239 protein-coding genes and 2 pseudogenes (2 of these 241 running past the window's edge) are annotated in these 219289 nt (G+C 65.0%); 93 read left to right on the forward strand and 148 right to left on the reverse strand.

Features of this window, described 5'->3' with window-relative positions:
- From V6V88_RS16670 to V6V88_RS16680, 3 genes are all read right to left on the reverse strand, one after another.
- On the reverse strand, window positions 1-625 hold the 5' portion of the coding sequence (locus V6V88_RS16670) for an Ldh family oxidoreductase (RefSeq protein WP_338619627.1). The gene continues 416 nt to the left of window position 1, outside the view; the window shows 625 of its 1041 coding nt (coding positions 1-625); its start codon is at window positions 623-625; its stop codon lies off the left edge, out of view.
- 119 nt (window positions 626-744) lie between these two features.
- Entirely contained in the window at window positions 745-1446 is a 702-nt protein-coding gene (locus V6V88_RS16675; protein WP_175155985.1) for a FadR/GntR family transcriptional regulator, read from the reverse strand.
- A gap of 187 nt (window positions 1447-1633) precedes the next feature.
- Window positions 1634-2563: a dihydrodipicolinate synthase family protein gene (locus tag V6V88_RS16680; RefSeq protein WP_056324227.1), complete on the reverse strand. Its 930-nt coding sequence runs from the start codon at window positions 2561-2563 to the stop codon at window positions 1634-1636.
- Between the two features lie 223 nt (window positions 2564-2786).
- Between V6V88_RS16680 and V6V88_RS16685 the strand changes: the two genes are divergently transcribed.
- From V6V88_RS16685 to V6V88_RS16695, 3 genes are all read left to right on the forward strand, one after another.
- Window positions 2787-3788, forward strand: coding sequence for a tripartite tricarboxylate transporter substrate binding protein (locus V6V88_RS16685; protein ID WP_062840791.1), 1002 nt, complete (start codon window positions 2787-2789; stop codon window positions 3786-3788).
- Window positions 3789-3863: 75 nt separating this feature from the next.
- Window positions 3864-4835 carry a tripartite tricarboxylate transporter substrate binding protein gene (locus V6V88_RS16690; protein ID WP_056324225.1) on the forward strand — a complete coding sequence of 324 codons (972 nt, stop codon included), beginning with the start codon at window positions 3864-3866 and terminating at the stop codon, window positions 4833-4835.
- A 130-nt stretch (window positions 4836-4965) separates the two neighbouring features.
- Window positions 4966-5922 carry a 2-hydroxyacid dehydrogenase gene (locus V6V88_RS16695; protein ID WP_338615670.1) on the forward strand — a complete coding sequence of 319 codons (957 nt, stop codon included), beginning with the start codon at window positions 4966-4968 and terminating at the stop codon, window positions 5920-5922.
- A 161-nt stretch (window positions 5923-6083) separates the two neighbouring features.
- Here V6V88_RS16695 and V6V88_RS16700 read toward each other — a convergent pair whose 3' ends face one another.
- From V6V88_RS16700 to radA, 3 genes are all read right to left on the reverse strand, one after another.
- Entirely contained in the window at window positions 6084-6302 is a 219-nt protein-coding gene (locus V6V88_RS16700) for a hypothetical protein (RefSeq protein WP_056324221.1), read from the reverse strand.
- Window positions 6303-6565: 263 nt separating this feature from the next.
- Window positions 6566-7345 (reverse strand): sulfite exporter TauE/SafE family protein, encoded by a 780-nt coding sequence (locus V6V88_RS16705; RefSeq protein WP_338615671.1) that lies wholly within the window; start codon window positions 7343-7345, stop codon window positions 6566-6568.
- A 28-nt stretch (window positions 7346-7373) separates the two neighbouring features.
- A complete protein-coding gene (gene radA / locus V6V88_RS16710) occupies window positions 7374-8735 on the reverse strand; it encodes a DNA repair protein RadA (protein ID WP_056324216.1) in 1362 nt (453 codons plus the stop codon).
- Window positions 8736-9153: 418 nt separating this feature from the next.
- On the opposite strand from radA, the gene V6V88_RS16715 reads away from it, so the two are divergent.
- The 3 genes from V6V88_RS16715 to hpaI all read left to right on the forward strand — a co-directional run bounded on the left by V6V88_RS16715 (window position 9154) and on the right by hpaI (window position 11247).
- Window positions 9154-9840 carry a hypothetical protein gene (locus tag V6V88_RS16715; protein ID WP_338615672.1) on the forward strand — a complete coding sequence of 229 codons (687 nt, stop codon included), beginning with the start codon at window positions 9154-9156 and terminating at the stop codon, window positions 9838-9840.
- 107 nt (window positions 9841-9947) lie between these two features.
- The gene (gene hpaR, locus V6V88_RS16720) at window positions 9948-10409 is read left to right on the forward strand and encodes a homoprotocatechuate degradation operon regulator HpaR (RefSeq protein WP_056324211.1); all 462 of its coding nucleotides are present in this window, start codon (window positions 9948-9950) and stop codon (window positions 10407-10409) included.
- 37 nt (window positions 10410-10446) lie between these two features.
- Window positions 10447-11247, forward strand: coding sequence for a 4-hydroxy-2-oxoheptanedioate aldolase (gene hpaI / locus V6V88_RS16725; RefSeq protein ID WP_338615673.1), 801 nt, complete (start codon window positions 10447-10449; stop codon window positions 11245-11247).
- Window positions 11248-11318: 71 nt separating this feature from the next.
- On the opposite strand, the pseudogene V6V88_RS16730 reads toward hpaI, so the two are convergent.
- From V6V88_RS16730 to alr, 6 genes and pseudogenes are all read right to left on the reverse strand, one after another.
- Window positions 11319-12479: pseudogene (locus V6V88_RS16730) on the reverse strand (PepSY-associated TM helix domain-containing protein); the annotation flags it as partial.
- Window positions 12425-14851: a TonB-dependent siderophore receptor gene (locus V6V88_RS16735; RefSeq protein WP_338615674.1), complete on the reverse strand. Its 2427-nt coding sequence runs from the start codon at window positions 14849-14851 to the stop codon at window positions 12425-12427. The gene V6V88_RS16735 and the pseudogene V6V88_RS16730, both read right to left, overlap by 55 nt.
- 87 nt (window positions 14852-14938) lie before the next feature.
- Window positions 14939-15922: a FecR domain-containing protein gene (locus V6V88_RS16740; RefSeq protein WP_142054636.1), complete on the reverse strand. Its 984-nt coding sequence runs from the start codon at window positions 15920-15922 to the stop codon at window positions 14939-14941.
- Window positions 15919-16470, reverse strand: a complete 552-nt coding sequence (locus V6V88_RS16745; protein WP_223576082.1) for a sigma-70 family RNA polymerase sigma factor — start codon at window positions 16468-16470, stop codon at window positions 15919-15921. The genes V6V88_RS16740 and V6V88_RS16745 overlap by 4 nt, the downstream gene beginning before the upstream one ends.
- Before the next feature lie 134 nt (window positions 16471-16604).
- Window positions 16605-17324 carry an SDR family oxidoreductase gene (locus V6V88_RS16750; RefSeq protein ID WP_056324199.1) on the reverse strand — a complete coding sequence of 240 codons (720 nt, stop codon included), beginning with the start codon at window positions 17322-17324 and terminating at the stop codon, window positions 16605-16607.
- A gap of 127 nt (window positions 17325-17451) precedes the next feature.
- The gene (gene alr / locus V6V88_RS16755; protein ID WP_338615675.1) at window positions 17452-18579 is read right to left on the reverse strand and encodes an alanine racemase; all 1128 of its coding nucleotides are present in this window, start codon (window positions 18577-18579) and stop codon (window positions 17452-17454) included.
- Between the two features lie 149 nt (window positions 18580-18728).
- On the opposite strand from alr, the gene hpnC reads away from it, so the two are divergent.
- Genes hpnC through hpnE form a run of 3 tightly spaced genes read left to right on the forward strand, consistent with a single transcriptional unit; the run spans window position 18729 to window position 21755 of the window.
- Window positions 18729-19559, forward strand: a complete 831-nt coding sequence (hpnC, locus tag V6V88_RS16760; RefSeq protein ID WP_280004063.1) for a squalene synthase HpnC — start codon at window positions 18729-18731, stop codon at window positions 19557-19559.
- Between the two features lie 13 nt (window positions 19560-19572).
- A complete protein-coding gene (gene hpnD / locus V6V88_RS16765; protein WP_062840656.1) occupies window positions 19573-20436 on the forward strand; it encodes a presqualene diphosphate synthase HpnD in 864 nt (287 codons plus the stop codon).
- On the forward strand, window positions 20433-21755 hold the full coding sequence (gene hpnE / locus V6V88_RS16770) for a hydroxysqualene dehydroxylase HpnE (RefSeq protein WP_253855780.1): 1323 nt from the start codon (window positions 20433-20435) through the stop codon (window positions 21753-21755). The genes hpnD and hpnE overlap by 4 nt, the downstream gene beginning before the upstream one ends.
- A gap of 45 nt (window positions 21756-21800) precedes the next feature.
- Here hpnE and V6V88_RS16775 read toward each other — a convergent pair whose 3' ends face one another.
- From V6V88_RS16775 to V6V88_RS16795, 5 genes are all read right to left on the reverse strand, one after another.
- Window positions 21801-22259, reverse strand: a complete 459-nt coding sequence (locus V6V88_RS16775) for a carboxymuconolactone decarboxylase family protein (protein WP_108696838.1) — start codon at window positions 22257-22259, stop codon at window positions 21801-21803.
- A gap of 65 nt (window positions 22260-22324) precedes the next feature.
- Complete coding sequence (locus V6V88_RS16780; RefSeq protein WP_062840653.1) at window positions 22325-23323, reverse strand: tripartite tricarboxylate transporter substrate binding protein; 999 nt, start codon at window positions 23321-23323, stop codon at window positions 22325-22327.
- A 65-nt stretch (window positions 23324-23388) separates the two neighbouring features.
- On the reverse strand, window positions 23389-24393 hold the full coding sequence (locus tag V6V88_RS16785; RefSeq protein WP_338615676.1) for a cyclase family protein: 1005 nt from the start codon (window positions 24391-24393) through the stop codon (window positions 23389-23391).
- A gap of 55 nt (window positions 24394-24448) precedes the next feature.
- A complete protein-coding gene (locus V6V88_RS16790) occupies window positions 24449-25678 on the reverse strand; it encodes a CoA transferase (RefSeq protein ID WP_062840651.1) in 1230 nt (409 codons plus the stop codon).
- A 49-nt stretch (window positions 25679-25727) separates the two neighbouring features.
- On the reverse strand, window positions 25728-26573 hold the full coding sequence (locus V6V88_RS16795) for a CoA ester lyase (protein ID WP_338615678.1): 846 nt from the start codon (window positions 26571-26573) through the stop codon (window positions 25728-25730).
- 85 nt (window positions 26574-26658) lie between these two features.
- Here V6V88_RS16795 and V6V88_RS16800 point away from each other — a divergent pair, with 85 nt between their 5' ends.
- The 3 genes from V6V88_RS16800 (at window position 26659) to V6V88_RS16810 (ending at window position 29424) form a co-directional block, all read left to right on the forward strand.
- The gene (locus V6V88_RS16800; protein WP_062840649.1) at window positions 26659-27561 is read left to right on the forward strand and encodes a LysR family transcriptional regulator; all 903 of its coding nucleotides are present in this window, start codon (window positions 26659-26661) and stop codon (window positions 27559-27561) included.
- 87 nt (window positions 27562-27648) lie between these two features.
- Window positions 27649-28614 carry a tripartite tricarboxylate transporter substrate binding protein gene (locus V6V88_RS16805; RefSeq protein ID WP_338615679.1) on the forward strand — a complete coding sequence of 322 codons (966 nt, stop codon included), beginning with the start codon at window positions 27649-27651 and terminating at the stop codon, window positions 28612-28614.
- Window positions 28615-28635: 21 nt separating this feature from the next.
- Window positions 28636-29424: a GntR family transcriptional regulator gene (locus tag V6V88_RS16810; RefSeq protein WP_280004060.1), complete on the forward strand. Its 789-nt coding sequence runs from the start codon at window positions 28636-28638 to the stop codon at window positions 29422-29424.
- Between the two features lie 19 nt (window positions 29425-29443).
- Here V6V88_RS16810 and V6V88_RS16815 read toward each other — a convergent pair whose 3' ends face one another.
- Together V6V88_RS16815 and V6V88_RS16820 are read right to left on the reverse strand one after the other, a co-directional pair.
- On the reverse strand, window positions 29444-29836 hold the full coding sequence (locus V6V88_RS16815) for a fluoride efflux transporter CrcB (protein WP_062840646.1): 393 nt from the start codon (window positions 29834-29836) through the stop codon (window positions 29444-29446).
- A gap of 5 nt (window positions 29837-29841) precedes the next feature.
- Window positions 29842-30396 carry an HdeD family acid-resistance protein gene (locus tag V6V88_RS16820; protein WP_062840645.1) on the reverse strand — a complete coding sequence of 185 codons (555 nt, stop codon included), beginning with the start codon at window positions 30394-30396 and terminating at the stop codon, window positions 29842-29844.
- A 212-nt stretch (window positions 30397-30608) separates the two neighbouring features.
- Here V6V88_RS16820 and V6V88_RS16825 point away from each other — a divergent pair, with 212 nt between their 5' ends.
- The 5 genes from V6V88_RS16825 (at window position 30609) to V6V88_RS16845 (ending at window position 35015) form a co-directional block, all read left to right on the forward strand.
- Window positions 30609-31235, forward strand: a complete 627-nt coding sequence (locus V6V88_RS16825; protein WP_175155814.1) for a PepSY-associated TM helix domain-containing protein — start codon at window positions 30609-30611, stop codon at window positions 31233-31235.
- Window positions 31236-31262: 27 nt separating this feature from the next.
- Window positions 31263-31778 (forward strand): DUF2271 domain-containing protein, encoded by a 516-nt coding sequence (locus V6V88_RS16830; RefSeq protein WP_056324163.1) that lies wholly within the window; start codon window positions 31263-31265, stop codon window positions 31776-31778.
- A 23-nt stretch (window positions 31779-31801) separates the two neighbouring features.
- Complete coding sequence (locus V6V88_RS16835; protein WP_280004058.1) at window positions 31802-32602, forward strand: DUF4198 domain-containing protein; 801 nt, start codon at window positions 31802-31804, stop codon at window positions 32600-32602.
- Window positions 32603-32684: 82 nt separating this feature from the next.
- A complete protein-coding gene (locus V6V88_RS16840) occupies window positions 32685-33632 on the forward strand; it encodes an FAD:protein FMN transferase (protein WP_338619630.1) in 948 nt (315 codons plus the stop codon).
- 6 nt (window positions 33633-33638) lie between these two features.
- A complete protein-coding gene (locus V6V88_RS16845) occupies window positions 33639-35015 on the forward strand; it encodes a sulfite reductase subunit alpha (RefSeq protein WP_338615681.1) in 1377 nt (458 codons plus the stop codon).
- A gap of 25 nt (window positions 35016-35040) precedes the next feature.
- Here the strand turns inward: V6V88_RS16845 and V6V88_RS16850 are convergent, their stop codons facing one another.
- Together V6V88_RS16850 and V6V88_RS16855 are read right to left on the reverse strand one after the other, a co-directional pair.
- The gene (locus V6V88_RS16850) at window positions 35041-36000 is read right to left on the reverse strand and encodes a tripartite tricarboxylate transporter substrate binding protein BugE (RefSeq protein WP_056324159.1); all 960 of its coding nucleotides are present in this window, start codon (window positions 35998-36000) and stop codon (window positions 35041-35043) included.
- A gap of 28 nt (window positions 36001-36028) precedes the next feature.
- Window positions 36029-37486 (reverse strand): D-aminoacylase, encoded by a 1458-nt coding sequence (locus V6V88_RS16855; protein ID WP_338615683.1) that lies wholly within the window; start codon window positions 37484-37486, stop codon window positions 36029-36031.
- An 89-nt stretch (window positions 37487-37575) separates the two neighbouring features.
- Between V6V88_RS16855 and V6V88_RS16860 the strand changes: the two genes are divergently transcribed.
- Window positions 37576-38541 (forward strand): LysR family transcriptional regulator, encoded by a 966-nt coding sequence (locus tag V6V88_RS16860; RefSeq protein ID WP_338615685.1) that lies wholly within the window; start codon window positions 37576-37578, stop codon window positions 38539-38541.
- 25 nt (window positions 38542-38566) lie between these two features.
- Here V6V88_RS16860 and V6V88_RS16865 read toward each other — a convergent pair whose 3' ends face one another.
- The 3 genes from V6V88_RS16865 to V6V88_RS16875 are packed head-to-tail and all read right to left on the reverse strand — an operon-like array spanning window position 38567 to window position 41121.
- Window positions 38567-39010: an SRPBCC family protein gene (locus V6V88_RS16865; protein WP_338615686.1), complete on the reverse strand. Its 444-nt coding sequence runs from the start codon at window positions 39008-39010 to the stop codon at window positions 38567-38569.
- 57 nt (window positions 39011-39067) lie between these two features.
- Complete coding sequence (locus V6V88_RS16870; protein ID WP_230964974.1) at window positions 39068-39853, reverse strand: phosphoenolpyruvate hydrolase family protein; 786 nt, start codon at window positions 39851-39853, stop codon at window positions 39068-39070.
- Between the two features lie 56 nt (window positions 39854-39909).
- On the reverse strand, window positions 39910-41121 hold the full coding sequence (locus tag V6V88_RS16875; protein ID WP_338615687.1) for a Tm-1-like ATP-binding domain-containing protein: 1212 nt from the start codon (window positions 41119-41121) through the stop codon (window positions 39910-39912).
- 161 nt (window positions 41122-41282) lie between these two features.
- Between V6V88_RS16875 and V6V88_RS16880 the strand changes: the two genes are divergently transcribed.
- Both V6V88_RS16880 and V6V88_RS16885 read left to right on the forward strand, forming a co-directional pair.
- A complete protein-coding gene (locus V6V88_RS16880) occupies window positions 41283-41930 on the forward strand; it encodes a TetR/AcrR family transcriptional regulator (RefSeq protein ID WP_338619634.1) in 648 nt (215 codons plus the stop codon).
- Between the two features lie 131 nt (window positions 41931-42061).
- Window positions 42062-43723, forward strand: a complete 1662-nt coding sequence (locus V6V88_RS16885) for a hypothetical protein (RefSeq protein ID WP_062840639.1) — start codon at window positions 42062-42064, stop codon at window positions 43721-43723.
- Window positions 43724-43817: 94 nt separating this feature from the next.
- Here V6V88_RS16885 and clpB read toward each other — a convergent pair whose 3' ends face one another.
- On the reverse strand, window positions 43818-46424 hold the full coding sequence (gene clpB / locus V6V88_RS16890; protein WP_338615689.1) for an ATP-dependent chaperone ClpB: 2607 nt from the start codon (window positions 46422-46424) through the stop codon (window positions 43818-43820).
- A gap of 138 nt (window positions 46425-46562) precedes the next feature.
- Between clpB and V6V88_RS16895 the strand changes: the two genes are divergently transcribed.
- The 7 genes from V6V88_RS16895 (at window position 46563) to V6V88_RS16925 (ending at window position 51050) form a co-directional block, all read left to right on the forward strand.
- A complete protein-coding gene (locus tag V6V88_RS16895; protein ID WP_223576096.1) occupies window positions 46563-47009 on the forward strand; it encodes a gamma-glutamylcyclotransferase family protein in 447 nt (148 codons plus the stop codon).
- 97 nt (window positions 47010-47106) lie between these two features.
- A complete protein-coding gene (fnr, locus tag V6V88_RS16900; RefSeq protein ID WP_056324138.1) occupies window positions 47107-47835 on the forward strand; it encodes a fumarate/nitrate reduction transcriptional regulator Fnr in 729 nt (242 codons plus the stop codon).
- 14 nt (window positions 47836-47849) lie between these two features.
- Window positions 47850-49001: a hypothetical protein gene (locus tag V6V88_RS16905; protein WP_223576097.1), complete on the forward strand. Its 1152-nt coding sequence runs from the start codon at window positions 47850-47852 to the stop codon at window positions 48999-49001.
- Between the two features lie 72 nt (window positions 49002-49073).
- The gene (locus V6V88_RS16910; RefSeq protein ID WP_338615691.1) at window positions 49074-49511 is read left to right on the forward strand and encodes a metalloregulator ArsR/SmtB family transcription factor; all 438 of its coding nucleotides are present in this window, start codon (window positions 49074-49076) and stop codon (window positions 49509-49511) included.
- On the forward strand, window positions 49412-49861 hold the full coding sequence (locus tag V6V88_RS16915) for an SRPBCC domain-containing protein (RefSeq protein WP_223576098.1): 450 nt from the start codon (window positions 49412-49414) through the stop codon (window positions 49859-49861). Before V6V88_RS16910 ends, V6V88_RS16915 begins: the two co-directional genes overlap by 100 nt.
- A gap of 51 nt (window positions 49862-49912) precedes the next feature.
- A complete protein-coding gene (locus tag V6V88_RS16920; RefSeq protein WP_280003246.1) occupies window positions 49913-50614 on the forward strand; it encodes a thioredoxin family protein in 702 nt (233 codons plus the stop codon).
- Window positions 50565-51050: a hypothetical protein gene (locus tag V6V88_RS16925; RefSeq protein ID WP_280003244.1), complete on the forward strand. Its 486-nt coding sequence runs from the start codon at window positions 50565-50567 to the stop codon at window positions 51048-51050. Before V6V88_RS16920 ends, V6V88_RS16925 begins: the two co-directional genes overlap by 50 nt.
- Here the strand turns inward: V6V88_RS16925 and V6V88_RS16930 are convergent.
- From V6V88_RS16930 to V6V88_RS16960, 7 genes are all read right to left on the reverse strand, one after another.
- On the reverse strand, window positions 51031-51363 hold the full coding sequence (locus V6V88_RS16930; protein ID WP_280003242.1) for a 2Fe-2S iron-sulfur cluster-binding protein: 333 nt from the start codon (window positions 51361-51363) through the stop codon (window positions 51031-51033). The two genes, V6V88_RS16925 and V6V88_RS16930, sit on opposite strands and share 20 nt — an antisense overlap.
- Before the next feature lie 24 nt (window positions 51364-51387).
- Window positions 51388-51975, reverse strand: coding sequence for an NUDIX hydrolase (locus V6V88_RS16935; RefSeq protein ID WP_223576102.1), 588 nt, complete (start codon window positions 51973-51975; stop codon window positions 51388-51390).
- Window positions 51976-52060: 85 nt separating this feature from the next.
- Entirely contained in the window at window positions 52061-53314 is a 1254-nt protein-coding gene (locus V6V88_RS16940) for an Hsp70 family protein (RefSeq protein WP_223576103.1), read from the reverse strand.
- Between the two features lie 76 nt (window positions 53315-53390).
- Window positions 53391-53711: a hypothetical protein gene (locus tag V6V88_RS16945; RefSeq protein WP_128828570.1), complete on the reverse strand. Its 321-nt coding sequence runs from the start codon at window positions 53709-53711 to the stop codon at window positions 53391-53393.
- A gap of 153 nt (window positions 53712-53864) precedes the next feature.
- Window positions 53865-54089, reverse strand: a complete 225-nt coding sequence (locus tag V6V88_RS16950) for a DUF3820 family protein (protein ID WP_056324642.1) — start codon at window positions 54087-54089, stop codon at window positions 53865-53867.
- Window positions 54090-54094: 5 nt separating this feature from the next.
- Window positions 54095-54643, reverse strand: coding sequence for a cysteine hydrolase family protein (locus V6V88_RS16955; RefSeq protein ID WP_338615695.1), 549 nt, complete (start codon window positions 54641-54643; stop codon window positions 54095-54097).
- Between the two features lie 9 nt (window positions 54644-54652).
- Window positions 54653-55132, reverse strand: a complete 480-nt coding sequence (locus V6V88_RS16960; RefSeq protein WP_062840626.1) for an OsmC family protein — start codon at window positions 55130-55132, stop codon at window positions 54653-54655.
- A 200-nt stretch (window positions 55133-55332) separates the two neighbouring features.
- Here V6V88_RS16960 and V6V88_RS16965 point away from each other — a divergent pair, with 200 nt between their 5' ends.
- Together V6V88_RS16965 and V6V88_RS16970 are read left to right on the forward strand one after the other, a co-directional pair.
- Window positions 55333-55758, forward strand: coding sequence for a copper resistance protein NlpE (locus V6V88_RS16965; protein ID WP_223576105.1), 426 nt, complete (start codon window positions 55333-55335; stop codon window positions 55756-55758).
- 81 nt (window positions 55759-55839) lie between these two features.
- Window positions 55840-56589 carry an ABC transporter substrate-binding protein gene (locus V6V88_RS16970; RefSeq protein WP_280003236.1) on the forward strand — a complete coding sequence of 250 codons (750 nt, stop codon included), beginning with the start codon at window positions 55840-55842 and terminating at the stop codon, window positions 56587-56589.
- 72 nt (window positions 56590-56661) lie between these two features.
- Here V6V88_RS16970 and V6V88_RS16975 read toward each other — a convergent pair whose 3' ends face one another.
- Both V6V88_RS16975 and fmdA read right to left on the reverse strand, forming a co-directional pair.
- Complete coding sequence (locus V6V88_RS16975; protein WP_280003234.1) at window positions 56662-56994, reverse strand: zinc ribbon domain-containing protein; 333 nt, start codon at window positions 56992-56994, stop codon at window positions 56662-56664.
- Window positions 56995-57003: 9 nt separating this feature from the next.
- On the reverse strand, window positions 57004-58233 hold the full coding sequence (fmdA, locus tag V6V88_RS16980; RefSeq protein WP_223576108.1) for a formamidase: 1230 nt from the start codon (window positions 58231-58233) through the stop codon (window positions 57004-57006).
- Window positions 58234-58580: 347 nt separating this feature from the next.
- Between fmdA and V6V88_RS16985 the strand changes: the two genes are divergently transcribed.
- From V6V88_RS16985 to V6V88_RS17005, 5 genes are read left to right on the forward strand one after another with little or no spacing between them, the layout of a single operon-like run.
- Window positions 58581-59072 (forward strand): hypothetical protein, encoded by a 492-nt coding sequence (locus V6V88_RS16985; RefSeq protein ID WP_108696859.1) that lies wholly within the window; start codon window positions 58581-58583, stop codon window positions 59070-59072.
- 7 nt (window positions 59073-59079) lie between these two features.
- Window positions 59080-59742, forward strand: a complete 663-nt coding sequence (locus V6V88_RS16990) for an SOS response-associated peptidase family protein (RefSeq protein WP_338615697.1) — start codon at window positions 59080-59082, stop codon at window positions 59740-59742.
- A gap of 55 nt (window positions 59743-59797) precedes the next feature.
- Window positions 59798-60106 (forward strand): hypothetical protein, encoded by a 309-nt coding sequence (locus V6V88_RS16995; protein WP_338615698.1) that lies wholly within the window; start codon window positions 59798-59800, stop codon window positions 60104-60106.
- Window positions 60107-60162: 56 nt separating this feature from the next.
- The gene (locus V6V88_RS17000) at window positions 60163-60372 is read left to right on the forward strand and encodes a type II toxin-antitoxin system HicA family toxin (RefSeq protein WP_336298573.1); all 210 of its coding nucleotides are present in this window, start codon (window positions 60163-60165) and stop codon (window positions 60370-60372) included.
- Window positions 60373-60429: 57 nt separating this feature from the next.
- Window positions 60430-60852 carry a type II toxin-antitoxin system HicB family antitoxin gene (locus V6V88_RS17005; RefSeq protein WP_338615702.1) on the forward strand — a complete coding sequence of 141 codons (423 nt, stop codon included), beginning with the start codon at window positions 60430-60432 and terminating at the stop codon, window positions 60850-60852.
- A 102-nt stretch (window positions 60853-60954) separates the two neighbouring features.
- On the opposite strand, the gene V6V88_RS17010 is transcribed toward V6V88_RS17005, so the two are convergent.
- From V6V88_RS17010 to V6V88_RS17025, 4 genes are read right to left on the reverse strand one after another with little or no spacing between them, the layout of a single operon-like run.
- Window positions 60955-61356 carry a hypothetical protein gene (locus V6V88_RS17010; protein WP_338615703.1) on the reverse strand — a complete coding sequence of 134 codons (402 nt, stop codon included), beginning with the start codon at window positions 61354-61356 and terminating at the stop codon, window positions 60955-60957.
- Entirely contained in the window at window positions 61353-61853 is a 501-nt protein-coding gene (locus tag V6V88_RS17015) for a hypothetical protein (RefSeq protein WP_338615704.1), read from the reverse strand. The genes V6V88_RS17010 and V6V88_RS17015 overlap by 4 nt, the downstream gene beginning before the upstream one ends.
- Window positions 61850-62128 carry a hypothetical protein gene (locus V6V88_RS17020; protein ID WP_338615706.1) on the reverse strand — a complete coding sequence of 93 codons (279 nt, stop codon included), beginning with the start codon at window positions 62126-62128 and terminating at the stop codon, window positions 61850-61852. Before V6V88_RS17020 ends, V6V88_RS17015 begins: the two co-directional genes overlap by 4 nt.
- Before the next feature lies 1 nt (window position 62129).
- Window positions 62130-62438 (reverse strand): hypothetical protein, encoded by a 309-nt coding sequence (locus tag V6V88_RS17025; RefSeq protein WP_108696865.1) that lies wholly within the window; start codon window positions 62436-62438, stop codon window positions 62130-62132.
- Window positions 62439-62607: 169 nt separating this feature from the next.
- Between V6V88_RS17025 and V6V88_RS17030 the strand changes: the two genes are divergently transcribed.
- Window positions 62608-63681, forward strand: a complete 1074-nt coding sequence (locus V6V88_RS17030) for an acyltransferase (RefSeq protein ID WP_338615708.1) — start codon at window positions 62608-62610, stop codon at window positions 63679-63681.
- A 22-nt stretch (window positions 63682-63703) separates the two neighbouring features.
- Here the strand turns inward: V6V88_RS17030 and V6V88_RS17035 are convergent, their stop codons facing one another.
- The 25 genes from V6V88_RS17035 to V6V88_RS17155 form a co-directional block, all read right to left on the reverse strand.
- The gene (locus V6V88_RS17035; protein WP_179689449.1) at window positions 63704-64135 is read right to left on the reverse strand and encodes a hypothetical protein; all 432 of its coding nucleotides are present in this window, start codon (window positions 64133-64135) and stop codon (window positions 63704-63706) included.
- Window positions 64136-64137: 2 nt separating this feature from the next.
- A complete protein-coding gene (locus V6V88_RS17040; RefSeq protein WP_338615712.1) occupies window positions 64138-64860 on the reverse strand; it encodes a hypothetical protein in 723 nt (240 codons plus the stop codon).
- Window positions 64861-65511 carry a DUF2612 domain-containing protein gene (locus tag V6V88_RS17045; protein WP_338615713.1) on the reverse strand — a complete coding sequence of 217 codons (651 nt, stop codon included), beginning with the start codon at window positions 65509-65511 and terminating at the stop codon, window positions 64861-64863.
- Window positions 65508-66698, reverse strand: a complete 1191-nt coding sequence (locus V6V88_RS17050) for a baseplate J/gp47 family protein (protein ID WP_179689452.1) — start codon at window positions 66696-66698, stop codon at window positions 65508-65510. Before V6V88_RS17050 ends, V6V88_RS17045 begins: the two co-directional genes overlap by 4 nt.
- Window positions 66691-67035, reverse strand: coding sequence for a hypothetical protein (locus tag V6V88_RS17055; RefSeq protein WP_338615715.1), 345 nt, complete (start codon window positions 67033-67035; stop codon window positions 66691-66693). The genes V6V88_RS17050 and V6V88_RS17055 overlap by 8 nt, the downstream gene beginning before the upstream one ends.
- Window positions 67032-67739: a Gp138 family membrane-puncturing spike protein gene (locus V6V88_RS17060; RefSeq protein ID WP_338615716.1), complete on the reverse strand. Its 708-nt coding sequence runs from the start codon at window positions 67737-67739 to the stop codon at window positions 67032-67034. Before V6V88_RS17060 ends, V6V88_RS17055 begins: the two co-directional genes overlap by 4 nt.
- Window positions 67724-68548: a hypothetical protein gene (locus V6V88_RS17065; RefSeq protein WP_271265346.1), complete on the reverse strand. Its 825-nt coding sequence runs from the start codon at window positions 68546-68548 to the stop codon at window positions 67724-67726. The genes V6V88_RS17060 and V6V88_RS17065 overlap by 16 nt, the downstream gene beginning before the upstream one ends.
- Window positions 68541-68849, reverse strand: a complete 309-nt coding sequence (locus V6V88_RS17070) for a hypothetical protein (RefSeq protein ID WP_338615719.1) — start codon at window positions 68847-68849, stop codon at window positions 68541-68543. The genes V6V88_RS17065 and V6V88_RS17070 overlap by 8 nt, the downstream gene beginning before the upstream one ends.
- Entirely contained in the window at window positions 68846-69388 is a 543-nt protein-coding gene (locus tag V6V88_RS17075) for a phage baseplate protein (RefSeq protein WP_338615720.1), read from the reverse strand. Before V6V88_RS17075 ends, V6V88_RS17070 begins: the two co-directional genes overlap by 4 nt.
- Window positions 69388-71244 carry a phage tail tape measure protein gene (locus V6V88_RS17080; protein ID WP_338615722.1) on the reverse strand — a complete coding sequence of 619 codons (1857 nt, stop codon included), beginning with the start codon at window positions 71242-71244 and terminating at the stop codon, window positions 69388-69390. The genes V6V88_RS17075 and V6V88_RS17080 overlap by 1 nt, the downstream gene beginning before the upstream one ends.
- A 90-nt stretch (window positions 71245-71334) precedes the next feature.
- On the reverse strand, window positions 71335-71790 hold the full coding sequence (locus V6V88_RS17085) for a hypothetical protein (protein WP_179689457.1): 456 nt from the start codon (window positions 71788-71790) through the stop codon (window positions 71335-71337).
- Window positions 71791-71799: 9 nt separating this feature from the next.
- Entirely contained in the window at window positions 71800-72249 is a 450-nt protein-coding gene (locus V6V88_RS17090) for a hypothetical protein (RefSeq protein WP_108696878.1), read from the reverse strand.
- A gap of 57 nt (window positions 72250-72306) precedes the next feature.
- Window positions 72307-73815, reverse strand: a complete 1509-nt coding sequence (locus V6V88_RS17095) for a DUF3383 domain-containing protein (protein ID WP_338615724.1) — start codon at window positions 73813-73815, stop codon at window positions 72307-72309.
- A gap of 9 nt (window positions 73816-73824) precedes the next feature.
- On the reverse strand, window positions 73825-74352 hold the full coding sequence (locus V6V88_RS17100) for a hypothetical protein (protein ID WP_338615725.1): 528 nt from the start codon (window positions 74350-74352) through the stop codon (window positions 73825-73827).
- Window positions 74349-74717: a hypothetical protein gene (locus V6V88_RS17105; RefSeq protein ID WP_338615727.1), complete on the reverse strand. Its 369-nt coding sequence runs from the start codon at window positions 74715-74717 to the stop codon at window positions 74349-74351. Before V6V88_RS17105 ends, V6V88_RS17100 begins: the two co-directional genes overlap by 4 nt.
- On the reverse strand, window positions 74714-75190 hold the full coding sequence (locus tag V6V88_RS17110; protein ID WP_338615730.1) for a hypothetical protein: 477 nt from the start codon (window positions 75188-75190) through the stop codon (window positions 74714-74716). Before V6V88_RS17110 ends, V6V88_RS17105 begins: the two co-directional genes overlap by 4 nt.
- Window positions 75187-75615 (reverse strand): DUF4054 domain-containing protein, encoded by a 429-nt coding sequence (locus V6V88_RS17115; RefSeq protein ID WP_338615732.1) that lies wholly within the window; start codon window positions 75613-75615, stop codon window positions 75187-75189. The genes V6V88_RS17110 and V6V88_RS17115 overlap by 4 nt, the downstream gene beginning before the upstream one ends.
- A gap of 1 nt (window position 75616) precedes the next feature.
- Window positions 75617-75967, reverse strand: coding sequence for a hypothetical protein (locus V6V88_RS17120; RefSeq protein WP_063954325.1), 351 nt, complete (start codon window positions 75965-75967; stop codon window positions 75617-75619).
- A gap of 59 nt (window positions 75968-76026) precedes the next feature.
- On the reverse strand, window positions 76027-77109 hold the full coding sequence (locus V6V88_RS17125; RefSeq protein ID WP_338615734.1) for a major capsid family protein: 1083 nt from the start codon (window positions 77107-77109) through the stop codon (window positions 76027-76029).
- Between the two features lie 20 nt (window positions 77110-77129).
- Window positions 77130-77630, reverse strand: coding sequence for a hypothetical protein (locus tag V6V88_RS17130; protein WP_338615736.1), 501 nt, complete (start codon window positions 77628-77630; stop codon window positions 77130-77132).
- Complete coding sequence (locus tag V6V88_RS17135) at window positions 77627-78880, reverse strand: DUF2213 domain-containing protein (RefSeq protein ID WP_338615737.1); 1254 nt, start codon at window positions 78878-78880, stop codon at window positions 77627-77629. The genes V6V88_RS17130 and V6V88_RS17135 overlap by 4 nt, the downstream gene beginning before the upstream one ends.
- Window positions 78861-79613 carry a minor capsid protein gene (locus tag V6V88_RS17140; RefSeq protein WP_338615739.1) on the reverse strand — a complete coding sequence of 251 codons (753 nt, stop codon included), beginning with the start codon at window positions 79611-79613 and terminating at the stop codon, window positions 78861-78863. Before V6V88_RS17140 ends, V6V88_RS17135 begins: the two co-directional genes overlap by 20 nt.
- 19 nt (window positions 79614-79632) lie before the next feature.
- Window positions 79633-81141 carry a DUF1073 domain-containing protein gene (locus tag V6V88_RS17145; RefSeq protein ID WP_338615740.1) on the reverse strand — a complete coding sequence of 503 codons (1509 nt, stop codon included), beginning with the start codon at window positions 81139-81141 and terminating at the stop codon, window positions 79633-79635.
- Window positions 81138-82475: a PBSX family phage terminase large subunit gene (locus V6V88_RS17150; RefSeq protein ID WP_338615741.1), complete on the reverse strand. Its 1338-nt coding sequence runs from the start codon at window positions 82473-82475 to the stop codon at window positions 81138-81140. Before V6V88_RS17150 ends, V6V88_RS17145 begins: the two co-directional genes overlap by 4 nt.
- The gene (locus V6V88_RS17155) at window positions 82447-83106 is read right to left on the reverse strand and encodes a hypothetical protein (RefSeq protein ID WP_338615742.1); all 660 of its coding nucleotides are present in this window, start codon (window positions 83104-83106) and stop codon (window positions 82447-82449) included. The genes V6V88_RS17150 and V6V88_RS17155 overlap by 29 nt, the downstream gene beginning before the upstream one ends.
- Window positions 83107-83392: 286 nt before the next feature.
- Between V6V88_RS17155 and V6V88_RS17160 the strand changes: the two genes are divergently transcribed.
- Both V6V88_RS17160 and V6V88_RS17165 read left to right on the forward strand, forming a co-directional pair.
- On the forward strand, window positions 83393-84334 hold the full coding sequence (locus V6V88_RS17160; RefSeq protein WP_338615743.1) for a putative phage abortive infection protein: 942 nt from the start codon (window positions 83393-83395) through the stop codon (window positions 84332-84334).
- A gap of 246 nt (window positions 84335-84580) precedes the next feature.
- Complete coding sequence (locus V6V88_RS17165; RefSeq protein WP_338615744.1) at window positions 84581-84862, forward strand: CRISPR-associated protein Cas2; 282 nt, start codon at window positions 84581-84583, stop codon at window positions 84860-84862.
- Window positions 84863-84870: 8 nt separating this feature from the next.
- Here the strand turns inward: V6V88_RS17165 and V6V88_RS17170 are convergent, their stop codons facing one another.
- The 11 genes from V6V88_RS17170 to V6V88_RS17220 form a co-directional block, all read right to left on the reverse strand.
- Window positions 84871-86091, reverse strand: coding sequence for an ISL3 family transposase (locus V6V88_RS17170; protein WP_338615745.1), 1221 nt, complete (start codon window positions 86089-86091; stop codon window positions 84871-84873).
- Between the two features lie 120 nt (window positions 86092-86211).
- Window positions 86212-86514 carry a hypothetical protein gene (locus V6V88_RS17175; protein WP_338615747.1) on the reverse strand — a complete coding sequence of 101 codons (303 nt, stop codon included), beginning with the start codon at window positions 86512-86514 and terminating at the stop codon, window positions 86212-86214.
- The gene (locus V6V88_RS17180) at window positions 86511-86867 is read right to left on the reverse strand and encodes a hypothetical protein (protein ID WP_338615748.1); all 357 of its coding nucleotides are present in this window, start codon (window positions 86865-86867) and stop codon (window positions 86511-86513) included. Before V6V88_RS17180 ends, V6V88_RS17175 begins: the two co-directional genes overlap by 4 nt.
- Window positions 86860-87063 (reverse strand): hypothetical protein, encoded by a 204-nt coding sequence (locus V6V88_RS17185; protein ID WP_338615749.1) that lies wholly within the window; start codon window positions 87061-87063, stop codon window positions 86860-86862. The genes V6V88_RS17180 and V6V88_RS17185 overlap by 8 nt, the downstream gene beginning before the upstream one ends.
- The gene (locus tag V6V88_RS17190) at window positions 87060-87434 is read right to left on the reverse strand and encodes a hypothetical protein (RefSeq protein WP_338615750.1); all 375 of its coding nucleotides are present in this window, start codon (window positions 87432-87434) and stop codon (window positions 87060-87062) included. The genes V6V88_RS17185 and V6V88_RS17190 overlap by 4 nt, the downstream gene beginning before the upstream one ends.
- Window positions 87431-88114, reverse strand: coding sequence for a hypothetical protein (locus tag V6V88_RS17195; RefSeq protein ID WP_338615751.1), 684 nt, complete (start codon window positions 88112-88114; stop codon window positions 87431-87433). The genes V6V88_RS17190 and V6V88_RS17195 overlap by 4 nt, the downstream gene beginning before the upstream one ends.
- Window positions 88101-88892, reverse strand: a complete 792-nt coding sequence (locus V6V88_RS17200; protein WP_338615753.1) for a YdaU family protein — start codon at window positions 88890-88892, stop codon at window positions 88101-88103. Before V6V88_RS17200 ends, V6V88_RS17195 begins: the two co-directional genes overlap by 14 nt.
- Entirely contained in the window at window positions 88879-89235 is a 357-nt protein-coding gene (locus V6V88_RS17205) for a GIY-YIG nuclease family protein (protein WP_338615754.1), read from the reverse strand. Before V6V88_RS17205 ends, V6V88_RS17200 begins: the two co-directional genes overlap by 14 nt.
- Window positions 89232-89591: a Ref family recombination enhancement nuclease gene (locus V6V88_RS17210; RefSeq protein ID WP_338615755.1), complete on the reverse strand. Its 360-nt coding sequence runs from the start codon at window positions 89589-89591 to the stop codon at window positions 89232-89234. The genes V6V88_RS17205 and V6V88_RS17210 overlap by 4 nt, the downstream gene beginning before the upstream one ends.
- Complete coding sequence (locus tag V6V88_RS17215; RefSeq protein ID WP_338615756.1) at window positions 89588-90109, reverse strand: DUF1367 family protein; 522 nt, start codon at window positions 90107-90109, stop codon at window positions 89588-89590. Before V6V88_RS17215 ends, V6V88_RS17210 begins: the two co-directional genes overlap by 4 nt.
- A gap of 1 nt (window position 90110) precedes the next feature.
- Entirely contained in the window at window positions 90111-90425 is a 315-nt protein-coding gene (locus V6V88_RS17220; RefSeq protein WP_338615757.1) for a CII family transcriptional regulator, read from the reverse strand.
- A 38-nt stretch (window positions 90426-90463) separates the two neighbouring features.
- Between V6V88_RS17220 and V6V88_RS17225 the strand changes: the two genes are divergently transcribed.
- Complete coding sequence (locus V6V88_RS17225) at window positions 90464-90628, forward strand: hypothetical protein (protein WP_338615758.1); 165 nt, start codon at window positions 90464-90466, stop codon at window positions 90626-90628.
- Between the two features lie 70 nt (window positions 90629-90698).
- Window positions 90699-91019, forward strand: coding sequence for a hypothetical protein (locus V6V88_RS17230; protein WP_253856601.1), 321 nt, complete (start codon window positions 90699-90701; stop codon window positions 91017-91019).
- Window positions 91020-91045: 26 nt separating this feature from the next.
- Here the strand turns inward: V6V88_RS17230 and V6V88_RS17235 are convergent, their stop codons facing one another.
- Window positions 91046-91315, reverse strand: a complete 270-nt coding sequence (locus tag V6V88_RS17235) for a YdaS family helix-turn-helix protein (protein ID WP_338615762.1) — start codon at window positions 91313-91315, stop codon at window positions 91046-91048.
- A gap of 71 nt (window positions 91316-91386) precedes the next feature.
- On the opposite strand from V6V88_RS17235, the gene V6V88_RS17240 reads away from it, so the two are divergent.
- On the forward strand, window positions 91387-92487 hold the full coding sequence (locus V6V88_RS17240; protein WP_338615763.1) for a S24 family peptidase: 1101 nt from the start codon (window positions 91387-91389) through the stop codon (window positions 92485-92487).
- Window positions 92488-92515: 28 nt separating this feature from the next.
- On the opposite strand, the gene V6V88_RS17245 is transcribed toward V6V88_RS17240, so the two are convergent.
- Together V6V88_RS17245 and V6V88_RS17250 are read right to left on the reverse strand one after the other, a co-directional pair.
- Window positions 92516-92704: a type II toxin-antitoxin system HicA family toxin gene (locus V6V88_RS17245; protein ID WP_338615764.1), complete on the reverse strand. Its 189-nt coding sequence runs from the start codon at window positions 92702-92704 to the stop codon at window positions 92516-92518.
- On the reverse strand, window positions 92701-92976 hold the full coding sequence (locus V6V88_RS17250; protein WP_338615766.1) for a DUF1902 domain-containing protein: 276 nt from the start codon (window positions 92974-92976) through the stop codon (window positions 92701-92703). Before V6V88_RS17250 ends, V6V88_RS17245 begins: the two co-directional genes overlap by 4 nt.
- Window positions 92977-93842: 866 nt before the next feature.
- Here V6V88_RS17250 and V6V88_RS17255 point away from each other — a divergent pair.
- The 17 genes and pseudogenes from V6V88_RS17255 (at window position 93843) to V6V88_RS17335 (ending at window position 104246) form a co-directional block, all read left to right on the forward strand.
- Entirely contained in the window at window positions 93843-94235 is a 393-nt protein-coding gene (locus tag V6V88_RS17255) for a hypothetical protein (RefSeq protein ID WP_338615768.1), read from the forward strand.
- Between the two features lie 2 nt (window positions 94236-94237).
- Window positions 94238-94615, forward strand: coding sequence for a hypothetical protein (locus V6V88_RS17260; RefSeq protein ID WP_338615769.1), 378 nt, complete (start codon window positions 94238-94240; stop codon window positions 94613-94615).
- Between the two features lie 159 nt (window positions 94616-94774).
- Window positions 94775-95107, forward strand: a complete 333-nt coding sequence (locus V6V88_RS17265; protein ID WP_338615770.1) for a hypothetical protein — start codon at window positions 94775-94777, stop codon at window positions 95105-95107.
- Window positions 95104-95283, forward strand: coding sequence for a hypothetical protein (locus tag V6V88_RS17270; RefSeq protein WP_338615772.1), 180 nt, complete (start codon window positions 95104-95106; stop codon window positions 95281-95283). The genes V6V88_RS17265 and V6V88_RS17270 overlap by 4 nt, the downstream gene beginning before the upstream one ends.
- Before the next feature lies 1 nt (window position 95284).
- Window positions 95285-96385, forward strand: a complete 1101-nt coding sequence (locus V6V88_RS17275; protein WP_338615774.1) for a hypothetical protein — start codon at window positions 95285-95287, stop codon at window positions 96383-96385.
- 7 nt (window positions 96386-96392) lie between these two features.
- Window positions 96393-97172: an ERF family protein gene (locus V6V88_RS17280; RefSeq protein ID WP_338615775.1), complete on the forward strand. Its 780-nt coding sequence runs from the start codon at window positions 96393-96395 to the stop codon at window positions 97170-97172.
- Window positions 97172-97807, forward strand: a complete 636-nt coding sequence (locus V6V88_RS17285) for a lambda exonuclease family protein (RefSeq protein WP_338615777.1) — start codon at window positions 97172-97174, stop codon at window positions 97805-97807. The genes V6V88_RS17280 and V6V88_RS17285 overlap by 1 nt, the downstream gene beginning before the upstream one ends.
- Window positions 97807-98316 (forward strand): single-stranded DNA-binding protein, encoded by a 510-nt coding sequence (gene ssb, locus V6V88_RS17290; RefSeq protein WP_253856618.1) that lies wholly within the window; start codon window positions 97807-97809, stop codon window positions 98314-98316. The genes V6V88_RS17285 and ssb overlap by 1 nt, the downstream gene beginning before the upstream one ends.
- 842 nt (window positions 98317-99158) lie before the next feature.
- On the forward strand, window positions 99159-99491 hold the full coding sequence (locus V6V88_RS17295) for a hypothetical protein (RefSeq protein WP_338615782.1): 333 nt from the start codon (window positions 99159-99161) through the stop codon (window positions 99489-99491).
- Window positions 99492-99531: 40 nt separating this feature from the next.
- On the forward strand, window positions 99532-100119 hold the full coding sequence (locus V6V88_RS17300; RefSeq protein WP_338615785.1) for a hypothetical protein: 588 nt from the start codon (window positions 99532-99534) through the stop codon (window positions 100117-100119).
- A 115-nt stretch (window positions 100120-100234) separates the two neighbouring features.
- A pseudogene (locus tag V6V88_RS17305) lies at window positions 100235-100567 on the forward strand (DNA cytosine methyltransferase); the annotation flags it as partial.
- A 100-nt stretch (window positions 100568-100667) separates the two neighbouring features.
- Window positions 100668-101222, forward strand: a complete 555-nt coding sequence (locus V6V88_RS17310) for a hypothetical protein (protein ID WP_338619747.1) — start codon at window positions 100668-100670, stop codon at window positions 101220-101222.
- A gap of 1 nt (window position 101223) precedes the next feature.
- Entirely contained in the window at window positions 101224-101583 is a 360-nt protein-coding gene (locus tag V6V88_RS17315; protein ID WP_253856624.1) for a hypothetical protein, read from the forward strand.
- A 121-nt stretch (window positions 101584-101704) separates the two neighbouring features.
- Complete coding sequence (locus V6V88_RS17320; RefSeq protein WP_338615789.1) at window positions 101705-102217, forward strand: class I SAM-dependent methyltransferase; 513 nt, start codon at window positions 101705-101707, stop codon at window positions 102215-102217.
- Entirely contained in the window at window positions 102210-102350 is a 141-nt protein-coding gene (locus tag V6V88_RS17325) for a hypothetical protein (RefSeq protein ID WP_338615790.1), read from the forward strand. Before V6V88_RS17320 ends, V6V88_RS17325 begins: the two co-directional genes overlap by 8 nt.
- 226 nt (window positions 102351-102576) lie before the next feature.
- Window positions 102577-103536 carry a tyrosine-type recombinase/integrase gene (locus V6V88_RS17330; RefSeq protein ID WP_338615792.1) on the forward strand — a complete coding sequence of 320 codons (960 nt, stop codon included), beginning with the start codon at window positions 102577-102579 and terminating at the stop codon, window positions 103534-103536.
- 341 nt (window positions 103537-103877) lie between these two features.
- Complete coding sequence (locus V6V88_RS17335; RefSeq protein ID WP_279991368.1) at window positions 103878-104246, forward strand: hypothetical protein; 369 nt, start codon at window positions 103878-103880, stop codon at window positions 104244-104246.
- 60 nt (window positions 104247-104306) lie between these two features.
- Here V6V88_RS17335 and V6V88_RS17340 read toward each other — a convergent pair whose 3' ends face one another.
- Window positions 104307-105797 carry an aminotransferase class V-fold PLP-dependent enzyme gene (locus V6V88_RS17340; protein ID WP_338615794.1) on the reverse strand — a complete coding sequence of 497 codons (1491 nt, stop codon included), beginning with the start codon at window positions 105795-105797 and terminating at the stop codon, window positions 104307-104309.
- A gap of 97 nt (window positions 105798-105894) precedes the next feature.
- Between V6V88_RS17340 and V6V88_RS17345 the strand changes: the two genes are divergently transcribed.
- Window positions 105895-106380, forward strand: coding sequence for an Lrp/AsnC family transcriptional regulator (locus tag V6V88_RS17345; protein ID WP_338619636.1), 486 nt, complete (start codon window positions 105895-105897; stop codon window positions 106378-106380).
- A 369-nt stretch (window positions 106381-106749) separates the two neighbouring features.
- Entirely contained in the window at window positions 106750-108408 is a 1659-nt protein-coding gene (locus V6V88_RS17350) for an ABC-F family ATP-binding cassette domain-containing protein (protein ID WP_338615796.1), read from the forward strand.
- A gap of 309 nt (window positions 108409-108717) precedes the next feature.
- Here V6V88_RS17350 and V6V88_RS17355 read toward each other — a convergent pair whose 3' ends face one another.
- Together V6V88_RS17355 and V6V88_RS17360 are read right to left on the reverse strand one after the other, a co-directional pair.
- The gene (locus V6V88_RS17355) at window positions 108718-109107 is read right to left on the reverse strand and encodes a hypothetical protein (protein WP_338615798.1); all 390 of its coding nucleotides are present in this window, start codon (window positions 109105-109107) and stop codon (window positions 108718-108720) included.
- Between the two features lie 419 nt (window positions 109108-109526).
- Complete coding sequence (locus V6V88_RS17360) at window positions 109527-109847, reverse strand: colicin (protein WP_338615800.1); 321 nt, start codon at window positions 109845-109847, stop codon at window positions 109527-109529.
- 256 nt (window positions 109848-110103) lie between these two features.
- On the opposite strand from V6V88_RS17360, the gene V6V88_RS17365 reads away from it, so the two are divergent.
- Window positions 110104-110625, forward strand: a complete 522-nt coding sequence (locus V6V88_RS17365) for an alpha-ketoglutarate-dependent dioxygenase AlkB (RefSeq protein WP_338619638.1) — start codon at window positions 110104-110106, stop codon at window positions 110623-110625.
- A gap of 1765 nt (window positions 110626-112390) precedes the next feature.
- Here V6V88_RS17365 and V6V88_RS17370 read toward each other — a convergent pair.
- The 10 genes from V6V88_RS17370 to V6V88_RS17415 all read right to left on the reverse strand — a co-directional run bounded on the left by V6V88_RS17370 (window position 112391) and on the right by V6V88_RS17415 (window position 130230).
- On the reverse strand, window positions 112391-112765 hold the full coding sequence (locus tag V6V88_RS17370; protein ID WP_338615801.1) for a hemagglutinin repeat-containing protein: 375 nt from the start codon (window positions 112763-112765) through the stop codon (window positions 112391-112393).
- 348 nt (window positions 112766-113113) lie between these two features.
- Window positions 113114-113386, reverse strand: coding sequence for a colicin immunity domain-containing protein (locus tag V6V88_RS17375; protein WP_175234143.1), 273 nt, complete (start codon window positions 113384-113386; stop codon window positions 113114-113116).
- A complete protein-coding gene (locus tag V6V88_RS17380) occupies window positions 113383-113688 on the reverse strand; it encodes a hypothetical protein (protein ID WP_338619749.1) in 306 nt (101 codons plus the stop codon). The genes V6V88_RS17375 and V6V88_RS17380 overlap by 4 nt, the downstream gene beginning before the upstream one ends.
- A gap of 221 nt (window positions 113689-113909) precedes the next feature.
- Window positions 113910-114212: a hypothetical protein gene (locus tag V6V88_RS17385; protein WP_338615802.1), complete on the reverse strand. Its 303-nt coding sequence runs from the start codon at window positions 114210-114212 to the stop codon at window positions 113910-113912.
- 9 nt (window positions 114213-114221) lie between these two features.
- Window positions 114222-114779 (reverse strand): hypothetical protein, encoded by a 558-nt coding sequence (locus V6V88_RS17390; protein WP_338615803.1) that lies wholly within the window; start codon window positions 114777-114779, stop codon window positions 114222-114224.
- 513 nt (window positions 114780-115292) lie between these two features.
- Complete coding sequence (locus V6V88_RS17395) at window positions 115293-115499, reverse strand: hypothetical protein (RefSeq protein WP_223576120.1); 207 nt, start codon at window positions 115497-115499, stop codon at window positions 115293-115295.
- 302 nt (window positions 115500-115801) lie between these two features.
- Window positions 115802-116188: a pre-toxin TG domain-containing protein gene (locus V6V88_RS17400; protein ID WP_223576121.1), complete on the reverse strand. Its 387-nt coding sequence runs from the start codon at window positions 116186-116188 to the stop codon at window positions 115802-115804.
- Window positions 116189-116286: 98 nt separating this feature from the next.
- On the reverse strand, window positions 116287-116559 hold the full coding sequence (locus V6V88_RS17405) for a hypothetical protein (RefSeq protein WP_223576122.1): 273 nt from the start codon (window positions 116557-116559) through the stop codon (window positions 116287-116289).
- A 434-nt stretch (window positions 116560-116993) separates the two neighbouring features.
- Entirely contained in the window at window positions 116994-128486 is an 11493-nt protein-coding gene (locus V6V88_RS17410; protein ID WP_338619640.1) for a hemagglutinin repeat-containing protein, read from the reverse strand.
- 25 nt (window positions 128487-128511) lie between these two features.
- A complete protein-coding gene (locus tag V6V88_RS17415) occupies window positions 128512-130230 on the reverse strand; it encodes a ShlB/FhaC/HecB family hemolysin secretion/activation protein (RefSeq protein WP_223576124.1) in 1719 nt (572 codons plus the stop codon).
- 389 nt (window positions 130231-130619) lie between these two features.
- On the opposite strand from V6V88_RS17415, the gene V6V88_RS17420 reads away from it, so the two are divergent.
- The 7 genes from V6V88_RS17420 to V6V88_RS17450 all read left to right on the forward strand — a co-directional run bounded on the left by V6V88_RS17420 (window position 130620) and on the right by V6V88_RS17450 (window position 138791).
- Window positions 130620-131132, forward strand: a complete 513-nt coding sequence (locus tag V6V88_RS17420; RefSeq protein ID WP_056324071.1) for a winged helix DNA-binding protein — start codon at window positions 130620-130622, stop codon at window positions 131130-131132.
- A 9-nt stretch (window positions 131133-131141) separates the two neighbouring features.
- Entirely contained in the window at window positions 131142-132995 is a 1854-nt protein-coding gene (locus tag V6V88_RS17425) for a dipeptide ABC transporter ATP-binding protein (RefSeq protein ID WP_223576125.1), read from the forward strand.
- Window positions 132996-133046: 51 nt separating this feature from the next.
- Entirely contained in the window at window positions 133047-134573 is a 1527-nt protein-coding gene (locus V6V88_RS17430; RefSeq protein WP_338615810.1) for an ABC transporter substrate-binding protein, read from the forward strand.
- A 167-nt stretch (window positions 134574-134740) separates the two neighbouring features.
- Window positions 134741-135664: an ABC transporter permease gene (locus tag V6V88_RS17435; protein ID WP_338615811.1), complete on the forward strand. Its 924-nt coding sequence runs from the start codon at window positions 134741-134743 to the stop codon at window positions 135662-135664.
- Between the two features lie 5 nt (window positions 135665-135669).
- Complete coding sequence (locus tag V6V88_RS17440; protein WP_142054549.1) at window positions 135670-136536, forward strand: ABC transporter permease; 867 nt, start codon at window positions 135670-135672, stop codon at window positions 136534-136536.
- Window positions 136537-136576: 40 nt separating this feature from the next.
- On the forward strand, window positions 136577-138316 hold the full coding sequence (locus tag V6V88_RS17445; protein ID WP_223576127.1) for a peptidase M14: 1740 nt from the start codon (window positions 136577-136579) through the stop codon (window positions 138314-138316).
- A gap of 37 nt (window positions 138317-138353) precedes the next feature.
- On the forward strand, window positions 138354-138791 hold the full coding sequence (locus tag V6V88_RS17450; protein WP_062840607.1) for an acetyltransferase: 438 nt from the start codon (window positions 138354-138356) through the stop codon (window positions 138789-138791).
- Between the two features lie 10 nt (window positions 138792-138801).
- Here the strand turns inward: V6V88_RS17450 and V6V88_RS17455 are convergent, their stop codons facing one another.
- From V6V88_RS17455 to V6V88_RS17475, 5 genes are all read right to left on the reverse strand, one after another.
- Entirely contained in the window at window positions 138802-138984 is a 183-nt protein-coding gene (locus V6V88_RS17455) for an oxidoreductase-like domain-containing protein (protein ID WP_056324053.1), read from the reverse strand.
- Window positions 138985-139031: 47 nt separating this feature from the next.
- On the reverse strand, window positions 139032-139577 hold the full coding sequence (locus V6V88_RS17460; RefSeq protein WP_062840606.1) for a GNAT family N-acetyltransferase: 546 nt from the start codon (window positions 139575-139577) through the stop codon (window positions 139032-139034).
- A 14-nt stretch (window positions 139578-139591) separates the two neighbouring features.
- Complete coding sequence (locus V6V88_RS17465; RefSeq protein ID WP_338615812.1) at window positions 139592-141124, reverse strand: lytic murein transglycosylase; 1533 nt, start codon at window positions 141122-141124, stop codon at window positions 139592-139594.
- Between the two features lie 94 nt (window positions 141125-141218).
- Window positions 141219-141584, reverse strand: a complete 366-nt coding sequence (locus tag V6V88_RS17470; RefSeq protein WP_062839058.1) for a hypothetical protein — start codon at window positions 141582-141584, stop codon at window positions 141219-141221.
- A 39-nt stretch (window positions 141585-141623) separates the two neighbouring features.
- On the reverse strand, window positions 141624-142298 hold the full coding sequence (locus tag V6V88_RS17475; protein ID WP_223576129.1) for a hypothetical protein: 675 nt from the start codon (window positions 142296-142298) through the stop codon (window positions 141624-141626).
- A gap of 256 nt (window positions 142299-142554) precedes the next feature.
- On the opposite strand from V6V88_RS17475, the gene V6V88_RS17480 reads away from it, so the two are divergent.
- The 5 genes from V6V88_RS17480 to V6V88_RS17500 all read left to right on the forward strand — a co-directional run bounded on the left by V6V88_RS17480 (window position 142555) and on the right by V6V88_RS17500 (window position 147916).
- Complete coding sequence (locus V6V88_RS17480; RefSeq protein WP_338615813.1) at window positions 142555-143490, forward strand: LysR family transcriptional regulator; 936 nt, start codon at window positions 142555-142557, stop codon at window positions 143488-143490.
- A gap of 47 nt (window positions 143491-143537) precedes the next feature.
- The gene (locus tag V6V88_RS17485) at window positions 143538-144488 is read left to right on the forward strand and encodes an adenosine deaminase (RefSeq protein WP_056324040.1); all 951 of its coding nucleotides are present in this window, start codon (window positions 143538-143540) and stop codon (window positions 144486-144488) included.
- Between the two features lie 139 nt (window positions 144489-144627).
- Entirely contained in the window at window positions 144628-145896 is a 1269-nt protein-coding gene (locus V6V88_RS17490) for a carboxylesterase family protein (protein WP_062839060.1), read from the forward strand.
- An 83-nt stretch (window positions 145897-145979) separates the two neighbouring features.
- Window positions 145980-146927, forward strand: coding sequence for a tripartite tricarboxylate transporter substrate binding protein (locus tag V6V88_RS17495; protein ID WP_338615815.1), 948 nt, complete (start codon window positions 145980-145982; stop codon window positions 146925-146927).
- Window positions 146928-147112: 185 nt separating this feature from the next.
- On the forward strand, window positions 147113-147916 hold the full coding sequence (locus tag V6V88_RS17500) for an aspartate dehydrogenase (protein WP_056324032.1): 804 nt from the start codon (window positions 147113-147115) through the stop codon (window positions 147914-147916).
- A 15-nt stretch (window positions 147917-147931) separates the two neighbouring features.
- Here V6V88_RS17500 and V6V88_RS17505 read toward each other — a convergent pair whose 3' ends face one another.
- Together V6V88_RS17505 and V6V88_RS17510 are read right to left on the reverse strand one after the other, a co-directional pair.
- Window positions 147932-149767, reverse strand: a complete 1836-nt coding sequence (locus tag V6V88_RS17505) for an ABC transporter ATP-binding protein/permease (protein ID WP_338615817.1) — start codon at window positions 149765-149767, stop codon at window positions 147932-147934.
- Window positions 149768-149904: 137 nt separating this feature from the next.
- The gene (locus tag V6V88_RS17510; RefSeq protein WP_338615818.1) at window positions 149905-150792 is read right to left on the reverse strand and encodes a LysR family transcriptional regulator; all 888 of its coding nucleotides are present in this window, start codon (window positions 150790-150792) and stop codon (window positions 149905-149907) included.
- A 111-nt stretch (window positions 150793-150903) separates the two neighbouring features.
- Between V6V88_RS17510 and V6V88_RS17515 the strand changes: the two genes are divergently transcribed.
- The 5 genes from V6V88_RS17515 (at window position 150904) to V6V88_RS17535 (ending at window position 153995) form a co-directional block, all read left to right on the forward strand.
- Window positions 150904-151761 carry an amidohydrolase family protein gene (locus V6V88_RS17515; protein WP_338615819.1) on the forward strand — a complete coding sequence of 286 codons (858 nt, stop codon included), beginning with the start codon at window positions 150904-150906 and terminating at the stop codon, window positions 151759-151761.
- A complete protein-coding gene (locus V6V88_RS17520; protein ID WP_056324022.1) occupies window positions 151758-152747 on the forward strand; it encodes a tripartite tricarboxylate transporter substrate binding protein in 990 nt (329 codons plus the stop codon). Before V6V88_RS17515 ends, V6V88_RS17520 begins: the two co-directional genes overlap by 4 nt.
- A gap of 132 nt (window positions 152748-152879) precedes the next feature.
- Window positions 152880-153263, forward strand: a complete 384-nt coding sequence (locus tag V6V88_RS17525; protein WP_062839065.1) for an RNA-binding S4 domain-containing protein — start codon at window positions 152880-152882, stop codon at window positions 153261-153263.
- A complete protein-coding gene (locus V6V88_RS17530) occupies window positions 153263-153625 on the forward strand; it encodes a translation initiation factor Sui1 (RefSeq protein WP_175234502.1) in 363 nt (120 codons plus the stop codon). The genes V6V88_RS17525 and V6V88_RS17530 overlap by 1 nt, the downstream gene beginning before the upstream one ends.
- A gap of 19 nt (window positions 153626-153644) precedes the next feature.
- Window positions 153645-153995 carry a DOPA 4,5-dioxygenase family protein gene (locus V6V88_RS17535; protein ID WP_062839067.1) on the forward strand — a complete coding sequence of 117 codons (351 nt, stop codon included), beginning with the start codon at window positions 153645-153647 and terminating at the stop codon, window positions 153993-153995.
- 4 nt (window positions 153996-153999) lie between these two features.
- Here V6V88_RS17535 and ppk2 read toward each other — a convergent pair whose 3' ends face one another.
- A complete protein-coding gene (gene ppk2 / locus V6V88_RS17540) occupies window positions 154000-155157 on the reverse strand; it encodes a polyphosphate kinase 2 (protein WP_338615822.1) in 1158 nt (385 codons plus the stop codon).
- A 145-nt stretch (window positions 155158-155302) separates the two neighbouring features.
- Between ppk2 and V6V88_RS17545 the strand changes: the two genes are divergently transcribed.
- Window positions 155303-155788, forward strand: a complete 486-nt coding sequence (locus V6V88_RS17545; protein WP_056324012.1) for a hypothetical protein — start codon at window positions 155303-155305, stop codon at window positions 155786-155788.
- Here V6V88_RS17545 and V6V88_RS17550 read toward each other — a convergent pair.
- The gene (locus V6V88_RS17550) at window positions 155763-156953 is read right to left on the reverse strand and encodes an aminotransferase class I/II-fold pyridoxal phosphate-dependent enzyme (protein WP_338615823.1); all 1191 of its coding nucleotides are present in this window, start codon (window positions 156951-156953) and stop codon (window positions 155763-155765) included. The genes V6V88_RS17545 and V6V88_RS17550 overlap by 26 nt on opposite strands.
- A gap of 140 nt (window positions 156954-157093) precedes the next feature.
- Here V6V88_RS17550 and V6V88_RS17555 point away from each other — a divergent pair, with 140 nt between their 5' ends.
- Window positions 157094-158116 (forward strand): hypothetical protein, encoded by a 1023-nt coding sequence (locus tag V6V88_RS17555; RefSeq protein WP_338615824.1) that lies wholly within the window; start codon window positions 157094-157096, stop codon window positions 158114-158116.
- A gap of 33 nt (window positions 158117-158149) precedes the next feature.
- Here V6V88_RS17555 and V6V88_RS17560 read toward each other — a convergent pair whose 3' ends face one another.
- The 9 genes from V6V88_RS17560 to V6V88_RS17600 all read right to left on the reverse strand — a co-directional run bounded on the left by V6V88_RS17560 (window position 158150) and on the right by V6V88_RS17600 (window position 167056).
- Window positions 158150-158806, reverse strand: coding sequence for a methionine ABC transporter permease (locus V6V88_RS17560; protein WP_056324005.1), 657 nt, complete (start codon window positions 158804-158806; stop codon window positions 158150-158152).
- Complete coding sequence (locus V6V88_RS17565; protein WP_155721784.1) at window positions 158787-159890, reverse strand: ATP-binding cassette domain-containing protein; 1104 nt, start codon at window positions 159888-159890, stop codon at window positions 158787-158789. Before V6V88_RS17565 ends, V6V88_RS17560 begins: the two co-directional genes overlap by 20 nt.
- Before the next feature lie 6 nt (window positions 159891-159896).
- A complete protein-coding gene (locus tag V6V88_RS17570; protein ID WP_223576522.1) occupies window positions 159897-160700 on the reverse strand; it encodes a MetQ/NlpA family lipoprotein in 804 nt (267 codons plus the stop codon).
- Window positions 160701-160972: 272 nt separating this feature from the next.
- Window positions 160973-161398 (reverse strand): CopD family protein, encoded by a 426-nt coding sequence (locus V6V88_RS17575; protein WP_223576143.1) that lies wholly within the window; start codon window positions 161396-161398, stop codon window positions 160973-160975.
- 105 nt (window positions 161399-161503) lie between these two features.
- Complete coding sequence (locus V6V88_RS17580; protein ID WP_338615825.1) at window positions 161504-162433, reverse strand: DUF2242 domain-containing protein; 930 nt, start codon at window positions 162431-162433, stop codon at window positions 161504-161506.
- Between the two features lie 207 nt (window positions 162434-162640).
- Window positions 162641-163831 carry an AMZ family class C beta-lactamase gene (gene blaAMZ / locus V6V88_RS17585; protein ID WP_338615826.1) on the reverse strand — a complete coding sequence of 397 codons (1191 nt, stop codon included), beginning with the start codon at window positions 163829-163831 and terminating at the stop codon, window positions 162641-162643.
- Between the two features lie 154 nt (window positions 163832-163985).
- Window positions 163986-165302, reverse strand: a complete 1317-nt coding sequence (locus V6V88_RS17590; RefSeq protein WP_338615827.1) for an amidohydrolase family protein — start codon at window positions 165300-165302, stop codon at window positions 163986-163988.
- Between the two features lie 93 nt (window positions 165303-165395).
- Entirely contained in the window at window positions 165396-166181 is a 786-nt protein-coding gene (locus V6V88_RS17595; protein ID WP_338615828.1) for an alpha/beta fold hydrolase, read from the reverse strand.
- Window positions 166178-167056 (reverse strand): fumarylacetoacetate hydrolase family protein, encoded by an 879-nt coding sequence (locus V6V88_RS17600; RefSeq protein ID WP_338615829.1) that lies wholly within the window; start codon window positions 167054-167056, stop codon window positions 166178-166180. Before V6V88_RS17600 ends, V6V88_RS17595 begins: the two co-directional genes overlap by 4 nt.
- 264 nt (window positions 167057-167320) lie before the next feature.
- On the opposite strand from V6V88_RS17600, the gene V6V88_RS17605 reads away from it, so the two are divergent.
- Entirely contained in the window at window positions 167321-168175 is an 855-nt protein-coding gene (locus V6V88_RS17605; protein ID WP_338615831.1) for an AraC family transcriptional regulator, read from the forward strand.
- Window positions 168176-168201: 26 nt separating this feature from the next.
- Here V6V88_RS17605 and V6V88_RS17610 read toward each other — a convergent pair whose 3' ends face one another.
- Together V6V88_RS17610 and V6V88_RS17615 are read right to left on the reverse strand one after the other, a co-directional pair.
- A complete protein-coding gene (locus tag V6V88_RS17610; RefSeq protein WP_338615832.1) occupies window positions 168202-168879 on the reverse strand; it encodes an SMI1/KNR4 family protein in 678 nt (225 codons plus the stop codon).
- Between the two features lie 16 nt (window positions 168880-168895).
- Entirely contained in the window at window positions 168896-169483 is a 588-nt protein-coding gene (locus V6V88_RS17615) for a hypothetical protein (RefSeq protein ID WP_338615833.1), read from the reverse strand.
- 109 nt (window positions 169484-169592) lie between these two features.
- Between V6V88_RS17615 and V6V88_RS17620 the strand changes: the two genes are divergently transcribed.
- Window positions 169593-170078, forward strand: a complete 486-nt coding sequence (locus V6V88_RS17620) for a hypothetical protein (RefSeq protein WP_338615834.1) — start codon at window positions 169593-169595, stop codon at window positions 170076-170078.
- Window positions 170079-170082: 4 nt separating this feature from the next.
- Here V6V88_RS17620 and V6V88_RS17625 read toward each other — a convergent pair whose 3' ends face one another.
- A complete protein-coding gene (locus V6V88_RS17625) occupies window positions 170083-171708 on the reverse strand; it encodes a methyl-accepting chemotaxis protein (protein WP_338615835.1) in 1626 nt (541 codons plus the stop codon).
- Window positions 171709-171979: 271 nt separating this feature from the next.
- Here V6V88_RS17625 and V6V88_RS17630 point away from each other — a divergent pair, with 271 nt between their 5' ends.
- Entirely contained in the window at window positions 171980-172432 is a 453-nt protein-coding gene (locus V6V88_RS17630) for a GNAT family N-acetyltransferase (RefSeq protein WP_142054498.1), read from the forward strand.
- Between the two features lie 11 nt (window positions 172433-172443).
- Here the strand turns inward: V6V88_RS17630 and V6V88_RS17635 are convergent, their stop codons facing one another.
- A complete protein-coding gene (locus V6V88_RS17635) occupies window positions 172444-173418 on the reverse strand; it encodes a helix-turn-helix domain-containing protein (protein WP_056323970.1) in 975 nt (324 codons plus the stop codon).
- Window positions 173419-173587: 169 nt separating this feature from the next.
- Between V6V88_RS17635 and V6V88_RS17640 the strand changes: the two genes are divergently transcribed.
- Both V6V88_RS17640 and V6V88_RS17645 read left to right on the forward strand, forming a co-directional pair.
- Window positions 173588-173944: a DUF1428 family protein gene (locus tag V6V88_RS17640; RefSeq protein WP_056323968.1), complete on the forward strand. Its 357-nt coding sequence runs from the start codon at window positions 173588-173590 to the stop codon at window positions 173942-173944.
- A 53-nt stretch (window positions 173945-173997) separates the two neighbouring features.
- Window positions 173998-174495 (forward strand): VOC family protein, encoded by a 498-nt coding sequence (locus V6V88_RS17645; protein WP_056323966.1) that lies wholly within the window; start codon window positions 173998-174000, stop codon window positions 174493-174495.
- A gap of 43 nt (window positions 174496-174538) precedes the next feature.
- Here V6V88_RS17645 and V6V88_RS17650 read toward each other — a convergent pair whose 3' ends face one another.
- Together V6V88_RS17650 and V6V88_RS17655 are read right to left on the reverse strand one after the other, a co-directional pair.
- Complete coding sequence (locus V6V88_RS17650) at window positions 174539-175060, reverse strand: DUF1993 domain-containing protein (protein WP_223576151.1); 522 nt, start codon at window positions 175058-175060, stop codon at window positions 174539-174541.
- A gap of 143 nt (window positions 175061-175203) precedes the next feature.
- Window positions 175204-176334 (reverse strand): PHB depolymerase family esterase, encoded by a 1131-nt coding sequence (locus V6V88_RS17655; protein WP_338615836.1) that lies wholly within the window; start codon window positions 176332-176334, stop codon window positions 175204-175206.
- Between the two features lie 476 nt (window positions 176335-176810).
- On the opposite strand from V6V88_RS17655, the gene V6V88_RS17660 reads away from it, so the two are divergent.
- The 3 genes from V6V88_RS17660 (at window position 176811) to V6V88_RS17670 (ending at window position 179030) form a co-directional block, all read left to right on the forward strand.
- A complete protein-coding gene (locus V6V88_RS17660; protein WP_152384900.1) occupies window positions 176811-177455 on the forward strand; it encodes a hemolysin III family protein in 645 nt (214 codons plus the stop codon).
- A gap of 216 nt (window positions 177456-177671) precedes the next feature.
- Complete coding sequence (locus V6V88_RS17665; RefSeq protein WP_280003484.1) at window positions 177672-178082, forward strand: DUF4168 domain-containing protein; 411 nt, start codon at window positions 177672-177674, stop codon at window positions 178080-178082.
- 237 nt (window positions 178083-178319) lie between these two features.
- On the forward strand, window positions 178320-179030 hold the full coding sequence (locus tag V6V88_RS17670; protein ID WP_338615837.1) for a glutathione S-transferase family protein: 711 nt from the start codon (window positions 178320-178322) through the stop codon (window positions 179028-179030).
- 10 nt (window positions 179031-179040) lie between these two features.
- Here the strand turns inward: V6V88_RS17670 and V6V88_RS17675 are convergent, their stop codons facing one another.
- From V6V88_RS17675 to V6V88_RS17725, 11 genes are all read right to left on the reverse strand, one after another.
- Window positions 179041-179802: an ABC transporter permease gene (locus V6V88_RS17675; protein ID WP_056323950.1), complete on the reverse strand. Its 762-nt coding sequence runs from the start codon at window positions 179800-179802 to the stop codon at window positions 179041-179043.
- Window positions 179799-180722, reverse strand: coding sequence for an ABC transporter ATP-binding protein (locus V6V88_RS17680; protein ID WP_056324626.1), 924 nt, complete (start codon window positions 180720-180722; stop codon window positions 179799-179801). Before V6V88_RS17680 ends, V6V88_RS17675 begins: the two co-directional genes overlap by 4 nt.
- A 103-nt stretch (window positions 180723-180825) precedes the next feature.
- Window positions 180826-181062 (reverse strand): hypothetical protein, encoded by a 237-nt coding sequence (locus V6V88_RS17685; RefSeq protein ID WP_223576155.1) that lies wholly within the window; start codon window positions 181060-181062, stop codon window positions 180826-180828.
- A gap of 16 nt (window positions 181063-181078) precedes the next feature.
- Window positions 181079-181351: a FixH family protein gene (locus V6V88_RS17690; RefSeq protein WP_062839085.1), complete on the reverse strand. Its 273-nt coding sequence runs from the start codon at window positions 181349-181351 to the stop codon at window positions 181079-181081.
- 36 nt (window positions 181352-181387) lie between these two features.
- A complete protein-coding gene (gene ccoG, locus V6V88_RS17695) occupies window positions 181388-182878 on the reverse strand; it encodes a cytochrome c oxidase accessory protein CcoG (protein WP_056323943.1) in 1491 nt (496 codons plus the stop codon).
- A 74-nt stretch (window positions 182879-182952) separates the two neighbouring features.
- Complete coding sequence (gene ccoP, locus V6V88_RS17700) at window positions 182953-183918, reverse strand: cytochrome-c oxidase, cbb3-type subunit III (protein WP_338615838.1); 966 nt, start codon at window positions 183916-183918, stop codon at window positions 182953-182955.
- Window positions 183915-184091 (reverse strand): cytochrome oxidase, encoded by a 177-nt coding sequence (locus V6V88_RS17705; protein WP_056323938.1) that lies wholly within the window; start codon window positions 184089-184091, stop codon window positions 183915-183917. Before V6V88_RS17705 ends, ccoP begins: the two co-directional genes overlap by 4 nt.
- Window positions 184092-184093: 2 nt before the next feature.
- Window positions 184094-184822: a cytochrome-c oxidase, cbb3-type subunit II gene (gene ccoO / locus V6V88_RS17710; protein ID WP_338615839.1), complete on the reverse strand. Its 729-nt coding sequence runs from the start codon at window positions 184820-184822 to the stop codon at window positions 184094-184096.
- A 10-nt stretch (window positions 184823-184832) separates the two neighbouring features.
- Window positions 184833-186320: a cytochrome-c oxidase, cbb3-type subunit I gene (gene ccoN / locus V6V88_RS17715; protein ID WP_062839087.1), complete on the reverse strand. Its 1488-nt coding sequence runs from the start codon at window positions 186318-186320 to the stop codon at window positions 184833-184835.
- A 184-nt stretch (window positions 186321-186504) separates the two neighbouring features.
- Window positions 186505-186666 (reverse strand): cbb3-type cytochrome oxidase assembly protein CcoS, encoded by a 162-nt coding sequence (gene ccoS / locus V6V88_RS17720; RefSeq protein WP_062839088.1) that lies wholly within the window; start codon window positions 186664-186666, stop codon window positions 186505-186507.
- On the reverse strand, window positions 186663-187640 hold the full coding sequence (locus V6V88_RS17725; RefSeq protein WP_338619643.1) for a hypothetical protein: 978 nt from the start codon (window positions 187638-187640) through the stop codon (window positions 186663-186665). The genes ccoS and V6V88_RS17725 overlap by 4 nt, the downstream gene beginning before the upstream one ends.
- Before the next feature lie 185 nt (window positions 187641-187825).
- Between V6V88_RS17725 and V6V88_RS17730 the strand changes: the two genes are divergently transcribed.
- Window positions 187826-188668, forward strand: a complete 843-nt coding sequence (locus V6V88_RS17730; protein WP_338615840.1) for an NAD(P)-dependent alcohol dehydrogenase — start codon at window positions 187826-187828, stop codon at window positions 188666-188668.
- Window positions 188669-188695: 27 nt separating this feature from the next.
- Here the strand turns inward: V6V88_RS17730 and V6V88_RS17735 are convergent, their stop codons facing one another.
- Together V6V88_RS17735 and aceA are read right to left on the reverse strand one after the other, a co-directional pair.
- The gene (locus tag V6V88_RS17735; RefSeq protein WP_223576160.1) at window positions 188696-189091 is read right to left on the reverse strand and encodes a DUF1398 family protein; all 396 of its coding nucleotides are present in this window, start codon (window positions 189089-189091) and stop codon (window positions 188696-188698) included.
- Between the two features lie 205 nt (window positions 189092-189296).
- Entirely contained in the window at window positions 189297-190616 is a 1320-nt protein-coding gene (gene aceA, locus V6V88_RS17740; RefSeq protein WP_056323915.1) for an isocitrate lyase, read from the reverse strand.
- 317 nt (window positions 190617-190933) lie between these two features.
- Between aceA and queF the strand changes: the two genes are divergently transcribed.
- A complete protein-coding gene (gene queF / locus V6V88_RS17745; RefSeq protein ID WP_217618962.1) occupies window positions 190934-191758 on the forward strand; it encodes an NADPH-dependent 7-cyano-7-deazaguanine reductase QueF in 825 nt (274 codons plus the stop codon).
- A 74-nt stretch (window positions 191759-191832) separates the two neighbouring features.
- Here the strand turns inward: queF and V6V88_RS17750 are convergent, their stop codons facing one another.
- The 13 genes from V6V88_RS17750 to V6V88_RS17810 all read right to left on the reverse strand — a co-directional run bounded on the left by V6V88_RS17750 (window position 191833) and on the right by V6V88_RS17810 (window position 208124).
- The gene (locus V6V88_RS17750; RefSeq protein ID WP_280003494.1) at window positions 191833-192834 is read right to left on the reverse strand and encodes a cytochrome-c peroxidase; all 1002 of its coding nucleotides are present in this window, start codon (window positions 192832-192834) and stop codon (window positions 191833-191835) included.
- Between the two features lie 206 nt (window positions 192835-193040).
- The gene (locus V6V88_RS17755; RefSeq protein ID WP_223576163.1) at window positions 193041-194348 is read right to left on the reverse strand and encodes an MFS transporter; all 1308 of its coding nucleotides are present in this window, start codon (window positions 194346-194348) and stop codon (window positions 193041-193043) included.
- A 159-nt stretch (window positions 194349-194507) separates the two neighbouring features.
- Window positions 194508-195080, reverse strand: a complete 573-nt coding sequence (pgsA, locus tag V6V88_RS17760) for a CDP-diacylglycerol--glycerol-3-phosphate 3-phosphatidyltransferase (protein ID WP_056323904.1) — start codon at window positions 195078-195080, stop codon at window positions 194508-194510.
- 201 nt (window positions 195081-195281) lie between these two features.
- Window positions 195282-197108 (reverse strand): excinuclease ABC subunit UvrC, encoded by a 1827-nt coding sequence (gene uvrC, locus V6V88_RS17765; protein ID WP_056323901.1) that lies wholly within the window; start codon window positions 197106-197108, stop codon window positions 195282-195284.
- Window positions 197071-198129, reverse strand: a complete 1059-nt coding sequence (gene nagZ, locus V6V88_RS17770) for a beta-N-acetylhexosaminidase (protein ID WP_063956421.1) — start codon at window positions 198127-198129, stop codon at window positions 197071-197073. Before nagZ ends, uvrC begins: the two co-directional genes overlap by 38 nt.
- Before the next feature lie 49 nt (window positions 198130-198178).
- Window positions 198179-198607: a holo-ACP synthase gene (gene acpS / locus V6V88_RS17775; protein ID WP_081100887.1), complete on the reverse strand. Its 429-nt coding sequence runs from the start codon at window positions 198605-198607 to the stop codon at window positions 198179-198181.
- A gap of 44 nt (window positions 198608-198651) precedes the next feature.
- A complete protein-coding gene (pdxJ, locus tag V6V88_RS17780; protein WP_338615841.1) occupies window positions 198652-199392 on the reverse strand; it encodes a pyridoxine 5'-phosphate synthase in 741 nt (246 codons plus the stop codon).
- On the reverse strand, window positions 199389-200882 hold the full coding sequence (locus V6V88_RS17785) for an efflux transporter outer membrane subunit (protein WP_056323893.1): 1494 nt from the start codon (window positions 200880-200882) through the stop codon (window positions 199389-199391). The genes pdxJ and V6V88_RS17785 overlap by 4 nt, the downstream gene beginning before the upstream one ends.
- Window positions 200879-204109 carry a multidrug efflux RND transporter permease subunit gene (locus V6V88_RS17790; protein ID WP_338615842.1) on the reverse strand — a complete coding sequence of 1077 codons (3231 nt, stop codon included), beginning with the start codon at window positions 204107-204109 and terminating at the stop codon, window positions 200879-200881. The genes V6V88_RS17785 and V6V88_RS17790 overlap by 4 nt, the downstream gene beginning before the upstream one ends.
- Before the next feature lie 65 nt (window positions 204110-204174).
- Window positions 204175-205473 (reverse strand): efflux RND transporter periplasmic adaptor subunit, encoded by a 1299-nt coding sequence (locus V6V88_RS17795; RefSeq protein WP_280003503.1) that lies wholly within the window; start codon window positions 205471-205473, stop codon window positions 204175-204177.
- A gap of 204 nt (window positions 205474-205677) precedes the next feature.
- Entirely contained in the window at window positions 205678-205998 is a 321-nt protein-coding gene (locus V6V88_RS17800; RefSeq protein ID WP_062839241.1) for a winged helix-turn-helix domain-containing protein, read from the reverse strand.
- A gap of 322 nt (window positions 205999-206320) precedes the next feature.
- Window positions 206321-207517 carry a patatin-like phospholipase family protein gene (locus V6V88_RS17805; protein ID WP_062839098.1) on the reverse strand — a complete coding sequence of 399 codons (1197 nt, stop codon included), beginning with the start codon at window positions 207515-207517 and terminating at the stop codon, window positions 206321-206323.
- Window positions 207518-207527: 10 nt separating this feature from the next.
- A complete protein-coding gene (locus V6V88_RS17810; RefSeq protein ID WP_180098340.1) occupies window positions 207528-208124 on the reverse strand; it encodes a DUF4136 domain-containing protein in 597 nt (198 codons plus the stop codon).
- A 175-nt stretch (window positions 208125-208299) separates the two neighbouring features.
- Here V6V88_RS17810 and V6V88_RS17815 point away from each other — a divergent pair, with 175 nt between their 5' ends.
- The gene (locus V6V88_RS17815) at window positions 208300-209094 is read left to right on the forward strand and encodes a TOBE domain-containing protein (RefSeq protein ID WP_280003504.1); all 795 of its coding nucleotides are present in this window, start codon (window positions 208300-208302) and stop codon (window positions 209092-209094) included.
- A gap of 39 nt (window positions 209095-209133) precedes the next feature.
- On the opposite strand, the gene V6V88_RS17820 is transcribed toward V6V88_RS17815, so the two are convergent.
- The 8 genes from V6V88_RS17820 to V6V88_RS17855 form a co-directional block, all read right to left on the reverse strand.
- The gene (locus V6V88_RS17820) at window positions 209134-209820 is read right to left on the reverse strand and encodes an ATP-binding cassette domain-containing protein (RefSeq protein WP_280003506.1); all 687 of its coding nucleotides are present in this window, start codon (window positions 209818-209820) and stop codon (window positions 209134-209136) included.
- A complete protein-coding gene (modB, locus tag V6V88_RS17825) occupies window positions 209817-210503 on the reverse strand; it encodes a molybdate ABC transporter permease subunit (RefSeq protein WP_056323878.1) in 687 nt (228 codons plus the stop codon). The genes V6V88_RS17820 and modB overlap by 4 nt, the downstream gene beginning before the upstream one ends.
- A 27-nt stretch (window positions 210504-210530) precedes the next feature.
- Window positions 210531-211289, reverse strand: a complete 759-nt coding sequence (modA, locus tag V6V88_RS17830; protein ID WP_280003507.1) for a molybdate ABC transporter substrate-binding protein — start codon at window positions 211287-211289, stop codon at window positions 210531-210533.
- Between the two features lie 130 nt (window positions 211290-211419).
- The gene (gene speD, locus V6V88_RS17835) at window positions 211420-211770 is read right to left on the reverse strand and encodes an adenosylmethionine decarboxylase (protein ID WP_280003509.1); all 351 of its coding nucleotides are present in this window, start codon (window positions 211768-211770) and stop codon (window positions 211420-211422) included.
- The gene (locus V6V88_RS17840; protein WP_172802197.1) at window positions 211767-211931 is read right to left on the reverse strand and encodes a hypothetical protein; all 165 of its coding nucleotides are present in this window, start codon (window positions 211929-211931) and stop codon (window positions 211767-211769) included. Before V6V88_RS17840 ends, speD begins: the two co-directional genes overlap by 4 nt.
- Window positions 211932-213407 carry a DUF4178 domain-containing protein gene (locus tag V6V88_RS17845; protein ID WP_062839102.1) on the reverse strand — a complete coding sequence of 492 codons (1476 nt, stop codon included), beginning with the start codon at window positions 213405-213407 and terminating at the stop codon, window positions 211932-211934. It lies immediately after the preceding gene.
- A gap of 6 nt (window positions 213408-213413) precedes the next feature.
- Window positions 213414-214457, reverse strand: coding sequence for an SPFH domain-containing protein (locus V6V88_RS17850; RefSeq protein ID WP_062839103.1), 1044 nt, complete (start codon window positions 214455-214457; stop codon window positions 213414-213416).
- A 39-nt stretch (window positions 214458-214496) separates the two neighbouring features.
- Window positions 214497-214883 (reverse strand): DUF350 domain-containing protein, encoded by a 387-nt coding sequence (locus V6V88_RS17855; protein ID WP_062839104.1) that lies wholly within the window; start codon window positions 214881-214883, stop codon window positions 214497-214499.
- Window positions 214884-214972: 89 nt separating this feature from the next.
- Between V6V88_RS17855 and V6V88_RS17860 the strand changes: the two genes are divergently transcribed.
- The 3 genes in view from V6V88_RS17860 to V6V88_RS17870 are tightly spaced (at most 8 nt apart) and all read left to right on the forward strand, a layout consistent with a single transcriptional unit that may run on beyond the window.
- The gene (locus V6V88_RS17860; RefSeq protein WP_056323860.1) at window positions 214973-216484 is read left to right on the forward strand and encodes a polyamine aminopropyltransferase; all 1512 of its coding nucleotides are present in this window, start codon (window positions 214973-214975) and stop codon (window positions 216482-216484) included.
- Window positions 216484-218127, forward strand: a complete 1644-nt coding sequence (locus tag V6V88_RS17865; protein WP_338615847.1) for an NAD(P)-binding protein — start codon at window positions 216484-216486, stop codon at window positions 218125-218127. The genes V6V88_RS17860 and V6V88_RS17865 overlap by 1 nt, the downstream gene beginning before the upstream one ends.
- Before the next feature lie 8 nt (window positions 218128-218135).
- A protein-coding gene (locus tag V6V88_RS17870; protein WP_223576524.1) for an FAD-binding oxidoreductase crosses the window boundary here: on the forward strand, window positions 218136-219289 show its 5' portion. It continues 94 nt past the right edge of the window; 1154 of the gene's 1248 nt are visible here — the first part of the coding sequence; its start codon is at window positions 218136-218138; the stop codon falls past the right edge of the window.

Here is a 219289-nt window from a genome sequence, read left to right on the forward strand (position 1 = left end):
CTTCCGGGCGCTTGAAGATGAATTGCATCGCGGCGTCCGCGTCCGTGACCGGCGCGCCCTGCCCGTCTATCGCCCAGCCCGGCGGCAAGGGCTTGTCCAGGAAGTCGTAGACCTTGACCTTGTTGGCCGCCACGGTGGTCGTGGCCATGTCGAGCACGAAGGGCTCGTTGTAGGCCGCGGGCGCGCCGAACGCGATGGGATTGGTGCCCAGCATCGGCATCGCGCCGCGCGTGGGGACCATGATGACGCCGTTGGCGCTGCTGGTGACCAGCCCGACCACGCCGCGTTCGACCGCGATGCGCGCGTAGACGCCCGCCGCGCCGAAGTGATGCGAGTTGCAGACCGAGACGGCACCCACGCCATGTTCCAGGGCCTTGTCCACGGCCAGGTTCATAGCCTGCGCCGCCACCGGATAGCCCAGCCCGCCCATGCCATCGATCAGCGCGCTGGCTCCGCTGTCGCGCACGACGCGCGCGCGAGCGTCCAGCCGCAGCGTGCCGGCACGCCATTTTTCCTCGTAGGCGGGCAGCATGGAGATGCCGTGCGAATCGATGCCGAAGAGGTCCGTGCGCGCCATCAAGCCCGCCGTCGTGTGGGCCAGATCCTCGGCCATGCCCCACGCCATCAGCACCTGCAAGATCTGCTCACGCACCTCTTCCACCGGCACGGCCGTGGCGTTTGCTCCGTTCCCTGACACTGTCTGTCTCCTGTTGTCTTGTTGTGTGGCGGGCGGCGTTGGCGGCGTCAATCCCGGTCCCGGTCGACCAACCGGTGACGGGCCTGGCCCAGATGGAACTGCATCGCGACGCGCGCGCGTTCGCCATCCTGTTCGCGGATCGCATCCAGGATGGTCGCGTGCTCGTCCACGACGCGCTGCGCGCGCTGGCGCGAACCCGTGCGCGTCAGATTGAGCGTCAGGCGCATGAAGCCGCTGATGGATTCATGGATGCTTTCCAGCACGCCCAGATAGAAGTCGTTGCCGCTGGCCTCGGCGATGCTGGCGTGAAACGCCAGGTCCGCTTCCGCCGAGACCTGGCCCTTGGCAAGCGTATCGGCAAATGCCGCATGCGCGTCGGCGATCTTGCCCAGCTGCTCGTCGGTGCGCCGCAAGGCCGCCAGGCGCGCGGCGTCGCCTTCAAGCGCCACGCGCACCTCTTGCGCGCGCAGATAGGCGCCGACATTCTGCACGTCGTTGAACGCCTTCAGGCGCGGCGCGGGCTGGTGGCTCACGAAGGTGCCCAGACCCTGGTGGGCGGTGATGAGGCCGTCGGCGCGCAGCCGCAGCAAGGCTTCGCGCACGACCGGCCGCGACACGCCGTAGCGTTCGGAAATTTCGTTTTCGGAGGGCAGCTTGTCGCCGACGTTCAGTCCGCCGGAGACGATCTGTTCGAAGATCTGGCCGTAAAGCTGGTCCGCCAGCCGTACCCGGTGCCCGCGTTCCAGCACCGGCGCGGCGGACGCCTCCGGTTCGCCGGACGCAGTCGGCGCGGGTTGGGGGGATGCTTTGGGTCGAGCCACGTAACCTCCTGGTAGTAGGGCCTGTCCACGCGCGGGGAACAGGCCCTGACAGACTGCTGCGACACGCGGACGGCGCTCATCGTACCCGCAATGCGGGTCCGGCGCGCCGCGGCCGTCACGCCGTGGCGGTCTCGCGGTCCCAGGCGGCCAGCGCGCGGGCCACCGGTGCCACGCGTTCGCGCTCGGCGCTGGAGATGCCGGTCAAGAGCGGCAGCATGGGACCCATGTCCGCCACGCCCGACAGCGTCACGGCATCGTGCAGCACGCGGATGGGGCTGATGCTGTCACGGCAATCTTCCAGCCCGAGGTACTGTTCGCGCACGGCTTCGGCCTCGTCGTAGCGGCCTTCCTGCAGCAGATGCAGCAGGCGCATCGACCCGCGCGGCGCCACGCAGACCGATCCGGACGTAAAGCTCTTGAGCCCGAATTCGCGGTAGTGGACGATGGCCGGGCGCTCGCCGATGCCGCTGACGACCCAGCGCGAATCCACGGCCTGCAGCAGCGCCGACAGGTAGGCGTCTTCGGACGGATCGTCGCGCACGACGGCGTACTTGAAGGCGACCAGGCGGCCTTCCTCGATCAGGCGCGCCGCGGTTTCCGGCGCCAGGTAGTCCGCCGACTTGATGTAGACCACCGCCGGCTTGCCCAGCGCATCCGTGAAACGGCGCACGCCGTCGGCAAGCCCCGCGTCGGTGTACGGAAAGGACATGGGCAGCAGCATCGCCGTCGGGAAGGCGCGCGAACGCAGGATGGCGGCCTGGTCCATCATCTTGCCGTAGTCGGGGCCCACCGACGGCAGGATCCAGGTGTCAGGGCCCGCCAGGCTTGCCAGCATGTCCACGATGCGGGCATATTCGCTCACACCCACGTTGTAGAAGTTGGCGTTGCCGCCATACATGACGTTGCGCACGCCGCCCGCTTCCAGGTGGCCGAGCAACGCCTTGTTGGCCGATTCGTTGAGCGACAGATCGGCATTGCGGGCCAGCGGCGGCACGGCGATGACCGAGCGCTGCAGATCCTGGGCGGTGACCGGGGTGGTTTTCATGGAAGGGCTCCTGGCGGGTGCAGTTGTCAGAGAAGTAGGGTCGAAAAAGTATACTTGGTTGACAAGCTATAGCTCAATACCTATATTTGTTTTACAAGTTGAACGGCAGCACGCAAGGCGCATGAGGCGCGGGCCGCATGCGTCTTCGAGTTCCCGGCTCGCCGGGAGCGGAATACCCCCACAAACGATGCGCGGCCACGCGCACACCGAGGAGACGAATTCCATGTATGCAGCCCCTGCGCGAGGCCGGCTTCTTGCCGCCGCCCTCCTGACGGCCACCGCCTTTGCCCTGCCGGCCTCGCCGGCCTTCGCCGACTACCCCGAGCGGGAAGTCAAGATCATCGTCCCCTTCCCCGCCGGCGGCACCGCCGACATCGCCGCGCGCGTGGTGGCGGCCGAGTTGGGCAAAAGCTGGAACAAGCCCGTGGTGGTGGACAACAAGGCGGGCGCCGGCGGCAACGTCGGCTCGGCCGAAGCCGCGCGCGCCACGCCCGACGGCTACACCTTTTTGATGGGCACCGTCAGCACGCACGCCATCAACCAGTCCGTGTACGCCAAGCTGCCGTATGACCCGGTCAAGGACTTCGTGCCCGTCACGCTGGTGATTCCGGTGCCCAATATCCTAGAGCTCAACCCCAAGTTCGCCGACAAGCACGGCATCCGTACCGTGGCCGACCTGATCAAGTACCTGAAGGCCAATCCCGACAGCGTCAACATGGCGTCCACGGGCAACGGCACTTCCACGCACCTGTCAGGCGAACTCTTCCAGAGCATGACCGGCACGCGCATGACGCACGTGCCCTACAAGGGCAGCAGCCCCGCGCTGACGGACGTGATGGCCGGATCGGCGGACCTGATCTTCGACAACCTGCCCTCGTCCATGGGATTTCTGAAGGCCGGCAAGCTTCGCCCCCTGGCCGTTACGACGGCCAACCGCTCGCCCGCCCTGCCCGACGTGCCCACGATGGCCGAAGCCGGCGTGAAGGGGTACGAGGCGTCGAGCTGGTTCGGGCTGCTGGCGCCGGCCGGCACACCGCCCGAGATCGTCGAGAAGGTCCAGCGCGACGTGGCCGCCGCCTTGCAGCAGGAGCCCGTGCGCGCGCAGCTTCAGGCGCAAGGCGCGACGCCGTCCGGCAACACGCCCGCCCAGTTCAAGCAGTTCATGGCCCAGGAAACCGTCAAGTGGGCCGACGTTGTGAAGAAATCCGGCGCCAAGGTCGACTGACCCTGCACCGATCCGGGGCCTGCCCGCAACGCGTGAGCGGCGGGCTCTTCATCATCACGCGAACCAGGAGACACCATGAACAAACTGATCAGCGCCGTATTCGCGGCGGGCGCCGTCGTGCTTGGGTCGCCGGCGGCCCATGCCGCCGGTTACCCCGAAAAGCCCGTCACCATGATCGTGCCCTTCGTGCCCGGCGGGTCCTCCGACATCACCGCGCGTTCGGTCACGCCGGCGCTGTCCAAGACCCTGGGACAGACCTTCGTCGTCGAGAACAAGCCGGGCGCGAACAGCGCCATCGGCGCCCAGGCGTTGGCCCGGTCCACGCCGGACGGCTACACCATGATGGTCGGCTCCATCGGCACCTTCGCCATCAACGAAGCCCTTTACAAGAACCTGTCGTACAACCCCAGCAAGGATTTCACCTACCTGACGCAGGCAGTGCGCAATCCCAACGTGCTGGTCGCGGCGCCTTCGTTCCCGGCCAGCACGGTCGCCGAGCTGGTCGACTACGCGAAGAAGAATCCGAATCGCGTGTCGTACGCCTCGTCGGGCACGGGCTCGTCGGATCACCTGTCGGCCGTGCTGTTCCGCCAGCGCACGCAAAGCACCGGCGTGGACGTGCCTTACAAGGGCGGCGGCGCGGCCATCGCGGACCTCATCGGCGGACAGGTCAACGTGTCCTTCCAGAACCTGGGCGCGGTGCAGAACCACATCAAGGCAGGCAAGCTCAAGGCGCTAGCCATCACGGGCGACGCCCGCACGCCGGACCTGCCCGATGTGCCGACGCTGACGGAGGCCGGCATCAAGGACATGGTGGTGTATTCCTGGCAGGGGTTTGCCGTGCCCAAGGGCACGCCGCAGCCCGTCGTCGACAAGCTGGCCGAGGCGCTGCGCACCGCACTGCGAGAGCCCCAGACCCAGAAAACGCTGCAAGGCATGGGCTTCGAAGTCGTCGCCAACACGCCGCAACAGTTCGCCGATTTCCAGCAGGCTGAAGTCAAGCGCTGGAAGGACGTGATCCAGAAGGCCAACATCCAGCTGGAGTAACGCTTCGCGGGATGCCTGCGTGCGGGCGTCCCGCAGCGGGTGCGCAGCCGCCTTGGCTGCGCACCCGGCTCGCAAGGTCCCCGCTTGAATCAAGTAGCATGAAACCTTCGCCACCCAACCGTACGACAACATGACCACCAAGCAACGCATCATCCAGGTCGGCTCGCTGGCCGGCTCCCCTTCCGCCAACCAGCGCCTGGCCGATGGCTATGACGTCATCGAATTGTGGAAGTACCCGGACCGCAAGGCTGCGCTGGCCGAACACGGCAAGGGCGTCACCGCAGTCGTCACGTCCGCCAATTTCGGCGCCAACGCCGAGCTCATCGACGCGCTGCCGGACCTGAAGGCCATCTGCAGCTGGGGCGTGGGCTACGAGACGATCGACGTCGAGGCCGCGCGCAAGCGTGGCGTGCTGGTCAGCAATACGCCCGACGTGCTGACCGATTGCGTGGCGGACCTGGCCTGGGGCCTGCTCATCGCCGGCGCGCGCCGCATGGGTCAGGGCGAACGCTTCGTGCGGGCCGGCCAATGGGGCCAGGTGCATGGCAGCATCCCGCTGGGCCTGCGCGTCAGCGGCAAAAAACTGGGCATCGTCGGGCTGGGCCGCATCGGCGAAGCGATTGCCAGGCGCGGCACGGGCTTTGACATGGACGTGCGGTATCACAACCGCAGAAAGCGCGACGGCGTGGCCTACGGCTACGAAGCGTCGCTGACGGACCTGGCCAAGTGGGCCGATTTCCTGATCGTGGCCACCGTGGGCGGTCCAAGCACGCGCCACCTTGTGAATCGCGACGTGCTGCAAGCCCTGGGCCCGAAGGGCATCATCGTCAACATCGCGCGGGGCCCGGTCATCGACGAAACCGCGCTGGTCGCGGCCCTGGAAGACGGCAAGCTGGGCTGCGCGGCGCTGGACGTCTTCGAGCACGAACCCAAGGTGCCCGAAGCGCTGATGAAGAGCGACAAGGCCGTGCTGCTGCCGCACATCGGCAGCGCCACCGAGGAAACGCGCCTGGCCATGGAAAACATGATGCTGGAAAACCTGCAGTCGTTCTTTGAGACCGGCCGCGTGATCACGCCGGTGGAATAACCGGCTTTGTTCGTCCGGGCCGCCTGCGCGGCGCCCGGCCGGGCATCAGACACAAAAAAGCCTCTCGGCGCCCATACCGAGAGGCTTTCGACTTTCCGGCCCCCGCGTGTCCGGTCAGTCTTTGTCGCGCAAAGGAACGTGGGCGTTGCCGCCCGGCGCGGTTACTTCGTCGGCGTCGTGGCGCCAGACTTGTGCGTGTTTGCTGCGCCTGCCGAATGCTTGGCGGACGACTTGTCAGCCTTGTGATGCTTGTGATGCGCCTGGGTCTTGGTGTCGCCGGTCTTGCTGGCGCCGGCCGCAAACGCCGACGGTGCGGCGGCGAGGCCCAGGCACAGGGCCGAGGTGGAAAGAAACGCAGCAATGCGGGAGTGAGTCGTCATTTGTGGTACTCCTGGTTGGTGAAGGCCAAAGGCCTTTTGCCGTTACGGGGCGGCACGATGCCGCAAGTCCCGTATGCGGTTTGAAGCCTGCCCCTTCAGAAGGTTCACTTCCGAACCACAATTTTTCTGTCACTCAAGAATTGTTGCCCCCACGCCGCACTCGCTTTGCTCGCTTGCTGCCCCCCGAGGGGGCTGCCCCGCCTTCGGGCGGCCGGGCGGCGGGGCGGCTGTTCTACTGCAGGCGTTACGCCGCACTCACTTTGCTATCCCTCGAACGCCAGCAACGCCACGGTGGCGAACAGCATCAGCGCGAAGCAGGCTCTCAGCTTGCGTTCAGGAAGCCGGTAGGCCAGCCGCACGCCGATGGGCACGAAGATCAGGCTGCCGATGGCTAGCGGCGCGCCGACCATCCAGTTCGCCTGTCCCGCCCACGTATAGGTGATGAGTGCGATGGTGGAACCCGGGATCACCATGCTGAGCGCGAGCGCCTGTGCGGTGGTCTGCGGCAGGCGAAAGACCGTTGTGATGATGGGCACGGCCAGCACCGCGCCGCCGACGCCAAAGAATCCGCCCAGCGTTCCGCACAGGATGCCCAGGACGCTTGCGCGGCGCGGCGTGAAGACCGGCGCCGGGCGCTTGGGCGGCGGCGCGCGGCGCGCCGCCGGACGCGAGGCGCGCCAGGTCTGCCATACGTAGAACAGCGCGATGAAGAACAGGAACACCGCGAAGCTCTGGCGCAGCAAGGCCGAGTCGATGCCCAGCGCCATCCGCGCGCCCACCCACGTGAACACCACGGCGCCCGCCGCGCCCGCCAGCGCGACGCGCTTGTCGATGCGGGTCTGCTGGTTGTACTTGCGCACCGCCATCATGATGGTCGGCAACACCATGATGAGCGCCGTGCCCTGCGCAAGCTGTTGGGACATTCCCATCAGGAGGACGAGGGCTGGAATGGCGATCAGTCCGCCCCCGATGCCCAGCACGCCGCCCATGAAACCGATCAGACCGCCGGCTGCCAGGCAGGCGGCGATGACGAACAGACTCACTTGTTGCTCCAACAGACGTCGCGACGCATCAACGCAGCTTTTCCAATGCCGCGTCCAGGCGATCGACCGCCCAGATCTCCAGGCCCTCGATGGGCTGGCGCGGCGCGTTGGCCTTGGGGATGAGCGCCACCGAGAAACCCAGCTTGGCGGCTTCGCGCAGACGTTCCTGGCCGCGCGGGGCGGGCCGGATCTCGCCGGCCAGGCCCACTTCGCCGAATGCGATCAACCCGCGCGGCAGCGGCCGATCGCGCAGCGACGACATGATGGCCAGCAGCACCGGCAGGTCGGCCGCGGGTTCGGTGATGCGCACGCCGCCAACCGCATTGACGAAGACGTCCTGGTCGAAGGTCGACACGCCCGCGTGCCGGTGCAGCACGGCCAGCAGCATGGCCAGACGGTTGCCTTCCAGGCCGACCGTCAGCCGGCGCGGATTGGGCGCGTGGGAACTATCGACCAGCGCCTGGATCTCGACGAGGAGCGGACGCGTGCCTTCCTGCGTGGCCATGACGCACGAACCGGCGACCTGCTGTTCGTGCTGCGACAGGAACAGTGCGGAAGGATTGGCCACGCCGCGCAGGCCGCGGTCGGTCATGGCGAACACGCCAAGCTCGTTGACGGCGCCGAAGCGGTTCTTGAATGCGCGCACCAGGCGGAACGACGAATGCGTGTCGCCCTCGAAATAAAGCACGGTATCCACGATGTGTTCGAGCACGCGCGGTCCGGCCAGCGCGCCGTCCTTGGTGACGTGGCCGATCATGACGATGGCGATGCCCGTCTGCTTGGCCAGCCGCGTGAGCTGCGCCGCGCATTCGCGCACCTGCGACACCGATCCCGGCGCCGCTGTGAGTTCGCCGCTGTAGAGCGTCTGGATGGAATCGATGACGGCGACGGTGGGCTTTTGTTCCGACACCGCGGCCTGGATGGCTTCGAGGCGGATTTCGGCCAGCAGGTTGACGTTGCCGGTTTGCAGTCCCAGCCGGCGCGCGCGCAACGCGACCTGTTCGGCGGACTCTTCGCCCGTCACGTACAGCACGTTGGTGGTTTCGGACAGCGAGGCCAGCGCCTGCAAGAGCAGCGTCGACTTGCCGATGCCGGGATCGCCGCCGATCAGCACCACGGCGCCGGCCACCAGGCCGCCGCCGAGCACGCGATCAAATTCGTCCAGGCCGGTGGGCTGGCGCGGCGTTTCGCGGGCCTCGATTTCGGACAGGCTGCGCACCGGGCTGGACGAGGCCAGCGGCGCATAGCGGTGCGCCGCGGCCGCAGGCGCGGACGACTCCACCGTTTCTTCAAGCGTGTTCCAGGCGTTGCAATGCGGGCATTTGCCCTGCCACTTCGGGGTGGTGCCGCCACAGTCGGCGCACACATAGACGGTACGGGTTTTTGCCATGCGCGAAAGTGTACCCGGCAACGTGCCCGCGCCGCGCGGGAACAATGACCGGAATATCACGCGCCGAGACGTCGCGCGAAGGTCATTTCTTTCAGGCAGCTTTCACAAAAAGGGACGCACAGCAGTTACATGATGCAAACACAAGAAATTTACTGCCCGATCCGTTTCAAATCGCGCATAATCGCCAAGTGCAGCGCATCTTGTCGAACCGTCCAGACCGGACGGCACCCGGCACGATGGACGTCCTCTGGACGCACTTCGTGGCCAATCGCGGCGCAATCACCCGCAGCCTCCCCAGAGGCCGCTCAAACCGGAACATGACCCCAGCACGACTAGACGCCGGACCACCGGCGCGGCGCACGCAAAGGTCAAACGCGGATACGTCGTGCCACCCGGCGTATATGCGAGGAGTACGCGCATGAGCATTACCTATCGCCCCCCATTTGACGAAGACGATGAACGGGATCTGCGCGCCCTGTACCGCAAGCCGGGTCCCGGCGCCAATCCGGAACTGGATGCGGCGGTACGACGCAGATGGCACCCTGGCCATAGCTGGCACCCCGGTTGGGGCGCAGCCGCTTGCGCCGTGATGGTGGCGGGCCTCTTCGCCTGGACCGACATGCGCGAGGCCATCGACGACACCGAACCCCAGATGCAGCTGGTCGCCGTGCAGGCCAACGAGGCAACGCAAGACGCCGCCTCGGCGTCGGCCGCGCCGGCCAGCGATGCGCCGCCCCTGCGCCGCGTCGTCGCCTTGCAACAGGAACCGGCGGTTCCCGCCCAACCTGCCGCGGCGCAGCCCGCCATGGCCGTGACTGCCGCGACACCCGCCGCGCCCGCCCCGGCAGCGGCTGAAACGGCGGCAGCGGAGACTGCGGCCCAGGAAGCGGCGCCGGCCGCTGCCCAGGAAGCCCCCGCGGAATCGCAACAGGTCGCCGCCTTCACCGAGCAGGACATCGAGGCCCGGGTGGCCCAGATTCGGGGCCTGATCGTGGACGACCGCGAAGAAGACGCCGTTCACGCATTGCGCGAGTTGCAGCGCGGCGCGCCCGATTTCGCGCTGCCGGACGACCTGCAGGAGCTGTCCCGCCAGAACCCGGCGTGACCCACCGGGCCGGCCCCTGCGCCGGCCCGCCCCCCCGCCGGCGCGGGCCACCCCCAGGCCCGAAGAATTGAGCAATTTTTGGGCGGCTTCTTGCTAACATAGCCGCCATGAGTCCGAGCTTCCACCACCGCAATCTTCCCCATTTGCTGCTCTATGCGCGCGAAACGCTGATGGCGCATTTCCGTCCCGTGCTGCACGCGGCGGGCGTCACCGAACAGCAATGGAGGGTATTGCGCACGCTGAGCGAGGTGGGCTCGCTGGAACCCAACCAGATCGCCCGCGCCTGTCAGATCCTGAGCCCCAGCCTGACGCGCATGCTGGCCGGCATGGAAGAGCAAGGACTCATCAAGCGCACGCGCTCCAGCGCCGACCAGCGCCGTCAGGAAATTTCCCTGACCGTCAAAAGCAACAAGCTCATCGACCGCATGCGTCCCATGGTTGACGCCAAGTACCAGGAAATCGAAGAAAGGATCGGCAAGGAATTGCTCGATCGCCTGTACCGCGACGTAGACGCCATGGTCGATCTCATCAAGCGCGACGGCCCCACGCGCGATGCCGGCACGCCCTGACGCCGTTCCCCCTTCCCTCTTAGGCAATTCAACGTCCATGGACCTTCTGACGAATTCGTTCAAGCAAGCCCTGCGCGACCGCAAACCTCAGATCGGCCTGTGGGCCGGCCTGGCCAGCGCGTACACCTCGGAAATTCTTGCGGGCGCCGGCTTCGACTGGCTGCTGATCGACGGCGAACACGCGCCCAACACGCTGGACTCCACCTTGGCCCAACTGCAATCCGTGGCGGCCTACCCGGTGGCGCCCGTGGTGCGCCCGGCCTGGAACGACCCGGTCCAGATCAAGCAGATCCTGGACACCGGCGCGCAGACGGTGCTGGTGCCCATGATCCAATCCGCCGAGGAAGCCGCCGACGCGGTGGCCGCCGTGCGCTATCCGCCGCAAGGCATCCGCGGCGTGGGCAGCGCGCTGGCGCGCGCGTCGCGCTGGAACCGCATCCCGAACTACCTTGAACGCGCCAACGACGAAATGTGCGTGCTGGTTCAGATCGAGACGCCCGCCGGCATCGAGGCGCTGGACTCCATCCTTGCCGTGGACGGCGTGGATGGCGTCTTCATCGGACCAGCCGATCTGTCGGCCAGCATGGGATATCTGGGCCAGCCCGAGCATCCGGAAGTCGAAAAGACCATCGATGACGCGATTGCGCGCATCGTGCGGTCCGGCAAGGCCGCGGGCATCCTGCACAGCGGGGTGACACAGGCCAAGCATTATCTGTCCTTGGGCGCCACGTTCGTGGCGGTGGGCGTGGACGCGGTGCTGCTGGCACGCGCGGCCGAAGCGCTCGCGGGCGAGTTCAAGGAAGTGGCGGCAGTGGCCGCAGGCAAGGGGCCGTACTGACGGGCGCGGCGGCGCGTCCACCACAACCAGACGCCGGTCAGGCTAAGCACCAGCGTGACGACGCCGACCAGCGCCACCGCCACCTGCAAGGGCCAGCCCCATAGCGCCGCCATGTGCAGGCTGGTCAGCCAATGCTTGACCGTGTCGCCCGCCGCCCGGCCCGTCGGCAGATGGCTGCCCACCAGTTGTCCATTCACGGCATCGAACACCACCGACGTGGCCCCGCTTCGCGTGCGCAGATCGCGGCTGCTGCGCACACTGTAGCGGTACAGGTTGCGGCGCGCATCCAGCGCCAACCAGTGTTCGCCCAGCACCGCAAACCCCTCGCGGGCGGCCAGCTGCGCCATCAATTGCCGGCCCGCGTCGCGCGCGCGCTCGGGGGGCATCGGGTCGCCGGCCGTGGCGGTTGCGCCGCGCCGGGGATCGGGTTGATAACTCAAGCCAGCGCGCATCACCGGATCGTAGACCGCCGGCAGATTGAGCGCGACGCTGCTCCATGCCATCAGCGTCAAGGCCGCCCACAGCCACAGCCCACCGGCGCGGTGCAGATCGAAATTGCGTTTGTGGGGACCACCCTGCCAACGGATTCGCCAGGCGGGCGCCCAGCGCTGCCGCATGGATGAGGACGGGGCCTGCCTGCGCGAGCGGTTCCGCGGCGGCAGCGTGAGCCAGGCGCCGACAAAACCATCGAGCGTCCAGGCCAATGCGACGATGCCGAGCAACAGTTCGCCGATGCCCTCGAACAGCAGCGCCGTGTGGATGCGATGCAGAAACGGCATCAGGTTGCGCAGCCCTTCGCGCAGATCGCCCCAGCGGCGCTGGCCCAGAATGGCGCCATCGTACGGGTCGACAAATATCTCGTGCAGCACGGGTCCTGCGGCGCCGTCCTCGTGCAGCCACACCGGAAACGCCACGCTGCGTCCGGCCTGCCCGCCAAGCGGCGTGGCGGGCATTACTGCCGCCGGCACAAAGCGGGCCACGCGCTCGCGCAGCGCCAAGGCGTCAAGCCGCGCGGCGCCGTCCGATGGCGGCGGCACGCGGTGCAACGCGGGAGCTGCCGCGGCGTCCAGCGCGTCATACCACGCAAGCGGAATGCCAGTCAGCGCGACCAGGCAGAGAAAGCCGGCCAGCACCAGGCCGGTCCAGCGATGCAGGCTTAGCAGCGCCGCGCGCACGTTCACCAGCGGTAGCTCACCGTGCCGATGATGCGGCGCGGCTCGCCGTAGTTGCACGCGCCGTTGTAGCAAATGGACGGGATGTAGGTCTTGTCCGTCAGGTTGGTGACGTTGAGCGCATACAGCCACGGGCCACTTTCATAACTGACCCGCGCATCGATCAAGGTGTAGCCCGCGCCCCCCAGCGAACCGCTGGACGGCCGGTCGGGACGCGCCGACACATAGCGCAGGCCGGCGCCCGCCTTCAGGCCCATCAACACCCATTCCGACAGGTTCACGTCGGTCCATAGGGACGCGGCATGCAACGGCGTGTTGAAGCGCTCGCCCTCCTCGCCCGGCAGATTGCTCTGGACCACACGGGCGTCGGTCCAGGTGTAGGCGGCGATCACGTCGACCTGCGGCGTGACGCGCGCACGCGCTTCGAGTTCCAGGCCGCGCGAGCGCACCTTGCCGGTCTGCACCAGAAAGGTCGGATCGACCGGATCCGGCGTGAGCACGTTCTTGCGCTCCAGGTTGAAAAGCGCGGCGCTCAGCATCACGTCTTCGCCCGCGGGCTGGTATCGGATGCCGACTTCGTACTGCGTCCCGCGGCTGGGCTCGAAGCTGCCGTCGTTGCGATCGCGGCCGCTGGTGGGTTCGAACGACTGGCTGAAACTGGCATACGGCGCCAGGCCGTTGTCGGCCAGGTACACGACACCCGCACGGCCCGTGAAGGCCGAGTCCTTGTCGTTCGAATTGGTGGACGGCGCATGCAAGGCGCGATTTTCCGCGCGCACGTTGTCATGCCGCCCGCCCAGCAGCACCACGACCTTGTCCGCAATCTTGATCTGGTCTTGCAGGTAAATGCCAAGGCGATGCTCGGTGTTGCGGCGCTGCTGCCAGGGCAAGGCCACGACGTCGCCGGGCAGGTACACCGGATCGAAGACATCGATGGGCGGCAGATTGCCGCGCAGGCGGTCGCTGTTGTAGGTCGAGCGAGTGTAGTCGAAGCCTGCAAGAAACGTCTGCGTGACGGGGCCGGTCTCGAACCGCTTCTCGATGTTGGTGTCGATCGTCTGCACCGTGGTGCGGTCGTTAAAGCCGCGTGCGGAGCGGGTCACCCGGCGCTGCGTCGCCGCATCCACGTCGCCCTGCAACAGCACATAGCGCATGTTCAGGTCTGCGTCGTAATAGCGCATCGACTGGCGGAACTTCAGCGTGTCGTCGAACGCGTGCTCGATCAGCACGGCCAGCGAGGTCGATTCGATATCGAAGCGATTGTGGTTGGGCTCGCCCAGAAAGCGCGACCGCGGGATCTGGCCGTTCGGGTTGGTCCAGAGCGAGCCGGTGACCGGCACTTCCGGCGGATTGAACGTCTTGCTGCGCTGATAGTTGGCCAGCAGCGTGACCGAGGTGGCCGTCGTCGGACGCCACGTCAGGGCGGGCGCGAAGTAGGTGCGATCGTCGGAGCCGTAATCGACGAACTGCTTGCTTTCGCGGAACAGGCCGGTCAGACGATAGGACCACACGCCAGCCTCATCGATGGGGCCGCCGATGTCCGCCGATATCTGCCTGCGGTCGAAACTGCCGCCGTCCACATTGATTTCGCCCATCGATTCGCCGGGCGGGCGCTTGGTCACGGTATTGACGATGCCGCCCGGCGCCGCGGCGCCGTACAGCACCGACGACGGCCCCCGCAGCACCTCCACACGTTCCAGGCCGTACGGCTCCTGCTTGCCGTTGTACTGATTGATCATGTAGCGCATGCCGTCGCGGTAATAGCTGCCGGTCTGCGGGTTGGCCTCGAAGCCGCGGATGAACATCGTGTCTTCGAAGATCGAACTCTTGGCGACGAGGCCGGGCATGATGCCGGGGGTGTAACCCAGGGCCTCTTGCAGGCTCTGCGCCTTTTGATCGCTGATCTGCGCCGCGCTCACCACGGAAATCGATTGCGGCGTTTCGATGATGGGCGTGTCGGTCTTGGTGGCCGTCGCGCTGCGTGTGGCCGCGATGCCCAGCACCGGGCCGTCCGGGCGTTCGATCTGCGCGGTGACCGCGATGGGTTCCAGCAACGTCACGTCCTGGCGCCCCTGCCGCAACACGAAACCGCCATCCGGCAAGCGTTCGGCCACGAGACCCGTGCCGGTCAGCAGCGCCGCCATGCCGGCTTCGGGCGAATAGCGGCCGCGCACGCCGGGGCTATGGCGGCCGGCGCTCAGGTCGCCGTGGCCGCTGACGAACAGACCGGCTTCGGCGGAGTACAGATTGAGCACCTGGCTCAATGGGCCGGGTGGAATGTCGAACTGGCGGACCTGGGTTTCGGCCGCCTGCGCGTGGACGGCGCTGACGGGCGCCGCGACGCCCAGCGCCACGTCGATCGCCAGCGCCAGCGGAAGGATGCGCGCACGGCGGATCGGACGGAGGGAAAAAACAATCAGGGGGTTGGTCATGCCACGAATCCGCGATATGGGTGTTGAATTGCCCATAGGCCGGATGAGCGCGGCAAAAGCGGCAAACTAATTTGTAACGGCGGGATCTCAGCGTGGCTGCAGGGTCGTCCACCACGGCATCGGCTGACTGATCCGCAGCGGCAAGGCCTCGCTCAGCAGGCGCAGCGCGCGATCGCTGTCATGCAGAGGGAACGTGCCCGTCACGCGCAGCGCGGCCACGTCGTCTGCGCAGCCCAGATGCCCGCGGCGGTATCGCGCCAGTTCCGCCACGACCTGCGCCAGCGGCGCCTCTTCGAATTGCACGATGCCGCGCGTCCAGTTGTGGTCGGCGGCTCGCAGCGCCGCGGGCGCCTCGATGCCTTGCGCGCCGCCGCGCATGCGCATGCCGGCGTCGACCCGATAGCCCGCCGGCGGCGCGCCCGTGAAATGCGCCTGCACCGCGCCCTCCAGCACCGCCAGCGTGGTTTCTCCATCAAGGCTGCGCACGTTGAACCGCGTGCCAAGCGCCTGCATCCGGCCTTCGGGCGTGTCCACCACGAAGGTGCGCCCCGGGTCGGCTGCGGTGGCGATCATGATCTCGCCGCGCAGCAGCACCAGGCGGCGCTGGTCGCGGGTGTAGTCCACCTTCAAAGCGGTATCGGTATTGAGCCGGACCCGGGTGCCGTCGGCAAGCTGGGCCTCATGTGAGCCGCCCACCGGCGTGACCAGGTCAGCCTGCCAGGCCGCCCACGTGCGGCGCCCCACTGGCGACTGCGCGACGCCCAATCCCAACAATCCTGCTGCGCCGCCGATCAGCGCAACCGTCAACAACCTGCGGCGCTCACGCCGGCCCTGCGCCGCGGCGTTCAGGCTTGCCACGCTGGCTTCACGGCCCATCGGCTGCGCGATCAACGCATCGAAGTGCGCGCCAACGTCCTCGACGCGCTGCCAAGCCCGGCGATGCGCCGTATCGGCGTCCAGCCAAGCCTGCCAGCGCTCGCGTTCTTCTGCGCTGGAAGCGCCCGAGGTAAGCAGCGCATACCAATGGGCGGCCGCTTCCAGGATGCGTGAGTCGACGGCGGCGGCGCTCATCGGCTACTCGCCGTGCCGCGGCACAAGCCGTCCGGCTGCAGATCGGTGTCGAGCAGAAAGCACAGCATGGCCTGTGCAATGTCGTTGCGGACGGTCCGTTCGGACACCCGCAATTGCGCCGCGATCGCCTCGTGCGTCATGCCGTGGATGCGATGCATCAGGAAGGCTGCGCGCGCGCGCACGCCCAGGCGATGAAGCTTGCGATCGATCTCGACCAGCGCCTGGAGCGCCTGGACCTGCACTTCGGGGGATGGGTGGGTGACTTCAGGACGCGCCGCCAGGGTCTCGGCCCATGCGTGCTCGATGTCGCGGCGGCGCCAGAAATCGACCAGCAGGCCACGCGCGATGGTGGTCAGAAACGCGCGCGGCTCGCGCACGTCGGCCAGCGCATGGCGTCGCACCAGCAAGGTCACGAAGGTGTCTTGCGTCAGGTCGGCGGCCTGATGATTGTCCTGAAGACGGCGATTCAGCCACTTCTGCAACCAGCCGCAATGCGCGGTGTACAGGGCAGAAAGCGATGCGGCAACTGCGTGCTCTCGGTCCGTCACGGCGAGCATCCAAAATGGAAATGATAGTTATTATTATACAAACAACGGCTGGGCGGGTTGGCCGGGTTCTCCCTTTGCTCCAGGCAAAAAAAACGCACCCGAAGGTGCGTGGGTTCATGCGGACAGTGCCGGGTTCATGAACGGCCGGCCAAGCTGCCGCCGCCGTCCACACCCAGCACCTGGCCGGTAATGAAGCCGGCGTCGTCCGACAGCAGGAAAGCAATGGCAGCCGCCACTTCGGCGGGGGTGCCCAGCCGCTTCATGGGCACCGATGCCAGCGCCCGCTTTTCGTTGTCGCTGCCGGCGGGCCGGGTGGCGCGGAACATTTCGGTTTCGATGGGGCCCGGCGCAACCGCATTGGCGGTGATGCCGTATTCGGCCAGTTCCAGCGCCCAGGTGCGCGTGCAGCCCACCAGCGCGCTCTTGGCGGCGGAATAGGCGGTGCGGTCCAGTGCGCCGTGGATGGAACGGCTGACCACGTTGACGATGCGCCCGGCGCGGCGGGCCTTCATGGATTCGATGAACGCCTGCGTCACCTGCACCGCCACGCGCACGTTCAAGTCCAGCACGTTGTACAGCGTGGCCAGGTCGATTTCGCCCAGGGGCTGCGGCGACACGATGCCCACATTGTTGACGACGGCGTCGACCGGGAATTTTTCGCGGATTTCGCGCAGGACTTCTTCGGTACGGCCGGCGTCGGCCAGATCACAGGCGTACAGGTACCCCGGAAAATCGACGTCAGCCGTGTTGCGCGCGATGCCCACCACATGACAGCCCATGTCGGACAACCGCTGAGTAAGCGCCCAGCCTATGCCTTTGGTGGCGCCCGTAATGAGCACACATTTGTCCTTCATGGGATGAAACCTCGCAGTCTGTTTTCTTGGTCAAAAACGGGCGCCTGAGCGCCCGGTTTTCAAAGTAGACACCATCCGGCGTCGTGTGTCTTGTAATTTGCGTAGCAATTCTTGCCCACCGGACGCGTCAGGCATCCCGGGTGACCGGCACCCGCGGGGCCAGGGCGCAGAGCAATTCGTAGCCGATGGTGCCGGCCGCGCTGGCGACTTCATCCACCGAGGGGCCGTCTTCGCCCCATAGGCAAACCGGCGAGCCGACGCCTGCGGACGGCACGGGCCCCAGATCCACGACCAGCATGTCCATCGACACCCGGCCCAGCAATTGGGTGCGGATGCCGGCGACCACGACCGGCGTGCCGGTGGAGGCGTGGCGCGGGTAGCCGTCGGCGTAGCCGCAGGCCACGATGCCGATGCGCATGGCGCGTTCCGCGCGGAACAAGGCGCCATAGCCCACCGAGTCCCCGGCCTTGATTTCCTGGACGGCGATGATTTCCGAATTGAGCGACATGGCGGGCTTGAGCCCGAACGACGCGGCTTCGGCGTCCGCAAAGGGCGACGCGCCGTAAAGGCAGATGCCAGGGCGCACCCAGTGCGATTGGCTCTCGGAGCCGACGGCGATGTCGGCAAAGCGCAAGGCGGCGGCCGAGTTGCACACGCTGATCGCGCCCGGCAGCTTATGTGTCACCGAATTGAAGACGCTGAGTTGTTCGTTCACGCCCTGCGGCCCGTCCGCGCAGGCGAAATGGGTCATCTTACCGACCGAGCCCAGCGTGCCCTGCTGTTGAAGCAGCATGGCGCGCTCGAAGGCGGCGGGAAAGGCCGCCGGGGTGAAACCGAGGCGGTTCATGCCGCTGTTGAGCTTGACCATGATGTCCACGCGGCGCGACAGGCGGGCGCGCGCCAGCATGTCGAGCTGATCGCGTTGATGGACGGTGGTGCTGAGGTGGTAGCGGTCGACGATGTCCAGGTCGGAGGGGTTGAAGAACCCTTCGAGCAGCAGGATCGGCCCGCCCCAGCCGGCCTCGCGGCAGCGCACGGCCTCTTCGAGGTCCAGCATGGCCAGGCCCTGCGCCTTGGAAAAGCCGGCCACTGCCTGTTCGATGCCGTGTCCGTAGGCGTTGGCCTTGATGACGGCCCAGATCGATGGCGGCACCCCGCCGGCAGCGGCGGCGGTCTGGTCCAGGTGGCGGCGCACGGCGTCAAGGTTGTGCGCAAGGGCAGAAACGGAAACGGTAGCGGAGATTGGGCGCGGCATGGTGTGAGATCCTGTGGCGTCCAAGTCTAACTGATCCGGCGCCCCCGACGGCAGGCGGTCAGATCAAGCGCGGGCGACTACTCTAAAATGAGACCGTTTTCCGCTTTGCGCCGTCTTTGCAGACCTGGTCTGTTCACAGGCTACTTTCCATGTCCATCGATCACTACGAGAATTTTCCCGTTGCCTCGCTGCTGCTGCCGCGCAGGCTTCGCGGCGCCGTGACCGATATCTACCGGTTCGCCCGCGCCGCGGACGACATTGCCGACGAAGGCAGCGCGACCGACGAGGAGCGCCTGGCCCAACTGGCCGCGTTCCGCACCGAGCTGCACCGCATCGGTGCCGAACCCGGCACGCCCCCGGCGCCCGGCCTGCCGCCCCTGTCCGACATCTTCGCGCCGCTGGCGCAGACGATCGCCCGGAACCAATTGCCGATCACGCCCTTCTACGACCTGCTGTCCGCCTTCGAGCAGGACCTGACCGTCAAGCGCTACGACGACTACCCTGCCCTCATGGACTACTGCAGCCGCTCGGCCAATCCGGTCGGGCGCCTGATGCTGCACCTTTTTGAAGCCAGCACGCCGCAGAACATCACCGAGTCCGACGCCATCTGCACGGGCCTGCAGCAGGTGAACTTCTGGCAGGACGTGCGGGTGGACTGGCACAAGCACCGCGTCTATCTGCCGCAGGAAGATCTGCGCCGCCACGGCGTCTCGGACGAAGACCTGGCCGCCTGCCGCCTTACGCCCGCCTGGCGCGAGCTGATGGCTTTCCAGGTCGAACGCACGCGGGCGCTGCTACACTTCGGCGCTCCGCTGGCGCGCCGCCTGCCCGGCCGCATCGGCCTGGAGCTGCGCCTGGTGGTGCAAGGCGGGCTGCGCGTCCTGGAGCGGATCGAGGCGAGCGGCTACGATGTTTTCATGAATCGCCCCGAATTGGGCGCCAAAGACTGGGCCATCATGTTGTGGCGCTCCATCAAGTAACAGGCCGTGCCTAATGACCCCTGACGAGTATTGCCAGGAAAAAGCCGCCAAAAGCGGTTCCAGCTTCTACTATTCCTTCCTGTTCCTGCCTCCCGAGCGCCGGCGCGCCATCACGGCCCTGTACGCGTACTGCCGCGAGGTGGACGACGTGGTCGACGAATGCACCGATCCGTCGCTGGCGCGCATCAAGCTCGCCTGGTGGCGCACGCAGGTCGACCAGATGTTCGACGGCAAGCCCGATCACCCCGTGACGCGCGCGCTGCAGCCGCATCTGGAGACCTGTTCGATCACCCGCGCCCGCCTGCTGGCCGTGATCGACGGCATGGAAATGGACCTGGACCAGACCCGCTACCTGGACTGGCCCGGCCTGCGCAAGTATTGCTGGCATGCCGCCGGCGTGGTGGGCGAGCTGTCCGCCGGCGTGTTCGGCTATTCCGACCCCAAGACGCTGGTGTACGCCGAAAAGCTGGGCCTGGCGTTCCAGATGACCAACATCATCCGCGACGTGGGCGACGACGCCCGCCGCGGCCGCATCTATATCCCGGTCAACGACATGCAGCAGTTCGAGGTCAAGGCCTCGGACATCCTGAATGGCGAGTATTCCGACCGCTTCAGCGCGCTGATGAAATTCCAGGCCGACCGCGCCCGTGAGCTGTACCGCGAGGCGATGACCAACCTGCCCGAGGCGGACCGCCGCGCGCAGCGGCCCGGACTCATGATGGCCGCCATCTACCACGCGCTGCTCGACGAAATCGAACGCGACAACTGGCAGGTGCTGCACCAGCGCATTTCGCTCACGCCCCTGCGCAAACTCTGGCTTGCCTGGAAAACCTGGGTGGGCGGCGGACGCGGCCTGGTCCGCCGGTTGGCGCGGTGAAGGCGGCAGTCATTGGCGCAGGCTGGGCCGGGCTGGCGGCCAGCGTCGCCCTGCGTGAAGCCGGCGCGAAAGTCACGGTGTTCGAGGCCGGGCACACCCCGGGCGGACGCGCGCGGCGCGTCTTTCACGGAGAATTCGAAGCACCGCTGGACAACGGCCAGCACCTTTTGTGCGGCGCCTACAAGGAAACCCTGGCGCTGATGCGCCGCGTGGGCCGCAACCCGGACGCCCTGCTGATGCGGCGTCCCTTGCGGCTTGCCAGCCTGGATGGGCGCTTTAACCTGTCCGCTCCCCGCATTCCGGCGCCGCTGAACATGGCCGTGGCCGTGTTGCGTGCGCGCGGCCTTTCGTGGGGCGACCGGTTTGCGATGCTGCGCCTGATGCGCGGCTTGAAGACCATGTCCTGGATGCCGCCGCGCGACTGGACGGTGCTGCATCTCTTGCACTATCACGCGCAGTCCGACGTGCTGATCCAGCAGGTATGGGAACCGCTATGCCTGGCCGCGCTGAACACGCCGATCGCCACGGCCAGCGCCGTGCTGTTCGCCCGGGTGCTGCGCGACAGCCTGGCTGGCGCGCGCGAAGACAGCGATCTGCTTTTGCCCTGCACCGACCTGTCGGCGCTGTGGCCGGACGCCGCCGCCCGCCAGGTCACCATGCGGTATGGCAGCACGGTGCGCCAGCTGCATCCGTCAGCCGATGGCATCGACATCAACCAGGAACGCTTTGACGCCGCCGTGCTGGCCGTGCCGCCCACCTTCGCCGCGCGGCTGCTGGACGGCCCGCTGCGCAAGGCCGGCGCCACCGGGCTGCTCGATGCGCTCAAGGCCTTCGACTACCTGCCCATCGCGACGCTGAACATCCGCCTGGCAAGCCCGTGGCGCTTGCCCGAGCCGATGATGATGCTGCGTGAGGACGCGGCCCGCGGTCATGCCGGCCAGTGGGTGTTCGACCGTGCCCAGCTTGCCGGCGACACCAAGGCCGGCGAACTGGCGCTCGTGGCCAGCGCCGCGGTCGGCATGGGCGAACGCAACCGGCGGCAGGTGATCGAAGCCCTGATCGACCAAGTGGCCGAACAGGCCGCCGCGCATCCGCTCAGGCTGCCGCCAATGCCGGACGTGTCGGCCGCCGAACTCTTCATTGAAAAGCGCGCGACGTTCGCCGCGGTGCCGGGACTTATCCGCCCGCTGAACTCCACGCCGTGGCCCACGCTGGCGCTGGCCGGCGACTGGACCGACACGGGCTACCCCGGGGTGCTGGAAGGCGCCGTGCGCAGCGGCTTGCTGGCTGCCCGCGTGCTCAACCCCCGCGCGGACTGAAAAGGCCGGGCGAATCGCGCGTCGCCCTTGCCTTGAAAGGGCCGGTCAGCCGGCCTGCTGGTCGAACAGGTCGGCTTGGCGCGGGTCCGCCGGGGCCAGTTCATAGCCGATCTGCGCGGCGACCTCGCGCAGGATGTTCTGCGCAAGATTGAAGGCGGTATTGGCCGCCGGCACGCCTGCATAGATGGCGTTCTGCAGCAGCACTTCCTTGAGCTCGTCGGGCGTCAGGCGCGAGGCATCCTGCGCCGTCAGCGCGGCGCGCACGTGCAGCTCGAATTCTTCCCAGCGGCCCAGCGACAACGTCACCGCCAGCACCATCATGCGCCGCGCCTTGTGCGGCAGGCCGGGGCGGCTCCAGATGTCGTGCCAGGCGTAGCGCGTGATCATGTTCTGGTAGTCGGCGGTGAACGTGGTGGCGCGATCGAGCGATCGCTGCACCCATTCATCGCCCAGCACGGCGCGGCGGTTCGCCAGGCCGCGTTCGAAATCGTCTTGCCGGCTCATCGGGTCAATCTCCATTCGGGTCGGGGGCTGGCGCGTGCAAACGATGCCGCGCCGCCCCCGGAGGATCAATTCACCTGGATGTTATTGGTTTTCACGACCTCGGCCCAGCGGGTCTGTTCCGCGTCGATAAACTTGGCGAAGTCGGCGGCGCTGCTGCCGACCGGCGTCAGGCCCAGCTTGGCGAGCTTCTCGCGGGTATCGGGACGCGTCAGCGCCTTTTGCACGAGCTCCTGCAGCTTGGCCACCACTTCCGGGCTGGTGCCGGCCGGCAGGAAGAAGCCGTTCCACTCGACCACGTTGAAGTTCTTGATGCCGGCTTCGCCCACCGTTGCCACATTGGGCAGTTCGGGCATGCGCTTGTCCGACGAGACCGCCAGCGCCTTCAACTTGCCGCCGCTGACGTAGTTCAGGCTGGACGCGGCGTTGGCGAAGTAGACGTCGACCTGACCGCCCATGACGTCCACGATGGCCGGTGCGCCGCCCTTGTAGGGCACGTGCACCATATCCAGGCCCGCATCCTTCTTGAGCAGCTCGGCAGCCATCTGCGCAAGGCTTCCCGGTCCATAGGACGCGAACGTCAGACGGCCGGGCTTGGCGCGCGCGGCATCAATGAAGTCCTGCAGGTTGTTGAAGCTGGAGCCCGGCGCGGCCACCAGGATGTTGGGCACGCTGATGGCCTGCGAGACCGGAATGAAGTCCTTCTTGGCGTCGTAAGGCAGCTTACGCAGCACCGGATTGATCGCGAAGGACGACGCGTCGAACAGCACCGTGTAGCCGTCCGGTTTGGCCCGCGCCACGAACGCCGCGCCGATGGAGCCGCTGGCGCCGCCCTTGTTCTCGATCACCACGCTCTGGCCGGCGACCTCGCCCATGCCTTGCGCGATGATGCGCGCGGCGTTGTCCGCGCCGCCACCGGCGGAATACGGCACCACCACGGTGATGGGCTGCTCCGGATAACCGGCGGCGTTCGCGGTGCCAAACGTGGCGCCAAACGCGGTGGCCAGGCCGATGGCGGCTGCCAGCGGGCGAATGGCGGCCAGGGCCGTGCGACGGGTTTTCTTCATGTGTGCTCCTCGGATCTCCCCTGCGGGGATGTTCAATCGTTCAAGGGTCGTGGCGCGATCCGTCGTCAGACGGTCGCGATGGGGTTGACCGGCGCGCCCACCAGACCGGGCACGTACATGGGCGCCGCGGTCAGGAAAAAGGCATGCCGGCCGTGCTGGCGCAACCATTGCGCCAGCGGGGTCAGGTGCCAGAGCTCGCCCAAGGGCAGGCCCAGCTTGAAAAGACATTGCTCGTGCAGGGGCAGCAGCGCGCCCTTGCCCGTGTCCAGATGATGGTTGCGCAGTTCGACCGCGTGGTTGTCGGCGGCAATGGCCGCGATGCGGCTGTCCTTGATCCACGCCAGCAGGTCCGCATCGGCGCCGTCCAGCACGCAGCAGCTCGTCTTCAGGCGCTCCTGCTCGTCATCGCCCAGCGTCAATGCCAGGTCGGCCAGGCCGGTATGCAGGCACAGCACATCGCCGGGCCGGACCTCGACGCCATCGGCGCGCATCACGTCCATCAGTTCGCGGTGGGATACCTTGCGCTGCGCATCGCCAAAATGCGCGCGCAGGTCCACCATGACGCCGCGCCCCTGGATGCCGTGGCGCGCCATCGGCGCAATCGACAGGTCGCGCGTGCCGGTAAAGCCTTCGGCGGCGGGCTCGCTGACCGCGAAGCCGTTGTAGCCGGTGGGCTGCGGCTGGCCCGTGCCGTGGGCGTCATACATGGAACCCACGTGGCCCAGCGCGTCCCATTGCGTGGAATATTGCGGCGACAGCGTGACGCGGTCATCGCTGATGACGTCGGTGGCGCCCCGCACGTCACGGTCCAGCGGATAGCGGTAGACCGGCACGCCGTTCTTTTCGGCCGGCTGGATCACCGGCCCCTTGCGGCGCGGATTGAGCACCGGCGCGCGCGGCACGGTCAGCGGCAGGCTCAGCGAAAACGACATTCCCGTGCGGATCTCGGCGACGGCAGCCAGGCGCGCCTGGCTGTCCAGATGGTTCAGCGTGCCCAGCTGGTCTTCGCTGCCAAAATCGCCCCAGTTCGATCCATCCGGACGGCGCAGATACCGTTGCGCTGCATTCATGATTTGTGTCTCCTCGCCCTTTTCGCCGGACGATGCCTGTCTTGTTTGTTACGGCTTATTGCACCACGGAGGCGTGCAGCAAGTGGTCGATTTCGTCCGCGGTGTATCCCAGGGCGGACAGAATTGTGCGGCTGTGCTCGCCCAACGCCGGCGCGGCGCGTCCGGCGGCATCTTGTCCGGCTTCATGGGCGGCTGCTTGCGCGCCCTCCTGCACGGCGCCGCCGAAGTGCGCCCATTGCGCCAGCCCGAGATAGTTGCCCGCCTGCTCGCTGCGATAGGGGCGCATGAATCCCATCGCCTCCACCTGCGGGTGGTCGAACATGTCTTCAACAGGCCGGACCTCCGCGCACGGTACGCTCTGGCCGAAGCGCTCGGCCCACTCGCGGGCCGAGGCCCGCGCCAAGGCCTGGCGCACCAGCGGCACCAGCACCGCCGCCTGCGCGGCGCGCTTTTTCACCGTGTCGTAATCGGGGTGGTCGGCCAGATCGGGCAGGTCCAGGTGGCCGCACAGCGCGCGCCAGAAATGCGGCGTATTGGCCGAGATGTAGAGATGGCCTTCGCGCGTGGGATGGATGCCCGTGATCCCGCCCGAGCGCATGTCGCGTTCGATGTGGCGCGGTTCGCCCTCGGCCCACACCAGACGAGCCGACTGCATCGCCAGCGCGCTGCCCAGCAGCGACACTTCGATGGCCTGCCCCCGCCCGGTTTTCTCGCGCTGATAGAGCGCGGCGGACACACTGTTGGAGATCAGCGCGGCGCCGTAGTAGTCGACCACCGATCCGTACAGCACTTCTGGCGGGCCGTCAGGCTTGGCTTGGGCCGCGCACATCCCCGTCATGGACTGCAGCACCTGGTCGTAGCCGGCGTGGCGCGCCATCGGACCGGCCGCGCCATAGCCCGTCATCGCGCAGTAGATCAGGCGCGGGTTGATGGCGGCCAGCGTCGCGAAGTCGATGCGCAGACGTTCCGGAACGCCGGGCCGGAAGTTATGGACGAGCACGTCGGCCTCGCGCACCAGCCTGACCAGCACCTCGTAGCCTGCCGGGTCCTTCAGGTTCAGGCACAGGCCGCGCTTGTTGCGGTTGATGCCCAGAAACGCCCGGCTCTCGGCCGGCAGCGTCGACGGGTACTTGCGCAGATTGTCGCCTTCGGGCGGCTCGACCTTGATGACGTCCGCGCCCATGTCGCCCAGCAGCGCGCAACCGTAGGGGCCCGCGATGTAGGCGCTCAAATCCAGGACCTTGACGCCGGCCAGCGGCAGTTGACCCGGGGTTTCAAATTCCATCATGCAATTCATCCGATAAATGGCTCGGCCGCGCGTCGCGCAGACCGGTTCAGGCGGCCCGCCCGGCCGCCAGCAATACGTCGCGGGCGCGGCGCACGAAAGGCGCATCGATCATCTTGCCGTCCAGCAAAAAGGCGCCCACGCCCGCCTGGGCCTCGCTCGCCGCAACGATCCGTTCGGCCGCGCCGATCTCTTCGGCGCTGAATCCGAACACCTCGTTGGCGATGGCGACCTGGCTGGGATGCACGCAGGATTTGCCGAGGAAACCGAGGGATCGCGCCAGCTGCGCTTCAGCGCGAAAGCCTTCGCCGTCGCGCACCCGGGCGTAGGCGGCGTCCATGGCGTACTTGCCCGCGCAGCCGGCGCCAAGGCGCAACGCCAGCATCACCGCGCGCAGCGTTTCGGGCTGGTAGCGGTCGATGCCCAGCGGTTCGAACAGATCGGCCAACCCCAACTGCAGGCCGGCGACGCGCGGATGCGCCCCTGCCAGCTCGGCCGCGCACGCCAGCGCCCGCGGCGTTTCAACGGTGACCAGCAGTTCGCCCTCGAAACCGGCTTGCGCGGCGCGCGCCGCGGCCTCGCGGAGCGCATCGGCGGACTCGACCTTGGGCAGATTCACCATGTCGATCGGCAAGCCGCCCAGCGCATCCACGTCTTCGGGAAAATACGACGTGTCTGCGGCATTGACACGGACGATAATTTTCTTGGGATGTTCCGCTTGCGCCGCCCGGAAGGCCGGTGAGGCCAGCCAGTCGGCCAGCGCTTGGCGCGCCGCGGGCTTGCGCGAGGGCGCGACGGCATCTTCCAGATCGAAAGACAGCGCATCCGCTTCGCTGGCCAGGGCTTTGTCGAATAGTTCCGGACGCGACGCCGGCACAAAAAGCTTGCTTCTCATTGTGGTCTCCTGGGCGCATTGTGATCGCGCGGGCGCTCGCCAGGGGAAAGCGGGCATACGATAAAAAGATAGAATTCCTATCATCATGAATACCGATTTCCTGCACACGCTATCCGCCGTCGCCCAGCACGGCTCCATGGCCGAGGCCGCGCGCCGGCTTGGCTTGACGCACGGCGCCGTGGCGCAGCAGGTGCGGAAACTGGAACAGGAACTGGGGGTGCCGCTGGTCGCCCGCGCCGGGCGCACCGTGCACCTGACGGCCAAGGCGATCGAGCTGATCGGACCGATGCGCGAGGTCCTGGAGCGGATCGAAAAGATCCGGTACCTGGCGCGGTCCGGCGAGATGATGGGCGAGCTTAGGCTGGGCGCCGGCAACACGGCGCTGAACTCCATGGTGCCGGCGATTCTGGAACACCTGGTCGGACGCCATCCGCTCATCAGCGTGGAGATCCAGCCCGGGCATTCCGCCCGCTTCTATCCGGCCATCGAAAGCGGCGAACTGGACGCCGCCATCGCACTGGAGGCCCCCTACCCCCTATCCAAGAGCCTGGGCTGGCAGTTGCTGCGCGAAGAACCCTATGTCCTGGCGGCCGCCCCGCGCCATGCGGGCCGGCACCCGCACAGCCTGCTGACCGCGGAGCCGTTCATCCGCTACCAGCGCAGCGACTGGAGCGGACGCCATGTCGACGACTACCTGCGCCGCGTCGGCATCACGCCGCGCGACCGGTTCGAATTGAACGCGATCGAATCGATCGCGGTCATGGTGAGCCGGGATCTTGGTGTGGCGATCCTGCCCCAATCGACCAATGGCACGATCGAACGGTTGGGCCTGTTGGCCTTGCCGCTGCCCGAGCACTGCGAGCCGCGCCGCTTTGGCCTGATCTGGTCGCGCGTGTCGCCGCGCCTGGCGCTGATCCAGGCTTTCCGGGACATTGCCATCATGGAATACGCCAAGGCGCCAGGAACGGGTAACGCGCCACCGCAATGACCGCAGGTAGGGCAAACGCGCTGGCGCGCCTCGGGCGGCCTCCCTATACTTGTATTGTCCTCAATACAACATATCAGGAGACAACTCATGCCGGGACTGCACCGAATCGCCGCGGGCTGCGCGCTATTGGCCGCATGCGCCATGCCGCTGGCCCCCGCCCTTGCGCAAAACGACGCCATCAGGCTGGTGGTGGGCGCGCCGCCGGGGGGCACCACTGACACCGTGGCGCGCAGCATTGCACAGCACATGGCGCTGGACCTGAAACGCCCCGTGGTGGTCGAAAACAAACCGGGCGCAGGCGGCAACATTGCCGCGGACTACGTGGCCAAGAGCAATCCCGACGGGAACACCTTGCTGGTCACGTTCACCAGCTTCTCCATCAACGCGACGCTCTACCGGAACCTGCCCTTCGACCCCGTGGCCGATTTCACGCCCATCAGCATGCTGGCCAACGTGCCCAGCGTGCTGGTCGTACGCAAGGACTTCCCGGCGCGCACCATGCCGGAGTTCGTCACGCTAGTGAAGGCCAGCCCCGGCAAGTACACGATGGCGCTGGGCGCGATCGGGTCGTCTCTGCACATGGCCGGCGAGCGCATGAAGATGATGGCGGGCCTGGACATCCTGAACGTGCCGTACAAGGGCACGGCGCCCGCCATCACCGACCTCTTGGGCGGGCAGGTGGACATGATGTTCGCCAGTTCGCTCAATGCGCTGCCGCACATGAAGAGCGGTGCATTGCGCGCGCTGGGGGTATCCAGCCCGAAGCCGCTGCCGCAGTTTCCCGGCGTCCCGCCCATCGGCGATACCATCACGGGTTTCGAATCGAACGCGTGGTTCGCGCTCTTCGGTCCCGCGAAGCTCCCGGCCGGCAAGCTGGCGGCGCTGAACGCGGCCGCGCGCAAGGCCGTCGATACGCCGTCGTTCCGCAAACTGCTTGAGGGCGAGGCCGCCACTGCCGTGAGCAGCAGCCCGCAGGAACTGGACAAGTTCGTGCGCCAGGACATCGCGCGCTACGCCGAGATCGTCAAGTTCACCGGCGCGACCGTCGACTGAACCTCAACCAGGAGCCCCCTCGTGCCCGCCAGCCCGTTGCCGCTTTATCACAAGGTCTATCTGCTGCTGAAGCAACGGCTGGAAGCGGGCGGATTCGCCACGGACAGCGCCATGCCGGGCGAAAACGCGCTGGCAGCCGAATACGGCGTGTCGCGCCTGACGATCCGGCGCTCGCTCGACGCGCTGGCGTCCGATGGCCTCATCGAGCGGCGCCAGGGGCGCGGCACCTTTGCCCTCGCGCCCGCCACGTTCGGGGCGCCGCAGCACGGCGCGGGCATCGACGCGCTGATGGCACACCTGGCCCGCATGGGCATGCACACCCAGGTGCGCCTTTTGGAACTGGACACCGCGCCGGCCACGCCGCTGGTGGCCACGCGCCTGGAACTGCCGCCGGGCGCGCTTGTGCAGCGCGCCGTGCGCGTGCGCAGCCACGAAGGACAGCCGTTCTCGTACCTGACTACGTTCGTGCCGGACGACATCGGCCGGCGCATCCACCGCAAGGACCTGGGCGCCAAACCCCTGCTCGCCATCTTCCGCGATCTGGGCGTGCACGTGGCGCGGGCCGAGCAATCGATTTCGGCCGTGCTGGCCGAGCCCGGCATCGCCGAGCTTCTGGACGTGCCGGTGGGGTCGGCCCTGCTCAGCCTGCATCGCGTGGTGCGCGATGCGTCCGGCCGGCCGGTGGAATGGCTGCATGCCCGCTATCGGCCGGACCGCTACGAATACCGCATGGACATGCAGGCGCACGACATGCCCGGCCAGCCCACGTGGCTGCCCGCGCCCGCCGCCACGCCCTCGGACGGCGCCTGACCGACGCAGGCGGTGCCGGCTAACGCAGCAGGCTGACCGTGGCCAGGCCTGCCGCCGTCAGCGCCAGCGACCCGGCCAGGCTGAATCCGGCGTAGCTCAGCGCGCTGACGTACGCCCCGCGTTCCAGCATCGCCACGGTTTCCGCCGAAAAGGTCGAGAACGTGGTCAGTCCGCCCATGAAACCCGTGATGGCCCCCAGCCGCACCCAGGCCGGCCATTCCGGGTGCCCGGCCACCAGCGCCAGCGCCACGCCCACCAGGTAGCCGCCCGCAAGATTCACCGCCATCGTGCCCCACGGCCAGGAGCCGGCATTGAGCCACAGGCCCGTCAGCCAGCGGACCCAGGCGCCCAACATGGCGCCCAGGCCCACGGCCAGGAAATTCAGGGGGACCAGCGTTTGATAAGCGGACATGGAGTTCAGGCGTTGCCGTGTTGTTTGAGACGTAGGGAAAAGACCAGCAGCAGTATGCCGAAGAATACGGCGTAGATGCCGATGACCCACACCAGCGCCAGCGCCCCGGCGCCCGGCTGCATGATCAGCATGGCGCCGAAGATCACCGATACCAGCCCGGCCAGGCCCAGCAGCCATTCGTTGCGGATGGCCTTGCGAAAGCGCACGGCGGCGATGATCTGGAACACGCCCGCCACGATCGCCCAGATGGCGATGATGTAGAGCAGGATCAGCGCGGTGAGGCCCGGCCACAGAAAGGTGACGATGCCTGCCGCCACGCCCAGCAGGCCCACGACGATCAACGCCCACAACGGCTTGCCGTTGTCCCGGATGCGCAATCCCGCGATCAGCGCCAGCACGCCGTCCACCAGCGCGAAGGCGCCCCACACCAGCACCAGCGCCGACAAGGTGATGGCCGGCATGAACATGGCCATGAACCCGAACAGGATGGCGACGACGCCGCGAAGCGCCACCCACCCCCAATGACGACCGATTTGATCCACGACTTGCTGTTGCAGCATGACGACCTCCGGTGTTTGCAAAGGGTGGCCTATCTTAGCCCCGCCGGGCAGCGTGCGCACCCGGCGGCCCGAATTCAGCTGTTGTTCAGACTCGGCGCGGCGCGCGTTTCCGGCCGAAATCGATTGAAATTTTCGCGCGCGCAAAGGCCGGGCTTTTTTAAGAGTAATTCTCATTAAATGTTAGAATCCGCCCGCTTCCCGCCTCATATTCCATGGACACCCAACCCGTTCCCCGACGCCGCGCCTACTGGCTCAAGACCCTGCATCAGTGGCACTGGATCAGCGCTGCGCTGTGCATGGTGGCCATGCTGCTCTTCGCCGTGACGGGGCTGACCCTGAACAACGCGTCGCACATCGAATCGAAGGCCGTCGTGACCAGCCGCGAGGTCCGCCTGCCCGACACCGCGCTCCAGCAGCTTGCCGCCACGCCCACGCAAAAAAAGGCGCCCCTGCCCGCCGCCGTCGCCGCCTGGCTGGACGACGCGCTGGACGCCTCGACGGCCGGCAGGCCCGCCGAATGGTCGGATGGCGAGGTCTATCTGTCGCTGCCCCGCGCGGGCGGCGATGCCTGGCTGTCCATCGACCGCGCCAGCGGCGACGTGGAATACGAGCGCACCGACCGCGGCTGGATCTCGTACCTGAACGACCTGCACAAGGGCCGCAACACGGGCCTTGCCTGGAGCTGGTTCCTGGACATCTTTGCCGTCGCCTGTCTGGTGTTTTCGCTCACCGGGCTGGTGCTGCTCAAGATGCACGCCGGCAACCGCAGCGCGACCTGGCCGATGGTGGGCCTGGGTCTCGTGATTCCGCTGGTGCTGGCGCTGCTTTTCATCCATTGATTCCATCGATACGCCCTGGAGATTTCCATGCGCAAGTTGCTGTTGCCGGCGCTGCTCGCCGGCCTGATCGCCCGAACGGCCCACGCGGCAGACATCGGCCTGTCCATCGAGGTGCCGCGTCTGGACGTGGCCGAATACCACCGCCCTTACGTGGCGATCTGGATCGAGAACCCCGACCAGAGCGTGGCGGCCGACCTGGCGGTCTGGTACGACGTGGCCAAGAAGAACAACGAGGGCACCGAGTGGCTCAAGGACATGCGCCAGTGGTGGCGCCGCAGCGGCCGCAACCAGCAGTTCCCGGTGGACGGTGTCAGCGGCGCGACCAAGCCCGTGGGCAAGCACGCGCTGTCCTTTGATGCGGCCAGCAAGCCCCTGGCGCAGCTCAAGCCGGGACAGTACGCCGTGGTGGTCGAAGCCGCGCGCGAAGTGGGCGGCCGCGAACTGGTGCGCATCCCCTTCCAGTGGCCGCCGCAAAAGGCCGAGCAACTGGCCGCGCGCGGCGAACACGAACTGGGCGCCATCGCGCTCGACCTCAAACCCTGACCCCGTCCTAAAGGAACGCAACGATGAAAACCGCCGCCAAACTGGCCGCCGCGCTGGCGCTGTGCCTGCCCTTTGCCGCCCACGCGCATGACGTCTGGATCGTGCCGTCCTCCACCGTGCTGTCGGGCACCGATAGCTGGATCACCGTGGACGCCGCGGTCGGCAACGACAAGTTCTACTTCAATCACGCGCCGCTGCGCCTGGACGGCCTGACCGTGACCGCGCCGGACGGCAATGCCGCCGAAGCCGAGAACATCAACCGCGGCAAGCTGCGCAGCACCTTCGATCTGCAGCTCAAGCAGGCCGGCACCTACCGCGTGGCCGTGGTCAACGATGGCGTGTTCGCACGCTGGAAGGAAGACGGCAAGAACAAGCGCTATTTCGGCAAGGCCGACGGACTGGCGCAGGCCGTCCCGGCCAAAGCCGATGAGCTTGAAGTGTCGCAAAGCCTGGGCCGCGTCGAAACCTTCGTGACCGCGGGCAAGCCGTCGGCAGTCAAGCCCGTGGGCCGCGGCCTGGAGCTGGCGCCGGTGACGCACCCGAACGACCTCTTCACGGACGAAGCCGCCACGTTCCAGATGCTGCTGGACGGCCAGCCCGCCGCAGACCTGGACGTGACCGTCGTGCCCGGCGGCAGCCGCTATCGCGACAAGGTCGGCGAGATCGCGGTCAAGACCGGCAAGGACGGCAAGTTCTCGATCAAGTGGCCGCAGCCCGGTCTGTACTGGATCGAAGCCGGCATGGAAGACGCCAAGGTCACCGTGCCGCAGGCCAAGAAGCGCCGCCTGTCGTACGCGGGCACCGTCGAAGTCCTGCAACCGTAAGGCAGCGGCGCGCGTGGCCAACGCCCCTTCCTATGCGCCGCGCGGCGCGGCGGCGCCCGCCGTTCGCATCGCCTATGGCGCGATGCCCGCGCGCCCGGCCGCATTGGCCGGCGCCACCATGGGCACCACGTGGTCCGCGCGCATGGCGTTGCCCGCAGGCGTGGCCGACGCGGCGGCGCGGCAAGCCATCCAGGCCGCGCTGGACGAAGTGGTCGCGCAGATGAGCACATGGGAGGCGGACTCTGACATCAGCCGCTACAACCGCGCCGCGCCTGGCTGGCAGACGCTGCCGGCCGAGTTCTTCCATGTGCTGCGCCATGCGCTGATGCTGGCCCAAGACAGCGGCGGTGCCTACGACCCCACCGTGGGACCGCTGGTCAATGCGTGGGGCTTCGGTCCGCACCAGCGCGCCTTTGAACCGCCCTCGCCCGCCGCCATCCAGGCGGCGCGCGAGCGCTGCGGCTGGCAACGTGTGCAGCTGGACGATGACCGCCGCGCGGCGTGGCAGCCCGGCGGCGTGTATCTGGACCTGTCGTCCATCGCCAAAGGGTTCGGCGTGGACCGCGCCGCGATGGCGCTCGATGCCTTGGGCATCACCGATTACCTGGTCGAAGTCGGCGGCGAATTGCGCGCGCGCGGCAAACGCCCCGACGGACAGCCGTGGCGCGTGGCCATCGAGGTGCCCGACGCCAGCGACGACCATGCGCTGGCCTTGCCGCTGGAGAACTGCAGCATCGCCACATCCGGCGACTACCGGCGCCACGCGGGCGACGGCGATGCGCGCTACGCCCATACGATCGACCCGCGCACCGGCCGGCCGGTGCGCAATGCGGTGGCGTCCGTGACGGTGCTGCATCCTGTCTGCATGCAGGCCGACGCGCTGGCCACCGTGCTGACGGTGCTGGGCGACACCGACGGGCTGGCCTACGCGCGCCGCCATGGTCTCGCGGCGCTTTTCATTCTGCGCGGGGAAGACGCCTGGCGCGTCGTGGCCACGCCGCAGTTCGAGGCTCTGGCCCTTGCGCCCTGAATGCTCATGTTTTATACCCGGTTGATTGCAGCGGCGTGCGTGGTGCTGGGCTGGCTGCTGCTGTGCCTGTGGGCCTGGCGGCGCGCCCGCCGCCAAGACGCCCAACATGCGCTTGCGCTGCAGGCCCTTGGCGCCCCCGCGCCCGAAGACGCCCTGCTGGTCGCCTATGCCAGCCAGACCGGCTATGCCGAGTCCCTGGCCACGCAGACCGCGGAATCGCTGCGCGCCGGCGGCCTGACCGTGCGCGTCGCCTCGCTGGACCAATTGGACATTGCACGGCTGGCGGCGTACCGGCGCATGCTGTTCATCGTCAGCACCTACGGCGAAGGCGATCCGCCCGACGCGGCGGCGGCCTTTGCCGGCATGATGCAAGCAACGCCGCAAGGCGCCGCGCTTGCGGGCGCGCACTACGCCGTGCTGGCGCTGGGCGACAGTGAATACGCGCATTTCTGCGGCTTCGGCCACCGGCTGGACGACTGGCTGCAAGCGCACGGCGCGGCGCCGCTCTTCGACCTGGTCGAGGTGGACAACGACGACGCCGCCGCGCTGCGTCATTGGCAGCATCACCTGGGCTTGCTGGCGGGCCGCAACGACCTGCCCGACTGGGAAGCGCCGGTCTACGACACCTGGCGCCTCGCCGGCCGGACGATGCTCAATCCCGATAGCCAGGGCGGGCCCTGCTACCTGCTGACGCTGACGCCGCCTGCTGGCCGCCCCGCGTCATGGCAGGCGGGCGACATCGCCGAGATCGGCCCCCGGCGGGAACGCGGCGGCGACTTGCAGGCGCATCGCGAATACTCCATCGCTTCATTGCCCGCTGACGGCGCCATTGAACTGCTGGTGCGCCAGATGCGCGGCTCGGACGGCGTGCTGGGGCTGGGCAGCGGATGGCTCACGCACATTGCGCAGCCCGGCGACGACATCGCGCTGCGCGTGCGCGCCAACCGCAATTTCCATCCGCCCGAGGACGGCCGTCCGCTGATCCTGATCGGCAATGGCACGGGTCTAGCCGGCCTGCGCGCGCTCATTAAGGCGCGCCGCGCGGCCGGGCACCTTCGCAATTGGCTGGTTTTTGGCGAGCGCAATGCCGCCCATGACCGGTTCTGCGGCGATGAAATCGACGCGTGGCGGCAAGACGGCACGTTGGCGCGCGTGGATTGGGTGTTCTCACGCGACCAGGCCGAACGCCGCTACGTGCAGCATTGCCTGCGCGAACAGGCCGGCGCCCTGCGCGACTGGGTGGACGCAGGGGCCGCGGTGTACGTCTGCGGCAGCCTGCAAGGCATGGCGGGCGGCGTGGATGCCGCGCTGCGCGAGATCCTGGGCGAGGACCGCCTGCAGGCGCTGCAGCATGCCGGGGGCTACCGGCGCGACGTGTATTGAACGCGCGCCGGGTTGCCCGGACCGGTTACTGCAGCTTGATCTGCGCGCGGTCGATCACCGTCTTCCAGCGATCGCGTTCGGTGCTGATCTGCTCGCCAAACTGCGCCGGCGTGTTGCCCAGCGGAAACGCGCCCGTCTCTTCCATCTTTGCGGCCGTGGCCGGGTCGCGCACCGCGCGGGCAAAGGCATCGGCCAGCTTGTCGCGCACGTCGGCCGGCATGTTGGCCGGACCCACCACGCCGTACCACGCCGTCACGTCGTAATCCTTGTAGCCTTGCTCGGCAAAGGTCGGCACGTCCGGCAGGCGCGGGTTGCGCGCCGTGCCGGTGATCGCCAGCGCCTTTAGGTGATTGCTCTTGACGTAGGGCAGCGACGACGGGAAATTGTCGAAGATCACCGGCACCACGCCGCCCACCGTGTCGGTCAGCGCAGGCGCCGAACCGCGGTACGAAATGCTGTTCATCTTGCCGCCGATGATCTGCAGGAACCAGATCATGCCCAGGTCGTTCACGCCGCCCGCGCCCGCATTGGCGTAGCCGTCCTTGCCGGGATTGGCGCGCACGTGAGTCACGAATTCGGCCAGCGTCTTGGCCGGAAAATTCGGATTCACGCTGAGGATGTTGGGGCTGGTCACCAGGTTGCTGATGGGCGTGAAGTCCTTGACCGGGTCATAGGCCAGGTTGGGAAACAGGTGCGGCGCCGTGCCGTGCGTGCTGACGGTGGCCAGCCCCACGGTGTAGCCGTCCGGCTTGGCGCGCGCCGTGGCCGTCATGCCGATGGTGCCGGACGCGCCGGTGCGGTTTTCGACCACGATCTGCTGGCCCAGGATCTCGCCCGCCTTGGCGGCGGCCACGCGGCCGACGATATCCGTGGGGCCGCCGGCCGGGAACGGCACGATCAGGGTAATCGGGCGGTCGGGAAAGGCGGCGTGTGCGGCCGGCAGCGCGGCGGCCAGCGCCAGGGCGGCGCAAGTCTTGCGGAACATGATGGTGGATCTCCTGGAACGGCTGTTGTTATGAAAGGGGTTGCGCCGCGGCCGGATCGCGGCGAAGGATGCGGCCAGGCCGCGGCATGTTTGCCGCGGCCGGATATACCGGTGTGCCATTGACCAGCACGTGTGCCACGCCATCGGATGCCAGCGTCGGCGCCTCCCACGTGGCGCGGTCGATCACCGTCTCGGCATCGAACACCACGATGTCGGCCCATGCGCCCACGGCGATCCGGCCGCGGTCCGTCAGGCCGAAGACGCGTGCGGGTAATGCGGTCATCTTGGCCACGGCCGCCTCCAGCGTCACCAGCCGGGCCTCGCGCACATATCTGCCCAAGACGCGCGTGAAGCTGCCCCACAGCCGGGGATGCGGATGCGCGTCGTTCGGCAGGCCGTCGGAGCCCACCATGCAGCACTCATGCTGGAAGATGCGGCGCACTTCGTCCTCGTCCATTGCGAAATAGATCGCGCCCGCCGGGCACAAGCGTTCGGCCGCCGTCGTCTTGTCGCACCCCCAGCGCGCCGCGATATCGCTCAGATATTCGCCGTTGCACTCGGGGTGGGGGGTCGACCACGTGATGCGAATGTCGTCGATGGTGTCGGCGCGCTCGGGGATCAGGATGGTCGAGCTGCCGGGATACGGGTAGATGTCCAGCGCCACGTCCACGCCCTCGGCACGGGCGCGGTCGATGTTGGCAAGCGTGGCGGCGCTTTTGCCCCAATTGCGCGGCATCATGCACTTGTGATGCGACAGCACGGTGGCGCAACCGGTGTTGCGGCCGATGCTCAGCACCTCGTCCACGGCGGCCTCGACCGCATCGCCTTCGTTGCGGATATGGCTGGTGTGCATCGCGCCCCGTGCCGCCGCCACCCGCGCCAGACCTTCCAGTTCGGGCGGTTGCGCCACGCCCCCTGGCTGATAGGCCAGGCCGGTGCTGAAGCCCACCGCGCCGGCGTCCAGCGCGTCGGCCAGCATGCGCTGCATGGATTCCTGTTCGGCGGGGGTCGGTTGCGCCGCCGGGTCGCGCATCGCCGCAAGGCGCAGATTCGCGTGCCCCACCAGCGCGGCCACATTGATCACCGGCTGGCGCTCGCGCAATTCGTCGAAGTAGGCCTGCATGCTGGCGAATAGCGGTGTCTCGCCCAGCAGCGCCAGCGCGGCCGCGGTATTGCCGGGCAACGGTGCGGGCGCGCCGCTGACGCCACAGTTGCCCACCACCACCGACGTGACGCCCTGGCTGGTTTTCCAGGCAAGGTCCGGCTTTTCCACGAACATCAGGTCGTCATGACCATGCACGTCGATGAAGCCGGGCGCCACGATCTTACCGGCAGCGTCCACGCGCCGGGCGGCCTTGACTGCCGACAGGTCGCCGATGGCCGCGATGCGCTCACCCGCCACGCCCACGTCGGCGCGCTGGCGCGGACCGCCCAGCCCGTCGATGAGCCAGCCGCCTTCGATGATCAGATCCAGAGTGCCCTGCATGGTGTTCCTGCCTTGATGAAGGCCCTAGTATCGTCGGGGCGATCAATCTGGAAAAATTGTTTTTATTGATCCATCTATCACGTTTTGAAATGCATCGTCTGCCCAAGCACGTCACGTTGAAGCACCTGACCGCGTTCGTCGCGGTGGCGCAGGAATCCAGTTTCACGCACGCCGCCAAACGCCTGTTCCAGACGCAGTCGTCGGTTACCAGCCTGGTGCGCCAGCTTGAGGACGCGCTTGGCACGCAGCTCTTCGCGCGCACCAGCCGGCGCGTGCTGCTGACCCCGGCCGGCGAGGAATTCCTGCCGCGCGTCATGCGGCTGCTGGCCGACTTTGACGGCGTGATCGAGGACGTGGTGCGTTTTGGCGCGCTGGAACGCGGGCGGGTAGGCGTGGCGGCGGCGCCGTCCGCCATCACGCAGCTCATCGCACCGGCGGCCGCCGTGTTCGCCGCGCAGTATCCGGCGGTGCGCGTGTATCTCAGCGACGACAACTCCGGCCGCATCCAGCGCAAAGTGGCCGCGCGCGAGGTCGATTTTGGCCTGACCAGCCGCTGGGCCGACGCCCCCGGCCTGCAGTTCGACGCCTTGCTGGAGGACCGCTTTGGCGTGCTCTACCGGCAGGACGACGCCAGTCTGCACCCGGGCCGCGACGGCGCGATGCGCTGGTCCGATCTGGCCGGCCGCAAGCTGGTGGGCGTGGTGGATGAAACAGGGATCATGGCGCTGCTGCGCGCCCGCGCGGACCTGCCGATCGAGGCCGCGGCGCCGTTCTATGAAGCGTCCAGCACCACGTCGCAGGCGGCGCTGGTCAAGGCGGGCATGGGCGTGGCGCTGCTGCCGGCATTGGCTGCGCAGCGCGTCATGGAACCGGGCCTGGCCTACGCACTGCTGGCGCGGCCAACCGTGGTGCGCACGCTGTGCATCATCCGCAACAAGGAATACCCGCTGAGCCCGGCGGCACAGGCATTGATCGCGGCCATCCACGGCTACCTGCGAACGGCTCAGCTACCCCCGGGCTGCCGCCGACTATCTGCGGGGCGGCAGAAGCACTAATCGCACCAATAGGTGTCTGACACCCTCACTTACCGCGCAGCTTTTCATCCAGCGCAGCCAATCCCGCCGCGAACACGTTCTGTCCCACGGCCTCAGCCACATCGCTGAGCGGCGCGCCTTCCACGCGGAAGTCGGCCCACCACTGCACCAGCGTGCCGCCCCCCTCGGTGATGGGATGCAGCGATATGCCCGCGACGTAGTCGCGCATGGGCAGGTCGGTGTCGATGATCGAGTACCGCAGTGCGGTATTGGGATCGTCCAGCATCAGCAGCTGTTCGCGCACGAAGCCGGACGGCTTGAGCGTCAGGTGCCGCACCGAGCCCACGGCGTCGTGGCGGCCGCCCTCTTCCAGGCGGCTTTGCGCCACGCCGGGATGCCAGCCCCCAAGACCATTGAAGTCGCGGAACAACGGCCAGACCTTGTCCAGCGGCGCGTTGACGATGGCGGTGATGTGTACGGTGTGCGGCATACGGGCTCCGGCGGACGCGATGCGCGTCGAATCAGGGGGAAACTGCGGCAATGCGGATCAGAAGGTCAGGTTCTTGAATTCACGCGTGGCGGCCGTCAGGGCCTGTTCGGTCGGCAGGCGCTCCATCGAGCTGGCGCCGTAGAAGCCGTGGCAATGCTTGCAGGCGCGCAGCACGTACGCCGCATCCTCGGGCATTGCAATCGGACCGCCATGGCAAAGCACGATGATATCCGGGCGCACGGCCAACGCGGCCTCGGCGATACGGTCGATGGCGCCCACGCAATCGTCCAGGGTCAGGGCAGTCTCGGCGCCGATTGACCCGCCGGTGGTCAGGCCCATGTGCGCCACGATGATGTCCGCGCCCGCGCGGGCCATCGCCACCGCATCGTCCTCGTTAAAGACATACGGCGTGGTCAGCATTCCCTTCTGGTGCGCCAGGCGGATCATGTCCACTTCCAGCGCGTACCCCATGCCTGTCTCTTCAAGATTGGCGCGGAAGTTGCCGTCGATGAGGCCGACGGTGGGAAAGTTCTGCACACCGGCAAAGCCCTGGCGCTTCAGGTCGTCCAGGAAGACATCGAAATCGCAGAAGGGGTCGGTGCCGTTCACGCCGGCCAGCACCGGCGTCTTCTTGACCACCGGCAGCACTTCGCGGCCCATGTCCACGACGATCTCGTTGGCGTTGCCGTAGGCCAGGAGGCCGGCGAGCGAGCCGCGGCCGGCCATGCGGTAGCGGCCCGAGTTGTAGATCACGATAAGGTCGATGCCGCCCGCTTCCTCGCACTTGGCCGACAGCCCGGTGCCCGCGCCTCCGCCCACGATGGGCGTGCGGGCGCGCACCATGGCGCGGAACTTGTCCAGCAGTTCGTGACGGTCAAAACGCGGCATGGCGGCAATCCTTAATTTGCGGCAATTTCAAGAAAGTGGTCGACCGCCGTTTTCGCGAACAGCGGATCGTTGATGTGGCAAGGCACGCGGATCAGCCGGCGGTCTGCCGTCTGCCGCAGATTGGCTTCAAGTGCGGCAAACAGCGCGGCATCGGCCTCGGGGTCCCAGAATGCCTGGCCCGGCGCGTCCAGCGCGGATACGCCGCCCTCGGGGATCAGGAAGCGCACCGGCCCGTCGCAGCGGTTCAGCCGGTCGGCGATCCATTCGCCCTGCCGGGTGTTTTCCTCGGCGGTCGTGCGCATCAGCGTGACCTGCGGGTTATGCGGGTAAAACAGCCGGCCGCGGTAGCGCTCGGGCACCGTGTCCATCGCGCCGAAATTGACCATATCCAGCGCACCGCACGAACCGACATACGGCGCGCCCGTGCGCGCGACGGCGCCGAAGCGGTCTTGCGTGCAGGCCAGCACGCCGCCGAACAACAGGTCGCAGACCTCGGTGGTGGTCAGGTCCAGCACGCCCGCCAGCAGGCGGCTGTCCAGCAGCTTTTCCATCGACTGGCCGCCCGTGCCCGTGGCATGGAACACCAGGCAGTCGAACTGCGATTCCAGCAGCGGCGTGACCTGTTGCACGCAGGCGGTGGTGACGCCGAACATGGTGATGCCCACGGCGGGCCGGCCGTCGTCGGCGGCCGCATTCGCCGCCTGGCGGAACGCGCCGCCGATCGCCCCGGCCGCATTGGCCAGCACGCGGCGCGAGATTCGGTTCAGGCCCGCCACGTCGGTCACGGAATACATCATCGCGATGTCGGACGGGCCCACATAGGGTGCGACATTGCCCGAGGCCATCGTGGACACCATCACTTTGGGCGTGCCGATGGGCAGCGCGCGCATCGCGGGCGTGATGAGCGCGGTGCCGCCCGATCCGCCCAGGCCCAGCAGCGCGCCGATCTCGGCGTTGCCGGCGGCATAACGCTCGAACGCCAACGCCATGGCCGCGATGGCCGAGCCCCGGTCGCCGGTGAAGACCGCACCCGCGCCCTCCGGATGGCTGCGCGCGATCTCCTGCGCCGAGACGTTGGCGGCGCTGGGCGCGCCCGAGGTCGACACGTCCACCGACACCACGTCCAGGCCTTCACGCCGGAGTAAGTCCACCACGTACTCGGCCTCGTGGCCCTTGGTGTCGTAGGTCGCGGCCACAAACACCCGCTGCTTGGTATGCGTCATGACTCCTCCGCGGGCGGCTACACTCCGTGCGCGCCTCGATATGTGAGGCCAAAGGCCTGTAGAATCCAGAAATGAGACGAAAGAATCATACTGAGACACCTGTCTCACGTCAATCCGACTCCCCTGTTCGCAAGGGGTCCGCGCTTGCAAGCGGCGCCAAGCTGATCGCCCCGGCCAGCCCGCAGGCGGCCGCCAGCGGCGAACCGCCCCACGGGCCGCGCGCCCGGATGCGCAAGACGCTGCTCGAGGCCGCCCAGCAATTGATGGCGCAAGGCGTCACGCCGTCCGTCGCCGAACTGGCCGAGCACGCCCGCGTCTCGCGTGCCACCGCCTACCGCTATTTCCCCAGCCAGAGCGCGCTGATCGCGGCCGTGGTCGACGAGAGCCTGGGCCCCATCCTCGCCTGGAATTCCGACGCGCCCGACGCCGCGGCCCGTGTCGACGAGCTGCTGCAATTCGCCTATCCGCGGCTGGAAGCGCACGAAGCGCCCTTGCGCGCCGCCATCCTGGTGTCGCTGCAACAGCACGCGCAAGCCAGCGCCGGCAAGGCCGACGCCGAGCCCCGGCTAGTGCGCGGCCATCGGGTCGACATCCTGAAGCGCGCCATCGCCCCGCTTGCCGCCGACCTGACGCCGGCACAACAGGAGCGCGTCGCGCAGGCGCTGTCGCTGGTGTACGGCACCGAGGTGTTCCTGGTGCTCAAGGACATCTGGAAACTCGACCTGCCCGGCGTCACCGACGTCGTGCGCTGGACCGCCAACGCCATCATCACCCAGGCCCTGGCCGAAGCCAAAGCCGGCAAGAAATAGACCGGCCCGGACAGCGGGCCAGATCCGCGTCCGCGCTCGCCGCTGTCATTCCCACGTCATTCCCCGCCCGCATAGTGGCGCGCTTCGCGGCAGTGCGTGTTGCACGCCGCCATGACGTTGGAGTGTTGTAGATGCAGTTCGAAGTATCCCGCCTGCGGCGAGCCCTCATGCCTTTGTCGCTGGCTTGCGTGACCCTGTTGAGCGCTTGCGGCGGCAGCGATGACGATGACGAAGTCACCCCCGAACCGGCGCCTCCGGTCGTGACCGATCCCACGCCGCCCGCCGAGCAGCCCAAGCCGGTCGAGACCGGCGCGTGGTCCACGGGCGACCTGCACGTGCATACGTTCCAGTCGGACGACGCCCAGGTCAGCCTGGAAAGCGCGCTGGACCAGGCGTTCGACCGCTACAAGCTGGATTGGGCCGCGATCTCGAATCACCTGCGTCTGTCCGCGCGCGACCATACGGGCGTGAACCTGGCGGGCGGCTCGATCCCGTTTTCGCAAGGCATGGCGCAATACGAGGTGCCCTTCATCAAGCAGGCGCAAGCCGCGGGCCGCTACGCCGGCAAGATCATCTTCTCGTCGTTCGAATGGGACATGCCCACGCACGACCACGTCAACATCGGCATCGGCTACAACGATCCGCAGTCGGCCAAGTCGCTGGAGGCGGTCGCCGAGTTCGAATACCTGTTCACCAACCGCGATCCGAACAAATTCGACCCGCTGCTGGTCTCGCGCCTGTCCGGCCAGACGCGCGCCTACACCACGCACGCCGACGCGCTGGCCGCGCTGAAGTGGCTGCGCGACAAGCACCCCGACAGCTACATGCTGCTGAACCACCCCTCGCGTTACGCGGGCAAGTACACCATCGCCCAACTGCGCGAGATGAACGACCTGGCGCCCACCGTCTTCTTCGCCATCGAAGGCATGGTCGGCAACCAGATGGAACCGGACCGCGGCGGCTACGCCACCGCGTACACCACGCCCTTCCTGCCCAACCGCACTTATGGCGGCACGGACTACCTGGTCGCGCACCTGGGCGGCACATGGGACGCGCTGCTGGGCGAAGGCCGGCGCATCTGGAACGTGGCGGATTCGGACTATCACTTCCGCACGGCCTCGGGCCTGTACAGCAGCGGCTACGCGCCCGGCGAATACAGCAAGACGCACGTCTGGAAAGACGGTGACGACATGGCGGCGGTGGTGGCCGGCCTGAAGAGCGGCCGCATGTTCGGCGTCTTTGGCGACCTGATCGACGCGCTGGACTTCCAGGCCAAGGGCTTGGCCGGCGCCGCGCACATGGGCGGCGAGCTGAAGGCGGCCAAGGGCGAAAAGGTGGAAGTCACCATCCGCTTTCGCAGCCCCGACAGCAACAACTACGAGTACCCGATCGAAAGCGGCAATCCGACCTACGTGAAGCCCACCGTGCATCACGTGGACCTCATCGTGGGCGACGTGACCGGACGCGCCCAGGCAGGCACGCCGGAATACGACGCCGACACCAATCCCACGACGCGCGTGCTGGCTCGCTTCACCAAGGCGGACTGGAAAGTGGACGACGAAGGCTACAACGTCATCACCACCACGATCACCGCCGACAAGAGCCAGTACCTGCGCCTGCGCGGCACCAATCTTGGCGTGGACGTGGCCGGCGAAACCGCAGCGGGCGAACCGCTGCCGGACGCCAAGATCGACCTGGCCGACAACGCGGCGCGCTTTAACGCGATCAACGCGCGCAACTACAACGACCTGTGGTTCTATTCGAACCCGGTGTTCGTGACCGTCGCGAACTGATCTGATCGACTCGCCTACGCCACCCTATTCGGCGGCGCGGCGCAGGCAAAAAAATGCCCGGCTCGCGCCGGGCATTCTGTTTGATGCAGCAGGCTTACTGCAAGGTGCGGGTGAAGACGAACTTGCCGTCCTGCCAGTCGACCGGCACCACGTCGCGCGGGCCGAACCTGCCTTCCAGGATCAGGCGCGCCACCGGGTTCTCGATCTGCTGCTGGATCGCGCGCTTCAAGGGGCGCGCGCCAAACACCGGATCGAAGCCGGAGCGGGCCAGTTCCGCCAGCGCCGGTTCGGTCACTTCCAGCCGCATCTCCTGCTTTTCCAGGCGTTCGCCAAGGCGGCGAAGCTGGATGCGGGCGATGGACTCGATGTGCTGCGCTTCCAGGCCATGGAACACCACCACTTCGTCGATGCGGTTCAGGAATTCCGGCCGCAGCGTCTGCTTCAGCTCGTCCCACACCACTTCCTTGACCACGTCGTACGGCTGGCCGGCCAGCGTCTGGATATGCTGCGAACCCAGGTTGGACGTCATCACGATGACGGTGTTGCGGAAGTCCACGGTGCGACCCTGCCCGTCGGTCAGGCGGCCGTCATCCAGCACTTGCAGCAGCACGTTGAACACATCCGGATGCGCCTTTTCGACTTCGTCCAGCAGCACCACGCTATAGGGCTTGCGCCGCACGGCTTCGGTCAGGTAGCCGCCCTCTTCGTAACCCACGTATCCGGGCGGCGCGCCGATCAGCCGCGCCACCGAATGCTTCTCCATGAACTCGCTCATGTCGATGCGGATCATGTGCTCTTCGGAGTCGAACAGGAACTCGGCCAGCGCACGGGTCAGTTCGGTCTTGCCGACGCCGGTCGGCCCCAGGAAGAGGAACGACCCATACGGACGCGCCGGATCGGCCAGCCCTGCACGAGAGCGGCGGATGGCATCGGACACCAGGCGCACGGCCTCGTCCTGGCCCACCACGCGCTTGTGCAGGAATTCTTCCATGTGCAGCAGCTTTTCGCGTTCGCCCTGCATCATCTTGGACACCGGAATGCCGGTGGCGCGCGAGACGACTTCGGCGATTTCCTCGGCGCCGACGCGGGTGCGCAAGAGGCGCGGACGGGTTTCGTCGCCTTCAGCGTTTTCAGCGGCCTCGGCGGCGCCTACCTCGGCGGCCTTCAGGCGCGCCTCAAGGTCCGGCAACTTGCCATACTGCAGCTCGGCCAGCTTGTCGAACTGGCCCTTACGCTGCAATTCCGCCATCTCGGCGCGAACGTTGTCGATCTCTTCCTTGATGGCCTGCGTGCCCTGCACGGCGGCCTTCTCGGCCTTCCAGATCTCCTCGAAGTCGTTGTATTCGCGCTGCAGCTTTTGCAGCTCGTCCTCGATGACGCCCAGGCGGCGCTTGGACGCGTCGTCCGTTTCCTTCTTGACGGCCTCGCGCTCGATCTTGAGCTGGATGATGCGGCGGTCCAGCTTGTCCATCACTTCCGGCTTGGAGTCGATCTCCATGCGGATGCGCGCACCGGCCTCGTCGATGAGGTCGATGGCCTTGTCGGGCAGGAAGCGGTCGGTGATGTAGCGATGCGACAGCTCGGCCGCCGCCACGATCGCCGGGTCGGTGATCTCGACGCCGTGGTGGATTTCATAGCGTTCCTGCAGACCGCGCAGGATGGCGATGGTGGACTCCACGTCGGGCTCGTCGACCAGCACCTTCTGGAAGCGCCGCTCCAGCGCCGCGTCCTTTTCGATGTACTTGCGGTATTCGTCGAGCGTGGTCGCGCCGATGCAGTGCAGCTCGCCGCGCGCCAGCGCCGGCTTGAGCATGTTGCCCGCGTCCATCGCGCCTTCGGCCTTGCCCGCGCCCACCATGGTGTGCAGTTCGTCGATGAACACGATGTTGCGGCCGTCGTCCTGGCCCAGCTCTTTCAGCACGGCTTTCAGACGTTCTTCGAACTCGCCGCGGAACTTGGCGCCCGCCAGCAGCGCCGCCAGGTCCAGCGACAACACGCGCTTGCCGCGCAGGGTCTCGGGCACCTCGTCGTTGACGATGCGCTGCGCCAGGCCTTCGACGATGGCGGTCTTGCCGACGCCGGGTTCGCCGATCAGCACGGGGTTGTTCTTGGTGCGGCGCTGCAGGATCTGGATGGTGCGGCGGATTTCGTCGTCTCGGCCGATGACCGGGTCAAGCTTGCCCTGGCGGGCGCGCTCGGTCAGATCAAGCGTGTACTTGGACAGGGCTTCGCGGTTGGCCTCGCCTTCCGCGCCGGAGACGTTCTCGCCGCCGCGCACGGCGTCGATCGCGGCTTCAAGGGCCTTTTTCTGCAGGCCCGCCTCGCGCAGGAAGCGGCCGGCCTCACCCTTGTCGTCGGCCAGCGCAAGCAGGAACAGTTCGCTGGCGATGTAGGTGTCGCCGCGGCGGGCGGCTTCCTTGTCGGTGCGCGTCAGCACGCCTTGCAGGTCGCGGCCCACCTGAACGTTGTCATCGCCCTGCACTTGCGGCAGGGACTTGAGCGCCGTCTCCAGGGCGGGGCCCAGACGGTTTACCGCAACGCCCGCCCGCGCCAACAGGCTGCCGGCGCCGCTGTCAGGGTCTGACAACAGGGCGGACAGCACGTGAACGGGTTCGATGTAGGGATGATCGTTGCGGGCGGCCAGACTTTGCGCGTCGGCCAGCGCTTGTTGGAACTTGGTCGTAAGTTTGTCGAATCGCATAATGGTCGTATTGGCTTGTGGGGAGCCTGACCGATACGTGCCGGCTGGCTCGATAACCTGAATATGTGGCCGGATGAGACAATTTCAACACCCGGCGCCCCTCATGGTCGTTTTCGACGTGCAGCAGCAAACTTAGCGATGAGCATATACGTTTTTGTGTACGGAACCCTACGGGCAGGCGAAATCAACGACCTCGCCCGGGCCGCCGCACGGCGCGGCCTGCCCCCGGCCAGCCATGTCGGCGCCGCCAGCGTGCCCGGCATGCTGGTCGATTTTGGCGACTGGCCCGGACTCATCCCCGTGGACGACGGCCGGCGGGTCCGCGGCGACGTCTTCCGGGTGGGCCCGGCGCTGCTCGCCCTGATGGACGAGATCGAGGAATACGAGCCCGGCAAGCCTTGCTGCTTCGTGCGCAGGACGGTCTGCGCCCGCCTTGAAGGCCCCGGCGAACCCCTATTGCTGCACTGCGAGTACTACCCGATCGATCCCGCGTGGCGGGCCACGGCGGTCGATATCGCCGGGGACGACTGGATCGTCCACCGCGCTTCCCGGACAACGCCGGACGACCGGAAGGGCCCCTCGTAAGACGTCCGTAGTAACAACGGACTACAATAGACGCCTGTCTCGTGCTTCACACCCGTTCCGGCGCCCGCCGCGCAATGGGCACTCTAAAGGTCATCGTATGCAAAAACGGGTCCCCATTGCCCCTGACGCCGCCCACTGTTCCACGTGCATGCTGGGCCATGTCTGCGTCCCCGTGGGCATGGCAGCCGCTGAAGTCGAAAAGCTGGACGAGCTGGTGAAAGAACGCGTCCGCGTCGAAAAAGGCAAGACGCTCTACTCGCTGGATCATCCGCTGGACGCCGTATACGGCGTGCGCTTCGGCAGCCTCAAGACGCAACTTGAAGACGCTACCGGCCAGATCCAGATCACGGGCTTTCACCTGCCCGGCGAGATCGTCGGCATGGACGGCATGCTGGACGGCAAGCACGTGTCGGCCGCCGTGGCGCTCGAAGACTCCGAGGTCTGCGTCATCCGCCTGAACGAAGTCGATCGCGTGGCCTCGCACCTGCCCTCGCTGCAGCAGCAGTTCCGCCGCCTCATGAGCCGAGAAATCACGCGTTCGCACCAGATGCTCGCGTCGCTGGGCTCCATGCGTTCGGAACAGCGCCTGGCCGCTTTCCTCCTGAACCTGTCGCAGCGTTATGCCTCGCTGGGCTATTCCTCGACCGAGTTCGTGCTGCGCATGAGCCGCGAAGAAATCGGCAATTACCTGGGCCTGACGCTGGAAACGGTGAGCCGGCTGTTCTCGCGTTTTGCGCGCGACGGTCTCATCAAGATCAACCAGCGCGAAGTCCGCATCCTGGACCTGCCGGCGCTCAAGCAACTGCTGGGACACGAGAGCTGCTGAGCAGTCGCCGCGCCATGCGTCGGGCGCCTGCCCTCTTGCCTGCCGCGCTGGCGGTGGCCGCCGTGCTGGCATTTGCCAGCGCGCACGCCCAGACGCCGCTGCCGGACCCTTACGACTACGACGAAGCCACACCCGCGCCCAAGCGCGCGGCGCCGCTGCGCTGGCAGACCGTTGAACTGGGCCGGCCCGGCCACCGGTACAAGATGCCGGTCTACGCCAACCGCGACCTGACCAAGGACGATCTGCGCGGCATCAAGCAGGTGCTCATCGTCATCCACGGCGTCAAGCGCGACGCCGACCAATACTTTGAGACCGCCGCGGCCCTGGTCGCCGCCGACCCGGCGCGCGCCCGCGACACGCTGGTGCTCGCTCCCCGGTTTTCCGGCTCCATCGACTCCGGGTTTGCCGGCATGGCCGCCTGGCGCAAGGCCAGCTGGGAAGACGGCCAGGAAAGCGTCCAGGCCGCCGGCCGCCCCGCCCCTGTCGCCTCGTTCCAGGTCCTGGATGATTTGCTGCGCAGCCTGAACGACCGCAAACGGCTGCCGTCGCTGACCGGGCTGGTGCTGGCCGGCCATTCCGCCGGCGCGCAACTGGTGCACCGGTACGCGGTGCTGAACAATCTGGATGGCGCACTGCGCCGCGACGGCCTCACGCTGCGCTACGTGATTGCCAATCCGTCGTCCTACCTGTACCTGACCAACGAACGGCCCCGCGCCGACGGCAAGGGCTATGCGCCGTACGAGCGCGGCATCTGCCCGACCTACAACCAGTACAAGTACGGCACCGACAAGCTGCCCGCTTACGCCCGCGAAACCGACGATGCCACGCTCTTCGTGCGCTACGCCGCGCGCGATGTGGTCTACCTGCTGGGCGGCGCCGACAACAACCCCGAACACCGCCTGCTGGATAAGGCCTGCGGCGCCGAAGCCCAGGGTGCCACCCGGCTGGCCCGCGGCACGGGCTACGTCCAGTACGAACACGTACTGGCCGCGCGCGGCGGCAAGCCCGTCACGCTGCGACACTCCGCCTTCGAAGTCGGCGGCGTCGGCCACGACGGCAAGCGCATGTTCGGGTCGATCTGTGGCGTGCGGGCGCTGCTGGGCAGCGACGCCCAGGCTAGCCGCACCGCCGCAGCCTGCGACATCATCAAGCCTCGCGCCAAATAAGCGCCCCCCCTAGGGAAATTCCGCAGCCTCCCGCCTTGACAGGCGTTCGTGGCAGGCCTAAAACTTAACCTTATGGTTAAGTTAAATGATGACGCGCTGGATGCCATCTTTTCCGCGCTGGCCGATGGCACGCGGCGCCGGGTGCTGGCCGACCTGGAAAACGGCGCGGCCTCGGTCAGCACGCTGGCCCAGCCGCATGCCATGTCCCTGCCCGCTTTCATGAAACACCTGCGGGTACTGGAAGACGCCGGGCTCATCGCGCGCGCCAAGGACGGCCGGGTCGTGAGCTGCACGCTGTCGGCCAAGCCCCTGGGCGCCGCCGCCAACTGGCTGGCGCGCTACGAGAAGTTCTGGACGGGCCAACTGGATTCGCTGGCGCGATACCTGTATCACGAAGAGGAAATCCATCCATGGAAAACCGACTCTCCCCCATCGAGTTGCGGCTCCAGCGACGCTTTGACGCCCCCGTCGAACGTGTCTGGCGAGCCTGGACGGACCCGCAAGCGCTGATGCGCTGGTTTGGCCCGGCAGGCACGCAGCGCGTGCTGCTGGCCGAAACCGACGTGCGGGCGGGCGGCGCCTATCAGGTGGGCTTCGTCACCGCCGACGGCGCCGAGCACTACGCCAGCGGCCGCTATCAGGAAGTCGCGCCGCATCGCCGCCTGGTGTTCACCTGGGCGTGGCGCGACACCCCGCAGGAAGTCTCGTTGATCACCCTGGAATTCGCGGCGGCGGGCGCCGGCACCGATCTTGCCTTCCTGCAGACGCCCTTCGTCGACGAAGCGACGCGCGACGGCCACGAAGACGGCTGGTCGGGCGCCCTGGACCGGCTGGCCAATCACCTGGCCGGCGCGGCCTGACGCTGAACCCCAGCCCGGGCGAACGCGCCCGGCACGAAGAGGAGACGTAAGATGCAAACCGATCATCCCGTCGTATCCCGCAACGAATGGCATATAGCGCGCGAGGCGCTCTTGCGGCGCGAAAAGGAACTAACCCGCGCCACCGACGCCCTGACGCGCGACCGCATGGCCTTGCCGTGGGTGCAGGTGGACAAGCCCTACCTGTTCGAAGGCGCGCTGGGGCCGCAGCGCCTGCAGACCCTCTTTCACGGCAAGCGCCAGCTCATCGTCTATCACTTCATGTTTGATCCCGACTGGGAAGAAGGCTGCGTGGGTTGCTCGCTGCTGGCCGACCACCTGGACAGCGCGCTCATGCATCTGCGGCACCACGACGTGTCGGTGGTGGCCGTCTCGCGCGCGCCGTATGCCCGGCTGGCCGCGTTCAAGGTCCGCATGGGCTGGGCGTTTGACTGGTATTCCTCGGCGGAAAGCGACTTCAACTTCGATTTCGGCGCGTCCGTGCCGCAGGCGGATGGCGCGGTCGAGGAACGTCCTGGAGCCAGCGCCTTCTTCCGTGATCCCGACGGCGAGATCTTCCACACCTACTCGGCCTTCGAACGCGGCGTGGAGCGGCTGGCGGGCGCGTACAACTATCTGGACATCGCGCCGCTGGGCCGCAACGAAAACGGCCCATATTTCGACGTACGCGACTGGGTGCGCCACCATGACCAATACGGCGACGCCCCCCGCCACGCCTGCCACGGCCAGCGCTAAGCCGCCGGCCACGGCCGGCATGGCGGGCCTCTGGCTGGCCTGCCTGGCGGCCATGGGCGCCGGACTGGTCGTGGACACATGGCGCACGCCCGCCGCGCTGCTGGCCAGCGAATGCGGTGCGCCGGGCACGCTGGCGCAACTGGCCTGGCGGCACGCGGCGCTGATGCCCGCCAGTTCCGCCGCGATGGCGCTGGCAGCGCTGCTGCCTTGGTCCCGGCTTCCCTGGTCCCGGCGTCCGGGGGCAAAAACGCCGCTGGCAAGCCGCGTACTCTGCCTGATCCTGATGGCGATCGGAATGGTGCTGGGCGCGCGCCTGGGCGTTCAAACGGCGCAGGCGCTGGGAACCGCACCTTTTTGGGGAATGGTGTGGGGCATGACCGCCGGCATGGCCGCCGCCCTGCTGCCGGTGGCCGCGCTCAGCGCCTGGCGCCGGTAAGCGGGCGGACGGCGGGCGGCCGCGCCTCGATTGGCGCCGCGCCAGGCGCCTGGATCTCCAGCGCGGACGTCGCCTGCGCCACGCAAGGCAGGATCCAGCCCTCTTCTTTTTCGTCTCGCGACAGGCCAGGCCATTCAACGCCATACACGACCGATCCCTCGACCAGCAGGCACATGCAGGCACGGCACGTGCCATTGCGGCACGAACTGGGCAGCTTGATGCCCGAAGCCTGCGCGGCTAGCAGCACGGACGTGCCGGCGGGCGCCTCAAAGCGCAGACCTGACGGCTGGACGAGAACGGGGTACGAAGACATGGGCGTCGGGACGGCGACCGCCGTTCAGGCGGCGTTGTCCTGCCAGTCCAGCTTCCAGGCGCCGGACAGCACGTTCTGCATCCACAGCACGCAGGTCAGGGTCTTGGCGTCCGTGACCTCGCCCTGGCTGCAGGCGGTGATCAGGTCTTCGGGGCGCGTGCTGATCACGTCCAGGAATTCATCCTGGTCGAGCTGGCGTTCCCCAGCCTGCAGGCCGCGCGCAAAGAAGATGTGAATGATCTCGGTGGAATAGGCGATGGCCAGATGCAAGGCGCCCGCGTGGGCCCATTGGGCGGCCGTATAACCGGTTTCCTCGAGCAATTCGCGCTTGGCGCACACCAGCGGATCCTCGCCCGGATCGAGCTTGCCCGCCGGAAACTCCGTCATCACGCGCCCGATGGGATAACGGAACTGGCGCTCCAGCAGCACCCGGCCGTCGTCCAGCAGCGGAATCACCACCACCGCGCCCGGGTGCACCACGTATTCACGGATGCCGGTGTGGCCGTTGGGCAGACTGACGGTGTCGCGGCGGATCTTCAGGAAGCTGCCGTCGTACGGCGCCTCGCTCGCGAGCAGCGTTTCGACGAGATGGGTATCGGCGGGTCGGGTCATGAGGACGTCTGGATCATGGACAGGAAGGGGCGGATGGCCGTGCGAGGCACGCCTGGCAGCTTACCATCGCCCCGCCGGCCGCCGGTCAGCCGAACTTGCGCGCCGCGTCCAGCGCGAGGCCCGCCCCGATGCTGCCAAACAAGTCGCCTTCCACGCTGCGCGCCTCGGGCACCAGCCGGGACACGCTTTCGCGCAGGCGCGGCACGCGGCTGGAGCCCCCGGTGAAGAACACGGTGTCCACGTCCGCCGTGGACACGCCTGCATCGCGCAGCAGCTGGCCCACGGTGGTCTCGACCTTGTCGATCAACCGCCCCACGCATGCGTCGAACGACGGGCGCGTCACCTCGACGCCCAGGTCCGGCGCGACGCGCGACAGGTCGATACGCGTGGCGGGCGCATCCGACAGCGCGATCTTGGCTTCCTCGACCTGCACCGCCACCCAGTGGCCCGCACGCTCCTTGACCAGGTTCAGCAACAGGTCGATCTTCTGGCGGTCGCCGGCCTCGGCGCGGATGTAGGCGAAGTGCTCGGCCGCCTTGCGCGTGTAGGCCTGGTTGATGGTGTGCCAGCAGGCCAGATTGCCGTACTGCGTCGACGGCACGTCCTTGCCGCTGCGCAGCTGGCTGCCCAGGCCCAGCAGCGGCATCACATGCGCCAGGCTCAATTGCTTGTCGAAATCGACCCCGCCGATGTGCACGCCGCCATAGGCCAGAATATCGTCGCGGCGGTCGGGCTTGGCTGCGCGGTCCGGTCCCAGCCGGATCAGCGAAAAGTCCGACGTACCGCCGCCAATGTCGATCACCAGCACCAGCTCTTCACGGCTGATCTGCGACTCGTAGTCAAACGCGGCCGCCAGCGGCTCGAACTGAAACTCGATGTCGGTAAAACCCACGCTGCGCGCGATCTCTTCCAGCGTGTCCTGCGCCGTCTGGTCGGCGGCGGGATGGTCGTCCACGAAGAACACGGGACGGCCCAGCACGGCGCGGGTAAAGCCGCGCCCGGCGGCCGTTTCGGCGCGCGCCTTCAATTCGGCGATAAAGCGCGTCAACAGCACACGGAACGGAATGGAGCGGCCCTGCACTTCGGTCGAGCCGTCGATGAGCGAGCTGCCCAGCAGGCTCTTCATCGAGCGCATCAGGCGCCCGTCATAGCCGGCCAGGTAGTCGGAGATGGCCGCCCGGCCATAGCTGACGTCGGCGTCCTCGTCATGAAAGAAGATGGCCGACGGCAAGGTGGTCTTGCCGTCTTCCAGCGTCAGGAGCGCATGTTGGTCGGGACGGCTCCAGCCGACGGTGGAATTGGAGGTGCCGAAGTCGACGCCGCAGGCGGTGGAAATCATGGGAATTCAGGCGCTTAGAGCAAAACGGCGCACAAGTGTACCCGCTCTGGCTCCGGCCCTGGACTCCCACCCGCTTCTATTGCTGCTGGCGGCGCTGCTCCAGTTCGCGCAGGCACTGCTCCAGGCCGGCCTGCATCTGCGTGCGCGACGTGGCGGCACGGTCAGACACCGTGCGGCAGCGTTGGAATTCGGCCTGGCTTTGCGGCGTATCGCGGATCACCACCGGCGGCGTCTCGGGCGTGACCGTCATGCGCAGCGTCGACGGCGGCGACAGGCTGCCCGGGCTGGACGGAAACTGCATTTCCTGCGCCGTGCCGGGCACGGCGTTCTGGGCTTGGGCGGCGCCCGCCGCGCACAGGGCAGCAAGCAGGAAGGCAGAGACGTGGTGTTTGTTCATGGAAACCTCTTCGATAAGTCAGCGTCCGGTCCGATGGCCGGCTGCGACCCTATCGTATTACGCGGCGTGGCGCCCGCGTCGTGCCAAGACGCTACACGGAAGCCGCCAGTTGTTTCCTGGCATTTCCGGTCAGCCCCGCTTGCCGGATTGCCCTCAAGATGGGCGCCGCGATTGGCGCAACGGGTCCAGCAGCGACGACAGCCCGTTATGGTCCAGTTCGTGCATCAGCGCCAACAGGCGCCCCAGCTCTCCAGGCGGAAAACCCTTGCGCGCGAACCACGCCAGATAAGGCCCCGGCAGATCGGCAATCAGCCGCCCCTTGTATTTGCCGAAGGGCATGTCGCGCGTGACCAGCAGCGACAGCAGTGCCGGGTCCATCACGTTCATCGCGGCCCGCCGCCGGCAAAGAGTTCGGCGGACGGCGCCGCGGCGATCTTCACGCCAAAGCTCGAAATGTCCGGCAGCGTCGCGTTGTGGTGCGCCCGGATCTGCGCGCCATCCGCGTGCGGCTTGTCGTGCGTGGTGTGCGCATCGGCCGCCAGAGTCACGGGCAATCCCAGCCCCGCCGCGCGCCGCACGGTGGTGTCCACGCAGAACTCCGTGGCGTAGCCGCACAAGACCAGTTGCGTCACGCCCCGGTCCGCCAGCACCTGCGCCAGATCCGTGCGCAGAAACGAATCCGGCGTCGTCTTGCGGATGCGGATGTCTTGCGCGGAAGTCGCCAGGCGCGTGTCCAGATCCCATCCCGGCGCGCCATGCGCAAGGTCCGAGCCGGGGCTTTCATGCTGAACATAGATGACCTGCGCGCCGGCCGCGCGGGCGCGTTCGGCCAGCGCGTTGATGCGCGACAGCACCTGCGCGGCCTCGAACGGCGGCGGCGAGGTTTCGAACAACGCGCGCTGCACGTCGATCACGACAAGAGCGGTATTCATGGAATGTCGTCAGGAGGCGGACTGGATCACGATGCGTGGCTCGCACCGTACCGGAAAATTCACGGAATTGGCAATGAAGCAGAAATGGTGCGCGCGCTCGTGCAGCGCTTGCGCCAACGCGGCGTCGCCGCCCGCCGCGATCGTGACCTGGGGTTTGAGCGTGACCGAGGCAAACGCGCCGCCGCGCTTCGGGTCCTCCACCATGACGCCTTCGGCCTCGTCCCGGTAGGCCTGCACGGTCACGCCTTCGACCGCGCACAAGTGCAGATACCAGAGCTTGTGGCAGGCCGACAACGAGGCCACCAGCATGTCCTCGGGATTCCAGCGCGCGGGGTCGCCGCGAAAGGCCGGGTCCGACGATCCCGGCACGTCGGGCTTGCCTGCGGCCTGGATCAGGTGGTCACGCGAATAAGCTGCGTAGCCGGCCGTGCCGGCGCCGGTGTTGCCGGTCCATTCGACGGAAACTTTGTAATGGTGTTCGCCTTTCATGCCTGTCGCCCTATCGCCGCGCCGGCAGCCCGATGCCGCCTCCCGCGCAAGGAACGCCGAGCTTAGCGCACGCCTGCTTGTCCCGGTTGGCCAAATTGGCGGCGTTGCGGTCTTACATCCCGTTTCAGCATCGGACAGTTACTGTCCGTATCGTGAAAACGCGTCTGGCCCTCAGTCAGGCCGTCACACAGGAGCTCGCCATGATGAAAACCACCCTGACCTGCACCCTGAGTCTCGCGCTGCTTGCGGGCTGCGCCCCGTCCAAGCCGATCACCGCCCGCTCCGTGCCGGTGGACAACCACACCGCCCGCAATTCCCTGGATTGGCCTGGCAGCTATGAAGGCGTGCTGCCCTGCGCCGATTGCCCGGGTATCCGCACGCGCCTGACGCTGATGAAGGACGGCCGCTACGAAAAGCTGACCCAGTACCTGGACCGTCAGCCCCAACCCGAAGTCGTGGCCGGCACCTTCAGTTGGGAGTCCGACGGCAGCACGATCCGTCTGGACGCCGCGGGCGACAGCCAGCGTTACTTCGTCGGCGAGAACCAGGTAACGATGCTGTACCGCGACGGCACGCGTCCCACCGGACCGCTCGCGGGTCATTACGTGCTGCGCCGCGCGCAATAAGGCATCGCGCCGCTGCGGGCTTTGGGGCTATCCTCTGGCATCGACCGCGCCCGGCGGCGCGTCCCCTCCCGCAAGGAAGCCATGAAGACCGATCACGAACTGCTGTCTGCCTTCGCCCCCACGGGCGTGCTGCGCGCGTCCATCAACCTGGGCAATCCCATTCTCGCGAACGCCGACCCCGCCACTGGCCAACCCGGCGGCGTGTCGGTGGATCTGGCGACCGAACTTGCGCGCCGGCTGGGCGTGACACTGGAACTCGTCGTCTTCAAATCGGCGGGCGAATCCGTCAGTGCGGTGGCTGCCGAACAGGCCGACGTCGGCTTTTTCGCGATCGACCCGCTGCGTGGCGAGCAGATCGCCTTCACGGCGCCGTATGTCGTCATCGAAGGCGCGTACCTCGTCCGCCAGGACTCGCCCGTCGCCAGCATGGACGAAGTCGACCGCCCGGGCCAGCGCGTCGTCGTCGGCAAGGGCAGCGCCTATGACCTGTATCTGACACGCGAACTCAAGCAGGCCGAAATCTTTCGCGCCCCCACCTCGCCCGCCGTCGTCGACACCTTCTTGAAGGAAAACATGGAAGTCGCCGCGGGCGTCAAACAGCAGCTGGAAGCTGACGCGCAACGCCTGGGCGGCTTGCGCCTTCTGGACGGCCATTTCATGCTGATCCGCCAGGCCATGGGCGTGCCCAAGCGGCGCGGCGACAAGGCCAGCGCCTACCTCTCGGCCTTCGTCGAAGCCATGAAGAAATCGGGCTTCGTCGCCGAGGCGCTGGCGCGGCACAAGATCCAGGGCGCCGCCGTGGCGCCGCTGGAACCGGCAGTGCAGTCGTAGACGTAGTCTTAGACGCGGGAACGCCGCACGGCCGGGCGTCTTCAATCAGCGGCCCGGCCGGCAGGGATCGGACTAGTGACTGATCATCCAGGGCCTCGCGCCCGCGAATGACTTGGCGCCATCGCCCGACGTGCGCGTCCGGCCCCGCGACCGCCCGCCGCTGCAGCACCCGCAGTTCATGCCGTGCCCCGCCCGCGTGCTGCGCGGCTCGTTGGCGCTGCGTTCATTGGCCGCATGCGCCCGGTTCATCGCCGAGGACAGCGCAGACACCGCCGGTGCACCCGCCACGATGCGGCCTGACAGCACTCCGCACTGCGGGCATGCGGCCGGATCCCGCCACTGCGCCAAGGGCCGCAACACCGCAAACTCGCCGCAATCCGCGCAGGCATAGTCATACATCGGCATCGTCGTCTCCTACAAATCGCGCGACAGCGGCATGTCGACGTCGCCCTTGATGTGCTTGACCGGTCCGCTGGCCGACGGCTGGATGTCGAAATCGAAAATCTCCGTCGGCAACCAGAGCGTCGCGCACGAATTGGGAATGTCGACCACGCCGCTGATGTGCCCCTGCACCGGCGCGCAACCCAGCAGCGAATAGGCCTGCGCCCCCGAATAGCCGAACTTCTTCAGGTATTCGATGGCGTTCAGGCACGCTTGCCGGTAGGCCACGTTCACGTCCAGGTAATGCTGCTTGCCGGCCTCATCGACCGAAATGCCTTCAAAAATCAGGAAGTCCTTGTAGGCCGGCGTTATCGGACTGGGCTTGAAGATCGGATTGCGGATCGCATACTTGTCCATGCCGCCCTTGATCAGCGACACGCGCATGTGCACCCAGCCGGCCATTTCGATCGCGCCGCAGAACGTGATCTCGCCGTCGCCCTGCGAAAAATGCAGATCGCCCACCGACAACCCGCCGCCCTTCACATACACCGGAAAAAACACCCGCGCCCCGCGCGACAGGTCCTTGATGTCGCAATTGCCGCCATGCTCGCGCGGTGGAACCGTGCGCGCCCCCTCGCCCGCCGCGCGATCGCGGTCCGCGCCCTGCAACGCGCCCATGTGCGCGGTCTTGGGCGCAGGCGGATTGGCCAACGGCGGCACGCGATTCGGATTGGTATCGATCAACGCCTGCTCACGCCGGTTCCATTCGTCCAGCAGCTTGCGGTCCGGCAGGCACCCGATCAGTCCCGGATGAATCAGACCCGCGAAGCTCACGCCCGGAATATGCCGCGACGACGTGAACATGCCGTGAAAATCCCAAATGGATTTCTGCGCATGCGGAAAATGATCCGTCAGAAACCCGCCGCCATTGTTGCGGCTGAAAAACCCATTGAATCCCCACAGGCTGTCGGGCTTGGCGCCGATATCCAGCAGGTCCACCACCAGCAGGTCCCCCGGCTCCGCGCCCTCCACGCCCACGGGCCCGGACAGAAAGTGCACGGTGGACAGATCCACATCCCGCACATCGTCGGCGCTGTCGTCGTTCTTGATCGCGCCGCCCGTCCAGTCATAGGTTTCCAGAATGAAATCGTCCCCGGGCTTGACCCACACCGCCATCGGAATATCCGGATGCCAGCGGTTATGGATCTGCTTGTTATCGTAGGGGGATTGTTCCAGATCGACACTGATAAGCGTGTTGGTCATTCTCTTTCATCTCCGTCGTAAAGCGTTGATAAAACAGAAGATTTGACCTCTGGCTGTCTAAAATGAAGCGGCAAGTTAGGCTTCGTAAGCCATTGATCTGTAAGGGACGGTAGGACAGTTTTAGACAGCGGTAAACTGGCTTTTTGCACAGTGCGTCAAATCCTTCTTCATCCCACTATCCGAGAGTCCAGTAGGCTGCCGGGCATATGCTGCAGCAAGCAGAAAATGAGGGCGCGCCCTAGAATAGAATTTCTTTCCGCTGGCTACTCACGTACTGAACAATGTCCCCGCCGCCATCTCCCGAGCAGTTTGCAGCCGCCGCAACGTTGACGCAGACAGCTAGACACATGGCGCCAGCATCCTTGTCCTTTTTGAACGGTATTCTGACGTTGACGGGTGCAGCCGTCGCCCTGCTTATCTCCCAGGCCAATGTGCTGCTTGGATTAGTGTCGCCGGCGGCGATGAAGTATGGACTCGCCGTTCTCATCTTCAGCGGCCTATTCGGATTGATGGCCAAATACAACGCCTCCATCGTCGAAATGGCATTACGTCTTGAGAGCGAAGGTGAGCAGTTCGGTAAGGCCTTAGAAGCTCGATTGGCGAGCCAAGGCGTGACAGAGCTTGACACTCAGAAATATGAGGATGAAGTTCTTCGAGGGCTTTTTTGGCCGACGAAGATTCTTGTCGCACGAAGCTTCGCGAAGAACCGACGTGGCGACTACACAGCTCAAGCTCGGACTGTTGCCAAACTTAGTCAGGCAACAGGGCTTTTGGTCCTGCTTCAATTCCTATGTGTAGCGATAGGGCCACTCATAATGGTCGTTGGCATCAGAGGATAGTTATCTGATGTGCAGTCATTACCAAACCCTGAAAGACGCTGAGCTGCTGCTGAAGAAGTTCGGCGTGACGAGGCCGGGCGTCCTTGGCAAGTACGACATGTGGCCGCGCTATCAGGGCATCTTCGTCCGCCGGCCGCCCGAGCATGACGCTGGCGACGAGGCCGTGCCCGGCATCGAAGCCGTGACGGGCCGCTGGGGCCTGATATCCGGTTCCACCCGGCCGGACGCGCTGGCCGGCGCCGAGAAGCTGTCGACCTTCAACGCCCGCGATGACCGCGTCGCCAACGCCTTTACCTTCCGCAATGCCTGGCGCCGGGCTCAGCACTGCGTCATCCCGGCCGACGCAATCTTCGAACCGGACTGGCGATCCGGCAAGGCGGTGGCCACCCGGTTCACCCGGGCGGACGGCGCGCCGCTGGGCATCGCCGGGCTTTGGGATCGATACCGGGACGCGGCCGGCCAGTGGCATGAGAGCTACACGATGCTCACCATCAACGCCGACCAGGATCCTCTGTTCCGCGACTACCACCAGCCCAACAAAGAAAAACGCATGGTGGTGATTCTGCCCGAGGGCGCCTACCGTGACTGGCTGACGGTCAGCGCCGACCAAAGTCGCGACTTCCTCGTGCCCTTCCCCTCCGACAAACTCGTCGCCACACCGATGGCCTGACCCCGATTCTGCCGCAATATACTGTATATCCATACAGCCTTATCGCAGCAGAATCATGCTTTGCTCCGTCGTCCGCACCCACTACCTTGGCCAGAAGCGCCGGGACAACGACCCGGCCCCGGCCGTCACCGGCACGGTGCGGATGTACTCGATCACGCGCGAGGACATGCGCCGTCAGGTGCGCGTCATGACGATGGATGGCCTGGCCAAGTTCGGCGCGACGGCGAAGGGTCCGATCCCCGACCTACTTGAACCCGAACTGCTCACCTTCTGCTCTGACAGGGGGATGATGGTCTGCGGCTTCGAGGAGATCGACGGGCGGCGCTACTACCAGGGATGGTGGATGCAATGGCTGGTCGAGTGAAATACTTTGACCCAGCATCAACTTTTTTGTTGACCGTATAAACGTTTTTGTTTATAATGTTTTCACTGTCAACAAACAAAGGAGGTGCGGTGAAGCAAAGCGAGTTCAAACGGTGGCTCGCTTCCAAAGGAGTGACTTTCGCAGAGGGTAGCAACCACACGAAAGCCTACTACAACGGAAAACAGACCACCCTGCCTAGGCACCCTTCCAAGGAATTGAGAGACGGCACTAGGCAGAACATCCTGAAGAAACTAGGACTGAAATAGGAGGAGGCCCCGAAAGGGGCTTCCCCACTCGCTACGCAACACCGCACAGCAAATTATATGGCTCGATATCCTGCATTTCTCGACCCCGAGGGCGACGGCTTCAACGTCACGTTCCGCGATATCCCGGAGGCGATCACCTGCGGCGACAACCGCGATGACGCGCTCGAAATGGCCGCCGGCGCTCTGGTGACTGCCATGGAGTTCTATTTTGAGGACCGTCGGCCCGTGCCTCTTCCGTCCGATCCAAAAGACGGGGAGGTTCTTATCGCCCTTCCCGCAAGCGTATGGGCGAAGGTTCTATTGCTGAACGAGATGATCGCTCAGCGTGTCACGCCTGCGGAGTTGGCCCGCAGGATGAACACACGCCCGCAAGAGGTGACCCGCATCATTAATCTGGGTCACGCCACGAAGATCGACACCATCGCGGCGGCCCTGCGCACGATGGGAAAGGATCTCGAGATTTCCGTCCGAGAAGCCTAGCGCAACGGCTGCGGCCAGGCGCCGACCATCGCACCATGCCGGGCCGCGCATTCCCCATACTGCATAGTCAGCGCCATGTAGCTGCGCGCGAAGTCATCCCAGCTATCGCTCGTCACTTCCGGCACCGGCGGGCACGGCTGCGCCAGGTTGGCTGGCAGCATTGGCCAGGCGGCCGGCCTCGTTGATGTGCTGCAACCGCTCAGCGTCAATGCGGCAGCCAGCAGGCAGAGGGCTTTGAACTTCGACACGGGTATACCTCTCGATGGTCTTGGGCTTAGCGTCGCGCAGCGCCACCAAGGCGCCCTCCAGGGTGTCGGAGATTCCGCCCAGGCGTGCAGCCTGGGTCTTGAACTCGGTCAGCTCAGCCAGCGTGTGGTCGGCATTCGCCTTGGCGACCCCGGCCTGATATTGGCTCGTACCGTACCAGCGCACACCGAGTACGATGGCCACCACCAGGGCGCCGCCCATCAGGTACGGCACCGCGGCGCGCAGCAGGGGGTTCATCGCGTCACCTCGGCTACCGCCCGCGCGTACAGGGCCGGCCACGTCTGCGCATGCGGCTTGCCCGGCCGCCAGGTGCGCAGGTAGAGGTTCCAGGCGCCCTGCTCATCGCCGACCGCAGGCAGCCGGCCGGGATCACTCCACAGCAGCAGTCGCGCCAGGCCGGCCGCCAGCACGTCGTCGTGCTCGATGGCATCCCAGATGGCAGCGTCGCGCGCCGCCACGCCTCGGGCCTGATAAAGGTGCGCGGCCGCGGCGCTGGTGGCGACGTGCCGGCGGACGCCGTGCACCATGCCGCCGCCCTGCTCTGCCTGCCAGAAGCTCTTCGCCGGTCCGGTCGGGCGCGGCGGGTTGCCCACGAGCTGGCGGCGATGCTCGAAGCGCGATTCTTGCAGCCCGATCGCCAGCAGCATGACGCGCGCTTCGGGCGTGTCCATGCCGGCGGGCAGCAGCGCCAGCGCGGGGTCGATGCCAGCGGCGACGATTTCGGATAGCGTCATTGCTTGGGGCTCCTGATGTGCTTGGCCGTCACCGCGGCCACGTAAAAGGCGGCAGAGGCCGCGAGCGCCGCGTCTCCCGCGCTGGCCCAGCCCGCCACGAAAATGCGGCAGGCCGCTCCGGTCGCCGTCAGGCCGATGGCCGACAGGCCGATCCGCTCGAACGTCGTGTCCTTGATGCCGCGCGAGAACACCGCCAGCGCCGCGCCGCCGGCCACCACCAGCCAGCAAACGAAAGCCAGCACCGCCCACAGTGTGAGAATGATGGTGCTGTCCATGTCACGCCCCTTTGCCGCGCACGCGGTCGATGACGGCCTGCCAGAGAGCGCCCACCGGTGCGGCCTGCACTGCCTCCCAGGCGCGCGACACGATGGCCATGCCGAACATGCCGGTCAGGAAGCCCGCCAGTCCCTCAGGGATACCCAACATGAGCGAGAGGTACGGCGACGCGTAATAGGCCACCAGCGACCCGCTGACGGCCATGCTCAGACGCGCCGGCCAGGACCCTTGCAGGTATCGCATGGACACCGCCGCGCCAAGCACGCCGGCGAACTTGGCCGCGAAGGCGTCGAAGTCTTGGATATTCAATCCCGTCCCCTATAGACGTAAAAAAACCCGCCGTGGCGGGTAAAATTCGAGGTTATGCACTGGCGCTGCCCTGAAGCGCCGCGCTCGGCCGCTCAAGTGACACTGCGGCTTCCCGATCAATTATCAGACGCACCAAAAAGTGCGGCGACACATCGCCCCAGAATGAGAAATGATTAAAACCGAGCGCTTCCCAGGAGCTGACGGAATACGCGGGTTGGCTTGCGTCGTCGTTTTGCTCACGCATGCGTTCGCTATGTTCTTCATGACCACCGCGGGCCTTTACCTCGCTGGTACGGGAAAAATTGGCGTTTGGCTGTTCTTCGTCCTCAGCGCATTCCTCCTGACTCACAAGTTTCAGACTTCCGGTTTTTCAGTTTCCGTACTGGCCTCGTATGCTCTCGGCCGGGTGCTGCGAATTCTGCCGCTGTTCGCCATCGCTGTTGGCGTGTACTTCGTGCTGGGCACGGCCGGCATAGATTCCGCGCGAGACGTGTGGCTCTCTCTGACGTTTCAGAAAGGCTACGCGCATCTCTGGACCATCCCCGTCGAGTTCACCTTCTACGCATGGCTCCCCCTTGTTGCAGCCCTGCTCATAGCGGCGCGCAAGCACAGCATCCGAACCGTGACGGGTGCCGCCGTCGCTCTGATAGCGATCCAGCAAGCGCTGTGGCCCTACTGGCGCACAGAAATCAACGCCATCGGGACACAGTGGTATCTGTCGAGCTTCACGATCGGCTGCTACCTTGCCACCATCATCAACGACGTGCGCGGCCGCATTTCCGATCGGACCTCGAATGTCATCTGCGTTCTGGTCACTGCAGGGTTGGTGATGGGAAGCCCCGGCGCACGCCACGCACTTTTCGGCGTTCCCTACGACACGGCGCTGGCTGACAAATTCGTCTATATCAGCGCCGCCTGGGCATTGTTCATTGTCGCGACGATCGACCTTAAGGGCGTCTTCGGTCGCTTGGTCGATTCGGCGTTCATGCGCAAGATGGGCGCCTGGAGCTATTCCGTCTACCTGTTCCACTGGCTGGTGTTCATGCACCTGCAGACGAGATTCCAGGGCAGCCCGCTCGCCATGATCGCTGCCGTGGTCATCTCAATCTTCGTTGGTGCGGCTGCCTATCGTTACTTGGAAATGCCGCTTGAACGCTTCCGCCACCGACTGCAAGCGCGGTTCCTCGCGCGCGGCGAACAGCCCGAGGGAATCGGTGCCCTAAAGCGCACGCCGCGCGCGTAGCCCCTCGTGTAGTCGCCTGGAGTCAGGCAAGAATCTCCGCACCAGCCCGGAACAAGTCGTCGAGCTGCTCGCTCGTCCAACCCAACGCCTCGGCACCCGCATTCAACGCCGGGCTGGTGCGGGAAAACTCGGCAGCTGTTTCAAATGCGAGCCGATGCAGAGGATGGGTGTTCGGGTCAGCGGCCCACGCTTCCACGTCGTGCAGCAAACCCGCTTGCATTAACGCTGCCAATGCTTGGAAGCGAGAAATGATTCGCGGTGCGGTCGAAGCCGAAGGTGGATCAATCAAGACGGGTTGCCCATTCTCGTCCGCGGTTATCAACTTCCCGGACTCTTGTCCGGACAGAAGTTCGATGTACCTTTCTTCACTGATCCCAACCGCATTTGCCGGGATGTCGGCGCCGTGGATGTCTTCTCGGTAGAACCCAACGGGACTCGCAGAGAAATAAATCATGTTCAATACCCCAAAGCAATCCAGCGAACCGTGCCGTTCTGTCCGACGCCGGAAGGGTTATGCAAGTAAATTTCGCACTGTGACTTGCTCACCGATCGGTAAGCAGTGCACATCGCGGCAGCATCCGTGTCCGTAACACCGGTAAAGTTCGCAGTGGGAAACGCGATGGGAAATGTCACGATCACAGATCCGTTGACCGCGTTGGCGTTGCCCCATTGCATAATCAAGCCGCCCGGCAGCTTTTGGAATCCAGTTGCTCCGAGAGTCTGGTTCGCTCCCTTAAAAGCTTCCGCAAGCTTTTTCGGCGTCAGCGAACGCGTATCGTCAGTCTGCGCCTGTGCTTGTGCCGTAGTCGCGACGCCAGTTGCCACTCTTGTCCAGTTGGCGCCCACGGCGCCCGGTGTAGTCAGGTTGTTGTCGATGTCGGACACATAAACGACCTCGCCGACCATCACCTGCGCGCCCGCCGGCCACCCGCCGTCAATGGCTTGCCAGATGGCGAAGCCACGCAACTGCATTTCGCCAATCCCCTCGGTGACCTCGCTCAGAATGCCGTTCATCTCCGCCCGGCCCACCGGGCGATAGTTGGGGTTGTCGTTGGGCAGTTCGTAGTCGGGCGTCCAGCCGGCCTGCAGCGACACCTTGCCGTCGGGTTGATCCGCAGTGGCCAATGCCTCTTTGTCGCCCGTCGCCGCGAACGGCGTCTTGTAGATCCTGGTAGCCATTTACGCTCCGAAGTTTCCGTTTTCAAAATTGAGGTGGTTCGGGCCGAAGCCCCAAGAGGGCCGAACTTGCACCGCCCACTTGATCCCGACCGTAGAGGGCCGGGGCAGGATGTCCGTCTTTTCCAGCAGGCGCCGCAGCCTGTAATCGGGCGTACTCGAGAACATGAACGTGATGGTCGTCATGTCGTAGTTGTCGAACACAGAGGCCTTCCCGGCCCCGAAGACGCTTTCCAGCGCGCGATTGATGTTCGGCGCGGTCGGCCGCATGGTCAGCTGGAACCAGCGCAGCTTCAGCAGCTTGCGCGCAGACTCGATGTCGAGGCTCACCTGGCCATCGGCGGCGCGGCCGAAGTTCCCGTTTTCGAAGTTGGCGTTGCTGACTCCGAACCCGAACACGCCTTCAACGCGCCGCGGCGCGCCGATCTCAAGCGACACGCCCAGAATGCGCGCCCAGACCGAGAGTCCGAACTCGTTGGCCGTGTCCAAGTCGAAAACGTCCCGATTCCAGTTGCGCCAGAACTCCGCGTGGTGATCGTCGAGCCAGGCCTGATCGTTCCGCGCCAGCGCGACGGCGCGCGGGGCGCCCTCGTACTGCCATAGGATCGACCGCATCAGATCGACGGAGAAGTCGAATTGCTGCGTGCCGCTCATGTGATCACCACCTGGATGGAGCTGCGCTGCGTGCGCGCGATCTGATTGGGCGCGATCTCCATCGTGTCGGCCGACCAGGTGCCGGAACCGACAACCGAAAGCTCAACCTTCTTGACGAAGATCGTCGGCTCTTGCTGGTTGACGGCGCTGGCGAGCTCGAAGGTCGACACATCGCTGCCCACCACAAAACTGACGTCTCCCTCGATGTCCCCGTTGACGTAGTTCATGATCAGGTCCGGGACGAGCTGCTGGACGTCCAGCGAACTCGCCTTGACCGTCACGCGGATGAGGAGAGCAATCTCCTCCGGCCGGTCGAACTTCACTTCGTACAGCCGGCCGTTCACCGGATCCGGGACCGGGACAACCACCGCGCCGTTGTATCCGCCGCCGACGGTCTTGGTCTCGAAGAGCGCCTGGGCCACTTCCTGATCGGTGCCGCCCTCAACGCATGCCCAGATGCTGTGCTTGCGCATTGGGATGCCGTCGATCACCTGGTCGACGTCGGCGTAGTTCTCCAGGTAGTAGCACGAGCGAACGGCCTCGATGTCATACAGCCGTGAAACGATCGCCTCGTTGATCGACGTCGTCTGCAGCGCCAGAGTCTGCGCGCGCCGCCGGCGCAAGAGGACGTCGTTCTCTTCCACCTGCCCAGGGATAGCCGCGGCCGGGTTGGTGATCGTCTCCCACCCCAGGACGCTGGAGGCTACCGAATCCAGGCCGCCCGGCGGCACGACAATTTCGCCGTCTTGCAGCGCCCGCAGATTGCCCGTGGCAGTGCCGGCCGAACTCAGTACGACCGTGGTCACAAGTTCGAACTGCTCGCCCAGCGCCGTCTCCGCGATCGAACCGGCGGGGACATTTGTGCCGGGCACGCCGCCCAAAATGGCTCCCACGATCAGCGATCGCACGCTGCTGCGGCGCCGGCCGCCCGTCAGTGCCATGAGCGAGTCGAGGAACACGCCGCCGGCGAGCGCCGGATTGATCTGGTTGGCCAGCTCGGCGTTGTTGCGCGCGATCGCGTCGCGCTCTTCGGTGATCCGCGTGATCAGCATGCCTTGCGGCGTTGCCGGGTCGGTGGGCATGTCGTCGCCGAAAACGGCCCGGAATTCTGCTTCCACCTGCGCGCGCGTCGTGGCCGTATCCGCGACGATGACGCCGCGATTGGCGATGAAACTGTAATCAGCCATTGATCGTTACCGTGCCGTATGTGGTTTGGAGCGTCGCCGTGTACTTCAACGCCTCGCCCTCGATATGCGTGACGAGACTCACGATGCCAGTGACGTCCGGGGTATCCAGCAGGCGCCGGCGCAAGGACGCCTCGAACTGCGCCATGTTGGGCTGCTTGCTGAACGCCTCGCGCAGGAACGGGATGCCCTCGTCATAGGCATGGATCATCTCCGCGCGCGCCGTGGCCGCGAAGTGCTTGGCCTCCTGCGCCACTGCCTGAGCATCCGAAACCATCGCCAAGTTGCCATTGGGCAGCGTCACGAAGTCGTTGTCGTCGTCGGTCTGGAACGTGATCAATTGGGGGCTCCCGAGTTGCCGCTACCCGGCTGCACCCCGCTGTGGTTGTGGGTGCCTCCGATGTTCTTGCCGTTGTGGGTGAGCGTGCCGCCGGACATCGCCACATTCCCGCCGCTGGTGGCGACGTTGCCCTTGAACTCAATGTCCCCAATCCATTCCGACTCAGGAATTTCCACCTTCGCTTTGGGCGCCTTGATCCGCACCTCGCCAGCGTGCAAAGAGATGCAGACCGCACCGTCCAGAGATTGCAGCACCAGGGCGTCGGCGTTATCGCCAGCGATCGCCCAGTCCTTGATCGTGTCGGGAAAGAACATCGCATCCGAGAACGAATGAAGCCGCTCCGTGTTCGGCCAGTCTTCGCGGCCGCCGCGCTGGAACATCAGGGACACGTCCCGGTCGTTCGCTTTCAGCCACCCGAAGTCTCCCGGCTTGATCGGAAACCGCATGAAGAATCCCCCGCCACCGAACCGAAACACCGGGATGTTCGGTATGCTGCCGCGGGAGATCTTCTGCCCGTCCGTCGTGCCGACCATTATCAGCGGCTTGACGACTGCCCGGTTCGACGCGTCGTCATAGGACACGACTTGGGCCGGCAGCATGTCGTCCAGGTTCTCGCGTATGAACGAGCGGATCCAGGACTTCAAGACGCCCGATAGGCTTCCATCGTCGGCGCCGTCGATATCGGGGGCTACAGTCGGCTGCATGTCGCTTGGTAGAAGAATGGGTCTTCGTGGCTGGCCACGTCGAACTTGAGTTGATCGATCTTGTAGTCGCCATTGAGCGACCGGTTGAACTTGCTCTCAAGGCGCAAGGTGCCGCCCAGGACCGACTCGCCGTCGATCAGATAGGTCACCTCCACGCCCTTCTCCGTGGCCTTCGGGATGCCCACCATGCCGCTGTTCATGTTCAGGATCTTGACCCGGCCGCGCACGGCCTTGTCGAAGTCCTGCACGATCAGCCGGGCGTCATCCACGAAGGCGCGAACTCCGCCGGCCTCCGCCAGGCGGTTCACCTGCCCCAGCGCCCCGCCGGTGTAGGTGTAGTTCGCGATCAGCTTGTCCATGGCCTGGAAATCGAGCGTGGCGCCAATGTCGGTAGCCACCGCCGAGGCGATGGCTGAGAGCTTCGACGTCGCCTGCGCGCTCTTTGACACGACCGTGCCGTTCGCTGCGTTGCCGGTCTTGGACTTCAAGACGATGTCCACGTCCGGCGGGCTGCTGGGCTCCGCGCTGATGATGTCGCCCGTGTAGACCTTGAACAGGCCGGTGGATACGCGCCCCACTTCCACAACCAGGCGCTTCGGCGTCCGATTCTTGTTGAACGGGCTCGTCTCGGTCAGCAGGAAGTCACGCGTCTCGCGCCGCAGATTCGAGATGGTCACGCTGCACTCGTTCTGCGTCGCGTTGGCGTACTTCGTGCCGCTCGCCTTGATCCGCATCCCGTCCGCGGCGCTGTAGTAGTTCATGCGGCCGGATACCTCGACCCCGATCCGGATGGCGCGTAGGTCAATCATCGATGCCAACCTCCGTCGGCTCCAGGTAGATCAGTGATTGCGACCGCCCGAACTCCTCCCACCATGGCAGTTCGCCGTCCCGGGTTAGGATGGCGAAGTTGCCCTGGTGGCTCAGGTAGCGGTACGGCAGGATGGGGAATTCAGCGACGATCCGCTGGCCACGGATCAGGTCGACGCCGTCGCGGCGCACGTCAGCCAGCATGGTTCCGATCGCAACCTTGATCGTCAGCTCCCACAGGACGCCGTTGATCGTGGTCGAGAACGTCTGATTCGGCACCGCCAATAGGCTGATGTCTCTCAATTAAACACCCCGCTCAAAACGCTGCCCTTCCGCTCGGTCGCGGTTCCAGATTCTTGGGACGTCTGCTGACCGCGCTTCACGGTGCTTGACTGGCTTTTGTCCTCCACCTTCGCCGGCGGCAGCTCGCCGAACTCGGGCTTGACTTCGATCCACTCCTGCAACCGGATTGGGACATTGATCGCCATGCCCAGCTCGGGCGTCTCGTCGTGCGGCATGTCCACGATCAGCATGCTCTCGTAGGACTTGACCTTCGTCTGGACGGTCAGAAGCTTGTTCTGGTCGAACGCCTGACGCAGCGATTCGAACTGATTGCGCGTGTCATCGACCACCAGGAAGTCGATCTGGATCTCAGTCAACTCTCGCACAACATGGTCGGATCGCTCTGTTCCATCCTCGACCGCAAACTTGGTGGCCCGCTTCGTCTCCCTCACCGCGACGCGCATTGGATGGGCGGACGCAAAGAGGGTTTCGAAGCTCTCAGCATCAAGGATCGTCACCTGCTGCTGAGTGGACGTCGAAAGGGTGTCTGATAGCTGCATTACCGCCCCATCCCCGTGGCCGAATCTGCCTGCACGTTCTTTAATTGGTCCTTCAGCTCGCTGCCGATCGACTGGCTTATGCCCTGCGCGTCAGTCGCTTGCGTCTGAACCGTGACCTGGCCAACCTGCACGTTTGTCTCGTTGTGCGTGTTGCTGGCGTTCGAGATCGCGTTGGATGTGATCGAGTTCACGGGGTTGGCCGCGGCGGTATCCAACGAAACCCGCGCCGCATTCACGCTCTCTGCCATCTGCCCTTCCGCATGGATGGGGTTCGCTTCGACCTGGCGCATCGGCTCCCTGCTCTGCGCAGCGGGTTGAGGCGGTGCGAACTCCGTACGAGACGACTCTGCCTTCGGACGAGCGCCCCGACGCCAGCGCGGATCGTTTTGTACGGCAGGGAGGTCCGCCTCCTCCGGACTTTCAGCGACGCGCTTGCCCTCAACGGCGGCCGCCTCGGCGCTCTCCGCCGCCCGCTTGTTCTCGGCGGCGGTCGCCTCAGCATTGGCTACGCCTTTAGACACGCTGGTGGTCGTGATCTGAACGTCGTCGTCACCGCCAAAGCCTAGCCACTTCCCGATTTTCTTGATGACCGCCGACACACTGTCGAACACGCTCCCCACGTACTCCCATGCTCCCCGCACAACCTTGACGATCCCATCGAAGATGTCGCGAATGCTGGCGCCCATAGAAGAGAACGCACCCACCACCTTGTCGGGAAAGCCCTTGATAACCTCCCACGATGTCGAGATGGCATCGACCACCCACTTGAACGCAGCTTTCACCGCCTCGGCCATTGCCTTGACCGTTTCGCCGACGATCGGATACTTCTCCGAGATCTGCCCGATGAGTGAATCATTCCCGTCCAGGAAGTTCATCACGTCGTCGTACAGCAGCGCGAAGAGCGCCACCACTGCAGCGATCGGCGCCGCCACCGCCAGGAACGGGGCGATCAGGGCCCAAACCGCCGCAGTAGCCGAGACCACCGCAGGCAGGAACATGGCCGTCAGGATCGTCGTCAGACCGATGAAGAAGCCCTTCACGAATGTGTCGTGACGGTTCATCCAGGACACCACCGAATCCAGCTTTTGTATGAACCAGGTGATGGCCGGCAGGATCCAGTCCACGATGCCGCTCGTCGCAACGCCGGCGCTCTGCTTCAGCTTGGCCAGGGTTTCGGAGTAGACCCGGACCCGCTCAGCCGATTCCTTGGTGACGACGCCCTGCTCTTTCTGCACGCGCAGCATGCGCTCGACTTCTTGGCGCCCCTTCAGCAGTAGCTCGACCGACCGGTTGTCGGTAATGCCGAGCTCCTTGATTCGGAAGACGGCCTGCTCGCGGCCCATCCCTTCGACCGCGCCCGCCAGCTCGACCATGCCCTGCACGGCGTTCTTCGCGTTGCCGTTGACGTCCTTCAGGCTGATGCCCAGCGCCTTGAATGTCTTGGCGCGGCCCGATTCCACATCTTGAAGCGCCTCGCCGATGGACTCGGCCATGTCGGTCAGCGAATCACGCGCGCCCTGGGCGTCGCCGCCCATCCGCTCAATGGCCTTGCCGAACGCGTCCACGTCCTCGATCGCCACGCCCAGCGCGTCGCTGGTGTTGCGGATCTGCTCGACCGTCTGGACGTGGTTGTTGAACGTCTCCAGCGCTTTGGAAGCGGCGACCGTGGCCAGGATGGCGGCGCCGATCCGGGTGAATGCCCCCTTGATCTTCTCCTCCATCAGGCCGGCGCGCCCCTCGGCGGTCAGCATCGACTTCCCGAACTCGTCGGTCTTCTTCTCCGACTTGTCGATCTCCTTGTTCAGCTTGGAGTTGTCGGCGTCGATGATGTACGTCAGGGCGTCCAGCAAGGCCATGTCACTTCCTCTTTTCCGCTTCCATCGCGCGGATTTCGTTGACCTTGTTGGTCGTGGCGATTTCCCAAAGGTCCATCGCCTCTTCCAGGTCTATTTCGGTTTTGAGCTCGACGAGTCGGGCGAGGCCTGAGCTGACAATTGATCCAATAAAGGGGTCAGCATTGGCATAATCGAGTGGAGACACTTTTCCAGCAGGCAGTCGAGGAAACCGCGCTGCCCGCCGAGTCCGAAAAAACCGGTGTTCTCCTCGATCATTTCGATCTCCAGCTTCATCAGCTGGATCCCGTCATCGACGTGGTTGTCGATCAGCGCCGCGGTGTGCAGCCGCTGCTCGCGCCCGTCCAGATCCACCGCCACATAGGCCATGAGCTTTTTCATGACCTCTTCGGAGGTCTGGTAGTCGCCCAACTTGGGGATGTTCGAGAGCGGGTACTTGGCGATCACCTCCCGCGCCACCGTGGCCGGCAGGCGGGAAATGGTGAATGCCTTCTCCACGCCGTCACGGTTCTTGACCATGACGACGCGGGGTTTGATCAGGTCTGCCATGGCGGGCCCTTACGCGCGGGTGCGGGAGAGGTTTTGGAAGGCGAAGGTGTAGGACTTCGACTTGATGCGGCCGGCCGACGCCGGCGAATTGCCGGGCATGCCGTTGGTCATCTTGCCTTCGCTCAGCGTCAGGCTGGCGCCGTCCGGATAGGTGGCCACCAGGGTGATCTCGTCGCGCGCGTGCCGCTTGTTCTTGGCGGCCCGGTTTGCTTCGAAAATCACGGCGAGGTTGTTGTCCTCTTCGCTGCCCGGGATGACGTTCAGCGTGATCGTGATCGGCGTCGGGGCGCTGAAGACCACCAGATCGCCATTCACGTTCATGGCCGGCGTGGCGATGTCGATCGCCGGGATGTCGAACGGATCCGCGTCATCTGCGAACGCGGTGATGGTGAACCCGGACGGGAAGGACTCGCTGGCCACGCAGCGCACGGCTACGCCGATAGCGGAAGTATCGTACATGTCTGATCCTCAAAAGAAAGGCGGCCCGCAGGCCGCCCGAAGTGTTGTTTTGCCCGGTCAGACCAGGTTGTGCGAACCGTCGACCTTGCGGACCATGTCGCCCTTCGAATAGACCAGCGTGTACTTGGCCGTGAACTCGGTGACGCCGGACTCGCCCGTCTCCTGCTCGATGCTGACGTCGTACCAGTAGCCGTTGTCCTGCACGTCGTGCCAGGCCAGCGGATCATTGGTGAGCTGGGTGACAGCCACCTTCTGCAGTTCCGTCAGCGTCTTGCCGATGAGGATCGTGCCGTTGTTCAGCGCCTTGTTGACCCCGCCCTGGATGATCGCCATGACCATGCCGCGGCCGTCGTTGTTGGCCGGGATCTTGTTCGTGGTGAGCAGCAGGCTCATGAGCTGGGCCGTCATGTACGCCTTGAGCCATTGCTCGTTGGCATGCACCGACATGTCCAGGGGCGCCGTCGCGCCGCCCATCAGGTAGCCGCGCTGGAAGAACGAGATTTTCTGTCCGGCGCTGGCCGTCTGGCCGTAGTAGTTGACCCGGCGCGCGTCGTAGAAGTCGGCCATCTGGTCGTCAGTCACGTCGGACGTGAGCGTCACGCCGGACTGCCGGAACATGTAGTTGATGGTGGCGTTGGTCCGGTCGTAGTCCGTGGCCGCCATCACCGCCATCGGCAGGGCTTCCTTGTATTCGCCGGCCGTGCCGTTCAGGATCAGGCCGTTGGATGCGGTGCCGATCATGGCCGCATTCCAGGCGTCAGCCGTCACCGAATCCACCGACCAGAACATCTGATACTTCACGTTCTCGCCGGAGACGTACTCGGCCAGCGGAATCGCGTCTTCCAGGTCCACCGCAACGCCGAACGACGCCGAGCCGAACGAGTCGGTCACATTCTCAGCCGCGCGGAAGGCCTCGAGGGGCGACATAGCGACCGATCCCGGGGAACTGATCGCCTGGGCGCCCTGCAGCGCCAGCATCGCGCCGATATCGCTGCCGGTGGCCGGCGACACCACGATTGCGCCCGGGCCCGTCACGGCGGACTCCACCGTGAAGGAACCGGCGATGGCGTCATAGGAGACGGTCGCGGCGGAGCCGGTTTGGGCCGTGGCGGCAGTGGCGATGGCGGTCGTGACCAGCTGCGCGACGTTCGTCAGGCTGGTTGCGCCGGACAGGTCCACGTCCGTCAGGGCATAGGCGAACTCTCCCACCTTGATGTTCATGGCGCCGGCGGACACCGCCTGAAAGTCCGCCAGGTTGGCCGAGATGCGGTATCCGTACACGCGGCCGGGACGGGCGACGTCGGGATAGGCCGCGAACTGTAGCTCGGGCGCCTGCGAGGCGGGCGCCGGGCTGACGTAGGAGAAGTACTGGCGGGCGAACGCCGCTTCGGGCGAGTCCGAGCCGAAGTAATCGTCGGCGCCGCCCGGGCGCACAGAGACGATCTGGCCGACGGGCACGCGCGGGTCGGTGGTGAAGCGCCGGCCGGTCAGCTGCTGCTGGGCGACGGCATTGGCGCCGATCACCGCACTGATGATCCGGACGTAGCGAGTCATCTTGATGGACATGTCTTTTCCTCAAATGCGATGGATGCCCGGCGCAACCTGTTGGATGTGTGCCGTGGCCTGGGTGATGTTGCGGTGGTGGGTAAAGATGACGGTGAAGTTCGGGTTGAAGTCGAAGTTGTCCCGGTCGTTCACGAACGACGGCGTCACGATGTCTGACGCGCGCTGCACGCCGATACCGGCGGCCGTCATGGCCTGCGTGAACTTCATGGACTGCAGCAGACCTCGGACCACCGACAGGACGTCGGAGGCCAACAGCTGCTCGGGCGCCGCCAGGTCATCCTCAACGAACGCCTGAAACTGGTACATCGACTCGTTGATCTGGGATTCCGTCGCCGTCAGCGCCGCGCCGTCATCGTGGTACTTGCGCGACTGCCAGCCACGCTTGCCGCGGCCGACCGGAAAGAAGTAGATGCCGTCGTCGACGCGGCCCTGCTTGGTGGGCTGAAACGCAGAGAGGACGGGTAGCGTCACCCCCTGCTCCGGCAGCAACGCCAGCAGCGCAGCGCGTACTGTGGCCTCGAGTTGCTTCTGCTTCATGCCGGCCCCACGTCAACGCATAGGATGCCGCGCCAGCCGTCCTGGGTATACCAGTCGGCACTACCCACAACGTCATGCCGGCGTCCGCCATAGATCAGCAGGTCTGGCGCCGCGCCGCGCTGCACGTTCTCCACCGGGTGGGACGTGTACAGGTTGAAGTAGCGCTTGGCGGTGTCCAGGCCCAGGTCGCGGATCGTCGACTCACCGACCGGTTGCCAGGAACCCTGGATAGGCTTCGGCGGCTCATACTCGTTGACAAACTGCCCCCGCGCGTTCTCGGTGCGCCCCTTGAACTTGAGCCAGACTGGCGCCTGTTGCGCAATCACGCTGGCGGCCAAGCCCAGCAGGTTGATGCCTGGAATCACGATTTATCCTCCACGACGTGGCTGACGGACTGGATCATCTGGCCGGTGTCGACCAGGGGCTTCTTCGATACGCCAGGCGTTTTCTTTCGGGCCTGCCTGGCTTCCAGCGTCGTCTGCTTCAAGGGCGGCGTCGTCAGCAGCGAGATCGTCCGGGCAATATCGCCAGCCGACCGCGCGCCCAGCGCCTCGAAGGCTTGGCCGACGTCGACCTTCCCGTCGATGGCTCCGTGCACCGCCCCGGCGATCTGCCGGCCCCACTCCGCCTTCTTCTGTTCGGCTGTGGGGCGCATGAACGGCCGGGCCGGGATGTTTCCCTGGGGATAGCCGTATTCCTGGATGGCGGCCACGTAGGCGACGGGCGTGCCGTCCGGGTATTTGGCCTCGGGGAAGAAGCCGACCCGGATCTGCTTGCCGCCGACGTTCTTCAACGTCGCCTGCAGCTTGTCCGTGCCGCCCCTGCGCACCACCTTCATCGGAACCTTCCCCCGCGGATGGACAGGCCACCCACGTTGCGAAACGCCGCGCGCTCGGGCAGGCCACCCACGTAAACCCCGCCAGCCGCGCAGCTTTTGGACAGCGCCAGGAACTGCTGGCCGTAGGGCGTCAGGTTCAGCCAGTGCGACCAGGAGTCGGTCGCGGGCGGCGCCTGGAATGACACGCTCACCTTGTCGATGGTGGCCGAGGCCAGCGCGCCGGGCGCGCCGCCATTGCCCGACTCGGCATTCAGCCGCAGTTGCAGCAGGTGCGCCGTGATCAGCATCCACAGCTGCTCGTTGCACTGACAGCCGCGCCCGCTGGTGTAGCACTGCGCCCATTCCGCCACCACCAGCACCACGTCATCCGGAACCGCGCCGAACATGGGGAACAGGATCCGGAACTTGTCCAGCGGGAGGTCCATGTTAGGCCTCGGCGTCTTTGACCTTGGCGCCGCCGGCGTTGCGGCGACGAGCCGTTTCCGGCGTGTCCTGGGCCGCCTTGTCCGCGGGAGCCAAGTTGCGCGCAGCGAAGGTTTCCGCGTCCTGCTTGTCGTGGCTGGCCGACACGAAGCCGTTCTTCGAATGCGCCTTGAACACGATGTTCTCCTGCAGCAGGTTGAACTCGTCTTCCGAGACGGCGGTGACCATGCCCTTGGGCGTCACCAGTTGCTTGTTGGCCACGTTGGCCTTGCCCGTGACCAGGACCGACTTGCCGTTCTTGAGCTGGTAGCGCTGGTCGTTGCTGAGCGTGCTGTAGATATAGATGCGAGACATTTCGACTCCAGAAATGACAAAGGCCGGGTTTCCCCGGCCCTCTGTTCAGAGCGCGACGATCAGGACGCGCTGATGGTCCGGCGGGCAAACGCCCAGGGGCGCAGCACAAAGATGCCCGCCGTGGCGTTGATGGCGTCTTCGATGTAGCCCTTGATGCGGTTCTCGCTGCCCAGCACCTGGTAGCGCACCGGCACGGCCTGGATCAGGCTGGCGCCGGTGATGTCCGACTCGTCCTGATCCGCCGCGTTCTCGACGAACAGATAGGCCACGTCCAGGCCGCCGTTGGCGTCCTTGAACTCGGCCGTCGTCACCACGCGCACGTTCGGGAAGTTCTCGTTCAGCCATTGGCGGAACGTCATGCCCGAGGCCGCCGGGCTATACACGCTGAAGATCGAGCGGTAGCCAGTGGGCAGGACCAGCACCAGGCGGGCGGTGTCCTTGAGCTCGCCGCCCATCTGGGTTTCGAGCTGGTTGTACATGCCCGTGAACTCGGCGACCAGCTGGTCGAAGTTCGCGGTCAGCCAGGGCGTGGTCGCGGACACGAAGGCCGGCAGGCTGGGATCGTTCAGCAGGCCGTACACGTTCGTGTCGGGCTGGTTGAAGCCGTAGAAGCCGACCTGGTTGCGGCTGATGTCCAGCGACTCGGTCGCCGCGCGGCGCTTTTCGTCCGCCGCTTGGTAGCCGATGGCGGCCTGGCGGGCGTCTTCCAGCTTGCCCACCTGGAAGCCCTGCTCGAAACGCACGATGCCGCGCGATTCGATGGACTGGCGGTAGTCGGCCAGCGGGATGTTGGTCGTGTCGCCGTACAGCTCGGCCTTGGCGGCCGGCTCAGCGACGCGCAGGCTGATCAGCTCGTCTTCCCAGCGACCGACCGTGGTGATGCCCGCGATCTCGTCGATGTTGCGCACCTGCGTGACGACGCGCAGCGTGCCGGGCAGCCAGGTCTGGAGCATGTGCGACAGCATCGCGCCATTCGTGACGGCCGGGCCGGTCAGGGCCGAGTCCATCGCGCGCAGGCCGACGCCCAGGTTCTCCAGGTCTTCGAAGCCGATCTTGGCATCGCTGCCCAGCCTGACGGCGCCGCGCGAGAGGGCCAGACGGCCGCTCATGTGCATGTGCACCTTGGATTGAGTTTTTGCCATGATTTCTGGTTCCTTTCCGATCAGGCACCGGCCGGGGTGGGCAGCACCACCAGGCCATTGAGGGCGATCACCGCCAGACGCGGGGTCTCGGCGCTGGGTTCGTGGCGGGCGATGTGCGCGCCGGGGATGACGGTTCCAGTTTCGCCGGCCGAGATGATGCCGGTGGCCGGGTCGAACGACACCGGATCGCCGATGTTGCCGTCGTTGCCCAGCTGAACGAAGACCTCGCCCATGGTCAGAAACTCGCCGACCGTGGCGTTGCGCGCGTAAGCGACATCGATCGCGTACGCCTTGGGGTTGATCAGAATGCCGGCGAAAGCGCCATCGCCGCCGGCCTGCACCTGCTCGAACGTGCCGCGGCCGGAAGGCTGGCCGGCCACGTACGTAAAGGCGCGGCCGAAGACGTTGTTCGCCTCGGTCGCCGAGTCGATGATCGCCGAGGCGGCGCGAGTCGGGCCGTCATGGCTGATATTGCCCGGGATGCCGGACAGCAGGTAGGTTCGTGCGGTGTTCGGGATCATTTCTTTTCGCCCCAGACTTTGGCGGCCGTGTCTTCGGCGCGCACGGTTTTGGAATCGCCGACGATCTTGTCGGCGTCGGATTTGGCAGCCTGCAGGTAGCCTTGCAGCACCGCGAGCTCAGCGCCGTCCTGCGCCTTCAGGCCCAGCTTCTTGACGGCGTACTTGGCGACGTGGTCGGCCGAGACCAACAACGCGCTGTCGAAGGCGCCGATGAACGGCGTCACGCGCTTGGCCAGGGCGTCGCGCTCAGCGATCTGCTTGATCACCGCGTTGGCGTCATTGGCCTTCACCTGGGTCTGCAGCGTGCCGATCATGCCCATGACCTGGGCATCCGCAGCGCGCGCGGCGATCTTGTTCTTTGCGGCGCCCAGCTTGGCCAGGGCGGCGTCCAAGGCCTTCTTGCTGTCGGCCGTGGGGGCTGCCTTCACTTCTTCGGCGGCGGCCTGCACTTCCTCGAGCGCGGCCGTCACTTCTTCGATGGCAGCCGTGGCGGATTCGACCGCACTGGTCGCCTGCTCGGCGGCCGCTGCCGTTTCTTCGACGGCGTCCTTCTCTTCCGTCGTGACGGCGCCGGGGGCCGCCGGCGCTTCCGCGTCCGTGACAGCCTCCTTCGTGGGATCGTTGTCCGAGACAGCGGCAGCTTGTTCCGCCAAGATTTTCTCGATCAACGCCCGCAATGCTTGTTCCATTTCGGGGGTGATTTCCATATTGATGAACTCCGCTGAGTCGTATGTGATGGTGAGGCAGTCCTGTACAGCCACGTCCGGCCCCGTCCTGCCCTCTTTCACGGATGCCAGATGATTGAATCGAATGTCGCGCTGGATGGCGTCGTACTGCTGGCCATCGAACACGCCTTCGCTGAATTCGTATCGACAGCGGTAGCTGGGCGACAACTCCACCTTGCCGCGGTCGATGAGGTTCTTCATGAAATCCGAGTAGGCCCGGATGCTGTTGCGCAGGTACGGATACTCGAAGCGCGCCGACTCGCCCGTGGTGCCCTGGACACCCTTCTTCTCGGCGGGCGTCCCGTCCACCCCGAGGAACTCGTGTTCGTCGATCCACGGCACCAGGTTGGCTGAGGCGATCGTTTCCGGGTTCTCCAGCTCTTCCTGCGGCCGATACACCCGGTAGACACGGTCCGCATCAGGCGCGCCGATCTCGCTACCCAAGTACGAGAACACCCCCACCTTCGTGATCGGGTTGTCGCGCACCAGTAGGTAGCCGTTGACGTCAGTTTGTCGCTTGCTCATCGAGATACTCGTTAAAGTCGATGACCGGGCGCATGCGGCACCGGCAATTGATCAGCTCGCCAGGGAAGCCGCGCTGCCCGGTCCGCTTGTCGATGATGGGCGGGTTGTCCATGCTGAACGTCTGCCCGTCGTACTGGACGTGAAGCGATCGCGGTTCGGCGCCGCCTCCGCTGTGGATCCATTCGAACTGCTTGACGCCGGCGGCCCTCATCCGCTCCTCGTTCATGGCGGACGTGATCTTGCGCGTCTGATCGACCGCGATCAGCTTGGCGCGATTCCGGGTGACCTGGTTGAGATTCTTTATCTCATCGAAGATCTGCCCGCTGCCCTGGCCGCCTGACTGGATCGACCGCATGACGATGCCCTGGATCCGGTCCTGGAACTGCGCCGGGATGCTCTTGATCAGCCCGACGTTCTCCGCCGTGCTGGCCAGGACCTTGTCGTACAGGCCGGCCGGCATCTGAAACGTCTTGATGGTCAGCCCGCCGGACATGTCCCGCAGCGACGCGCCCAGGTTCTGCTTGGAAAACCTGTCAACCTGGCCGATTGTGCGGTTCGCGAGCGGGCCCGCCTTCTCGGCAAACGCCTTGCTCCACTTGCGCCCTAGCTCGGCCAGGATGCGGCGCGCCTGGGTGGTCACGCTCTCGTCCTGCGTGATCTCGGGATTGCCGCGGTACAGTCGGCGCAGCGCCGCGTCGTAGTCCGCCAGCATGCCGTCAATCAGCGACTCCATGCTGGCGCGGTACCGGCCTTCAACGGCGACCGGGTACGCCAGCGCCGAGCCCTTGAACTGGCTGGCCTGTTGCTGCTGCCCCCACGCCTGGCGCCGCTTCGTGACCATTTTCTTCGGCATCTACGAACTCGGCGTCTTCAAGGTTGTGGTAATCGCCCTCGCGGTCTTCGCGCAGGCGGTTGCGGATGTCCTCCGCGTCGATGGCGCCGGTGTTGAACAGCGCGGCGTCCCGGTCGGCCTTGATCTTGTCGATCTCGGCCCACTCCTTGGCGGTCGGACTGTCCACCGGCATCCACTGGATGGCGATCTCGGCAGGCAGCGCAATCCCTTCGGACTTAGCCAGCAGGCGGTAATGCGTCTCCAGCAGCGGCGTCATGTCGTTGGACTGGATGCTCTCCAGGTCTTCCCGGTACACCGACTGCTCATAGTCGCCCGTGGCGTTGAAGCCCTTGGGCTGCGTGCCCAGCAGCTTCGTGGCCGGCACGTTCGCCACCGACGCCGCCAGCTGGTACTGGGTCATGATGACCGTGTCCACATCGCCCAGCGCGGTGTCGAACTGCTGGATGGTCTCCTCGGCGCCGCCGACGCGCACGCCGTAGTTGTCCCGGTAAGCGACCCACTCCGCCAGGTTCTTCTCCAGCTCCTCGCGGTTGGCCAGGGCCGCATCGCCCACGTTCAGCGACGTCAGTCGCTTGGTCATCAGCAGCTGCGGGCCTTCGTTCGCGCTGCGCTCGGCCGCGTAGGCTCGCTCCATCATGCGCTGGGGCACGCTCACGCCCAGGTAGCGGTAGTGCGGCTTCAGGTAGTCCGGCACCGGGTAAGGTACGAAGATGCGCAGGTGGGACTTGTGATAGACCCGCTCCTTGATCTTCCAGAACGTCGGCTCGTAGTAGCTCTGGCTGGCCGGGTCGTTCAGGTTGTCCTCAGTCAGCACCGGCGTCACCCAGTTCGGGTCGATCTGGGACATGCCGCGGTAGGTGCCCGCCTGCACGCCGTCCAGGTTGAACGGCGCCTTGTAGTACTCCTCGGGGTTGGCTGCCTCGACATCGAACAGCACAATCCGCCCGCCGTACACGCGCCCGAAGTGCACCAGCTCGCGCAGGTGGCGCTTGACCGCGTACTTCTTGTCGCCTGCCATCAGGCGGGCCGAAATATCGTCCGAGCCGCACGTCAGCAGGTAGCCATTGCGCACCGCGTCGCGCGCCGGCATGTTGCATGCCTTATCGATCAGCCAGTTCGTCGCGAGCATCGCGCAGGCCTGGTAGCCGATGAAGGTGCTGCCTGCGGCGTAGAAGCCGAGTTGCGCCTCGTTGACCGGCGTGAAGCTGGCGGTCTTGGGCGTCGGGCGCTCGCCGATGTAGCCGTTGTCGGATGCGACCGTGGGCGCGCCCTGGGGCTGCTCGAAGGTCGGCATCTCGAAACGAGCCTGCACCTTGTCGCCCAGGGGATGCGTGGAGAACAGGCCGCGCCGCTTGGGCGCCGGCGAGGTCTCTGGGCTCCGTCGGAACAGATTGCGAAGGTATTTCATCCGAAGAATCCGCGCTTGCGCTCAATTAGGTGCGGGCAGGCGCCCATGATGAAAGAGTCGGCCAGGTTGGGCGACGGAATGCCGCGCCTTGCCATTTCGTCCTTGGTCTCGATCATGTCCAGACCTCGCTTGCTGTATCGCTTCCGCGGTGCCGACAGCTCAACCTTCAGCTGCTCGATCTTTGCGATGCCGCTGCTGATACTGATCAGTTCGCTGGCCGGGTAGACCATGCCCTTCGTGACGGCGTTGTAGGTGTTCCGGAGGCGGTCCGCCACGTCCTGCCATGCCTGCGCCTTCAGGTTCTCGAACTTTTCCTTGTTCTTAATCTTCGGCGCGTATTCCCTCTCAGGACTGATGACAGCCCCGCCGGCATTGAACTTGTGATAGCCCGCCTTGATCCCCGCGTCCGCCAGCGTCGAGCCAACGTGGGCGCCGACGCCGATGGAGTCGTATATCAGGATGCCGTTGCCAACGTGGGCCCAGGCGCGCTTTGTGGATTGGTTCAGCTCGTCTTCCGGCGCGGCCCATTCGTCAAGCTCGTTGCAGATAGCGCCATCGAATACCGAGCAGGCATTCTTGTCGGCGCCAGAGTCGGCAACGTCGTAGCCCACCGTGCGCGCCCCGCCCAGTTCGATCCCGAGCTTCAGATGCGCGTCAATCGCAGCTTCGACCCAGTGGAACTTGACCACCGAAGCGTCGTCGCTCGAAAGCGGCTGGCCCAGGTATATATGCCGGTACGCGTCCGGGTCCGCCTCTTTCAGCCGCTCCGCCTTTCTCTTGGCGGTCGCCGACAGGAATGGGTTGTCCAGGTAGTTGATGTGCCTGATGATGCAGTCGTCGCCGAGCAGGGTCGGCAGCTTCGCCTGCACGAAGTCGGTGATCAGATGCGGATTCCACAGCACCCAGACCTCGGCGCCCTCCTTCCGGATGGTCGGGTCGATGATCGACCACTGCTCCTCGGTCAGGCCCTCGCCCTCCTCGATCCAGCAGACGTCGACGCCTTCGGTGCCCTTGATTTCCTCAATGTTCCGGGCCAAGCCGTAAAACAGGAACTCCGAGCCGGTCAGCCGGTGTCGAATGGTCGACACTCCGATATCAAACTCATCGCGCCAGCCGGCCGCCTCGATCTTCTCTTTGACAACCGTGTAGACGGAATCAGCAATCCGGTTCTGCAATTGGCGCAGACACAGAAATCGCACCGAGTAGTTCCGAGCCAGGAAGGCAGCCATCCCGCCCGCGTCCTGAGTCTTGGACGAGAACCGGCCGCCCTTCAGCAACTTGTATGGCTTTTGCGTCCGCCAAAAGTCACTCAGCGCCGGGTTGAGCTGAAACACTGATGTCCCTGTAGAAGTCGGCCAGACTTCGGCCCCTCTGCGCGAGGCTTCCGTCCGGGTTGCTCAGTTCGAGCTTCGTAGCCTCGGCGATCCCGTAGGCCTCCCGCTCGATGCCGACCAGATTCTTCAGCGTCTCGGCCAGCTTCTTCATGCTGTCGATGCGGCCGGCGCTAGAGATGACCTTCTGATAGACGTCATTGCGCTTGTCCTGGCCCTTGTCGTCCTCGCTGCGGAGGATGTCCCCAAGCTCGCGGAAAAGGTCGACGTCGCCCGTTTCCGTTTCCAGCTCATCGAGCAGGGACATGCAGAGAGTGCGCGCGCGGCGGATGTCGCTGCGGTGCCCCAGTCGGATGTTGGCGATCACCTCGGCGTTCGCATCAACGATCGCACGGTCGGTTACCGCCTGCTCGCTGGTAACTTCCTTGGTAACCGTGCGACTGGTAACCAGCGCTTCAGCCTTCGCGGCGATCTTCGCCTTCAGGTCCCGCTCCCATCCTTCCTTCTTCGCGCGCTTGGAGATCGCGACGTGCGACACGCCCTGCGATGCTGCGATTTCACGAATGGACAGCAGGCCGGCGCGGAAGTCGGATTCGATCCGCTCCCAGTCGGGCTTCGTCTTTGCTTGGGTCATAGGTATCTTGGGGTCGCGCCCATCCGGCTACCCTTCAGGGCTGGGCGCCGCGGTTCTCGTCATGCCGGCCACCGGCGACAAGACCGGTAGAAGTGTCCCGCGCATTTGCCCCTGCGCGGACGCCAGGCCGGCTGCGGCGACTCATGGGGGTATTGTGGTTTGTGGGGCCTGCCCCTTGGCGCACCCGTGGTGTGCGCTGGTCGGACCGTTACGGGAAGCGGCGCTGTTTGTCTGTCAGCGCCATATTGAATATATTCCTGCGGTGTTATCGACTAACGATCAGCCAATGACTTCCACTATTGACCGACACCAAGCGCGAGCCGCGAAAACACGCCGGCTGATTCTGCTCTTTGTCGCATGGCCCGCGTCTGTCGCAGTCATCGCAGTGGGCTTATTCATCTACAAGTTTCATAGCAACCCCCTATCTTCAGAGACAGGAGACTGGGGGACGTTTGGCGATTTTCTTGGAGGGATTGTCAATCCCGTGGCCGGTCTCGTGACGATCGTTCTGCTCGTGCTCACATTGCGCTCGCAACAAGACGAGCTGGAGGAGCAGCGCCGCCAACTGGCCAAGCAATCCTTTGATCAATCGTTCTTTGGCTGGACGAGCAGCTACCGTGAATTAATAACCGAACTGCAACTCGGTGATGGGTCCGATAGTGATCCACGGCTTATGGGCGTCGTTGCGCTCGACGCGATGACGAGATCCGAATTGATCTCCACCAATTTGGAAACATCGCTCTTACTGAAGGAATACGAGCGCTCCGACGCTCAAGTGCGCGAGCGCCTTTGTGCAAGGAAGAAAAATCTCGTTCACGCTTGGTGGGAGCGGCAGTTCGCCGCCAATGAGCCGCAACTAGGTGCTTTGATCAGGACTCTTTACTCGTTGCTCAGATGGGTAGACTCCAACCCCCACGTCAGTTGGCTAGAAAAGTGGGATGCGGTATCAATCCTGCGCGCCCGGCTCTCTGGGCCAGAGCTGCGCATGATTTTTTTCAACGGATTTTTGCCAGAAGGGCAGAAATTTAACGAATACGTTCGTCGGTATGCGTTGTTCGACAACCTTCGACTGAACGGTCACAACTTCGTGATTTTGGCGTATCGGCTAAATTTTCATCCGTTCGAACCGGAGAGCTTCAACTCTGACCTTGCTAGGCAATCGCTTCTCGAAGCATCGGACGTTACGCCCATCTCTGCCAGCAACCAGCCACCGTCGAACGTCCGATAGACATAGCCCTGAATCCATTTAACGCGCAACAGCCGCGCTTTTTGTCCTGCTTCTTGACTGGCCTAGTGGCATGGAGCATGCGGTTCCTCCAGAGCAGACGCCGGAGCGTAACGTTTACCATCCGATGTCCATGCGGCCCGGCGGACGGTTCTCTCTGGCCCCTGCTCTCCGAGGATGTAACAATACTTACTTCAATGTAAGCGCCCAATGCTACGGTCGAGTTCCCTTCCCTACAGGAGACAAAGAATGGCCGTTTACATCATCGGCTACGACTTGAGGAAAGCCGGCCAGAACTATTCAGGCTTGCATGAGCAAATCAAGTCATACGGCACGTGGCAACACACGCTTGATTCAACCTGGATCATCCGGACGTCGAAGACCTCTGCTCAGATTCGCGACCATCTCATCAACTACATTGATGCCAATGACTCGCTCGTAGTCTTCGAGCTAACTGGCAATGGGGCTTGGTATGGAATCGGGCAAGTCGGAGATAAGTGGTTGCTCGATGTGTTGAACAACCGCGGATAAAAAAAGGTTCATTGAGCATTACCGGGGAAGGCCGCGCGGATTTTGAGGAAGAAGTATTCCTGGTCTCGGTAACCGTAGGCGCGCCGCTTAATGACCTTGATGGTGTTGTTGATGCCCTCAACGATGCTGGTATTTAGACGATGTCGGCATCTGGCCAGGATGCCATGCAGATAGCCTTTCAGGCGCTGAGCGAAGGTGTTCAAGGGGGCTATTCCGCTTTGCTCAGCCTGCTCGCACCAGTGGTGCCAGGCTTGTTTTGCCCAGGCAGGTCTTCGGTAGAACCAGAGCCGCTTGAGTTCGTCCCGCAGGACATAGACCGTCAGCAGCGGCTGGTTGGCGTGCAGCAATTCGTCGAGTCGGACGGCCTGCTGCCGGTCTAGCTTGTCGCGGTTGCGCAATAGCAGCCAGCGGCTCGATTTGATGACCCTGCGCGCGGGACGATCCTGGCGCAGTTGGTTGGCCTGGTCCACGCGCACCCGATCAATGACCTCTCGTCCGTACTTGGCCACGACATGGAACAAGTCATAGACGATCTCCGCCTGTGGGCAGTGGGCCTGGATCTCTAACTCGTAGGCCGTAGTCATGTCGATGGCAACGGCCTTGATGCGTTGGGCGACCCCACGCGGCAATTGCTCGAAGAACGCCCGAGCCGTCTCGCGTGAGCGTCCTGGGCCGATCCACAGCACCTGCCTGCTGATCGGATCGACGACTACCGTCGCGTACCGATGCCCTTTATGCAGGGCGAACTCGTCCATCGCTAAATACTCGATCCTGGACCAATCCGGTTCGCGCACTGATGCTCGGAGCCGGGCCTTGTCCAGCGTCTTGACGGTATGCCAACCCAGCTCGAAGAACCTAGCCACCGCCTGCACGTTGCTCGATTGCAGCAATTGGCTGCAGGCCGCCGCAAGCCGATCCGTCACCCGTTGGTAACGCCCCAGCCAAGTAAGCCGCTCCAGGCGCGGGCCACCGCATTGCTCACACAACAAGCGCCGGCGTGGCACGTGAAGAACAACCCGGTACTCAAATAACGGCAGATCTCGAACCCGTCGCACCGTGGTCTCATGGACCTGGCGACATCGTGCGCCGCACTGCTCGCACAGCATCACCTTGGCGGTCGGCTTCAAATAGATCGACAGCGTGCGCCCAGCGCCCTCGGGCCACTCCACGCGTTCGACGACATAGCCTTGCCAGCCCCCCAGCGACTCCAGCAGCTTGCGATCCAGCATCTCCACGCACTCCTGATGGCAAATTCCTGCCATCAAGAGTACGAAAACTTGCCAAATCCCTCCACGCTATTGCGCGATGAACCTAAAAAAAGCCCCGGGCTAGTCCGGGGCTTCGTTTCTTCAGGGCGCAAGAGCCCGCACGTATTGTCCCGCTTCTTGTCCCGCTTTTGGGGGCATCATGTCCCGGAAGCGGGACACGGAGTACTCCGCGGATGCGCCTGATACCTCTGCCGGCTGGGTGATCGACACCGCGCCGGTCGCGATCAGCGCGTCCAGCACGCGCTTCACGGCCTTCCGGGCGGCTTCACGCTCCGCGGCGGCCAACTGCCTGCCGCGCGTCGCGTGGCGCACCAACTCCCCTACCCTGAACGACCGCGCCGGGTACGCTTGCATCAACTCCATCACCTCGTGCGCGTACTTCACGCCAGCCTCCTTTCGACCTGGCCGCGGAACAGGCCCAGGTACAGCTTGTATTCGGCTTCCGTCAGCGCCACGCCCGTCGTAGTGGCGATCCATGCGCGCGCCGCCTTGCGCCGGCCCGTCGGGTCCAGGCCGCCGAACTTGGCGTTCTTCTGCGGGTATTCGGCGATGATCACCATGCGCTCATGCCACGGCAACGCCGCGTGCATAGCCTCCACCATCAGGGCGTGGTCATGGAGGATCGGCCGGGGGTCATCCTCCCAGGACACGTAGGCCTCCATGTTGCCCACCGTGGCGCCGGACCAGGTCCAACGCGCCCAGTTCCACAGCAGGTCGTCGCCCGTCAGCCTACTCATCGGCCACCTCGTATCGGTTGCACTTCTTGCCGTAGGGCTTGCCCTTCAGGCAGCGGGTGACCGTATCGCCGAACGGGGTTTCGATGGCCTTGGCGTGGGCGCAGCCCTCGCACGACCGATTCAGCGCCGCCTGCTGCCGGCTCATGACGACCAGCATCGGGTCGCGGAATTCCCACTTCTGCAGGTCAGCAGTCATCGTCCAATCTCCACGAGCACAAAGCCCTTCTTGTCTGCGTCCAGCGCACCGTCCAGCGTAAGGGGCCTGAACTGGCTGTCATCGATGCCCAGCGCGGCGGCGATGCCGTCCAGCCGCGGCTTTTCCGCCGACAGCAGGCCATCCAGGTCGCGGCGGATGCGGTTGGGCGCCACCCATGTAATCGACACCGGCAACTGGCCGGCGGGCGCCAGGCTGTTCTGGCCCAGCGCCTCCTTGGCGGCGAAAAACGCAGACTCGCGCGCGCGGACCTTTGCGGCATGGGTGGTGCCCCAGTGCTTGCCGCCCTTGCGGTTCGCCATCAGGCTGGTGTCCGGCCAAGGCAGGCGGATGGTCAGTCGATCCAGGTTCATGCCGACACCTCGGTGGCTTCGCCCTTGGCGCGCTTCAGCATCGTCGCGATGGCTGGCGTGGGCTGCTCGCCCTTAGCAATGCGTTCGTCCCACTTCTCGACCCAGCGCCGCGCGTTTCGTCCGCTCTGGTCCAGAGCCTTGTCCGCTCCCATCTTCTTCAGCGCCGCGGCCGCTTCCGCCTTGGTGGCCAGGGTTTGACCCGGGGCCGGCAAAGCTTGACGCGGCTCGGGGATGTCCGGCCACGCGCCTTTCGCCAGCTCGTCGCTCAACGTCTTCTCCCAACGCGCCTTGATCGACCCGTAGGTGCTGGAGAGCAGATCGACGGTACTGACGCCGACTGCGGCCCAGTACACGGCGGGATGCGACCAGATACCCAACTCGCCACGCTTGCGTGCGGACATGCCGCGCACCGCCTCGTGGTACGCCACCTCCGGCGCCATCCAAGGGCAGCACAGTTTCACGAACTCCGGCAGCGTGGGAGGCCATTCACGGGTCATGCAGGCGACGAGCCCGCGGCGCACCTGGGCCTCATCGAGGCCGGCCAGCTTCTGATTCCAGGAGTCCTTCAGCTCGCGGGGCGTCAGGCCTTCCCACTGCTGGGCGAACTTGGCGCCGTACAGCAGGTGCATCTCGTTCACCACGAGCGCGCCCAGGCCGGTCTGTGCGTTAGCTACTTGCATCAATCACCCCCATGTCAATTTCCCTTCGTTCCTGGCCCTCAGCCAGCACATCCCGCAACTCGGATGACCACGCGGCCCGCCGCTGTGCCGCAGTTGGCGGGCTGGCCCGCGCCTGGGCCCTTGGCGGGAATAGCCCCTGGTATCCGCCGGCGATGCTGTTGGCAATCACGGCGCGCGGCTGATGGCCTTCGTCCAGGTAGCAAGCGAGCTGCTGCAGCTGGCGCTTGGCGCCCTCCTCCGTCACCGGCTTCTTGCGGGCCTTCCGATCGGCAACCCAGCTTTCCCAGTCCTCGCGGTCGAGCCAGTCCGGCAGATCGATCGCCGAGGCGTCGAATCCTTGCCCCCGCTTGCGGGGGGTAGGGGGGATATCTTTCTCTTGGTTCTTGGTTATTGGTTCTTGGTTAGGTGGCGCGTCGTTCACGCCTTGTGCACGTTTCGTGCTCGATTGCTCGCGAGCATTGCGACGCTTCGCCTCGCGCTCTTCCGCAATCTCTTTGTTCTTCAACGACTTGGCGTGATATGCGTCGATCTCTTCCTGAATGCGGGCCTGCACATACCGACCCTCAACGAGATCGAAGAACTTTCCCAGAACGAACCGCACCGCCGCGATTTCTTCGTCAGTGCGCGCCCAACACCAGTCGATTGCCTCGTCCATGGTCGGGAAACGTTCACGGTCGTAGCACGAGTCGATAAGAAGCGTGTACGCTCCGTGCTCAAGCATGGACAGACGGCCGGCCTTCTTGTGATAGTCGCCAATGTTGCGTTTAAAGTAGTGCACGGACCGCCTCCCTTACGTTGAGGTTAGTCTCGTGAAAGAAGGCCGAGATCAGATCAAGATCCTGTTCCGCGGGCGAAAACCATTCGCCCCGCGTGCGGCAATGGGCGAGCAGGTCCAATGCTGCTCGTTCGACCTCCGCGGCTTTTGGCGTCCGGATCGTCAACCAAAGGGAAAGGTCGAACGGACAGCCGCTCTGAATGTTGATGAGGCGCTGCTTGATGGATACCGTCTTGCCAATCTTGATGAATGCCATGTCCGACGTGGCCAGCGCGTAGACGGCAGGCAGCCGGCTGATCTTCACGCCAGGCGCGAAATCGTCTTTTGCGTGCGGGTAGTAATTCATGCGTGCTCCAGCATCCCCGCGGCGCGCAATGCGCCATCAGGGACTTCAAATCCTTGTGCCTGTAGCTGCTCGATGCACCAGACCAGCAAATCCCGCTGGCGGCCGTAGCGAGCCTCGAAGCGCGCCTTCCATGGGTGCACAGCAATGCGACCGGGCGCGCCCGTTCCATCCTGGTGGTTGCCGGCAGACAGCGGCAGCACGAGCCAGTGCGCGTCCGGTTTCGTGCGCCCGTCGATGTGATGGATCGAACACTGGCTGTCGAAGAAGCCATCCATGCGCGAGGCGACGCAGCCGATGTTCGTGGCCAGCAGATCCCAGAATCGCTTCTGCTCGGCGGTGGGGTTGCGGCCTTTCATTCGCCGAAGCCTCGCAATACGATCTCCAGCATTTCGCTGGCGCGCGCGGGCGGCAGGTGCGGCCACATGGTCTTCTGCGCGTGCGCGGTGCGCAGGAACGTCACGGCGTCATCGTGGAACTGCTCCATGTCGGCCTGCTCCAGCTTCGCGTAGCTGATCGACCGCGGCACAGGAATCACACCGCCCTTGGGGCCCGGGTACCAGTCCACAAAGCCGCTGCCCGTCTTGAGCCAGGCGCGGAACGCCTCGAATTCCTCGAAGCGGTCCTGAGCCTCAAACAGCGCCGACTCCAGCGCCATGTGCTTGCGGTGGTACCAGCCTGTGCGTTCTTTGTGCGTCGTGATTGACAGCATCTCGCCCGGCTCCAGGCGCACGAGCTGATTCCAAAGCCGGCGCCATTGCTTGCGGCCGCGTTCACCCAGGCCGTCGACCACGCCGAAGATCAACCGCCGCGCAGCTTCCTTTTCCTGCTCCGAGGCTTGGACGGGCTGCTGACGAACCAGGGTGATATCGGCCATGTCAGCCACGCCTCCGCGCTTCAACCTTCGGACGCAGGTATTCGTAGGCGAATTCTTCGTATGCCTCGAGCTGCGCCTTACTCACCACCATGGAATCCAGCGGGGCGAACTGCCACCCGATGGCGGCCATCAGATGGCACACCTTGTCCAAGTCGTCCGCGACGATGCGGTTCACGGTGCTGGCTGATGTGCCCATGAAATCCGCTGCACGGGCCTGGGTGAACAGTGAAATCGCGCTGCCAATCTCGCTGCGCAGTCTTTCAGCGATCTTGCGTGTGCTTTCAATCTCATCGGGAGAAACTGATTGGGTGCTCATCGAGTACTTCCTTATGAACAAAGAGCGAGGTGTGTTTCGTGACCGAAACGGAGAAGTTGTTGATCAGCGCCCAGGACTTGGCCCGCCGGATCTTTGAAGATCCCAGCGAAAAGGCAGTCATGGACTTGTTTCAGGAGCTGTGCGCCGAGCGTGACCGCATGGCGTGGGCGACCGATGGGCGCGAATACGCCACGGTGCATTGAATGGGCGCCCTGCTCCTGCGGGCTATGCTTTCGGCTCTCACACACGAAACCCTCACGGGAGGAGCAAGGCATGGACTGGAAATTCTTTCTCGGGCTGATGATCCCGGCAGTCGGCGCAGCGTTCGTTTGGCTGACGAAGGTCGCCCGCGAAGATCCGCCACTGTTCGCCGAAATCGACGGGGTGTTGTCCAGGTGGGTACCCACGGCACTATTCACCGTCGCGTTCATGGCCATCTTCTCGATGATCGTGTGGGACGAGGGTCGGAAAGATGTGCTGATCATTTCGGTGATCCTGGCGTTTGCGCTGCTTCAACTGCGCAGCGCATTTCCGTTCTTTCGGCGCGTAGCCGCGCTTCCTCGGACACGTCCCGAAACACCATCAAAAGCATGAAGCAGCCAAGCACGACTTTCAGCGGGCTATCCCACATGGCCCGCCTCCTGCTGCGCCGGCGCGGGGTCGGGCAGGCCGACAAGCTCAGGCCAAATGCGGTTGCAGTCTTCGGGGCGCAGATCTCGCCTCGTGACGGCGCCGCAGGTTGCTTGCTCAATGGAGGCGCAATGCTCGACCGGTACCGGCCGGCGGCCTGTGCGCCACTGATATACGAGCGCTGGGGATACGCCCACGCATCGAGCGAGCGCCGCTGCGCTGATCGCCCCTTCCCGGCTGAGGTAGATGTTCAGGTCCATGGCTCAAACTATAGCGTTGCTACAGTTTATTCGCAAGCCATGCTATAGATTTATTTGAATAGCATCGCTATATGAAAATTTGGACGATCGAAGAGGAAGCCTCCGCCCTGCGCGCGCGCTTTGATGGCGTGAATCGCGCGGCGTTCGCGCGCGATCACCAAGTGAAGGGTGGCCAGGCGATGATCTACCAGCACATCACGGGTAGGCGTCCACTAAACCTAGAGGCGGCCATGGCGTACGCCGAGGGGTTTGGATGCTCGCTGGCAGACATTAGTCCACGGCTTGCAGCCGAAGCGCAGAAGGCTGCAGCATTGGCTCCCGAATCCGTCCCGGTTGAATCGACGCCGGCAGCGCCGTGGCCATTCCGCACAATTCCCGAGGACCAACTCCGAGCGCTCCCCGAGTCACAGCTCAATGCGCTCGAGGGTGCTATTGCCCTTGCGATCGCCCAAATGAAGCTTGGCATCCAGGTGTCGCCGCTACCCGCGGCGACTGACAGCCCCGCCCCGCCGCGGACGTACACGCTGGGCGGACTCGTCGATATGGACGCGGCCGACGATCCTTTCCCCATGCGCATACGCGACATGGATCCTGCTCCGTGGGACGGCGGAAAGACGACGTACCAGACGGAGCGCGAACGGCCGCTCAAGCTCAGCACGGCGGGCGGCGTCATTGCGAACGTCGGTCCCGGCGAGCCTCACGCCGCCAATGACAAATTCGAGAAAGTGCCCGAGCTGGCCGACGTGCGCCTGGCCGCGGGCGACGGCATCGAGAACCATAGCGAGGATCAGACCGGCATGATCCAGTTCCGCCGCTCATTCCTCAAGGCGGTGGGTGCCGACAATGGGAAGGCGCGCGTTGTGTATGCAAAGGGCGACAGCATGGAGCCGGTCATTCGTGACGGCGCCGCCCTGCTTGTCGTCCCCAACGAAAACCTGACGCTGCAGGACGTGGCCAGCGGCGGCGTGTACGCCATCAACTACGACGGGAAGATGCTCGTCAAGACTGTGACCCGAGACAAGCTCACGGGGCGCTGGGTCGCGCGTTCGTTTAACCCAGCCTACTCTGATATCCCGATGGAAAATGGCCATCCCGTGCGCGTGCTTGGCCAGGTCGTCTGGGCCGGCGCCAGGCTACGTGATGACGAGGCGGGTCAGTGGGTGCGATCGTGATATGAAAATGCCGCCTGATAGGCGGCGTTCAAAAGTGGTGCTTGATGCCAGCTTCTTTCATGATCGCGTTGGCGGTGTGACGGGATTTGCATCCGGTGGAAACGGCGACGTGGACGTCGCCCTTCCCCCAGATTTGGTGGGCGCCTTTCCCCTGACGCACCAAAGAAAAGCCGTGCTCTCTAAGCACGGCTATGATCTTTTCGTAGTATCCGTTCACGCGCTAGCCACCGCCGCTCCGATGTGGTGGTAGATGGGTTCGGCCTTCGCCTTATTGCTGTGCAGCTTGGCTTCCATCAGCATGCAAACGACTTCATTCGCCTCGCGCGCCAACTCGTCCATTGAGGGCGCCTCGACGACGAAGCCCTTCAGGTCCGGACTGGTGGCTAGATAGACTTGCGCTTCTTTATCGTATGAAACGTCCACGCGAAAAGAAACCCGAAGACCGGCTCGCGCGACATGCTTCCAAAATGGTAATCCGACTCGATACATACGTTCTCTCCCTGAGCATTGAGCCGATCTCCGGATGACTGCGTATCGTAGGGGCGAGCGAAGACATCAATCGGCACAGATGGAGGGTTTGTGAGGTGAACTTGCCGCCTCTACGGCTACTTCGAAATCTGAACTAAATTTCCAGCCAAGATTTGCGGGAACTAGTTAGATCTTAGATAGACAACTAAGTTGCTTACTGACGCAGCGTCAACAAGCAACTGAAGTATAGGAAAAAAGCGAGAAATTAGCTATCTGCCCGAGGTAAGTCGGATGTTTAGTCAAAGATGTTAGTAATTAAGCTAAGTACTTGAAAAATAATAACTAAATAAAAGTGACGCACTTAGGCAGCGCTCAAAAATTTGAAGTCAAAAAAGCAACTTTCCTATGCTGGAAATGTGTTGACCATTCCGAGCGGAGCCGTTCCCCGCCGCACTTCGGCGGCAAATAGTCCGCTCCGCTCTTGAACAGCCCGCCCCGCGCGGGCTTTTTTTCGTCCGTTACAAATTATCTATAGCATCGCTATTGCTTCAAATCTGTAGCGTTGCTATAGTTCTTTCAACGCAGTACCGCTCTTTAACAACCAGCACAGCGATAGAACAGGCCGATGACCGCAAGGTGACTAGGCCCAGGGCGCAACCCGTTACCCCTGACCAAAGATCGACGGCTACCAGGTCGCGCCTGGCTCCGGGAGTGGAGCTATAGAACGCGGCTTGGTTGAAGAGGCAGCGCACTACCTGGAGCCGCGATGAGCGGGAGTAGCCAGGCGGTGCGTTGCCCCGGAATTTATCCGTCAGCCCGTTCCTTGAGCGCCGGCTGACGAATGAATCCTCACCACCCGCCTCGGGTTTCGGGGCCTGGAGACTTCCATGAACGAAAGCCGCATCAAACGCCGCGCCGCGCGCATCGGCGCAGTTGGACAGGAATATCTGCTGAACGTGTCGAAGCTGCGAGCCGTGGTGCGCGACTACTCGAGGGACCGCCTGCCCGGGTATCGCGTGAACCCAGCGAACCGCCGGAGCGCGCAGGACGCGCTGTTCAAAGAGCGCCGGTTCTGGTTCGGCGACCGCTACAGCGCGCCGGTCAGCCCTGCCGCCCGCGCCGCGTTGCGCGTCGCCTGCAATGTGGGCACGGACTTCATGGCGCTGCGCGCGGCGCTGATCCCGGACTACTTCGTCCGCCTGCTGGCGGCCCGCCGAATGCCCACCGCGCCGCGCGCCGGTGTCCTGGCTGCGGCATACGACAACGAATCGCGGAACTGACCATGGCCAACCTCGCCTACCCCACCCCGTGCGGCACGGCAACGATCATCCCCGCGCTGACCGAAGCGCAACGCCGCGCGATGGCGCTGCGCGAAATGGATGCAGACGTGCATGCCGCGCTCGTGCGCGACATGACTGTGCTGCGCCAGCACGAGCCCAATCAGCGCGCAGCCGAGGCGCTGTACGCGGCCAGCATTGGACAGCAGAACGCCGAGACGGCATTCGCTATGGCGGTGACTTCGTCGGTGCGCGGCGACGAGCTGGCCATTGTCGGCGCGCACTTCCGCCAGTGGGTGCTGCTGGCACAGGGCCATCTGGTTTCGGATCTGGTCGACCTGACCACCGACCGCCAACGCGTGACGTTCGGGCGGCGCAAATGATCGGCTTCCTCATCCTGGGTTTTGTCCTGCTCATGCAGGCCGTTGCCGACGCCTGGAGGTCGCGCAAATGATGACCGCCTACACCGCGTGGGGCGCGGCCGCCCTTTATGCAATCGCACTGATCGGCGACATCTGGATGTCGCGCTGCTGGAGAGACGAATGACGACGAAACACACGCCCGGGCCGTGGGCACCGCACCTTGTGGACGAAACCATCGTGGTGATTCCTCGCCGCCCTCTTCCCCAACATATCAGCACGCTTGGGCACTCCGAAGTCGCGGATGACGAAGATTACGCCAACGCCCGCCTGATCGCCGCCGCGCCGGAGCTTTACGAGGCTCTGGATGCCCTGTTTACCGACATGCTCATTGCGCAAGGAAACATGCGTGATGCTGCGAAGCGCGACCACCGATGGGAAGGTTGCGCGGATGAGATACAGCCGCGCATCGATGCGGCCCGTGCAGCGCTTGCCAAAGCCCGAGGTGCCCAATGATCCGCCGCCTCCTGGGCGCCCTGCCCCGCCTTGACCGCTACGAATGGGTCGGCATCGCCGGCGGCGTCGTGGTGCTGGCCGCCGTCCTCGGCGTGCTGGGCCCGACGCTCGACGCTCAATCCACCCTCACCGCCTGCGAAGGCTGCGGCAAGACCGCAGTCGCCGCGAAGGACTGACATGACCGAAGCAACCCAACTTGCCGAGCTGCCGCCGGCGGAGACCGCGCTGGAGGTTTACTCCAAGCCCGGCGGCCTGGACCCCTGGCTGGACAAGATCCGCGCCGAGGTGACCGGCCACGTGCCGGACCTGAAGACCAAGAGGGGCCGCGACGCGATCGCCAGCCTGGCCTTCAAGGTCCGCAAGGTGAAGACCGCTCTGGACGGCATCGGCAAGGAACAGGTCGATCGCCTGAAGGAAATCCCGAAGAAGATCGACGCCGAGCGCAAGCGCATGCGCGAAACCCTGGATGCGCTGGCCGATGAGGTCCGCGCGCCGCTGGACCAGTGGGAGCAGGCCGAGGAAGCGCGCAAGCAGCGGCATCAACAGGGTGTCGAGTGGTTCCGGCTGCGCGCCGATGAGAACCGCGACCTGGACGCGGACGAGCTGCGCGCCACCATCGCCGATGTGCAGGCCCGCGCGGTCGATGGATCCTGGGAAGAATTCGAACCCGAGGCGCATCGCGTCAAATCCCGCGCGCTGGAATCGCTGCAGCAGGCGCTAGCCGCCCGCGAGAAGTACGACGCGGAACAGGCCGAACTGGCGCACCTTCGCGCTGAAGCGGCGGCGCGCGAACAGAAGGACCGCGAAGAGCGCATCGCCCGGGAAGCAGAGGAAAAGGCGCGACGTGATGCAGAAGCTGCAGCCCAGGCAGAGCGCGACGCTTCCGCGCGCCGTGAAGCTGAGGCGCGCGCCGCCGCGGACAACGCCCGCCGCGACGCCGAATTGGCGGAGCAGCGTCGGATCGCTGCAGAGAAGCAGGCCGAACTGGATCGCCTAGCGGCCCTGGAGCGTGAGCGCGTGGCGTCTGAGCAGGCCGAGCGGGACCGAATCCAGGCAGCCGAAGACGCGCGCCAGGCGGAAATCAAGCGCCAGGCGGACGCGAAAGCAGCAGAGGAAGCCGAAGCCGTCCGACGTGAAGCCGACAAGGCCCACAAGGGCAAGGTCAACCGCGCCGCCCTGGATGCGCTGGTCGCCGGCGGCATGCCCGAAGACTGCGCCCGGCAGGCGGTCACGCTGATCGCCAAAGGCCTGATCCCCAACATCCGAATCACCTACTGAGGACACCATGACCGAAGTTATCGACGCCCCGGCCCGCGCAGTGGCCATGCAACCCGAGCAGGCCGCCGGCCAGGTCGCAGGCCCGGCCGCCAACTCCCCCATCGGCATGATGATGGCCGCAGTTCAGCAGGGCATCCCCCTGGATCAGATCAAGGAAATGATGGCGATCCAGCGCGAATGGGAAGCAGGCGAAGCGCGCAAGGCGTTCAACGACGCCTTCGCCGCCTTCAAGTCCGAGGCAGTGGAGATCATCAAGCGCAAACAGGTCGAATTCAAGACCGACCGCGGCACCACCAGCTACAAGCACGCCGAGCTGTCCGACGTGGTCACGGCCGTGGGCCCTGCCCTGTCCAAGCACGGCTTTGCCTGGGGCTGGGACGTCGAACAGAAAGACGGCCGGATCCACGTCACCTGCACGCTGGTGCATCGCCTGGGCCATGAGAAGTCTGTGACCCTGAGCGCGCCCCCGGACGAAAGCGGGAAGAAAAACACGATCCAGGCCATCGCGTCGACGACCACCTATCTTGAGCGCCACACCCTGAAGGCGGTCTGCGGCATCTCCGAGAAGGGCGACGACAACGACGGCACCGGCGCGGATGACGCCGCACTTGGTCTCCGGGACGAATGGATCAGCAAGCTGGCGCAGGCAGACAGCATGGATGCCGCCGCAGTGATCTGGCAGGACGGCTGCAAGGCCATCGAAGCGACCAACAACCTTGCGGCGTTTGCCGCGTTCAAAAAGGCCTACGCCGACAAGCGGGCCATGCTCAAGCAGGAGAAACAGTAATGGGCCTGATCATCCACACCGCGCCGCAGGGCTCGCAGGAATGGCTGGACGCACGCCGCGGCGTCATCACGGGCAGCCGATTTAAGGACTGCCGCGACAAACTGAAGAGTGGCGGCCCGTCGAAAGACTGCCGCAAGTATGCAATGGATGTCGCCCGGGAGCGTGTTGGAGGCCGCCCGCCGGAGGTTTACGTAAACGGTGCCATGCGAACCGGCACTGAACAGGAGCCCTTCGCCCGAGCCGCTTATGAGGCGAAGACCGGCAACTTCGTCGAGGAGGCAGGGTTCATCACGACGGACGACGGTCTGTTCGGCGTGAGCGTGGACGGTCTTGTCGACGACGACGGGGTCATCGAGATCAAGACGATGGTCTCTTCCGACACCCTGTTCACCGCTGTGGTCGACGGCGACATCAGCGCCTACATCGACCAATGCAACGGCGCCATGTGGCTGCTGGGACGCAAGTGGGTGGACCTGATTCTGTGGGCACCCGACCTGGAACCCATCGGCCGGCAGCTCACGACCATCCGCATCGAGCGCGACGACGATGCCATCGAAGAACTGGAAGACGACCTGATGGAATTCGAGCGCCTGGTCTCCAAATACGAACACCTGCTGCGCAAGGAAGCCGCGTAATGGCCAGCGTCAATAAAGTCATCCTGGTGGGCAACCTGGGCCGCGACCCGGAGGTCCGTTACAGCCCAGACGGTGCGGCCGTCTGCAACCTCTCCCTCGCGACGACGTTCAGTTGGAAAGACAAGGCCAGCGGCGAAAAGCGCGAAGAGACCGAATGGCACCGGGTCGTGTTGTACAGCCGCCTGGCGGAGATCGCCGGGGAGTACCTGAAGAAGGGCCGATCGGTCTACATCGAAGGCCGACTCAAGACGCGCAAGTGGCAGGATAAAGACACCGGCGCAGACCGCTACAGCACTGAGATCATCGCAGACCAGATGCAGATGCTGGGCGGTCGCGAAGAAGGCGGCAGCGGCGGCAGTGGATATGACGACGCGCCGCGCCAGCAGCGCGCGCCGGCGCAACGCCAAGCGCCCCAACGCAACGAGTACGCGAACCAACGCGGCGCCGCCGCGCCTCAGTCGACCCCGGCGGCCAGCCTCGCCGACATGGACGACGACATTCCGTTCTAAAACCTACTAAGACAATTACTCAATGTCGTCCACTGTGATTGGAAGGTGAGCCCGTCCGTCGTAGTCTTTCCTAAGGTGCTCGAATGCTTGTTGCACAGTCTTGACTAACTTGCGAGACCTGAGAATCCTCTTCAACTCCGCATCGCTCATATCGTCATTACCTGGGCGACGGGCACTTCTCATATCCGCGGTCAACTGCAGATATTGGTCGGCGCAAATGGCAAGAGTCATTAGCTCCCTACCGACCACGGTGTAGGGGATCTCGTGGGCAGGAATTCGCGTTATGGCTTCAGCGCCTCTTCGGACCGCGAAAACGGGCAAAGCCCCATCGAAGCTACGTCTTTTCAGACGATCCTCCAGTGCGTCATAACCCTTGAGCAGCGCATCGCAAACGGATTCTGCTACTAAGCAAGCAGCCTGGACCTGGGACTTTCTATCCAGCTGCCGGCCTTCCGCGGCTGATGCGGCCGCCCTCTCTCGGACGGCGTCTTCGCGTTCCGCTGACGATCGAGCCAAGTAGATTGCTAAGGCAATTGCCAATAATGCACCTATCGCTTGGACCCAGGACGCCATTTCGGCAGAAGTCAGCCCCTTTGCGTACCAGACATAAATCAGCACGACCAGAGAACAAGCGATCGATACCCTAACCCACAGACTCCTCAACCAAGCCCTTGCATTCATCTTTATCACCGAAATCCTGTATGCCCATGACACGCCCTTCCGAAGGGCGCCCGCCCAGCGCTCGATCAACAAATCCCACTCACGACCGCCCCCGGAGCAACCACGACTCAGGAATGAGATCGCCGTAGCCCCAAAGAAGTGTCCCAGCCAATGTGAACAAAATGGAAATTCCGTTCATAGCGGCAAAAACTGGCTCGTATTTGTTGAGCGTTGGTATTAACTCCAAGGAAGCAAAGGTGCCTGGCTTCCATAGTCGACGCAGTGCAAAGTTACTAAGAACCGGCACCAACAGCGAAAAAATCGCAGTTATCGAAGCACTCCGCTGCACCCACGCAGCGCTCTCCATTCCGCTCGGCTTCATAACCCCACATGCAGCAAGCACTGGCGCCGCGACTGCCAGACCAAGAAGCAGTGCGCCGCACGATGCCAGCAGGCATGTCGATCTCCCTTTTTTGCCGACAACCTCATCGTTTGAAATCATTTTGGCTCCTTGATTTGGGGAGCATCCTACCTTATCGCCGCAGGAGTACGAGTATGCACACGATCCCAGGCTGGAAGACAGTGCCGGTCGAGCGCAGTTATGAAATGCGTGTGAATGCGCTTGTTGCTTTCAACAGATTAGAAAACGGCGGGCAAAACCGCGATGACGCCTTAGACGCAGCATTCCAAGCCATGCTGGCCGCTGCTCCCACCCCTCCCGCCAGCGCACAGGACGATGCGAGGGACGAGCGGCAGCCCCTGTTCTGGTATCGCCCGCGCTCCGATGACAGCTATGAGGGGCCGATCCACAATGACCACATCGAAGATGTGCGCAAGCAGTCCGGCGCGTGGGTCCCGCTCTATGCCGGTTTCTCGGCGTTGCCCAAGCCGCTCTATGACTTGCGATACCACGGTGAATTCATCCGAGGCTGGAACCAGTGCCTGCGGGAGGTCAGCGCCTCCGTTGCCGCTCCCGCTGCTGGCGATGCGCGGCTGCCGGCCCTCAACATCGAGGCTGCTGCGAAAGCGATGGCCGAGTGCATGGACTATCCCTGGGCGCATATGCCCGAACAGGGCCGCGCGACCATGCGTGAGCACGCTCAGACCGTGACCCGTGCAGCCTCTCAGCAGCAGGAGGGGTGATGTGCCGGGCGCCTACTACAACGAAATCGACCCATATGCGGCCGACTGGCTCCGCAACCTGATCGCGGCCGGCCACATAGCCCCGGGCGACGTGGACGAACGCAGTATTGAGGACGTGCACCCCGATGACCTTCGCAGCTACACACAGTGCCATTTCTTCGCCGGCATCGGCGTCTGGTCGTATGCCCTTCGGCGCGCCGGATGGCCCGATGATCGACCTGTTTGGACCGGTTCCTGCCCCTGCCAACCTTTCTCCGCGGCAGGCAAAGGAACTGCGTTTGATGACGAGCGGCACCTCTGGCCGGCTTGGCACTGGCTCATCCAAGAGTGCCGCCCTCCAATCGTCTTTGGCGAACAGGTTGCAAGCAAGGACGCAGAGCCTTGGCTCGACCTTGTTTCGACTGACCTGGAAGCCCTGGCCTTTGCCGTCGCGGCGTGCGCTTTCCCGTCTGCGAGCATCGGTGCTCCGCACATCCGGGACCGAACCTACTTCTTGGCCCACGCCGCAGGCCCGGGACCACAAGGGCGCCAACTCTGCCGGCAAAGACATGACGCACAACAGCCGGCCCTTGAACGAGATAGTCGTCCTGGCGGGCTGGCCAACGCCGCAAGCGCAGGACGCGAGCGGCGGCGGCCAAGCGAAGCGCGCGATGGGCGAGACGCGTCATGGGTCGAACCTAAACGATTTCACGATGCTGGCCGGATGGCCGACGCCGATGGCGGGCACCCCGGCGCAGAACGGCAACAACGCGGCGGGGAACAACGACAGCAGCCGTCGGACGGTAGAAATGGCGACGAGGCCGACACCGCGCGCGGCGGACGGCGAGAAGAATGTGCGGACGTTGGACGGCGCCATGTCGGAGATCTCGCGCAAGGGCTCGCCACAGGACCTGGCCATGGCGGCGGCGATATGCGGCCCGGCCCGGTTAACGGCTTCTGGCGAGCTGCTGACTGGCTCTTGTGCCGGGATGGAAAGTGGCGGCCAGTTGAACCCGGCACATTCCCGCTGGCTCATGGGGCTCCCGCCCGAGTGGGACGCCTGCGCGCCTACGGCAACGCGATCAACGCGCAGCAAGCGCAAATATTCATCGAGGAAAGCATGAAATGTCTCTGACCAACACCGCCGTTCCAGCTTTGCAAGAAGCCGCCAGCTTAATCAAGCCCGCCGGTGGCGAGTTGCATTCGCAGAGCTCTTTCGACCATGGCTCTAGTTCCTTCCAGACTCTCGATCTGACCGATGGCGCTCCGAATATCAAGCTGATCTTGAGTATCCAGTGCCGTCTGCACCGCAACAAGTGCATGCTGAAGGTCGGACTCGGCCATCTTGAGCCAGTTTCTCAGATAGGTGACAGCATCCTCATGCGTATACATGTCCGGTATCCCAGGGAAAATAATGTGGCACGAGTTTATATGGGCTTGAAGGGGTGCCGCAATCAATATGCTCAGCGTGGAAGTCTGAGATGAGCGACGCTGCCCACGCCATGCTTTCTGGACGCATCGTTTGCCAATTCTCCTGCGGCGCCGCATCTGCTGTGGCCACAAAGCTGGCGCTGGCCCACCCCGACCACAAGGACGGAGGCGCGGCATGAATGAAACGATGATCTTGGACCCGTGCTGCGGCGGCCGCATGATGTGGTTTGACCGGCAGGACCAGCGCGCCCTGTTCGGCGATATCCGCAGCGAGGAACACACGCTGTGCGACGGCCGCGCCTTCAGGATCACGCCCGACCTGAACATGGACTTCCGTGCCATGCCGTTCCCGGACGAATCGTTCCGGCTGGTGGCATTTGACCCGCCGCACCTTCGGCATGCCGGGCGCGATTCCTGGCTACGCGCCAAGTACGGCATCCTCGGGGACGATTGGCAGGAGGATCTGCGGCGGGGCTTCGCGGAGTGCTTCCGCGTCCTGAAGCCGGAAGGCGTCCTGATTTTCAAGTGGAACGCCATCCAGATTCGCACGCCACAGATTCTGGCGCTCACGCCGCACAAGCCGCTGTTCGGCCATCCCAGCGGGAAGCGCGCAGACACGCATTGGATGACGTTCATGAAGCCGCCCCATCCCAAGCAGCACAACGACGGAGGCACCGTTTATGAATGACCTCATCGAGCGCCTGGCCGCCCAGCTCCGCGAGTGCGCCGAAACCCTCGGGGCCGACAAGATCGACGAGCAGCGCGCCATGCGGGCCTATGCCGATGCAAAGGCGCTGCTGGCTCAATTGCCACATTTATGACGCACAAAAGGCGTCAATGACTCATTACTGATTCAGCCCGCTTCGTGCGGGTTTTGTTTTGGAGGCGATATGCTCACGCTTTCCCAAGAGGAGCTGATCGAACTTACCGGGAAGGCCAGGAAGAACGGGCAGGTTGACGCCCTGAAATTCCTTGGCATCCCGTTCAAAATCCGCCCTGATGGAACCCCCGTGGTTCTCCGGGCCGCTATGGAGGCAGCATTAGGCCATGCGACCAAGAACCAAGGACCGTCATCTCCCAGCTTGCGTTTACCAGAAGCACGGGGCGTTCTGGTACGTCAAGGGCGGTAAATGGCGCAAGATTGGGACGGACCTGCATAGTGCACTGGTTGAATACGCACGTATCGTCTCAGTCCCCCAAGAAGGCATGACGGCGCTGATAGATGCCGCGCTGCCCCACCTTCTCAAGGACATTTCCCCCGCTACTCAACGTCTCTATAGGCCTGCGGCGGAGACCCTCAAGGAGGTCTTTGCCAACTTCCTACCCGACCAGATCAAGCACGGACACGTCGTTCAGATGATGGATGCGTTCGCCCACACGTACGGGCGCGCCAACCGGCTTCTCACCGTCCTGAATTTGACGTTCCAGTGGGCGCTAGACCGCGGCAAGGTAGAGTCGAACCCATGCGTCAGCGTCAAGCGCTTCGCGACGAAGTCTCGAGATCGGCTGCTTAGCCGTGAGGAGTACGGCGCAATCCACGCCCAAGCCCAGGACTGGATGCAATGCGTCATGGACATCTGCTACCTGACCGGCCAGCGCATTGGAGATGTTCTGGAGATCGAGGAAGACCACATCCTGGACCGCGGCATCTTCTTCCAACAGCAGAAGACTGGAAAACAGCTGATCGTCGGCTGGACGCCGGAATTGGAAGCTGCGGTGCAGCGAGCGCGAGAGGTGGTTGGGAACAAGCGCTACCTGCTTGGCTCCCGCGACGACAAACCACGCATACATACCAACGTCTGGCGCGAATTCAAACGGGCGGCGTCGAAGGCAAAGGTCGAGGATGCGACGCTACACGACATCCGGGCGATGTCTGGCACACATGCTGACGAGCAAGGGGCTGATCCAATGGCATTGTTGGGACACTCAGACCGAAAGACGACCGAGATTTACTTGCGCGACAAGCGTGTGAAGGTGGTGCGTGGGCCGACCAAAAACGGTAGCTAGTTTTAGACGTCTAATTGACCGGTGCATCAAGACGCAGCATTTATGCGCCTCTCCAGGCATGTATTAATCTTGGTCATTCTCTTTCATCTCCGTCGTAAAGCGTTGATAAAACAGAAGGGTTGACCGCTGGCTGCTTACATGGAAGCGATAAGCGCACACCCGGGCTTCGTGAGCCAATGATCTGGAAACGACGGTAGGACAGTTTGAGACATCGGTAAACTGGCGTTTTGCACAGTGCACGACGCCTGTGCCGCAAGTGGCTGGGGCTGCGCGCCAGGAATGCCGATCAAGCAACAGTTATGATGCAAGCCGATCATCGCGCTACATCAAGGTTATCCAGCATGGCCGTACTCCATCGCCCGTCACTCGGCATCGCACTACTCATCGCCGCGTGCGCCAGCGCGCCCGCCTTGGCCGACGACGGCTGCATCGCGCGCGTCGATGCGGAGCTGGCCCGCATCAAACAGGCGCAAGACGTCCAACGCACGCGCGAGGCCGCCAATAATCTGGAATTGAATCGGGAGCTTTGCCAAGGCCGGCTGGACCTGCTGGACGCGCGCTTTGCGCTCAGCGACGACTTTGAAGCATGCCGCCGCGACGGCGTGCAGTTTTCGGATCAGGTCACGCGCACGCTGACGGGCGCGTCCGACGACCTCACGGATATGAAGGCGTCGTGGATCCGGACCTGCGGCCTGCACATGAAGAATTGAACGCGCGCCTGCGATTGCGGCCGTTCAAGCGCCGCAACCGCAGTCGTTCGCTAGCGCACGTCAAGCCGCCTTCTTTTGCGCGTCATGCGGAAAGAAAATGGCGCGGCTGGGATCAAAGCCATAAAGGTGCGCGTATTCCGTGGCATCGGCCGCCAGCGCCAACACCGATTCCAGAATGAAATCCGCCTTCGCGTCCGACAGCAACGCACTGAAGTTCAAGCGCACAAAGCCGGGTTTTTCGATTTCCCGGCCATCCAGAATGGCCTGACGCATCTGCAAAGACTGCGCGTCATCGATTTCCAGCAGACGATGCACGTACGGACCCGCGCACGCACATCCGCCACGAGCCTGAATGCCAAAACGGTCGCTCAGCATCCGCGTCACCAACTGCTGATGCACGAACCCGCCCTTACCGTCGCGCACCCGGAAAGAAAAAATCGGCAGGCGATTCGCTGTCAGCGACCCCAGCAGTTCCAGGCGCTCGGCGCCCTTCCACGCCGCCAGCGCGCGCTGCACGAAATGCGCGTGGCGCTGCTGCATGAAATCCGCGCCCATTGCTTCCTTGACCAGCACCACCAACGCGGCGCGGATGTCCCCCACCACGTTCGGCGTACCCGCTTCCTCACGCGACTCCAGGCTGCCGCTGTAGTCATGGCCCACGGGCGACACGAACTTCACCGTGCCGCCACCCGGCCACGTCGGCGTCGTATCCAGCACCGCATCGCGGCGCACGATCAGGACGCCCGAGGCACCCGGACCACCAATGAACTTGTGCGGCGAAAACACGATGGCGTCGATCTGCGCATCAGGCGCCGGCGACATGCGAATCGGCAGGTACGGCGCGCCGCCTGCATAGTCCCACAGCATCTTCGCGCCGGCTGCCTTCACCCGCCGCGTGATGCCTTCGACGTCCGCGACGATACCCGTCACATTCGACGCCGCCGACAGCGCGCACACGACCAGCGCGCCCGCCGGCGCGTCCAGTGCTTGCGCCAGTTGCGCCAGATCCGGCCCGCCTTCGGGGCTTTCTTCCAGTTCGACGATGTCAGCGCCGCATTCGCGCCACGGCAGGATGTTCGAATGATGCTCGTAGGGTCCGATAATGACCCGGACCTTCCGGCCAGCCGCCACCGCCGCCTTCACGCCAAACAGATTCACCAGCCGGTTGATGCCGGCCGTAGCGCCCGAGCCCGAGAAAATCACCGCGTGTTCGTCGCCCGCCCCGCAACCGCGGCCAATCGCCGCACGCGCCTCGCGCCGCAGACGCGTAATGAAGCCGCCGCAGAACGAGGCTTCCGTGTGCGAATTGGCGTAATAAGGAAGCACCTGTTCCAGCACAAAGCGCTCGACCTGCATCAGTGCACGGCCCGACGCCACGTAATCGGCGTAAACAAGCGGCTTGGAGCCAAAAGGTCCATCAATGCTGGCGTCCTTTCCGATAAGCCCGTCGGCAAGCGCGGCCGCAATATCGGAAGTCTTCAAGCTGTCCTGGAACTGCTGCAAAGGCGAAGCCGGGGCGCCTGCGGGCGCACCGGCGAGGGTCGTGTTCATGAGGCAATAGATCCGAAAAGTTCGGAAATATCATACGATGGATGCCGAGATGAAACATCACCGTTTTTTTTGCTGTTTTTTCGCACAAACGGGTCATATGATCGAATCCATGGAAAAAATAGACGAGCTTGATCTAAGCATCATCAACTGCCTGCAAAAAGACGGTTCCTTGTCGCAGCGCGAGCTAGCCGATCGGGTCGGCCTGTCCCAGAACGCATGCTGGCGCAGGCTTCAACGCCTGAACGCCTGCGGCATCATCCGCGGCACGCGCGCAGAGGTCAGCCTTGTCGCCCTGGGCCTGGATCTGACCGTCTTTGTCATGATCCGCACCAGCCACCATGCCAAGGCCTGGGCTGACGGATTCCGCCAGCACGTCGAACGACTACCCGAAGTCACCGAGTTCTATCGCATCGGCGGCGATTGGGACTACCTGATCAAAGTCGTCTGCCGCGGCATGGCAGGGTACGACCGCTTCTATCAGAAGCTGATCACGGATTTTGAGCTCTCCACGGTGACGGGGTTCTTCAGCATGGAAGCCATTATCGAAAACCGACCGCCTGATTTGCGGCTGCTGGAGGATTGAGGACGATCGGGCGGCGTCGCTGATGACCGCATGGTTCTTTTACCGGCTGCTTGAGCCTTAACGGTCATGTGTTTCAATGCCGGCGGCATATGCCCTACCGTTCACAGGTTTAAATGTCAGCCGCCCTTTCAAAACGGCCCAGCATTTCGCTTGCCAGTTGCCGGTGTAAAAACGGAAATGCGTCTACGGTGCCGCCAGCCCGTTAAAATGCTTCGCACCGTGCAGCCCGGAACTTTCCCGCGGCACACTGCTCGAATCTCACTTATTCCCTCATCGCGGAGACTCGTCCGGCCATGACCCTCTAAGCCCTCCCCCAGATCACCGCTTGCGCTTCGCGCAACGCGCCTTGTCGATTCCGGAGAGCTTTCCATGGCCCAGTCTTCTCACGCGCCCGCATCGGCGCATCCTCAGCCGCCCGCGTCGGCGCCTTTCCTCAGCCTGCGTCACGTCAGCCATGCGCTGCCAGACGGCCGCGTCCTGCTCCGCGACGTCAGCCACGACTTCGCCCCCATCCGCCACGGCCTCATCGGCCGCAACGGCGCGGGCAAGTCCGTGCTGCTGCAATTGGCGCACGGCGTTATCGCCACACAAAGCGGCCGCATCGTGCGTCACGGCCGCATCGCCTACGTCCCGCAGGAACAACCACGATCCGCCCTCGCCACCTTGGCCCAAGTCGCCGGCATCGCGCCGATTCTTGACGCCTTGTCCAACATCGAATCCGGCAGCACCCGCCAATCGGATTACGACCTTGCCGAAGGCCATTGGCGCATTCGAGATGAATGGACCCGCATGCTTGCCGACGCAGGTTTACCTGCGTGGCAGCCCGAACATCCCGCATCGGCCGCCAGTGGAGGCGAACTGACCCGCGTCGCGCTCGCAGGCGCCCTGATGCAAACCCCGGACGCCTTGCTGCTGGACGAACCCAGCAACCACCTGGACGCAGGCGCCCGCCGCTGGCTCATGGACCACATCGCCGCCTGGCGCGGCGGCTTGATTGTCGTCAGCCATGACAGGACGCTGCTCGATGCCATGTCCTCCATCGTCGAACTGGATCGCGGCAACCTCAATTTCCATTCCGGCAACTATTCCGCCTACCGCGACCACCGCGATCGCTTGACCGCCGCCAACGAAGCGTCCCTCGCACACGCCCGCAACGAACGGGCCGCCACCCTGCGCGCGCTGCGCCGGCAACACGACGCCCAACGACAACGCACCGCCCGCGACACCCGCAAGGCCCAGGATGCGAACCAGGCGCCGATCCTGCTGGGGATGAAGAAGGAGAATGCCCAAGCTCATGCGGGCAGAGAGAACGTGCGGCGGCAGGATGCGGTTGCCGCGCTGGATGACGCGGTAAGGCAGGCAGCCGCACAGATTGATCAATCGGCCAACGTCGCACTGGCTTTGCCCGAAACCGCGGTGCCGCAGGGCCGCCGCGTACTGCATCTGGAGCATGCGAGACCGCCCTATCCAGCGGACGCTTGCGCGCTGACGATGACCCTGTCCGGCCCTTTCCGTTTGGCAATTCGCGGGCCGAATGGCTGCGGGAAGAGCGCGTTGCTATCGATGTTGGCGGGGGAGTTGATTCCGCACGAAGGCCTCTGCGACGTCCGCGTGCCGACCGCCATGCTGGACCAGCGGGCGTCCGTCATTCCGGAAGATAAGTCCCTGCTGGAGACGCTTCATGCGCTGGGCGCCACGTTATCGGAAGGTGAACTTCGCAGTCGGTTGGCGTTGCTGGGCCTGGGATCTGAGCAGGTCAATGCGCCCGCCGGGACCTTGAGCGGCGGGGAACGCCTCAAGGCTGCGCTGGCATGTGCATTGTGGCGGAAAGCGCCTGCGCAGTTGCTACTGCTGGATGAGCCGACGAATCATTTGGATATTGAGTCGGCGGAGGCGATGGAGAAGGCGCTGCGAGGGTATCCCGGTGCGATGGTCGTGGTGTCGCATGATGAGGCGTTTTTGGAGGGGATTGCGCCTACGCATGAAATGGTTTGGGAGCTCCAAGGCTGGCGGATCACTGCGGCATAACACATTGGCCGATGACGTATACGTTAGAGATCTAATCAAATTCAATAGAAGATCGAGTACTCACGGGGACCCAATGTCGAGCGCTTGGTTGACCATTTACGGACACGGCTACTTATCCTTAAACGGCTTAACAACGACGCTTCCAGCCAAACCCGCGTATCCCCCAATCGCGGCAATGCAGAGACCGACAATCCCAAGCCAAAACGAGATTTCAGATCCTAAATATGCGCCCCCCAACCAACTCCTACAAGGAGAAACTGAATTGACGAACGAATATTTCCGTCCTTGATGATAATTCTCTTGATCGCATTATTTGATTGGGACGCCAAGATTAATTCCTTTAACGAACTCGCCAATTTCATTTGATACGGGGCTGCCCGCGTACAGGCCGGACTGCTCGATAACGCTGTCGCAGTTGGGCTTGGACTTGCCGATACTAGCGCCGAGATAAGTGCTGCCAAGCATGGAGCCAAAGCCGAAAATGCCTCCCGCATTGACCTTGCTTTGGCTGGCGTTGTGGCAGTCCGTGCCTGCTGGCTTGCGAAGTTCAGTGGTGGCCGAAGTCGGCTCGGCTGCCCGGGAAGCACTACGGCAGCACGAGCATTTAGCACTCGCGGGGTAATCCTCTAAAGTATAGGAGACAGACGAAATTCGCCTTTCTCTAATTTTTTGATCGCTTGCACTTTCCATTGGCGTCATTTGAGCACTCCTGGGAGCGCCGGTACCAAATTCCTGCACCACCCGTAAGCACGGGGCGGCTGATCCAGTCCCCTTTGCACCTACTCAGGGATGATTTCAACCTCATTCCATAGTGGTTTTAGCCCGAAACTTTCCATATAAGTTCCAAAGTCGACGAAGCCCTTAACTCCAATATCTTCGTATAACAACCATGAGGCCTCGCACTCTTCACATACGAACAAGCAAGTGTCGCCACCTATAATCTTAACCTTGACAACATCTCCCTGCCCACACCTCGGACACGACATATAAATTCTCTCTACTAAACCGGATAGTCCGCGCCCGCACTGGGTAGCCCTTCAGTGTCAGCCACACCCCGTTAATCATCTGATTATCTTCGCTCCATCAAAAATTCGATGACTTACTCAGTTAAAGCCGACCTAGCTATATTCCCGTCGAGAATAGATGAAACCACTGAGCGCTTCTAAAGCTCCCTGGATACCATCCGCATACACACACTGGACATCAATTTTATTGATATCCCGTTTTTTTCCTCCCAATGCATCTAAATTTGTAGCTACAACTTCAATGCTCTCAAAATCGTAGTCTATTGGTTGACGATCAAGATAATATCGAATCAATACGAAACCGCCCTCATGATACCCGACGGCGATAGCTCTAATATTGGGATAAATTTCGCCAAGTAGCGCAATCCGAAAACACGCTACGAGCCAATCGGGCAATTGTGAAGTAAACAGCATCTTAATTCCTTGCATCTGGAACAATGTGTGCACCATTTTTCTCATAGTAAATCGGACCTCTGGTAACAGAACGCCCTGTCCGTCAACGATTTTGGCTACCGCAGACTCGCATTGCTGCCCGGTCAGCCGCCCTGCCTCACCCGTTGGATCTGATTGATCTCGACCTTCGTTACATATCAGCTCTAGTCCCTGCTCCTCCGGCCCGGCGATGTTGTCGAAGTCCCGTCCAACAGGTCGTTATTCTGTTGCCCTGGCGATGGTGCGGAGCGGCCTTGCGCTGCCGACCGTGGACGCACTGCTGGCCGGCGTGGACGACTTGACAGCGCAGGCGTCGTTTCGGCACATGGAGACGTTCGGCAGCTACACGAGGTCGGTCGCATTGACCAATTGTGGCGACCTGGGTTGGACGACGGACGCCCGCGGCTATCGCTACAGCCGCATCGATCCCGTCTCCGGGCAGCCCTGGCCGGCATTGCCGCAAGCCCTCAGGCAATGGGCGCAGGACGCGGCGCGGGAGGCCGCATCGGATCGCGGACACCGCTCTTGCGGTAAATCCGTACGCCCAACTCACCAGAAACAAGGCTCAAAGAAAACCGCAACTGGCGTAGCAGCAGGCGGATGCTTTGGCCCGCGCCATACAAAACGACATGGACCGCATCCGCCGGCGCCCGTGAGCCAGTTACAGCCGAACTTGCCTTCACCCTCTATGTGTCCGACCAGCGGTCCGATGCCGCTGCGCCGCTTCTTCTGCCGTCGATCATGCGTTTTACCGACCTAACTTAATCCATCCATCTCACTTCAAAATCAGCTAGCTGGGTTTGAAGTCCGGTCTCATTCTCGAACCAGTAATCGAACCCCTCAAGATCACTTTTCTTCAGGTAAATATAATAACCACATGTGTCACCATCTCGGTCATCAGCAATAAAAATCTTCCAGCCAGAATACTCGCCAGACACAACAAAACCCTTCCGAACGATTGTCACATTCATATCCTAGTCCGCACAGGGAACATGATTTTTAGTAGGTTTGGTGACAACTTAAGCCCGCTGTAAGCGATACTCGTCGGCTAACCCGTACGCCGAGCCTTTTGCCGCCGATGCCTACCGGACAAGGGTACTTACGAGGAGGGGGCGGTATTGTCGGACATCCACAAACTCAACCACACCGAGCAGATTATACGAAGCGCCATCCCCGCGCCTTGCCCAGGAGATAAGGTGATTTGCAATAGCCCTTATTGATTTACAAAGTAAATATCGAATGAGCACTCTAAGTCTAACTCTGCGAGCGCTCTCATTTGCTCCGGCCATAGTACTGGGCCACTATGTCCCAACAACGAAAACCAGACGCATTTGAGCGTTATTTTCATCTCATCCATGTTTTGAATTTCTTTTAACGAATGGTGGCGTGGATATATTATTTTTACCAACCAATCTATGTGCTGCCTAATATCCTTTGATAGGACAAGGCCTTCTGTTGACAAGAACCATCCCGAATTCTTAATTTGCCTTGTCCGACCTCGGGAGTTGGTAATCACATCACCGACAACATTAACCGACGTGGGTTGAATATGGAGAATATCTGTTATCACATCCGGATGCCGCCCGCCAGGATAAATCATCAACCGGGCATAACAGTCGGCGCAACTTTCGTAGTCGGGGGAAACTGGGGTAATCTTCGTTTGTAGATTCATGGCAAATAATCCCTTGCACATCCAGCATCATGTTGCGGCTTGCGGCCCCGGTATGTGCGTCGTACAGTCAAATGTTGACGCCAATGCTGGGCGGGTACTGTTGATATCCGGCGAATTCGTTGGGTTCCCCGACGGCCACAACATACTTTGCGCCGATAGTCGCAGCGTCTTCTTTCAGGGTGCTGGGCCTGGCCGTTTTCGGGTCCGACGTGCGAGTCCTAATCGTCGCCGCAATTCCCGCCGCATCCATTGCGCTTGGAGGTTCGTAGTTCAACGTCGTGCATACCGCCTCGCCTACATAAGCAGCTGGATAGGCTGTTCTCGCACCCAATATACCAACCCCATCGATTTCTTTTTTGAAATCGCAATCAGATGTATAAATCAGAACTGGGCTGATTTTCTCTTTCGGCGCCGGATTCGAGGTTAGAGCTGCAGCTGGCGACCCATGATGAATGAGCAGCCAGAAAGAGCGAACAAAGCAATCACAGCAAAAGTCTTCGATTTAATAAACATTGCAAGTCAATCTTGAAATTAACACCGCGGCGTGTTCAGAATAATCACCCAATCAGAATTAATCATCGCAACCCCTAGGGAATTAACAGCCCGACGTGCGATTTACATAAGTTTAAAAATGCACCGCAGCATAAAGCGATAAGTGCTGCACACCCCACCTCTAATTCCGGAAGCCTGTACATCAACCACACCAACAAAACTGCAGTGGTGAACAATGTCGATTTTAGCCAAAACACAAATTTTTCCCATTTTCCCGCCTTCTCCTGCCCTCCAAGCACGAGCCACGCTACAAACATTGACACCAATCCGAGCAAGACGATTCCAACACCCGTAGTCATATTTATTGTCCGCCTACTCTTTCTAATAAATTCGCCCCCCACCAACGATTCAAATCAGGATCAAAGATTGGATCCACAGATGCTCCAAGTGAGGTGCCATTACCAATTGGAATTGCAATTTCCTTACCCGCGAATACGGGGGCGTCCTTCCCGCCACCGCTGCCGCTATCGGACACGCCGATGCCGACCTTCCAGCCGCTGTTCTTGTTGGTTGATGGTTCGGTCGAAGTCTGCGCCTGGCCAAGAAGGTGCAGGTCGCTGGTCGCGGCCAGCAGGACGTTCTCGCCGGTGACGTCGCTTCCCACGATCGACAAATTGACGGAACCGGCGACATTCTTTTCGCCCAAGGCAACGATGGAGACATTGCCGCCGGCCATGATGGACGATCCAAACGCGGTGTCTTGCGTGCGTTTGGTCTCGCTGACTTGCTGGAGCCCACGCTGATCTGGATCTGTGCGCTGGCGGCCTCCGTCTGTGCGGTCGTAGCCTCTGCGCTCTTCGCCGCGTCCATCGTTCGGTTTGCCTGCACCGCCTGGTATGCGGCCTGCCCGACCTTGACGGCTGCGAGACGCCCGCTCTTGGCTTCTCCAGCCTATTGAAGCGTGCCTTGAATCTGTTGAGCCGCGCCCAGCATGCCGCCGGCCACGCCGATCGTGATCCCCGATTTCTGACGATTGAGAATGATTTGCGGCACTCCGCCTACACACCGGTCCCTTTTGCACCAATTAATCAGCGGCTATATTTGTCAGCAACCTCGCGACTTCAGATTTAAGCATTTCATCGTCAAGCTCATACTCTGCCCGTGACTCATCTGGTTCGTACATATCCGCGGCACAAAAAATACTAGACAAACACGCGTTCAGCGCAGATTCATCGAGCTGAAGAAGCCTCCTATCTCGCTCAATTTTCCAAAGCTCGATATATGCCACAGAAAAAATATCGGCTGTCAACCTTCCCGCCACATACGACCTTGCAAACTCCAAAATAGTCAGGCTCATCGAAGAACTCCATTTTTAATAGAATTTTCAAACTGCTGAGTGCCGGGCGAGAGCTTAAATCCTGTCTGGTTCATAGCGGCCTTCCAGTCGTGCGTGGCGCTGCCCCAGGCTCCGGTGATGTTGCGCAAGACCAGCACTCGGCGCAACTTTCGTAATCGGGGGTAACTGGGGTAAACCTCGTTTGTAGATTCATGGCAAATAATCCCTTGCACATCCAGCACCATGTTGCGGCCCGCGGCAAGGTCAGATCCGAACACGATGATGCCGGACTGATGGACCTTGCCCGCGAAGATGATCGTCATATCGCGGCCAGCGGAAATGGCCGCGCCGCGTGCGGTACTGCTTTGGCCCGCTGCCGGTCTGACTGGCGCTGCTGATGGCAACGTCGATGCTGATATTGTCGGACCTGCGTACCAACCGCCCCCATGAATACCCGCGCCAAGACCAATATCAAAACGCCCCCACCGCACACTCTGTCTTCAAGTCGTAAGATCCGTTGCTCCAGGATGCGACGTACCTGCACTCATTCATCTTGATCATCATTATTCTTTTCATTCTTACGATCCTTTAACCATCCAGCAGGATAAGGAGGGGATTCAAACGGACGAATCCCTAATTGGTGGGCCCTTGTAGAATAACCTCCAACCCCCCCGATCACAAACCCAAACAAACCCAACCACCACGTACGCCAAAACTCCAAGTCCAAAAAAATCAAAGCCACACCAACGATCACGAATACATATCGGAAAATTGGCCTAAAGTTACCATCACGGATAAAAATCGATCCCAACCGCTTAATTACACTAGTTACGAATTTATTTTGCATATGTAGATTTTAAGTATTCACCAATTTCGGTGAATATTGACGACGCCTGAGGCATCGAACCGCTAGCGATGCGGCCCCCTTCAAATAGCCAGCATAAGGGCCGGATGCCGTAGCTAACGTGCTCGCCGCGGCTCCAAAACGACCTGCTGTCTGCCCGATATAGGCTAGAACATCCGCATTCTCGTTCCGCTTATCGAGAAAGTCGGCTGCCGTCATGTTTCTTTGAAGCCCGGCGGCGAAATCACCTGTCACGCAATATCGAGCCATCGGGGAATGCTGCAAAAACGGAAGCTCAAAGCGATGCATTGGATCGACGCGGTCCGGCGTCAGGGCATACGAAAGTCCGGTCGGAATTGTCCCACCGCTAGCGTGGGAAACAATAAGGCCCTGAAGCTGCCGGTCCAACTCCGGCGCACCAAACCCCATGGGGATTGGCTGCCCGCTCTCCGTTCTGCCGTCGTCGATAAAGTTCGCTCCTCTGTCGCTTATCCCTTCGTAGCCGACGACCACAGCAGGTCCACCCGCGTAGGACTCGCCATTGGGCATAGCAACATCCATTTTTCGCATCTGTGCCTCTATCTGTTCAACCGTATAGCTCAGACCCTGGGCCCGTGCCTCAGCTGCAATCCTTTTGGTAAGCTCCTTCTCGTCGGGATGAAGCTGTTTGCTCTACGACCCCCCCGTGTCCAGGACGAAACTCGGGCCAGCCTTCCAAAAAATCCTCGATCAAAGCCGAACAATCAACATCTATAAAGCGACTTTTCATCTTAGTACCCAGAGTAAGCGAATCCACGGCGAGACGCCTCACTAGCATCCAACACCAACTCAAGCCCTACATCGCCCAACAGCGAGCAACTGCTGCGAGCCTGTTGGCGTGGATGAACTCCGAACCGGACACCCATTTCCAGTCAATGCCCCTTGCTGTCCACCCAACACGGCAATCGCCCGTCACAATCAACATTAAGTTGAGAGCAAACGATCCGCAGACAAGCATCAACATCAGCACTGGCGATCCCGGGCGCTCCTGCCTGAAGCCATTGCTCAAACTCACGAGGAAAAGGCGTTCTGAATTTTCCTCCCTTAACTGCCGAATTTTCCCCTTGACCAAATTCGACAACAAACCTCAAATGGTGCACCGATATAACCCCAGAGCTTCTTCAAATCCGGATTATCGGGAACGCCTGCTGACTCACCCGACGTAAATTCAGATTCCCCTTCTATTAACTCCAGCACATCCCGCGCAAAACCTTTATCCATAAGGAGCCTAATAGCGGCAACTTTATTCATATGTCACCTATAAAGAAACTTAACCGCTTCCCCATTTACCTCGGCCACCTGGAACCCCAAACTACTCACGGATTTTCCGAGCGGAGTATGCCACACCGCCTGTTCCAACGAACTTCCGGATGAGACCGAATCTCTAAAGACCGCCGCATTCGCTGCACCCAAAAGGGCCGAAACCGAATTAATCTTGTTTGGACCAGCTAGTTCGATCGCTCTAGATATCTTTTCCGTTCCCACTCCTTTCCCTGAAATCGATGTTTCATACCAATCGATACGTAGATTTCCGTCCGGAGAATATCTCCCGATTAGGTCGCTTCGTGCGAATCTATTATCAACGACTGCACCCGTTTTATCGAATTTTTGCCTGAAGAAAGTGCTATTTCAATACTCCCGCCAGCCTTTAAGATTGACTTCGTTTCGAATTCTAAGCCTGACATCTCCGCAGGAACAAATCCTTTCGCACTCTTAGTCTGCCCCGTAACGCCGGTTTTTAATTTGGTAATATTCAAAGCCTTATGCACTTCCGCAAATGCCTGAATGGATTGTCCGCCCTTCTTGGTAATGCCTCCCGCGACGGGCACAAGGCCAAGTGCAGCAAAATAACGATTTGCCTCATCACCGGTCGCCGTCATCCCCGTCACGAGCTCGTACAGCGCACTGGCATTTGACACTCCCGGCGCCAGATCCAGCACCGCTTGCGCGAGCGCCGGCCCAGGCGATCCACTGTCATCCCACAACCAGCCAGACGCTGGTTGTGGCGATTTAGGGCGTTCATGCCAGGCCTATTTATCTACGCTTTCAACAAGTGCAAACCACATGCAAAAATAAAGTCCGGTAATGGCAACTCAGTAGAGCTTTCAACACCTGACGACAGCGCATCCTGCAACCTAACTACCCCTCTCTCGAAATCAAGAACAACATCAAAACAATTAAATTCAAACTCCCTGAGCAAAACGTCATCCGAGCGTGCCCTTTCGTCAAGCGCCCCATTCAAAACAGAGCGCACACTAGCGTTCAATTCCTGAGCGATAAATTGACCCATTAGAGACCCACCGTTAGCCATGATTATCTCCCTAATTAGAATGGAAACGCCGTCTGAATCACCCCACCACGAACATTAACCTTAATTGTGGAGGTTGGGACACCTGCGGAATTAGTCCCTATGACCTTTCCTGCGTTGTACTCGATAACATAACCTCCAGGACCATTGGGAGAGACTTTCCCATATCTCAGCGCGCCACCTACCGAAAGTCCGAGGGCACATTAGCCAATTGCTCACTCAGGAGCCAGCCGTCAGGCTTAGATCCAGGATCTTCCCATTCGGCCCCAGTGGAAATCCAATGGTTCCTATACGCGCAGGCACCATGTTTGGTCGAATCTTGATAACCATGCTCAACGCCACAGCAAGGGCAAAAATCGTAGAGCGGCGTTAGTCCGTCGTTACCCCATGACGGAACTTCTGAGCGATAGCCGCAGACTCGGCAATTTAAACCGTTATTATTGAGCATGGAAATACTCCAAATTCGTCGAAAATCCGTGCTGAGAAGGCTCAGGCTTAAACATGGTGCGAGGCGTTCCGTCAGCAGATTTAATTCCGATGACATTACTCTCGATATTATAAATCACTACATCCCCGTTAGGCCGAGTCTTAGTGAGACTACCAGGAGGGGGATCGTTTAGAAATTTTTTTGCTCCTTCCACGTATTGTTTGGAATTTTGAAACTCCGGAAACTCAGATTTATGTTTATCCCAATGCCCATATGCATTTTCTACCGGATTCTTATACTTGGTTGAAGACCAAAAGTCGCCTTTTGAGCTTCCCACCTTTGCAACGTCAAGCCCCTTATCCGCCTCCGCGAACGCATGTACGGCCTGACTGCCTTTCTTAATCATGCCGCCAGCCAGCGGAACAAGACCAATCGCCGCGAAATACCGGTTTGCCTCATCACCGGTAGCCGTCATCCCCGTCACGAGCTCGTAAAGCGCGCTGGCATTTGACACTCCCGGGGCCAGATCCAAGACCGATTGCGCGAGCGCGTCGGCCTTCTCCTTGGTCAGGTCGGGATAGTGAGTCAGCGTAAGCACCTCGTCATAGGACGCCGTCATCCGATCCGCTTCAGCCCACCCTGCCTGCAAGCAACCATTGTCATTGCCGCACTCTGCCTCCAGGCGCCCCACGAGCTCGGCCTTCATCCGGGCAACCTTGTCGCGGTTCCTATACTGACTGTTGTTCTCCGCCTCGATGCGCGCCGCAATTTCTGCCGGCACCGCCGCTGCGGGATCAATTGACGCAGCAATGCCCGCGACTATGCTGCTAATCAGGTTGACGCGCGCTTGCGCTTCATCAGGAGACAGATCCTTCCCGTTGGCGCCGTCCATGCTTTCCAGCAGCTTGCTCAGCACTACGCCCGATAGCGCGCCGGCGCCGCCCGCGCCGCACGATGCGTGCTGAGCAGCGGCCCCAGCGCAGCCAAGTACCGCGTGCAACGCGGCATGGCCCACAGACCCTTCTCCGCCTAACGCACTACTCAACTCCTTGACTTTTGCAGCACCCAGGGTTTGCAAATAATTGACCGCAGCGGCCTGAATGAACTGGCCCGTGCCACCGGTCACATTCCCACTGGCCGCGCCGAGAATGATCGTGGCCCATTGGCTATAGGATCCTTGCGCGCCCCACTTGCTTTCCAGCTCGGCATAGTCCTGTGCCGCTTTCGCGCGCTCCGCGTACGAGAGGGTTTTATCTTCAGAACGCTCCTTCGCGGTTTGCCTTTCTTCCGCTCGATTCGACAAAAACTGCCCAACCTGCCGGCTAGCTTCCCCAACGATCTCAAACCCCGCCCGAATCTCCTTCTCATCAAATATCGGATCCAGACTGTTCAGCGTGTCCTTGGTGTCTCGGTTCAACCCCGCGATCACTTCGTCCACCGTCTGCCCCGTCAGCGCTTTCTGCCCAGCTTCGTCTCGGATGACAATCGTGCCGCCGCTGATGCCACTGAGCGTGGTGGAACTAGCTTCTCCGCTGGCACCCGCCACCACCGGCACACCCATGCTCACGCCGTTCGAACTGGGCAAGTTTGAATTCGGCGTGGCCTTGGTTCCGCCAGCGACCTCGCCCTTGCCATCGGTGCCGATGTTGCTCTTGTCTTTGCCACCTTCGTTGCCGCCGCCAAAGCTCACGCCGCCGCCCAGCTGAATGGACTGGCCTTCGTAGCTGGCGCGATTTTCAACATCGCGGCTGGTGAGGGTTCCGGTGATCAGGACGTTCTTGCCATCGGCGACCGCTTTGTCGCTGCTGGCAATGACGCCACCAATCAGGCCGGTATTCTTGGCGACATCGAGCTGGAAGCCGCCGTCGCCCGCCCACAGACCTGACTGCTCCGTGACGCTGGCGTATTCGCTGTTGATCTTGGTGTTGCCATAGTTGCCGCTGACCGAGCTGGCGCCGTAGCAGATGGGAGGGATGCACAGGCTTACCTGCACGCCCACGCTGCGGTCGCGCGCCGTGTAGTTGCTGATGTCCTGCAGGCTTTCGATAACGAGGTCACCGCCCACCGTGGCCAGAATCCGGTCGCCGGTCGCTTGCGCGCCGCGTAGAACCGTGTCGCCGCCGGACTTCATGGTCAGTACGTTGCCGGCCTGCACGTGCGTGTTGTTCCACGTCACATCCTCGCCATTGCTCTTGTTCTTGCTGCCACCCGCGCCCAGGTTGATGCTGACGCCGTTTTGGGTTCCCCCGATCGAAAAGCCCGCACCAATACTGGCGCTGCTGCTTTTGCCGTCGGTCTTTTGGCTGGCGGTGTTCTGTTGAGCGGTAAGCAGTATGTCGCCTTGCGCATCCAGCACCATGTTGCGGCCCGCGGCAAGGTCAGATCCGGACACGATGATGTCAGACTGATCGCCCTTGCCGGCGGCGATGATCGTCATGTCGCGGCCAGCGGAAATGGCCGCGCCGCTTGCGGTACTGCTTTGGCCGCTGCTGGTCTGGCTGGCGCTGCTGGCACCGAAGTCGACGTTGATGTTGATCCCGCCGACCTTGGCGGGATCTTTCGCCACCGCGTCATAGGCATTCTTGGCGGCCAAACCGGCCGCCACGGCTGCGATGGCCTGCAGGCGGCCATTGTTGGTCTCCTGGGCCGCCTCGCGCATGCGGTTGGTGCTTTGCACGGCGCTGACACCAGGGTTGCTAGCGCTGATCGTTACGCCGATCTGGCTGGTCTCCTGGAACTGGCGATAGACGCTGGTGTCATAACTGCCTTCGATGGCGACTGACTGGCCGGCCATGAGGAGGTCGCGGCCTGCACGGATATCGCTTCCACGCACCAGTACGTCGTCCATGGCCACAATCGAGACATCACCCAGATGGCTGGTGATGGTGCTGCCGGCCGCGCTCGGCGTGCTGCTGCGCTCATTCAGGCTGCCGCTACTGCTGCGTACCCCCACGGAAAAGCCGTTACCCTCACGCCCGAGATCACCCACCGTCTTATTGCTGTAGCTGCTGCTGTGGTCGCGCGTCGCGCTGCCCGTGTCGATGACGATCGATCCGCGATTAGCCAAAAGGCCCACGTTGTTAATGGCGTCAATGGCGGATCCGGCGATGCGTATGTCGCCGTCACGGCTGTTCAGGTGGACTGTGTTGCCCGTGATGAGCGACGACGTTTGCCACGTGCCTGAAGACAGCTCATCGGATTGCGCCGATTGACTGCCGTAGGGGAACATCTTGACGCCGCTGGCATTGGGACCACCGTCAACCGCCCGACCGATGTCTCCCAGGCTCATGCTTCCAAACGAGAAGTTGGTGCTCTTACTGGACTCTTCGCTGGTCTGGGTCTGGCGGTTGTCTGAGCCAACAACGGCGATGTCGCGTTGGGCATCGAGTACGACACCGCCCTGGGCGCGCAGGCTAGACCCGGAGATCACGACGTCGCCATCCTGCGCTCGTCCGGAGGCGTCGCGTACGCCGCTGCCGGTCGCGCGCACCACGATGTCGCCGGCTGCGCTCAAGGACGAGCCGCTGCTGACCTGGCTATGCGAGTCGAACGATCCACTGCTCTTGCTGCTGCTGTATGAGAACGACACGCCGGGCGTCGTGGCCCCGCTGTGAGCAAGCTCGTGACCTTTGGATTTGACGGACCCGGCATTGGACAGATTCTTAACGGTGTCCATCACCGTCCCAACTACGGCCACGCCAAAGCCGCTTTCCTTGAGGGAGTATTCGCTGTGGGTCGTCTCGACGTCACGCCCTGCCACGATAGCGACGTTTCCTCCCTGGATATCGATGTTGCCGGTTTTGCCCTTGGTGTCGCCTGCCGCCCTGCCCGCGACCACATCGCTGCCTGCGATCAGGACATCCCGCCCTCCGGTGATGATGACGTTGCCGCCCGTCGCGCCCAATAGACTCCGCGCGTCGCTTTGCGTCATCCCGTCCACGGTCTGCAGGGATTTAGCGTCGCTGCTCTTGTACGAAATTCCCAAACCACCGGTTGAGAGACCGCTTTTCTTTACTCGCTTGTAATGGCTCTCACCATAGGTGTTCGTCCCAGCCGTTACCGACAGATCGCGGCCGGCGTCGACGACCAAGTCATTAGTGGTGACGACTTGCGAAGCGTTAAGCGAAAAGTCCCTGCCCGCCTGAAACACCGCCGCGTCGCCGCTGAAGGTTGATCCCTGCGCTTGCGTCCACGCCTGTGAATCGACCGAGTGCGTGCTCTTGCTGGAGAGAAAGCCCTTGGTCTTGTAGTACATCTCGTCGCGCGCGGAAGCAGAAGCTTCTCCCGCGCCGATGTTGATGTCGCGGCCCGCGGCGACGGCCAACTGTTCGCCCGCCGTCACGTCCGCGGCACGCGCATTGACGTCCTGCCCGGCAATCAGCGTAAGGTTGCCATCCGCCGCAATCGACGAACCGACTTCAGAGCCGGTGCTCAGGTCGTGACGATTCTTTTTGTTGCGGACCAGCGATTCACCGTGGCTTTCCTGCAGTGTGGCCAGGTTGATGTCGCGACCCGCCTGCAGGCGTGCGTCTTCCGTGGCGGTGACTTGCGCGGCCGTCAGGTTGATGTCGCGGCCTGCTTGCATGCTGAGGTTGCCGGCGTCGACGCGGGACACGCCCGAGATGTACGAACCCCAGGTGGCGCCGTTGTTCTCCGAGGCGGAGGTGGACGTAAGCGCGATGTCGCGGCCTGCCGACAGGGCGACGTTGTCGCCCTTGATGAGCGAGACCAGGTTGATCAGGTCTTCGCGTGCGGCGAGGTCGACGATGGCGCCCTGGATCCGGCCGCCGGCCTGGTTGACGATGTTGGCGGCGGTCATGACGGTGGCGTCGCGGGCGCCGATGGTGCCGCTGTTGTTGATGTCGCCGCCAGCGGTGAGCTTGACGTCGCGACCGGCCATGAGCGTGCCGTCGCCCTTCAGGTCGCCTTCGCGCACTAGCAGGTAGACCTGCGGGACCAGCACAGTCTCGGTGGTGCCGTCGGGCAGCGTGATGGTCTGCTCGACCAGCCAGACCAGGTCGGTGGTGAGCTGGCGTTGCTGGGCGTCGGTGAGCGCGGCGCCGAGTTTGATGCCGTTGGTCAGGGCGAATTGCGCGCCGTTGGCGAGCAGTTGCTTGTACTGGCTGTCGTTGTCGCCAAAGCCGTCCAGGAAGCGCTGGCCGGTGGTGGCGAGGATCTGGTCGGAGACGAGTTTCTGTTCGTAGAAGCCGTCGCCCAGGCGGCGGGGTTCGCCGGACGGCGTGAGGAATTTTGCGCCGGCAGGAATCAGGGCGTTCAGGCCACCGGGGGTGTTGCCCAAGCCCGTCTTGATGGCGCCGGATGCGCCCGCGTTGCCGACCGGTGCGCCGGGCTGTTGCAGGAGGCCAAACAGGTAGTCGCTGGAAACGGACTCGTGGTTGCCGATGAAACGCGGGTCGGTGGCGACGACGTACGGGGCATCGGGTGTGCCGTTGACGGCGAAGAGTTGGCTGTCGGGAATCGTGGCCGGGTTGGAGACCGTGCGCACGACGTTGCCGCCGGGCAAGCCGAGGCTGGCAACCAGGACGGGGCCGGTTGCGGTGGCGGCGCTTGCGCCGGGCGCCGTGCCGCTGAGCGAGACCGACACGTTTCCGCCGGAAGTGCCAACGGGCAGCTCGATGGATTCGGCGGCGAGGGTGCGGTTGTAGGCTTCGGAGTATTCCTTGCGGTCGCTGTCGCGAGGCTGGGTGACGGTGGCCGTGCCGACGCGTGTGATGACCCGCTGGCCGCCAGCGCCGATGTTGTTGATGGCCGGACCACTGACCGACAGGGTGCCGCCGGCCGCAATCTGGCTCTTGTCATTCGTAACGGTTCCAACCAGCGTCATGGAGCCGCCAGACAGAATCTGGCCAGGATCGGAAGAAAGGGTGCGGGTCTCGGTGATGGTCTCTTCGACGACGTAATACGTAAACGTGCCGACCAAGCGCGTACGGAAATCGGCATTGAACTCGCGAATGCGCTGATCCAGTTCCAAATACGCGGCCTTGTATGCAGCGTACGCATTCTCGTATGCGAGGCGCTGCTCCGCCTCTTGAACACACCGGGGTTGATTGCCGTAGCAGGGATTTGCGGGCTCTCTCCAGTAGGGAAGCGGCGCCGGAGGTGTCACGCCGAAAACAGACCACACTCGCGCGTCCAGGCTGTAGAGGAAATCCTCTGGAACGTCATAGCACTCACCGGCATCACCACCATTGCACGCATAGACGGCAGGTTTGTAGGCCAAGGAAATGGGCGTATTGACACCGGATTGGCCCCTGCCGCCGCGCGTGTAGTCGAACGGCGGACCGTAACGTTCGTAGGGATACTTTGTGGATGGAAGCAGAAACCTGCGCTCAGGATCGTCGTCCAGCCAATCTGGCGTCTTGCCGCAAAGCGCGGTGACCTTGTCGCACAACCAATGCGTCTCCATGTCGTACATGTCGGTCGTGCCAGCCGGGGTCACGTAGATTTTGGGGGCCTTCTGAACCGGCACCACCTCGCTGGCGTAATTCGTATTGATGTTCTGCAGCGACACCGCGGAAATCACCGCGTTCCCTGCAGCCTCAATCGTGGCCGACGCATTGACGAGCGACGCAGCCTGCCCGATAGCCTTGCGATTCGCGTCCAGCGCGCTCCCAATGCGCATATCCCCGGCCGCGTAGATCAGCCCATGTTCGCGATTCACGAGCGAACCCACGCCGATATCCAGATCGCCGCGGGACGCAATGACCGCGCCGCCGCCGGGCCCTGCTCCGTTGACGATTTCTCCCGCACGGATAGCGATGGTGTTGCCGTAGATGCGGCCGAAGTTGTCGACGCGACCTGCGTTGATGTGGGTCGCGCCGCCGTCGATGAGGCCCGAGTTCGTGAGGCCGTTGGTGACGTTGATGGTGTTGTTGCGTCCGGCCAGCAGTTCGCCGCTGGCCTGGTTGTTGAGCGCGTTGGCCGTGATGGTCAGGTCACGGCCGGCGCTGACGGTGGCGCTGTTGTCCATGTTGCCGCCGACCGACATCGTCAGGTCGCGGCCGGCGGCGAGGTCGCCGGTCTGGTTGAGCGATCCGGTGTAGGTGAAGGACAGGTCTTGCGCGGATTGCAGCAGGCCCAGGCCTTGCAGCGCGTGGATCGTGACCGCGAGGCCTTCGCCGGCCAGCAACTTACCCTGGTGGTTCTTCAGCATTGCGGCCTTGATGGTCGCGTAGCGCTCAGCGGCGATGTTGCCGCCGGTGTTGTCCAGCTCGCCGGTATCCAGCGTCAGGTCTTGGCCCGCGCTGATGGCGCCGGACTGGTTGTTGATGCCGCCGGCGACGATGGTGGCCGTTTTGGCCAGCACGCCTTTGGGTGGCGATCCGGATGCGGTCAGCGTGGCGCGGTTGTCCAGGCTGGCGGCGTTCAGGGTCAGGGTGTCGTCGGCCTGAATCAGGCCGCCCTGGTTGTCAACGGCGCCGGACGCAACCAAGGTGAGATTCGCGCCCGCCAGCGTGCCGCCGGCATTGCCGATACGCGAGGCATCGATGCGTGCGTCGTTCGCGGCGGCGATCAGGCCGGCGGTGTTGTCCAGTTCGCCACCCAGTTTGACGATGGCCTCACTGGCAGACGTGATCTTGCCGTCTTGATTGCGCAAGTTGGCGGCGGCGATGTCGACGCTGCCGCCGTGCAGGACGGCGTTGCGCGAGGTGATGTCGCCGGAGGTTGTGAGCCCGAGCTTGCCGACGGCCGAGACGTTGCCGCCGGACAGATCCATACCGCCTGCCACCAGGGTCATGTCCTTGCCGGCCGCGCTGATGCCCGGGTGGGTGATGAAGGCTGCGGTCAAGTTGACGCTGCCGGGCAGGCTGAGCGTGCCGTCCTCGCCGACACCAGCGATGAAGCGGCCGCTGTTGTTCAGCGCGTTTTTTGCCGTGGCGGTGACGTCGCTACCCGCGAGCACCGAGCCGGTGTTGGTCAGGCCGGTATCTGACAGCAGGGAGGCTGCGCCTGCCGCGGACACAATGCCTGCGTTCTTCAAGAGGCTGCCGGACCGGAGGCCGATATCCGCGGCGGATTGGATGCGGCCGTCGGCCGTGGTTGAGAGCGCGCCCTGGGCATCGATGGTGACGTTGCCGGCCTGGGTGGCCGCGACGCCGCCCAGCGTGGCGTCGCCGCCCGCGCGCAGCGTCATGGCTTGTCCGGCGGCAGCCGAACCCATGACGTTCAGCGCGCCGCCCGCGGTGGCGGTCAGCGCTGCGCCCGCTTGCAGGCTGGACGCAGAACCCGTGTCGAGATTGCCGTTTTGCGTCTCCAGCTTCAGGTCGCCTTCCAACGCGGCCACGGTGCCGTTGAGGGTCATGCCACTGCCCGCGCTGAGGGTTTGCGTGATGCCTGCCAGCATGCTGCCGGCGGCAAGCAATGTGCCTTGCGCGGTGGACGTGAGCGTGCCGGCGGCTTGCGCCAGGCCTGCCGCACCGACCGCGACGTTGCGGCCGGTCAGGGTCAGGTTCGCATCGCTGGCTGCGGTGCCGTCGACGCCCGCATCGCGCGCGGCCGACAGCATCATGTCGCCCACGGACGCCAACGCCCCGGCGGCGCTGACGTCGCGTTGGGCTTGCGCCGTGAGGGTGCCCGCCGCCTGCAACTGCGCGCCCTGCTTGGCGATCACATCGCGGCCGGTAAGCAGCAGATTGCCGGCGCCCGCCTCGCCCAGCGCGGCCGCCGTGCCGCCCAGACGCGCATCGCCGGTCGCCGCTAGCGTCAGGCCGCCGCCCGCGACGATGACGCCGTCGGACGCCAGGTCGGCGCCCGATTGCGCGATGAGGTTCTGCGCGGCCTGCATGCGGCCGTTGGCGCCGACGCGCAATTGCCCGCCCGCGTCGGCGGTCAGGTTGCCGGCAAGCGCCGCCACGGTGCCGTCCACGCCCAGATTGCGCTGGGCCGTCAGGCTCGCGGGCGTGCCCGCCGTGACGAGGCCGGTCACAAAGAGATCCCGGGCAGCCTGGGCTTGCAGCAGGCCTGCCTGACCCGCTGCAGGCTCCGCGGTGCCTGCGGTGCCGGCGACGCGCAGGTCCTGGCCTGCACCGAGAAAGAGATTGGCGTTGCCTTGCGCCAGCCCGCTCTGGCCCACCGTCAGGTCCGTGCCCGCTTCGGCGCGCAGGGTGCCGTTGGCGACCGTCTTGCCGTTCAGTTCGGCGCGGGAATCTGCGGAAAGATGAATGTCGGCTTCACCGGAGACGGCGCCATTTGCGAGCAGGTTGCCGCCAGCCTGGGCCGTCAATTGCTGCACGGCCTGCAGGGTGCTGGCCGACCCGAGCGTCATGTCGCCGCCGCTGGCGGCCTGAAGCGTGCCAGCGTCGGCGAGTAGCGTGCCGTCCACCCGCAGACTGCCTTGCGTAGTGATCTGCGCGGATTGACCCGCGATGAGGGCGCCCGCCAGCGACGCGTCGCCTGCCATGGCCGTCACCGAGCCGTCCGCTTGCTGGCGTGAGGCGGAAGATGTCGCTAGAGTTTCGCCCGCCTGCACCTGCAGATCGCCAGTCGCGAGCGTTGCGCCATCAAGCATCATGTCGCGCGCCGCCTGCATCGACAGGTCTTTCAGCGACGTGACCTTGCCCAGGCTTTGCAGGCTGCCGCCAGCCGTCAGGCCAACGGGACCGGCCGCCGCCAACTGTGCATTCGCGCCGAGAGCGACGTCGCCGTCGGTCAAGACCGTCATGCTGCCGGACGCGGCCGTGATCGTGCCGTCGACCGCCAGCGTCTGGCCCGCCGTCAGCGCAGTGTTGCCGTTGGCGCGGAGCGTGCCAGCCAGCGTCATGCCGGCGCCCGCCTTGGCGGCAATCTCGCCTTCGGCGTCCCATTGCGCGGGTGCGTCCATGCGCAGACCGCGCGCCGCGTCGATGCCGATGCGGCCGGTGGCGGACCCCTTGCCCGTCACCCGTGCGTCGCGCCCGGCCATCAGCGACAAGTCGCCGCGCGCGCCGACAATGCCGCCCAGGTTCAGGTCCGCGCTCGCACGTATCTGGGCGGGTCCCCCTGATTGAATCTGAGCCGTCGCCCCCGTCGTCAGGTCGCCGCCAGCCTGCGCATGCAACGCGCCCGCGGCGGTGACTTGGCCTGGCAGCACCATGTCTCGGCCCGCCTTGAGCTCGACGGCGCCCGTGGCGGTGACCAGACCGCTGGAATTCGTGCCGACTTGCGCCGCGCCGGTGGCGGTGCCCGCCGCGCCGCCGTTGCCCGCGTTCGAACCGCCCGCCGCCGACCCGGAGCCGGACCCCGAACCGGAACTCGAACCACCGGAGCCCGCGTTCCCCGTGCCTGCGCCACCGCCCGGCGGCGTCCCTCCCGGCGCGATGTCGCCGCCGATCCGCACATTCCGCGCGGATTCAAGCCGCACGTCTTGTCCGCCCATCAGCAGCGTGCCGCCCAACGACAGATCCTGCCCGGCCGCGACACGGAGCGCTCCCTGCGTCTGCACCGAGGCCTGCGCGGCGACGCTTACGTTGCCTGCCGCGTTCACATCGATCGAACCGCCCGCGCCCACCGCCCCCGTGATCGCGGCATTGCGGCCGGCGGCCAACGCCACATTGCCCGCAGCTTGCGCGGCGCCGTCCACCGCCACGTCACGCCCGGATGCCAGGCGCAGATCCCGCGCCGCCTGCACGGCGGCGCTGGGCGCGATACGGACGTCGCCCGACGCGCTGACTTGCAGGTCGCCGGTCAAGGCAACCAGGTTGCCGCCCACGTTCACGCCGACGCCCGCTTCGGTGCCGATCAGCCGGATGCTGTTGGCGTACATGCCGCCCAGCGCCGCGGTGTCCAGCGCCACGACGGGCGCCGGGCCCTCGCCTGTGCCAGCGGTCGCGTTGCCGGTGGCGTAGTCCACGCGCGCCGCACCCGCCGTGACGTTGAGCCGGTCGGCCCAGACGCCAGCGTTGATCTCCAGCGTCCGCGCGATGAGGTCGACCTGGCTGGTGGCGGTGCCGTTCAGCCCCTGGCCTTCGACGCGCAGCTTGCCGCCGGCAACTTCCAGCGCGATGTTGCCGTCAGGCCCCACCTGCGGACGGCCCGTGGTCAGCGTGGCGCGATCGGCGTTCAGAAAGCCGCAACCGTTGCAGGTGATGCCTGCCGGATTGGCGACGATGACGTTGGCGCGATTGCCCGCGACTTCAAGCGTGCCCATCAGTTGCGACGGGTTGGGCGCGGTGACCTGGTTCAGGATGGTGGTGGCGCGCTGGTTGCCCAACATGACGTTGCCGGCCACCTGGCCGGCCAGTTGCGTCTGGCTGGCGCCGCCGCTGTTGTTCAGCACCACGCCGGACGGTCCCACGTTGAACTGCGTGTAGCGATTGTTGGACACGCCGCCCGCCGACGGCGGCGCGATGTTGACGACCGGCACGCCGTTGGTGACGCCCACGGTCGGCTTTTGCCCGGCCACGTTCTTGTCGACGGAGATCGGCAGCGTCTGCGCCAGCACGGGCGTCCAGACCTGCGTGAAGACGATGGACCAGACAATCAACGAACGAAGCTTGGACATCATGCGCACCTGACGGGGAACAGCGGATTTAGAACTCGAGCATCACGGCCATCGCGAAGACGGTGGACGCGGTTTTGAGCGATTCGGGTTTCTTGAGCGGCCAGCCGGCCGAGAGGTCGTAGCTGGCGCTGACATGGGGAATGGACAGACGGCCGCGCAGGCCTGCGACCGCGCCGACCAGCGTCCGGCCGGACAGGTACTCGGCGGACGGGCCGCCCACGCGCCCGACGTCCAAGCCGGTATAGAGCTGCTGGCCGGCAAGGCCGGTCAGATCGTCCAGGTTGAACGACAGATCGTTGCGCAGCGTCCAGCCATCTTCGGCGGCGAGCGTCATCTGGCCATCGAAGCCGCGCACGGCGTAGCGGTTGCCGATCGTGAAGTAGTCAGCCGGCACAATGGCCGTCTTGGCGTGCTGGATCTGCCAGTTGGCCTGATAGGCAAGCGTTTGCCCGGCAACCTGGAACGGCAGATAAGCGCCCGCGTTGGCGGTAAGAATCGTGCTGCGCCCGTTCCAGTCCGGGTCGCCGTAGATGTAGCCGGGCTCGTCGGAGAACTGAGGCAGTGTGCCGCGCACGCCGCCGCCGATGTCCAGCACGGCCCGGCCAACGTAGTGGCGATGGCCGTAGCCGATCTCGTAGCCCGTGACGTCGCGGCGCTGAACGTCGATGGCCACGTCGTTCAGGGTGCTGTCGGTGCGCTTTCGCAGCACGGTGAGCGACAGGTTGCCCTTGTAGGAGGTGCCCCGGTACGGCACGACCGATACGCCTGCCTGGATCTGCTTGGTGGTGCCGCCGTAGACGATGGGTTCTTCGAAGCCGGCGACCGTCTGGCGGTATGTGGATTTGCTGGCGCCCGCGAAGACGGTCCAGTAGCCGAACGGCACGTTGTAGTTGATGGAAGCGGCGCGCGTGTGGGAGTCGGCGTCGCGCCAGTGCGCGTTGCTGTTCCACGAGACCGACAACTGGTCGTAAAGGAACAGCGGGGAATCAAGGGTCAGGCCGGCATTGAGTTGATACTTGCCCACCGTATCCATGCCGCCGTTGTCGCCACCCAGGTAGCCATGCCAGCGCTTGCCGGTGCCTGGCTTGATGAGAATGTCCGAGTCGCCCAGTTCGGGACCCGGCGCGATATCGATGGCGGCGTCGGCCTGGCTGCCCAGCCGCCGGATGTTCTCAAGCGCCTGGTCCAGATCACGCTGATTCAGTTCGCCGCCCGGGCCGGTCGGCAACGCCGTACGCCACCAACCGATGCCGTCCTGGCTTTGGACGGCGGAGATGCGGCCTGGCAGATAACGCAGCGTCAGCGACCCGTCCGCAAGCGACTGCTCGGGCACGACGACGCGCGCGGTGACCAGACCGTCGTCGATCAGCAAGCCGATCAGGTGTTCTTGAAGCGCCCGCAACCCGCCGCCGCCCACGCATTCGCCCAGCACGATGGCCGTGGCGCGCGCCAGGAGATCTGGCGGTTCGGGGCCTTCCCAGATGACTTCCCGCAAGACGAAGCACGGGGTTTCGGGGGGAAGGGTCAACCCGCCCGGCTGGGCCGCGAAGGGCGCTGACAGCACGTCGGGACGCTCTGCCGCCCGCGCGCGTTGAGCGTCGATTTCCTGCTCCTGCCGGCGCTGGATTTCTGTGGCGCGCTGTGCGGCCTCAGGGGCGGGTTGCGCCCACGCCGAACTGATGCCCACTCCGGCGCAAAGCGCCGCCCAAATCAACCATGCTCCGTGAAAGTGCTGCGATCCGCTCATACGTCTGGACGCCTTCGGCCAACCGCCGTGCGTCGTCTCCTGTTGATCGATTGGGGCTGAATTTTGCCGCGCAATACCGTTTATTACAATATATATCTATTGTTTCTTCATTGAATTCTTCGCCATTGCCCCGCTTTGTCGTTCGTATGGCGCTGATTGCCGTCTTTTATTGATATTTCTTAAAGACGGAACTCGGGCACGTAACAAATCGACTTCGAACAGGTGAGCAGGCAGCTACATCAGCCGCCTTTTTAAAACGCTGCCTAAGCCGCAGAAATCAGAGAACTCTGAAATATCGGGCCGGGTTAACCCGAATGCCGGCATAACTACAAATCGTCAATAATTCGCCAACGTTTTGTCGTTGATCCGTCCCTTTGCCTGCCTTGCCCATGTCTGTATCCGTTCGGGACGCCATCGTTTCGTCTTCCCACCTTGCGTCTTCCGCGCCTGAGCTGTCCGAGGTCGAATTCGGCCTGATCATTGCGTCGCATGCGTTCAACCGCTGGATGGTGCGCTGCATGGCGTGTGCGGGGCTGCCCGAACTGACGTCTCTGGATATCCTGGTGCTCAACCACGTATTCCATCGGGGCCGGGGCAAGAAACTGGCCGACATCTGCTTCACGCTCAATGTCGAAGACACCCACCTGGTGAATTACTCGCTCAAGAAGCTGGAGCGCCTGGGCGTTGTCCAAAGCGCCAAGACGGGCAAGGAAGTGATCTACACCACCACCGACGCCGGCGCGGCCGCCATCCAGCGCTACGCCGAAGTGCGCGAGCAGTGCCTCGTCAAACCGTTCATCGACTCCCCCGCCGCCGACAACGCCAGTCATCAACTGGCCAATACCTTGCGTGCCCTTTCGGGCCTGTACGACCAGGCCGCCCGCGCTGCCACCTCGCTGTGAGAATCCACGTTGTCTAGCATTCCTGTCTCCGCCCCCGCCCCGCTGCTGTCCGTGCGCGGCGTATCGGTCGATTTCAATACCGACACCGGCGGGTTTCGCGCCGTCGACAACCTGGATTTCGACGTGCGGCCCGGCCGCACGTTGGCGATCGTGGGCGAGTCCGGTTCGGGCAAGTCCGTGACGTCGATGGCGATCATGCGCCTGACTGACTACAGCGGCGGCCGCATTTCGACCGGCCAGATCCTGTTCCGTGGCAGCGATGATCGCGAGGTCGACCTGACCCAAGCCAGCGACGAACAGATGCGCGCGATCCGCGGTAACGACATCGCAATGATCTTCCAGGAGCCGATGACGTCGCTCAATCCCGTGTTCACCATCGGCGACCAGATCGTCGAAGCGATCATGCTGCACCAGCAGCTGTCGCGTTCGGCGGCGCGCCAGTCGGCGCGCAAGCTGCTGGAAAAGGTGCGCCTGCCTGATGCCGAACAGCTCCTGGACCGCTATCCGCACCAGTTGTCGGGCGGCATGCGCCAGCGCGTGATGATCGCGATGGCGCTGTCGTGCCAGCCGCGCCTGTTGATCGCCGACGAGCCGACGACGGCGCTGGACGTCACGATCCAGGCGCAGATCCTGAACACCATCCGCGAACTGCAGCGCGACCTGGGCACCGCGGTGATTTTCATTACCCACGACATGGGCGTGGTGGCCGAGATGGCGGACGACGTGGTCGTCATGCTGCGCGGCAAGAAGGTCGAGCAAGGCACGGTGCAGGAAATCTTCAACGCACCCAAGCATCCCTACACGCGCGCACTGCTGGCCGCCGTGCCGCGCCTGGGCAGCCTGACGGGCCGCGACCTGCCGCTGCGCACGCCGCAGACCGTGCTGGAAGGCGAAACGCTGCGCGAGGTGGGCGAGACCCGCGAACAGGACACCGCACGCTACGACGAACCCGTGCTGCGCGTGGACAAGCTGACCACGCGCTTTGACGTGGGCCACAACCTGTTCGGCCGCGTCACGCATCGGGTGCATGCGGTCGAACAGGTCAGTTTTGACGTCTATCCCGGCGAGACGCTGGCGCTGGTGGGCGAATCGGGCAGCGGCAAGTCCACCATTGGCAAGACCTTGCAGCAGCTCGTGGCGCCCACGTCCGGCGCGGTGCGCTACAACGGGCGGGACATTTTCTCGATGGACAGCGCGGGACGCCAGCGCCTGCGCCAGGAGATCCAGTACATCTTCCAGGATCCGTATGCGTCGCTGGATCCGCGCAAGACCGTGGCCTTCAGCATCGCCGAGCCGATCCGCACGCATGGCCTGCTGAGCGGCGAAGACGCCATCGCGCAGCGCGTGGGCGAGCTGCTGGAACAGGTGGGCTTGAAGCCCGAGCACGCCACGCGCTATCCGCATGAGTTCTCGGGCGGCCAGCGCCAGCGGGTGTGCATTGCGCGCGCGCTGGCCAGCAATCCCAAACTGATCATCGCGGACGAGTCCGTGTCGGCGCTGGACGTGTCGATCCAGGCGCAGATCCTGAACCTGCTGATGGATCTGCAAAAGGATCGCGGACTGTCGTACCTGTTCATCACGCACGACATGGCGGTGGTGGAAAAGGTGAGCCACCGCGTCGCGGTGCTGTACCTGGGCCAGATCGTCGAACTGGGCACGCGCCGCCAGATCTTCGAATCGCCGCAGCACGCCTACACGCGCAAGCTGCTGGCAGCCGTCCCGGTGGCCGAGCCCGGCCGCCACATCGACACTTCCCTGATCGAGGGCGAGATCCCCAGCCCGGTGCGCCGCGTGGGCGATGAGCCCGCGATCGTTCCCCTCTTTGAGTTTGCGCCCGGCCACCAGGTCGCCCGCGCCGCCTGAAACCCCTTTTATCCGTCGGTCCGACCCGATTTCCCGTCCCTGGAGGCGACCATGCACTTCCTTCGCACCACCCTCTCCGCCACCGCGCTGACGCTGTCCCTTGCCGCCGCGCTGCCCGTGTCGACGGCGCACGCCGCCGGCACGCTCAATGTGGCCATCAACCAGGATCCGGGAAGCTGGGATCCGATCGACACGTTCGTGACGTTCTGGGGTTCGGTCGGCAGCAACCTGTACGACGGCCTGACCATGCGCGGCGCCGACCTGAAGCTGCAGCCGGGCCTTGCCACCAGCTGGGAATACCTGGACGACAACAAGCGCCTGCGCTTCAAGCTGCGCGAAGGCGTCAAGTTCCATAACGGCGAGCCTTTCAATGCCGAGGCCGTCAAGTTCACGTTCGACCGCCTGCTGAGCGCGGAAGGCGCCAAGGGCCCGCAGAAGTCGAACTACGACTCGATCGGCGAGGTCAAGGTGGTGGACCCGTACACGGTCGACTTCATCCTGAAGCAGCCGGACCCCGTGCTGTTGACGAAGCTGGCGGGCTACGGCGCGATGATCGTGCCGCCCAAGTACATCACGGAAAAGGGCGAAGACAACTTCAACACGCATCCGGTCGGCACTGGTCCGTTCAAGTTCGACAGCTACCAGCCCAAGGTCAACGTGACGCTGGCGCGTAACGACGAATACTGGGGCGGCAAGCCCAAGCTGGACAAGGTGGTGTATCGCTTCATCGGCGAACCCGGCACGCAGGTCGCCGAATTGCAGGCCGGCCGCATCGACATCGCCACGCTGATCCCGCTGGGCCTGATCGAAACGGTGAAGAAGTCGGGCAACGCCGACGTCATCTCCACGGGCGGCCCGCTGGCCTTCGCGCTGCGCTACAACACCAAGAACGGCATCACGCAGCACCGCGACGTGCGCCGTGCGCTGATCATGGCGGTCGATCGCGACGCCATCGTCAAGCAGCTCCTGCTGGGCCAGGCCAAGACCATCGCCAGCTTCCAGGGTCCGCAATCGTTCGGCTACAACCCCGAGCAAAAGCCCCTGCCCTTCAATCCCGCCGAAGCCAAGAAGCTGCTGGCGGCCGCCGGCGTGAAGCCGGGCGCCACGGTGCAGATCGACGTGCGCGGCAGCGACTCTAACTTCCGCGAAGTGGCGCAGGCCGTGTCCGGCTACCTGCAAGGCGTGGGCGTGCGCGCCACCATCAAGCCGTATGAAACCGGCGTGCTGCTCAACGACATCATTCCCGGCGGCAAGACCGGCGAGATGTGGCAGAACCAGTGGGGCGGCTGGACGTACGACTACGACAACACGGCGTACCTGATGTACCACTCGGGCCAGAAGTGGAATCCGTACGACAACGATCCCAAGCTGAACGCGATGCTGGAAGCGCAGCGCACGGTCTATGACGTGAAAAAGCGCGAAGCGATGCTGCACGAGATCGCCGCGTACGTGGCCGACCAGGCGCTGGAAATGCCGCTGTACAGCCTGAACACGATCGTGGGCGTGAACAAGCGCGTGAAGAACCTGGAAGTCCCGGGCGACATCCGCTTCCGTTTCCTTGAGACGGCCGTAGAGTAAGTCCCCCCCCGAGCGCTTTGCGCTTCCCCCCAGGGGGCATGCCAGCGGACCGGCAGAGCCCGGATCCGCGGCATCCCGCTTGGGGTGTGCCTCGTTGAGGCATTGGTGCGAATCGATGCCGCGTTAACACCCTTTTCCCGCCACGGCGTAAGCCGGTGCGGCGCCTTATGACCGGATTTCTCATCAAACGCGTGTTGCAGGCGGTCTTCGTGATCGTGGCCGTGACGCTGCTTGTCTCTTATGCCGTGCGCCTGACCGGTGACCCTGCGCTGATGCTCAGCCAAGGGTCCGGCAGCGTGACCGAACAGGATCTGGCCAACATCCGGCAGGCGCTCGGATTGAACCGGCCGTTCCACGAGCAGTACCTGTCGTACATGCAAGGCCTGCTGCACGGCGATTTCGGGCGCAGCTTCATGGGCGGCACATCGGTCGCCAAGCTGATCGGCGATGCCCTGCCGGCCACGCTGATGCTGGCCTTCACGTCGCTCATCGCGTCCATCCTGATTTCGCTGCCGCTGGGCATCCAGGCCGCCATCAAGCGCGGCAAGCCCACGGATCAGGCCATCCGCATCCTGTCGCTGGTGGGGCTGTCGTTTCCCAACTTCTGGCTGGCGCTGATGCTGGTGCTGCTGCTGTCGATTACTTTCCCGCTGCTGCCGCCTTCGGGCTGGAGCGGTCCGGCCAGCCTGGTGCTGCCGTCGCTGACGATGGCGATCATCCTTAGCGCCACCAATATTCGCCTGGTGCGCACGACGATGCTGGAAACGCTGTCGGCGCAATACATCATGGTGGCGCGCAGCAACGGGCTGAAAGAGCGTGTCGTGCTGTACAAGCACGCGCTGCGCAATTGCGCCATTCCGCTGATCACGTACCTGGGCCTGCAGTTCGGCGGCCTGATCGGCGGCATCGTGGTGATCGAGATGGTCTTCAACTGGCCCGGGCTGGGCACGCTGGCATTCGACGCCATTTCCGGCCGCGACTATCCGGTGCTGCAAGGCACGGTCACCGTGCTGGCCACCGTCATCGTCCTGGTCAACCTGATCGTCGACATCGCCTACGGCATCGTCGATCCCCGTATCCGCACGCGTTGAGCATCATGCAGACAACCACTTCCCCCGCCGCCCCGAAGGCCATGAAGCCGCGCAGCCGCTATCGCTCGCTGGAGTTCGTGCTGGGCGCGCTTCTGACCGGCGTCATGGTCCTGCTGGTGCTGGCGTCCGGCTGGCTGTTCCCGGACGGCGGCGAATCCATGGACCTGGCCGCGCGCCTGATGGCGCCCTTCGCGTCGGCCGCCCACCCGTTCGGCACGGACCCGCTGGGCCGCGACGTGCTGGCGCGCGTGATCGTCGGCGGCAAGATCTCGTTGCTGGTGGGCTTTGCCTCGGTGCTGGGCGGCGCGCTGCTGGGCATCATCATGGGTCTCATTGCCGGCTACTACCGCGGCTTCTGGGACATGATCGTCATGCGCTTTGCCGACGTGCAACTGGCGCTGCCCTTCATCCTGGTCGCCATCACCTTCATCGCCATCCTGGGCGGCGGCCTGTTCAACGTCATCTTTTTCATGATCGTGTCGCAATGGGTGCAGTACGCTCGTCTGGTGCGTGCGCAGGTGCTGGCGCTGCGCGAGCGTGAATTCGTGCTGGCTGCGCGCGCCTTCGGCGTGCGCGACCTGGCCATGATCCGCCACCACATCGTGCCCAACCTGCTGGGTCCGCTGGTGATCCTGATGACCCTGAACGTGGCCAACAACATCCTGCTGGAAAGCAGCCTGACCTTCCTGGGTCTGGGCGTCGATCCCATGATCCCGAGCTGGGGCGGTATGCTTGCCGATGGCCGCACGTACATGCAGACGGCCTGGTGGGTCAGCGTCTTTCCTGGCCTGGCCATCATGCTGACGGTGCTGGGCCTGAACCTGCTGGGCGACTGGCTGCGCGACCGCCTGGATCCGACCGGCAAGGTCTGATGAATCGATCCGCACCCTGGGCGCGGAAGGAATATTGAGTATGTCGTTGCTGGACAAGAGTTTCGATCGCACGCTGGACGCCTGGACGCACGCCTACATGGCGCCGGCCTGGCGCGGCGCGGTCGTGGAGGGCTGGTTGTTCGAGAGCGCCCAAGCCCGCCGCGCCGCGCAAGACCGGCTGCAACAGGCCGGCGTGACGGCGCGCTTTCGCAGCGCCTACAAGCCGCTGCTGCACTATTTCCTTGAAGAGGTCGAGCACGACGGGCTGGTCTCGGCCGAGATCCGCTATCCCTTGCACGAGCACGCGCAGGCCAAGCGCTTCACGCTCGAAGCCTACCCCCTCGTCGCGCTGCTGAAGGACGTCCGCGTGACGATGCTGCCCGGCGCAAAGGACCTGCACTACGACGTCACCCTGGGCTATGCCGACGGCCGCACGCTCGACGCCCGCGTCTTCGCGCCCAATCAGCTGGGGCACGCGCCGGACGGCACGCCAGAGCTGTCGCCCACCGGCTGGCTGCGGGTGCGCGACGCGAGCGGCGCGGTGCAAACCGATGCCGCGCAGGCCACCGAATACCAGTTGCTCTTTCGCAGCATCATGGACACGGTGCGCACCCACACCTGGGGCGCGCACGAGCCGTATTTCGACCGGCTGGAGATCCGCGTCGACCTGCCCGGCATCGACTTCGCGCTGCCGGTCGACGAGGAAATCGTCAGCACCTTCGAGGCGCTGCACGAAGACATCTATTTCTCGCTGCTCGAGCACTTCCAGCAGCACTCCGGCCGCCCTTCCGGCGACCGGGGCCTGCAACCCGGCCAGATCATTCCCGACATCCGCCGCCACGATGGCGCGCCCCGCGTGCAGATCTCGGTGGAACCTTTCGCACCCGTCGCGCCCGTGACGCCGGCGGCGCCTGCCGGTCCGCTGGCGCAGGTGCGCGAGCCGCTGTCGGCCGCGCAGATCGCCGGGTGCATGGCGGCCTTTGGCGGCGACACCTTCCAGGCCGTGTCCCGGCAGGGCCGTCCGGTGCTGGGCACCTATGTGCGCGGCCCGGGTCCAGCCGTCTTCATTTCGGGCGCGCAGCACGCCAACGAAACCTCCGGCGTGGTGGGCGCCCTGCGCGCCGCGCAGACGCTGGCCGCGCGCGGCGATGCGCATTTTGCGCTGATCGCCTCGGAAAATCCCGATGGCTACGCGCTGTTCAACCGGCTGCGCGAGCAGCATCCTCGCCACATGCTGCACGCCTCGCGCTACAGCGCGCTGGGCGACGATATCGCCTACCGCGAGCGCGCGCCGTTCTTCGAGCGCGAAGGCCGCCATCAGGCGCATGCGATCAGCGGCGCGCAACTGCACATCAACCTGCACGGCTATCCCGCGCACGAATGGACGCGTCCGCTGTCGGGGTACCTGCCGCGTCACTTTGAGCTGTGGACCATTCCCAAGGGGTTCTTCCTGGTGCTGCGCCATCATCCGGGCTGGGGCGATCGCGCCCGGCATCTGATCGAAGGCGTCACCGCGCGGCTTGCGCGCAACGTGCCGGGGCTGGTGGAATTCAACGCGCGGCAACTGGAACTCTTTCACGCACACGCGCTGGAAAAGGGATTCGACGTGCTCAACGGCATTCCCGTGCAGGTCACGGAAACCGATCGTGAAGAATTGCCAATGGCGCTCATCTCGGAGTTTCCGGATGAAACGGTCTACGGAGACCGATTCGTTTTCGCGCATACTGTGCAGATGGAAACCGTCCTGGCGGCCACCGATCTGTATCGCGCGGGACTATAGAAGCCTGGATCCCGCCGCTTGAACCCGCAATAAAAAAATGAACATCCGAGAACGCAACCACGGCGACGATCTGGCCCTGGTGGACATCTGGCTCCGTTCGGTGCGCGCCACCCACACTTTCCTGACGGAAAAGGAAATCCAGGCCATGTACCCGAAGGTGCTGAACACGTACCTGCCGTCGGTAAGGGTCTGGGTCTGTGAGGACGATGCCGGCGAAGTCGCCGGCTTCATGGGCCTGACCGGCAACAAGGTCGAAATGCTGTTCGTGGATGCCAACAAGCGCGGCAAGGGGGCCGGCCGCCGGCTCCTTAACTTTGCGCGCTCGCTGCATGGCACGCTGCTGGTCGACGTGAACGAGCAGAATCCGCAGGCGCACGGCTTCTACAAGCACTACGGATTTCAAGACGTGGGACGCTCGGCCCACGACGACTCCGGCCGCCCTTTTCCCATCATTCACATGAAGCTGGCTGGCTAAGGCAACGCGTTCAGGCGCCGCCCGCTTCGTGCCGGGCGCGCCACGCTTTCAAGGCCTCGCGATAGCGGTCCATGGCCTCGTCATAGAGGTCGTAGACGCAGGGAATGCAACCGCTGTTGCAGCATTCGCCGGGCTCGGGGCGTTCAGGCGGAACGGGCGGCGGATCGTCGTCCGGGGATTTCTTCTTGCTCATGGCGCCATGTTAGCGCCGCGCGTCATGCGCCGGCACGGCGCGGGCGTTCACACGCCTTCTCGCTTGCGCCAATCCGCGCGGCGGATTTCGTAGCAGACCTTGGGTTCCGGCGCGTCGCCCGTCATGCCGACGTAACGCAGCCCCGTCTTTTCCATGACGCGCTGCGACGCCAGGTTTGAGCGCAGCGCCACGGCGCCTAGCACGTCCACCGGCAGCAGGCGAAACCCCAGCCCGATCAACGCGCGGGAAATCTCCGCTGCAAAGCCCTTGCCCCAACAGTCAGGATGCAGCGCATAGGCAAGCTCCACGCTGGCCCGGCCGGGCGACGACGTCGCCTTCAGCCCGGCACGGCCAGCGGGCAGGCCCGTCTCGCGGTCCTGCAGCACATACATGCCGTAGCCGTGTTCGGTCCAGTGGACGATGTTCTGCGCCACGTAGCTTCGGCTGGCCGCCGCGTCGCGCGTTCCGCCCATCGATTGCATCAGATCGGCATTGGCGTGCATCTCGATCATGAACGGCAGATGCGCCTGCGACATGCGGCGCGCGTAAAGACGCGGGGTCTGGAAATCGTCGGGAAATTCGGTGGACGGCATGGCAGACTCGCTCTTTATTCCGGATAAGCCCGCATGGCGGCCGGTTGCTCGGCCTTGAGCGCATCCAGGATGCGCTTGCCCACGCGGCCGTCCTGCGGCAAGTTAAGGCGCGCCTGCTCCTCGCGCACGGCGTCTCGGGTCTTTCCGCCGGGGATGCCGTCGGCCACGCCGATGTCATGACCGCGGCCGTACAGCTGCTTCTGCAGTTCCTTGATCTGCGCACGCGACAGGCCAGGGTCGTCGGTCGGCCACGCCGTGATGAGCGCCGGACCGCCTTGCAGGCGGTTCAGCAGCAGCGATACAGCCAGGCCGTAACGGCGCGACTGGTTGTAGTGCAGGATGGCGTCGAAATTCACGGTGGCCAGGAACACCGGGCCGCGTGCGCCGGTCGGCGCGAAAAGGTACGCCTGCTGGTCATTGCCCGAGGGCAGCTTCAGCACCGAGCCGTCGCCCTGCTTGACGCCGGCCTGCGCCCACTGGGCGATCGTGCGGCGATCCTGCGACCCCACGTACTCGGCGTCGGCCTCGGCGGGAATCGCGGCGGCCAGCTCGGCTGGCACGCGCACTTCCACGACGGCGGGCAGACCATGCGTCCATTGCGCGCGGCGCTTGCGCAGGTGGTTGGCGGTGGAAGCCAGCGCGTCGGGCAGCGAGTTGTAGAGGTCGATGCGGCCGTCGCCATCGCCGTCGGCGGCCAGTTCGTAGAACGACGTGGGGATGAATTGCGTCATGCCGAACGCGCCGCTCCACGACCCGACAAACTTGTCGGCGGGCACGACGCCGTCGCGCAAGAGGCGCACGGACGCGTAGGCGTTCTTTTCCCAGAGCGTTTTGTTTTCGGTGCAGGCGCGCGTCAGCCAGGCGTTGAGCACGTCGGTCTTGCCGACCTGGCGGCCATAGTTGGTTTCGATGCCGAAGATGGCGACCAGCGTCGCGGGATCGACCTGATACTGCTGGCTGATGGCGCCCAGCTGCGCGCCGTACTTGCCGAGCACGGCCTTGCCGTCCTGCACGCGCTCGTCGTCGACCGTCTTGGCGATGTAGTCCCACCAGCTTTCACGGCCCTCGGGCTGGCCCTTGGCCGACGCAACGGTGGTGGGCAGCAGCGTGGCGTTGGCCGTGTACTTGTTCCAGTCGGCAACGGTCAGGCCGTTGGCCGTGGCGCCCTTGCGCAGCTTGTCGATGCAGGCCTTGGTGTCGAGTTCGGTGGGGACGATGACCGTCGGGGCGGCGGGGGCGGCGGAGGCAGCGGGCGCGGCGGCGGGCGCGGCGGAAGCAGCAGGGGCTGCCGCCGGCGCAGTAGCGGGCGCAGTGGCCGGCGCGGCAGCGGGCGCGGCATGGGCAGCCGGCGCGGGCGTGTCGTCAAAGCTGCGCTTGGGTTTGAGCGCGGGTTGCGGCTGTTCGGGCGCGGGCGTCTGGATGCGCGATCCGGTGGCAGATCCGGGCGACTGCGCCTGCGCGGCGCCGGCGGCAGCGGCGGTCAGGGCCGCGGCCAGCAGCACGCGCGAAAAGCTGTCGATTCGAGGACGGGAGAAACTCTGGCGCATGGCTTTCCTGAAAAATCGAGGTCAGCCGGGATCGTACCGCGACCGGCGGCCGAAATCGAACGCGGCGCCTGCCCTGCCAGCGGACACTGGCCGATCATTGCGGGGCGGGCGGCGCCTCACGCAACTGCGCCAGGCGTTGCGCGGCCATTTCATACCCTTGAGCCGCGGCGGCCTCGTACCAGCGCAGCGCCTCTTTCATGTCGAAGTGTTCCATGACGAGGCCCTGCAGGTATTGGGCGCCGGGATCGCCACGCTGGGCAGCAGCCAGCATCGCCCGGTCGGCCATGCCGTCCTGGCGTGGCGATTCGCCATAGATGTGGGCGTTGCCGCCCTCGATGGTGCCACCCAGTTCGCGCATCGACGGCGGGGTCTGATCGAAGAGCTGGCGCCAGAACAGCGCCACGAGTACAACGAACAGCGCGAAAAAAAAGGTCCAGGTGACGATCCGTTTAGCGGTCATGTTTCTCTCAAAAAATGGGCAGGCTTGCGCCCGCGGACTTCAGGGATGATCGGTGGCGGGCGCAAACCAGTATTGGAACAAGTCGCCGTCGTTGGTGTACCAGGGCAGCAGCATGCCGATGCTGTCGGACTCTCGCGCCACCGTCAGCAGCAGCCCGCCCGCGTCCTTGCGCAGGATGGCCACGTGACGCCGCACGCCCATGGACTCATGCTGGCGCCAGTCATGGCGCACGCTGACCCACAGCCGGCCTTGCGTGCATCCGGCAGCGCGCCAGATGGCATTGCCGGGATGCGGGGGTTCGCCCACGGCTGCCGTATCGGCGCCTTCCTCTTGCAGGACAAGCTGCGACACCTGGCGCGCACCGTGCTCATCGCGCGCCTCTATCTGCCATCCGAGAGCATCCGGGACGAACGAGACGGTTGCGCGGGGCGACGATTTCCATGCGGGCAAAGAGGCATCGCGCATGCCCGGCAGATCCAACGGATACGTCAGAAAGCCGCGCAGGTCCTCCAGCAGGAACGCATCGGCATCGCCGGCGCGCCGTTCACCCTGCGCGCGATAGACGCCGGCCAGGTCGGGGCATTGCGCCGGATCCGACGGCAGCACGACCGGCGTGCCTTGCTTGAAGGGCGGCCATTTGACGGCCACGTCGTCGACGCGTGACACGCTGCAACCGGCCAGCGCCGCAGTCAGCAGCGTGACCGCGGCAATCATCGCCGTGCGCCTGCCGCCGCAGGGGCGGCCGCCGTTGCCGGCACATAAACCTACGCACTTGCCGCCGCGTCTTTTCAACATCAATGCCGCTTCTCCCGTTGCAAGCCAAAGCCGTTGCAGGTTCCCGCAGCGCAGCGGGCCGCCATTCGCCGCCTCCGCGCCGCCAGGCGTCGAACTATATCCCGAATCCTCGCGCGCGTTGCCAAGCGGCCAGCGCGGGAGAATAATCGGCAAATCGCTTCCGCTTCCCCGCGCCATGACACCGTTCCGAGGCAAACTCCGCATCCGGCACCTGGAAATCGTGCTGACCGTCTCAGAATTGGGCAACCTGTCCAAGGCGGCGGCCCAATTGCACAGCACGCAATCGGGCCTGTCGCGCGCCATTGCGGAGATCGAGGAACTGGTTGGCGCGCGGCTCTTCGAGCGCACCGCAAAGGGCACCACCTGCACGCCGCTGGGCGACGCCATGTGCCGCCATGCGCGCCAGCTGCTGACGGGCTTTCGCAAGGCCGAAGTCGACCTGGCCGCCGTCTCGCGCGGCGAGGAAGGCAGCCTGACGGTGGGCTGCTTTTCGATGTTTGCGGGCTGGCCGGTGGCGCAGGCTGCGCGCGACTACCGCGAGGCGCACCCGCGCATCACGCTCACCATCGAGATCGGCACACACGAACGGCTGATCGAGGACCTGGACGCCGGCGCGCTGGACGTGCTGATCAGCCGTTTCTCCAGCACCGTCAATCCGCAGATCTACCGTTCGACCACGTTGCTTGAGGACGCCGTGGTGCTGGCCTGCGCGCCGCATCATCCGCTGACCCGTCTGCCCGAGGCCACGCTGACCGATTATGTCGCGTATCCGTGGATCACTGCGCTGCCTGGCAGCCGCATCCGCGGCGAGCTGGAATTGTCCCTGCGCCAGGCCGGTTTGGCGATTCCGGATATGATCGGCGTCCTGTCGCTGGAATTCGGCCGCGAACTGCTGCTGGACGGTCAGTATCTGTGGATGCTGCCCGGCAGCGTTGCGGCCGTCCGGCAGGCGCGCGGCGAACTCACCGTGCTGCCCGCCCGCCCCGCCTTGCGCAAGTCTCCGCTTGCCGCCATCTGGCGCCGCGACCGTCCCAGCACCCGTCAGGCGCGCGCCTTCGCTGCCCAGCTCGAACGCACCATTCTGGCCGATGGCATTGCGCTGGCCGCCTGAGCCGCGCGCGCCCCCCGAACACGCCCCTTTTTCATACCGGAGCACCCATGTACGAATGGCTCAACGCATTGCCCAAGGCGGAATTGCACCTGCATCTTGAGGGCACGCTTGAACCCGAGCTGCTGTTCAAGCTGGCGCAACGCAACGGCGTGGCGCTGCCCTGGCCCGACATCGACGCCCTGCGTGGCGCCTACGACTACAACAACCTCCAGGAATTCCTGGATCTCTATTACCGCGGCGCGGACGTGCTGCGCACCGAGCAGGACTTCTACGACCTGACCTGGGCGTACCTGCTCAAATGCCGCGAGCAGAACGTGGTGCACACGGAACCCTTCTTCGATCCGCAGACGCACACCGACCGCGGCGTGCCCTTCGAGACGGTGTTGAACGGCATCAGCCAGGCCCTGGCCGACGGCGAGAAGCAACTGGGCGTAACCAGCGGCCTGATCCTGAGCTTCCTGCGCCACCTGCCCGAAGAACAGGCCATGCGCACGCTGGAGCAGGCGCTGCCCTACCGCGATGCGTTCATCGCCGTGGGTCTGGACAGCAGCGAGCAAGGCTTTCCGCCGCGCCTCTTTCAACGCGTGTTCGACCGCGCGCGCGCCGAAGGCCTGCCCGCCGTGGCGCATGCGGGCGAGGAAGGCCCGCCCGAATACATCTGGGAAGCGCTGGATCTGCTCAAGGTGCTGCGCATCGACCACGGCGTGCGCGCGGCCGAGGATCCCGAACTGATCGCCCGCCTGATCGACGAGCAGATTCCGTTGACCGTCTGTCCGCTGTCCAACACCCGGCTGCGCGTGTTCGGCCACATGCGCGAGCACAACATCCTGTCGCTGCTTGATGCCGGCGTGAAGGTCACCGTCAACTCCGACGATCCGGCCTACTTCGGCGGCTATGTCAACGAGAACTTCCACGCGCTCTACGAGCACCTGGGCATGACGCGCGAGCAGGCGCAAGCCCTGGCGGACAACAGCCTGGACGCGCGCATCGCCAGGTAGCGCCTTCCAGCCATGCGGGTTGCGCATGGCTCTGTTCAAAACCGGCATGCCCGGCGCGGCACTTTCCTCCCTACCATAGTCCGGCGGCAGCAACGCTTGCCGCCGCTGGACGATGAACAACGAGACAAAGGGGCAGGATATGAGTGAACGCGTGAAGGCGGCGCTGCGCAGCGGCACGCTTGCCGGCGTGCGCGACGGCGGCGTGTGCCGCTTCGGCGCCATTCCCTATGCGCAGGCGCCCGTGGGCGAACTGCGATTTGCGCCGCCGCAGCCCGCCAGCTGGCGGGGTGAATTCGACGCCACGGGAATGGGCGCCGTGGCGCCGCAATTGCCCTCGCGCCTGCGCGGCGCCATGGGCGACTTCGATGCCGAACAATCCGAAGACTGCCTGCACCTGACGGTGTGGACCCCGGCCGCGGATGGCAAGCGCCGTCCCGTCGTGGTCTGGCTGCACGGCGGCGCCTGGCAAAGCGGCGGCGGCGCGCTGGACTGGTACGACGGCTCGCGCCTGGCGCAACGGGGCGACGTGGTCGTCGTGGCCGTCAACTACCGGTTGGCCGCGCTTGGCTGGCTGTACGTGCCGGGGCAGACGGCCAATGCCGGGCTGCTGGACCAGGAGATGGCGATCGACTGGGTGCTGGCCAATATCGAAGACCTGGGCGGCGACCCCGAGCGCGTCACGGTGATGGGGCAATCGGCCGGCGCCTCGTCGATCTGCGCCATCCTGACGCGCCAGCCGCGCTTCTCGCGCGCCATCCTGCAGAGCGCCGCGCTGGGCCGCGGCTTTCGCAACGCGGCGCAGGGCGAAGCCTTGGGACAGGTCTATCTGCGCGCGGCCGGGGCCGAATCGCTTTCCGAGGCCCGGAAATTGCCAGTGTCCGCGCTGCTGGCTGCCCAACAGGCGCCCGAGGTGGTGCAGGCATTGCAGGCCGAAGGCAGCAGCCGCAGCCTGTTTTCACCGGTGCTCGATGGCCAGGTGCTGCCGCTGGACATTGCCCCCGCGCTGATGACCGCCGCGGGCCGCGCAGACGTGCTGGTCTGCTACACGCGCGACGAGATGGCCGCCTTTCCAGACCACGGCACCGACGCTGCCAGCCAGCAGATGGGCGACGCCGTGTTCGGCGCGCCATCGCGGCAGTGGGCCGGGCACGCCGCCGCGCAAGGCCGAGACGCCTGGCTGGCGCGCTTTGACGTTGCACCAACGGACCGCTTTGGCGCGTGCCATTGCATCGAGCTGCCTTTCGTGTTCGACACCCTGCAAGCCTTTACCGGGGCGCCCATGCTGGCCGGTCTGCCTGCTGCGCATGCAGAGCAGCTTGCCCGCCAGACGCAGACCGCCTGGCTGGCCTTCATCCGGGGCGATGCGCCGGCCTGGCCGCAAGCGCCGCACATGCAGATCCTGGCCTGAGCCCGCCACGCCACCCGCCATGCCGCATCTGGCGCCGGGCTTACCCCCAGCGCCTTGCACACCAACAACACAAGGGGAATTCCATGTTCAAGCAATGCCTTCTTGCGATGGCGCTCGCGCTGCCGCTTGCCGCCACCGCAGCCTATCCCGAAAAGCCGGTCAAGATCATCGTTTCCAATCCGCCGGGCGGTCCGGTCGACGTCATGCTGCGCGTCCTGGCGAGCAAGCTGGGCGCGGCCTGGGGCCAGCCCGTCGTCGTGGAGAACAAGCCGGGCGCCTCGGGCATCATCAGCACGGGCGCGCTGGTCAAGTCTGCTCCCGACGGCTACACGTTGGGCATGGTGGTCGCTTCTTCGGTGACCATCGTGCCGTTTGCCGTCGATAGCCTGCCGTTCGACACGCAAAAGGACCTGCAGCCCATTTCGCTGGTGGCGCGCACGCCGTTCATCTTCATCGTGCCCAAAGACAGCCCGCTCAAAACCTGGGAAGACTTTGTGCGCGAAAGCCGCGCGCGCAGCCTGAGCGTGGGATCGTTCTCGATCGGCACCGCATTCCACCTGGTCTGGGAACAGACCGCGCGGCGCGCGGGCATCAAGGCGCTGTACGTTCCCTCGTCATCGTCCGGCAAGACCCAGAACGACCTGATCGGCGGACAGCTGGACGTGGGCCTGGACGCACCGTCCAGTTCGAAGGGGCTGATCGACAGCGGACGGTTGCGGGCATTGGCGATCACCAGCCCGCAACGCTTCGGCGGTCTGCCGGACACGCCCACACTGAAGGAGTCCGGCCTGGACTACGCGCCGCAGCCGTGGATCGGCCTGATGGGGCCGGCAGGCATTCCGAAGGACCGTGTCGCGCAGATCCAGAAGGCGGTCAGCGACATCCTGAAGGATCCCGCCATGCAGGCCCAGATGCAGACCCTGGGCATGATCCCCATCGGCAGCACGCCCGAGGAACTGGCCGCGACGATCCAGGCCGACCGCACCGAGATGGGACCGCTCATCAAGGAGCTGGGGATCAAGCTGCAATAGCGCGGGCAAAGCCCCGGCGGCTTGCTTGGGGCGCGGGGCCGGCGTGGTTGCGCGACCTTGCGGGCATCCCGCATTGACGCGTCGCCAGCCGGTGGCTACAGTGGCCGGCAGCCTTGCGGCGCGCTGCCTGCCGCATTCCCGAACCACCCGCAGTCCTGCCGCGGGTCCAACTTTTTCGGATACCCATGAACAGCTACCGCGTCGGCATCGCCGGCTTCGGCGCCATCGGCCAAGCCGTGGCGCAATCCCTTGATGCCGGCCTGCCCGGCCTGACGCTCGCCGCCGTCGCCGTGCGCGATCCCAGCGCCCCGCCCGCCTTCTCGTGGAAAGACGGCGCGCCCGCCTTCACCACCATCGACGGCCTTGCCGACCATTGCGACGTGGTCGTGGAATGCGCGCCCGCGGCCGTGTTCCGCAACATCGCCGAACCGGTATTGCGCGCCGGCAAGAAGATGGTGGTGCTCAGTTCGGGCGCCCTGCTGCGCCACGAAGACCTCATCGACATCGCGCGCCAGCACGGCGGCCAGGTCATCGTGCCGTCGGGCGCCATTCTGGGGCTGGACGCCATCACCGCCGCTGCCGAAGGCGTCATCCATTCCGTCACGATGATCACCCGCAAGCCGGTGCGCGGCCTGCTGGGCGCGCCCTACCTGACCGACAACAACATCGACATCGAAGGCATCACCGAGCCGCGCCTCATCTTCCGCGGCTCGCCGCGCGAGGCCGCCGTGGGCTTTCCGGCCAACCTCAACGTGGCTGTCAGCGTGTCGCTGGCGGGCATCGGCCCGGATCGCACCACGCTGGAAATCTGGGCCGATCCCTCGCTCGATCGCAACCTGCACCGCGTCGAGGTCGTGTCCGACTCCGCCTCGTTCTCGATGGAAATCCAGAACATCCCGTCGGCCAATCCCAAGACCGGACGCATCACCGCGCAAAGCGTGATCGCCGCACTGCGCAAGCTCACCGGACCGCTGCGCGTCGGCACCTGAGGGCGGCACCCTCCTTCAGGCCGCCGCCCGCCGCAACGCGTCGCCGTGGCGCGGCGCCGGCATGGGCCCGACCTGCCAGCGTCCCGTTCCGTCCAGATCCAGCCGTTGGGTATGGAACGCATCCAACGTGCTGCGATGGCCCACGCTGACCAGCATGCTGTCCGGCAGCGCCTCGCGCAGCAGGCTGTACAGCATGTGCTCCAGCCCTTCGTCCGTGGCCGAGGTGGCCTCGTCCAGAAACACCAGCGCGGGCCGGTTGTACAGCACGCGGGCAAACGCAATGCGCTGCTGCTCGCCCAACGACAGCACGCGTGACCAGTCGTGCACCTCATCGAGCCGGCCGGCCAGATGCCCCAGGTTGACCTGCCGCAACGCATCGGCCAACCGCGCGTCGTCGGCCGGTTGCGCCAGCCCCGGATACGCCACCGCGCCGCGCAGGTCGCCCAGCGGCAGATACGGACGCTGCGACAGGAACAGCGCGGACGCGCCCTGCGGCCGCCGCACCACGCCGTGGGCGTACGGCCACAGACCGGCCAACGCGCGCAGCAAGGTGGTCTTGCCGCTGCCCGACGGCCCCTTGATCAGCAGGGCTTGTCCGGGATGCAGGCGCAGATTCAGGTTATCCAGCAGGCAGGCGCCATCCGGGCGCGACACATTCAAGCCCTCGATCTCCAGGCCATCGGGCAGCGTCTGGGTCTGCACCTGCGGCAGCGCACGCGCGGCCTCGTTGGCATCCAGGAATCCATTCAGACGATCCAGCGTCGCGCGGTACTGGGCGAACGTGTCGTAGGAACTGCGAAAGAACGACAGCGATTCCTGCACCTGCCCGAAGGCCTGCGAGGTCTGCATGACATCGCCCAGCTTGATCGCCCCGCTGAAAAAGCGCGGCGCCTGCAGGATGAACGGAAACACGACCGCGATCTGGCTGACCGACAGGTTGAAGCCGTCGAACTTCAGGCCCCGGTACACGCGCGCCCACAGGTTGGCGATGTAGGACGTGAAGCGCGTCCACAGCGTCGCCCGCTCCACTTCCTCGCCCTGATAGAACGCAACGTTCTCGGCGTTCTCGCGCAGTCGGACCAGCGCATAACGGAAGTTGGCCGTCAGGCGCTCGGACAGGAAGTTCAGCTTGATGAGCGGGCGGCCGATCTTGAAGGCCAGCCACGTCGCGACGATGACGTACAGATAAACCACGAACACCATGGCGCGCGGAATCTCCACGCCGCCCAGCGTCAGCGGACCCGACAACCCCCACAGGATCGCCGTGAAGGCCACCAGCGACACGATCGCACTGATCGCGCCGATCGCCAGCGTGCGCGACCCCGTCACGAATTGCGCGATGTCCTGTTCGATGCGTTGGTCGGGGTTGTCGACGGGTTCTGCAAGGAAGTGACCGCGGTAGTAGGCGCCCGCGCCCAGCCAGTCGCGCGTCAGCCGTTCGTTCAACCACACGCGCCAATGAATGTCGAAGGCCTGGCCCACGTAGCTGTCGGCCAGGCTGCGCACCACATGCACAGTGGCCAGCACCGCGAAAATCCCCAGGAAGTGCCAGAAGACCGACTGGTCCAGCGCCTGCAAGGCGCTATAGAAGCCGTTGTACCAGAACGAAAACAGCACGGTCATGCGCACCGCGAACATCGCCAGGAACAGCAGCAAGGCCAGGGTGAGCATCGGGCGCCAACTACGGCGAGGCGTCAGGTACGGCCAAGCCAGCCGCCAGAACTTCCTGCCCCAGACCGTGGTGCGCGTCAGGATCAGCGTGACCACCGCCAGCGCGACGGCGGAGATGCCGAACGCGCGCGCAAGCCACAGGGCGCTTTCTGCAAGTTGCTGCTGCCAATTCAGATCCATGAGCCCGGAACCTCGCAATGACGTTCCTGGTTAGACGTCCGGATCCGGCGCAGTTCCGGCAAAACTGCCGCTTTAAGCCTGGCTTAAGCCACCGCCAAGGACATTGAAGGCGCGTTGAAAGCCGAGACGCGATTTCATCAAGCTGGACCGAGGTCCAGGTTGGCGAACAGGTCCGCCAGCGTGGGCACGCTGCGCGCGGGCCAGATCGCGCTCAGGTCGAAACTGGGCAGGCGCGCGCCATCGCTCACCTCGCAAAAGCGCACGCCGCGAAAATCCATGGACCGTATCCAGCTGGGCAGCAAGGCCACGCCGCAGCCGCCCGCCACGCACGACAGCACCGTCAACGTGCGGCTGGCCTCCTGGTTGACGTGCGCGTCGTGTCCGCCCTTGCGCATGGCATCCAGGATGTCCGCATAAAATGCCGGCAACTGCGACTGCGGGTACATGACCAGACCGGCCTGCGCGATCTGCGCCATCGACACCTGACCGTCGGGCGGCACCTCGAACTCGTCGGGCACGGCGGCCACCAGCCGGTCCCGCAGCAACTGGCGCTCGCGCATGCGGCCGCCCACGGCCACGGGTGTATGCATCAGGCCGATATCGATCTCGCCCGTCTGCAAGGCCTCGGCCTGTTCGGCGTTGCTCATTTCCCGCAGGATGATGCGCACGCCCGGCGCCTGCTGGCGCATCTGGCGCAGCGCGCGCGGCAAGGTGTCAAAAAGCGCGGAGGACACCAGACCGACCGTCAGTTGCCCCGCGCTGCCCCGCCCGATCTCGCGGGCACGGCGGGCCGCGGCGTCGATGCGCGCCACGCTGGCGCGCACGTCTTCCAGGATGGCCTGCGCGGCCGGGGTGGGCGTCGTGCCCTGCCGCGACCGTTCGAACAGCTTCACGCCCAGGTCTTTTTCCATGCGCGTCAGCGCCTGGCTCAAGGCGGGCTGTGCAATGCCCAGCCAGTCCGAAGCGCGGCTGACGCTGCCGTGGTCCACCACCGCCAGGAAGTACCGAAGGTGCCGGGTTTCCATATTGATCCAATATATAAAAAGCGCTTTTCCACAATGGAAAACTATACATCGACTTCCTAGAATCCCGACTTACAGACCATTACATACCGGCAGTGCCGTTCCGCGAACGCCATGCCGAATCAGGAGACTGCTTTGCCCTCGCCGATTCCAGGCGCCGCCGTCGACACCCACGCCCACGTGTTTCACCAAGGCCTCGCCCTTGCCGACACGCGCCGCCACACGCCGGACTACGATGCCACGCTGGCCGAGTATCTGGACCTGCTGGACGCGCACGGCATGCGCCACGGCGTGCTGGTGCAGCCCAGCTTCCTGGGCACGGACAACAGCCATCTGGTTCAAGCGCTGCGCGCGGCGCCCGACCGGTTGCGCGGCGTGGCCGTGGTGGCGCTGGACATCACCGACACCGAATTGCAGGACCTGGCCGGCGCGGGTGTGGTCGGCATCCGCCTGAACCTTGTCGGGCTGGACAGCCCCGCATTGCAGACGCCCGCCTGGCAGTCGTTGCTTGCGCGCGTGAATGCGCTGGGGTGGCATGTGGAAATCCATCTGCAGGCCGCGCGCCTGGACGGCGTGATGCCGGCGTTGCTGGCCGCGGGCTGCCGGATCGTGGTGGATCATTTTGGCCGCCCGGATCCCGCGCTCGGCGTTTCGGACCCCGGTTTCCAATATCTGCTGCGCCAGGCGGACAGCGGCCGCGTGTGGGTGAAGCTGGCCGCGCCCTACCGCAACTGGGCAGCTGCCGCCTGCGCGGCTTCCGGCCGGCTGGCCACGCAGCAACTGCTGGACGCCTACACCCCCGAACGCCTGATGTGGGGCAGCGACTGGCCCCATACCGAACATCGCCACCTGGCGTCCTATGCCGCGGCCACGCAGTGGCTGGACGCCTGGATCGACGACCCCGCGCAACGGCGGGCCGTGCTTGCCGACACGCCGTTGCAGCTATTCCAATTCAAAGGAGACACTCCATGACCCCTCTCATCAAACGCCTGGCGCAGCGTAGCGCGCTGTTCGCCGCCGCCGGCCTGCTGGCTGGCGCCGCCGGCGCCGCGCACGCCGCCTACCCCGAGCGCGCGGTCACGCTGGTGGTGACCTATCCGCCCGGCGGCACCGTGGACGTCGTCGCTCGCCTGATCGGCCCGAAGCTTGCGGCCGAGCTGGGCCAGCCCGTCGTCATCGAAAACCGCGGCGGCGCGGGCGGCATGATCGGCGGCGCCGTCGTCGCCAAGGCCAATCCCGACGGCTACACGCTGATGCTGGACGCCTCCAATCACGCGCAGAACCCCGCGCTGCACAGCAAGATGCAGTTCGACACGCTGTCGGCCTTCGCGCCGGTGTCGCTGCTGCTGCGCGTGCCCAACGTGCTGGTCGTGACGCCGTCGTACGAAGTGAAGTCGGTCGCCGACCTTATCAAACTGGGCCAGCCCGATGCCAAGGAACCGGTGTACTTTGCCTCGGCCGGTCCCGGTTCGGCCCAGCACCTGGCGGGCGAGCTGTTCAACCTGCTGGCCAAGACCCAGTTGCAGCACGTCGCGTACAAGGGCGGCGGCCCGGCCATGATCGACGTGATGTCGGGCCAGGTGCCCGTCATGTTCGCCAGCATGGGCTCTGCCTGGCAGCACGTGAAGAACGGCAAGCTGCGCGCCGTCGCCGTCGGCGGACTGGAGCGTTCGAAGACCGCGCCCGACCTGCCCACCATCGCCGAATCGGGCGTGCCGGGCTACGAAACCTACGAATGGAACGCCGTGTTCGCCCCGGCCGGCACGCCGCCCGCCATCGTCGAACAGGTGTCGCAGGCGCTGGCCAAGGTGCTGAAGGATCCCGCGATCGCCGAACAGCTTGCCGGCATCGGCGCCGAACCCATCGGCTCCACGCCTGCCGAACTGGACACGTTCCGCCGCGCCGAGATCGAAAAGTGGCAGCGCGTCGTCAAGGAAGCGGGCCTGAAACTGGATTGAGTACTGCCGGGCCTGATGGGCCCGGACACCGCGTAGCCGGTTTGCGGCGCTCATGCTGGGCGCCGTTTTTTTTTGCCGCGCGGGCGGGGCTATCATGACGCCTTGGACAGCTTTACCGCAGGAACCCGCTGGATGGACAAGATCCGACTCGACAAATGGCTGTGGGCCGCGCGCTTCTACAAGACGCGCAGCCTGGCTTCGCAGGAAATCGGCAAGGGCCGCGTCTTCGTGAACGGACAGCCGGCCAAACCCGCGCGTGAGGTCGGCGCCGGCGACGTCGTCGCTGTCCGCAAGGAAGACCCCGCGCTGCAGGTACGCGTCGTGGCCGTGAGCGGCGTGCGAGGCCCCGCGCCGGTGGCGCGCCTGCTGTATGAAGAAACGCCCGAGAGCGTGGCCGCCCGTGAGCGCGCCGCCGAAATGCGGCGCCTGGCGCCGGAACCGGCGCTGGGCATCGACGCGGGACGCCCCACCAAGCGCGATCGGCGTCTCATCGACCAGATGCGGGGCAAGTCTTGATGAAGCGCGGCGGCTCAGGCGGCCTGGTCTATTCCACCGAGTCCGGGCGCATGTGCCCGCAATGCCGCCAGCCTGTGGCGCAATGCCAGTGCCAGGCGGCCAGCCGCGCGGCCCCGGCGGGCGATGGCGTGGCGCGCGTTTCCCGCGAGACCAAGGGCCGCGGCGGCAAGAGCGTGACGCTGGTGCGTGGACTGGCGCTGGCGCCCGACGCCCTGGCCGCATTGGGCAAACAGCTGCGGACCGCGTGCGGTTCGGGCGGCACCGTCAAGGACGGCGTGATCGAGGTGCAGGGCGACCACTGCGACCGCATCATCGACGCGCTCACGAAACAAGGCCACCGCGCCAAGCGTGCGGGCGGTTGAACCGGATCAGGACAGAACGATGGAAATTCCCGTGACGGACGTCGCGAGCTGGCACGCCCATGTGTACTTCGACGCGGCAACCCGCGATGCCGCGTTCGCCCTGCGCGAACGGATCGTCGCGACGTTCGACGGCAAGATGGAAATGGGGCGCTTCCATGAGCGCCCCGTGGGCCCGCATCCGCAATGGAGCTACCAGATCGCGTTCGGTCCGCAGCATCTGGCCGATATCGCCACCTGGCTGACACTGAACCACGGCGCGCTGGATGTGTTCATGCATCCGAACACCGGCAATTCGCTGCGCGACCACCGCGACTGCGCCGTGTGGATCGGGCGCAGCCACGTGTTGAACCTGGCTGCGCTGGGCGGCTGAACCCCTACAGCGCGCGACCCACGATCAGCGAATCGATCGCCATCTGCGCGTCGTCGCTCTTGCCCTCGTAGGGCAGGCGGCTCAGCACATAGCGCATGGCGTTCAGGCGCGCGCGCTTCTTGCAGTCGGACTTGACCACGATCCACGGCGCATCGGCGGTGTCGGTGTGCGCGAACATGGCTTCCTTGGCGCGCGTGTAATCGTCCCACTTGTCCAGCGACGCCAGGTCCACCGGGCTCAGCTTCCACTGCTTGAGCGGATGCACCTTGCGCTGCTGGAAGCGGCGGCGCTGTTCTTCCTGGCTGACCGAAAACCACAGCTTGATCAGCGTGATGCCGCTGCTGACGAGGTGGCGCTCGAAATCGGGCGTCTGGCGCAGAAACGCCAGGTATTCGTCCTGCGAGCAGAATCCCATCACGCGCTCGACGCCGGCGCGGTTGTACCAGGACCGATCGAACATGACGATCTCGCCCGCGGTGGGCAGGTGCTGCACGTAGCGCTGGAAGTACCACTGGCCCTTCTCGGTGTCGGACGGCTTTTCCAGGGCGACCACGCGCGCGCCCCGCGGATTCAGGTGCTCCATCATGCGCTTGATGGTGCCGCCCTTGCCTGCCGCATCGCGCCCTTCGAACAGGATCACGACGCGCTGGCCGGTTGCCTTCACCCAAGCCTGCAGCTTCAGCAGTTCGACCTGCAGCTTGTACTTCTGCTTTTCGTAATTGCGGCGCAGCATGCGGTGGCGGTAGGGATAGACGCCCTCGCGCCAATCTCCGGCCAGCTCTTCGTCGGGGTTGCGGCGCGCCCCCGGCGCCTGCCGATTGGCATCGAGCAGCGCGCGATGCACTGCCTGCGCGTCATCGGCCGACAGCGCATCGATGACGGTGCGCAGGGCCGCGCGCGCCTCGCCCGGTTCGCCCACCTGGTAGCGGCCGGCGATATCGGCCAGCACCGCCGCGGTCTCCTGCCGCGCCGCATCCTGCCGCGCCGTCACGCGCTTGCTCAGTTCGACGGCGGGCTCGATGGCGGGCTCGGCGGCAGATGCGGCCGCCGGGCGGGCATTCGCCGTGCGCCCCGCCGCGCCCCTGGCCGCGGCGGGGCGCTTGACCGGCGCCGCCGGGGCGGTTTCGTCTTGATCGGGAGCCTGCGATATCTTGTCGGTCATTCGTCCTGTCCTTGCTGCGCCAAAAACTTCAACCCTAGCTTGCGCCAGGGTGCGCGAAATTGATTGGGATCAAAGGTTGTAACATTTTTACACTACCCCGGCCCCTTTACACTTCACCTCCCTGTTCCCTCCGATCGCGACACCCATGTGGTCATTCATCAAGCGATGGTTCGCCGGCCCCCCGGCAGCCGAAGACCCCTTGCAGGAAATCGTGCGCTTTGACGACGCCGGCCTGACGCGCTCGGGCGAACTGGCCCGCGCGATGGGCCTGCAGGAATTCTGGCCCTGGCGCGACATTCATGAATTCGGGTTCGTTTTCACGCAGGCGATTTATCCGGACCCGTGGTTCGGCGACTACATGGAAAGCCTGTGGTTCGTCCGCGTGCCCACCGACGGCGGCGGGCTGATGCGGATGGACTTCGACGCGCGCGTGCTGGACATCAATCAGTTGCCCCCCGCCCTGCTCCGCAACCTGCCCGGCCTGGACATGGACGTGTTGCGCGCGGGCCTGGCGACCGCCGCGCGGGGCCTGCGCCACTTCGAGGGCGAAGGCGAGTGGGTGGCCTGGCGGCGCACGGACGCCGCCTCTGCCGACCTGCCCGCCGCTACACGCGATCCAGACCCTGCTTGAGGTCCGCCAGAATGTCCTCGGGCGTTTCCAGCCCCACGGACAGCCGCAGCAACCCTTCGGACAAGCCGTAGCGCTCGCGGTCCTCGGCGGAATAGCTGGCGTGGGTCATCGACGCCGGATGCTGGATCAGGGTCTCGGGATCGCCCAGGCTGACCGCAATGCGCGCCAGCTTCAGGCTGTTCAAGAGCGCCTTGCCGGCGGACAACCCGCCCTTCAGCTCGAAGGCCACCAGTCCGCCACCCGCCGCCTGCTGGCGCGCCGCGATGTCCGCGCCCGCCGTGCCGGACAGGCCCGGATAGAACACGTCGGCCACTGCCGGGTGCTCGCGCAGCAGCTTGGCAACCTTCAACGCGGATTCGCTGTGCCGCTGCACGCGCAGCTCCAGCGTCTTGATCCCGCGCAACACCAGAAAGGCCGTGAACGGCGACAGCGTCGCGCCCGTGAAGTAGCGCAACCCCTGCAACCGGATGGCGTCGATATGCGGCTTGCGTCCCAGCACCGCGCCCGCCAGCAGGTCGCCGTGCCCGCCCAGATACTTGGTGGCCGAATGCAACACAATGTCCGCGCCGTGCGCGAGCGGCCGCTGCAGCACCGGCGTGGCGAACGTGTTGTCGACGATCGTCAGCAGCCCCTTGCCGCGCGCGATGGCGGAGATGGCCGCAATGTCCACCAGCCTCAGGTTGGGATTGGCGGGGGTCTCGAAGTACACGGCCCGGGTCTTGGGGCCGATGGCGGCGGCCACCGCCTGGGGCTGGGTGAAGTCCGCGAACACGGCCCGCACGCCAAAGCGGGCCAGCCCCTGCGTGAACAGCGTGAAGGCCGTGCCGTAGACAATCTGGTCGACCACGATCTCGTCACCGCTTTGCAACAGCGAAAACAGGGTGGCCGAGATGGCCGCCATGCCCGAGGCCGTCACCACGCCGGCCTCGGCGCCTTCCAGCGACGCCAGGCGTTCCTCCAGCAGCGCCTGCGTGGGATTGCGCGTGCGGCCGTAGACATAGCCTTGGGCTTCGCCAAGCCGGATCCGGTCAAAGGCCTCGATGCCGTCCTGCGTGTAGGTGGACGTCAGATACAGCGGCGGCGACAGCGCGCCCTGTTCGTCCAGCGGTTCGTAGCCCAGGTGGATGGCGCGGGCCGCAAAACCGTGTTGCGGGTGGCCGGTCATGTCATTGACTCCTGTCATCGGTGGATGCAGACGCGCATCGCGCCTGCCCTGAAATCGCTTCCCGCCGCCGGCCCGCGGCATTGACGGGGCCCAAGCGAGTCTTTACAGTCAAACGCCGTATCCCCGTTTTCGCGCGCCACATGAACGACCCGCAAGCGCCCGCCACGGCTGCCGGCCCGGCCGCTCTGGCCACGGCTCCGCCCGAACCCGGCTGGCTCCTGAAGGCCGCCACCTGTCTGGTCTATTCCGCGATGCTGGCGTGGACCGTCTACAGCAGCCGTCCGGAAACGATGCTGGAGGTTGCGCAACTGGCCTTCGGCGGCGCCATGCTCCTGGGCGCCCTGCTGCTCGTCGTCCTGGGCGTCTTTTCCCTCTGGAAACGCTTTCGCACGCCGCGCAACCGCGTGCGCATCATGCTGGGCGCGGGGGTGTTCCTGCTGGCCGCCGTGGCCGTGCCGCTTGCCGAACGCAGCCACGACAACCGCCAGCGCGACATCGCCAACACCGAAATCCGCAAGGCCATCGACGCGCTGCGCATGCAGGCCGGCGGCGGCTCCGGCGTGCCCGAAGACGTGCCGGCCATCGACCCCTCGCCCAAGGCCACGGGTCCGTACGGCGAAATGGAACGGGCCATGAAAACCGTGGCCGGCGAACGGCTTGCGCAGCATCGCGCCTACCTGCAGGAACTCAAGGAAATCGGCCTGCCCCGGCTCTTTGACGCCGGCCGGCTGGCGCGCGACTCGGGCCTGATCGAAAGCCGCCTGATTCTGGAACAGGCCGAAAAGCTGGTGCCCGCCTACCGGCAGCAAAGCCTGGACGTGCTGGACGAGATGCCCGCGCTGGTGCGCTCGCTGACCATCTCCGAACCTGAAAAGGCAAAGATCCTGCAGGCGCTGACGGACTCGCGGGCGGCAAGCAACGAGAAACTGCGGCGCGTCTGGGACCTGGAAACGCAGATCCTGCACGAGTTCGGGCTGATGATCACGCTGCTCGATGACAACCGTCAGTTCTGGTACGCGGACCGCAACGAATTGAAGTTCGGCCGCAACGCCGACCTGACGCGCTTTCACCAGCACCAGGACACCGTCAACCGGCTGGCCCGCGAGCAGGAACGGCTGGCGGCGCAATCCCTGGCGGCCATGCCGCAGGCGCCGCTGCGCTGAGCCGGATAAGGCTTCCATGACGCCACGCATGCGCTAGCGCTTGTGGTCGGCGCGGCGCGACAGCCACTCGCCGGTGAACTGCACGATCGACACCAGCGCGATCAGGATCACGATCACCTCGAACATCACCCGCGTCTCGTAGCGTTCGTAGCCGTAGCGGATCGCCAGATCCCCCAACCCGCCCGCGCCCACGGCGCCCGCCATGGCAGACGCGTTGATCATGGCGATCACGCTGACCGTCATGCCGCCGATGATGCCCGGCAAGGCTTCGGGCAGCAGCACATGGCGCACGATGTGCCACCGGCGGCAGCCCATGGCGCGCGCCGCCTCGACCAGGCCGTGGTCCACGTCGTTCAGGCTGACCTGCGCAATGCGCGCAAAAAACGGAATCAGGTTCGCCGACAGCGGCACGATGGCCGCCCACGTGCCCAGCGTCGTGCCTACCAGGAAGCGCGTGAAGGGCAGCATCGCGACCAGCAGGATGATGAAGGGGATTGCGCGGAAGGTATTCACCGTGACCGACAACGCCTTGTTCAAGCGCGGACGCGGGTACAGACTGCCCGGCGCGGTGACGGTCAGCACCACCGCCAGCGCCAGGCCGGCGCCTATGGCGATGGCCGCGGAAATGCTCACCATCGTCAGCGTCTGCAGAAATGCCTGCAGGTATTTGTCAAGCATCGGTAGCGACATAGCCAAGTACCTTGATCTGATCGGCCACCAGCGCGGCGCGCGCGGCCTCTTCCTGTAATGCGCCTGCGGGCACCGACACCAGCAGGCTGCCTTGCGCGTGGCCACGCAGCCGGTCCAGTCCGCCGTGCAGCAGCGTCGCGCCTGGCCCCATCGCAGCCAGCGCCTGCAGCGACACGCCGTCGGGCCTGCCCTGGCCGGTAAAGCGCAACCGCAGCACCGCAACGCCAGGACGCCCGTGCAGATCGGGCACCAGCCGTGCCGCCAGGTCCGCCGGCAGATCGTGCTGCAACGGCCGCAGCAGCGCGCGCGTGGCATCCGCCTGGGGGTTGCCGAACACGCGCCACACCTCGCCCAGCTCGACCTTGCGGCCGCCATCCAGCACCAGCACGTTGTGGCAGACCTCGCGGATCACGGCCATGTCATGCGTGATCAGCACGACGGTCAGGCCCAGCTTGCGGTTGATGTCCAAAAGGAGCGCCAGGATGGATTGCGTGGTCTCGGGGTCGAGCGCGGACGTCGCCTCGTCGCACAGCAGGATCTCGGGCTCGTGGACCAGCGCGCGCGCAATGCCCACGCGCTGCTTCTGTCCGCCGGACAGCTTTGACGGGTAAACATCGGCCTTGTCCCGCAGGCCTACCATCTCAAGCAGCGCCTCCACCCGCGCCCGCGCGGCAGCCGGCTTCACGCCCGCCACGCGCAGCGGCAGCGCGACGTTTTCGGCCACCGTCTTGGCCGACAGCAGATTGAAGTGCTGGAAGATCATGCCGATGCGGCGGCGCAGGCCCACCAGCGCATCCTCGTCCAGGCTGCCCACGTCCACGCCGTCCACGCACACGCGGCCCGCGCTGGGCCGTTCCAGCATGTTGATCGACCGCAGCAGCGTGGACTTGCCCGCCCCGCTGCGGCCGATGATGCCGAACACCTCGCCGCGCGCGATCGAAAACGACACGTCAGATAGCGCCGCAACCGGGCCCGCGGGGCCTTGGTACTGCTTCTGCAGGCCCTCGAACACGATGTGCGCGTCGCGCGCCGGCGCTTGCGTGGCGCGCATGGCGTCCTGGGGCAGGGAAAGTTCGCGTTGCATGATTGCCTAGAAGACCGGGATCACCGACCCTTCGAACTTCGTCAGGATGAACTGGCGCACTGCTTCGGAGTGATACGCCTTGACCAGCTCGGGCACCCACGGCGCGTCCTTGTCCTGCTCGCGCACCACAATGATGTTCACGTAGGGGTTGTTGTCCTTCTTCTCGACCGCGATGCCGTCGCGCGTGGCGATCAGCCCGGCCTGGTACGCAAAGCTGTTGACGATGGCGGCGGTGTCCACGTCCGGCAGCGAGCGCGCCAGCACCACCGATGCGCTTTCCACGAAGTCGAGCTTCTTGGCATTGGACGTCACGTCGGCCAGCGTGGCCGTGCCGGTCGCCGGATCAAAGCCGTCTTTCAGCGTGATGAGACCCTGGTCGCGCAGGATGACCAGCGCGCGCGTCTGATTGCTGGGATCGTTGGGAATGCCCACCTTCGCGCCGTCCGGCAAGTCCTTGAGCGACTTGTACTTCTTGCTGTAGAACGCGATGGGCGAGATCAGCGTGTTGGCCACCGGCACCAGCTTGTAGCCGCGCTGCTTGATCTGGTCGTTCAGGAAGGGAATGTGCTGGAAGGCGTTTGCCTCGAGATCGCCGTTATTCAGCGCCTCGTTCGGGCTGGCGGTGCCGGTGATGACGACGGGCTCGACGGCCAGGCCATTTTTCTTGGCCACCTGCGCCACCACTTCCCAGATCTGCTCGTCCACGCCCCCGCGCACGCCCACTTTGAGCGGCTTGGGGTCGGCCGAGAAGGCGGGGCCGTGGAACATGGCGGCGGACGCCAGCACCGCACCCAGCAAGCGCTTGAACATCGGCGCCCATGCGAAACGCGCGGGCTGCGCACCGCCGGAAACGGACGCGTCCGCCGCGGCCTCGGCCGCAAAAGTACGAATAGTCATGATGGAATCGCCTCTGAACCCGTGCAGTGATGAGAGGAGACGATTCTAGGGACGGGGCTTGTGCGCGCGAACGACTTGTTCGTTGAGTCGTTATTACGCGGTTGATTCGATATGGCGCGTTGTCATATCGCAGTGCAGGCATGGCGCCCCCGCCATGCGCCGGACCGGCGGCCAGGCGTGCCCGTTCAGAACGGTTTGACCACGACCAGCGTCACGATGGCCGCTGCCGCCAGCACGATGAACGGCGCCTGCAGGTCGATCAGGGGCGGCCGCTTGCCGCTGCCGCCGGCCATGCGCCGCAGCGATGCGCTCTGCATGCCGAGCAAACCGGACAGGCTGATCGCGAAGGCGACCTTGATCCAGATCCAGTTCATCGCAAACCAGCCGAACGTCATGGCCAGGTGCAGTCCGATCAACCAGGTGATGACCATGGCCGGCGTGGTGACGAACAGCGTCCAGCGGCGCAGGACGTGGAGCATGCGGCGCTCCTTGGGCGCGTCGTCGCCATGCTCGGGCTGCGACGTCAGGAGAAAAAGCGACACGAAGAGCGAGCCCACCAGCCACGCCACGGCGGCCGCCACATGGGCCATTTTCAGGAGTTGGTATGTCATGGGCGGCATTATCGCCGCTCGCGGCCGGCGCGATGCGGCGCGCTGGCCTGCAGTGTTTGCGCTACGGCAAACGCGCCGGCGGTGGATGCGCCGGCGGCAACGGCGTCAATTGCCGGTTTGCGAAGCCGGCGCGGGAGCAGGCGCCCCTTCGGCGGGCGTTCCCGCGGCGGCAGGTGCGGCCGCGGGCGATTCTGCGGCGGGCGATTCTGCGGCGGGCGATTCTGCGGCGGGCGATTCTGCGGCGGGCGATCCCGCGGCGGGCGTTCCCGCGGCGGCGGGCTCCCCCGAGGCGGGCGTCTTTGCCGCCGGCGCAGACGTGGCGGGCGCTGTGGCGGGCGCCGGCTTGTCGCCGCCGGCCGCGGCCGGATTCAGCGTGTCGGCCGGCGCATCCGGCGCCACGACCGGATCGGCCGGCGCCTGGGCCGGGGCTGTGGCGGGAGAAGCCGCCGACTTTGACGCCGCTCCCTTCGGCCGCGCAGACGGCTCGCGCGGCGCGGCGGCCGCCTTGGCGTCGGGCAGGTATCGCTCCAACAGCTGGAAGAACCCGTCATAGAACTTGGGGCGCGTCACCGTCTGGCTTGCCGTCTTGACCAGCGAGTCGTCGCTGCCGCCAAACGGCATCGAGACCTGGCCCAGCACGCTGACCCCCACGCTGGCCGAATTGCCCGTGCGCTTGATCGAATAGCGGTCCTGCACGGCATTGGCGAACACGGTGGCGCCTTCGTGCGCGCTGCCGTCGGGCGCACACTCCACGTTGAAACTGATCTGCGTATGCTGCCCGTCCTCGCCCTCGAAGTTCTTGTGGCCGGTGACGCGCGACGGTTCGTACTTGTCGATGTTGTATCCCTGGCTGAGCAAGGCGCGCCGGCCCGCATCGCAGGCGGCGCTGCTGGCCGCCGGAACGCTGCGCGAGTAGGTATCGCTTTGCGCGAAGTCCTCTCGCTCGTAAACGGGCTTGGGGGAAGAACATCCGGCCAGGACGGCCGTCAGGGTGGCGAACAGGGGAAAAACGATACGGCGGGTGGCGCGTGGCATGAGAGGTCCGGCTTGGAGCAACGACGTGCATTATCCGACAAGAAACTCGGCCGTTTATTGGGGACGGAATTGATCGGAGATATGTTGAAACAGGTTCGCATTCCGACGTTTCCCGGCTAATGGCCGTGTCCCTATATGCGAGGCCGCCTCTGGGGACATCAGGCGTCGTAATTCGTATCGAATTCGATGCGCGGCATCTGCAAGGTCCTACCGCGCGGCGGGCGGCGCCAAGGGCTGCTTGTCCACCGCCCCCAGAATTTCCGCGGCCAGACGCACGCGCGCGTCGTTCGGGTAATTGCGGTTGGCCAGAATGACGATGCCGAGCTTGCGCGCGGGAACAAACGCCACGTAGGCTCCGAAGCCGTTGGTGGACCCCGTCTTGTTGATCCAGGTCTGGGCCTGCGGCGCCAGCGGCGGCTGCAGCGCCTGGGCCGGATGGCTCTGGCTGTTCAGCGTGCCGGCGTTGGCCGTCAGCAGCGAATCCAGCGGCACGGGATACGGGAACTGCTCCCACACCATGTCCTGCGTCATTGCGCCCACCTGGTAATAGCCCACGTGGGTGTCCGCGATGGCGCGGCGGATGTCCTTGTCCAGCACGTCCATGTCCATGCTGGCCTCGACGAAGCGCAGCAGGTCGCGCGCGCTGGTTTTCACGCCATAGGCCTCGGCCGCCAGCACGCCCGGATTCACGCGCACCGGCGCGCCCTGCTTGTTGTAGCCCTGCGCGTAGCGCGACGCCTTGGCGGCGGGCACCTCAATAAACGTGCTGGACAGCCCCAGCTTCGGAAAAAGGTCCTTTTCCATCGCCTGGGCAAACGGCTGCTTCAGGCTTGCAGCGGCCACGACGCCCAGCATGCCGATGCTGGGATTGGCGTACGAGCGATACGTGCCGGGCGCATGCTCCGGCTTCCAGGCCTTCAGGTATTGCATCAATTGCGCGTTGTCGCGGACCTCGTCCGGCACCTGCAACGGAAAACCGCCCGTCGTGTGCGTCGCCAGGTTCAGCAACGTCAGCTTGGCGAACTCAGTGCCGGCCAAATCAGGCAAAAATCGCGCCGGACTGTCGGTCAACTGCAACAAGCCCTTGGCCTGCGCATACGCGGCAAGCGTCACGGTGAAGGTCTTGCTGATCGAGCCCACTTCGAAGATCGTGTCCCGATTGACGGCGCGTCTCGTCTGCAATGATTCGACGCCATAGGTGTAGAAGCGCTGGCGGCCTTGGTGCGTCACCGCGATCACCATGCCCGCGATGTCGTGCTGGCGGATGACCGCACGGGCCGCCTCGTTCACGACACTATCGATGTAGGGCAGCTCGGAGCGTGCGACAGCCGAACTGGGCAGGGCGCCAAGAAAGCCAGCCGCAAGGAGGCTGGCGCAGAAATATCTACGGGTGAACATGCAGCGTTCTCAGGAAGGGGACGGACCGTCCGCCGGGACCGGCGGCGCGGCGATGCCGAATCGTACCGCGCCGCGCCTGCCATCAGGCGCCCTTCCCCTGCTGCGGCCGACGGGCAGGTCCGCCGACCGGGACGCCAGCCATCGGCGCCCCGCGTCAGGCCAAGGCCGGCTCGGCTCGCGACGGCTGGACCGCATCCCTGTGCACCGTGCCGTCCTGCGCCGTGGCGCACGTATCCTTGCATACCTTGCCGTCCTTCATCACCAGGACGATCCGGTCGGGATCCACCAGCATCGACAGGTCGTCCAACGGGTTGCCGTCCACCATGACGACGTCGGCCATGTAGCCGGGACGCAACATGCCTAGCTCGTCGGGCCGCTGCATGATCTGCCCGCCCAGTCGCGTGGCCGCCACCAAGGCCTCGACCGGCGTCATGCCAATATAGTCGACGAAGTATTGAAGGTCGTTGGCGTTCGTGCCATGCGGCATCCACGCAAAGCCGTAGTCACCGCCCGGCAGGATGCGTATGCCGCGCTTGTGCATCTTGCGCAGGCTTTCCGAGGCAATCTCCAGCTCGCGCTTGTAGCCCATGCTTTCCGCGATCGCGGGGGTGATCCCGTAATCGGACGCGTGGTAGGCCGTGCGCACCAGCCAGCCGATGCCGGGCGCGACAAAGTGCCTGTCCTTATTGGCTTCCAGCATATCCAGCGCTTCGTCGTCCGCGAAGCTGGCGTGATAGACCATCTCGATGCCGTGGCGCACGCATTGCTTGACCGACTCGCTGGACCGGGCGTGCGCCGCGATCCGCTTGCCGTAACGCTTGGCCTCGGACGCCAGCATCGCGATTTCATCTTCCGCGAAGGGCGACATCTCGGCCGGCAGGCCAGCGATGTATTCGCCCGACAGATTGATCTTCAGGTGGTCGACGCCGTACTTGATGAACGTGCGGACCGAACGGCGGATTTCCTCCGGGCCGCTGCAGACGCTGCCAAAGCTCAGCTCTGCGAAATGCATGTGCGGCAACGTGTTGTCGCCCAGCGCGCCGATGGTCGTGATCTCCTGGCTGCCGGCAAGATAGCGCGGCCCCGGGCATTCGCCGGCCTCGATTGCATTGCGCAGCACCACGTCCAGCCGGGGCTTGGCCGCCGCCGCGCCGATGGCGGAGGTCCATCCCATTTCCAGGTAGCGCTTGGCCACGCGCACACACCACAAGATATGTTCCTCGGGCGGCATGAACTGGATGGCGGCCAACGTGGGCTGGTCGTTCCACGAGAAATGCGTATGCGCCTCGGTCATGCCCGGCATCAGGAAACGGCCCTTGCCATCGACCATGCGCGCTCCGTCCCGGTTGACCCGGCCGGGCAGGCGCGCCACCTCGGCGATGCGCCCGCCATCGATCAGCAACTCGCCGTCAAAGACGTCATCGCCGCTTCCATCAAAGATCACAACGTTGGTAATCGCAATTCTGGACATGAGTGGTCTCCTCCCGGACCGCGCGGGACCGGAATTTTTTATGAAAAGTATTGATGCGGGTTGGGGGCCGCAGTTCTGCCCGGCAGGCGGGTGTTAGCCCGGCAGATCCGCATGAAACGCCTGGAACGCGGCGATGCAGGCGCCGGGCTGCTCGAACGTCGTCCAATGGCCGCAGCCTTGCACGACGGTGCAGCGGCTGCCCGGGATGCGCGCGGCCATTGCTTTTACGTGCGCGGGCGGCGCGACGCCGTCCTCGTCGCCCGTCACCAGCAGCACCGGCACGCCCAGCCGTTCCAGATCCGCGGCGCGCGCGTCGGCCAGCGCTTCGCAGCTTTGGGCATACCCTTCGGGCGGCTGCCGCATCACGCTCTCCCTGACCAGCGCCAGCACCGCGGGCTGTTCCGCCTTGGTGCGGCTGCTGGTGGCGCCCTTGACGATGGCGTCGGCAATTTCCTGCAGGGCCGGTGCGCCCTGGCGGGCCAGCGCCGCCCGCGCCCGGATGCCCGGCCGGCCCGCTTCGGGGGGCTCGGCAAGCGGGCCGAACAGCGCCAGCGAGCGGACCTGTGCGGGGGCTTTAAGCGCAAGATGCTGCGCGACGATGGTCCCCAGCGAATGCGCCGCCACATGCACGGGGCCGCAATCCAGCTCTTCAAGCATGCGCGCCAGCGCGTCGACGTAGCCCGCGACCGACAGGGTGTCGTCCGGCAGTGGCGATCGGGCGCTGCCCGGCAGGTCCGGGCGGATGACACGAAAGCCCGTCAGGGCGGCCATCAGCGGCGTCCACGTATTGGACGAGCCGCCCAGCCCGTGGATGCACAGCAGCGCGGGGCCGTCGCCGTCGATTTCCACCGACAGGCCCTTGATGTTTTGTGTCGTCATGCCGGCGCTCCCACGAATTCGTTCTCGATGCTTCCCAACCCCTCGACCTCCACCCGCACCACGTCGCCCGCGGCCAGATACCGGGGCGGCGTCATGCCCATGCCGACCCCTGCCGGCGTCCCGGTGGCGATCACGTCCCCCGGATAAAGCGTGATGCCGCGCGAGATCGTCTCGATCAACGCCGGGATGTCGAAGATCATGTTCTCGGTGGGCCCGTCCTGCCGCAACTCCCCGTTCACCCAGCAGCGCACACGTGTCCTTGCGCCATCGAACGCATCGGCCGTGACGATCCACGGCCCCATCGGACAGAAGGTGTCGAACGACTTGCCCATGTCCCACTGCTGATGCCGCATCTGCACGTCCCGGGCGGTGACGTCGTTGATGACGGTGTAGCCAAAGACATGATCCAGGGCCTCGCCGCGCGCGATGTTCTTGCCCGTCTTGCCGATCACCACGCCCAGCTCGGCCTCGTAGTCGATCTGCGCGGACACGCCAACCGGCAGCAGGACTTGCGCCCGCGGTCCCACCACGCATTCCGGAACTTTGGTGAAGACGATGGGCCAGTCCGCCGGGTTGGCGTCGTTGTCCTTGAAGACGGACGCGGACAACTCCTTGGCGTGTGCGTGATAGTTGCGCCCGACGCACCACAGGTTGCGCCGCGGCCGGGGCAGCGGCGCCCGCAAGACGACGTCCGACAGGCGCAGCGGCGTCAGCGTGGCGGGCAGCGGACGGCCCGCCGCGAGGTGATCAATCACGGCCTGCGCGCCGAGCTGCCTGCCCGCGTCGTCCAGCGCCAGCGGCGCGACCGTCACGCCGTCCTCCGACACCAGCCCGACGCCGGGCTCTCCATTCATCAAGAAACTTGCAATGCGCACCGCGGTCTCCTTCGTGGTTCTGAAAGTCGGCGAGCGGGTGGATGCGTCGCCATCAGTCACGACTTTAGGAGCGCGGACGGGGCTGCGCTTATCGATCGGTGCGGGAACTTATCGCAGAGTCAGATCGCGTGCTAGGTGTATACACCTAGAGCCCGGCAATGCCTGAAATCGCGCCCATAAAATTCCCGCAAATGGCCTCGGTGGACAGGGGCACCGGCGAGAGTCAGCGCGCTCATCGCCCGATCAGAAATTGGGAGACAACGCATGCAGGAAACTTACGCCTTGCACGAGGGCGCATTCGGCCGCGCGGTCGTGCTGGAGCTGCGCGGGGACCTGATCGCGCATGCGCACGCAGAAATGCAGCTGGCCCTTTGGCTGGGGGGCGCCCGGGCCGAAGCGCACGTCGGCTCGAAACTGGTTCGCTACAGCGAACAGCTTGCGCTGGGCACGAACACCTATGAGTCCCATGATGCCCGCCTGCTCGACCGTTCTGGCCCGGCCGTCTTCCTTGTCCTGTACATTGCCAAGCCCTGGCTGGACGAGCGCCGCGCCGCCACCGGCAGGCCATTCCATTTCACCGCGCCAGGCGTGCCCCTCGATCCGGCGGTGCGCCAGACCTGTTGGAGCCTGCTCGACAAGATCGTCGCGCCGCAGGACCACCCGCGCGCCGACATCGACGCGGAAGTCGAGGCGCTACTGCATGCGGCAATCGAATCGTCTTCCCAGGCGGGCCGCCCGTCCGGCCCCGCGCCCCGACCGCAGACGCTGGACCGGCGGCTTCGCACCGCGATCCTGTACATGCGAGACAACGTGCACGAACCGGTTGCGGTGGAAGACATCGCCAGCAAGGTGGGACTATCGCGCGGCCATTTCTTCGCGTTATTCCGGGACCAGCTCAACACCACGCCGCAGGTCTTCTGGAGCGCGGTGCGTGTGGAAGAAGCCGTGCGCAGGCTGGTCCAGCAGGAACAACCGCTGACCTCGGTGGCGATGGACCTGGGCTTTTCCACGCCCGGCAATTTTTCGCGCTTCTTTCGCGATCACATGGGGGTTTCGCCGTCGCGCTTTCGGCGAGCGGCGACGGGTTCCGCGCCGCATCTATTGATTGGAGTTCCCTGAAGGAGAAAGTCGCGCAGGTGATGGCGCTACGACTCGCCGCACTCCCAGCGCGGCACCACTTCGAATGGCTTGTCCGCCATGGGCGGCAACAGCGTCAATGCCGCGTTCGCGGACGCTGCATCGATCCACGCCGTGGACCCGTCCGTCGGAGCCGGCGGCGCCCCGGCCATCAGCCGCTCCAATTCCGCCTGCATGGCCTGAGGCAGATATGCCTTCAGGATGCCGACGTTCGCCCTGACGCAGGCCACGGCCTCGGCCGGTGTGAACCCGTCTTCGACCAGATGCCCGATGTCCGACGCGCTGCGCACCAGTGCATCGAAGACGAATGCCTCGAACGACGCCCACGCCACGCGGGCATCGTCGCTGTCATGCCACACCAGCGACACGCCCAAACCGCCGTCGGCGGTGGGCGTCAGGCAATAGGCATCGCCCGCGCCAGACTCTGCGAACGGGAGAAATCGCCTGCCATGCTGATACGCGGGATTGAGCCATTCCTCGGCGGTTTCGCGCGCCTGCCCCGCGTCGATCCATTCCAGGTCGTCCATGCAGGACAGCACGGGCCGGGCGGCGAGCGTGTTGCCCTTCCAATCCGCGCGCCATGCCGCGATGTCGCCATAGCTGGTGTGTCCGGCGTCGATCAGTTGGCGCAGCATTGCAGGCAGCGCAATGCCGCAGTCTTCGGCCAGTTCGGCAAGTGCCGCCATTCGTTGATTCCTCCCGTTAAAACTCGAGCACATCCAGAAAGCCCTCGGCCTCGTCCGCGTCCCCAAGGACGGCCGTCAGCGCCTGCAAGGCACGCACCCGGTGCTCGGGCTTGATTTCCCAGTCATCGTTGCGCAGGTCTTCGTCGGCCTCCAGGCAGACAAGGCCCACCGCGGCAGCGGCGGCGGCGAACGTCGGCAGGTCGGGGGCCACCATCCCGGCATCCCAGGCGCCCGCGCCGTGCCGGGCATGGAGGATCTGGCCGGTACCCGTATCCAGGATGAAGGGGTCCGCGTTCTGGTCGGCGATCATCAGCCAGTTGTCCCGCCAATCGTCGACCCGTTTTCCGCTCACGGCATCCCAGCGATAGCCGGCCTGCCGGTCCCACAGCTTATGCAAGGGTGCAAAGCTGATATTGGTTTCGGACAGCGTGATGCCGACCGGTCCCACGTTCTGGTGACGGGTGGCGCCCCACGGGCCCACCTGTTCGTAGAAGTCGGCCACCCCCTGCGGCAGCGCGAGGCTGCCTTGCCACTGTTCGCGCGGCTGCGGGCGCAGTTCGCCAAACCGGGCGAACTGCGCCCGGATGTGTTCGAAGGAATTCATGTGAGTGCGTGTCCTGGCAAGCGCCCGCGGCTTGGAGATAAATCGTGCGGCGCCAAGACCGCATTTTGCTACATTTGAACGCCCGCCTTATTGCGCCCACGGACAGACCATGCGCCCACCGTTTGCTGTTTCCGCACGCCCCGCCCCCACGACGGGCTTTCTTCGTTTGCGGATCCTGACGCCCATGGCCGTCCTGGCCGCGCTTTTTGCCGGTTCCCCCGCCCATGCGCAGCAATGGTTCGAGGTGCCGCCGCGGCCAGATCACCCGAACGTGTCCATTCGGATCGGTGGCCTGCCGGAAACGCGGCAGGCCTCGGGGACCGCCAAGGGTAAGATGGAAATGCGCTACACCGCCGCCCAGACGATCCCGGGCGGGGACAAGCAACGCGCAAGCTATGACCGGGCGGTCACGGACGTGCTGTTCGATTGCCGGCGGGCGCAAGTCGGTTTCCTGCCGTCCACCACCTACTACCTGCGCGACAACCTGGTGGCCGCCATCAAGGACGAGACCTTGGACGAAAGCCAGGTGCAGTTCGTGCGCTTTGCGCCAGGCAGCCCGCAAATGAAGGCATTGCAGGCCGCCTGCGGCAAGTAGCGGGCTACGCCAGCATCAGCGCCCCGCGCGCTTGCGCCGGCGCCGGATCCTGGCCGCGCCGCGCGCCGTCTTCGGCCAGCCGGAACACACCTACCGCCCGCACCAGCTCGCGCGCCTGATCCTGCATCGAACCCGCGGCGGCCGCAGCTTCCTCGACCAGCGCCGCATTCTGTTGCGTGACTTCGTCCATCTGCGCCACGGCCCGGTTCACCTGATCGATACCGCTGGCCTGTTCGTGCGAGGCGGCGGCGATCTCGCCCATGATGTCCGTCACATGCTGCACCGCCGTGACAATCTCCTGCATGGTTGCGCCCGCGCCTTCGGCCTGCCGGGCGCCCGCGCCGACCTTGCCTACGGAATCCTCGATCAAGGCCTTGACCTCGCGCGCCGCCTGCGCGCTGCGCTGGGCCAGCGAGCGCACCTCGCCCGCCACGACGGCAAAACCCTTGCCCTGTTCGCCCGCGCGGGCCGCTTCGACCGCCGCGTTCAGCGCCAGGATGTTCGTCTGGAAAGCGATGCCATCGATCACCGACACGATGTCGGAAATCTTGTGCGAACTGGCCGAGATGTCCTGCATGGTGCCCACCACCGCGGACACCGCCGCGCCGCCGCGCAGCGCAATCTCCGATGCGCTGGCCGCAAGCTGGTTGGCCTGGCGCGCGTTGTCGGCGGTCTGCTTCACGGTGGAGGCCAGCTCTTCCATGGAGGCCGCGGTTTCCTCCAGCGATGCGGCCTGCTCTTCGGTGCGGCTGGACAGGTCCGTATTGCCAGCGGCGATCTGGCCCGACGCGCTGGAGATGGTCTCCGATCCCTGCCGGATCGCGCGGACCGCGCCCGCAAGCCTGTCCTGCATGTCTTGCAGGGCATGAAGCAGGCGTCCTGTCTCGTCCCGGGACCCGGCTTCGATACGCTGGCCCAGGTCGCCGCTTGCCACCGTCTCGGCAGCCTTGACCGCCCGGGCGAGCGGACGCGTGATCGACCGGCTGACACGCCAGGCCAGCAGGGCCCCGACCGCCAGCGCCAGCGCCGACAGGCCCGCGTTCAGGCGCTCGGCCTCGTCGATGACCGCCTGGCTTGCGGTTCCCGCTTCGTCCATCTCGGCCGCCTGCTGCCGGGAAAGCGCAATGATGTGATCCTGCAGGCTGTCCAGGATGGGCAGCGTCTCCTGTAAGAGCCGCTGGCGGGCGCCCTCGCGGTCGCCGCCTTTGAGCACGGCGCCAACCGACTGGAATGACTTTACGTAACGGCCGCGCGCTTCTTCCAGCGCGCGCAGCCGGGCAGCGGCGTCCGCGGTCTTCATCAACGGCCGCATCGTGGCCAAGGCCTCATCGATGCGCTTGCGGTTGGCTTCGATCAGCTCGAACAGCCGCTGCGTCGCCGCCGGGTCCGGGTTGACGATCAGTTCCAGATTGGCGCGTGCGTTGGCGCGCGTTGTCACGTCGACCACCGATATCGCGTTGGCTTTCGCCCAGGTTTCCTGAGTGATCATGCGGTTGATGCCGCCTATGCGCGTCAACTCGTAGTGCGACAGGCCAGCCAGGGCCAGCAGCAGGGCCAGCACAGCGCCAAAGCCCAGGCTCAGCCGGGCGCCAATGGAGAGATTGCCGAAATGGATGCGAAGCGTCTTCATGAGGGTCTCTTGCAGGGGTGTCGATCTTCAGCCATTGCCATGCAATCAGGTGCAGCGTTAACACACGGAAATTTCATGGAACATCGAACAGGGGGAAAACCCCAGTCTAGGTTTGATGTCACATTTCGCAAATATTTATCCGTTTATTAATTTGCGATTGAACAAAGACAACGCACTTATGCTGCGCAGCAGCAACGTTATTGACATCAACTTGACGTACTGCAGTATTCAGGCGCTTTATATGGCGCATGCAGGCTTTGGGGAGCTTCCGATGAAACCCTTGGAAAACAGCGTGACCGTCTCGCTGGCGACGACGGCCAATGACGCGCTGGTGCAGGCCTTCGCGCGCCTGTTGCCTCAGTTGTCCGCAAACGCGGCGCCGCTGTCGAAGGCGGATCTGGACGAGATCATCCACGCGCCGGGCAATCACGTATTCATCGCCAGGATGGCGCCCGATCAGCGCATCGTGGGCACCCTCACCCTTGTGCACTTTCGCGTGCCCACCGGCATCCGCGCGTGGATCGAGGACGTGGTGGTGGACGAACAGGCGCGCGGCTTGAAGGTCGGCATGGCGCTGACGCGTGCGGCCATCGCAAAAAGCCGCGAGCTGAAGGCCCGCACCTTGGACCTGACGTCCAGCCCAGGGCGCATGTCCGCGCACCATCTGTACGAGTCGGCCGGCTTTGCGATGCGCGACACGCGCGTCTACCGGTATCAGGGCTGAACGCTCTGGCGCTATTGATAGCGCTCGCGGTACCCGACGGGCGACATGCCGCAGTACTTGTTGAAGATGTCGCGAAACGCCTTGGTGTCGTTGTAGCCGACTTCGTACATCACCTCGGCGACGCTCTTGCGCGACGTTTCCAGACGCTGCTTGGCGGCTTCGACCCTCACACGCTGCACGTATTCGACGATGCTGTTGCCCGTGGCCTGGCGGAACCGCCGCTCCAGCGTCCGGCGGCCAAGCGCGTGCCGGCCGGCCAGTTCCTCGACGGTGATCTTTTCGCGGTAGCGGCCTTCGATGTATTCCTGCACCGCCCGCACAATGTCGTCCGCGTGCGACTTCTGTCCCATGAAGACGGAAAACGGCAGCTGGCTTTGCCGGCTCCAGTCCAGCTGAAAATACTTGGCGCACCAGATGGCGGTGTCGCGATCCGTGTATTTCTCGATCAGGTGCAGCACGAGGTGCGCGGCCGAGAATGCGCCCCCGCTCGTATACACCCCGTTTTCCGCCATGACGACGCGATCGCTGGTCCACTGCACCGTGGGAAAGAGGCTGGCGTAAAGGTTTTGCGCCACCCAATGCACGACCGCCTGCTGTCCGTCCAGGACGCCGCCCGCGGCCAGCAGCGCCGCGCCCATGCACAGGCTGGCTACCTCGCCGCCCTCGCGGTGGTGGCGCGACAGCCATTCGATCAGTTCGCGGTTGGACAGCACCGCGTCCGACACCGATCCCAGCAGCGGCGGCGCGATGCAGATATCGATATCGGTGGCGTCGGCCAGCACCATGTCGGCCTGTACCTTGATGCGTCCATCGTCCAGGCTGACCTCGCGCGTGAGGGCCAGCGTGCGCACATGAAAACGCGGCTCGCGGCCATGCGCGCGCAGATATTCGTTGGCCACCATGAACCCGTGGCGCGCGGTTTCCAGGGACGCAATATTGGCCCCCTTGGGCAGCAGGAATGCGACGTTTTTCATGTTGCCAAGCATACGCCTGCAAGCTGACGCAATCCACCCGCAAGATTGTCGCAATCGCCTATCTGAAACCCGCGCGGATCCCGATACAGTCACTCCTGCCGACCCAGAAATCCGGACGGCGGCCGGGACGGATTGCGGACGCCCGGCCAAACCAGAACAACACGGACGTGAGGAGTGATCGATGGACAAGTACATAGATGGTTTCCTGCTGTGCGTACCCAAGGCAAACCTGGAGACGTACAAGAAGATGGCGACGCACGCCGAAGGCATCTGGCGCGAGCACGGCGCGCTGGATTACCGAGAAGGCGTGGCCGACGATATCGACGGGGAAGGTTTCGCGTCCTTCAGCGCGGCCGCTGGCGCGCGCGAGGGCGAGGTCGTCGTCTTCGCCTGGATCCTGTATCCCAGCAAGGAAGCGCGCAACAGCATCAACGCCAAGGTGATGTCCGACCCGCGCCTGGCGGACATGTGCTGCGAGGGCGTGTTCGACGTCAAGCGCATGTGCTGGGGCGGTTTCGCCACGCTGGTCGGCAACTAGTCAACGCGGCCGTGCGCTTTTGCGCCGCCGTTCAACCACCCTGGAGACCCACCATGGCCACCCAAGCAGCCAAGCCCATTCCCGACGGCATGCACACGCTGACGCCGCACATCATCTGCGAAGGCGCGTCCGACGCCCTCGCCTTCTACAAGAAAGCCTTCAATGCCGAGGAACTGATGCGCCTTCCCGGGCCCAACGGCAAGATCATGCATGCGGCCATCCGCATCGGCGATTCGGTGCTCATGCTGATGGATGATTTTCCGGAATGGGGCAGCCTGGGACCGAAGGCGCTCAAGGGCACCCCTGCCGTGCTGCACCTGTACGTGACCGACGCGGATGCCGCCATCGAGCAGGCGGTGGCAGCAGGCGCGCAGGTCACGATGCCTGCCGCCGACATGTTCTGGGGCGACCGCTACGGCCAGGTGGTGGACCCGTTCGGCCACCGCTGGTCCATCGCCACGCACATCCAGGACCTCACGCCCGACGAAATCCTGCAGAACATGGCGAAGATGGGCCCGATGGACGGCTGCGGCGATCCATCGAAGCAGTGATGGCAACGCAGACGCGGCTCGCGACGGGCCGCGTCCCGCGCCATCAAGGGGCCAGTTGCGGATATGGCCCCAGGAAGTCCAGCTTGCCGATCGGCACGCCTGCCTGGCGCAGGATGCCGTACGCGGTGGTCACGTGGAAATAGAAGTTGGGCAGCGCGAAGGTCAGCAGATATTCATCGCCCTGGAACTCGGGCTTGAAGTCGCCGAAGCTCAACGTGATCCGGCGCCCTTCGGCGCCGTCAATCTGCTCGGGCTTGACGCTGTGCAGATACGCGATCGTGTCCGCCACGCGCTGCTGCAATTGCTCAAGTGTGCTTTCGGTGTCGGCGAATTTCGGGGCTTCGCCTTGCGACAACCGCTGCGCCGCGAACTTCGAGGCATCGCTTGCGCGCTGCACCTGACCCGACAGCGGATACATATCGGGCGCGAGCCGCGCGTTCACGAGATCGGCAGGGTCGATGCCGGCGGCCTGCGCATGCGCGGCGGCCTTTTCGAGCAGCGCGGCCAGCACGTTCAGGCCGCGAATAAAGACAGGCACGGACGCCTGGTACATGGACAAAGGCATGGCGGAGATTTCCGTAAGGGTGTGAGTGTGCAACCGCGATGTTACGCCGCGCCCGCCCCGCAAGCCGCCGGTAGCCGCGACATCACCGTTCCTTGCGCCTGAACAATCCCGCCGGGCCGCAATTGCCCAGCGATCCAGCGCGCTCACTGCGCCCCGGCAATCGCACCCGTGCGCCGCTGCCCCTGAAAGAACCGCCACACCAGCGCCGAGGCATCTGGACCACTGCGCGCGTGATAACGGATGGACGGATCGCCCCCGCTCCAGGCATGTTCCAGCCGCGTGATTTCACACAGGCGCAACACGGTCTTGCGGCCCCGCAGCACGTCCACCCGGCGGTAGGCCTTTTCGGTGCCCAGGCCCAGCACGCGTTCGACCGGCAACGCGTGCGGATCGGCGGTATTTAACGTGCGGAATTGTTCGAAGAGCTGCTTGGCGTTGCGGGGCGCCACGGCGGGATCGAGCTGGCCATGCAGGATCAGCGCCGGCATGCCCAGTTCGAAGACGGCGGGATCCGAGACCGATTCCAGCAGCGGCGCAAGCGGCTTGATGCTGCCGCGCCGCATGGTGCCCAGGCCGTGGCCCGCGTTGTGCGCGTCGCCCACGACCGGTCCCGAATGCATGGCCACGGCGGCGATCAGGCGCGGATGCCGCAGCGCGACCAGCGCCGCCATGCCCGCGCCCGCCGACAGGCCCGCCACATAGATGCGTTCGGGATCGACGCCGTGGCGCGCCACTTCGGATCGGATCAGCGCGGCGATCAGGTCGGCCTCGGCGCCGCCATGGTCGTCGTCGGGCTGAAACCAGCGCCAGCAGCGCTGCACCTGACGCGCCAGCGACTGCTGCGGATACAACACCATGAAGCCGCCGGCATCGGCCCACTGGTTCATGCGCGAGCCGCGCGCGAAGGCGACCGAGGTCTGCCGGCAGCCGTGCAGCATCACGACCAACGGCATTCCCGCGGGCGGGGCGGTGGCGGGGGTGTAGCGCGAAAAAGCCAGCCTGCGGCCTGTCTTGTCAGAGAACTGGCGCACGGCTTCCCAGCGCCCGGTGCCCAGCGGCGCCGTCTCGGCCGCCGCCGCCCTGCCCGCGCCCGCGGCGCCAGCGGGCCGCGCCGTTTTGGCCGCCCGTCCGGTCGTGACGCCGGCAGCCTTCTTGCGGGCTGGAGCCGCGCGCTTGCGGGCGGGTTTTGGGGCCGCCAGGCGCATCGCCGCGCGCTGGAGCCGGGTGATCTTCTTTGCCGCTTTGAAAAACAGACTGCTGAAACTGCGCGCCATTGAGTGGGCCTGTTCGGAAGTTCCTGTTTGCCGCGCCATCCGGAGAAGCCGAGGGCGTCAGCGCCGGACGGCGGTCGCCGCGGCTATGCCGCTCCGCAAGACAGATGCCTGTCGCGTGATGAGAACTTTCCAACCGTGACGCCGAGTGCCGGATTCATGGGTGCTTCCCTTAAGAGTGTCGATCACGGCAGCGCCACGCGCGGCCCACGTGCAAGCCCAAAGTGAAGAACGCGCGCCGCCTCTGCCGGGCAGTTCGTTCGCGCGTTAAATTCGCGCGTCAAATGTATCACAGAGTAACTAACCGCCTTGCCTGTGCCGCTCGTCGTGTTCGCCCCGCTAGCCTGGATCGCCTACTTGAGTGTCAACCTTGCACCAGATCAAATCTTTCCGGTATCGGCCGGCCGAACTGAACCCTTGCGCTTGAGCGCCCGAAGCAAAAGGCCTAAGGTGGGCAGCTTGTCACAAACAGGTCCCCCATGTTTCCCAACGACCGACCCCAGACCCTGGGCGAAGAAATCGCCAACAGCATCAGCCACGGACTTGGCGCGGCGGGTGCGCTGGCTGGCGCACCGCTCCTGATCGCCGCCGCAGTGCGCCAGGGCGATGCGGCCTTCATTGCCGGCGCCGCCGTATTCGCGGCGTCGATGTGCCTGCTGTACCTCGCGTCCACCATCTATCACGCGCTGCCACGCTGCCGCGCCAAGCAGATCTTCAACGTACTGGACCATTCAGCCATCTACCTGCTGATCGCCGGCACCTACACGCCGTTCGCGCTGGGCGCGCTGCGCGGACCGTGGGGCTGGACCCTCTTTGGACTCGTCTGGGGCCTGGCGCTGCTGGGCGTGGGCCTGAAGGCGAGCAAGCGGCTCAACCGGCCCGCGCTGTCCACCGGACTGTACCTGGCAATGGGCTGGATCGTCGTCATCGCGGTCAAACCGCTGCTTGAACTGGTGCCGGCCGGCGGACTGTGGTGGCTCGTGGCGGGCGGGCTCGCGTATACCGGCGGCGTGGTGTTTTTCGTCTTCGACAACCGCTGGCGCTACAGCCACTTCATCTGGCATCTGTTCGTACTGGCAGGCACCGTCTGCCATTTCTTTGCGGTGTTCTGGTACGCCGCGTGACACGGCAACGATATCGGACAAACCTTAGGACACATCACCGCCAGCATCGACTACGAACCCGCGCAAAACGTTTCAGGGCGGCCCCGAGGGGCGGCCCTCCGGGCCCGCAAGCCTTTTCCGTGGTCTGCCGACACAGGAAAACACATCGCGAAACTTGTCCCGTGACGGTCCCGCTCGTCATCATGGTCGGACCTTCAACCGGAACAAGGAGTTTTCATGCAGCGTTCCACTTTTGCATTCCTAACCGCCGCGGTTCTGACGACCGCGCTGTCCGGTGCACCTGCCCTGGCTCAACAGAGCGCGCAAGCGCCCGCACAAACGCAAGCGCAGCCCGGCATGGCCCCTGCCGTGCAAAACCCGACCGAGCAACAATTGCAGAAGTTCGCCTCGGCCTCGCAGAAAATCTCGGGCGTCGTTGACGAATACCGTCCCAAGGTCGACGCCGCCAAAACCGACGACGCCAAACAGCAGGTCGTTCGGGAAGCCGATGCCAAGATGGTCAAGCTTGTCCGCGCGGATGGTTTGACGGTCGAGGAATTCAACGGCATCGGCCAAGCCGTGCAGCGGGATCCCCAACTTCAGGAGCGTTTGATGAAGATGGCCCCTGGCGCGCCGGCTCAACGTTGATCGCGCGCGCACGCTGACGCGGTAGCCACGAAGCGCGCCACGGCTGCCCGATCGCCGTCCTTGAGGTGCCGCAACGGCAAGTCGCCGCCCGACCAGCGTGGATTGGGCGGCGCCCTGCGCATGACGGTCCTCGGCCGCGAACCGCAACGAGGAATTCGGCATCCGCCCCGCGCGAAACCATGAGCGGTTATGCTGGCCGTCGGATCTTCTTTCTGACCCCGCCAGGAACTTCGCAACGTGAATCCGGATCTCATCCTCTACGACTTGGCCGGCGCCGACGCCGCACTACGATTCAGCCCGCATTGCTGGAAAACGCACATGGCGTTGGCGCACAAGGGCTTGAGCGCCAATACCGTTCCCTGGCGCTTCACCGAAAAAGAGGAAATCGCCTTCTCGGGCCAGAAGCTCGTGCCGGTACTGGTGCACGGCGAGCATGTCGTCAGTGACTCCTGGCAGATCGCTTGCTACCTCGAAGACGCGTTTCCCGATCGTCCCTCGCTCTTTGGCGCAGATGCCGCGCGCTCGCTCAGCCTGTTCGTCAATGCCTGGGCCGACACCACGCTGGTGCCGGTGCTTGCGCGCCTGCTGCTGCCCGAGATCCACGGCCTCATCCACGAGAAAGACAAGGATTACTTTCGCGCAACGCGAGAAAAGCGGTTCGGCCGGCTCGAAGACTTGCCAGCCGCTTACGCCCACCGCATCGCTGACCTGCGCGCGGCGCTGCTGCCGCTGCGCCAGACACTGGGCAAGCAGCCATACGTGGCCGGCAGCCAAGCCGGGTACGCGGACTACGTGGTCTTCGGCATGTTCATGTGGGCCCGCTGCACCAGCCCGCTGGAACTGCTGGCCGCTGACGATCCGGTGCATGCCTGGCGAGAACGCCTGCTGGACGCATTCGACGGCCTGGCCCGCCGCGCGCCCGTGGGCGCGACGGTGGAAACCGCCTGAGGGCAGCGCGTCAGGTCTTCAGGCGATAACCCGTCTTGAAGATCCAACGCACGCCGATCAGGCACGCCACCAGGAAGACCAGTGTCATGCCCACGCTGATTTCGATACTGACGTCCGACACCCCGAAGAACGCCCAGCGGAAACCGCTGACCAGGTAGACCACGGGATTGAACAGCGTGACGGTCTGCCAGAACGGCGGCAGCATGTTGATGGAATAGAACGTGCCGCCCAGGAACGTCAGGGGCGTGATGATCATCAGCGGAATGATCTGCAGCTTTTCAAAGCCGTCGGCCCAGATGCCGATGATGAAGCCGAACAGGCTGAACGTCACCGCGGTCAACACCAGGAAGGACAGCATCCAGAACGGGTGCGCCACATCGAACGTCACGAACAGGCGCGCGGTGGCCAGCATGATGAGGCCCAGGATGATGGATTTGCTGGCGGCCGCTCCCACGTAGCCCATCAAGATCTCCACGTAGGAAATCGGCGCCGAATGGATCTCGTAGATCGTGCCGGAGAATCGCGGCATGTAGATGCCGAACGAGGCGTTGGCAACGCTTTGCGTCAGCAGCGACAGCATGATCATGCCGGGCACGATGAACGCGCCGTAGCTCACACCGTCGATTTCGACCATGTGCGATCCGATGGCCGAGCCGAACACGACAAAATAAAGCGAGGTCGAAATCACCGGCGACAGCACGCTTTGCATCAGCGTGCGCCAGGCGCGGGCCATTTCGAAGAGGTAGATGGCGCGTATGGCGTAGAAGTTCATGATTGACCGTGCACCAGGCTGACAAAGATGTCCTCGAGCGAGCTTTCCGAGGTATTCAGGTCCGCAAATTCGATCTGCAGGCGGCTCAGGTCCTGCAGCAGACGCGAGATGTCGCCGCCCCGTTCGTTGTCATAGGTATAGACCAGCTTGTAGCCATCGGCGGACAGTTCGAGCTGGTAGGCGTCCAGCGCCGTGGGGATGCCCGGCAGCGGCGCCTTCAACGTCAGCGCAAGCTGGCGCTTGCCCAGCTTGGCCATGAGCGCGTTCTTTTCCTCGACCAGGATGATCTCGCCCTTGCGGATGACGCCGATGCGGTCCGCCATTTCCTGGGCTTCTTCGATGTAGTGCGTGGTGAGGATGATGGTGACGCCGCTTTCGCGCAGCCGACGCACCATTTCCCACATGCCGCGCCGCAATTCGACGTCGACGCCCGCGGTGGGCTCGTCCAGGAACAGGATGGCCGGTTCGTGCGACAGCGCCTTGGCGATCATGACTCGCCGCTTCATGCCGCCGGACAGCGCCATGATGCGGCTGTCTTTCTTGTCCCACAGCGACAGCTCGCGCAGGACCTTTTCAATATAGGCGGGATCCGCCGGCTTGCCGAACAGCCCGCGGCTGAAGGTGACGGTGTTCCACACGCTTTCAAAGGCGTCAGTGGAGATTTCCTGCGGCACCAATCCGATCTTGGACCGCGCGGCGCGAAAGTCCGTCACGATATCGTGACCGTCGGCCAGCACCTTGCCCTGGGTGGGATTCACGATGCCGCAGATGATGCTGATCAGCGTGGTCTTGCCCGCGCCGTTCGGCCCGAGCAACGCAAAAATCTCGCCGCGCTGGATGTCCAGGTTGACGTTCTTGAGCGCCTGGAATCCGGACGCATATTGCTTGGATAAGCCTTGTACTGAAATGACTGGCTGCACGCGAGCCCCCAACTTGACCATAGCCGGAGGATTTTACCCGCCGCGCAGACCCTGCTTGTTCAGCCAGGCGGAACGGTGTGTTTGATTTTTGGAAACACTGGCCTTAGAAGTCTTCGTCCTCGTCCACCTTTGGCATCAGGTAGGCCGTCAGCGCGCTGGAAAAGCCGGCCATCACCCACAAGACGAAAAACGATACGGTGTAAAAGCCCATGCGGCCCGTGGGAACGTATCCAAAAATGGTCACGTCCAGCGGGTCGATCAGGGCGAAGATCAGCGCGCTTCCCGCTGCGGCGGCCAAAAACGATGGCCACAGGATCCACATCAGCGATCGCAATCCCATGCGTGCACTCCCCCGATCAAGGTTTGGCGGCTGCCGGGCTGGCAGCCGCCGGCGACTGCGTCCCGGCCGCAGCAGGCGCGGTCTGTTCGATGACCAGCCCCCGCTTGACCACGCCCTCCTGGATGGGCTGGCTGGCAAACTGGGTCATCGCAAAGTAGATCGTGATGAAGCAGCCTATCATGGCGGCAAACGGACCCGCCATCAGGATCCACGGCCAGGGCTCGCGGTACCAGGGCTTGACGGGATGCGCCGGGTCGGCGGATTCGAGGGTGATGTGTGCAGCGTTCATGAAATGTCCTTGTAGTGCCCAGGGCGGGTGTCAGCCCTACTCGGGCACGTAGAAACTGGCGGCTTCGTCGGTTTCGACCTGGCGGTTCTCGCCGTCCTGCCCCTTGGCGCGCAGCGTGATGGCATGCGCGCCGGGCGTCGCGCCCGCCGGGGCGCGGATGACCATCGGCACCAGCTTGTTGGCGGCCGGCTCGACCTCGACCACGTCCGATCCCTGCTGGCCGGCCATCACCGCCAGATCGGGCATGCCTTCGGCAGTCAGGCGCAGGCGCATTGGCGCGTCCGAGGTGTTGATGATCTGCAGGCGGTAAACGTTTTCGATCATGCCGCCCGCCACCTCGCGGCCCAGCACGCCGCGGTCTCGGATGACGTCGACGCGTAACGGGTTGCGGACCACCAGCGAGGCCACGAAGGCCACCGCCAGAATCAGGATCAACGTGCCGTAGATCAGCACGCGAGGCCGCAGCAGATGCGACCGCGCGCTCTTGGTGGACAGGCCGTCCAGCATGGCGCGCTCGGACGTGTAGCGGATGAGACCGGGTTCGTACTGCATCTTGTCCATCACCTGCTCACAGGCGTCGATGCACGCGCCGCAGCCGATGCACATGTATTGCAGGCCGTCACGGATGTCGATGCCCGTCGGACAGACCTGCACGCAGAGACTGCAGTCGACACAGTCGCCCAGCCCTTGCGCCTTGTGGTCGACCTTGCGCGAGCGGCCACCACGCGGATCGCCCCGGCGCTTGTCGTACGTGACGACGAACGTGTCCGGATCGACCATCACGCTCTGGAAGCGAGCGTAAGGGCACATGTACTTGCACACCGATTCGCGCATGAAGCCGGCATTGCCCCAGGTGGCAAAGCCGTAGAACAGCATCCAGAACCATTGCCACGGCCCGAGCTGGAGCGCGAACAGTTCGTGGCCGAGTTCGCGGATGGGCGCGAAGTAGCCGATGAATGTGGATCCCGTCCACCACGCCAGCGCGATCCACAGGAAGTGCTTGGTGAATTTCAGGCGGAACTTGCGCCAGGACCAGGGCGATTCGTCCAGGCGGATGCGCGCAATGCGGTCGCCTTCGACCTTGCGCTCGATCCACATGAAGATTTCGGTGTAGACGGTTTGCGGACAGGCGTAGCCGCAGAACAGGCGCCCGGCCACCGCCGTGAAAAGAAACAGCGCCAATGCCGAGATGACGAGCAGCACGGCAAGATAGACGACGTCCTGCGGCCAGAGCACCAGTCCGAACAAATAGAACTTGCGCGCGCCCAGGTCGAACAGCACGGCCTGTCGCCCGTTCCATTGCAGCCAGGGCAAACCGTAGAAGATGATCTGCGTGATGAAGACGAACGCGATGCGCCAGCGGGCAAATATGCCGCTGACGGACCGCGGGTAGATCTTGCTTCGCACCCCCGCCAGCGTCTGTTCCAGGGTTTCCTGGCCAGGACGCGGCGGCCGTGTATGCGGCCGCCAAGGCGGCGGGTCACCGCCAGGCGAACTGCTGACGCTTGCGGTTGACCCATCTTCCATTTGCTGCTCCGTGCTGGTTAGTGCTTAGTGATATGGAAGGCCGCTGCGCGGCCGTCCATTTACGTGCTGCCGGTTCACTGCTTGGCCGCGCCGAACTCGGCGGGCGATGCAGCGGCCTGCTTCTGCGCGTCGGGCTTGTTCGACAGACCCCAGACCCAGGCAGTCAGGATCTTGATCTGCTCGGGGCTCAGGATGTGTTCGTGTGCCGGCATGCGGTTGTCGCGGCCTTCAAGAATGGTCTTGACGATGCTGGCTTCCGAGCTGCCGTAGAGCCAGACGTCGTCGGTCAGGTTCGGCGCGCCGACGAGCTGGTTGCCCTTGCCATCGACACCGTGACAGGCGACGCAGAAGTTGGCGAACTCGCGCTTGCCGCGGAACACGCGGACCGGATCGGCGGTCAGGCCCGACAGCGAACGCACGTACTGCGCGATGTCGCCGGCCATCTTGGGATCGATCGAGTCCTTCCAGGGCGGCATGATGCCGTGGCGGCCTTGCTTGATGGTTTGCATGATGGCTTCGGGCGAGCCGCCGTGCAGCCAGTCGCCGTCGGTCAGGTTGGGGAAGCTGGGCGCGCCCTTGGCGTCGGAACCGTGGCACTGCGCGCAGGTGTTCAGGAAGAGGCGCTGGCCGATTTCGCGGGCGCCCGGATCCTGTGCGATCTGCGGCACGGTCATGGTTTCGAAGCGCGCGTAGATGGGACGCACGGCCTCGGCCATCTTGGCCTGCTGCTGCGCCACTTCCTCGGTGCTGCTGTATCCCAGCTTGCCCTTGTACTCGCCCAGGCCCGGCATCAGGAACAGGTAACCCAGCGCAAAGGCGCAGGCCAGCAGATACATCCACGTCCACCAGGTGGGGACCGGGTTGTTGAGCTCGGTCAGGTCGCCGTCCCAGACGTGGCCGGTGTCCTCGACCTGGCCACTGGCCGGCTTGGCGCTGAGCCAGCGGCGTTGCGTGTACAGCAGCCACACGCACCACACCACCCCGCCCACGGCGACGATCGAGATGAAATACCCCCAGAAGCCATTGACGAAATCGCTCATGACCGATTCGCTCCATCTTGTTGTGCCTGCCCGAATTCATCGGGCAGTGCGAACGGCAGCATGGCCGATTCGCGGTTGGCGCTCTGGCGGCCGCGCGAGCAGGCCCACCAGACGATGCCGAAAAAGGTCGCCATCGAGATGGCGGTGACGATTGCGCTGATATAGCCGACCATGATCAGCCTCCCGAGGCCGCTTGAGCGGCCGGCTGCGCCGAGGACTGCTGGGACTTCTTGGCTTCTTCGGCCTTCTTGGCTTCTTCAGCCTGCTTGGCCAGTTGCGCCTTGCGAACGCCTACGCCCAATCCTTGCAGGTAGGCCACCAGTGCGTCTTCTTCGGTCTTGCCTTCGATGGCCTTCGGCGCGGCGGCGATTTCCTCGTCGGTGTAGGGCACGCCCAGGGCGCGCAGGGCGCGCATGCGCTGGTCGACGTTCTGGCCGGTGATAACCGTCTTTTCAAGCCACGGATAGGCGGGCATGTTGGATTCCGGCACCACCTTGCGCGGATCGCGCAGGTGGATGCGGTGCCAGTCGTCGGAGTAACGCTCGCCCACGCGGGCCAGGTCGGGGCCGGTACGCTTGGAGCCCCACAGGAACGGGTGGTCGAAGACCGATTCAGCCGCCACGGAGTACGACCCGTAGCGCTGGACCTCGGCGGCGAGCACGCGGACCTGCTGCGAGTGGCAGCCCACGCAGCCTTCGCGGATGTAGACGTCGCGGCCCATCAGCCGCAGCGGGCTGTAGGGTTCGACGCCCGCCACGCGCTGGGTGGTGCTGTGCTGGAAGAACAGCGGGATGATCTGGACCAGGCCCGCGAAGGAGACCACCAGGATGCTGGCGATGATCATCCAGCCGATGTTCTTCTCGAGGGTCTGGTGAGAAAAGAAGCCGTGATTCTTGTTGGCCATGATGTCCTCGTCAAACAGTGGCCGGCACGGCGGTCGCGGGGACCGTCGGACGGGCGGCATGGTGATCGTCTTGCGGAATGGCGGGATTGACCGCCGTGGCGCCGCTCACCGTCTTCCATACGTTCCAGGCCATGACGAACACACCGCACAAGAACAGGGTTCCACCCAGCAAACGGATCAGGTAGTACGGAACGCGCGTCTTCAGTTCTTCGACGAAGCTGTAGACCAGGGTGCCGTCCGGCGCCGTGTCGCGCCACATCAGGCCTTGCTGCACGCCGGCGATCCACATGGCGGCGATGTACAGCACCACGCCGATGGTCGCGATCCAGAAGTGCAGTTCGATGGCCTTGACGCTGTACATCTTTTCGCGGCCGTACAGGCGCGGGATCAGGTAGTAGAGCGAGCCGAACGAAATCATGGCGACCCAGCCCAGCGCGCCGGAGTGCACGTGGCCGATGGTCCAGTCCGTGTAGTGCGACAGCGCGTTCACGGTGCGGATCGACATCATCGAGCCTTCGAACGTGGACATGCCGTAGAACGACAGCGCGGTGACCATGAACTTCAGGATCGGATCGGTGCGCAGCTTGTACCAGGCGCCCTGCAGGGTCATGATGCCGTTGATCATGCCGCCCCAGGAAGGCGCCAGCAGGATCAGCGAGAAGGTCATGCCCAGCGACTGGGTCCAGTCGGGCAGCGACGTGTACAGCAGGTGGTGCGGGCCCGCCCACATGTACGTGAAGGCCAGCGCCCAGAAGTGGACGATGGACAGGCGATACGAGTAGATGGGACGGCCGGCCTGCTTGGGCACGAAGTAATACATCATGCCCAGGAAGCTGGTGGTCAGGAAGAAGCCCACCGCGTTATGGCCGTACCACCACTGCACCATGGCGTCCTGCACGCCCGCGTAGGCGGAGTAGGACTTCCACATCGACACCGGCATTTCAATGTTGTTGAAGATGTGCAGGATGGCGATGGTGAGGATGTACGAGCCGAAGAACCAGTTGGCCACGTAGATGTGCTTGGACCGGCGCTTGATGATGGTGCCGAAGAACACGATGGCGTAGGCGACCCAGACCAGCGTGATCAGGATGTCGATGGGCCATTCGAGTTCGGCGTATTCCTTGCTGCTGGTAAAACCCATGGGCAAGGTGATCGCGGCCGCGACGATGACGACCTGCCAGCCCCAGAACGTGAAGGCGGCGAGTTTGTCGCAGAACAGGCGCGCCTGACAGGTGCGCTGCACGACGTAGTAGGACGTCGCGAAAAGAGCGCTGCCGCCGAAGGCGAAGATCACGGCGTTGGTGTGCAGCGGGCGCAGGCGGCCGTAGCTGAGCCATGCGGTGTCGAAATTCAACTGAGGCCAAATTAGCTGCGCGGCAAGAAACACACCGACAGCCATGCCGACAATGCCCCAGACCACGGTCATGATGGCGAACTGCCTCACGACCTTGTAGTTGAAGGTATCGGACTTGCTTGCGATTGCGGGGCAATCGTTCATCACCCATCCCCTAAAGTAACAAGAACTTCCAGGCTTCGATGATGGGACTAGTCACAGGAGTCGGCGTTGATTTGGATCAACCGGGTTGCGACGCCTTGGACATCGCTGCATAACCGCAACGCTCTTAGGGGTATCTGGCCGTGAATAGACCAGGCCGGCGGCGGCGGCGAGGGGCGCGCGACCGTCAGCGGCGGCCGGCGGCGCCGCTGTCGTCGTCGCGCAAGATGGCCGTGCCGGCGTTGTCGGTGTCGTCGTACTGGCCATTGAAAACGGCCCACCACAGCGATACGCCGATGGCGAGCACGAACAGCAGCGAGAGCGGCAGCAGAAGGTAGAGGATGGTCATGATGCCGTCCCCAGCGCGCTGCCGGCTGCTGGGGCGCCCGACCAGTCGCGGCGGCACAGGCGCCACGAGTTGTAGGCCACCGCCAGCGACGACAACAGCATGGTGATGGCAGCCAGCCAGGGCGTGACCCAGCCGACCAGCGCCAGCGGCGTCATCAGCAGGTGCCAGACGAGCGAGCCGTAAAGGTTCTGCCGCGCCTTGCGCCGCGCCTCGGCAAGCAGCGCGTCCAGCGCGGACTCGGGCATGTCGGGATGCGCCGCCAGCGCGCTGTGCGCGGACGCCATCGCGGTGGGCACAGCCATGGACATGGCGCAGGGGCAGCTCATGACCAGCAGCGCCACCATGACGGGAATGCTATGGGCGGGATCGATGTAGGCCCAGCCGGCGGCGGCGGCCAACGCCAGCGCCACCTGCGCCATGACGAACCGGGACGCCACGCGGTCGGCGCGCGCGCCCAATTGCAGGCGCTGGTCTTCGACGCGGGCATGGCGGCGGCCGGCGGCACCCGCGCCGCCGAACGATTGGCGGGCGCACAGTTCGAGGTAGCGCGCGGTGAGCAGGAACGCCACGAACATCGTGACCGAGTCGAAATAGACTTCGCCGCGGCCGGTGTAGGTGGCGTGCACGCTGGGGATGAAGGCGGCAACGATGCCAAGCGCCACCGGCACGTCCATGCCGGCGCGCCCCTGCCGCAGGTTGGCGCCGGCATGGCGCCAGATGGGCCATGCCGAATACAGGACAACGGGCACGGTCAGCGCAAAGCTGGCCCAGTTCATGAGGACGATGGCCCAATCCAGGGTTTCCAGCGCGTCGGCGGGCATGGAGTCGTGGCGCAGATAGCCGGGCCACGCGAACATCATGACCTGCATCATCGCCAGCCACGCGAGCGACAGCCGCACCAGCGCGTGGCGGCGTTGCTGGCGGTCGGCGTCGGGCAGGCTGGCCGGGACGGCGAAAATGGATTTGGCACGCATGATGGCGATGGTAATCATGCCCGCCCCTGACCGCCTTGATCTGAATCAAGGCGGCCGTGGCGATTTGCCACCGCACCGGCCGCCCGCGGTTGGGCGCGGCGCAACTGCGCCGGGTCTTGGCCGCGTTTGACGAACATGGCGCCACGGTGGCGTAACACCTGGCGTTCGGTATGTGGAGAAAGAACATGCGACGCGGGCGCCGCCGGATTTCACGATGTCCACAAAACTGTCGTCTTCCCCTATTTCCAGTCGGCTGTCCGTGCCGTCTGAACTTCGAACAGTATTGCGAAGAGAACGCCACGCTCACCTACAACGACAAGGAGCGCGGCAGCGATCAGCTGACGTTCGGCGGCTACTCCGATCGCATCGTGGTGACCGAGCACTTCGTCGTGAAGGTGTCCGACAAGCTCGACCTCAAGGCCATCGCGCCGCTGCTGTGCGCCGGCATCACCACCTATTCCCCGCTGCGCCACTGGAAGGTGGGGCCGGGCAAGAAGGTCGGCGTCATCGGCTTGGGCGGCCTGGGCCACATGGGCGTGAAGTTTGCGCATGCAATGGGCGCGCATGTGGTGATGATCACGACTTCGGCCGACAAGGCCCGCGATGCCAAGCGCCTGGGCGCGGACGAGGTGCTGGTCTCGCGCGATGCCGACGCCATGGCGGCGCACGCCGGCACGTTCGACTTCCTGCTGGACACGGTTCCCGTCAGCCACGACGTCAATCCCTACATGGCCCTGCTGGCGCTGGACGGCACCATGGCGCTGGTGGGCGCGCTGACGCCGCTGGATCCAATCCCCGGCTCCAACCTCATCATGGGCCGCAAGTCGCTGGCCGGCTCGGCGATCGGCGGCATGCAGGAGACGCAGGAAATGATGGATTTCTGCGCCGAGCACAACATCGTCAGCGACGTGGAGATCGTGCCGATCCAGGCCGTGAACGAGGCCTACGAGCGGTTGGTGAAGAACGATGTGAAGTATCGCTTCGTGATCGACATGGCGTCGCTGAAGGAAACGCGCGCTGCCGCTTAAGCCTGCTTCCCCGAGGGCCTTCTGGGTTCAGTCGGGGAACTTCTCGTCGTGGGCATCACCCAGGCGGCCGAAATACGTGACGTGCCGGCCCGCGATCCACACCGCGTAGCCGACGCAGCCCGCCGCGCAACTCAGACGCTTGAATTCCGGGTACATCACCTCGCCCCGCTGCGCGCCGCGAATCGCGGCTTGCAGCGCATCCCGATCAAAGTCATTGGCAATGGCCACATCTGGCACATTCAGCGGGATGTCCAGCGTCTGGTCATCAGGCAGGTAGTAGGCGGTGCGGCGGGACCGGTAGTCGACCACATAGGATTCGACCCCTGCGCCCGCCAGTTGACGGATGACTTGGCCGAAGTGGATGCGGCCTTGGGCGGATGCCTCCGCGGTTTCACGAATGATGGATTGCGTGGACGCGTTCATGGATGGCTCCTGACGATGAAAAGGAGAAGACCGTTCCGGCGCCTCGGCCTTCGCACCGTCCAGCGTACTGCGGGAATGCAGCCATCGCGAAACAAAAAAAGAGGGTGCCCGCAGGCACCCTTGAATCCACCCTACAACAGCACCTGCGACTACACACCTGCATGCGGCGCCCGGCGTCCCGCAGGATTGGCCGGGCGCTGCCGGCTTACGCAGCCTTCTGCGCCTTGCCGTGTTCGAACTGCGCCTCTTCGGTCGAGCCGGTCAGCGCGGTCGTGGACGACTTGCCCCCCTCGATCGTTTGGGTCACGGCGTCGAAGTAACCGGTGCCCACTTCGCGCTGGTGCTTCACGGCGGTGAAGCCCATTTCGGCGGCGGCAAATTCCTTCTGCTGCAGCTCCACGAAGGCGCTCATCTGGCGGCGGGCGTAGCCGTGGGCCAGCTCGAACATGCCGTAGTTCAGCGCATGGAAACCGGCCAGCGTGATGAACTGGAACTTGTAGCCCATGGCGCCCAGCTCGCGCTGGAACTTGGCGATGGTGCCGTCGTCCAGGTTCTTCTTCCAGTTGAACGACGGCGAGCAGTTGTAGGCCAGCAGCTTGCCCGGGAATTGGCGATGGATGGCGTCCGCGAACTTGCGGGCGTATTCCAGGTTGGGCGTGGACGTTTCGCACCAGATCAGGTCGGCGTACGGCGCGTAGGCCAGGCCGCGGGAAATGGCTTGGTCGATGCCGGCGCGGGTGCGGAAGAAGCCTTCCACCGTGCGCTCGCCGGTGATGAACGGACGATCGTTTTCATCGACGTCGCTGGTGACCAGGTCGGCGGCGTCGGCATCGGTGCGGGCCAGCAGCAACGTCGGCGTGCCCATCGTGTCGGCGGCCAGGCGGGCCGACACCAGCTTGGACACCGCCTCGCGGGTGGGCACCAGCACCTTGCCGCCCATGTGGCCGCACTTCTTCACGGAAGCGAGCTGGTCTTCGAAGTGGACGCCCGACGCGCCCGCCTCGATCATGGCCTTCATCAGTTCATAGGCGTTGAGCACGCCGCCGAAACCGGCTTCGGCGTCCGCCACGATGGGCGCAAAGAAGTCGATGTAGCCTTCATCGCCGGGGTTCTTGCCTTCCATCCACTGGATCTGGTCGCAGCGCGTTAACGAATTGTTGATGCGGCGAACCACCTGCGGCACGGAGTTGGCGGGATAGAGCGACTGGTCGGGATACATTTCGCCGGCCAGGTTGGCGTCGCCGGCGACCTGCCAGCCCGACAGATAGATGGCCTTCAGGCCGGCCTTGACCTGCTGCATGGCCTGGTTGCCAGTCAGGGCGCCCAGCGAATTGACGAACGGCTCGCTGTGCAGGAGTTCCCAGAGGCGCGTGGCGCCGCGGCGGGCAAGCGTGTGTTCGACGCTGATCGAGCCGCGCAGGCGGATGACGTCTTCGGCGCTGTAGTCGCGCTTGATGCCCTGCCACCGGCTGTTCTCGGCCCAATCTTTCTGCAGGTTGCGGATTTCGGTTTCGCGATTGCTCATGGTGATGCTCCTGGTCAGTAGTGAGAGAACTTCAAAGGATTCGCGTCGTGCAGTGCGTGAATCGTTGGAGAAAGTCTATGCCTGTGCTGCGGAGCAATGTGAAGACAGGTCTTATACAAGACGAAAAATGTTAGTCATTTAAATCAATGAGTTATGAACACGATTTTGTATAATGAAATGCGATTGTCGTTTATGAAATGCTGCCCCGCTGCTGCGCAACACGGGCTTTCACATGCCGAGAGTTACATTTCACGTTGTGGAAAATCGGGCCCCTTTCAACGCCTACAATGCCGTCATCCCGTTTTTGAAATCCTGCTATGACCCTGTCTCACGGCCCTCTCGGGCAGAGCGTGGCCTACGCCTCGCAATACGATCCCTCGCTGCTGTTTCCCATTGCGCGCTCGCACAACCGCGCGGCGCTCAATCTGAATGACGGCAACCTGCCCTTTACCGGCGTGGACCTGTGGAACGCCTACGAGCTGTCGTGGCTGGACGCCAAGGGCAAGCCGCGGGTGGCGATGGCGACGTTCTCGGTGCCGGCCGACAGCCCCAACATCATCGAATCCAAGTCGTTCAAGCTGTACCTGAACTCGTTCAACCAGACCCGCCTGGTCAATTCGGCGGCCCTGCGCGGCCGGCTGGAACGCGACCTGAGCGCCGCCGCGGGCGCGCCGGTGGGCCTGGACTTCTTCTTGCCGCAGCGCTTTTCCGAGCTGCAGATGGGCGAGCTGGACGGCATCTACATCGACAAGCTGGATATCGAGATCGACACCTATGAGCCCGCCCCCGAGCTGCTGCGCACCCGGCCGGGCGACGTGGTCGAGGAAACGCTGGCGTCGCGCCTCTTGAAGTCGAACTGCCCCGTGACCGGCCAACCCGATTGGGCCACCGTGCAGATCCGCTACCGCGGCAAGCCGATCGATCGCGAATCGCTGCTGCGGTATGTAGTGTCGTTTCGCCAGCACGCCGAATTCCACGAGCACTGCGTCGAGCGCATCTTCAGCGACATCATGCAGGCGTGCGGCCCGGAGCATTTGACGGTGTATGCGCGCTATACACGCCGCGGCGGATTGGACATCAATCCCTGGCGCAGCAACTTCGAGGCGGCGCCGCCCGCCGATAGGCGAACCGTCCGCCAGTAACGCGCCTGCCACGAAAAGCGGCCGCCCCAGGGCGGCCGTTTTGCTTTTGCTGTTCAGCAATTACCGATCTGCGTTCACTTCACGAACGGCTCAGGCCGCGGCGTGTCGTCTTCGGACGGCGGCAGCACCGGGTACTGGATGACTGGCTGGTCGCCCGTCAGCGTCTTCAGGAACGCCACGATCTGGCCGTTTTCATCGGGCGTGAACGTGCGGCCCAGTTGCAGGCGGCCCATGACGTCGACGGCCTGCGTCAGCGTTGCCGCTTCGCCGTCATGAAAGTACGGGTAGGTCAGCGCGACGTTGCGCAGCGTCGGCACCTTGAAATTGAAGCGGTCCGCGTCCTTGCCCGTGACCGCGGCCCGGCCTTCGGCCTTGTTCTCGGTGATGTAGGGGGTGACCAGCCCCATCTTCTGGAACGAGTTGCCGCCCACTGCCACGCCGTTGTGGCAAGCGACGCAGCCGCTGTTCTTGAAAAGGTCGTACCCGGCCAGTTCCCGGACGGTCAACGCTTTCTTGTCGCCCTTGAGCCACTGGTCGAAACGCGAATTCGGCGTGACCAGGGTTTCTTCAAACGCGGCCAGCGCGCTGGTCACCTCGCCGATGGTGATCGTGTCCTTGCCGAAGACCTGCTTGAATTCGGCGCGGTAGCCCGGAATGGAATTGAGCACCTGCACCGCCAGCTCGTGGGTCGACGCCATTTCCATGGGGTTCTCGATCGGGCCGCCCGCCTGCTCGCGCAGGTCCTTGGCGCGGCCATCCCAGAACTGGGCGATGTTCAGGCTGGAATTGAGCACGGTCGGCGAATTGATGCCACCCTGCTGCCATTTGTGGCCGATGGAGGCCTTCAGGTTGTCGGACCCGCCCATGGCGAGGTTGTGGCAGGAATTACAGGAGATCGCGCCGGAGCGGGACAGACGCGGATCGAAGAAGAGCTTCTTGCCCAGTTCGACCTTGGCGGGTTCCTTGACGACGGCGGGCTCGATCGGCTGGATGGGTTCCTGCGACGCGCTCCACGCCTGATTTGCCCACAGTCCCAGTACGAGTCCCACGGCCAGCAGCGTACTTGTCTTTCTCATTTGCTTCTCCTGTGAATAACCAGTTCAACCACATGGTTATTACATCGGGGAAGCCATGCCCTGGCCTTGCGAGGCATCAAGCGGCGCCGGCCGGGGCGCACGCGGCGATGCCGTGCTTGACGGCGCGCAAGGCAGCGCCGGCGCCGTGCGGGGCGATCAAAGGGGTTGGGGCGCCCTGCGGTTACGGCGCCCGAGGTCTCACCGCATTACGGCCGCGCTGCTGCCGCCGCTGCGGGCGGTTCGGCGCGGCGCGCCTGCACCGCGATCCACTGCGCCAGGAAAGCGGCCACGGCGAACGCCACGCCCGCGCCCACCCACGGACCTTGCCGCAGGCCGGCGTCCAGGAGCAGGCCGAAGGCGAGCGGCCCCAGCGCCGAGCCCACGTCCATGCCCGAATACACCAGGCCGTAGACCGAGCCCGTCGAGCCCTTGGGCGTCACGCGGCGGATCAGCATGTCGCGCGACGGTGCCGCCACGCCCGAGCAGAAACCCGCCAGGCCCACGACAGGCGCGGCCAGCACGGCGGGCACCAGCCCCAGCGCCAGCACGACCAGCGTCAGGCCGGCCAGGATCAGCGCCACCATGACGGTGCGCTCGGTGCGCGGGTTGGCCGACACCAGGAAGCCGCCGGCCGCCATGCCCACCGCCGAGGCGACCATGTAGCCCGACAGCGCGGAACTGGCCGTGACCTTGGACAGGTCATAAAGCTGGCCCAGCAAGGGAATGGTGTAGTTCTGCACCGACGAAAGCGCGATGGAAGTGCAGGCAAAGAAGAGGAAAGCGCCCCACAGTGCGGGCTTGGACAAGAGCGCGGACAGCGTGGCCAGAACGCCCTCTTGCGGTTTGGCGGAGGGCTTGGGCGCGTTGGCGGCATCCTTGGCGTCGCCGCCGGCCTCGATGGGCGACGGGCCACCCAGCAGGTCGCGTCCCAGCACCGTCAGCAGCAGCACCAGCGCCACGAGGCCGGCGGCGCTATAGGCTGCCACGCGCCAGTTGGCCAGCAGCGTGATGGTGGTGATGAACACGGGCGTGAGCGCCCATCCCAGGTTGCCGGTCAGGCCGTGCGTCGAGAACGCATGGCCGAGCCGCGGGGCGGTGACGCGGTGGTTGATGAGGGAGTAATCGGCCGGATGAAACACCGAATTGCCGATGCCGCCGACGACGGCGGCGGCCATCAGCATGACGTAGCCGGTGGCCGATCCGATGAGGACGCCCGACAGCACGAAGCAGCCCAGCCCGAACCAGAGCACGGGGCGCGCGCCGATGCGGTCCACCACGAAACCGGAGGACGCCTGGCCGATGCCGGACACCACGTAAAACGTCGATACCAGCAGGCCCAGCCGCGCGAAGTCCAGCCCGAACTGAAGGCCCAGCGCGCCGTACAGCGACGGCAGCACAAGCTGGAAGAAGTGGGACGACGCGTGCGCCACGCCGATGAGCAGGATGATTTTCCAGTCGCGCCGGCGTACGTCGGCGTCCGAGAGCAAGGGGGTGGCGGCGGTAGCGGTGTTCATTGCACAAGGCCGCGAAGGCGGCAGGATGCGTTCCGCCCGAGGCGGTTCGCGGGTTGTCTCCGGCAGCGCGCGGGTACTTGCCCGGGCGTAATTTTTTTGCGACTGCAGGGTCTGCAACTGCGCCGGGCCGGCTTATTCAGCCGGCCCGGAAAATCGATACTACATGGCTTTTTCGCGGATCGCGGGCCAGGCGCGCTGCAGGTAGTACAGCATCGACCACACTGTCAGCACCGCGGCCACGATGATCAGCACGTCACCCAGCAGCTTGGTGCTGACGCCGTAGATTGTCTGGTTATACAGCAGGCACGGAATGGCGATCATCTGCGCCGCCGTCTTGAACTTGCCCAGCCGGTGCACGGCCACGCTGGCGCTGGCGCCGATCTTGGCCATCCATTCGCGCAGCGCGGAAATCGTGATTTCACGGCCGATGATGATGAGCGAGATGAAGGCGTCGACCCGGCTCAGGTCAAGCAGCACGATGAGCGCGGCGCAGACCATGAGCTTGTCGGCCACCGGGTCCAGAAATGCGCCAAATGCCGATGTCTGGTTCCAGCGCCGGGCGAGCCAGCCGTCGAACCAGTCGGTCAGCGCGGCGATGATGAAGGCCCATGCCGCCAGCGTATCGCGCGTGGGAACAGACATCCAGCTTTCGGGCAGATAGAACAGCCCGACCACCAGCGGAATCATGGCGATACGCAGCCACGTCAGAATAATGGGAACGTTAATTGGCATAGTGTCCGTATCCTAACAGAGGGCGGTCCCCCCCGAAGCGCCTTTGGCGCCTCCCCCAGGGGCGCCGCAGCGGACCGGCGGAGCCGGATCCGCGCGGCCCGGATTGCTCTTAGGGGCGGGTGGTTGGAATTTGGGTTTGGCATTTCGGTGGTCGGCGGTGAGGGTGACACGAATTCGTGACATTTGGGCAAGTCCGGGGCGTCAGCGCAGCGCCTCGTAGATGCGGATTGCCAAGTCTTGCGAGATGCCGTCTACCGAGGCCAGATCCTCGATGCTGGCGCGGGCAACGCCGGAAAAGCCGCCGAAGCGGGCCAGGAGGCGCTGGCGGCGGCGGGCGCCCACGCCTTCTATTTCTTCCAGGCGCGAGACGTTGCGTGTCTTGGCGCGGCGGGCGCGCATGCCGGTGATGGCGAAGCGGTGGGCCTCGTCGCGCACCTGGGCGATCAGCATCAACGCGGCGGATTCGCCGCCCAGGGCGACCGGCGGGCGGCCGTCGGCGAAGACCAGGGTTTCCAGGCCGACCTTGCGCCCTTCCCCCTTGGCCACGCCCACCAGCGTCTGGATGTCCAGCCCCAGTTCCGCGAAGACCTTGCGCGCGACCTCGACCTGGCCCTTGCCGCCGTCGATGAGGACAAGGCCGGGCATCTGTGCGTCGCCATCGGCCACCTTCGCAAAACGCCGGGTCAGCACCTGGCGCATGGCCGCGTAGTCGTCGCCGGGCGTGATGCCGGCGATGTTGTAACGGCGGTACAGCGAAGGCTGCATGTCGTGGTGCTCGAACACCACACAGGAAGCCTGGGTGGCTTCGCCGGCGGTGTGGCTGATGTCAAAGCACTCGATGCGCAGCGCGTCGAGCGCGGCTTCGTCGGTATCCAGGTCCAGCGCTTCGGCCAGCGCCAGCGTGCGGGCCGCCCGGGCGCCGGATTCGGTCAGCGCGCGGGCGAGCGCCATTTCGGCGTTCTTTGCCGCTTGCTCCAGCCACGACCGGCGCGTGCCCTGCGGCCGCGTCAGCACCCGCGTCGGCCGGCCGCCCGACTGCTCGACCAGCAGCGCGATCAGCTCGGGATCGGGCAAGGTGTGCGAACACACCAGGATCGGCGGCATCGCATTCTCGGTGTAATGCTGGGCCACGAAGGCTTCCAGCACCTGCGGCGCGGCCTCGCCTTCGGCGTGCGAGGGAAAGAACGGCTTGTCGCCCAGATGGCGGCCGCCGCGCACCATCGCCAGGTTCACGCAGACCTTGCCGCCGGCAATGGCCACCGCAATGATGTCGGTGTCTTCGCCGCTGACGTTTTCCATGGTCTGCTGGTGCAGCACGCGCGCCAGCGATCCCATCTGGTCGCGCAGCGCCGCGGCTTCTTCGAAGCGCAACTCCATGGAGGCCTGCTGCATGCGGGCCTCGATCTCGCCCATGACGTCCTTGGCCTCGCCGTTCAGAAAGCGGACGGCGCGATGCACGTCGCGGTCGTATTCGGCCGCTTCGATGGCGCCCACGCAAGGCGCCGAGCAGCGCCCGATCTGATGCAGCAGACAGGGGCGCGAGCGGTTGGCGAACACGCTGTCTTCGCACGTGCGCAGGCGAAAGACCTTTTGCAGGATCTGGATGGTTTCGCGCACGGCCCAGGCATTGGGAAACGGGCCGAAGAACTGGCCGCGCTTGTTGGTGGCGCCGCGGTAGTACGCGATGCGGGGCCAGTCATGCCCCGTGATGTGCAGGTACGGATAGGACTTGTCGTCGCGAAACAGGATGTTGTAGCGCGGCTTCAGGCTCTTGATGAGGTTGTTTTCCAGGATCAGCGCTTCGGCCTCGGAGCGCGTCACCGTGACCTCCAGCCGCGCCACCTTGGCCACCATCTGCGCGATGCGGGGGCTGGACAGCGTCTTCTGGAAATACGACGAGACGCGCTTCTTCAGGTCGCGCGCCTTGCCGACATACATGACCTCGCCGGCCGCATCCAGGTGCCGGTAGACACCCGGCAGATGCGGCAGGTCAGACAGGAACGATTTGAGATTGAAGTCGTCGGGCATTCTGGTAACGGCTTTCGGCCTGCAAGGTATCCCAATCGGGCGCATCGAAACGCGGCATCAGGCGCCGGATGCGCGCAACGGACTCGGGCGCATGGTCGAACTCAAGGCGCGACAGCAGGTCGTCGGCCAGGTCCGGGCGGTTGCACACCAGCACCATGTCGCAACCGGCGCGCAGCGCGGCGTTGGCCCGGTCCAGGATGTCGCCCGCCACCGCGGCGCCTTCCATGGTCAGGTCGTCCGAGAACACCACGCCATCGTAGCCCAGGCGCTTGCGCAGGATGTCCTGCACCCAGCGCTTGGAAAATCCCGCCGGGTGCTTGTCCACCTTGGGATAGATCACGTGCGCGGGCATGACGGACGGCAGGACCGCATCGCCCAGCCACGCGTAGGGCGCGGCGTCGTCCTTCATGATCTGGTCCAGCGTGCGCGGATCGACGGGGATCTCGTGGTGCGAGTCGGCCTCGACGTAGCCGTGGCCAGGGAAATGCTTGCCGCAGGCCGACATGCCAGCCAATGCCAGGCCTTGCACCAGCGCGCGCGACAGCATGGTCACGACGCGGGGATCGGCGTGGAAGGCGCGGTTGCCGATGACCTTGCTGACGCCGTAATCCAGGTCCAGCACCGGCGTGAAGCTCATGTCCACGCCGCAGGCGCGCAGTTCGGCCGCCAGGACATACCCGGCCTCGGTGGCCAGGCGCATCGCCTGCAGCGGATCCTGGTCCCACAACTGGCCCAGCGCGCGCATCGGAGGCAACGGCGTGAAGCCGTCTTCGCGGAACCGCTGCACACGGCCGCCTTCGTGGTCCACCAGGATCAGCAGCGGCTCCTTGCGCGCCTTGTGGATCTGGCGCGTCAGCGCGGTGAGCTGGGCGCGGTTCTCGAAGTTGCGGGCGAAGAGGATGACGCCGCCCACCAGCGGGTGGCGCAGGCGTTTCTTTTCCGCCTTCGTAAGCGTGTATCCCGCCACATCGACCATCACGGGGCCGGGGGGCAGGACCGCCTTGGATTTCTTTTTGGCCATGGAGGTGTCCTTGTAGATGTGCGGCAAGCCGGCGGGAAACATCCCGGGCTCAGGGCTTGCGCTCGACCACCACGTACGCGGCGGCCATGTCGGATTCATCGGTAATGGAAACGTGGGCCGCGCCGAACCGTTCGGCATACCAGGCCTGCAATTCGGGCGCGATCACCAGCACCGGGCGGCCGCCCGGCGCATTCAGCGTCTGCACGCGCCGCCACGTCATCGGCATGCGCATGCCCAGGCCGATCGCCTTGGAAAAGGCTTCCTTGGCCGCAAAGCGCGTGGCAAGGAATCGCAGCCCGCGGACCGGGTCGCGCGCGCGGCGGGCATGGAATTTGAGGAGTTCTTCGGGTCCCAGGATCTTTTCGGCGAACCGGTCGCCGTGGCGCGCCAGCGCGCGCTCGATCCGGTCGATGCGCAGGAGGTCCATGCCGATGCCGGCAATGGCGCCGGCGGGCGTGGCGGAAGAAGAGTCGGACATCGGCATCGCCTGGCTAGCGGTCAAAACGCGTCATCGGCCCGCGTTCAAAGCCCGCGCAGCGCGTGCAACCGCGCCTGCACCATCAGCGCCTTCATGTCGCGCACGGCTTTTTCCCAGCCGTCGAAGATCGCCTGCGCCACGATGGCGTGGCCGATGTTGAGTTCGGAAATGCCGTCCAGCGCGGCCACCGGCTTGACGTTGCCGTAATGCAGGCCATGTCCCGCGTTCACGCGCAGCCCGTGGCGCAGCCCTTCGGTCACGGCCAGGCGGATGCGCTGCAGTTCGGCGTGGGCGGCCTCGCCCTCGGCCTCGGCATAGGCGCCGGTGTGCAGTTCGATCACGGGCGCGCCGGCCTTGGCGGCGGCGGCGATCTGAACAGGGTCCGGATCGATGAAGAGCGAAACGCGAATGCCGGCTTCGGTCAGAAGCGCCACCGCGTCGGACACCGGGCCCATCGCGCCGGCCACTTCCAGCCCGCCTTCCGTCGTGAGCTCGGTGCGCTTTTCGGGCACCAGGCAAACGTCGCTGGGCTTGACCGCGCAGGCGATCTCAAGCATTTCCGGCGTGACCGCGCATTCCAGGTTCATGCGGGTGCGCAACTGCGGGCGGATCGCGTAGACGTCAGCATCCTGGATGTGCCGCCGGTCTTCGCGCAGATGCAGCGTGATCAGGTCGGCGCCGGCGTACTCGGCGCGCAGCGCCGCGGCGATCGGGTCGGGGTACGCCGTGTGGCGCTGCTGCCGCAGCGTGGCGACGTGATCGATATTTACACCAAGTTCTATCATTGCACTTTCGTTGTTTCTTCCCAGCCGCCGCCCAGCGCCTTGTAAAGCTCCACGCGGTTAATCAGCGCGGCCAGGCCGGTTTGCACCAATGCGAGCTGGGCGTTGAAAAAGTCCACCTGCGCGGTCTGCACCTGCAGGTAGCTGTCGATACCGTTGGTATAACGCAAATTCGACAACTCCAGCGTCCGCGCCGACGAATCCTGCAGCGCGCGCTGGGCATCGAGCTGCGCCCCGTAGGTGGCCTCGCCCGCCAGCGCGTCCGAGACCTCGCGGAACGCCTGCTGGATGGTCTGCTCGTACTGCGCCACGGCGATATTGTCGCGCGCCTTGGCCAGGTTCAGTCCTTCGCGGATGCTGCCGCCCGCAAACAACGGGGTCGTGATCGACGGCGAGAAGCTCCAATACCCCTGCCCGCCCTTGAACAGATCCCCCAGCGACGGGCTGGCCACGCCCAAGAGGCCAGTCAGCGAGATGGTCGGGAAGAACGCCGCACGCGCCGCGCCGATGTTGGCGTTGGCGGACAGCAGCTGGTTTTCGGCGGCGGCGATGTCGGGCCGGCGCTCCAGCAGGTCGGACGGCAGGCCCGACGGCACCGTGGCCAGCACCTGGTCGCGGCCGAACGTGGCCGGCGGGGGCAGCGTGTCGGGCAGCGGCGTGCCCACCACCAGCACCAGCGCGTTCATGGCCTGCGCGCGGGCGCGGGCCAGTTGCGCCAGGTCGGCAGAGGCCGTGTCCAGCAGCGACTTGGACTGGTTCAGGTCCAGTTCGGAGGCCACGCCGCCGTCGAAGCGGCGCTTGACCAGGTCATACGATTCCTGGCGCGAGGCCAGCGTGCGCTGCGTCAGGTCCAGCTGGACCTCGGCGGCACGCAGGTTGAAATACGACTGTGCGACCGAACCCACCAAGGTGATGTGAACGGTCTTTTGCGCCTGCTCGGTCGACAGGTACTGCTGGTACGCGGCTTCGGACAGGTTGCGCAGGCGGCCGAACAGGTCGATTTCGAACGTGGTCAGGCCGATGCCGGCCTGGTAGGAGCTGCTGATCGAGCTGGAATCCGGACCGCCGGCCCGCATGTTGGCCGGCAGGTGCTGGCGCTGTCCCTGGATGCCGGCGCCGATGCTGGGCCACTGCGCGCCGCGCTGGATGCCGTATTGCGCCCGGGCCTCTTCGACGCGCTGGACCGCGACGCGCAGGTCGCGGTTGTTGACCAGCGCAAGCTCGATGAGGGCCTGCAGGCGCGGATCGCGGAAGAATTCGCGCCAGCCCAGGTCCGCCGCGGGTGTGCCGGCCTGCGGCACGACGTCGGCGGCGGGCTGCGAGCCCAGCGTGGTGGCGCGCGAGTACGCGCCATATTGCACCTTGGGCTGATCCGGCCACGCCGGGCTGACCGGCGCGTCGGGACGCTTGTAATCGGGCGCCAGCGAGCAGCCGGCCAACGCCACCGCCACAAAGGCGGACAAGGCGGTCTGTCTGAACATCAGGGCTTTCATTCCTTGCCCTCCTGGCCACCAGTGGGTTGTGCGGTCTGCGGCGTTGCCGGGTCAGCGCCCTTTTCGGCCGCCGCCTTCTTTTCGGCCTGCTCCTGCTCGAAGGCGCGCAGTTCGGCGCCGAGCAGACGCGGGCGGGTCTTGAACAGGCCCAGCACCACCACGAAGAATGTCGGAACGAAGATCACAGCGAACGGCGTGGCGGCCAGCATGCCGCCCAGCACGCCCAGGCCCACCGCACGCTGGCTGGCCGCGCCCGCGCCGGTGGCCAGCGCCAGCGGAATCACGCCCAGGATGAACGCCAGCGACGTCATCAGGATGGGCCGGAAGCGCAATCGCGCGGCCTCCACCGCGGCCTCGTACAGGCCCATGCCGCGCGCGTACTGGTCCTTGGCGAATTCCACGATAAGAATGGCGTTCTTGGCCGCCAGCCCGATCACGGTCACCATGCCGACCTGGAAGTACACGTCGTTGGACATACCCAGCGCACTGACCAGCGCCACCGCGCCCAGCATGCCCAGAGGCACCACCAGCATGACGGAGATGGGGATGGCCCAGCTTTCATACAGCGCGGCAAGCACCAGGAAAACGACGAGAAGTGACAGGCCCATCAGGATGGGGGCCTGGTTGCCGGCCTGGCGTTCCTGATAGGACAAGCCCGTCCATTCGTAGCCGAAGCCTTGCGGCAACTGGGCGACCAGCCGCTGCATTTCTTCCATGGCCTCGCCCGTGGAGTAGCCCGGCGCCGAGCTGCCGCCGATACGCATCGACTCGTAGCTGTTGTAGCGCACGACCTGCACCGGTCCCTGCACCCATTCGCCCGTGACGAACGTGGACAGCGGCACCATGCCGCCCTGCGCGTTGCGGGCGTTCAGCTTGAGCACGTCGGACAACTGCATGCGGTACGGTGCATCGGCCTGGACCCAGATGTTCTGCATCCGGCCCAGGTTGGGGAACTTGCTCAGGTACGCCGAGCCAACCGCGGTCGAGATGAGCGATGCGGCTTCGTTGAAGTCCACGCCCAGCGCGGCCGCCTTGTCGCGGTCGATGTTCAGGCTGAGCTGCGTGCCCGCCGACAGGCCCGTGATACGGACTTGCGACAGCACGGGGCTCTTCATGGCCTCGCCCATCAGCTGCGCGGTGGCAGCCGCCAGGGCCTCGGTGCCGGCGGCGCCGCGGTCCTGCAGGCGCAAGTCGAAACCGGTGGCGTTGCCCAGCGACGAGATGGCCGGCGGCACCAGCGTGAACACTTGCGCGTCATGGATCCCCATGAGCTGCTTTTCGAAGGCGGTGAAGGCGATCGCGCCGGCCGAATCCTGGCGTTCCTTGCGGTCCTTGAAGTCCTTGAGCGTGGTGAAGGCGATGGCCGCGTTCAGACCGTTGCCGTTGAAGCTGTAGCCCTGCACGGCAATGATGTTCTCGACGGCGGGAATACCCTGGAAGTATTTCTCGACCTGCTCGATGACCTCGACGGTACGGTTGGCGCTGGCGCCGGTGGGCAGCTCGATGTTGCTGACCACGTAGCCCTGGTCTTCCTCGGGCAGGAACGAGGACGGCAGGCGCAGGTAGAGCCAGCCCAAAAGCAGGACCAGCACCAGGAACGCCAGCATCATCCGGCCGCCCTTGTGCAGGATGCGCGACACCCAGTTCTGGTAACCATGCGTCGTGGCGTCGAACTTGCGGTTGAACCAGCCGAAAAAGCCCTTCTTGTCCTCGTGGTGGCCCTTGGCCACCGGCTTGAGGATCGTGGCGCACAGCGCCGGCGTGAAGGTCAGCGCCAAAAGCGCCGAAAAGAAGATGGACACAGCCATTGCCACCGAAAACTGGCGGTAGATCACGCCCACCGACCCGCTCATGAAGGCCAGCGGCAGGAACACGGTCACCAGCACCAGCGTGATCCCGATGATGGCGCCGCTGATCTGCGGCATGGCTTTCTTGGTGGCCTCCTTGGGCGGCAGGCCCTCGGTCGCCATGATCCGCTCGACGTTTTCGACGACCACGATGGCGTCGTCCACGAGAATCCCGATGGCAAGCACCATCGCGAACATGGTCAGTACGTTGATCGAGAAGCCCAGCGCCAGCATCACGGCGAACGCCCCCAGCATGGCCACCGGGACCACGAGCGCCGGGATCAGCGTGTAGCGCACGTTCTGCAGGAACAGGTACATGACCAGGAACACCAGCACCATGGCTTCGGCCAGGGTATGGAGCACCTGCTCGATGGAGACCTTGACGTAGGGCGCGGTGTCGTACGGCACCGAATACTGGATGTTGTCCGGGAAGTACTTGGACAGCTCCTGCATCTGGTTGCGCACGCCTTGCGCCGTGGCCAGCGCGTTGGCGTTGGGCGACAGCACGATGGCGAAGGCCGCCGTGGGCTTGCCGTTCAGGCGGGCGCCAAACTGGTAGTTGTCGGCGCCGACCTCGATGCGGGCGACGTCGCGCAGCAGCACCTTGGAGCCGTCGGTGTTGGCGCGCAGGACGATACGGCCAAAGCCGTCGACCGTGCTCAGTTGGCCGTTCGCCGTGACCGTGGCCGTGATGCGCTGCGATTCCGGATTGGGCGGCGCGCCGATGCTGCCGCCCGAGATCAGCACGTTCTGGCTGGCGATGGCGTTGTTGACCTCGGCCATGCTGAGGTTGAAGCCGACCAGCTTGTTCGGATCCAGCCAGACGCGCATCGCGCGAGGCGCGGCGAACAACTGGAACTGGCCCACGCCCGGCACCCGCGAAACCGGGTTCTTCACGTTGCGGGTGATGTAGTCGGCCAGCGCCGTCTGGTCTAGCGAGCCATCGGTGGACGACAGCGTCACAATCATCAGAAAGCCGGTACTCGTCTGCTCGTACTGCAGGCCCTGCTGCTGCACCGCGCTGGGCAGCTGGGCGATCACGTTGGACACGCGGTTCTGCACGTCCACCTGCGCCAGGTCAGGATTGGTGCCCGGCGCAAACGTCGCGGTGATGGTCGAGGTGCCGTAGGAGTCGCTGACGGACTCGTAGTAGATCAGGCCCTTGGCGCCGTTGAGCTGGTCTTCGATGATGCTGGTGACCGACTCGGCCACTTCGGGGGCCGACGCGCCGGGGTAGGTCGCGGTGATCGTGATGGCCGGCGGGGCCACATCGGGGTACTGCGCAACCGGCATATTCGGGATGGCCAACACCCCTGCCAGCAGAATGAAAAGGGCAACTACCCAGGCGAAGATTGGTCGATCGATAAAAAATTGCGGCATGTGGGCTGACTCTGAAAGCGATGCTCACCAAAGAGGAACGCGGCGCTTGCTGCGCCGCGTGCCGCTTACGATTTCTGGCCGGCGGCCTTGTCCTGCGGGGCCGGCTCGGCCGGCTTGGCGCCGGGCTGCTGGGCGGGTTCGGCCGGTTTGGCGCCGGGCTGCGCGCCAGGTTCGGCGGGCTTGGCGCCGGGCTGCGCGGCGGGCGCGCCGCCCTGCGCGGGCGTGCCGCCCCGGTTCCATTGGCTGACCTGCACGGGCGCGCCGGGGCGGATCTTCTGGAAGCCCTCGACCACGACCACGTCGCCTGCCTTCAGGCCGCTGGTGACCAGCCAGTTGTTTTCGTACGCGCCGCCAGTGGTGACCGGCGCCTGCGCGATCTTGTTGTCGCGCACCAGCATCAGGCTCTGCTTGCCGTCGGCCGTGCGCTGCAGCGCCTGCTGGGGAACCAGCAGGGCGACATCGTCAAAGCCCTGCTCCAGGCGGACCCGCACATACATGCCGGGCAGCAGGATGCCATCGGGATTGGGGACCTCGGCGCGAAGATTCACCTGGCCGGTGCTGGGATCCACCGTGATGCCGGTGAACAGCAGCTTGCCGGGATGTTCGTATTCGGAGCCGTCTTCAAGCACGACTGTGGCGCGGGCGGCGTCCTTGCCCACTTGCTGCAGACGTCCGCTGGCAAAGGCGCGGCGCAGAGCGGCAAGGTCGGCGGTGGACTGCGTGAAGTCAACGTAGATGGGATCGAGCTGCTGCACCGTGGCCATTTGCGTGGCGGACGTGGATTCGACCAGCGCGCCCTCGGTGACCAGCGGCTTGCCGATGCGGCCGGTGATCGGCGAGGTGACGTCCGTGTAGCTCAGGTTGATGGCGGCGTTGTCCTGCGCGGCCTTCGCGGCGGCCACGGTGGCGTCGGCCTGGCGGAAGGACGCCACGGCGTTGTCGTATTCCTGCTTGCTGACGGCGTTGGCCTTGACCAGCGGCGCGTAGCGGTCGGCCAGGAGCTTGGCGCTGAACAGGTTGGCCTGCGCCTGCTTCAACTGCGCCGTCGCCTGATCGTAGGCGGCCTTGTAGGGCGCCGGATCGATCTTGAACAGCAGCTGGTTTTCCTTGACGTCGCCGCCCTGCTCGAAGGTGATGCGCTGCACGATGCCGGTGACGCGGGCGCGAATCTGCGCGTCGCGCACGGCATCCACGCGGCCCGGCAATTCCGAGACGATGGGCGCGCGCTGCGGCTGCACCGTGACCACGCTGACCTGGGGCATGCCGGGATTCATCTGGGGTCTTTCCCCGCATCCGGCCAATATCAGCGCGAGGACGCCACCGGAAACAGCCAGACCCGAAATTCGTTTAGGCGAAAACCGCATTGAAACCCCCGCGTAGCGTAATGAAGCGCGTCGTGAAATCGCGTCAGGTACCGCAGCAATTCGAACGTGCCGAAGAGCAGCGATCAAATCATGACCAAGCGTCACCAACGACACGTGAATAGCCCAGTAATGTAACTCAGATATTGGGGAAATCACGTACTTTTGGGGGGTCCAGGGGAACTTTCAGGCGCAATTGCGCAACAGTTATTTGCTGTTGGCGAGCTCTCGGAGATTGCCCAGGAACGCATAGCCGACGCCATGCACGGTGTGCAGGGGCAGCCGCGCACCCGCTTGGCGGACCTTGGTGCGCAGCCGGCAGATCGCCACATTGAGCGACCGCATGTTCATGCCGCCGCGCAGGTGTTTCACTTCTTCGCGGACCAATTCACGCTGCGGATTCCTGACCAGGCATGCGAAGCAGGCGCGCTCGACTTCGGTGAGGTCCAAGCGCGCGCCGTTGGGCAATTGCAGCGTCCAGCCCCAGTAGAGCAGGCTCCACCACCCGTCCACGGGGTCTTGGGGCAGGCCCGGCGCCCAGCCGGCGGGCGGTTGCGTCCGCGCAGGGCTGGACGGGGGGCCGGATGGGGGGCTGCATGCGGGGTTGCTGGCGGACGTACGCGCGGGCTTGCGCGTGCCGGGCTTGGCAAGGAAGGGAGCGGGCACAGAAGCATTCAAGGCGGATCTCCACCAGGAAGGCCGCTGGCATGCGCGGGCGGCCCGTCCCGGAACAAGGTTGCGGAATGTCCTTGAAGCCTACCTGCGCGGCGCGGATTTCAGCCCGTCGCGGCGCATCTATCAGACCAATCCGACCTGCACACCCCGCCAATCACGGTAAGCCGCCGCCGTGCTACGAATGATGGGTCCCGTTGCGATGGATATCGTGCGTGACAAAGCAGCTGTCCTGCGTGGGCCGGGCCAGGATGCCGGGTTTTTCCAGCGTATGGCGGATGTCTGCCAGGCCCGACTCCCAGTGCTCACGCATGGCTTCGGTGCCGAACTCGTAATCCTTGGAGTAGCGCTCGCGGTGCTTGGCTTCGTAGATGAGGTTGACGATGTTGGTGGCCGGCGTGTGCGAAAGCTTGCGGATGTCCGCCAGGTCGGGCGCGCTGCGCTCGCTTTCCGGCAGGCGTTCCAAGAGGCGCTGCAAGCCGTGCCGCAGTTTCAGGACGCGCCGCAGCTGGTCGGTGACCAACCGGGTGCGGCTGGAATACTGGATGTCCTTTTGCCGCTCGGCCACCTCTTCGAGCGACGTCGGCAGCGGGCCGCGCGCGGGCCACAGGTCGACCTGGAACGCCAGCGTGTCGCGCATGTTGTCCGTGGTCAGCACCTGCGCAAGCGGCGTGTTGGAGACGATGCCGCCGTCCCAGTAATGCTCGCCATCGATCTCCACCGACGGAAAGCCGGGCGGCAAGGCGCCCGAAGCCATGATGTGCTCGGGCCGCAGGGTGTCGTGCAGGCTGTCGAAATACGCAAAATTGCCCGAACGCACGTTGACGGCGCCGAAGCTGGCCCGCACCGCGCCGCTGTTGAGCAGGTCGAAATCCACGAACTGGCGCAGGGTGGCGGCCAGCGGCGTCGTGTCGTAGAAGCTGGTGGAGGCGGCGCCGCGCCCGCGCACCAGGTAAGGCGGCGGAAAGCGCGGCTTGAAAAAGCCCGGCTGGCCGGTCAACAGGGCTTGCAGCGCGGAGACCTGTCCGTTCATGGCGGGCGAGCCAAACCCGAACGGCACCCCTTCGAACATGCCGTCCAAGGTGTCGCCCCACGGCAGCGCAGCAAAGCCCGTGGGCCGGCAGATGCTTTCCCAGAAGCCGCGCAGGCGCTCGACGCGCTCGTCTTCCGGGGACCCGGCGATGATGGCCGCGTTGATCGAACCGATGGAAATGCCGGAAATCCAGTTGGGCCGGATGCCGGCTTCGTGCAGGCCCTGGTACACCCCAGCCTGGTACGAACCCAACGCCCCGCCCCCTTGCAGCACGAGCGCGACGGTGTCGTAGGGCGGCGTGTCGCCGGTGTCTTCGGCCAGGGCCTTGCGGCTTGCAGTCATGCGGCGTCCTCTAGCGCTTGGTCTTGTCCGGCACCTGCGGCGTCCCGACGCCGGCGCGGAACGGATACTTGGCGAAGATCTCCGCCACCACCTTGTCCACGTTCTGCTGGGAACCGGCGCTGCCGGGATCCTGTACTTCGCCGACGGCGACGCCCTCCCAGACCAGTTGCCGCCGCCGCGCATCGACCAGGTCAACGCTGAGCGTGCCCTCGGTGTATTGATAGACGTCGTCGCCCCACCCGTAGCCGGGCCAGCCGCCGTAGAAGCCGGTGCGGTAGCCGTAATACGGGCCCATGGGCGCGAAGCCGGGCGTGACTTCGGTCTGCTGCTGGAGCTTGGCGCCAAAGTTCAACAACAGGTCGGGATTGGTGGCGCTGTAGGTATACCCGCGCATTTCCATCTGGCCGCGCGCCGCGCTCTTCAGGCGTTCAGTCAGCAGCGTGTTGTAGCCGGCCTTGTCCGTACCCAGCGGAGACATGTAGCCGAAGGTCTGATACTGCGCGAAATTGGCCTGGTGGTCATAGTCGCTCTTGACCGTGGGACCGGAGGCGCAGGCCGCCAGCAATGCCGTCATGGAACCCGCCGTCAGCATTTTCAACGCTTTCATGTGGATCTCTCCGTGAGTTCAAGGCGACAACATAGTGCCGCGAAGCCACCAAAGTTTCAACAGAATCTCATTCGCAACCGCCAAACATCCGCCCGGAATCGTCGCGGCCGCATTGCGCCCCGCGCCCGGTCCGTTACACTTCCCGTCGCTCCCGGCCACTCCTACCGACACGCGCATGCTTGAACTCGACGGCTCCATTTGGTTTCGCTCCGGCGCCCAGACCTGGGGCGGCAAGAACCGCATCGACCTCCTGGCGCAGATCGACGCCACCGGATCGATCACGGCGGCGGCACGCGCCGTGGGCATGAGCTACAAGGGCGCCTGGGACGCCATCGACGCCATGAACAACCTGGCCGGTGAACCGCTGGTGCTGCGCGCGGCCGGCGGCAAGGGCGGCGGCGGCACGCAGCTTACCGATCGGGCGCGCGGCCTGATCGCGACCTTCCGGGCGCTCGAAGTCGAACACCGCAAGTTCATGGACAACCTGACGCGCGCGGGGCTGGATGCCAGCGGCGACATCGACCTGATGAGGCGATTCATGCTCAAGACCAGCGCGCGCAATAAATTCCTGGGGACCGTCATCGAGATCCGCGCGGGCGCCGTCAACGACGAAGTGCTCATGCGCATTGCCGGCGGTCATACCGTCACGGCCACGATCACGCGTGAAAGCACGAAAGAACTGGGCCTGGCTCCCGGCAAGGAAGCCATCGCGCTGGTCAAGGCGTCGTCGGTCATTGTTGGCGCGCCGGGCCCGGGCCTGCGCCTGTCGGCGCGCAACCAGTTGCAGGGGCGCATCGCCGACCTGCGGCCGGGCGCCGTCAACAGCGAGATCCTGATCGCGATGGACGGCGGCACGACGCTGGCCGCCGTCGTCACGAACGAAAGCGCGGCCGACCTGAAACTGGATGTTGGCGCCGAAGCCGTGGCGATTTTCAAGGCGTCCAGCGTGATCCTTGGCGTGCTCGACTGACGCGCAGCCGCCAGCGTAGGCGGCGGCCGCCCCGGCGCACTAGAGCCCGACGTCCTCGTCGTGACGCCCCACCCTGCCCTCGCGCACTTCAAAGACCTCGTCGGCCAGCGCCTCGACGTCCGCGGGATCGTGCGTGATCAGCAGCATCGGCACATCCAGGTGGCGTTGCAGCGCGTCCAGTTCTTGCCGCATCTTGCCGCGCAGTTGCGAGTCCAGCGCGGAAAATGGTTCGTCCAGCAGCAGGATGTCGGGCTGCAGCATCAGGGCCCGCGCCAGCGCGACGCGCTGCTTTTGCCCGCCTGAAATTTCGTGGGGGTAGCTGCCGACAATGGCGCCCAGCTCGAACGCGTCGACCCAGCGCCGGGCCTCGCGCGTGACCTCGCGCCGGGGCGGATTGAACCACCCGCGGCGCAGGCCGAAGGCGATGTTCTGCGCCACGGTCAGGTGGGGAAACAGCGCATAGTCCTGGAACAGGTAGGCCACGCGGCGGGTCCGCGCGGGCAGGCAGATGCTTGCCTGGCTGTCGAACAGCACCCGTCCGTTGACCTCGATGCGCCCTGCATCCGGGCGCAGCAGTCCGGCCACCGCGCGCAGGGTCAGGCTTTTCCCCGCGCCGGACGGCCCGAACAGTGCGATGCGCTTGGCGGCCGACTTGAATTGCACGTCGAGTTCGAACTTGCGGTCGCCCGACACCATGTGCTTGCGCACGGAAAGGTCGATGCTCATCGCCCGCCTCCGTTGCGCTGGCCGGCGCCAATGGGCACCAGCTTGCCGGCGGCCAGCAGCACGACGATGCAGGTCACGGACGTGACCAGCACCAGCATGTTGGCGGTGGCGTCGTCGCCGGCCTGCACGGCTTCGTAGATGGCGACCGACAAGGTCTGCGTGCGGCCCGGCAGGTTGCCCGCGATCATCAGCGTGGCGCCGAACTCGCCCAGCGCCCGCGCAAAGGCCAGCAGCACGCCCGCGGCGATCCCGCGCGCGGCCAGCGGCAAGGTGACGCGAAAGAACACGCCCGCCTCGCCCACGCCGAGCACGCGCGCCGCGTTTTCAAGCTGCCCATCCACGCTTTCGAAGGCGGCGCGGGCCGACTTGAACACCAGCGGAAAGGCCACCACGGACGCCGCGACCACGGCGCCCTGCCAAGTGAATACGAGTTCGATGCCCCAGCCCGCCAGCGTTTCGCCGATGATGCCGCGCCGGCCCAGCAGCACCAGCAGGTAGTAGCCCAGCACGGTCGGCGGCAGCACCAGCGGCAAGGTCAGGATGGCGTCCAGCAGGTCGCGGCCCGGCCAGCGCCAGCGGGATAGGCAATACGCCGCGGCCGTGCCGGCCACGGTCGCCAATAGCGTCGCCCAGCCTGCCACTTTCAACGAAAGCAGCAGCGGGACCCAGACCGGATCACTCATCGATATTCACTACGATTGAACGGACACTCAGGGCTTTTGGAATCCATAGCGCGACAGTATCGCCTGCCCGGCCGGCGACAGCACATAGTTGACGAAGCTTTCGGCTTCCTTGGCGGCGGCCTCGCGCGTGGTCAGCGCAATCGGATAGGTCACCGGCGTCTGCGACGGCACACGCACGGCCACGTTGACCTTGCCCGGCATGACGGCCGCGTCGGTGGCGAACACAAAGCCCGCGTCGACCTCGCCGCGCGCCACGTAGTCCAGGCTCTGGCGCACGTTCTGCGCCAGCACGCTCTTGGCCTGCACGGCATCCCACAGGCCCTGGGCCTGGAGCGCAGCCTGCGTATAGCGGCCCACCGGCACCGAGGACGGATTGCCGTAGGCAATGCGCTTGATCTCGGGACGCTCCAGGTCCTTGAGCGTCTTGATGCCGGCCTTGCTGTCGGTCGGGACGATCAGCACGATCTCATTGGCCGCGAAATCGACCCGCGAGGCGGGCTTGACGGCCTTTTCCTCGACCGCCTTGTCCATCGCCTTCTGGTCGGCCGACGCAAACACGTCGGCGGGCGCGCCCTTCACGATCTGCTGAAGCAGCACATCGGAGGCGCCGAAATTCAGGATCACCTTGGTGCCGGGGTGTTCCTTTTCAAAGCCTTGCGCGACGTCCTTGAATGCGTTGGTCAGGCTGGCGGCGGCCGACACCACCAGTTCCCCCGCGTTGGCATTGGCGCCCCACGCGGCGGCGAGCGCCAGGGTCAGCGCGACGAACGGGCGTTTGTGAAGCATGTCCTTCTCCTGTGGGCACCAACGATCCGGCATCGAAATATATCCAGGTATATAACGCTCGTCAATGTTGGCCCAGGCGGCATTTATGAAATATCAAGGAATAAGGGAGGCCAGCCTGAAGGGCTGCCTTCTACCCGCGGGCAACCGTCGTGACGTCGACGGATTCGGGCGCCAGGGCGGCGCGCAGGAAATCGAGCGCGTCTTCGGGCCGGGCGGTCCCGCACATGAAAATGTCCAGGGCCGCGAATTGGTGCTCGGGCCAGGAATGGATGCTGATGTGGGATTCGCTGAGCAGAATGACGCCGGTGACCCCCGCCCCTTCCCCGAAATGATGGAAATGCGCGCTCAGCACCTGCGCGCCAGCCGCGTGGGCTGCGGCGGTCATCTGGCGTTCCAGCGCCTGCGCGTCGGTCAGCAGACCGGGCGCCACGCCGCGAAAGTCGGCCAGCACGTGGCGGCCGGGTGTTGCGTGAACGGTCACTTGTGGGATCCGCCCGATGACCAGCCCGATCCGCCCGAATAGCTGCTGCCCCAGCTGCTGCTACTGCTGCCGCCGGCCAGGCGCGTGCCCGGCGCACTGGCGCTGGTGGTGGCCAGCACGACCACCACCGCGTAGATGGCATACAACAACTTGCCTTTCATCTATTCGTCCTCGCCCATCAGCGTGTCGGCCAAAAGGGCCGGAAGCCAGAGAAACACCATCCCGATCAGCACCGGAATGAAGCGGCCGTCGAAGATGTTGCCGAAGTTCAGGAACAGCATCGCGATCAGCGCGCCCTTGGCCCACTTGCGGTAGCCCCCGGCGGCCTTGCCGGACGACATGCGCATGGCCTTCTGGCGGTTGAGTTCCGGCCGGTCGAACCACTGCGCCAGCTGCGCCGGCGACACCGGCGCCGACGCCGACCAGCCCAGTTCCTTGTCGCCCAGTTCTCGGGTCAGCTTCAGCGTGCCGACCTTGTAATCGGTGATCTGCGTGCTGTCGCCCACCTTCACGCGCCAGTTGAAGGCGCCCAGCGCCATTTCCACGCGCGAGGTGTAGTCGTACAGCTTTTTGTATTCGCGGTTGCGCCAGCGCACGCTGGAGGCGTTGTTATGGCTGGGCCAGGTGTCGCAGACCTGCACGCGTTCCCAGCCTTCGTCCGACTCCACCAGCCACACAAACCCCTTGGCGGCGTTGAACAGCAGGTACTCGGTCCAGCTGGACGGCTCTTCGGGGTCGGGATCGGCGCATTTCATGAGGCCGATCAGCGTGTAGTCCACGCCTTCCATCTTGGCGACCGATCCCAGCGGGAGCGTGGCGCGGATTTTCTCGACGCGCCGCGCCTTTTCGATGACCTCGGCGGTGGGACCGGAACAATCGACGGCCGCCGCGCATGATGGGCAAACCACATTCGTGGCCATGGCAGCCACAAACGAGATCGGCGCGCCGCAGTTGGGGCAGTCCAACGCCTTGATCTGGCCGCGAAAGCGCCCCGCCGTTTCCTCGACCTGCTCCGCGGTGCGCAGCGAGCCCGCCTGCATGGCGGACAGGTCGAACGCTTTGCCGATGTAGAGCTCGGGCTGCGGACCGTCGGAATAGTCGAGCGTGAGAAAGGCGTCCAGGCTCCGGTAGTCGGCCACCTTGGCCTGCCAGCCGTCACCCGGCACGAAGGGCAGCTCGCCCTGGGCGCCGCCAGCCTGGCTCACGCGCACGTCCGCCGCCACGAAACGCTGGCCATCCAGCTTGAATTCGTCGCCGGGAGAAATGGTGTCGAACGCCGGCATTTCCTGCGCGGTCTTGGCCTTGCGCCGCCGCGTGACGGCGTACTGGCCGGACGCGTCCGACAGCCAGCCGTCCGTGCCGTCCTCGAACCACAAGTACCACTCGTTCCAGAAGCCCTCGTCAAAGCGCATCTGGATGCGGCCGATGACGTCAAAGCGCTTGCCGTCGTGCGCGCCCGCCGCGCCCAGGCACAGCGGCGAATAGTCCTCCAGGACCTCCGCCGCCTCGCCGATGCGCTTGACCGACTCGGCATCCTTGAGCAAGGTGCTGCGGCAGGCGCCGCAGACCGCCATGACGGAGGCTGCGGACGTGAACTTGACTGGGGCGCCGCACTGCGGACACAGAACCTGCTGCATGGCGCCTTAACTGGTGAGTTTCTTCAGCACTTCGGCCTTGGCCGAATCGTAATCCGCCGCCGTGATGAGGCCCTTGTCCAGCAGGTCTTTCAATTGCTGCAGCCGCTGGACCGGATCGGCCTGCGCGGGTTGGGCGGGCTGCTGCGCCTGCTGCGGGGCGGGTTGCTGCGGGGGTTGCTGCGGCTGGCCTTGCGCCGCGCCCAGACCCTGCGCCATCGTCTGGCCAAGCGCCGCGCCCGCGGCCAGGCCCGCGCCGATGCCCGCGATGCCGCCCTCGTTCTGGGCCGCCAGCGGGATGGACGTCGCGGTCTGGTATTGCGTGAACTTGCCCAGGTCGCCGGCCATGCCCATCGAGATCCGGGTGTCCAGCGCCTTTTGCAGTTCTTCGGGCAGCGACACGTTCTCGACCGTGAAGTTGTCCAGCTTGACGCCATAGCGGTCGAACACGGGCGCCAGCTGCTCGGCGATGCTCTGCGACATCAGCCCCTGGTTGCCGGCTATGTCCAGGAACGGCACCTTGGAACTGCCCAGGGCAGTCGTCATGGCGGCCACGACCATGTTGCGCAGCTGCGCCTCCAGGTCGTCCACGGTGTACACGTCGCGCGTGCCGCTGATTTCGCGATAGAACTTGCCGGGATCGGAGATCTGGTACGAATACACGCCGAACGCGCGCAGGCGCACCATGCCGAACTCGCTGTCGCGCAGCGTCACCGGCTGGGCCGTGCCCCAGCGCCGGCCCAGTTGCAGGCGCGTGCTGAAGAAGATGACGTCCGACTTGAAGGGCGACTCGAACAGCTTGTCCCAGTTCTTCAGGTAGGTCAGGATCGGCAGCGTCTGCGTCGTCAGCTTGTACATGCCAGGGCCGAATACGTCGGCCACCTTGCCTTCGTTGACGAACACCGCCATCTGCGATTCCCGCACGGTCAGGCTGGCGCCGTACTGGATTTCGAAATCCTGCATCGGATGGCGCCAGGCGAGCACGCCGTCGCGATCCTCGTTCCATTGCAGGATGTCGATGAACTGCTTGCGAATGAATGAACCGAGACTCATGGAAAGTCCTCCTGTCAGATCGGGGATTGCGCGCCGCGCTCAGGTCAGGCAGGCGGCGTTGACGATGCCGGCCGCCAGCGAGATCGCGCCGATCAGGCCGCCCATGGCGATGTTGTTTTCCGCGATGGCGTCGGTCATGCCCTTTATGGCCTTGGACACGACGGCGTACACGACGATCTGCACGATCATCGCCGCCACGCCCCACACCACGAACATGACGAAGCTGGCGTGGACCGCGATGCTGGAACACAGGGTGAGGCTGAAACCGACCAGCGCGCCGCCATAGGACAGGGCGGCGGCAATGTTGCCCTCGCGGATGAGGTCGAATTCCTTGTAGTGCGTGACGGCGGTGTAGACCGCCGTGAAAACGCCCAGCATGATGAGCGCTGAAACGATGTAGATCAGATAGGTCACCGCCGGATGCATTGCTTCTCCCATTGCCAGCCTCCCAATTGCGCGCAGTATATACGTCGCATTCGATATACTGCGAACGCATTTTTTGGCTCGGACACCCTATGCGCGACCGCGTTCTCATTCTTTCGGTACTGATCGTCGCGTCCTGCGGCTTGGGCTACGAGCTCATCAGCAGCGCGCTCGCCAGCTATTTGCTTGGGGATTCGATCCTCCAGTTCTCGTCGGTGATCGGCTGCTATCTCTTCGCCATGGGCATCGGTTCGTGGTTGTCAAAATATGTAAGAGACGAAGACGTTCTGAATCGCTTCATCGACGTCGAGCTGCTGGTGGCGCTGCTGGGCGGCGTGTCGGCCGCGGTGCTGTTCCTGGTGTTCGCATGGCTGTCCGCGCCCTTTCGCGCGGCCCTGTATGTGGGCGTCTTCATCATCGGGTTGATGGTGGGCATGGAAATCCCGCTGGTGATGCGCGTATTCAACCAGCGCAAGGCGGAATTCCGTGAAATCGTCAGCCGCGTTTTGACCTTTGACTACCTGGGCGCGCTGGCGGTGTCGCTGGTGTTCCCGTTGCTGCTCGCGCCCAAGCTGGGGTTGCTGCGCACCAGCTTTCTCTTTGGCATCCTGAACGCCAGCGTGGCGCTCTGGACCACGTGGCTGTTCCGTGCCGAAGTCAGCCGGCCCGGCGAGAAGGCCGTGCGCGCGGGCGTGGTGATCGGCATTTTGGGGCTGGGATTCGTCTACTCCGGCAGCATGACCGCCTGGGCCGAAAAAGGCCTGTACGGCGACGACGTGATCCATGCGGAGACCACGCAGTACCAGCGCCTGGCGGTGACGCGCTGGCACGACGACCTGCGCCTGTACATCAACGGCAACCTGCAGTTCTCGTCGCGCGACGAACACCGCTATCACGAATCGCTGGTGCATCCGGGCCTGCAGGCGCTGCCCTGGGCGCGCAACGTGCTGGTGCTGGGCGGCGGCGACGGCTTGGCCGTGCGCGAGATCCTCAAGTACAAACACGTCGAGCACGTCACGCTGGTGGACCTGGACCCGGCCATGACGAACCTGTTTTCGCGTTCCGAACCGCTGGTCAAGCTGAACGAAGGTTCGCTCAAGGACCCGCGCGTCACCGTCATCAATGACGACGCCGGCCGCTGGCTGGAATCCCACGCGCAGGTGTACGACTTCATCGTGGTGGACTTTCCCGATCCGTCCAACTTCGGCCTGGGCCGGCTGTATTCCGTGCCGGTCTACCACCTGATGGCGCGGCATCTGGCCGAAAACGGCTACATGGTCGTGCAGTCCACCTCCCCCTACTTTGCCCCGCGCTCGTTCTGGAGCGTGGACGCGACGCTCAAGGAAGCCGGCCTGAACACCTGGCCGTATCACACCTACGTGCCGTCGTTCGGCGACTGGGGCTTCATCCTGGCCAGCAAGCGCCGCGACTACGCGCCGCCCGAGAAGATCACGGTGGCCACGCGCTACCTGGACCCCGTCACCGTGCGCGAGCTCTTTCATTTTCCCGCCGACATGCCGGCGCTGGCCATGCCGCCGAACCGCCTGAACGAACAATCGCTCGTGCGCTATTTCGACGAGGACTGGCGCAAGGTCATCCGCTGATGCGCCGGCGCAGCTTCCTCCTGGGCGCTGCCACGGCCGCCGCCGCAGGTTCGGTCGGCTACTGGCGATCGCGCGTCGTCGAGACGAGGCCCGACGTTCACTACCCGGGCATGCAGGCCGGCCACGCGTTGCGCGACAAGGCGGCCCTGCCGCATCCGTCGGGCACCCGGCAGCACCAGGTCGCCATTCTGGGCGCTGGCGTCGCCGGCCTGTCCTGCGCCTGGAAGCTGGCGCGCGAGGGCTTCACCGATTTCGTCGTGGTGCAGGGCCCCGAATTCGCGGGCAATGCCGCGGCGGGCCAGCGCGATGGCCTGGACTACCCGCTGGGCGCGCATTACCTGCCCCTGCCGTCGCTGGCTTCGACCCACGTGCGCGAGATGCTGGCCGACTTCGGCATCCTTGAACACGGCGCGGGCGACGCCCGCCCCTACTACGACGAAGCGGTTCTCGTACATTCGCCGCAGGAAAGACTGCTGCGCAACGGGCGCTGGGAAGAAGGCCTGTTGCCCATGACGGGCGTGCCGGATGCCGACGCCGCGCAGCACCGGCGCTTTCTGGCGCTGATCGATCAACTGCGCACGCAGGTGGGCAACGACGGCCGCAAGGTGTTCTGCATCCCGCTGGAACTGTCCTCGCGCGATCCGGCCTGGCGCGCGCTGGATGGTCTGACGTTCAAGGCGTGGCTGACGCAAGAGGGCTATAGCTCGCCCGCGCTGCACTGGTATCTGAACTACTGCTGCCGCGACGACTACGGCGCGCGGCACGACGAGGTGTCGGCGTGGGCCGGCCTGCACTACTTTGCCAGCCGCGACGGCCATGCCGCCAACGCCGGCGAAGGCGCGGTGCTGACGTGGCCGGGCGGGCTGGCCGTGCTGGCCGACCGCATGCGCGACGCCATCACCAAGCAGCTCGGCCACCCCGGCTGGCTGCTGCAAGGCACGGCGATGCGCATCGACGAACTGCCCGCCGGCCCGCGCGTCCTGTGCGTGAAGGACTCGCCGGACGGCGCCGACAGCGCCTATGCCGTGCAGACGCGCCGCACGGTGTGCGCCATGCCGCTTTTCGTCGCGCAGCGCCTGCTGCCCGATCTGCAGGCGTACGGCTACGACCCGGCCGTGCACACCACGCCGCACGCGGCCTGGATGGTGTCGAACTTCGTCATGGACGGCTACCCGCTCGAAGCGCCCGGCGAGCCCCTGTCGTGGGACAACGTCGTCTACGAAGGCCAGGCGCTGGGTTATGTCGTGTCCACGCACCAGCTGCTGCGCGTGGCGCGCACGCCGCGCAGCGTGTTCACGGCGTATCACGCGCTAAGCGGCCAGACGCCGCAAGCGGCGCGCGACTGGCTGACGCGCGCCAGCCCGCAGGATCTGCGCGACATCGCCGCGGCGGATCTGGTTGCGGCGTACGGCAAGGAATTCTGGCGCAACGCCCGCCAGCTTGAGATCACGGTGCGCGGCCACGCGATGGCCTCGCCGGTCTGCGGCTACCTGTCCAATCCGGGCCTGGCTGCCCTGCGTGCGGTGGACGGTCCGGTGCTGTTTGCGCACGCCGACCTGTCAGGGTATTCGGTCTTCGAAGAGGCCTCATGGTGGGGCGTCAAGGCGGCAGGGCGTATCCTGGGCCACCACGAACAAGGATGAAAATCGACATGGGCAATCACGTCATCGTGCTGGGCGCGGGCATCGTCGGCGTCTGCTGCGCGCTGGAACTGCGCCGGCGCGGCATGACGGTCCTGCTCGTCGACCGCCAGGAACCCGGCATGGAAACGTCGCTGGGCAACGCCGGCGTGCTGGCCCGCAGTTCCTTGATGCCCTTCAATCATCCGGGGCTGTGGAAGCAGCTGCCGCGCCTCTTGAAGAACGACACAGTTCAGTTCCGCTACCGCTGGCCGTATCTGGCGGCGAACCTGGGCTGGGCGGCGCGCTTTCTGATGAGCGCGCGGCCGGCCGTCTTCCAGGAAACCGCGCGGGCGCTGGACGGCCTGATCCGGCTATCCGCGCCCGAGCACCTGAAGCTGCTGGACCAAAGCGGCGCGCGCCACCGGCTGCGCGACACCGGATGGATCTTCCTGTACCGCTCGGCGCAGGCGTGGCAGGCCGGCGCGCTGGCGCGCCGCACGTTCGCGCAGTATGACGTGCCCACGCAGGAACTGGACCCCGCGGCACTGGCCGAAGCCGAACCCGCGCTGTCGCCGATCTTTCACCGCGCGTTGTGGATCCAGGGATCGTATTCGGTGGACGATCCGCACGAGGTCGTGGCGGCCTACGCCGATCTCTACCGGCGCGAAGGCGGACAATTCCGGCGGCTGGACGCCCGCAGCATCCGCCGCGACGGCGCGTCGTGGATCGTGAACGGGGCGACGGCGTCCGAATCCCTGTCTGCCGGCCGGCTCGTGGTGGCGCTGGGTCCGTGGTCCAAGGCGCTCTTGAAGACCACCGGCATCGACCTGCCGATGGCGTTTGAACGCGGCTATCACATGCACTACAGCGGCCGCGAAGGCGCGCGCGTGACGCGACCCGTGTACGACACGGGCGGCGGTTACGTGCTGTCGCCGATGGCGCGCGGGCTGCGCCTGTCCACGGGCGTGGAGCTGGACGCCTGCGACGCGCCCGCGCGGCCGGATCAGCTTGCGCTGGCCGAACAGCGCGCGCGCGAGGCCTTCCCGCTGGGCGAGCGGCTGGACGCGGCCGCCTGGCTGGGCCGCCGCCCCACGCTGCCCGACAGCCGCCCGATGATCGGCGAGGCGCCGCGTCATCCCGGCCTGTGGCTGGCGCTGGGACACCAGCACATCGGGTTCAGCAC

It is taken from the genome of Achromobacter sp. E1, assembly GCF_037039475.1.
In the GTDB taxonomy this organism is placed as follows: Bacteria; Pseudomonadota; Gammaproteobacteria; order Burkholderiales; family Burkholderiaceae_B; genus Achromobacter; species Achromobacter mucicolens.

Coding starts and splice junctions, on each gene's coding strand:
- queF (WP_217618962.1), top strand. CDS start 190,934: ATGACCCTGTCTCACGGCCCTCTCGGGCAGAGCGTGGCCTACGCCTCG.
- V6V88_RS17300 (WP_338615785.1), top strand. CDS start 99,532: ATGCACACGATCCCAGGCTGGAAGACAGTGCCGGTCGAGCGCAGTTAT.
- V6V88_RS17035 (WP_179689449.1), bottom strand. CDS start 64,135: ATGATTTATTTCTCTGCGAGTCCCGTTGGGTTCTACCGAGAAGACATC.
- V6V88_RS17750 (WP_280003494.1), bottom strand. CDS start 192,834: ATGAGAAAGACAAGTACGCTGCTGGCCGTGGGACTCGTACTGGGACTG.
- V6V88_RS17605 (WP_338615831.1), top strand. CDS start 167,321: ATGCAGGAAACTTACGCCTTGCACGAGGGCGCATTCGGCCGCGCGGTC.
- V6V88_RS17115 (WP_338615732.1), bottom strand. CDS start 75,615: ATGGACCTCCCGCTGGACAAGTTCCGGATCCTGTTCCCCATGTTCGGC.
- V6V88_RS17295 (WP_338615782.1), top strand. CDS start 99,159: ATGGAAATTCCGTTCATAGCGGCAAAAACTGGCTCGTATTTGTTGAGC.
- V6V88_RS17165 (WP_338615744.1), top strand. CDS start 84,581: ATGGCCGTTTACATCATCGGCTACGACTTGAGGAAAGCCGGCCAGAAC.
- V6V88_RS17475 (WP_223576129.1), bottom strand. CDS start 142,298: ATGATTGCCGCGGTCACGCTGCTGACTGCGGCGCTGGCCGGTTGCAGC.
- V6V88_RS17785 (WP_056323893.1), bottom strand. CDS start 200,882: ATGAAAGCCCTGATGTTCAGACAGACCGCCTTGTCCGCCTTTGTGGCG.
- V6V88_RS17405 (WP_223576122.1), bottom strand. CDS start 116,559: ATGGCTAACGGTGGGTCTCTAATGGGTCAATTTATCGCTCAGGAATTG.
- V6V88_RS17065 (WP_271265346.1), bottom strand. CDS start 68,548: ATGATTGACCTACGCGCCATCCGGATCGGGGTCGAGGTATCCGGCCGC.
- V6V88_RS17520 (WP_056324022.1), top strand. CDS start 151,758: ATGACCCCTCTCATCAAACGCCTGGCGCAGCGTAGCGCGCTGTTCGCC.
- V6V88_RS17260 (WP_338615769.1), top strand. CDS start 94,238: ATGGCCAACCTCGCCTACCCCACCCCGTGCGGCACGGCAACGATCATC.
- V6V88_RS17385 (WP_338615802.1), bottom strand. CDS start 114,212: ATGCAAAATAAATTCGTAACTAGTGTAATTAAGCGGTTGGGATCGATT.
- V6V88_RS16940 (WP_223576103.1), bottom strand. CDS start 53,314: ATGATTTCCACCGCCTGCGGCGTCGACTTCGGCACCTCCAATTCCACC.
- V6V88_RS16990 (WP_338615697.1), top strand. CDS start 59,080: ATGTGCAGTCATTACCAAACCCTGAAAGACGCTGAGCTGCTGCTGAAG.
- ccoS (WP_062839088.1), bottom strand. CDS start 186,666: ATGACCATCCTCTACCTTCTGCTGCCGCTCTCGCTGCTGTTCGTGCTC.
- V6V88_RS17840 (WP_172802197.1), bottom strand. CDS start 211,931: ATGAAAGGCAAGTTGTTGTATGCCATCTACGCGGTGGTGGTCGTGCTG.
- clpB (WP_338615689.1), bottom strand. CDS start 46,424: ATGCGATTCGACAAACTTACGACCAAGTTCCAACAAGCGCTGGCCGAC.
- V6V88_RS16925 (WP_280003244.1), top strand. CDS start 50,565: ATGACCAATACGGCGACGCCCCCCGCCACGCCTGCCACGGCCAGCGCT.
- radA (WP_056324216.1), bottom strand. CDS start 8,735: ATGGCAAAAACCCGTACCGTCTATGTGTGCGCCGACTGTGGCGGCACC.
- V6V88_RS17660 (WP_152384900.1), top strand. CDS start 176,811: ATGTTTCCCAACGACCGACCCCAGACCCTGGGCGAAGAAATCGCCAAC.
- V6V88_RS17325 (WP_338615790.1), top strand. CDS start 102,210: ATGAATGACCTCATCGAGCGCCTGGCCGCCCAGCTCCGCGAGTGCGCC.
- V6V88_RS17050 (WP_179689452.1), bottom strand. CDS start 66,698: ATGGCTGATTACAGTTTCATCGCCAATCGCGGCGTCATCGTCGCGGAT.
- V6V88_RS17180 (WP_338615748.1), bottom strand. CDS start 86,867: ATGAGTAGGCTGACGGGCGACGACCTGCTGTGGAACTGGGCGCGTTGG.
- V6V88_RS17655 (WP_338615836.1), bottom strand. CDS start 176,334: ATGGCGCGCAGTTTCAGCAGTCTGTTTTTCAAAGCGGCAAAGAAGATC.
- V6V88_RS16950 (WP_056324642.1), bottom strand. CDS start 54,089: ATGGACCCGGCACTGCTGTCGCTGCTGGTCACGCGCGACATGCCCTTC.
- V6V88_RS17090 (WP_108696878.1), bottom strand. CDS start 72,249: ATGTACGATACTTCCGCTATCGGCGTAGCCGTGCGCTGCGTGGCCAGC.
- V6V88_RS17790 (WP_338615842.1), bottom strand. CDS start 204,109: ATGCCGCAATTTTTTATCGATCGACCAATCTTCGCCTGGGTAGTTGCC.
- V6V88_RS17005 (WP_338615702.1), top strand. CDS start 60,430: ATGGCTCGATATCCTGCATTTCTCGACCCCGAGGGCGACGGCTTCAAC.
- V6V88_RS17550 (WP_338615823.1), bottom strand. CDS start 156,953: ATGACCGGCCACCCGCAACACGGTTTTGCGGCCCGCGCCATCCACCTG.
- V6V88_RS17565 (WP_155721784.1), bottom strand. CDS start 159,890: ATGCAACGCGAACTTTCCCTGCCCCAGGACGCCATGCGCGCCACGCAA.
- hpaI (WP_338615673.1), top strand. CDS start 10,447: ATGGACCTTCTGACGAATTCGTTCAAGCAAGCCCTGCGCGACCGCAAA.
- V6V88_RS17820 (WP_280003506.1), bottom strand. CDS start 209,820: ATGAGCATCGACCTTTCCGTGCGCAAGCACATGGTGTCGGGCGACCGC.
- V6V88_RS16835 (WP_280004058.1), top strand. CDS start 31,802: ATGAAAACCGCCGCCAAACTGGCCGCCGCGCTGGCGCTGTGCCTGCCC.
- V6V88_RS16715 (WP_338615672.1), top strand. CDS start 9,154: ATGAGCATTACCTATCGCCCCCCATTTGACGAAGACGATGAACGGGAT.
- V6V88_RS17445 (WP_223576127.1), top strand. CDS start 136,577: ATGTCGTTGCTGGACAAGAGTTTCGATCGCACGCTGGACGCCTGGACG.
- V6V88_RS16800 (WP_062840649.1), top strand. CDS start 26,659: ATGAATACCGATTTCCTGCACACGCTATCCGCCGTCGCCCAGCACGGC.
- V6V88_RS17250 (WP_338615766.1), bottom strand. CDS start 92,976: ATGTATCGAGTCGGATTACCATTTTGGAAGCATGTCGCGCGAGCCGGT.
- V6V88_RS17230 (WP_253856601.1), top strand. CDS start 90,699: ATGGACTGGAAATTCTTTCTCGGGCTGATGATCCCGGCAGTCGGCGCA.
- modA (WP_280003507.1), bottom strand. CDS start 211,289: ATGCTTCACAAACGCCCGTTCGTCGCGCTGACCCTGGCGCTCGCCGCC.
- V6V88_RS16840 (WP_338619630.1), top strand. CDS start 32,685: ATGCCCGCGCGCCCGGCCGCATTGGCCGGCGCCACCATGGGCACCACG.
- V6V88_RS17690 (WP_062839085.1), bottom strand. CDS start 181,351: ATGAACGCTGCACACATCACCCTCGAATCCGCCGACCCGGCGCATCCC.
- V6V88_RS17195 (WP_338615751.1), bottom strand. CDS start 88,114: ATGCAAGTAGCTAACGCACAGACCGGCCTGGGCGCGCTCGTGGTGAAC.
- V6V88_RS16785 (WP_338615676.1), bottom strand. CDS start 24,393: ATGAATGCAGCGCAACGGTATCTGCGCCGTCCGGATGGATCGAACTGG.
- V6V88_RS17730 (WP_338615840.1), top strand. CDS start 187,826: ATGCGACGCGGGCGCCGCCGGATTTCACGATGTCCACAAAACTGTCGT.
- V6V88_RS17735 (WP_223576160.1), bottom strand. CDS start 189,091: ATGAACGCGTCCACGCAATCCATCATTCGTGAAACCGCGGAGGCATCC.
- V6V88_RS16795 (WP_338615678.1), bottom strand. CDS start 26,573: ATGAGAAGCAAGCTTTTTGTGCCGGCGTCGCGTCCGGAACTATTCGAC.
- V6V88_RS16895 (WP_223576096.1), top strand. CDS start 46,563: ATGAGCATATACGTTTTTGTGTACGGAACCCTACGGGCAGGCGAAATC.
- V6V88_RS17085 (WP_179689457.1), bottom strand. CDS start 71,790: ATGGCAGACCTGATCAAACCCCGCGTCGTCATGGTCAAGAACCGTGAC.
- V6V88_RS17570 (WP_223576522.1), bottom strand. CDS start 160,700: ATGTTCAAGCGCTTGCTGGGTGCGGTGCTGGCGTCCGCCGCCATGTTC.
- V6V88_RS17060 (WP_338615716.1), bottom strand. CDS start 67,739: ATGCAGCCGACTGTAGCCCCCGATATCGACGGCGCCGACGATGGAAGC.
- V6V88_RS17610 (WP_338615832.1), bottom strand. CDS start 168,879: ATGGCGGCACTTGCCGAACTGGCCGAAGACTGCGGCATTGCGCTGCCT.
- V6V88_RS17380 (WP_338619749.1), bottom strand. CDS start 113,688: ATGACGATCATCTTCGCGGGCAAGGTCCATCAGTCCGGCATCATCGTG.
- V6V88_RS17495 (WP_338615815.1), top strand. CDS start 145,980: ATGTTCAAGCAATGCCTTCTTGCGATGGCGCTCGCGCTGCCGCTTGCC.
- V6V88_RS17525 (WP_062839065.1), top strand. CDS start 152,880: ATGGACAAGATCCGACTCGACAAATGGCTGTGGGCCGCGCGCTTCTAC.
- V6V88_RS17145 (WP_338615740.1), bottom strand. CDS start 81,141: ATGAAATACCTTCGCAATCTGTTCCGACGGAGCCCAGAGACCTCGCCG.
- V6V88_RS16870 (WP_230964974.1), bottom strand. CDS start 39,853: ATGGTGCGCGCCCGCACGCCCATCGTGGGCGGAGGCGCGGGCACCGGG.
- V6V88_RS17640 (WP_056323968.1), top strand. CDS start 173,588: ATGGACAAGTACATAGATGGTTTCCTGCTGTGCGTACCCAAGGCAAAC.
- V6V88_RS17580 (WP_338615825.1), bottom strand. CDS start 162,433: ATGCCACGCGCCACCCGCCGTATCGTTTTTCCCCTGTTCGCCACCCTG.
- V6V88_RS16690 (WP_056324225.1), top strand. CDS start 3,864: ATGAACAAACTGATCAGCGCCGTATTCGCGGCGGGCGCCGTCGTGCTT.
- ccoP (WP_338615838.1), bottom strand. CDS start 183,918: ATGAGCGATTTCGTCAATGGCTTCTGGGGGTATTTCATCTCGATCGTC.
- V6V88_RS16750 (WP_056324199.1), bottom strand. CDS start 17,324: ATGAAGGACAAATGTGTGCTCATTACGGGCGCCACCAAAGGCATAGGC.
- V6V88_RS17315 (WP_253856624.1), top strand. CDS start 101,224: ATGTCTCTGACCAACACCGCCGTTCCAGCTTTGCAAGAAGCCGCCAGC.
- V6V88_RS17485 (WP_056324040.1), top strand. CDS start 143,538: ATGTACGAATGGCTCAACGCATTGCCCAAGGCGGAATTGCACCTGCAT.
- V6V88_RS17395 (WP_223576120.1), bottom strand. CDS start 115,499: ATGAATAAAGTTGCCGCTATTAGGCTCCTTATGGATAAAGGTTTTGCG.
- V6V88_RS16875 (WP_338615687.1), bottom strand. CDS start 41,121: ATGACGCATACCAAGCAGCGGGTGTTTGTGGCCGCGACCTACGACACC.
- V6V88_RS17255 (WP_338615768.1), top strand. CDS start 93,843: ATGAACGAAAGCCGCATCAAACGCCGCGCCGCGCGCATCGGCGCAGTT.
- V6V88_RS17045 (WP_338615713.1), bottom strand. CDS start 65,511: ATGAGCGGCACGCAGCAATTCGACTTCTCCGTCGATCTGATGCGGTCG.
- V6V88_RS17125 (WP_338615734.1), bottom strand. CDS start 77,109: ATGGCAAAAACTCAATCCAAGGTGCACATGCACATGAGCGGCCGTCTG.
- V6V88_RS17015 (WP_338615704.1), bottom strand. CDS start 61,853: ATGACGCTATCCGAAATCGTCGCCGCTGGCATCGACCCCGCGCTGGCG.
- V6V88_RS17275 (WP_338615774.1), top strand. CDS start 95,285: ATGACCGAAGCAACCCAACTTGCCGAGCTGCCGCCGGCGGAGACCGCG.
- pgsA (WP_056323904.1), bottom strand. CDS start 195,080: ATGCCAATTAACGTTCCCATTATTCTGACGTGGCTGCGTATCGCCATG.
- V6V88_RS17505 (WP_338615817.1), bottom strand. CDS start 149,767: ATGGATCTGAATTGGCAGCAGCAACTTGCAGAAAGCGCCCTGTGGCTT.
- V6V88_RS17860 (WP_056323860.1), top strand. CDS start 214,973: ATGCGCGACCGCGTTCTCATTCTTTCGGTACTGATCGTCGCGTCCTGC.
- V6V88_RS17530 (WP_175234502.1), top strand. CDS start 153,263: ATGAAGCGCGGCGGCTCAGGCGGCCTGGTCTATTCCACCGAGTCCGGG.
- aceA (WP_056323915.1), bottom strand. CDS start 190,616: ATGAGCAATCGCGAAACCGAAATCCGCAACCTGCAGAAAGATTGGGCC.
- V6V88_RS16905 (WP_223576097.1), top strand. CDS start 47,850: ATGCGTCGGGCGCCTGCCCTCTTGCCTGCCGCGCTGGCGGTGGCCGCC.
- V6V88_RS17120 (WP_063954325.1), bottom strand. CDS start 75,967: ATGTCTCGCATCTATATCTACAGCACGCTCAGCAACGACCAGCGCTAC.
- V6V88_RS17210 (WP_338615755.1), bottom strand. CDS start 89,591: ATGAAAGGCCGCAACCCCACCGCCGAGCAGAAGCGATTCTGGGATCTG.
- V6V88_RS16805 (WP_338615679.1), top strand. CDS start 27,649: ATGCCGGGACTGCACCGAATCGCCGCGGGCTGCGCGCTATTGGCCGCA.
- V6V88_RS16685 (WP_062840791.1), top strand. CDS start 2,787: ATGTATGCAGCCCCTGCGCGAGGCCGGCTTCTTGCCGCCGCCCTCCTG.
- V6V88_RS17280 (WP_338615775.1), top strand. CDS start 96,393: ATGACCGAAGTTATCGACGCCCCGGCCCGCGCAGTGGCCATGCAACCC.
- fnr (WP_056324138.1), top strand. CDS start 47,107: ATGCAAAAACGGGTCCCCATTGCCCCTGACGCCGCCCACTGTTCCACG.
- V6V88_RS16970 (WP_280003236.1), top strand. CDS start 55,840: ATGAAGACCGATCACGAACTGCTGTCTGCCTTCGCCCCCACGGGCGTG.
- V6V88_RS17480 (WP_338615813.1), top strand. CDS start 142,555: ATGACACCGTTCCGAGGCAAACTCCGCATCCGGCACCTGGAAATCGTG.
- V6V88_RS17615 (WP_338615833.1), bottom strand. CDS start 169,483: ATGAATTCCTTCGAACACATCCGGGCGCAGTTCGCCCGGTTTGGCGAA.
- hpnD (WP_062840656.1), top strand. CDS start 19,573: ATGACCCCTGACGAGTATTGCCAGGAAAAAGCCGCCAAAAGCGGTTCC.
- acpS (WP_081100887.1), bottom strand. CDS start 198,607: ATGTCCGACTCTTCTTCCGCCACGCCCGCCGGCGCCATTGCCGGCATC.
- hpnC (WP_280004063.1), top strand. CDS start 18,729: ATGTCCATCGATCACTACGAGAATTTTCCCGTTGCCTCGCTGCTGCTG.
- V6V88_RS17410 (WP_338619640.1), bottom strand. CDS start 128,486: ATGATGTCCAAGCTTCGTTCGTTGATTGTCTGGTCCATCGTCTTCACG.
- alr (WP_338615675.1), bottom strand. CDS start 18,579: ATGCCGCGCCCAATCTCCGCTACCGTTTCCGTTTCTGCCCTTGCGCAC.
- V6V88_RS16850 (WP_056324159.1), bottom strand. CDS start 36,000: ATGTTCCGCAAGACTTGCGCCGCCCTGGCGCTGGCCGCCGCGCTGCCG.
- V6V88_RS17560 (WP_056324005.1), bottom strand. CDS start 158,806: ATGTCGCTACCGATGCTTGACAAATACCTGCAGGCATTTCTGCAGACG.
- V6V88_RS16780 (WP_062840653.1), bottom strand. CDS start 23,323: ATGAAGAAAACCCGTCGCACGGCCCTGGCCGCCATTCGCCCGCTGGCA.
- V6V88_RS17460 (WP_062840606.1), bottom strand. CDS start 139,577: ATGCCGTCCACCGAATTTCCCGACGATTTCCAGACCCCGCGTCTTTAC.
- V6V88_RS17850 (WP_062839103.1), bottom strand. CDS start 214,457: ATGAGTCTCGGTTCATTCATTCGCAAGCAGTTCATCGACATCCTGCAA.
- V6V88_RS17075 (WP_338615720.1), bottom strand. CDS start 69,388: ATGCAGCTATCAGACACCCTTTCGACGTCCACTCAGCAGCAGGTGACG.
- V6V88_RS17845 (WP_062839102.1), bottom strand. CDS start 213,407: ATGCAGCAGGTTCTGTGTCCGCAGTGCGGCGCCCCAGTCAAGTTCACG.
- V6V88_RS17805 (WP_062839098.1), bottom strand. CDS start 207,517: ATGACTGCAAGCCGCAAGGCCCTGGCCGAAGACACCGGCGACACGCCG.
- V6V88_RS17545 (WP_056324012.1), top strand. CDS start 155,303: ATGTGGTCATTCATCAAGCGATGGTTCGCCGGCCCCCCGGCAGCCGAA.
- V6V88_RS16845 (WP_338615681.1), top strand. CDS start 33,639: ATGTTTTATACCCGGTTGATTGCAGCGGCGTGCGTGGTGCTGGGCTGG.
- V6V88_RS16865 (WP_338615686.1), bottom strand. CDS start 39,010: ATGCCGCACACCGTACACATCACCGCCATCGTCAACGCGCCGCTGGAC.
- uvrC (WP_056323901.1), bottom strand. CDS start 197,108: ATGCCCGACGACTTCAATCTCAAATCGTTCCTGTCTGACCTGCCGCAT.
- V6V88_RS17100 (WP_338615725.1), bottom strand. CDS start 74,352: ATGAAGCAGAAGCAACTCGAGGCCACAGTACGCGCTGCGCTGCTGGCG.
- V6V88_RS17435 (WP_338615811.1), top strand. CDS start 134,741: ATGACCGGATTTCTCATCAAACGCGTGTTGCAGGCGGTCTTCGTGATC.
- modB (WP_056323878.1), bottom strand. CDS start 210,503: ATGAGTGATCCGGTCTGGGTCCCGCTGCTGCTTTCGTTGAAAGTGGCA.
- V6V88_RS17440 (WP_142054549.1), top strand. CDS start 135,670: ATGCAGACAACCACTTCCCCCGCCGCCCCGAAGGCCATGAAGCCGCGC.
- V6V88_RS17095 (WP_338615724.1), bottom strand. CDS start 73,815: ATGTCCATCAAGATGACTCGCTACGTCCGGATCATCAGTGCGGTGATC.
- V6V88_RS16860 (WP_338615685.1), top strand. CDS start 37,576: ATGCATCGTCTGCCCAAGCACGTCACGTTGAAGCACCTGACCGCGTTC.
- ccoN (WP_062839087.1), bottom strand. CDS start 186,320: ATGAACGATTGCCCCGCAATCGCAAGCAAGTCCGATACCTTCAACTAC.
- V6V88_RS17265 (WP_338615770.1), top strand. CDS start 94,775: ATGACGACGAAACACACGCCCGGGCCGTGGGCACCGCACCTTGTGGAC.
- V6V88_RS16700 (WP_056324221.1), bottom strand. CDS start 6,302: ATGACGACTCACTCCCGCATTGCTGCGTTTCTTTCCACCTCGGCCCTG.
- V6V88_RS16985 (WP_108696859.1), top strand. CDS start 58,581: ATGGCGCCAGCATCCTTGTCCTTTTTGAACGGTATTCTGACGTTGACG.
- V6V88_RS17645 (WP_056323966.1), top strand. CDS start 173,998: ATGGCCACCCAAGCAGCCAAGCCCATTCCCGACGGCATGCACACGCTG.
- V6V88_RS17235 (WP_338615762.1), bottom strand. CDS start 91,315: ATGGACCTGAACATCTACCTCAGCCGGGAAGGGGCGATCAGCGCAGCG.
- V6V88_RS17340 (WP_338615794.1), bottom strand. CDS start 105,797: ATGAACACGACCCTCGCCGGTGCGCCCGCAGGCGCCCCGGCTTCGCCT.
- V6V88_RS16960 (WP_062840626.1), bottom strand. CDS start 55,132: ATGAAAGGCGAACACCATTACAAAGTTTCCGTCGAATGGACCGGCAAC.
- V6V88_RS17130 (WP_338615736.1), bottom strand. CDS start 77,630: ATGATCCCGAACACCGCACGAACCTACCTGCTGTCCGGCATCCCGGGC.
- V6V88_RS17390 (WP_338615803.1), bottom strand. CDS start 114,779: ATGCGAAAAATGGATGTTGCTATGCCCAATGGCGAGTCCTACGCGGGT.
- V6V88_RS17270 (WP_338615772.1), top strand. CDS start 95,104: ATGATCCGCCGCCTCCTGGGCGCCCTGCCCCGCCTTGACCGCTACGAA.
- V6V88_RS17110 (WP_338615730.1), bottom strand. CDS start 75,190: ATGAAGGTGGTGCGCAGGGGCGGCACGGACAAGCTGCAGGCGACGTTG.
- V6V88_RS17455 (WP_056324053.1), bottom strand. CDS start 138,984: ATGAGCAAGAAGAAATCCCCGGACGACGATCCGCCGCCCGTTCCGCCT.
- V6V88_RS16790 (WP_062840651.1), bottom strand. CDS start 25,678: ATGGAATTTGAAACCCCGGGTCAACTGCCGCTGGCCGGCGTCAAGGTC.
- V6V88_RS17650 (WP_223576151.1), bottom strand. CDS start 175,060: ATGCCTTTGTCCATGTACCAGGCGTCCGTGCCTGTCTTTATTCGCGGC.
- V6V88_RS17215 (WP_338615756.1), bottom strand. CDS start 90,109: ATGGCCGATATCACCCTGGTTCGTCAGCAGCCCGTCCAAGCCTCGGAG.
- V6V88_RS17375 (WP_175234143.1), bottom strand. CDS start 113,386: ATGAGCCTGACTATTTTGGAGTTTGCAAGGTCGTATGTGGCGGGAAGG.
- V6V88_RS17360 (WP_338615800.1), bottom strand. CDS start 109,847: ATGCTGTTTACTTCACAATTGCCCGATTGGCTCGTAGCGTGTTTTCGG.
- V6V88_RS17415 (WP_223576124.1), bottom strand. CDS start 130,230: ATGAGCGGATCGCAGCACTTTCACGGAGCATGGTTGATTTGGGCGGCG.
- V6V88_RS17220 (WP_338615757.1), bottom strand. CDS start 90,425: ATGAGCACCCAATCAGTTTCTCCCGATGAGATTGAAAGCACACGCAAG.
- V6V88_RS17795 (WP_280003503.1), bottom strand. CDS start 205,473: ATGCGGTTTTCGCCTAAACGAATTTCGGGTCTGGCTGTTTCCGGTGGC.
- V6V88_RS16910 (WP_338615691.1), top strand. CDS start 49,074: ATGGTTAAGTTAAATGATGACGCGCTGGATGCCATCTTTTCCGCGCTG.
- ssb (WP_253856618.1), top strand. CDS start 97,807: ATGGCCAGCGTCAATAAAGTCATCCTGGTGGGCAACCTGGGCCGCGAC.
- V6V88_RS17170 (WP_338615745.1), bottom strand. CDS start 86,091: ATGCTGGATCGCAAGCTGCTGGAGTCGCTGGGGGGCTGGCAAGGCTAT.
- V6V88_RS17010 (WP_338615703.1), bottom strand. CDS start 61,356: ATGAACCCCCTGCTGCGCGCCGCGGTGCCGTACCTGATGGGCGGCGCC.
- V6V88_RS17470 (WP_062839058.1), bottom strand. CDS start 141,584: ATGACCGCTAAACGGATCGTCACCTGGACCTTTTTTTTCGCGCTGTTC.
- ccoG (WP_056323943.1), bottom strand. CDS start 182,878: ATGGAAGATGGGTCAACCGCAAGCGTCAGCAGTTCGCCTGGCGGTGAC.
- V6V88_RS17465 (WP_338615812.1), bottom strand. CDS start 141,124: ATGCGCCAGAGTTTCTCCCGTCCTCGAATCGACAGCTTTTCGCGCGTG.
- V6V88_RS17625 (WP_338615835.1), bottom strand. CDS start 171,708: ATGAAGACGCTTCGCATCCATTTCGGCAATCTCTCCATTGGCGCCCGG.
- V6V88_RS16815 (WP_062840646.1), bottom strand. CDS start 29,836: ATGTCCGCTTATCAAACGCTGGTCCCCCTGAATTTCCTGGCCGTGGGC.
- V6V88_RS17205 (WP_338615754.1), bottom strand. CDS start 89,235: ATGAATTACTACCCGCACGCAAAAGACGATTTCGCGCCTGGCGTGAAG.
- V6V88_RS17370 (WP_338615801.1), bottom strand. CDS start 112,765: ATGGCCGGCGGCAATGTCTCCATCGTTGCCTTGGGCGAAAAGAATGTC.
- V6V88_RS17135 (WP_338615737.1), bottom strand. CDS start 78,880: ATGAGCAAGCGACAAACTGACGTCAACGGCTACCTACTGGTGCGCGAC.
- V6V88_RS16825 (WP_175155814.1), top strand. CDS start 30,609: ATGGACACCCAACCCGTTCCCCGACGCCGCGCCTACTGGCTCAAGACC.
- V6V88_RS16965 (WP_223576105.1), top strand. CDS start 55,333: ATGATGAAAACCACCCTGACCTGCACCCTGAGTCTCGCGCTGCTTGCG.
- ccoO (WP_338615839.1), bottom strand. CDS start 184,822: ATGGCCAACAAGAATCACGGCTTCTTTTCTCACCAGACCCTCGAGAAG.
- V6V88_RS17500 (WP_056324032.1), top strand. CDS start 147,113: ATGAACAGCTACCGCGTCGGCATCGCCGGCTTCGGCGCCATCGGCCAA.
- V6V88_RS17535 (WP_062839067.1), top strand. CDS start 153,645: ATGGAAATTCCCGTGACGGACGTCGCGAGCTGGCACGCCCATGTGTAC.
- V6V88_RS16680 (WP_056324227.1), bottom strand. CDS start 2,563: ATGAAAACCACCCCGGTCACCGCCCAGGATCTGCAGCGCTCGGTCATC.
- V6V88_RS17350 (WP_338615796.1), top strand. CDS start 106,750: ATGGCCCAGTCTTCTCACGCGCCCGCATCGGCGCATCCTCAGCCGCCC.
- V6V88_RS17675 (WP_056323950.1), bottom strand. CDS start 179,802: ATGAACTTCTACGCCATACGCGCCATCTACCTCTTCGAAATGGCCCGC.
- V6V88_RS16920 (WP_280003246.1), top strand. CDS start 49,913: ATGCAAACCGATCATCCCGTCGTATCCCGCAACGAATGGCATATAGCG.
- V6V88_RS17140 (WP_338615739.1), bottom strand. CDS start 79,613: ATGGAGTCGCTGATTGACGGCATGCTGGCGGACTACGACGCGGCGCTG.
- V6V88_RS17160 (WP_338615743.1), top strand. CDS start 83,393: ATGACTTCCACTATTGACCGACACCAAGCGCGAGCCGCGAAAACACGC.
- V6V88_RS17755 (WP_223576163.1), bottom strand. CDS start 194,348: ATGAACACCGCTACCGCCGCCACCCCCTTGCTCTCGGACGCCGACGTA.
- V6V88_RS17855 (WP_062839104.1), bottom strand. CDS start 214,883: ATGCATCCGGCGGTGACCTATCTGATCTACATCGTTTCAGCGCTCATC.
- hpaR (WP_056324211.1), top strand. CDS start 9,948: ATGAGTCCGAGCTTCCACCACCGCAATCTTCCCCATTTGCTGCTCTAT.
- V6V88_RS17810 (WP_180098340.1), bottom strand. CDS start 208,124: ATGAAAGCGTTGAAAATGCTGACGGCGGGTTCCATGACGGCATTGCTG.
- V6V88_RS17155 (WP_338615742.1), bottom strand. CDS start 83,106: ATGACCCAAGCAAAGACGAAGCCCGACTGGGAGCGGATCGAATCCGAC.
- V6V88_RS16830 (WP_056324163.1), top strand. CDS start 31,263: ATGCGCAAGTTGCTGTTGCCGGCGCTGCTCGCCGGCCTGATCGCCCGA.
- V6V88_RS17515 (WP_338615819.1), top strand. CDS start 150,904: ATGCCGAATCAGGAGACTGCTTTGCCCTCGCCGATTCCAGGCGCCGCC.
- V6V88_RS17330 (WP_338615792.1), top strand. CDS start 102,577: ATGCGACCAAGAACCAAGGACCGTCATCTCCCAGCTTGCGTTTACCAG.
- V6V88_RS17555 (WP_338615824.1), top strand. CDS start 157,094: ATGAACGACCCGCAAGCGCCCGCCACGGCTGCCGGCCCGGCCGCTCTG.
- V6V88_RS16695 (WP_338615670.1), top strand. CDS start 4,966: ATGACCACCAAGCAACGCATCATCCAGGTCGGCTCGCTGGCCGGCTCC.
- blaAMZ (WP_338615826.1), bottom strand. CDS start 163,831: ATGTTCACCCGTAGATATTTCTGCGCCAGCCTCCTTGCGGCTGGCTTT.
- V6V88_RS17190 (WP_338615750.1), bottom strand. CDS start 87,434: ATGAACCTGGATCGACTGACCATCCGCCTGCCTTGGCCGGACACCAGC.
- V6V88_RS17510 (WP_338615818.1), bottom strand. CDS start 150,792: ATGGAAACCCGGCACCTTCGGTACTTCCTGGCGGTGGTGGACCACGGC.
- V6V88_RS17185 (WP_338615749.1), bottom strand. CDS start 87,063: ATGACTGCTGACCTGCAGAAGTGGGAATTCCGCGACCCGATGCTGGTC.
- V6V88_RS16820 (WP_062840645.1), bottom strand. CDS start 30,396: ATGCTGCAACAGCAAGTCGTGGATCAAATCGGTCGTCATTGGGGGTGG.
- V6V88_RS16915 (WP_223576098.1), top strand. CDS start 49,412: ATGGAAAACCGACTCTCCCCCATCGAGTTGCGGCTCCAGCGACGCTTT.
- pdxJ (WP_338615841.1), bottom strand. CDS start 199,392: ATGATAGAACTTGGTGTAAATATCGATCACGTCGCCACGCTGCGGCAG.
- V6V88_RS16995 (WP_338615698.1), top strand. CDS start 59,798: ATGCTTTGCTCCGTCGTCCGCACCCACTACCTTGGCCAGAAGCGCCGG.
- V6V88_RS17020 (WP_338615706.1), bottom strand. CDS start 62,128: ATGGACAGCACCATCATTCTCACACTGTGGGCGGTGCTGGCTTTCGTT.
- V6V88_RS16735 (WP_338615674.1), bottom strand. CDS start 14,851: ATGACCAACCCCCTGATTGTTTTTTCCCTCCGTCCGATCCGCCGTGCG.
- V6V88_RS16740 (WP_142054636.1), bottom strand. CDS start 15,922: ATGAGCGCCGCCGCCGTCGACTCACGCATCCTGGAAGCGGCCGCCCAT.
- V6V88_RS17030 (WP_338615708.1), top strand. CDS start 62,608: ATGATTAAAACCGAGCGCTTCCCAGGAGCTGACGGAATACGCGGGTTG.
- V6V88_RS16855 (WP_338615683.1), bottom strand. CDS start 37,486: ATGCAGGGCACTCTGGATCTGATCATCGAAGGCGGCTGGCTCATCGAC.
- V6V88_RS17430 (WP_338615810.1), top strand. CDS start 133,047: ATGCACTTCCTTCGCACCACCCTCTCCGCCACCGCGCTGACGCTGTCC.
- V6V88_RS17080 (WP_338615722.1), bottom strand. CDS start 71,244: ATGGCCTTGCTGGACGCCCTGACGTACATCATCGACGCCGACAACTCC.
- nagZ (WP_063956421.1), bottom strand. CDS start 198,129: ATGGCCAAAAAGAAATCCAAGGCGGTCCTGCCCCCCGGCCCCGTGATG.
- V6V88_RS16955 (WP_338615695.1), bottom strand. CDS start 54,643: ATGAATACCGCTCTTGTCGTGATCGACGTGCAGCGCGCGTTGTTCGAA.
- V6V88_RS17285 (WP_338615777.1), top strand. CDS start 97,172: ATGGGCCTGATCATCCACACCGCGCCGCAGGGCTCGCAGGAATGGCTG.
- V6V88_RS16885 (WP_062840639.1), top strand. CDS start 42,062: ATGCAGTTCGAAGTATCCCGCCTGCGGCGAGCCCTCATGCCTTTGTCG.
- V6V88_RS17365 (WP_338619638.1), top strand. CDS start 110,104: ATGGTGCGGAGCGGCCTTGCGCTGCCGACCGTGGACGCACTGCTGGCC.
- V6V88_RS17705 (WP_056323938.1), bottom strand. CDS start 184,091: ATGGTCGGCTATATCAGCGCAATCGTCACCGCCATCTCGATGGCGACC.
- V6V88_RS17865 (WP_338615847.1), top strand. CDS start 216,484: ATGCGCCGGCGCAGCTTCCTCCTGGGCGCTGCCACGGCCGCCGCCGCA.
- V6V88_RS17000 (WP_336298573.1), top strand. CDS start 60,163: ATGTTTTCACTGTCAACAAACAAAGGAGGTGCGGTGAAGCAAAGCGAG.
- V6V88_RS16930 (WP_280003242.1), bottom strand. CDS start 51,363: ATGTCTTCGTACCCCGTTCTCGTCCAGCCGTCAGGTCTGCGCTTTGAG.
- V6V88_RS16945 (WP_128828570.1), bottom strand. CDS start 53,711: ATGAACAAACACCACGTCTCTGCCTTCCTGCTTGCTGCCCTGTGCGCG.
- V6V88_RS17630 (WP_142054498.1), top strand. CDS start 171,980: ATGAAACCCTTGGAAAACAGCGTGACCGTCTCGCTGGCGACGACGGCC.
- V6V88_RS17450 (WP_062840607.1), top strand. CDS start 138,354: ATGAACATCCGAGAACGCAACCACGGCGACGATCTGGCCCTGGTGGAC.
- V6V88_RS17490 (WP_062839060.1), top strand. CDS start 144,628: ATGAGTGAACGCGTGAAGGCGGCGCTGCGCAGCGGCACGCTTGCCGGC.
- V6V88_RS17335 (WP_279991368.1), top strand. CDS start 103,878: ATGGCCGTACTCCATCGCCCGTCACTCGGCATCGCACTACTCATCGCC.
- V6V88_RS17240 (WP_338615763.1), top strand. CDS start 91,387: ATGAAAATTTGGACGATCGAAGAGGAAGCCTCCGCCCTGCGCGCGCGC.
- V6V88_RS16935 (WP_223576102.1), bottom strand. CDS start 51,975: ATGACCCGACCCGCCGATACCCATCTCGTCGAAACGCTGCTCGCGAGC.
- V6V88_RS16775 (WP_108696838.1), bottom strand. CDS start 22,259: ATGAGCCGGCAAGACGATTTCGAACGCGGCCTGGCGAACCGCCGCGCC.
- V6V88_RS17620 (WP_338615834.1), top strand. CDS start 169,593: ATGCGCCCACCGTTTGCTGTTTCCGCACGCCCCGCCCCCACGACGGGC.
- V6V88_RS17575 (WP_223576143.1), bottom strand. CDS start 161,398: ATGACATACCAACTCCTGAAAATGGCCCATGTGGCGGCCGCCGTGGCG.
- V6V88_RS17420 (WP_056324071.1), top strand. CDS start 130,620: ATGTCTGTATCCGTTCGGGACGCCATCGTTTCGTCTTCCCACCTTGCG.
- V6V88_RS17310 (WP_338619747.1), top strand. CDS start 100,668: ATGACGCACAACAGCCGGCCCTTGAACGAGATAGTCGTCCTGGCGGGC.
- V6V88_RS17685 (WP_223576155.1), bottom strand. CDS start 181,062: ATGGGATTGCGATCGCTGATGTGGATCCTGTGGCCATCGTTTTTGGCC.
- V6V88_RS17665 (WP_280003484.1), top strand. CDS start 177,672: ATGCAGCGTTCCACTTTTGCATTCCTAACCGCCGCGGTTCTGACGACC.
- V6V88_RS17590 (WP_338615827.1), bottom strand. CDS start 165,302: ATGTCCAGAATTGCGATTACCAACGTTGTGATCTTTGATGGAAGCGGC.
- V6V88_RS16975 (WP_280003234.1), bottom strand. CDS start 56,994: ATGCCGATGTATGACTATGCCTGCGCGGATTGCGGCGAGTTTGCGGTG.
- V6V88_RS17345 (WP_338619636.1), top strand. CDS start 105,895: ATGATCGAATCCATGGAAAAAATAGACGAGCTTGATCTAAGCATCATC.
- V6V88_RS17595 (WP_338615828.1), bottom strand. CDS start 166,181: ATGACGACACAAAACATCAAGGGCCTGTCGGTGGAAATCGACGGCGAC.
- V6V88_RS17040 (WP_338615712.1), bottom strand. CDS start 64,860: ATGGCTACCAGGATCTACAAGACGCCGTTCGCGGCGACGGGCGACAAA.
- V6V88_RS17725 (WP_338619643.1), bottom strand. CDS start 187,640: ATGCGTGCCAAATCCATTTTCGCCGTCCCGGCCAGCCTGCCCGACGCC.
- V6V88_RS17320 (WP_338615789.1), top strand. CDS start 101,705: ATGAATGAAACGATGATCTTGGACCCGTGCTGCGGCGGCCGCATGATG.
- fmdA (WP_223576108.1), bottom strand. CDS start 58,233: ATGACCAACACGCTTATCAGTGTCGATCTGGAACAATCCCCCTACGAT.
- V6V88_RS17635 (WP_056323970.1), bottom strand. CDS start 173,418: ATGCTTGGCAACATGAAAAACGTCGCATTCCTGCTGCCCAAGGGGGCC.
- V6V88_RS17815 (WP_280003504.1), top strand. CDS start 208,300: ATGCTTGAACTCGACGGCTCCATTTGGTTTCGCTCCGGCGCCCAGACC.
- V6V88_RS17355 (WP_338615798.1), bottom strand. CDS start 109,107: ATGACGCCAATGGAAAGTGCAAGCGATCAAAAAATTAGAGAAAGGCGA.
- ppk2 (WP_338615822.1), bottom strand. CDS start 155,157: ATGACCGACAAGATATCGCAGGCTCCCGATCAAGACGAAACCGCCCCG.